Origin of the sequence: Palleronia salina, from assembly GCF_900141995.1 — a bacterium.
GTDB lineage: Bacteria > Pseudomonadota > Alphaproteobacteria > Rhodobacterales > Rhodobacteraceae > Palleronia > Palleronia salina.
The window spans coordinates 1-223462 of sequence record NZ_FQZA01000003.1; the positions used below are offsets into that span (position 1 = coordinate 1).

Annotated in this window: 216 protein-coding genes, 4 tRNA genes and 1 pseudogene (1 of these 221 cut by a window edge); 119 read left to right on the top strand and 102 right to left on the bottom strand. The window is 68.5% G+C overall.

Annotation, left to right across the window (positions count from 1 at the left end):
* A partial coding sequence (locus tag BUB76_RS05320; protein ID WP_073127575.1) for a transposase occupies positions 1-257 on the bottom strand: 257 nt, incomplete at its 3' end.
* Positions 258-294: 37 nt separating this feature from the next.
* On the opposite strand from BUB76_RS05320, the gene BUB76_RS05325 reads away from it, so the two are divergent.
* The 3 genes from BUB76_RS05325 to BUB76_RS05335 all read left to right on the top strand — a co-directional run bounded on the left by BUB76_RS05325 (position 295) and on the right by BUB76_RS05335 (position 2951).
* On the top strand, positions 295-1431 hold the full coding sequence (locus BUB76_RS05325; RefSeq protein WP_073127576.1) for a glycosyltransferase family 4 protein: 1137 nt from the start codon (positions 295-297) through the stop codon (positions 1429-1431).
* Between the two features lie 11 nt (positions 1432-1442).
* Positions 1443-2105: a class I SAM-dependent methyltransferase gene (locus tag BUB76_RS05330; RefSeq protein ID WP_175550269.1), complete on the top strand. Its 663-nt coding sequence runs from the start codon at positions 1443-1445 to the stop codon at positions 2103-2105.
* Between the two features lie 87 nt (positions 2106-2192).
* A complete protein-coding gene (locus BUB76_RS05335) occupies positions 2193-2951 on the top strand; it encodes a class I SAM-dependent methyltransferase (protein ID WP_073127578.1) in 759 nt (252 codons plus the stop codon).
* A 195-nt stretch (positions 2952-3146) separates the two neighbouring features.
* On the opposite strand, the gene BUB76_RS05340 is transcribed toward BUB76_RS05335, so the two are convergent.
* The 8 genes from BUB76_RS05340 to BUB76_RS05375 all read right to left on the bottom strand — a co-directional run bounded on the left by BUB76_RS05340 (position 3147) and on the right by BUB76_RS05375 (position 11272).
* Positions 3147-3476 carry an ArsR/SmtB family transcription factor gene (locus tag BUB76_RS05340; protein WP_073127579.1) on the bottom strand — a complete coding sequence of 110 codons (330 nt, stop codon included), beginning with the start codon at positions 3474-3476 and terminating at the stop codon, positions 3147-3149.
* Between the two features lie 260 nt (positions 3477-3736).
* Positions 3737-4120 carry a monovalent cation/H(+) antiporter subunit G gene (mnhG, locus tag BUB76_RS05345; RefSeq protein ID WP_073127581.1) on the bottom strand — a complete coding sequence of 128 codons (384 nt, stop codon included), beginning with the start codon at positions 4118-4120 and terminating at the stop codon, positions 3737-3739.
* Positions 4117-4386, bottom strand: coding sequence for a K+/H+ antiporter subunit F (locus tag BUB76_RS05350; protein WP_073127584.1), 270 nt, complete (start codon positions 4384-4386; stop codon positions 4117-4119). The genes mnhG and BUB76_RS05350 overlap by 4 nt, the downstream gene beginning before the upstream one ends.
* Complete coding sequence (locus BUB76_RS05355; protein ID WP_073127586.1) at positions 4383-4871, bottom strand: Na+/H+ antiporter subunit E; 489 nt, start codon at positions 4869-4871, stop codon at positions 4383-4385. Before BUB76_RS05355 ends, BUB76_RS05350 begins: the two co-directional genes overlap by 4 nt.
* A 1-nt stretch (position 4872) precedes the next feature.
* Positions 4873-6543: a monovalent cation/H+ antiporter subunit D gene (locus BUB76_RS05360; protein WP_073127588.1), complete on the bottom strand. Its 1671-nt coding sequence runs from the start codon at positions 6541-6543 to the stop codon at positions 4873-4875.
* The gene (locus BUB76_RS05365) at positions 6540-6920 is read right to left on the bottom strand and encodes a Na+/H+ antiporter subunit C (protein ID WP_073127590.1); all 381 of its coding nucleotides are present in this window, start codon (positions 6918-6920) and stop codon (positions 6540-6542) included. Before BUB76_RS05365 ends, BUB76_RS05360 begins: the two co-directional genes overlap by 4 nt.
* A gap of 1 nt (position 6921) precedes the next feature.
* Positions 6922-9792 (bottom strand): monovalent cation/H+ antiporter subunit A, encoded by a 2871-nt coding sequence (locus BUB76_RS05370; RefSeq protein WP_073127592.1) that lies wholly within the window; start codon positions 9790-9792, stop codon positions 6922-6924.
* Between the two features lie 268 nt (positions 9793-10060).
* Positions 10061-11272: an ROK family transcriptional regulator gene (locus BUB76_RS05375; protein WP_073127594.1), complete on the bottom strand. Its 1212-nt coding sequence runs from the start codon at positions 11270-11272 to the stop codon at positions 10061-10063.
* Positions 11273-11475: 203 nt separating this feature from the next.
* Between BUB76_RS05375 and BUB76_RS05380 the strand changes: the two genes are divergently transcribed.
* The 4 genes from BUB76_RS05380 (at position 11476) to BUB76_RS05395 (ending at position 14883) form a co-directional block, all read left to right on the top strand.
* A complete protein-coding gene (locus BUB76_RS05380) occupies positions 11476-12498 on the top strand; it encodes a sugar ABC transporter substrate-binding protein (protein WP_073127596.1) in 1023 nt (340 codons plus the stop codon).
* 77 nt (positions 12499-12575) lie between these two features.
* On the top strand, positions 12576-13643 hold the full coding sequence (locus tag BUB76_RS05385) for an ABC transporter permease (RefSeq protein ID WP_073127598.1): 1068 nt from the start codon (positions 12576-12578) through the stop codon (positions 13641-13643).
* Entirely contained in the window at positions 13640-14425 is a 786-nt protein-coding gene (locus BUB76_RS05390) for an ATP-binding cassette domain-containing protein (protein WP_214607520.1), read from the top strand. Before BUB76_RS05385 ends, BUB76_RS05390 begins: the two co-directional genes overlap by 4 nt.
* 74 nt (positions 14426-14499) lie before the next feature.
* Positions 14500-14883 carry a GFA family protein gene (locus tag BUB76_RS05395; protein ID WP_073127602.1) on the top strand — a complete coding sequence of 128 codons (384 nt, stop codon included), beginning with the start codon at positions 14500-14502 and terminating at the stop codon, positions 14881-14883.
* 6 nt (positions 14884-14889) lie between these two features.
* Here the strand turns inward: BUB76_RS05395 and BUB76_RS17320 are convergent, their stop codons facing one another.
* The 3 genes from BUB76_RS17320 to BUB76_RS05405 are packed head-to-tail and all read right to left on the bottom strand — an operon-like array spanning position 14890 to position 15889.
* The gene (locus BUB76_RS17320; RefSeq protein ID WP_084140553.1) at positions 14890-15144 is read right to left on the bottom strand and encodes a GNAT family N-acetyltransferase; all 255 of its coding nucleotides are present in this window, start codon (positions 15142-15144) and stop codon (positions 14890-14892) included.
* Positions 15145-15147: 3 nt separating this feature from the next.
* Positions 15148-15435, bottom strand: coding sequence for a GNAT family N-acetyltransferase (locus tag BUB76_RS17325; protein ID WP_084140554.1), 288 nt, complete (start codon positions 15433-15435; stop codon positions 15148-15150).
* Between the two features lie 16 nt (positions 15436-15451).
* On the bottom strand, positions 15452-15889 hold the full coding sequence (locus BUB76_RS05405) for an EVE domain-containing protein (protein ID WP_073127605.1): 438 nt from the start codon (positions 15887-15889) through the stop codon (positions 15452-15454).
* Between the two features lie 74 nt (positions 15890-15963).
* On the opposite strand from BUB76_RS05405, the gene BUB76_RS05410 reads away from it, so the two are divergent.
* On the top strand, positions 15964-16269 hold the full coding sequence (locus BUB76_RS05410) for an HNH endonuclease family protein (RefSeq protein ID WP_073127607.1): 306 nt from the start codon (positions 15964-15966) through the stop codon (positions 16267-16269).
* 538 nt (positions 16270-16807) lie between these two features.
* On the opposite strand, the gene BUB76_RS05415 is transcribed toward BUB76_RS05410, so the two are convergent.
* Together BUB76_RS05415 and BUB76_RS05420 are read right to left on the bottom strand one after the other, a co-directional pair.
* Positions 16808-17416, bottom strand: coding sequence for an enoyl-CoA hydratase/isomerase family protein (locus BUB76_RS05415; RefSeq protein WP_073127609.1), 609 nt, complete (start codon positions 17414-17416; stop codon positions 16808-16810).
* Positions 17413-18171, bottom strand: a complete 759-nt coding sequence (locus BUB76_RS05420; RefSeq protein ID WP_073127611.1) for an SDR family oxidoreductase — start codon at positions 18169-18171, stop codon at positions 17413-17415. Before BUB76_RS05420 ends, BUB76_RS05415 begins: the two co-directional genes overlap by 4 nt.
* Before the next feature lie 192 nt (positions 18172-18363).
* On the opposite strand from BUB76_RS05420, the gene BUB76_RS05425 reads away from it, so the two are divergent.
* The 5 genes from BUB76_RS05425 (at position 18364) to lpxK (ending at position 24473) form a co-directional block, all read left to right on the top strand.
* Positions 18364-19761, top strand: coding sequence for a hypothetical protein (locus tag BUB76_RS05425; protein WP_073127613.1), 1398 nt, complete (start codon positions 18364-18366; stop codon positions 19759-19761).
* Positions 19762-19837: 76 nt separating this feature from the next.
* Positions 19838-21184, top strand: coding sequence for a TldD/PmbA family protein (locus BUB76_RS05430; protein WP_073127615.1), 1347 nt, complete (start codon positions 19838-19840; stop codon positions 21182-21184).
* Positions 21171-21956 (top strand): 3'(2'),5'-bisphosphate nucleotidase CysQ, encoded by a 786-nt coding sequence (locus BUB76_RS05435; RefSeq protein WP_073127617.1) that lies wholly within the window; start codon positions 21171-21173, stop codon positions 21954-21956. The genes BUB76_RS05430 and BUB76_RS05435 overlap by 14 nt, the downstream gene beginning before the upstream one ends.
* Positions 21957-22317: 361 nt before the next feature.
* Positions 22318-23481: a 3-deoxy-D-manno-octulosonic acid transferase gene (locus BUB76_RS05440; RefSeq protein WP_073127619.1), complete on the top strand. Its 1164-nt coding sequence runs from the start codon at positions 22318-22320 to the stop codon at positions 23479-23481.
* Positions 23481-24473 (top strand): tetraacyldisaccharide 4'-kinase, encoded by a 993-nt coding sequence (lpxK, locus tag BUB76_RS05445; protein ID WP_073127621.1) that lies wholly within the window; start codon positions 23481-23483, stop codon positions 24471-24473. Before BUB76_RS05440 ends, lpxK begins: the two co-directional genes overlap by 1 nt.
* Here lpxK and BUB76_RS05450 read toward each other — a convergent pair.
* Complete coding sequence (locus BUB76_RS05450; RefSeq protein WP_073127623.1) at positions 24470-25132, bottom strand: DsbA family protein; 663 nt, start codon at positions 25130-25132, stop codon at positions 24470-24472. The two genes, lpxK and BUB76_RS05450, sit on opposite strands and share 4 nt — an antisense overlap.
* The gene (locus tag BUB76_RS05455) at positions 25132-25662 is read right to left on the bottom strand and encodes a DUF721 domain-containing protein (protein ID WP_073127625.1); all 531 of its coding nucleotides are present in this window, start codon (positions 25660-25662) and stop codon (positions 25132-25134) included. Before BUB76_RS05455 ends, BUB76_RS05450 begins: the two co-directional genes overlap by 1 nt.
* Before the next feature lie 133 nt (positions 25663-25795).
* On the opposite strand from BUB76_RS05455, the gene BUB76_RS05460 reads away from it, so the two are divergent.
* Together BUB76_RS05460 and BUB76_RS05465 are read left to right on the top strand one after the other, a co-directional pair.
* Complete coding sequence (locus BUB76_RS05460) at positions 25796-26797, top strand: A/G-specific adenine glycosylase (protein WP_073128073.1); 1002 nt, start codon at positions 25796-25798, stop codon at positions 26795-26797.
* Between the two features lie 54 nt (positions 26798-26851).
* Complete coding sequence (locus tag BUB76_RS05465) at positions 26852-27967, top strand: alkane 1-monooxygenase (RefSeq protein WP_236737867.1); 1116 nt, start codon at positions 26852-26854, stop codon at positions 27965-27967.
* Between the two features lie 57 nt (positions 27968-28024).
* On the opposite strand, the gene BUB76_RS05470 is transcribed toward BUB76_RS05465, so the two are convergent.
* The 4 genes from BUB76_RS05470 to BUB76_RS05485 all read right to left on the bottom strand — a co-directional run bounded on the left by BUB76_RS05470 (position 28025) and on the right by BUB76_RS05485 (position 32657).
* Positions 28025-29278, bottom strand: a complete 1254-nt coding sequence (locus BUB76_RS05470) for an alpha/beta hydrolase family protein (protein WP_139250787.1) — start codon at positions 29276-29278, stop codon at positions 28025-28027.
* A gap of 68 nt (positions 29279-29346) precedes the next feature.
* Entirely contained in the window at positions 29347-30381 is a 1035-nt protein-coding gene (locus tag BUB76_RS05475) for an NADP-dependent oxidoreductase (protein ID WP_073127628.1), read from the bottom strand.
* Positions 30382-30433: 52 nt separating this feature from the next.
* Positions 30434-31849 carry a transcriptional regulator PpsR gene (gene ppsR / locus BUB76_RS05480; RefSeq protein WP_073127630.1) on the bottom strand — a complete coding sequence of 472 codons (1416 nt, stop codon included), beginning with the start codon at positions 31847-31849 and terminating at the stop codon, positions 30434-30436.
* 31 nt (positions 31850-31880) lie between these two features.
* Positions 31881-32657: a cobalamin B12-binding domain-containing protein gene (locus BUB76_RS05485; protein WP_084140555.1), complete on the bottom strand. Its 777-nt coding sequence runs from the start codon at positions 32655-32657 to the stop codon at positions 31881-31883.
* A gap of 243 nt (positions 32658-32900) precedes the next feature.
* Between BUB76_RS05485 and bchF the strand changes: the two genes are divergently transcribed.
* The 16 genes from bchF to BUB76_RS05565 all read left to right on the top strand — a co-directional run bounded on the left by bchF (position 32901) and on the right by BUB76_RS05565 (position 49837).
* Positions 32901-33395, top strand: coding sequence for a 2-vinyl bacteriochlorophyllide hydratase (bchF, locus tag BUB76_RS05490; protein ID WP_073127632.1), 495 nt, complete (start codon positions 32901-32903; stop codon positions 33393-33395).
* 5 nt (positions 33396-33400) lie between these two features.
* Positions 33401-34675, top strand: coding sequence for a ferredoxin:protochlorophyllide reductase (ATP-dependent) subunit N (locus tag BUB76_RS05495; RefSeq protein ID WP_073128076.1), 1275 nt, complete (start codon positions 33401-33403; stop codon positions 34673-34675).
* 46 nt (positions 34676-34721) lie between these two features.
* The gene (gene bchB, locus BUB76_RS05500) at positions 34722-36281 is read left to right on the top strand and encodes a ferredoxin:protochlorophyllide reductase (ATP-dependent) subunit B (RefSeq protein WP_073127634.1); all 1560 of its coding nucleotides are present in this window, start codon (positions 34722-34724) and stop codon (positions 36279-36281) included.
* The gene (locus BUB76_RS05505) at positions 36271-39828 is read left to right on the top strand and encodes a magnesium chelatase subunit H (RefSeq protein ID WP_073127636.1); all 3558 of its coding nucleotides are present in this window, start codon (positions 36271-36273) and stop codon (positions 39826-39828) included. The genes bchB and BUB76_RS05505 overlap by 11 nt, the downstream gene beginning before the upstream one ends.
* Positions 39829-39931: 103 nt before the next feature.
* Complete coding sequence (gene bchL / locus BUB76_RS05510) at positions 39932-40852, top strand: ferredoxin:protochlorophyllide reductase (ATP-dependent) iron-sulfur ATP-binding protein (protein WP_073127638.1); 921 nt, start codon at positions 39932-39934, stop codon at positions 40850-40852.
* Positions 40852-41667 carry a magnesium protoporphyrin IX methyltransferase gene (gene bchM / locus BUB76_RS05515; protein ID WP_236737868.1) on the top strand — a complete coding sequence of 272 codons (816 nt, stop codon included), beginning with the start codon at positions 40852-40854 and terminating at the stop codon, positions 41665-41667. The genes bchL and bchM overlap by 1 nt, the downstream gene beginning before the upstream one ends.
* On the top strand, positions 41664-43091 hold the full coding sequence (locus BUB76_RS05520; RefSeq protein ID WP_073127642.1) for an MFS transporter: 1428 nt from the start codon (positions 41664-41666) through the stop codon (positions 43089-43091). The genes bchM and BUB76_RS05520 overlap by 4 nt, the downstream gene beginning before the upstream one ends.
* A 12-nt stretch (positions 43092-43103) precedes the next feature.
* Positions 43104-43859 (top strand): photosynthetic reaction center subunit H, encoded by a 756-nt coding sequence (gene puhA, locus BUB76_RS05525; protein ID WP_073127644.1) that lies wholly within the window; start codon positions 43104-43106, stop codon positions 43857-43859.
* Positions 43860-43927: 68 nt separating this feature from the next.
* Positions 43928-44563, top strand: a complete 636-nt coding sequence (gene puhB / locus BUB76_RS05530) for a photosynthetic complex putative assembly protein PuhB (RefSeq protein ID WP_073127646.1) — start codon at positions 43928-43930, stop codon at positions 44561-44563.
* 12 nt (positions 44564-44575) lie between these two features.
* Entirely contained in the window at positions 44576-45061 is a 486-nt protein-coding gene (gene puhC / locus BUB76_RS05535; RefSeq protein ID WP_084140556.1) for a photosynthetic complex assembly protein PuhC, read from the top strand.
* Positions 45062-45075: 14 nt separating this feature from the next.
* Positions 45076-45396, top strand: a complete 321-nt coding sequence (locus BUB76_RS05540) for an O2-dependent cyclase accessory protein (RefSeq protein WP_073127648.1) — start codon at positions 45076-45078, stop codon at positions 45394-45396.
* Positions 45393-46529, top strand: a complete 1137-nt coding sequence (acsF, locus tag BUB76_RS05545) for a magnesium-protoporphyrin IX monomethyl ester (oxidative) cyclase (RefSeq protein WP_084140557.1) — start codon at positions 45393-45395, stop codon at positions 46527-46529. Before BUB76_RS05540 ends, acsF begins: the two co-directional genes overlap by 4 nt.
* Before the next feature lie 52 nt (positions 46530-46581).
* The gene (gene puhE, locus BUB76_RS05550; protein WP_073127649.1) at positions 46582-47382 is read left to right on the top strand and encodes a putative photosynthetic complex assembly protein PuhE; all 801 of its coding nucleotides are present in this window, start codon (positions 46582-46584) and stop codon (positions 47380-47382) included.
* A complete protein-coding gene (gene hemA / locus BUB76_RS05555) occupies positions 47372-48580 on the top strand; it encodes a 5-aminolevulinate synthase (protein ID WP_073127651.1) in 1209 nt (402 codons plus the stop codon). Before puhE ends, hemA begins: the two co-directional genes overlap by 11 nt.
* 99 nt (positions 48581-48679) lie before the next feature.
* A complete protein-coding gene (locus tag BUB76_RS05560; RefSeq protein WP_084140558.1) occupies positions 48680-49171 on the top strand; it encodes a pseudoazurin in 492 nt (163 codons plus the stop codon).
* Between the two features lie 219 nt (positions 49172-49390).
* On the top strand, positions 49391-49837 hold the full coding sequence (locus BUB76_RS05565) for a c-type cytochrome (RefSeq protein ID WP_073127654.1): 447 nt from the start codon (positions 49391-49393) through the stop codon (positions 49835-49837).
* A gap of 75 nt (positions 49838-49912) precedes the next feature.
* On the opposite strand, the pseudogene BUB76_RS05570 reads toward BUB76_RS05565, so the two are convergent.
* The 7 genes and pseudogenes from BUB76_RS05570 to BUB76_RS05600 form a co-directional block, all read right to left on the bottom strand.
* Positions 49913-50086, bottom strand: a pseudogene (locus BUB76_RS05570) (flagellar type III secretion system pore protein FliP); the annotation flags it as partial.
* A gap of 204 nt (positions 50087-50290) precedes the next feature.
* Positions 50291-50932 (bottom strand): ATP-binding cassette domain-containing protein, encoded by a 642-nt coding sequence (locus tag BUB76_RS05575; protein WP_073127656.1) that lies wholly within the window; start codon positions 50930-50932, stop codon positions 50291-50293.
* Positions 50925-52565, bottom strand: a complete 1641-nt coding sequence (locus BUB76_RS05580) for an ABC transporter permease (protein ID WP_073127658.1) — start codon at positions 52563-52565, stop codon at positions 50925-50927. The genes BUB76_RS05575 and BUB76_RS05580 overlap by 8 nt, the downstream gene beginning before the upstream one ends.
* Before the next feature lie 61 nt (positions 52566-52626).
* On the bottom strand, positions 52627-53820 hold the full coding sequence (locus BUB76_RS05585) for an ABC transporter substrate-binding protein (RefSeq protein WP_073127660.1): 1194 nt from the start codon (positions 53818-53820) through the stop codon (positions 52627-52629).
* Positions 53821-53843: 23 nt separating this feature from the next.
* The gene (locus tag BUB76_RS05590) at positions 53844-54452 is read right to left on the bottom strand and encodes a CDP-alcohol phosphatidyltransferase family protein (protein WP_073127661.1); all 609 of its coding nucleotides are present in this window, start codon (positions 54450-54452) and stop codon (positions 53844-53846) included.
* 117 nt (positions 54453-54569) lie between these two features.
* Positions 54570-54908, bottom strand: a complete 339-nt coding sequence (locus tag BUB76_RS05595) for a hypothetical protein (RefSeq protein WP_084140559.1) — start codon at positions 54906-54908, stop codon at positions 54570-54572.
* Positions 54901-55191, bottom strand: coding sequence for a rod-binding protein (locus BUB76_RS05600; RefSeq protein WP_073127666.1), 291 nt, complete (start codon positions 55189-55191; stop codon positions 54901-54903). Before BUB76_RS05600 ends, BUB76_RS05595 begins: the two co-directional genes overlap by 8 nt.
* 100 nt (positions 55192-55291) lie before the next feature.
* Between BUB76_RS05600 and BUB76_RS17330 the strand changes: the two genes are divergently transcribed.
* The 3 genes from BUB76_RS17330 to BUB76_RS05620 all read left to right on the top strand — a co-directional run bounded on the left by BUB76_RS17330 (position 55292) and on the right by BUB76_RS05620 (position 59428).
* On the top strand, positions 55292-57418 hold the full coding sequence (locus tag BUB76_RS17330) for a flagellar hook-length control protein FliK (RefSeq protein WP_139250788.1): 2127 nt from the start codon (positions 55292-55294) through the stop codon (positions 57416-57418).
* A gap of 9 nt (positions 57419-57427) precedes the next feature.
* A complete protein-coding gene (locus tag BUB76_RS05615) occupies positions 57428-58102 on the top strand; it encodes a flagellar hook capping FlgD N-terminal domain-containing protein (RefSeq protein ID WP_073127672.1) in 675 nt (224 codons plus the stop codon).
* A 432-nt stretch (positions 58103-58534) separates the two neighbouring features.
* Positions 58535-59428 carry an aminoglycoside phosphotransferase family protein gene (locus BUB76_RS05620; protein ID WP_073127674.1) on the top strand — a complete coding sequence of 298 codons (894 nt, stop codon included), beginning with the start codon at positions 58535-58537 and terminating at the stop codon, positions 59426-59428.
* On the opposite strand, the gene ubiB is transcribed toward BUB76_RS05620, so the two are convergent.
* Entirely contained in the window at positions 59408-60937 is a 1530-nt protein-coding gene (ubiB, locus tag BUB76_RS05625; protein WP_073127676.1) for a 2-polyprenylphenol 6-hydroxylase, read from the bottom strand. The two genes, BUB76_RS05620 and ubiB, sit on opposite strands and share 21 nt — an antisense overlap.
* A 3-nt stretch (positions 60938-60940) precedes the next feature.
* Positions 60941-61696 (bottom strand): bifunctional demethylmenaquinone methyltransferase/2-methoxy-6-polyprenyl-1,4-benzoquinol methylase UbiE, encoded by a 756-nt coding sequence (gene ubiE / locus BUB76_RS05630; protein WP_073127678.1) that lies wholly within the window; start codon positions 61694-61696, stop codon positions 60941-60943.
* A gap of 82 nt (positions 61697-61778) precedes the next feature.
* Between ubiE and mutM the strand changes: the two genes are divergently transcribed.
* The 8 genes from mutM (at position 61779) to gyrB (ending at position 71466) form a co-directional block, all read left to right on the top strand.
* Positions 61779-62630, top strand: a complete 852-nt coding sequence (gene mutM / locus BUB76_RS05635; protein WP_073127680.1) for a bifunctional DNA-formamidopyrimidine glycosylase/DNA-(apurinic or apyrimidinic site) lyase — start codon at positions 61779-61781, stop codon at positions 62628-62630.
* 63 nt (positions 62631-62693) lie between these two features.
* Positions 62694-63470 carry an enoyl-CoA hydratase gene (locus BUB76_RS05640; RefSeq protein ID WP_073127682.1) on the top strand — a complete coding sequence of 259 codons (777 nt, stop codon included), beginning with the start codon at positions 62694-62696 and terminating at the stop codon, positions 63468-63470.
* Between the two features lie 168 nt (positions 63471-63638).
* Complete coding sequence (gene rpsT, locus BUB76_RS05645; RefSeq protein WP_073127684.1) at positions 63639-63902, top strand: 30S ribosomal protein S20; 264 nt, start codon at positions 63639-63641, stop codon at positions 63900-63902.
* A 532-nt stretch (positions 63903-64434) separates the two neighbouring features.
* Entirely contained in the window at positions 64435-65862 is a 1428-nt protein-coding gene (dnaA, locus tag BUB76_RS05650; protein ID WP_073127687.1) for a chromosomal replication initiator protein DnaA, read from the top strand.
* A 168-nt stretch (positions 65863-66030) separates the two neighbouring features.
* A complete protein-coding gene (gene dnaN / locus BUB76_RS05655) occupies positions 66031-67149 on the top strand; it encodes a DNA polymerase III subunit beta (protein ID WP_073127688.1) in 1119 nt (372 codons plus the stop codon).
* A 79-nt stretch (positions 67150-67228) separates the two neighbouring features.
* Positions 67229-68311, top strand: a complete 1083-nt coding sequence (gene recF / locus BUB76_RS05660) for a DNA replication/repair protein RecF (RefSeq protein WP_073127690.1) — start codon at positions 67229-67231, stop codon at positions 68309-68311.
* A 38-nt stretch (positions 68312-68349) separates the two neighbouring features.
* Positions 68350-68970 (top strand): LysE family translocator, encoded by a 621-nt coding sequence (locus BUB76_RS05665; RefSeq protein ID WP_073127692.1) that lies wholly within the window; start codon positions 68350-68352, stop codon positions 68968-68970.
* A 78-nt stretch (positions 68971-69048) separates the two neighbouring features.
* Complete coding sequence (gene gyrB, locus BUB76_RS05670) at positions 69049-71466, top strand: DNA topoisomerase (ATP-hydrolyzing) subunit B (protein WP_073127694.1); 2418 nt, start codon at positions 69049-69051, stop codon at positions 71464-71466.
* 49 nt (positions 71467-71515) lie between these two features.
* Here the strand turns inward: gyrB and BUB76_RS05675 are convergent, their stop codons facing one another.
* The 7 genes from BUB76_RS05675 to BUB76_RS05705 are packed head-to-tail and all read right to left on the bottom strand — an operon-like array spanning position 71516 to position 77200.
* Positions 71516-72805, bottom strand: a complete 1290-nt coding sequence (locus BUB76_RS05675) for an MSMEG_0569 family flavin-dependent oxidoreductase (RefSeq protein ID WP_073127696.1) — start codon at positions 72803-72805, stop codon at positions 71516-71518.
* On the bottom strand, positions 72787-73065 hold the full coding sequence (locus BUB76_RS05680) for an MSMEG_0570 family nitrogen starvation response protein (protein ID WP_073127698.1): 279 nt from the start codon (positions 73063-73065) through the stop codon (positions 72787-72789). Before BUB76_RS05680 ends, BUB76_RS05675 begins: the two co-directional genes overlap by 19 nt.
* Entirely contained in the window at positions 73058-74035 is a 978-nt protein-coding gene (locus BUB76_RS05685; RefSeq protein ID WP_073127700.1) for a sll0787 family AIR synthase-like protein, read from the bottom strand. Before BUB76_RS05685 ends, BUB76_RS05680 begins: the two co-directional genes overlap by 8 nt.
* Positions 74032-74577 carry an MSMEG_0567/Sll0786 family nitrogen starvation N-acetyltransferase gene (locus tag BUB76_RS05690; RefSeq protein WP_073127703.1) on the bottom strand — a complete coding sequence of 182 codons (546 nt, stop codon included), beginning with the start codon at positions 74575-74577 and terminating at the stop codon, positions 74032-74034. The genes BUB76_RS05685 and BUB76_RS05690 overlap by 4 nt, the downstream gene beginning before the upstream one ends.
* Complete coding sequence (locus BUB76_RS05695; protein WP_073127705.1) at positions 74574-75692, bottom strand: MSMEG_0568 family radical SAM protein; 1119 nt, start codon at positions 75690-75692, stop codon at positions 74574-74576. Before BUB76_RS05695 ends, BUB76_RS05690 begins: the two co-directional genes overlap by 4 nt.
* Before the next feature lie 4 nt (positions 75693-75696).
* Positions 75697-76662: a Nit6803 family nitrilase gene (locus BUB76_RS05700; protein ID WP_073127707.1), complete on the bottom strand. Its 966-nt coding sequence runs from the start codon at positions 76660-76662 to the stop codon at positions 75697-75699.
* Positions 76663-76717: 55 nt separating this feature from the next.
* The gene (locus BUB76_RS05705) at positions 76718-77200 is read right to left on the bottom strand and encodes an MSMEG_0572/Sll0783 family nitrogen starvation response protein (protein ID WP_073127709.1); all 483 of its coding nucleotides are present in this window, start codon (positions 77198-77200) and stop codon (positions 76718-76720) included.
* Positions 77201-77458: 258 nt separating this feature from the next.
* Between BUB76_RS05705 and BUB76_RS05710 the strand changes: the two genes are divergently transcribed.
* From BUB76_RS05710 to yghX, 9 genes are all read left to right on the top strand, one after another.
* Entirely contained in the window at positions 77459-78820 is a 1362-nt protein-coding gene (locus BUB76_RS05710) for an aminotransferase-like domain-containing protein (protein ID WP_073127711.1), read from the top strand.
* 347 nt (positions 78821-79167) lie between these two features.
* Positions 79168-80166 (top strand): TAXI family TRAP transporter solute-binding subunit, encoded by a 999-nt coding sequence (locus tag BUB76_RS05715; protein WP_073127713.1) that lies wholly within the window; start codon positions 79168-79170, stop codon positions 80164-80166.
* Between the two features lie 107 nt (positions 80167-80273).
* Positions 80274-82565 (top strand): TRAP transporter permease, encoded by a 2292-nt coding sequence (locus BUB76_RS05720; RefSeq protein WP_073127715.1) that lies wholly within the window; start codon positions 80274-80276, stop codon positions 82563-82565.
* An 80-nt stretch (positions 82566-82645) separates the two neighbouring features.
* Positions 82646-83884 carry a lytic murein transglycosylase gene (locus BUB76_RS05725; RefSeq protein ID WP_073127717.1) on the top strand — a complete coding sequence of 413 codons (1239 nt, stop codon included), beginning with the start codon at positions 82646-82648 and terminating at the stop codon, positions 83882-83884.
* A 200-nt stretch (positions 83885-84084) separates the two neighbouring features.
* On the top strand, positions 84085-85035 hold the full coding sequence (gene phnD / locus BUB76_RS05730) for a phosphate/phosphite/phosphonate ABC transporter substrate-binding protein (RefSeq protein ID WP_073127719.1): 951 nt from the start codon (positions 84085-84087) through the stop codon (positions 85033-85035).
* A gap of 68 nt (positions 85036-85103) precedes the next feature.
* Entirely contained in the window at positions 85104-85925 is an 822-nt protein-coding gene (gene phnC, locus BUB76_RS05735) for a phosphonate ABC transporter ATP-binding protein (protein ID WP_073127721.1), read from the top strand.
* Positions 85922-86725, top strand: coding sequence for a phosphonate ABC transporter, permease protein PhnE (gene phnE, locus BUB76_RS05740; protein WP_073127723.1), 804 nt, complete (start codon positions 85922-85924; stop codon positions 86723-86725). Before phnC ends, phnE (BUB76_RS05740) begins: the two co-directional genes overlap by 4 nt.
* Positions 86722-87534, top strand: coding sequence for a phosphonate ABC transporter, permease protein PhnE (gene phnE, locus BUB76_RS05745; protein WP_073127725.1), 813 nt, complete (start codon positions 86722-86724; stop codon positions 87532-87534). Before phnE (BUB76_RS05740) ends, phnE (BUB76_RS05745) begins: the two co-directional genes overlap by 4 nt.
* 105 nt (positions 87535-87639) lie before the next feature.
* The gene (gene yghX / locus BUB76_RS05750) at positions 87640-88551 is read left to right on the top strand and encodes a YghX family hydrolase (protein WP_073127727.1); all 912 of its coding nucleotides are present in this window, start codon (positions 87640-87642) and stop codon (positions 88549-88551) included.
* Positions 88552-88684: 133 nt separating this feature from the next.
* Here yghX and BUB76_RS05755 read toward each other — a convergent pair whose 3' ends face one another.
* A complete protein-coding gene (locus tag BUB76_RS05755; protein WP_139250789.1) occupies positions 88685-90073 on the bottom strand; it encodes an NAD-dependent succinate-semialdehyde dehydrogenase in 1389 nt (462 codons plus the stop codon).
* A gap of 511 nt (positions 90074-90584) precedes the next feature.
* Between BUB76_RS05755 and BUB76_RS05760 the strand changes: the two genes are divergently transcribed.
* From BUB76_RS05760 to BUB76_RS05790, 7 genes are read left to right on the top strand one after another with little or no spacing between them, the layout of a single operon-like run.
* Positions 90585-91697 (top strand): transporter substrate-binding protein, encoded by a 1113-nt coding sequence (locus BUB76_RS05760; protein ID WP_073127731.1) that lies wholly within the window; start codon positions 90585-90587, stop codon positions 91695-91697.
* Entirely contained in the window at positions 91694-92284 is a 591-nt protein-coding gene (locus tag BUB76_RS05765; RefSeq protein ID WP_073127734.1) for an ANTAR domain-containing response regulator, read from the top strand. Before BUB76_RS05760 ends, BUB76_RS05765 begins: the two co-directional genes overlap by 4 nt.
* Positions 92281-93183, top strand: a complete 903-nt coding sequence (locus BUB76_RS05770; protein WP_084140562.1) for an ABC transporter permease — start codon at positions 92281-92283, stop codon at positions 93181-93183. The genes BUB76_RS05765 and BUB76_RS05770 overlap by 4 nt, the downstream gene beginning before the upstream one ends.
* Positions 93183-94103, top strand: a complete 921-nt coding sequence (locus tag BUB76_RS05775; protein WP_073127736.1) for an ABC transporter permease — start codon at positions 93183-93185, stop codon at positions 94101-94103. The genes BUB76_RS05770 and BUB76_RS05775 overlap by 1 nt, the downstream gene beginning before the upstream one ends.
* Before the next feature lie 28 nt (positions 94104-94131).
* Complete coding sequence (locus BUB76_RS05780; RefSeq protein WP_073127739.1) at positions 94132-95751, top strand: ABC transporter substrate-binding protein; 1620 nt, start codon at positions 94132-94134, stop codon at positions 95749-95751.
* Positions 95752-95755: 4 nt separating this feature from the next.
* Positions 95756-96697, top strand: coding sequence for an acetamidase/formamidase family protein (locus BUB76_RS05785; RefSeq protein ID WP_073127741.1), 942 nt, complete (start codon positions 95756-95758; stop codon positions 96695-96697).
* Positions 96694-98478 (top strand): ABC transporter ATP-binding protein, encoded by a 1785-nt coding sequence (locus BUB76_RS05790; RefSeq protein WP_073127743.1) that lies wholly within the window; start codon positions 96694-96696, stop codon positions 98476-98478. The genes BUB76_RS05785 and BUB76_RS05790 overlap by 4 nt, the downstream gene beginning before the upstream one ends.
* Positions 98479-99090: 612 nt before the next feature.
* Here BUB76_RS05790 and BUB76_RS05795 read toward each other — a convergent pair.
* Positions 99091-99176 (bottom strand) — tRNA-Leu (locus BUB76_RS05795).
* 137 nt (positions 99177-99313) lie between these two features.
* On the opposite strand from BUB76_RS05795, the gene BUB76_RS05800 reads away from it, so the two are divergent.
* Complete coding sequence (locus BUB76_RS05800) at positions 99314-100291, top strand: complex I NDUFA9 subunit family protein (protein ID WP_073127745.1); 978 nt, start codon at positions 99314-99316, stop codon at positions 100289-100291.
* A 12-nt stretch (positions 100292-100303) separates the two neighbouring features.
* On the opposite strand, the gene BUB76_RS05805 is transcribed toward BUB76_RS05800, so the two are convergent.
* The gene (locus BUB76_RS05805; protein WP_073127747.1) at positions 100304-101107 is read right to left on the bottom strand and encodes an undecaprenyl-diphosphate phosphatase; all 804 of its coding nucleotides are present in this window, start codon (positions 101105-101107) and stop codon (positions 100304-100306) included.
* Positions 101108-101321: 214 nt separating this feature from the next.
* Here BUB76_RS05805 and BUB76_RS05810 point away from each other — a divergent pair, with 214 nt between their 5' ends.
* The 3 genes from BUB76_RS05810 (at position 101322) to BUB76_RS05820 (ending at position 107863) form a co-directional block, all read left to right on the top strand.
* On the top strand, positions 101322-102761 hold the full coding sequence (locus tag BUB76_RS05810) for an NAD(P)-dependent oxidoreductase (protein ID WP_073127749.1): 1440 nt from the start codon (positions 101322-101324) through the stop codon (positions 102759-102761).
* 175 nt (positions 102762-102936) lie between these two features.
* Positions 102937-107475: a glutamate synthase large subunit gene (gene gltB, locus BUB76_RS05815; protein WP_073127751.1), complete on the top strand. Its 4539-nt coding sequence runs from the start codon at positions 102937-102939 to the stop codon at positions 107473-107475.
* A gap of 115 nt (positions 107476-107590) precedes the next feature.
* Positions 107591-107863, top strand: coding sequence for a hypothetical protein (locus BUB76_RS05820; protein ID WP_073128081.1), 273 nt, complete (start codon positions 107591-107593; stop codon positions 107861-107863).
* Between the two features lie 99 nt (positions 107864-107962).
* Here the strand turns inward: BUB76_RS05820 and BUB76_RS05825 are convergent, their stop codons facing one another.
* From BUB76_RS05825 to BUB76_RS05840, 4 genes are all read right to left on the bottom strand, one after another.
* A complete protein-coding gene (locus tag BUB76_RS05825) occupies positions 107963-109276 on the bottom strand; it encodes a cytochrome-c peroxidase (protein WP_073128082.1) in 1314 nt (437 codons plus the stop codon).
* A gap of 182 nt (positions 109277-109458) precedes the next feature.
* Complete coding sequence (locus BUB76_RS05830; RefSeq protein ID WP_175550270.1) at positions 109459-110550, bottom strand: site-specific DNA-methyltransferase; 1092 nt, start codon at positions 110548-110550, stop codon at positions 109459-109461.
* 107 nt (positions 110551-110657) lie between these two features.
* A complete protein-coding gene (gene rnhB, locus BUB76_RS05835; RefSeq protein WP_073127755.1) occupies positions 110658-111272 on the bottom strand; it encodes a ribonuclease HII in 615 nt (204 codons plus the stop codon).
* A 158-nt stretch (positions 111273-111430) separates the two neighbouring features.
* Positions 111431-111898 (bottom strand): hypothetical protein, encoded by a 468-nt coding sequence (locus tag BUB76_RS05840; RefSeq protein ID WP_073127758.1) that lies wholly within the window; start codon positions 111896-111898, stop codon positions 111431-111433.
* Positions 111899-112087: 189 nt separating this feature from the next.
* Between BUB76_RS05840 and BUB76_RS05845 the strand changes: the two genes are divergently transcribed.
* A complete protein-coding gene (locus BUB76_RS05845) occupies positions 112088-112375 on the top strand; it encodes a hypothetical protein (protein WP_073127760.1) in 288 nt (95 codons plus the stop codon).
* Positions 112347-113048: a winged helix-turn-helix domain-containing protein gene (locus BUB76_RS05850; protein WP_073127761.1), complete on the top strand. Its 702-nt coding sequence runs from the start codon at positions 112347-112349 to the stop codon at positions 113046-113048. Before BUB76_RS05845 ends, BUB76_RS05850 begins: the two co-directional genes overlap by 29 nt.
* A 312-nt stretch (positions 113049-113360) precedes the next feature.
* Here BUB76_RS05850 and BUB76_RS05855 read toward each other — a convergent pair whose 3' ends face one another.
* Both BUB76_RS05855 and clpB read right to left on the bottom strand, forming a co-directional pair.
* Positions 113361-113558: a hypothetical protein gene (locus BUB76_RS05855; RefSeq protein ID WP_073127763.1), complete on the bottom strand. Its 198-nt coding sequence runs from the start codon at positions 113556-113558 to the stop codon at positions 113361-113363.
* A 185-nt stretch (positions 113559-113743) separates the two neighbouring features.
* Positions 113744-116359, bottom strand: a complete 2616-nt coding sequence (gene clpB, locus BUB76_RS05860) for an ATP-dependent chaperone ClpB (RefSeq protein ID WP_073127766.1) — start codon at positions 116357-116359, stop codon at positions 113744-113746.
* Between the two features lie 277 nt (positions 116360-116636).
* On the opposite strand from clpB, the gene BUB76_RS05865 reads away from it, so the two are divergent.
* The gene (locus BUB76_RS05865) at positions 116637-116984 is read left to right on the top strand and encodes a hypothetical protein (protein WP_139250790.1); all 348 of its coding nucleotides are present in this window, start codon (positions 116637-116639) and stop codon (positions 116982-116984) included.
* 157 nt (positions 116985-117141) lie between these two features.
* Here the strand turns inward: BUB76_RS05865 and BUB76_RS05870 are convergent, their stop codons facing one another.
* Both BUB76_RS05870 and BUB76_RS05875 read right to left on the bottom strand, forming a co-directional pair.
* Positions 117142-117528: an ester cyclase gene (locus BUB76_RS05870; protein ID WP_073127770.1), complete on the bottom strand. Its 387-nt coding sequence runs from the start codon at positions 117526-117528 to the stop codon at positions 117142-117144.
* Between the two features lie 172 nt (positions 117529-117700).
* Positions 117701-118291: a hypothetical protein gene (locus BUB76_RS05875; protein ID WP_073127772.1), complete on the bottom strand. Its 591-nt coding sequence runs from the start codon at positions 118289-118291 to the stop codon at positions 117701-117703.
* A 131-nt stretch (positions 118292-118422) separates the two neighbouring features.
* Between BUB76_RS05875 and pyrF the strand changes: the two genes are divergently transcribed.
* The 3 genes from pyrF (at position 118423) to BUB76_RS05890 (ending at position 120066) form a co-directional block, all read left to right on the top strand.
* Positions 118423-119115 carry an orotidine-5'-phosphate decarboxylase gene (gene pyrF, locus BUB76_RS05880; protein WP_073127774.1) on the top strand — a complete coding sequence of 231 codons (693 nt, stop codon included), beginning with the start codon at positions 118423-118425 and terminating at the stop codon, positions 119113-119115.
* Between the two features lie 49 nt (positions 119116-119164).
* Positions 119165-119241: transfer RNA gene (locus BUB76_RS05885), tRNA-Arg, on the top strand.
* A gap of 87 nt (positions 119242-119328) precedes the next feature.
* Positions 119329-120066, top strand: a complete 738-nt coding sequence (locus tag BUB76_RS05890; RefSeq protein WP_073127776.1) for a M48 family metallopeptidase — start codon at positions 119329-119331, stop codon at positions 120064-120066.
* Between the two features lie 68 nt (positions 120067-120134).
* On the opposite strand, the gene BUB76_RS05895 is transcribed toward BUB76_RS05890, so the two are convergent.
* The 4 genes from BUB76_RS05895 to BUB76_RS05910 all read right to left on the bottom strand — a co-directional run bounded on the left by BUB76_RS05895 (position 120135) and on the right by BUB76_RS05910 (position 123998).
* Positions 120135-120917 carry a glycoside hydrolase family 25 protein gene (locus tag BUB76_RS05895; RefSeq protein ID WP_236737869.1) on the bottom strand — a complete coding sequence of 261 codons (783 nt, stop codon included), beginning with the start codon at positions 120915-120917 and terminating at the stop codon, positions 120135-120137.
* Between the two features lie 90 nt (positions 120918-121007).
* Positions 121008-122279, bottom strand: coding sequence for a dihydroorotase (gene pyrC / locus BUB76_RS05900; RefSeq protein WP_073127780.1), 1272 nt, complete (start codon positions 122277-122279; stop codon positions 121008-121010).
* 188 nt (positions 122280-122467) lie between these two features.
* A complete protein-coding gene (locus tag BUB76_RS05905) occupies positions 122468-122989 on the bottom strand; it encodes a hypothetical protein (RefSeq protein ID WP_073127782.1) in 522 nt (173 codons plus the stop codon).
* 67 nt (positions 122990-123056) lie between these two features.
* Positions 123057-123998 (bottom strand): aspartate carbamoyltransferase catalytic subunit, encoded by a 942-nt coding sequence (locus tag BUB76_RS05910; RefSeq protein ID WP_073127784.1) that lies wholly within the window; start codon positions 123996-123998, stop codon positions 123057-123059.
* A gap of 102 nt (positions 123999-124100) precedes the next feature.
* Between BUB76_RS05910 and BUB76_RS05915 the strand changes: the two genes are divergently transcribed.
* The 6 genes from BUB76_RS05915 (at position 124101) to BUB76_RS05940 (ending at position 131973) form a co-directional block, all read left to right on the top strand.
* Entirely contained in the window at positions 124101-124871 is a 771-nt protein-coding gene (locus tag BUB76_RS05915; RefSeq protein ID WP_073127786.1) for a uracil-DNA glycosylase, read from the top strand.
* Positions 124868-125458, top strand: coding sequence for a metallophosphoesterase family protein (locus BUB76_RS05920; protein WP_073127788.1), 591 nt, complete (start codon positions 124868-124870; stop codon positions 125456-125458). Before BUB76_RS05915 ends, BUB76_RS05920 begins: the two co-directional genes overlap by 4 nt.
* Before the next feature lie 100 nt (positions 125459-125558).
* Positions 125559-126422, top strand: coding sequence for a glutathione-dependent disulfide-bond oxidoreductase (gene yghU, locus BUB76_RS05925; RefSeq protein ID WP_073127790.1), 864 nt, complete (start codon positions 125559-125561; stop codon positions 126420-126422).
* A complete protein-coding gene (gene moaB, locus BUB76_RS05930) occupies positions 126419-126961 on the top strand; it encodes a molybdenum cofactor biosynthesis protein B (RefSeq protein WP_073127792.1) in 543 nt (180 codons plus the stop codon). Before yghU ends, moaB begins: the two co-directional genes overlap by 4 nt.
* Before the next feature lie 96 nt (positions 126962-127057).
* The gene (locus tag BUB76_RS05935; RefSeq protein WP_073127794.1) at positions 127058-128521 is read left to right on the top strand and encodes an efflux RND transporter periplasmic adaptor subunit; all 1464 of its coding nucleotides are present in this window, start codon (positions 127058-127060) and stop codon (positions 128519-128521) included.
* A 68-nt stretch (positions 128522-128589) separates the two neighbouring features.
* Positions 128590-131973: an efflux RND transporter permease subunit gene (locus BUB76_RS05940; protein ID WP_073127796.1), complete on the top strand. Its 3384-nt coding sequence runs from the start codon at positions 128590-128592 to the stop codon at positions 131971-131973.
* A 6-nt stretch (positions 131974-131979) separates the two neighbouring features.
* Here the strand turns inward: BUB76_RS05940 and BUB76_RS05945 are convergent, their stop codons facing one another.
* Complete coding sequence (locus tag BUB76_RS05945) at positions 131980-132753, bottom strand: protein-disulfide reductase DsbD domain-containing protein (RefSeq protein ID WP_073127798.1); 774 nt, start codon at positions 132751-132753, stop codon at positions 131980-131982.
* A gap of 283 nt (positions 132754-133036) precedes the next feature.
* Here BUB76_RS05945 and BUB76_RS05950 point away from each other — a divergent pair, with 283 nt between their 5' ends.
* The 6 genes from BUB76_RS05950 to BUB76_RS05970 all read left to right on the top strand — a co-directional run bounded on the left by BUB76_RS05950 (position 133037) and on the right by BUB76_RS05970 (position 136054).
* Positions 133037-133255 carry an RNA-binding protein gene (locus tag BUB76_RS05950; protein WP_073127800.1) on the top strand — a complete coding sequence of 73 codons (219 nt, stop codon included), beginning with the start codon at positions 133037-133039 and terminating at the stop codon, positions 133253-133255.
* Entirely contained in the window at positions 133255-133728 is a 474-nt protein-coding gene (locus tag BUB76_RS05955; RefSeq protein ID WP_084140563.1) for a Panacea domain-containing protein, read from the top strand. Before BUB76_RS05950 ends, BUB76_RS05955 begins: the two co-directional genes overlap by 1 nt.
* A complete protein-coding gene (locus BUB76_RS17595; protein WP_139250791.1) occupies positions 133728-134069 on the top strand; it encodes a hypothetical protein in 342 nt (113 codons plus the stop codon). Before BUB76_RS05955 ends, BUB76_RS17595 begins: the two co-directional genes overlap by 1 nt.
* Before the next feature lie 47 nt (positions 134070-134116).
* Positions 134117-135010: a helix-turn-helix domain-containing protein gene (locus BUB76_RS05960; RefSeq protein WP_073127804.1), complete on the top strand. Its 894-nt coding sequence runs from the start codon at positions 134117-134119 to the stop codon at positions 135008-135010.
* A 193-nt stretch (positions 135011-135203) separates the two neighbouring features.
* Positions 135204-135383 (top strand): helix-turn-helix domain-containing protein, encoded by a 180-nt coding sequence (locus BUB76_RS05965; RefSeq protein WP_073127806.1) that lies wholly within the window; start codon positions 135204-135206, stop codon positions 135381-135383.
* 110 nt (positions 135384-135493) lie between these two features.
* Complete coding sequence (locus BUB76_RS05970; protein ID WP_073128083.1) at positions 135494-136054, top strand: YqgE/AlgH family protein; 561 nt, start codon at positions 135494-135496, stop codon at positions 136052-136054.
* Positions 136055-136072: 18 nt separating this feature from the next.
* Here BUB76_RS05970 and BUB76_RS05975 read toward each other — a convergent pair whose 3' ends face one another.
* Positions 136073-137014, bottom strand: coding sequence for an L-threonylcarbamoyladenylate synthase (locus BUB76_RS05975; protein WP_073127808.1), 942 nt, complete (start codon positions 137012-137014; stop codon positions 136073-136075).
* Between the two features lie 146 nt (positions 137015-137160).
* Here BUB76_RS05975 and BUB76_RS05980 point away from each other — a divergent pair, with 146 nt between their 5' ends.
* Both BUB76_RS05980 and BUB76_RS05985 read left to right on the top strand, forming a co-directional pair.
* Positions 137161-138864 carry an acyl-CoA dehydrogenase gene (locus BUB76_RS05980; RefSeq protein ID WP_073127809.1) on the top strand — a complete coding sequence of 568 codons (1704 nt, stop codon included), beginning with the start codon at positions 137161-137163 and terminating at the stop codon, positions 138862-138864.
* A 174-nt stretch (positions 138865-139038) separates the two neighbouring features.
* On the top strand, positions 139039-140055 hold the full coding sequence (locus BUB76_RS05985; protein ID WP_073127811.1) for an MBL fold metallo-hydrolase: 1017 nt from the start codon (positions 139039-139041) through the stop codon (positions 140053-140055).
* Here the strand turns inward: BUB76_RS05985 and BUB76_RS05990 are convergent.
* The 3 genes from BUB76_RS05990 to BUB76_RS06000 all read right to left on the bottom strand — a co-directional run bounded on the left by BUB76_RS05990 (position 140052) and on the right by BUB76_RS06000 (position 141230).
* On the bottom strand, positions 140052-140831 hold the full coding sequence (locus tag BUB76_RS05990) for an SDR family NAD(P)-dependent oxidoreductase (protein ID WP_073127813.1): 780 nt from the start codon (positions 140829-140831) through the stop codon (positions 140052-140054). The genes BUB76_RS05985 and BUB76_RS05990 overlap by 4 nt on opposite strands.
* Positions 140832-140938: 107 nt before the next feature.
* Complete coding sequence (ykgO, locus tag BUB76_RS05995) at positions 140939-141064, bottom strand: type B 50S ribosomal protein L36 (RefSeq protein WP_005850168.1); 126 nt, start codon at positions 141062-141064, stop codon at positions 140939-140941.
* A 91-nt stretch (positions 141065-141155) separates the two neighbouring features.
* A tRNA-Val gene (locus BUB76_RS06000) sits at positions 141156-141230 on the bottom strand.
* Positions 141231-141394: 164 nt separating this feature from the next.
* Here BUB76_RS06000 and BUB76_RS06005 point away from each other — a divergent pair.
* A complete protein-coding gene (locus tag BUB76_RS06005; RefSeq protein WP_073128084.1) occupies positions 141395-142261 on the top strand; it encodes an N-formylglutamate amidohydrolase in 867 nt (288 codons plus the stop codon).
* Between the two features lie 7 nt (positions 142262-142268).
* On the opposite strand, the gene BUB76_RS06010 is transcribed toward BUB76_RS06005, so the two are convergent.
* On the bottom strand, positions 142269-143522 hold the full coding sequence (locus tag BUB76_RS06010) for a DNA polymerase IV (RefSeq protein WP_073127815.1): 1254 nt from the start codon (positions 143520-143522) through the stop codon (positions 142269-142271).
* A 127-nt stretch (positions 143523-143649) separates the two neighbouring features.
* On the opposite strand from BUB76_RS06010, the gene BUB76_RS06015 reads away from it, so the two are divergent.
* Complete coding sequence (locus BUB76_RS06015; RefSeq protein WP_073127816.1) at positions 143650-144690, top strand: LacI family DNA-binding transcriptional regulator; 1041 nt, start codon at positions 143650-143652, stop codon at positions 144688-144690.
* A 35-nt stretch (positions 144691-144725) separates the two neighbouring features.
* On the opposite strand, the gene mnmC2 is transcribed toward BUB76_RS06015, so the two are convergent.
* Complete coding sequence (gene mnmC2, locus BUB76_RS06020; RefSeq protein WP_073127818.1) at positions 144726-145379, bottom strand: tRNA (5-methylaminomethyl-2-thiouridine)(34)-methyltransferase MnmC2; 654 nt, start codon at positions 145377-145379, stop codon at positions 144726-144728.
* 69 nt (positions 145380-145448) lie between these two features.
* Here mnmC2 and BUB76_RS06025 point away from each other — a divergent pair, with 69 nt between their 5' ends.
* Positions 145449-146483 (top strand): NAD(P)/FAD-dependent oxidoreductase, encoded by a 1035-nt coding sequence (locus tag BUB76_RS06025; RefSeq protein WP_073127820.1) that lies wholly within the window; start codon positions 145449-145451, stop codon positions 146481-146483.
* A gap of 312 nt (positions 146484-146795) precedes the next feature.
* Positions 146796-147896: a cache domain-containing protein gene (locus BUB76_RS06030; protein ID WP_175550271.1), complete on the top strand. Its 1101-nt coding sequence runs from the start codon at positions 146796-146798 to the stop codon at positions 147894-147896.
* Here BUB76_RS06030 and BUB76_RS06035 read toward each other — a convergent pair.
* The 4 genes from BUB76_RS06035 to ald all read right to left on the bottom strand — a co-directional run bounded on the left by BUB76_RS06035 (position 147877) and on the right by ald (position 153481).
* On the bottom strand, positions 147877-149865 hold the full coding sequence (locus tag BUB76_RS06035) for a glycosyltransferase family 2 protein (protein ID WP_236737870.1): 1989 nt from the start codon (positions 149863-149865) through the stop codon (positions 147877-147879). The genes BUB76_RS06030 and BUB76_RS06035 overlap by 20 nt on opposite strands.
* Positions 149865-151034, bottom strand: coding sequence for an HlyD family secretion protein (locus BUB76_RS06040; protein WP_073127826.1), 1170 nt, complete (start codon positions 151032-151034; stop codon positions 149865-149867). The genes BUB76_RS06035 and BUB76_RS06040 overlap by 1 nt, the downstream gene beginning before the upstream one ends.
* A gap of 79 nt (positions 151035-151113) precedes the next feature.
* Positions 151114-152127, bottom strand: coding sequence for a family 8 glycosyl hydrolase (locus BUB76_RS06045; RefSeq protein ID WP_139250792.1), 1014 nt, complete (start codon positions 152125-152127; stop codon positions 151114-151116).
* 238 nt (positions 152128-152365) lie between these two features.
* A complete protein-coding gene (gene ald / locus BUB76_RS06050; RefSeq protein ID WP_073127829.1) occupies positions 152366-153481 on the bottom strand; it encodes an alanine dehydrogenase in 1116 nt (371 codons plus the stop codon).
* Positions 153482-153619: 138 nt separating this feature from the next.
* Between ald and BUB76_RS06055 the strand changes: the two genes are divergently transcribed.
* Positions 153620-154078, top strand: a complete 459-nt coding sequence (locus tag BUB76_RS06055) for an Lrp/AsnC family transcriptional regulator (RefSeq protein WP_073128085.1) — start codon at positions 153620-153622, stop codon at positions 154076-154078.
* Here the strand turns inward: BUB76_RS06055 and BUB76_RS06060 are convergent.
* Genes BUB76_RS06060 through argH form a run of 3 tightly spaced genes read right to left on the bottom strand, consistent with a single transcriptional unit; the run spans position 154075 to position 155972 of the window.
* Complete coding sequence (locus BUB76_RS06060) at positions 154075-154377, bottom strand: DUF2834 domain-containing protein (protein ID WP_073127831.1); 303 nt, start codon at positions 154375-154377, stop codon at positions 154075-154077. The genes BUB76_RS06055 and BUB76_RS06060 overlap by 4 nt on opposite strands.
* Positions 154377-154529 (bottom strand): hypothetical protein, encoded by a 153-nt coding sequence (locus tag BUB76_RS17900; RefSeq protein WP_175481747.1) that lies wholly within the window; start codon positions 154527-154529, stop codon positions 154377-154379. The genes BUB76_RS06060 and BUB76_RS17900 overlap by 1 nt, the downstream gene beginning before the upstream one ends.
* Before the next feature lie 33 nt (positions 154530-154562).
* Entirely contained in the window at positions 154563-155972 is a 1410-nt protein-coding gene (argH, locus tag BUB76_RS06065; RefSeq protein WP_073127833.1) for an argininosuccinate lyase, read from the bottom strand.
* A gap of 24 nt (positions 155973-155996) precedes the next feature.
* Here argH and BUB76_RS06070 point away from each other — a divergent pair, with 24 nt between their 5' ends.
* Positions 155997-156542, top strand: coding sequence for a TlpA disulfide reductase family protein (locus tag BUB76_RS06070; RefSeq protein WP_073127835.1), 546 nt, complete (start codon positions 155997-155999; stop codon positions 156540-156542).
* On the opposite strand, the gene BUB76_RS06075 is transcribed toward BUB76_RS06070, so the two are convergent.
* The gene (locus BUB76_RS06075) at positions 156539-157108 is read right to left on the bottom strand and encodes a DNA-3-methyladenine glycosylase I (protein ID WP_073127836.1); all 570 of its coding nucleotides are present in this window, start codon (positions 157106-157108) and stop codon (positions 156539-156541) included. The two genes, BUB76_RS06070 and BUB76_RS06075, sit on opposite strands and share 4 nt — an antisense overlap.
* 88 nt (positions 157109-157196) lie before the next feature.
* Here BUB76_RS06075 and BUB76_RS06080 point away from each other — a divergent pair, with 88 nt between their 5' ends.
* The 4 genes from BUB76_RS06080 (at position 157197) to phbB (ending at position 160999) form a co-directional block, all read left to right on the top strand.
* Entirely contained in the window at positions 157197-158045 is an 849-nt protein-coding gene (locus BUB76_RS06080; protein WP_073127838.1) for an EAL domain-containing protein, read from the top strand.
* A gap of 130 nt (positions 158046-158175) precedes the next feature.
* Positions 158176-159351 (top strand): acetyl-CoA C-acetyltransferase, encoded by a 1176-nt coding sequence (locus tag BUB76_RS06085; protein WP_073127839.1) that lies wholly within the window; start codon positions 158176-158178, stop codon positions 159349-159351.
* Positions 159352-159399: 48 nt separating this feature from the next.
* On the top strand, positions 159400-160254 hold the full coding sequence (locus BUB76_RS06090; RefSeq protein WP_073127841.1) for a patatin-like phospholipase family protein: 855 nt from the start codon (positions 159400-159402) through the stop codon (positions 160252-160254).
* A 22-nt stretch (positions 160255-160276) separates the two neighbouring features.
* On the top strand, positions 160277-160999 hold the full coding sequence (phbB, locus tag BUB76_RS06095) for an acetoacetyl-CoA reductase (protein ID WP_073127843.1): 723 nt from the start codon (positions 160277-160279) through the stop codon (positions 160997-160999).
* Between the two features lie 247 nt (positions 161000-161246).
* Here the strand turns inward: phbB and BUB76_RS06100 are convergent, their stop codons facing one another.
* From BUB76_RS06100 to BUB76_RS06110, 3 genes are all read right to left on the bottom strand, one after another.
* Positions 161247-161411: a YdcH family protein gene (locus BUB76_RS06100; RefSeq protein ID WP_073127845.1), complete on the bottom strand. Its 165-nt coding sequence runs from the start codon at positions 161409-161411 to the stop codon at positions 161247-161249.
* Positions 161412-161514: 103 nt separating this feature from the next.
* Positions 161515-162270, bottom strand: a complete 756-nt coding sequence (locus BUB76_RS06105) for a tRNA1(Val) (adenine(37)-N6)-methyltransferase (protein WP_073127847.1) — start codon at positions 162268-162270, stop codon at positions 161515-161517.
* Positions 162251-162466, bottom strand: coding sequence for a putative signal transducing protein (locus BUB76_RS06110; RefSeq protein WP_073127849.1), 216 nt, complete (start codon positions 162464-162466; stop codon positions 162251-162253). The genes BUB76_RS06105 and BUB76_RS06110 overlap by 20 nt, the downstream gene beginning before the upstream one ends.
* Positions 162467-162516: 50 nt before the next feature.
* Between BUB76_RS06110 and BUB76_RS06115 the strand changes: the two genes are divergently transcribed.
* Entirely contained in the window at positions 162517-163506 is a 990-nt protein-coding gene (locus tag BUB76_RS06115; protein WP_073127852.1) for a polyprenyl synthetase family protein, read from the top strand.
* Here the strand turns inward: BUB76_RS06115 and BUB76_RS06120 are convergent.
* The 3 genes from BUB76_RS06120 to BUB76_RS06130 form a co-directional block, all read right to left on the bottom strand.
* On the bottom strand, positions 163503-164327 hold the full coding sequence (locus BUB76_RS06120) for a 4-(cytidine 5'-diphospho)-2-C-methyl-D-erythritol kinase (protein ID WP_073127854.1): 825 nt from the start codon (positions 164325-164327) through the stop codon (positions 163503-163505). The genes BUB76_RS06115 and BUB76_RS06120 overlap by 4 nt on opposite strands.
* A complete protein-coding gene (locus BUB76_RS06125; RefSeq protein ID WP_073127856.1) occupies positions 164320-166011 on the bottom strand; it encodes a tetratricopeptide repeat protein in 1692 nt (563 codons plus the stop codon). The genes BUB76_RS06120 and BUB76_RS06125 overlap by 8 nt, the downstream gene beginning before the upstream one ends.
* 148 nt (positions 166012-166159) lie before the next feature.
* Positions 166160-167812: an electron transfer flavoprotein-ubiquinone oxidoreductase gene (locus BUB76_RS06130; protein ID WP_073127858.1), complete on the bottom strand. Its 1653-nt coding sequence runs from the start codon at positions 167810-167812 to the stop codon at positions 166160-166162.
* A 226-nt stretch (positions 167813-168038) separates the two neighbouring features.
* On the opposite strand from BUB76_RS06130, the gene greA reads away from it, so the two are divergent.
* Both greA and BUB76_RS06140 read left to right on the top strand, forming a co-directional pair.
* Positions 168039-168509 (top strand): transcription elongation factor GreA, encoded by a 471-nt coding sequence (gene greA, locus BUB76_RS06135; protein WP_073127860.1) that lies wholly within the window; start codon positions 168039-168041, stop codon positions 168507-168509.
* A gap of 31 nt (positions 168510-168540) precedes the next feature.
* Positions 168541-169575: a hypothetical protein gene (locus BUB76_RS06140; RefSeq protein ID WP_073127862.1), complete on the top strand. Its 1035-nt coding sequence runs from the start codon at positions 168541-168543 to the stop codon at positions 169573-169575.
* Positions 169576-169888: 313 nt separating this feature from the next.
* Here the strand turns inward: BUB76_RS06140 and BUB76_RS06145 are convergent, their stop codons facing one another.
* A complete protein-coding gene (locus BUB76_RS06145) occupies positions 169889-172510 on the bottom strand; it encodes a DUF4175 domain-containing protein (protein ID WP_073127864.1) in 2622 nt (873 codons plus the stop codon).
* A 46-nt stretch (positions 172511-172556) separates the two neighbouring features.
* Positions 172557-173822 carry a diaminopimelate decarboxylase gene (lysA, locus tag BUB76_RS06150; RefSeq protein ID WP_073127866.1) on the bottom strand — a complete coding sequence of 422 codons (1266 nt, stop codon included), beginning with the start codon at positions 173820-173822 and terminating at the stop codon, positions 172557-172559.
* Between the two features lie 326 nt (positions 173823-174148).
* Between lysA and BUB76_RS06155 the strand changes: the two genes are divergently transcribed.
* Positions 174149-174406, top strand: a complete 258-nt coding sequence (locus BUB76_RS06155) for a hypothetical protein (protein WP_139250794.1) — start codon at positions 174149-174151, stop codon at positions 174404-174406.
* 91 nt (positions 174407-174497) lie between these two features.
* On the opposite strand, the gene rpsU is transcribed toward BUB76_RS06155, so the two are convergent.
* Complete coding sequence (gene rpsU, locus BUB76_RS06160) at positions 174498-174704, bottom strand: 30S ribosomal protein S21 (protein ID WP_007255353.1); 207 nt, start codon at positions 174702-174704, stop codon at positions 174498-174500.
* Between the two features lie 130 nt (positions 174705-174834).
* Here rpsU and BUB76_RS06165 point away from each other — a divergent pair, with 130 nt between their 5' ends.
* Genes BUB76_RS06165 through BUB76_RS06175 form a run of 3 tightly spaced genes read left to right on the top strand, consistent with a single transcriptional unit; the run spans position 174835 to position 177540 of the window.
* Complete coding sequence (locus tag BUB76_RS06165; RefSeq protein ID WP_073127870.1) at positions 174835-175509, top strand: COQ9 family protein; 675 nt, start codon at positions 174835-174837, stop codon at positions 175507-175509.
* Between the two features lie 40 nt (positions 175510-175549).
* Positions 175550-176536, top strand: a complete 987-nt coding sequence (locus BUB76_RS06170) for an NAD(P)H-quinone oxidoreductase (RefSeq protein ID WP_073127872.1) — start codon at positions 175550-175552, stop codon at positions 176534-176536.
* A gap of 2 nt (positions 176537-176538) precedes the next feature.
* Complete coding sequence (locus BUB76_RS06175; protein WP_073127874.1) at positions 176539-177540, top strand: serine hydrolase domain-containing protein; 1002 nt, start codon at positions 176539-176541, stop codon at positions 177538-177540.
* Positions 177541-177679: 139 nt separating this feature from the next.
* Here the strand turns inward: BUB76_RS06175 and BUB76_RS06180 are convergent, their stop codons facing one another.
* Positions 177680-179089 (bottom strand): FAD-binding oxidoreductase, encoded by a 1410-nt coding sequence (locus tag BUB76_RS06180; protein ID WP_073127876.1) that lies wholly within the window; start codon positions 179087-179089, stop codon positions 177680-177682.
* Positions 179090-179188: 99 nt separating this feature from the next.
* On the opposite strand from BUB76_RS06180, the gene BUB76_RS06185 reads away from it, so the two are divergent.
* Positions 179189-179701 (top strand): CIA30 family protein, encoded by a 513-nt coding sequence (locus BUB76_RS06185; RefSeq protein WP_084140565.1) that lies wholly within the window; start codon positions 179189-179191, stop codon positions 179699-179701.
* Here the strand turns inward: BUB76_RS06185 and BUB76_RS06190 are convergent.
* From BUB76_RS06190 to hemC, 5 genes are all read right to left on the bottom strand, one after another.
* Positions 179698-180369, bottom strand: a complete 672-nt coding sequence (locus tag BUB76_RS06190; protein WP_236737871.1) for a nitroreductase — start codon at positions 180367-180369, stop codon at positions 179698-179700. The genes BUB76_RS06185 and BUB76_RS06190 overlap by 4 nt on opposite strands.
* 16 nt (positions 180370-180385) lie before the next feature.
* Positions 180386-180931, bottom strand: coding sequence for a biotin transporter BioY (locus BUB76_RS06195; protein WP_073127879.1), 546 nt, complete (start codon positions 180929-180931; stop codon positions 180386-180388).
* Positions 180921-181547, bottom strand: coding sequence for an energy-coupling factor transporter transmembrane component T family protein (locus BUB76_RS06200; RefSeq protein ID WP_073127881.1), 627 nt, complete (start codon positions 181545-181547; stop codon positions 180921-180923). The genes BUB76_RS06195 and BUB76_RS06200 overlap by 11 nt, the downstream gene beginning before the upstream one ends.
* Positions 181547-182257 carry an energy-coupling factor ABC transporter ATP-binding protein gene (locus BUB76_RS06205; protein ID WP_073127883.1) on the bottom strand — a complete coding sequence of 237 codons (711 nt, stop codon included), beginning with the start codon at positions 182255-182257 and terminating at the stop codon, positions 181547-181549. Before BUB76_RS06205 ends, BUB76_RS06200 begins: the two co-directional genes overlap by 1 nt.
* Before the next feature lie 141 nt (positions 182258-182398).
* Positions 182399-183343 carry a hydroxymethylbilane synthase gene (hemC, locus tag BUB76_RS06210; protein WP_073127885.1) on the bottom strand — a complete coding sequence of 315 codons (945 nt, stop codon included), beginning with the start codon at positions 183341-183343 and terminating at the stop codon, positions 182399-182401.
* A 100-nt stretch (positions 183344-183443) separates the two neighbouring features.
* Between hemC and hemE the strand changes: the two genes are divergently transcribed.
* Positions 183444-184481: a uroporphyrinogen decarboxylase gene (gene hemE, locus BUB76_RS06215; RefSeq protein ID WP_073127886.1), complete on the top strand. Its 1038-nt coding sequence runs from the start codon at positions 183444-183446 to the stop codon at positions 184479-184481.
* A 61-nt stretch (positions 184482-184542) separates the two neighbouring features.
* The gene (locus tag BUB76_RS06220) at positions 184543-184947 is read left to right on the top strand and encodes a hypothetical protein (RefSeq protein ID WP_073127887.1); all 405 of its coding nucleotides are present in this window, start codon (positions 184543-184545) and stop codon (positions 184945-184947) included.
* Between the two features lie 10 nt (positions 184948-184957).
* On the opposite strand, the gene BUB76_RS06225 is transcribed toward BUB76_RS06220, so the two are convergent.
* The 6 genes from BUB76_RS06225 to clpS form a co-directional block, all read right to left on the bottom strand.
* Positions 184958-185389, bottom strand: coding sequence for a gamma-glutamylcyclotransferase family protein (locus BUB76_RS06225; protein WP_073127888.1), 432 nt, complete (start codon positions 185387-185389; stop codon positions 184958-184960).
* Between the two features lie 61 nt (positions 185390-185450).
* Positions 185451-186065 carry an outer membrane protein gene (locus tag BUB76_RS06230; RefSeq protein WP_073127889.1) on the bottom strand — a complete coding sequence of 205 codons (615 nt, stop codon included), beginning with the start codon at positions 186063-186065 and terminating at the stop codon, positions 185451-185453.
* Between the two features lie 83 nt (positions 186066-186148).
* Positions 186149-187069 (bottom strand): oxygen-dependent coproporphyrinogen oxidase, encoded by a 921-nt coding sequence (gene hemF, locus BUB76_RS06235; protein WP_236737872.1) that lies wholly within the window; start codon positions 187067-187069, stop codon positions 186149-186151.
* Positions 187070-187119: 50 nt separating this feature from the next.
* Positions 187120-187932 (bottom strand): SDR family NAD(P)-dependent oxidoreductase, encoded by an 813-nt coding sequence (locus tag BUB76_RS06240; RefSeq protein WP_073127890.1) that lies wholly within the window; start codon positions 187930-187932, stop codon positions 187120-187122.
* A gap of 13 nt (positions 187933-187945) precedes the next feature.
* Positions 187946-188905 carry a class I SAM-dependent methyltransferase gene (locus tag BUB76_RS06245; protein WP_073127891.1) on the bottom strand — a complete coding sequence of 320 codons (960 nt, stop codon included), beginning with the start codon at positions 188903-188905 and terminating at the stop codon, positions 187946-187948.
* Positions 188906-188924: 19 nt separating this feature from the next.
* On the bottom strand, positions 188925-189266 hold the full coding sequence (gene clpS, locus BUB76_RS06250) for an ATP-dependent Clp protease adapter ClpS (RefSeq protein WP_073127892.1): 342 nt from the start codon (positions 189264-189266) through the stop codon (positions 188925-188927).
* A gap of 77 nt (positions 189267-189343) precedes the next feature.
* Here clpS and BUB76_RS06255 point away from each other — a divergent pair, with 77 nt between their 5' ends.
* Both BUB76_RS06255 and BUB76_RS06260 read left to right on the top strand, forming a co-directional pair.
* Positions 189344-190042, top strand: a complete 699-nt coding sequence (locus BUB76_RS06255; protein ID WP_073127893.1) for an HAD family hydrolase — start codon at positions 189344-189346, stop codon at positions 190040-190042.
* 243 nt (positions 190043-190285) lie between these two features.
* On the top strand, positions 190286-191536 hold the full coding sequence (locus BUB76_RS06260) for a D-alanyl-D-alanine carboxypeptidase family protein (protein WP_269085818.1): 1251 nt from the start codon (positions 190286-190288) through the stop codon (positions 191534-191536).
* Here BUB76_RS06260 and BUB76_RS06265 read toward each other — a convergent pair.
* From BUB76_RS06265 to BUB76_RS06295, 7 genes are all read right to left on the bottom strand, one after another.
* Positions 191533-192327, bottom strand: coding sequence for a metallophosphoesterase family protein (locus tag BUB76_RS06265; RefSeq protein ID WP_073127895.1), 795 nt, complete (start codon positions 192325-192327; stop codon positions 191533-191535). The genes BUB76_RS06260 and BUB76_RS06265 overlap by 4 nt on opposite strands.
* Positions 192324-193229 (bottom strand): diacylglycerol/lipid kinase family protein, encoded by a 906-nt coding sequence (locus tag BUB76_RS06270; RefSeq protein WP_073127896.1) that lies wholly within the window; start codon positions 193227-193229, stop codon positions 192324-192326. The genes BUB76_RS06265 and BUB76_RS06270 overlap by 4 nt, the downstream gene beginning before the upstream one ends.
* 57 nt (positions 193230-193286) lie before the next feature.
* Positions 193287-194894 (bottom strand): ABC transporter ATP-binding protein, encoded by a 1608-nt coding sequence (locus tag BUB76_RS06275; protein ID WP_073127897.1) that lies wholly within the window; start codon positions 194892-194894, stop codon positions 193287-193289.
* 121 nt (positions 194895-195015) lie between these two features.
* Positions 195016-196236 carry an ABC transporter permease gene (locus BUB76_RS06280; protein WP_084140567.1) on the bottom strand — a complete coding sequence of 407 codons (1221 nt, stop codon included), beginning with the start codon at positions 196234-196236 and terminating at the stop codon, positions 195016-195018.
* A gap of 1 nt (position 196237) precedes the next feature.
* Entirely contained in the window at positions 196238-197317 is a 1080-nt protein-coding gene (locus BUB76_RS06285) for a microcin C ABC transporter permease YejB (RefSeq protein WP_073127898.1), read from the bottom strand.
* Positions 197318-197320: 3 nt separating this feature from the next.
* Positions 197321-199240, bottom strand: a complete 1920-nt coding sequence (locus tag BUB76_RS06290) for an extracellular solute-binding protein (protein WP_073127899.1) — start codon at positions 199238-199240, stop codon at positions 197321-197323.
* A 298-nt stretch (positions 199241-199538) separates the two neighbouring features.
* Entirely contained in the window at positions 199539-200048 is a 510-nt protein-coding gene (locus tag BUB76_RS06295; protein WP_444543866.1) for a c-type cytochrome, read from the bottom strand.
* Positions 200049-200179: 131 nt separating this feature from the next.
* On the opposite strand from BUB76_RS06295, the gene BUB76_RS06300 reads away from it, so the two are divergent.
* The gene (locus BUB76_RS06300; RefSeq protein ID WP_073127901.1) at positions 200180-201013 is read left to right on the top strand and encodes a prephenate dehydratase; all 834 of its coding nucleotides are present in this window, start codon (positions 200180-200182) and stop codon (positions 201011-201013) included.
* A gap of 107 nt (positions 201014-201120) precedes the next feature.
* On the opposite strand, the gene BUB76_RS06305 is transcribed toward BUB76_RS06300, so the two are convergent.
* Positions 201121-202035 (bottom strand): tyrosine recombinase XerC, encoded by a 915-nt coding sequence (locus tag BUB76_RS06305; RefSeq protein WP_073127902.1) that lies wholly within the window; start codon positions 202033-202035, stop codon positions 201121-201123.
* Positions 202035-202739: a DUF484 family protein gene (locus tag BUB76_RS06310; RefSeq protein ID WP_073127903.1), complete on the bottom strand. Its 705-nt coding sequence runs from the start codon at positions 202737-202739 to the stop codon at positions 202035-202037. Before BUB76_RS06310 ends, BUB76_RS06305 begins: the two co-directional genes overlap by 1 nt.
* A gap of 187 nt (positions 202740-202926) precedes the next feature.
* On the opposite strand from BUB76_RS06310, the gene BUB76_RS06315 reads away from it, so the two are divergent.
* Entirely contained in the window at positions 202927-205143 is a 2217-nt protein-coding gene (locus BUB76_RS06315; protein WP_073127904.1) for a primosomal protein N', read from the top strand.
* Between the two features lie 96 nt (positions 205144-205239).
* A complete protein-coding gene (locus tag BUB76_RS06320; protein ID WP_084140568.1) occupies positions 205240-206022 on the top strand; it encodes a DUF2189 domain-containing protein in 783 nt (260 codons plus the stop codon).
* A gap of 51 nt (positions 206023-206073) precedes the next feature.
* Here the strand turns inward: BUB76_RS06320 and BUB76_RS06325 are convergent, their stop codons facing one another.
* Positions 206074-206847, bottom strand: coding sequence for a hypothetical protein (locus BUB76_RS06325; RefSeq protein WP_073127905.1), 774 nt, complete (start codon positions 206845-206847; stop codon positions 206074-206076).
* 135 nt (positions 206848-206982) lie between these two features.
* Between BUB76_RS06325 and BUB76_RS06330 the strand changes: the two genes are divergently transcribed.
* The 5 genes from BUB76_RS06330 to BUB76_RS06350 all read left to right on the top strand — a co-directional run bounded on the left by BUB76_RS06330 (position 206983) and on the right by BUB76_RS06350 (position 212163).
* A complete protein-coding gene (locus BUB76_RS06330; protein WP_073127906.1) occupies positions 206983-208212 on the top strand; it encodes an MFS transporter in 1230 nt (409 codons plus the stop codon).
* Between the two features lie 53 nt (positions 208213-208265).
* Positions 208266-208925, top strand: coding sequence for a peptide-methionine (S)-S-oxide reductase MsrA (gene msrA, locus BUB76_RS06335; protein WP_073127907.1), 660 nt, complete (start codon positions 208266-208268; stop codon positions 208923-208925).
* Positions 208926-209095: 170 nt separating this feature from the next.
* On the top strand, positions 209096-210703 hold the full coding sequence (locus BUB76_RS06340; RefSeq protein WP_073127908.1) for a sodium:solute symporter: 1608 nt from the start codon (positions 209096-209098) through the stop codon (positions 210701-210703).
* A gap of 76 nt (positions 210704-210779) precedes the next feature.
* Positions 210780-211649 (top strand): 50S ribosomal protein L11 methyltransferase, encoded by an 870-nt coding sequence (locus BUB76_RS06345; RefSeq protein WP_073127909.1) that lies wholly within the window; start codon positions 210780-210782, stop codon positions 211647-211649.
* 133 nt (positions 211650-211782) lie between these two features.
* Entirely contained in the window at positions 211783-212163 is a 381-nt protein-coding gene (locus tag BUB76_RS06350; RefSeq protein WP_073127910.1) for a hypothetical protein, read from the top strand.
* A 70-nt stretch (positions 212164-212233) separates the two neighbouring features.
* Here BUB76_RS06350 and BUB76_RS06355 read toward each other — a convergent pair whose 3' ends face one another.
* The gene (locus tag BUB76_RS06355; RefSeq protein ID WP_073127911.1) at positions 212234-212437 is read right to left on the bottom strand and encodes a DUF1127 domain-containing protein; all 204 of its coding nucleotides are present in this window, start codon (positions 212435-212437) and stop codon (positions 212234-212236) included.
* A gap of 316 nt (positions 212438-212753) precedes the next feature.
* Here BUB76_RS06355 and ruvC point away from each other — a divergent pair, with 316 nt between their 5' ends.
* Genes ruvC through ruvB form a run of 4 tightly spaced genes read left to right on the top strand, consistent with a single transcriptional unit; the run spans position 212754 to position 215829 of the window.
* Complete coding sequence (gene ruvC, locus BUB76_RS06360; RefSeq protein ID WP_073127912.1) at positions 212754-213251, top strand: crossover junction endodeoxyribonuclease RuvC; 498 nt, start codon at positions 212754-212756, stop codon at positions 213249-213251.
* Positions 213248-213916: a Holliday junction branch migration protein RuvA gene (gene ruvA / locus BUB76_RS06365; protein WP_073127913.1), complete on the top strand. Its 669-nt coding sequence runs from the start codon at positions 213248-213250 to the stop codon at positions 213914-213916. The genes ruvC and ruvA overlap by 4 nt, the downstream gene beginning before the upstream one ends.
* A 3-nt stretch (positions 213917-213919) precedes the next feature.
* Complete coding sequence (locus BUB76_RS06370; RefSeq protein ID WP_139250796.1) at positions 213920-214804, top strand: GIY-YIG nuclease family protein; 885 nt, start codon at positions 213920-213922, stop codon at positions 214802-214804.
* The gene (gene ruvB / locus BUB76_RS06375; RefSeq protein WP_073127915.1) at positions 214801-215829 is read left to right on the top strand and encodes a Holliday junction branch migration DNA helicase RuvB; all 1029 of its coding nucleotides are present in this window, start codon (positions 214801-214803) and stop codon (positions 215827-215829) included. The genes BUB76_RS06370 and ruvB overlap by 4 nt, the downstream gene beginning before the upstream one ends.
* A gap of 17 nt (positions 215830-215846) precedes the next feature.
* Here the strand turns inward: ruvB and BUB76_RS06380 are convergent, their stop codons facing one another.
* Together BUB76_RS06380 and rimO are read right to left on the bottom strand one after the other, a co-directional pair.
* Complete coding sequence (locus tag BUB76_RS06380; protein ID WP_073127916.1) at positions 215847-216491, bottom strand: hypothetical protein; 645 nt, start codon at positions 216489-216491, stop codon at positions 215847-215849.
* 97 nt (positions 216492-216588) lie between these two features.
* Positions 216589-217968 carry a 30S ribosomal protein S12 methylthiotransferase RimO gene (gene rimO / locus BUB76_RS06385; RefSeq protein ID WP_175550272.1) on the bottom strand — a complete coding sequence of 460 codons (1380 nt, stop codon included), beginning with the start codon at positions 217966-217968 and terminating at the stop codon, positions 216589-216591.
* A 407-nt stretch (positions 217969-218375) separates the two neighbouring features.
* On the opposite strand from rimO, the gene BUB76_RS06390 reads away from it, so the two are divergent.
* From BUB76_RS06390 to BUB76_RS06400, 3 genes are all read left to right on the top strand, one after another.
* The gene (locus BUB76_RS06390) at positions 218376-219632 is read left to right on the top strand and encodes an HlyD family secretion protein (protein ID WP_073127918.1); all 1257 of its coding nucleotides are present in this window, start codon (positions 218376-218378) and stop codon (positions 219630-219632) included.
* Positions 219632-221803 carry a glycosyltransferase gene (locus BUB76_RS06395; protein ID WP_073127919.1) on the top strand — a complete coding sequence of 724 codons (2172 nt, stop codon included), beginning with the start codon at positions 219632-219634 and terminating at the stop codon, positions 221801-221803. The genes BUB76_RS06390 and BUB76_RS06395 overlap by 1 nt, the downstream gene beginning before the upstream one ends.
* A gap of 153 nt (positions 221804-221956) precedes the next feature.
* Entirely contained in the window at positions 221957-223060 is a 1104-nt protein-coding gene (locus BUB76_RS06400) for a mechanosensitive ion channel family protein (protein ID WP_073127920.1), read from the top strand.
* Between the two features lie 14 nt (positions 223061-223074).
* Here BUB76_RS06400 and BUB76_RS06405 read toward each other — a convergent pair.
* Positions 223075-223151, bottom strand: a tRNA-Met gene (locus BUB76_RS06405).
* 77 nt (positions 223152-223228) lie between these two features.
* Positions 223229-223462: the 3' portion of an ABC transporter permease gene (locus tag BUB76_RS06410; RefSeq protein ID WP_073127921.1), read on the bottom strand. It continues 2289 nt past the right edge of the window; the window shows 234 of its 2523 coding nt (coding positions 2290-2523); its start codon lies off the right edge, out of view — the gene reads right to left on this strand; the stop codon is at positions 223229-223231.

Genomic DNA, 223462 nt, shown 5'->3' on the forward strand with positions numbered 1-223462 from the left:
TCGCTCAGGATCATCTTGTCGAGGGTCAGGTCGGAGACAGCACGCCGGAGCCGCTGGTTCTCTGTCTCGAGCTCCTTGAGTCGCTTCAGCTGATCGCGGCTCATGCCGCCATACTGCCTGCGCCACCGGTAGTAGCTCTGCTGCGTGATGCCGACCTGGCGCACCGCATCACCGACCGACAGCCCTTGGCCTTGCAGCACCTCAACCTGCCGCAGCTTCAGAACGATGTCTTCGGGCTTCTCTCGCTTCCCAGCCATTCTCTGGTCCTCTCCATGACGGGATCATTCTATCCCAGTGGGCGGACCACTTCAGAGGGGGCATTTCAGCGGGGCCGAGTATGCCGCCGCCCAGGCGCGCATCGCCGAGATCGCGCAACGCTTCTCGGCCGAGAAACTGGCCGACCGGCTGGGCCGCGCGGTGCGCGGATATCCCTCGGGCAAACCGTCGCTGGTGTCCGAGCCGCGCCATGTCCACATCGCCACCCACGAGCGCAAGTTCCTGCGCCAGTTCGTGGACCGCATCAACGGCGATGCCGGCGTCAGCCTCAGCTGGGAAACCTGGTCCAGCACCGTCAAGCCCGACGGCCGCCCCATGGTGCCGGCCAAGGCCGATACGGTGTTTTGCGAATGGTGCTGCCAGAACGCCGTCTGGCACTCGAACAACAAGCGGCCGGGCACCAAGCTGATCGTGCGGTTGCACCGGTTCGAGGCGTTTCGCGATTTTCCCGCGCTGGTGAACTGGAACAACGTTGATGCGCTGATCGTGGTCTCGGACTGGTTCCGCGACCGGATGATAGAACGTCACCGGGTCGACCCGGACCGCATTCACGTGCTGCCGCAATACATCGACTGGCACGGTCTCCAGCGCCCCAAGCTGCCCGAGGCACGGTTCACGCTGGGCCTGGTCGGCATCAACCCGTTCGAGCACAAGCGGTTCGACCGTGCGATCGCATTCTTCCGCGCGCTCCGGGCGCGGGACGACCGGTTCACCCTGGCCGTGCGCAGCGCCATGCCGTGGGAGATCGCCTGGGTCTGGGACCGCCAGGACGACACGCGCGCGCAGTTCGAAAAGCTGTTCTCCGAGATCTATGCCGACCCCGACCTGGCCGCCAACGTGCGCTTCGATCCGGCCGGCCCGGACATGGAGGAATGGTATCGCGGCGTGGGCACGATCCTGTCCAGTTCCGACAGCGAAGGCTGCCATACATCCGTGATCGAAGGCATGGCGTCGGGCTGTCTGCCGGTCGTCTACGACTGGCCCGGGGCGCGGTCGCTGTTCTCTCCTCATGTCTACGCCGACATGGAGGATGCAATTCCCGACGTGATCGACTTCGCCGACCAGTCCGACCTTGACATGGCGCGCAACCGCCTTGCACAGACCGTGGCACTTCATGATGTCGAGATTTTCACCCAGACGTTCTTCACACTATGAGCGAGCCCCGAATGACCAAGAAGACCAAAGTCACCTTTGAGCAAGTCGAGAAAAAGCGCCGGGACTTCGCGCGCACGCTGAAGGAATTCCGCACCGGGGGCGGCCGCTATCATCACCCGGCGCAGGAACTGCCGGCCGAGAAATACGAGGGCTGCGAGGTTCTGCCGAACCGGATGAAGCTGATCGACAAGCTGTCCAAGGGCGGCACCGTGGCCGAGATCGGGGTCGACCGCGGTGACTTCTCGCTCGAGCTGCTGACCCGTCTCGAACCCAAGCGTCTGCACCTGTTCGACATCGACATCACCCGTCTCGTGAACCCCGAGATCCGCGCCAACCTGGCCGATGGCAGCGATCGGGTGACCACCCATATCGGCGACAGATCGACCAACATGCGCAAGATGCCCGATGACTATTTCGACGTGATCTACATCGACGGCGACCACACCTACGAAGGCGTGATGCGCGACATCGAGGCCTCGTTGCCCAAGGTCAAGAAGGACGGCGTGCTGGTCTTCAACGATTACGCCGTCTGGTCGGCGGCCACGATGTTTCATTGCGGCGTGGCCCGTGCCGTGAACGAACTGGCGCTGAACCACCCCTGGAAGTTCCGCTATCTCGCGATGCAGCCGATGATGTACAACGACGCCGCTTTGGTCCGGGAAGACGCCGGCTGACCGTGACCGGGCCGGTTCCCGCCGCGCCCGAGCCCCCCGAAATCCGGGCGCCCCGCGTCCAACCCGATGAAAGAAGGAGCCCGCTCGATGGCGCCCACCAAGTTCCAAGCTCAGGTCCTGTCGAAGGGCGAGGAGCGTTTCCAGCAGTACCAGCGTTTGCACAACAAGCATTTCGGGACCTCGGCCTCGGGCCGGATCCTAGACTTCGGCTGCGGCGCCGGGGGCTTCATGCTGGCGGCGCATAACAACGGCCTGGAAGCCTGGGGGATCGAGACCGACAGCGAACGTCAGCGCCAGTATCTCAACATCGCCGACCGGAATTTCCCGGACCTGCGCGACCGCTTCCATCTCTATGACGGCCGCCTGATGCCCTATCCGTCGAACCATTTCGACGCGATCTATTCGTGGTTCGTGTTCGAGCACGTGACCGATCCGCAATGCTCGGTCCGCGAGATCGTCCGCACGCTGGCCCCCGGCGGAACCGTAGTCTTGCATGCCGACGACGTGCGCAACAACTGGGATGGCCACGCCGCGGCGCCCTGGCCGCCCTACCTGCCGCGCGAATTCGCCGCCGCCTATCTGGAAGGTCTGGGCAAGGGCGACCAGTCCGAGTTCATCACCAACTACGTGGTCTACATCAGCACCCCCACGATGGTCGACATCCTGACGACCTTCGGGATGGAGATCGTCTATGCCAACGCAGCGCCCGAGCGTCCGGCCATTCCGGCCGCGCTTTACGTCACCAACGACGACGAAGCGCGCGCGCTGGGCCGCAAGATGCGCGACAGCACGGTGCAGGGCCCGACCGAGAACATGACCATCGTCGCCCGCAAACCGCTGACCTGAGGGCGGCGCTCGCGCTTGCCCCGCGCGTTCCGGCCAATATGCCAGGGCGCGCTGTTGCCCTCCCCACCGGCGCATGCGGGTCGCAGGGCGGATAGTCCCGAGGAAAGGCCGTCGTTCGGAGGGAAACGGATCATGGATGGCGCGCGGTCACCGCGGCCTGCGGCCGGGATCGGTCGCGTCGGGGCTGGCGTGGACCTAGTCGCAGAACAGGTCGTACAGGACTTCCATGATCCGCACCGCCCGTTCGTCCGCCAAGGAATAGAAGATCTGCTTGCCCTCGCGCCGCGGCTTCACGAGCTCTTCCTGCCGAAGCCGCATCAGTTGCTGCGATACCGCGGCCTGCCGTACCGAGAGGAGCCGCTCGAGCTCGGTCACCGATTTCTCGCCGGTGGCCAGATGGCACAGGATCATCAGGCGGCTTTCATGACCCAGGGCCTTCAGAAAATCCGCCGCGTTGCGCGCATTGCGCGCCATCTGGTCGAACTCGGCGGCACTCGTTTTTTCGTCGAACGTCGGTAGGGCCAACTGGTGACTTCCTGTCTCGGACTGCGGTCATGGCAGATCCGAGGACAATATAGACGGAATGCCCCAGAATCGCAATTTGAAGCATTACCGAAATCCTGCACCGCGTGGTGTCCCCGATCACGCGCCGGACCATCGCTGGAAAGTGGAGTGCGCCCGTCGTGCCGGGGTAACTGACGGCTCATCAAGTCCAAACGGACGCGGATGAAGATGAACCGGGGGCACCTGCGAAAGGCATGGTGTTCCGGCGCGGGCGCTGCGGCTCAGTTGCCCTCGACCGGCTTACGCGTCTCGTCCTGCGGGGTGTCGTAGGTGGCCCACTGGCCGCCCGTCGGCGGGGGTGGCGGGCTCTTTTGCGAGGTCCGCCCATGGAGGTGGACCTTGGCGATGAAGTTCGCGGTGATCGGCGCGGTGACGAACAGGAACGCCAGGATCAGCACCTGGTGCAGCGACCCCTCGCCCCGCGCGAAAGCCGCCAGCATGGAGCCGAGCAGAAGCGCCCCCACCCCCAATGTGCTGGCCTTGGTGGGCGCGTGCAGGCGCGACATGGGCGTGTCCACCTTCAGCAGGCCGATGGACCCGACCAGCGTGAAGAACCCGCCGATGAACAGGCTGATCGCGGCGGCGATTTCCAGGTACTCGGTCATTCGATGATGTCCCCGCGCAGCACGAAGCGCGCCAGCGCCACGGTCGAGATGAAGCCCAGCATGGCGATGATCATCCCGCTTTCGAAATACATCTGCGTGCCCCACTGGACGCCGATCAGCACGATCAGCGCGATGGCGTTGATCACCATGGTGTCCAGCGCGAGGATGCGGTCGCCGATATGGGGGCCACGCATCAGCCGGATCATGGCCATGACCTGCGCGGCACCCACGGTGACGAAGGCGAAGACAAGGGCGATATCGATCATTCGAAGATCTCCTTCAGCCGGGATTCGTAGCGGGACTTGATGTCGTCGCGCACGCCGTCGGGGTCGGGCGCGTCGAGCGCGTGCACCAGCAGCGACCGGCCGTCCTCGGACAGGTCGACGCTGACCGTGCCGGGCGTCAGGGTGATGGTGCCCGCCAGCACCGTGATCGCCTCGGGCGATTTCAGCTCCAGCGGGATCGGCACCCAGGCCGGCCGGCGCGCGGCGTTGGACTTGAACAGGATGATCGCCGCGACAACCACGTTCGCGACGATGATGTCGTAGACCACGATCACGATGTAGACGAGCAGCTTGAACGGGTTCGAGATCTTCGGCCGGTCGGGCCAGAAGGCGGCGGTCACGAAGGGAAGGATGATCCCGAGAATCGTGCCGAAGACCACGGTGCCCAGGGTGAAGGCCTGCGACAGCAGGCACCACACCACGATCAGTATCAGTGTCAGGAAGGGGTGGGGGAACAGCCGTGTCATCTCAGTGGCCCTCCGAATCCGACGTATCGTCCGCGCTGCTGCCATGGGCACCGTCGTCACCCGCGCTTTCGCCGTAGCCCTCGTCCCCATGGCCATAGCCCGACAGGTCCTTGCCTTCGGTCGACATCACCGTGGTGATATACGGCTCGGGGGCGAAAAGTTGCGCCGCCGTGGCGTCCAGCGTCCGCTTGATCGGCCCCGCCGCCACGGTCAGCGCCACCAGCCCCGCGATCAGCGCGCCTATGGCCACCATGGGCAGCGCGGCGGGCGACGGCTCGGGGTCGGGGGCGTTGTCCACGTCTGCCTCGGCGTCGCGCTCGGTCCCGTCGGCGCGGGTCGCGGCGACCTGGTGGGCCTTCCAGAACACCTGGCTGCCCGCGCGGCCGAAGCCCACGATCGCCACCAGCGACGTCGACAGCACCACCGCCCAGACCCAGACGGCCAGCGCGTTGTCGCGCGCTGCGTCCAGCACCAGCAGCTTGCCCACGAAGCCCGAAAGCGGAGGCAGCCCGCACATGGCGATGGCCGCGGCGAAGAACAGGCCTGCGACCAGCGGCCCGCCCATGATCGGGGTGGCGTCCTGCAGTCGTGCGCCGATGCCGCCGCGCCGCTCGCGCACCGTGTCGACCAGCAGGAACAGCGCCGCGGTCGCCAGGGTCGAATGCAGGGCATAGTAGAGCGCCGCCGAAATGCCCGTCTCGGTGAAGACCGACACCGCGATCAGCAGCATCCCCATGGAGCCGATGACCGAGAACGCCACCAGCCGATCCAGCCGCCGCGCGCCCAGCACGCCCACCATACCCACGGTCAGCGTCAGCAGCGCGGCGGGCAGAAGCCACGTGCCGAACAGGCCCTGCGTGATCTCGAGATCGGGCGGGAAGACCAGCGTGTAGAAGCGGATGATCGAATAGGCGCCCACCTTCGTCATGATGGCGAACAGCGCCGCGACCGGGCCCGGCGCCTCGGAATAGCTGGCCGGCAGCCAGAAATGCAGCGGCAGCACCGCCGCCTTCACCGCGAAGACCAGGATCAGCAGGACCGACGCCACCCGGATCCCGGCCGTGGCGTCGGGGCCCATCATCGACACCCGCTCGGCCAGGTCGGCCATGTTCAGCGTGCCGGTCTCGGCATAGAGCGTGCCCAGCGCGAACAGGAACAGGGTCGAGCCCAGCAGGTTGTAAAGAACGTACTGCACGCCCGCGCGCAGCCGCTCGGCCCCGCCCGCGTGTATCATCAGGCCGTAGCTGGCGATCAGCAGCACCTCGAAGAACACGAAAAGGTTGAACGCGTCGCCGGTCAGGAAGGCGCCGTTGATGCCCATCAGCTGGAACTGGAACAGCGCGTGGAAGTGCCACCCCCTTTTGTCCCAGCCCGACCCTATGGCGTATAGCAGGACCGGCAGCGCCAGCAGCGATGTGAGCAGCAGCATCAGCGTCGACAGCCGGTCGGTCACCAGCACGATGCCGAAGGGCGCCGTCCAGTTGCCCAGCGCGTAGACGTCGATGGTCCCGTCACTTGCCCGCCAAAACAGCCCGGCGGCCACCAGGGCCAGCGCGACGGTTCCCGCGACCGAGAACGTCCGCGCAAGCGACATGTGGAATCGGGCCGACAGCACGATGATCGCCGCCAGCATTGCGGGCAGCACGACGGGCAGGGTCATCCAGTGGCTCATGCCGCGTCCTGTCCGCGCGGGGCCGGATCGGCGCTGCTGGTGCGCGGATCATGCTGCTCCACCGCCTCGACGAAATCGTCGTCGCAGGCCAGCCACGATCCCAGCGCGATGATGACCACGACGGCCGTCATCCCGAACGAGATCACGATCGCCGTCAGCACCAGCGCCTGCGGCAGTGGATCGGTGTAGGTCTCGACCCCGTCGCGCAGGATCGGCGGCATGTCCATGGCCAGCCGCCCGCTGGCGAACAGGAACACGTTCACCGCGTAGGTCAGAAGCGATACGCCGATGATCACCGGGAAGGTGCGCAGGCGCAGCACGAGGTAGATCCCCGCCGCGGTCATCACCCCCACGGCCGATGCGACCAGAAGCTCCATGTCAGTGGCCCTTTCCGTCGGTCTTGTCGTCGTCGTCATCCCGCGACGGGTCGATATCCATGGCATGCTCGGGCGTGTCCTCGCCCGACCGGCGTCCCAGCCGCGAGAAGCTTTCCAGCGACAGCATCACCGCGCCCACGACCGCCAGGAAGACGCCCAGGTCGAAGCCCATGGCGGTGGCCAGCTCGAACTCGTTCATCGGCGGGATGCGGAAATACCCGAAGGCCGAGGTCAGGAACGGCTTGCCGAAGAACCACGCCCCGATGCCGGTCAGCCCGGCGATCAGCACGCCCGCCCCGATGATCCCGTGATAGGGATAGCGCTGCCGCTTGGCCGCCCAGGCAAAGCCCGACGCCATGTATTGCATCACCACCGCGATCGCCACGACCAGGCCGGCGATGAAGCCGCCGCCCGGCTCGTTATGGCCGCGCAGGAAGATGTAGAAGCCGACCATCAGCGCGATGGGCAGCAGCACCCGGGTCAGCACGACCATCATCACCGGGTGGGCGTCGCCCGCGCGGCGTTCCTCGTAGCCGCGGTTCAGCAGCCGCGCGCGCACCGACGACGACAGCAGCGCCTCGGTCAGCGCGTAGATGACCAGCGCGGCGATTCCCAGGACGATGATCTCGCCGAAGGTGTCGAAGCCCCGGAAGTCGACGAGGATCACGTTCACCACGTTGTCGCCGCCGCCGCCCTTGTAGGAATTGTCCAGGTGGTACTGCGAGATGCTTTCGGCCGCGAAATCGGTGCGCAGCATGGAATAGATCAGCGCGGTCACGGCGCCGCCGCCCGCCAGCGCGATCACCGCGTCGCGGGTCTTGCGCAGGCCGCTGGTCTCGCGCGGGGTGCGGTTGGGCAGGAAGTTCAGCGCCAGGAGCAGCAGGATGATCGTCACCACCTCGACGCTGATCTGCGTCAGCGCCAGGTCGGGCGCCGAGAAGAAGTTGAAGCCCACGGACACCATCAGCCCCACGATCCCCATCAGGATCAGCGCGGCCAGCCGGTTGCGGTGCACGATGACCAGCGTGATCGTCGCGGCCACCAGCATGCCCCACCCGGCGACCGCGTTCGCGGTCATGTCCAGCGCGGCGCGGGTATACCCCGCGAAAGCGCCGGTCATCCAGGCATGGACGCCCAGGGCGATGATCGTGACGATCATGATCGCGGCGTAGCGGGTGAAGCTGCCGTTGTGCAGCCCTTGGGTGATCCGCCCGGCCAGGGCCACGGCCGCTGCGATGACCGCGTCGAACATGGGCTTGGCCTCGGGGCGCGGGGCGGCGTTCCAGCCGCGCGCCAGCAGGGAATAGAGCGCCAGCAGGATCAAGCCACCGACCACCGCGATGATCGACATGTACAGCGCGGGGGTCAGGCCGTGCCACAGCTTCAGATGCGCGTCCGGCATCTCGACCGCGCCGCCGATGACGGCATAGGTCACCGTCTTGACGAATGGCTCGGCCAGGAAGGGCAGGATGCCGATCAGCAGGACGGGCACGATCAGGATCGCGGGCGGCAGCCACATGCCGGTGGGCGGATCATGCGGCTTGGCCGGGTAATCGTCGCGCACCGGGCCCAGGAAGGTGTGCACGATGAACCGGAACGAGTACGCGGCCGAGAACAGCGCGCCCACCGTCGCGATCACCGGCACAGCATAGTAGCTGCCGAACAGCTTGGTATGCGCGGCCTCCTCCAGGAACATCTCCTTGGACAGGAAGCCGTTGAAGAACGGGATGCCGGCCATGGACAGCGCGGCCAGCGTGCCGATGGCGAAGGTGATCGGCATGAGCTTGCGCAGCCCGCCCAGGCGCGGGATGTCGCGGGTATGCGCCTCGTGATCGACGATGCCCGCGGTCATGAACAGCGCGGCCTTGAAACTCGCGTGGTTGAGGATGTGGAACACCGCGGCCATGGCGGCATAGCCGGTGCCGGTGCCCAGCAGGAAGGTGATCAGGCCCAGGTGACTGACGGTCGAGAAGGCCAGCAGCGCCTTCAGGTCGTCCTTGAACAGCGCGATGATCGCGGCCAGCGCCATGGTGATGATGCCCGCGCCCGAGACCAGCCAGAACCACGCGTCGGTGCCCGACAGGACCGGCCACATGCGCGCCAGGATGAACAGGCCCGCCTTCACCATGGTGGCCGAGTGCAGGTAGGCCGACACCGGCGTCGGCGCGGCCATGGCGTGGGGCAGCCAGAAATGGAACGGGAACTGCGCCGACTTGGTGAAGCAGCCCAGCAGGATCAGGATCAGCGCGGGCAGGTACATCGGGTCGGCCTGGATCGCCTCGCGGTTCTCGAGGATGACGGTCAGATCGTAGCTGCCCACGATGTTGCCAAGGATCAGCATGCCGCCGATCAGGGCCAGCCCGCCCATGCCGGTGACGGTCAGCGCCATCCGCGCGCCCTGGCGGCCCGCGGGCAGGTGCTTCCAGAAGCCGATCAGCAGGAAGGACGACAGCGACGTGAGTTCCCAGAAGATGAGGAGCATCAGGATGTTGTCGCACAGCACGATCCCCACCATCGCGCCCTGGAACAGCAGCAGGTAGGTGAAGAATTCGCCCATGTTGTCGTCGCGCGACAGGTACTTGCGGGCGTAGGCGATGATCAGCAGGCCGATCCCGAGGATCAGCCCCGCGAACATCAGGCCCAGGGGGTCGAGGAAGAAATTGGCGTTCATCCCCAGCCCCGGCAGCCATTCGGCCTGCGCGGTGATCACCTCGCCCGACAGGACCGCCGGCGCGTGGACGGCGACGCCCACGGCGGTCAGCAGGGTCACCAGGAAGGTGGCCATGAAACACGCCTGTCGACCCGCTTGAATCATCAGGCCCGGCAGCAGCGCACCGAGGAACGGCAAGGCAACGATCAGAAACAAGGACATGGTGCAGTTATGGCACGCCCAGCCCGGGGGGCAATGCCGGCACGTCATTTGTTAACCGATTTCTGATTGTTTCGGCCCGGTCGGCGGCCCGGTGACCTGGCCAAGAAAGCCGGGCACAGGGATTGCAACGCCAACTCCTCCCGACGTTGCAATCCCAGGCCCCGGCGGATCGGCGCCCCGCGCATCGCGCGCGGCGGATCACACCGGAATCACGTTCGTGATCCCTTGCCCGCGCACATTAGCGAGGCGTTCACAAAGTGCAAATAAATCAGGCAGTGGCGTCCTGCAAAGCCGGTGAGAACGGGCTTTGCTGCAGGAAATGCTGGGCTTGCAGCGGTCCGAAGGCCGCCCCCTTGACCCGTGCATTGGGGCCCACCCTGCCCGCGTGGACCTGCGGCACGATCAGGCCGCGCGAATCGAGTTTCGCCAGCTCCGCCGCGACCCGGTCCACCAGCGCGGCGCGTACCGTGCGGGGGAACGCCCCGTCGATCACCACGTGCGGAAAGTCGATGATCGCGCAGGCCGACAGGACGGCCGCCGCGATCTCGGCGCCCGCGCGGTCCACCCAGGCGTCGACCTCGGCGGTGTGTTCGCTCCAGTCGTTCAGGTCGCGATAAAGCGCCTTGGGATCCGCGCCCTTGGCCGCGATTTCCTTTTCCAGGAGGAACAGCGATGCCGTGTGCAGCAGCTGGCGGCTCTCGCCGTCGGCCCCCATGCTGGGGATCGAGCCAAGCGCCCCCGCGTTGCCGAAGCTGCCTTCATAGACCGCGCGGTTCAGCACGATGCCGCCGCCGATGAACGTGCCCACGAAGAAATGCACGAAGTCCGACAGGTCGCGCCCCACGCCCACCGCGTTCTCGGCGTGGCAGGCGGCGGTCGCATCGTTGACGACGTGAACCGGCAGGTGGCTGAAGCGTTCGATCTCGGTCGCGAAGTCCAGGTCGATCCACGCCTCGAAATCCTTGGCGGGCGCATCCAGCGACTCGCGCCATTCCCAGATCTGGAACGGGGTCGCCACGCCGATCCCGCCGATGCGGTCGATCTGGGCGGGCGCCATGTCGGCCGTCATCTGGGCGATGCAGTCCTTCAGGAAGCCGAAGATCCGGTCGGGCAGGGGATAGGGGTATTTCAGCCGCTCCTGCGCGCGGATGTTGCCCATCAGGTCGACCAGCGCCACCTCGGAACTGCGCCGCCCGATCTTGAGCCCGAAGGAATACGCGCCGTCGGGGTTCAGGGCGATGGGCACGGACGGCTTGCCCACGCGGCCGCGCATGGGTTCGCCCTTGCGCACCAGCCCTTCCTGTTCGAGCCCGCGCAGGATCACCGAAACCGTCTGGGCCGAAAGATTCGCCTGGCGCGCCAGCTCGCTGCCGGGCCGCGGGCCCAGCTTCTGGATCATGGTCAACAGCAGCCGTTCGTTGAAATCGCGCAGGCCGCTCTGGTTAACGCCTGCGCCCACGTTCGGCTTCATGTCCTTCATCGTCCCCGCTTCCCTAGATCCACAACCGCCAAGTGATCGCCAAAAAATCCGACACGCGCAACGGGAACATCATGTTAAGTGAATTATTCCGTTGGCGTGCGTCTCGAATTCTGAAAGGTTTGAAAAATAATGCAAACTTGTTACGAATTGAGCTGTGTTCAATGTGCGTTACAGACTTGCATAACACAACCGGGAGGAAAGAAATGAAGAAGATACTTACCGCAACGGCATTCATGACCGTAGCCGTGTCCGGCGCGGCACACGCCGCCGAACATGGAGACGTCTCGGCGTGCCTGATCACCAAGACCGACACCAACCCGTTCTTCGTGAAGATGCGTGAAGGGGCACAGGCCAAGGCCGAGGAACTGGGCATCGAGCTCAAGACCTTCGCGGGCCGCATCGACGGCGATACCGAAACCCAGATCGCCGCGATCGAGACCTGCATCGCCGACGGTGCCAGCGGGATCCTGATCACCGCGTCCGACACCGCGGCCATCGTGCCGTCGGTCGAGCAGGCCAAGGAGGCGGGCCTGCTGGTCATCGCGCTCGACACGCCGCTGAATCCCATCGACGCCGCCCACGCCACCTTTGCCACGGACAACTTCCTGGCCGGTGAACTGATCGGCCGCTGGGCCGCCGCGACCATGGGCGACGAGGCCGAGAACGCCAAGATCGCAATGCTGGACCTGGCCATCAGCCAGCCCACCGTGGGCGTCCTGCGCGACCAGGGCTTCCTGACGGGCTTCGGCATCGACATCGGCAACCCCGACGAATGGGGTGACGAGGACGATCCCCGCATCGTCGGCCACGACGTGACCGCCGGCAACGAGGAAGGCGGCCGCACCGCGATGGAGAACCTGCTGGTGCAGGATCCCGACATCAACGTGGTCTACACCATCAACGAACCCGCCGCCGCCGGTGCTTACCAGGCGCTTCAGCAGATGGGCTCGACCGAAGGCGTCATCATCACTTCGGTCGATGGTGGCTGCCCGGGTGTGCAGAACGTGGCCGACGGCGTGATCGGCGCGACCTCGCAGCAGTACCCGCTGCGCATGGCGTCGCTGGGGATCGAGGCCATCGCCCAGTACGCAGAGGACGGCACCGTCCCCGAGCCCACCGAAGGCAAGGACTTCTACGACACGGGCGTCGCCCTGGTCACCGACGCGCCGGTGGAAGGGGTCGATTCGATCTCGGTCGAGGAAGGGCTCGAGCTCTGCTGGGGCTGATGTGACACCTGGCTGAAACACATGGCGGGCGGCCCGGTCGGGGCCGCCCGTTCCGGCATGCCATAGGGGGGAGAGCCATGAGCGACGCCGACAACTACGAGGCAAGCACGCGGGGCGGCAAGTCCGACGCCCAGGCCGAGTTCGAGTACGAGGAAAAGGGCCTGCTGGGCCGGATCCACAGTATCCTTCACCATTCGCCTGCGCTGGTGCCGCTGATCGTGCTGGTCCTGGCGGTCATCGTCTTCGGCCTGCTCAACGCGAATTTCTGGCGGGTCGCGACCCTGTCGCTGATCTTCCAGCAGATCGGAATCGTCGGCATCCTCGGCATCGCGCAGTCGCTGGTGATCCTGACCGCCGGCATCGACCTGTCCGTGGGCGCCATGGCGGTGCTCAGCTCGGTCATCATGGGCCAGTTCACCTTCCGCTACGGCATCCCGCCCTCGGCCGCGATCGTCATCGGCCTTGCCGCGGGGACGGCCATGGGCGCGCTGAACGGGGTGCTGGTGGCGAAACTCCGAATACCGCCCTTCATCACCACGCTGGGCACCTGGCAGATCTTCCTCGCCGCGAACTACATCTACTCGGCGAACGAGACGATCCGCAGCCAGGAGCTCGACGCCGAGGCGCCGGTCCTGAAATTCTGGGGCTCGACCTTCGAGGTCTTCGACGCCCGCGTGACCTACGGGGTGGTTCTTCTTCTCGTGCTGGTGGCGATCATGGCCTACATCCTGCGCCACACGGCCTGGGGCCGACACGTCTATGCCGTGGGCGACGACGAGGAGGCCGCGCAGCTGTCGGGCGTGAACCGCTCGCGCCAGCTGATCCAGGTCTACGCGCTGGCGGGCTTCTTCTGCGCCATCGCCGGCTGGGTCATGATCGGGCGTTTCGGGTCCGTCTCGCCCTCGGCCTCCACCGGGCAGCTCGGCAACATCCAGGCCATCACCGCCGTGGTGATCGGGGGCATCTCGCTCTTCGGCGGACGCGGCACCATCGTGGGCATGTTCCTCGGTGCGCTGATCGTCGGCGCGTTCGAGATGGGTCTGCGCCTGGCCGGGGCCGACGCGCAGTGGACCTACCTGCTGATCGGCGTGCTCATCATCGCCGCCGTGGCCGTGGACCAATGGATCAGAAAGGCATCGGCATGAGCGATCGGGAACCCATCCTCAAGGCACGCAACCTGGTCAAGCGCTATGGCCGGGTCACCGCCATCGATCACGCGGATTTCGACCTCTACCCGGGCGAGATCCTGGCGGTCATCGGCGACAATGGCGCGGGCAAGTCCAGCCTCATCAAGGCCGTGTCGGGGGCCGTGGTTCCCGATTCGGGCGAAATCTGGCTCGAGGGGAAGAAGGTCACCTTCTATAATCCCATCGAGGCGCGCGAGGCGGGGATCGAGACGGTCTACCAGACCCTCGCCATGTCGCCCGCGCTGTCCATCGCCGACAACATGTTCATGGGCCGCGAGATCCGGCGCGAGGGATTCCTCGGCAAGTACCTCCGGATGCTCGACAAGAAGAAGATGGAGGACTTCGCCCGGCAGAAGCTGAGCGACCTCGGCTTGATGACGATCCAGAACATCAACCAGGCGGTCGAGACGCTGTCGGGCGGCCAGCGGCAGGGCGTCGCCGTGGCCCGCGCCGCGGCCTTCGGCTCCAAGGTCATCATCCTGGACGAGCCGACGGCCGCGCTGGGCGTGAAGGAAAGCCGCCGCGTGCTCGAGCTGATCATGGACGTGAAATCGCGCGGCATCCCGATCATCCTGATCAGCCACAACATGCCCCACGTGTTCGAGGTCGCCGACCGCATCCACGTGCACCGGCTGGGCAAGCGGCTGACGGTCGTGGACCCCAAGAAATGCACCATGTCCGACGCGGTGGCCTACATGACCGGCGCCAAGGATCCCGACCCGTCGCAACAGGCCGCCTGAGCCGCGGTCCGGATTGAAACCTTCGCGCGGGCCGTCCCCAAGGGGGCGGCCCGCGCCGCATCGGGGCCCGCGCCATGGACAGCTACACCGGCGGATGCCTTTGCGGCGACATCCGGTTCACCGCCACCGGACAGCCCGACCGCGTCGGGCTCTGCCACTGTCTCGACTGCCGCAAGCACCACGGCGCCGTCTTCTACGCCGCGGCCATCTTCCCGCGTGACCGTATTCGCGTGACCGGCACGCCCGCCAGCTACCAGGGCCGCGCCTTCTGCCCGCGCTGCGGCGCGTCGGTCTTCGCCGCGTCCGGAACCGAGATCGAGTTGCACCTGGGCGCCATGGATGCGCCCGACCTGTTTCGCCCGGATTACGAGCTCTGGTGCGACCGGCGCGAGTCGTGGCTTCCGCCAATGCCGGGCATCGCCTCGCACCCACGGAACCGCCCGGACGACGCCGACTGATCCCCGCTACCAGATGTCGGGCCGGTCGAAGGCGGGCACGGTCTTCAGCGGACCCGGCAGCGGCCGCACCGCGCCACCGTCCAGCGCCTGCCCGATCCAGCCCACCGGCTGGCTCAGCGGATGGGGCGGCGGCGCGGCGTCGGGGTCCAGCGCGGCGAACCCCAGCCGTCCGTAGAAGGCCGGGTCGCCATAGGTGACGACCGTATCGACGCCGCCCTGCCGCAGACGCTCCAGCCCGAAGGCGATCAGCCCGCTGCCCACGCCTTAGCCCTGCGCGTCGGTCGCCACGGCCACGGGCGACAGCAGGAACACGCTGCGCCCCGATTCGGCCGGGCGCATCCGGGTGAACAGGATCACCGCTCGCCGCGCGCCGTCCGAGAGGGCCGAGCACACCTTCAGGTCCGACGCGGGCGTGGTGGCGATGATATTCCGGGCCAGGTCCGCCACGATCCGCGCCTCGTCCGCATCCGCCGCGTCGCGAAAGCTCGCCTCGACCAGCGCGATCAGCGCGTCGACCCGCTCGGGCCGCGGGCCCTCGTCCAGATGCTCCATGGTGCTGTCCCGGCCGCTACAACTTGCGGCCATCTACGCCCATGGCCCGCGCGATGGCCAGCATGTCGTCCTTCGTCACCTCGAACAGCGAGCGGTGGAAATGCACGCCCCAATGCGACCGGTCGGTGACGAACGAGAACGCGTTCAGCAGGTCGTAGATGTCGGCGTCACGGTCGTGGTGATAGGTCGCCCGGCGCGACATCGCTTGTCCGCCATCGCTGACCGGGCGGCTTTCGGGCGTGTCGTCGTCGATCTGCGCCATGGCGACGAAGCGGCGCACGGGCGTGTCGCGGTCCATGGTCTCGGCGGGCGCGTAGCTGGCCACCCAGTCGCCCCGCGCCGGGCGCGCGGCCGCGCTGTCGCGGCCCGGCCCGAAGACCACCAGCGCCGACTCCACCGCCGCGTCCAGGTGGTCCTTCGACGCCACCGAGATCCAGTATTGCCTTTCGGTCATGCCGACCCAAGCCCCGGCCGCCGCGCGCGGTTCCCGCGCTTGATCCCGGGGGCCGCCGCCGCAAGTCCAGGCCCATGAGCGATCCCATCTGCCCTCTCTGCGGGCGCCCGATCCCGCCCGACGTGCCGCAAAGCGCGCACCACCTGGTCCCCAAGCTGCGCGGCGGCAAGGGCGGGCCCACGGTGCTGCTGCACCAGATCTGCCACAACGAGATCCACGCCACGCTCTCCGAGGCAGAGCTCGCCCGCAACTTCGCCAGCATCGAGGCGCTGCGCGCCCATCCCCGGATCGAGCGGTTCATCGCCTGGGTTTCGAAGCGCCCGCCCGGCTTCCGCTCGAAGACGCCGGGCGGCCGACGGGCGGGGCGCAACCGGCGGTAAGGGGGCGCGGCCCGCGTCGGGCGGTCCTTCGACCAAGCGCTTGGGCGCGCGCGGCCCACTTCGCGTATTCGATCCCCTCCGGATTCTCGCTGTGTGCGCGGCGTTGGGCGGATCGAACGATCGGCTGATCCAGCCCGAACCGTGCCCAGCTCGCCATCCAGCGAAAGGATAGAACCCGCTCGGCGGCCACGCCGGGCAGCGCCCGACCGCCCCCATGGGCGGGCGCTTCGCTTCCGCCCGCGGCCGGGTGCTGCCCTTTGCACCGAATCCATACCTCTTGGGCTGGCGCCCCCTCGCTCGGACCTCCCGCGCGGTGAAGACCGGCTTGACCGCTGACCATGGGCCGTGACCCGATCTCGCCAACCTTTGCCAGCGGAAGACCCGCTCGGCGGCCACGCCGGGCAGCGCCCGACCGCCCCCATGGGCGGGCGCTTCGCTCCCGCCCGCGGCCGGGCGCGGCCCTCCGAACTGGCGGCAAAACTCGGTAATGGCGGCCAATCGGGTCAGGCTCGCGCCGGAACGCGCAGTCAGTCTTCCCTCACCCGAGCATTGCCTTGATCGCCGCCGCGTGGCCCTCCCGCGCGGCCATCGCGTCAGCCGACAGCGCATCGACCTCGGCGCCCAGGTCCTCGGTGACCCGGTCCACCAGTCCCATGGCCAGCGCCTCGTCCGCCGTCACCCGCGCGCCGCCCATCAGGATCAGCTTGGCGCGCGCCGGCCCCACCAGCGCGCGCAGACGCCCCGGGTCCGAGGGCTGCGGCAAAAACCCCAGCTTCATCACCGGGTAGAAGAACCGTGCGCCGGGCACCGCGACGCGCAGGTCGCAGGCCAGCATCATCCCCATGGCGCCGCCCGCGCACGGGCCGTTCAGCGCCGCGACGCTGAGACCGGGGAAGGCGGCGATGGCGCCTGAAACGCGCTCCCAAACACCGGATGTCGCCAGCCCCGAACGGGCGGCCTCCAGGTCAGCGCCCGCGCTGAACACGTCTCCCGCACCCGTCACGACCAGCACCGGGGCGTCGGCCGTCCCGGCGGCGCGGGCCACCGCGTCCAGCATCTCCTCGGTCAGGGCGTTGGCCTTGCCCGGCCGGTCCAGCGTGATCGTCACGCGGCCCTCGGCGCGCGCCACGCGCACGTGGTCGCTCATACGGTCAGGCCGATGCGGGTGCGGATCCCTTCGTCACGCAGCGAGATCTCCTCGCCCAGGAAGTCGTCGCCGTCGGGGCCGGCCATCCAGACCAGCGCCTTGGCGGGCCATTCGGGCGGGATGTGCTCGGACCAGTCCAGCTGGCTGATCGGGTTGACGCCCGACGCCTTGATCTCGCGCTGCATGTCGGTGGCCACGGTGCCGGGCGACAGGCCCATGACGCGCAGGCCGCTCTCTCGCGCCTCCTTGTCGGCGCAGCGGGTCAGCATCGCCGCGCCGGCCTTCGAGGCGCAGTAATGCGACCACCCTTCGACCGGGCCATGCGCCGCGCCGGACGAGATCGTGATGATCGTCCCGCCGCCCGCCGAGATCATGGTGGGCATCGCCGCGCGCATCCCGTTGAAGACGCCCTTGAGGTTGATGTCGATGACCTGCCCCCAGGCCTCGGGGTCGGCCTGCGACAGGTGCGAGATCGGCTCGATCACGCCCGCGTTGTTGATCAGCACGTCCAGCCGCCCGAAGGTGCCCAGGCAGGCATCCACGGCGGCGCGCATTTCCCAGTAGCGGCTGATGTCGCAGGGGATCGCCAGCGCGTTGTCGGCCCCCAGTTCGCCCGCGATGGCGCCGATCTCGTCGCCCGAACGCGCCAGCAGGGCGACCTTGGCGCCCTCGGCCACGAATTCCCGTGCCGCCGCCGCGCCGATGCCGCGGCTGGCCCCCGTGACCATCACGACCTTGCCGTCCATCTTGCCCATAACCGTGCTCCTTCGACCTTGCCTCTGCGCGCGTCGCGCTTCGGGCCAAAGGCTAGGGCACGCGGCCCGGCCCGTCCAACGGGAACGAGATCCCCCCGTCTGGATCGCCGCGGCCACGGCACCCCGCGCTTGACCGCGCGCCGCGCCGCGCCCATCGTGGACCACGCCCCGCAGCCTATCCGAAAGTCCGCCATGTTCTCCCCGCGCGCCCTTCTGCCCGCCGCCTGCCTGATCCTGCCCCACGCCGCCCTCGCCCAGGTCACCGCCGACGAGATCTGGGCGGCCTGGCAGGATGGCGGCCCCGGCGTGACCACCACGGCCGAGGTCGACCGCGACGGCTCGGGCCTGTCGCTCGCGGACCTGGCGGTCGAGATCGCCCAGGACGACGGCAGCCGGACGGTGGTGGCCATCGACCGGGTCGAGATGACGGACCGGTCCGATGGCACGGTGGCGATCCGCGTGCCCGGATCGGCCAGGATCTCGCGGGACGACATGCCCGATGTCGCGGTGATCCTCGATCTCGACCCGACCGAGGTCACGGTCAGCCGCGCGGACGCGACACTCAGCTACGACGCGCTGTCGCCCACGCTGCCGCTGCGGGTCGAGGGGCCGGAGCTGCCCGGCCCGATCGAGGCGCTGGTCAACGGCGCCGAGACCACGCTCGAACTCGCGCCCGACGCGCTGACCGTGTCCAGCCGGTCCGAAGGCGTCGGCGTCACCGGCCTTTTCCCGGGCGAGACGGGGACCGTCAATTTCCAGCTGGTCACCGGCCCGTCCGAAGGAACCACGCGCGCCGATACCGTGGCCGGGCTGTTCGCCAGCCGCGGAGAAAGCGGCACCGGAGCGTTCGAGGCCGAGCAGTCCACGCAGGACATCCTGGTGCGGCTGACCGGCGGGCTGGGCGGCGGCGCCGAAGCGGTCGAGCTGGCGATCGCCGAAACCTCGATCGCCACGCGCTCCGCGCCCGCGCGGCAGGGGACCGAGGGCACGCTCGGCGGCGTGGAACTGTCCGCTGCCCTGGCCCCCGGCGCGCCGGTCCAGGTGTTGGGCACGCTCGACCGTCTCGAATGGTCGGGCACGATCCCCGGGGCGGCAGCCGAGGATGAACAGACCGAGCTTGGCCTGTCGCTGTCGGTCGTCGCCCTGGCCCCGTCCGAAACGGCCTGGGAGACGTTCGATCCCTCCGGGTTCCTCGCCCGCACGCCGCTGAACCTGACCGCCGAGATCAGCGGCACGGGGCAGCTGGTGCACCCGGGCCTGCCGGTGCCGCTGGCCTACGAGCTATCCGAGCTGACGCTCGAAACGCTGAGCCTGTCGGCGCTGGGCGCCAGCATCACCGGCGGCGGTAGCGTCACCGCGCCGCTGGACCCCCCGGCGCGCAGCGGGCAGCTCAGCTTCATCGGCACCGGCCTGCTGGAGCTGATCGGCGACCTGGGCCAGACCGGCCTGCTGCCGCCGGGCCAGGACGTGGGCGCGCGCATGGGGCTGATGTTCCTCACCGAACCCGAGCCCGACGGCGACGGCCTGCGCAGCGACGTGACCTTCGGCCCCGACGGCGCGATCTCGGTCAACGGCACCCGCCTGCGCTGACCGGGCGCGGGCGGCGGTCTTGCGGCAGGGCGCCGGGCGGGCTACCTGCGGTGGATCCCGACGCAAAGGACCGACGATGCCCGCTCCGCTCGACCAGCTGACCGCCCGCCTGCTCGACGCCGCCCTGAAGGCCGGGGCCGAAGCCGCCGATGCCATCGCGGTGCGCGAGGCGTCCATCGGCATCGACGTGCGCGGCGGCGCGCTGGAACAGGCCGAACGGTCGGAAGGCACCGAGATCGGGCTGCGCGTGCTGATCGGGCGGCGGCAGTCCTGCGTGTCGGCCTCGGACCTGACCGACGCCACCATCGCCGAGATGGCCGAACGTGCGGTCACCATGGCCCGCCTCGCGCCCGAGGATCCGGGCGCGGGCCTGGCCGACCCCTCGCAGCTTGCCACCGACTGGGACGCCGCCGCGCTCGACCTTGTCGACCCGGCGGACGAGCCCGCACCCGCCGCGCTTCAGGACGCCGCGCTGGCGCTCGAATCCGGGGCCGCCTCCATCGACGGGGTGACGCAGGTGCAATCGGCCTCGGCCGGGCACGGCTGGGCCGAGATCCATTTGGCCGCCACCAACGGCTTCTCGGGCGGATACCGCCGCAGCTCGACCTCGTATTCCGCAGTCGCCATCAGCGGCGAAGGCACGGGGATGGAGCGGGACTACCACGGCGAATCCCGCGTCTACGCGGCCGACCTGCCCGACCCGCACGGCATCGGCGTCATCGCGGGCGAACGGGCCGTAGCGCTCCAGGGCGCCCGGCGCGCCAAGACGGGCGCCTACCCGGTGATCTTCGATGAACGCATCGCGTCGTCGCTGATCGGCAACCTCGTCATGGCCATCAACGGCACCGCCATCGCGCGCGGCTCAAGCTGGGCGCGCGACCTTCTGGGCCAGCAGATCCTGCCCAGGGGCATCGACCTGGTCGAGGATCCGTTCCGCCCCCGCGTGTCGGGGTCGCGTCCCTTCGACGGCGAGGGCCTGCCGCGCCAGCGTCGCGCCATCGTCGAGGATGGCATCCTCACCGGCTGGACGCTGGACCTGGCCACGGGCCGCAAGCTGGGGCTGCCCAGCACCGGCAACGCCGCGCGCGGCACCGGCGCGCCGCCGCAGCCGTCGGTCACCAACCTCGCGCTGACGCAGGGCACCCAGTCCCGGGCGGACCTCATGGCCGAGATCGGCACAGGCCTGCTCGTCACCTCGATGATCGGTTCGACCATCAACCCCAATACCGGCGATTACAGCCGGGGGGCGTCGGGCTTCTGGGTCGAAGGGGGCGAGATCGCCTACCCGGTGAACGAGATCACGCTGGCGGGCAACCTGCGCGACATGCTGCCCCGGATCCGGCCCGCGAACGACGCGCGCACGCATCTCAGCCGGGTGGTGCCGTCGCTTCTGGTCGAAGGCCTGACACTTGCCGGCGACTGACCTCGACCTTCTGCTGGCGGCCGCGCGCGACGCGGGCGAGATCGCCATGTCGCACTGGCGGGAAGACCCCGAGACCGAGACCAAGTCCGACGGCACGCCCGTGTCCGAGGCCGATATCGAGGTCGATACCGACCTGCGCCGCACCCTGACCGCCGCGCGCCCCGGCTACGGCTGGCTCAGCGAGGAAACCCCCGACGACCCCGCACGGCTGGACCGCGAGCGCTGTTTCATCGTCGATCCCATCGACGGCACCCGCGCGTATCTGTCGGGGCAGGAGAACTGGGCGCTCAGCCTCGCCGTGGCCAGCGGCGGCACGGTTACCGACGCGGTGATCCACATGCCGGCCAAGGGCCTGACCTATGTCGCGGGGCAGGGACAGGGCGCACGCCTGATCGTCGCGGGCGACGCGAAATCCGCGCTGTCGGTCACCGCCACGGCGGGGGCCGAAGGCGCGCGGCTCATCACCTCCAAGGGCACCTATGCCGACCGCCACTGGCGCGACGGCGTGCCGGGCTTCTCGAAGCATTTCCGCCCCTCCATGGCCTATCGGCTGGCGGTGGTGGCGCAAGGCCGGTTCGACGCGATGATCACCCTGCGCGACGCGTGGGAATGGGACATCGCCGCCGGCGTGCTGATCGCGGCCGAGGCCGGGGCCACGGTCACCGACCGCCGCGGGGCCGCGCTGCGGTTCAACTCGCCCGGGCGGCAGACCGACGGCGTCCTGGCCGCGAACCCGGCGCTGCACGGCGAGATCCTGTCGCGGCTGGCCTAGGGTCGTGGGCGGTCAGATGCGCGATCCTCGGACGGCGCGCGTGACGCACCACGACGAGCACTTCGGGAGATCTCCGCTCGGACGTGCACCATGTGTCCGACCCCCTGTGCACGGGTGATGCACAACGGGCATCGGGACGCCGACCCTGTCTGCACGGCCCGTGCCGAACGGCGCACGGTTGCGGCACGCGTGGCGCACGGGCCGGGGACGGTTGCGGCACCGTCGGTGCACACGGGGGGACACCGGGCGGTCACTTGACCCGGCGGGCCGCTGGCGTACCCTCGCGCCCCAACCGCAGGAGCCCGCCCATGGATCAGCGTTCCCCGACCCGCATCGCCGCCCGGCCGCGCTGAAACGGCCCATGGCGTTCTCGCTTTCCCTCCTGCGCCATCGCCTGGCCGTCCGCCGCGCCACGCCCGCGCCGCTCGCCCCGACGCCCGATCCAGGCCAGCGGCCCGAGGGTCCACTGCTCTGGGCGCAATTCTGCGACGGCGGACCGCGCCCCGGCGTGACACTGGTGATCGACGCCCTGTCGCGCCGCTTCCCGGATCTCAACATCCTTGTCACCGGCGACCAGGAGCCGTGGCGCCCCGACCTCGTGCAGGGGGCGCAACCGGTCGACACGCGCGGCGGCGGGCGCGCCTTCCTCAATCACTGGGCCCCTGATATCGCTGTATTTTCCGGACCCGACCCATGGCCCATAACGTGGGAGGAATGCCATTTCCGCGGGATCGCGCAAGTGGCCATCGACGCCGATCCGGGACGCCACGCCATCGCATTGGTGCGGCCGCTGGATCACTTCGTTCTGGTGCATGCCACCCGCGACGATCCCCGGCTGTCGGACGTGGTGCGCCCACTGGGGCCACTGGCCACCACGCCCGTGCCACCGCCGGTCATCGCCAGTGATCTCGACGACATGACCCGGCTGCTGGCGTCGCGGCCTGTGTGGCTTTCGGCCGCCACGCCCCCGGCCGAGGTCGACGCCGTGCTCGCCGCCCACCGCGCGGCCGCGCAGCTGTCGCACAGGCTGCTGCTGATCCTCGAGCTTGCCGATCCCGTGGCGGGCCTGGCCCTCGCGGATCGCCTGCAAAACATGGGGATGCGTGTCGCCCTGCGGTCGGTCGGCGACGAACCCGCCCCCGATTGCCAGGTGCTGATCGCCGACGATCCGGGCGAGATCGGGCTCTGGGCGCGGCTCGCCTCGATCACCTACATGGGCGGCACGCTCAGCGGCGGCGGCGATTGCGACCCGGCCATTCCCGCGGCGCTGGGCTCGGTCGTGATCCACGGCCCCATGGGCGGCGACTACCAGCGCACGCTGTCGGCGCTGGACCAGGCGCAGGCGGCGCAGATCGTCCTGAGATCGGACGCGCTGGGCCAGGCGGTCGAGCAGATGCTGGTGCCCGACCGCGCCGCCGCCTTCGCCCACCGCGCCTGGGACGTCCTGACGCGCGGGGCCGAGGCGTCCCACACGGTGCTGGCCGCGCTGGACCGCGCCGTGCGCGCCCTGAAGGAGCCCGCCTGATGCGTCCGCCCGCCTTCTGGAATCGCCCGCCCGACAGCCCAGGCTGGCAGGCGCGGGTGCTGGCGCCCCTAGGCGCGCTCTACGCCACCGCCACCGCGCGCCGCGTGGCCCGGCCCGGTGCGCGCGTCGAGGCGCCGGTGATCTGCGTCGGCAACATCAACGCGGGCGGCACCGGCAAGACCCCCACGGTCATCCATGTCGTGCAGCGGCTTCAGTCCATGGGGCGGGCGCCGCATGTCGTCTCGCGCGGCTACGGCGGACGGCAGCGCGAGACGTTGCGCGTGGATCCCGCCATTCACGACGCCGCCGCCGTGGGGGACGAGCCGTTGCTGCTGTCGGCCTTCTGCCCGGTCTGGGTGGGCCGCGACCGCGCCGCCGCCGCCCGCGCGGCGGTTGCCGCGGGCGCCGACGTGGTGGTCATGGATGACGGGCTGCAAAACCCGGGTCTGGACAAGGACCTGTCCATTGTCGTGGTGGACGCCGCCACCGGCTTCGGCAACGGCCGTGTCCTGCCGGCGGGCCCTTTGCGTGAGCCGGTGGCCGCCGGGCTCGCCCGCGCCGACCTGGTGCTGGCCATCGGCGACGAAGACGCGCAGCGGGACTTCGCCCGCGGTTGGGGGCAGGGCGTGGATTTGCCTGTGGTGGCCGCGCGGCTGGCCCCGCTGCCAACGGGCATGCCATGGCAGGGATTGCGCGCCCTTGCCTTCGCCGGGATCGGCCGGCCGCAGAAATTCTTCGATACGCTGCGGGGGCTCGGCGCCGAGTTGATCCACGCCGAGCCGCTGGAGGATCATCAGGCCTTGTCGCCCGCGTTGATGGCCCGGCTGGAGCGCGACGCGCGCGAGATGAACGCCCAGCTCGTCACGACCGAGAAGGACGCCGTGCGCCTGCCGCAAAGCTTTCGCACCAAGGTTCTGACCCTGCCGGTGCGGCTTGAGATCGCCGCGCCGGAACCGTTGGAGACGGCCCTGGCGCGGCTGTTCGAGGCTTAGTCGGCCAGCTTCTCGTCCAGGATCGCCGAGAAGTCGGCGTAGTTCATGTTCGAGTAGTTCTCGCCGTCGATCACGAAGCTCGGCGTCGCGCGGATATTGTCCGCGGCGGCGTTCTGCTCGTAGGTGGCGACCAGGGCCTGGGCCTTGGCCGCGTCGTTCAGGCAGGCGTCCAGCTGATCATCGCCGAGCCCGGCCGTCTTGCCGATCTGGCGCAGGTTCTGCGCGATCTGCGCGGGCTCGCCCTGGGCCCATTCGCTCTGCCGTTCGTAGATCAGGTCGGCGATCCCGAAATAGCGATCGGGCCCGGCGCAGCGGGCCACCATCCCGGCCCACAGGCCGTAGCGGTCGAAATAGACCTCGCGGTAGATGAAGTTGATCTTGCCAGAGTCGATGTAGTTTTCCTTCAGGTCGTCGAAGACGTTGTCGTGGAAGGTGCGGCAATGGGGGCAGGTGAAGGACGCGTACTCGATGACGGTCACGTCGGCGTCGGGGTTGCCCATCGACATTTCCTGCACCAGCGACAGATCGGCCTCGCTGCTTTCCTGGGCCTCGACCTGGAAGGACGTGGCGCCGGGCGCGCCGCCGGGGGTGGTCGAGAAATACCAAGCGCCGGCGCCCAGGACGGCGGCGGCTGCGATGGCGGGGACGATCTTGTTCATTATTTGGGTCCTTTCGGGGTAGGTGACGTGTCCAGCACGTGGCTGCCCAACCGTTCCAGCGCGGCGCGCAGGCCCGGATCGGTCACGTCGGACGTGCTGGCGCGGGCCGCGGTGACGGCCTGCGGTGTGGGTTGACGTGGCGCCTGCTTCGGCGCCGGGGTGAATTCAACCGCGCCGTCGGAAAATCCGGTGGGCGCGGTCTGGGTGATGCGGATGCGGCTGATGGCGTTATAGCCGTAGCAGGCATTGACCCGCTCGCGCAGCTTGTCCTTCTGCATTTCCAGCATCGGGGCCTGCGCGCCGGTGGTCAGCACGGTCAGGGTCGCGCCCATGCTGCCGCGACCGTAGCGCACGTTGACGGGCCGCGCGATCGCGGCGATGTCGGGGCCGGCGATTTCGGGCCAGTGGGTCAGCAGGCGGCTGACGGCAAAGCCCCGGCTTTCGCCCACGCGGCGGATCTGCTGCTCGAGCAGGGTCGAGGCGCGCTGCGCGCTGCGACGGTAGGGTCGCCGATGGGGTGTCGTTGCCATATGCCGTATCTATGGGCGGGGCCGGATTCGGACCAGCCGGGAATGCGTTGGGAGAGCATAAAACTTGCGTGACGACAGCGCCATCGACCTCGGCACCGAGCTTTTGGACTGGTACGACCGTCACGCGCGGATCATGCCGTGGCGCGTGTCGCCCGCCGACCGCGCCCGTGGCGTGCGCCCCGACCCCTACGCAGTGTGGCTGAGCGAGGTCATGCTCCAGCAGACCACCGTGGCAGCGGTGCGGGAGTACTTCCTCAAGTTCACGCGGATCTGGCCCAAGGTGACCGACCTCGCGGCGGCCGAGGATGCCGATGTCATGGCCGCCTGGGCGGGGTTGGGATACTACGCCCGCGCCCGGAACCTGCTGAAGTGCGCCCGCGTCGTCGCGTACGAGCATGCCGGGCGGTTTCCCGACACCTACGACGCGCTTCTGAAGCTCCCGGGGATCGGCCCCTACACCGCCGCTGCCGTCTCGGCGATCGCCTTCGACCGGCCGTCGGTCGTGGTGGATGGGAATGTCGAACGGGTGATGGCCCGGCTCCATGCCGTTGAGACGCCCTTGCCCGATGCCAAGCCCGAGCTGACCGCGCTGGCCGCGGACCTGACGCCAGGGACGCGGCCCGGGGATTACGCGCAGGCGGTGATGGACCTCGGCGCAACGATCTGCACGCCGCGCAGCCCGGCCTGCGGAATCTGCCCGTGGTCGGGCCCGTGCCGCGCGCGGGCGCTGGGCCTCCAGCCCGAGCTGCCGCGCAAACGCCCCAAGGCGGCCAAGCCGGTGCGCCAAGGCGTGGCCTACCTCGCGCGGCGGCGCGACGGGGCGTGGCTCTTGGAGACGCGTCCCGAGAAGGGGCTGCTGGGCGGCATGCTGGGCTGGCCGGGCAGCGACTGGGCCGAAGCGGTGCCGGACCACGCGCCACCCCTGGCCGCCGATTGGGCCGACCCGGGTGCCGAGGTGCGCCATACCTTCACCCATTTCCACCTGTCGCTGTCGCTCCGCGTCGCGCAGGTCGGTGACGTCACGCCCGACCGGGGCCGTTTCGTCACGCGCGAGAGCTTCCGCCCCGCCGACCTGCCCACGGTGATGCGCAAAGCCTACGATCTGGCCGCCGCGACACTGCCCCCGATTGAGTGACGGCGCGGGCGGGGGCATATTGCATCCAAGCTGATCCCCGCACGGATGTCTGAAATGTCGCGAGTAACCAAGGCACTGCCCTTCTGGCTGTCGATGGCGCTGATCCCCATCGCGGTGTTCATCACCATCCAGGGCGGCTGGTGGGTCCTGCTCATGCCCGCCGTCACCTGGTACCTGTTCTCGATCATCGACAGCTTTGCCGGCCTTAACGAGGCGAACGAGGACCCCGAGACCCCGGATGCCCAGTTGTTCTGGTACCGGCTGATCACGCTGATCTGGTTCCCGCTGCAATTCATCCTGATCTTTGGCGCGATCTACCTGGTCACCCGCGATCCGACCCTGAACGGGTGGGAGAAGTTCGGCATCTTCTTCGGGCTCGGCATCGTTTCCGGAACGGTCGGCATCAACTACAGCCACGAGCTGATGCACCAGCGCTCGCGGCTGGAGCGGTGGATGGCCGACCTGTTGCTGGCGATGGTGTTCTACTCGCATTTCCGGTCCGAACACTTGCTGGTCCATCACCGCTATGTCGGCACGCCGCGCGATCCGGTCTCTGCCCGCTACAACGAGGGCTTTCACCGCTACTATCCCCGCGTCCTGTGGCAATGTTTCCGCTCGGCCTTCCGCGCCGAGGCCGCCATGCAGGCCCGGCGCGGCCGCCCGTGGTGGGACGCGCGCAATCCCTTCTGGCGCTACTGGGCGCTTCAGGCCGGGTTCGCGTCGCTGGCTCTGCTGCTGGGCGGGTTCGAGGGGCTTCTGTGGCTTCTGGTGCAGGCGGGCGTCGCCATCTGGCAGCTGGAGCTCGTGAACTACGTCGAGCACTACGGGCTGACGCGCAAACACCTGGGCGACGGGAAGTACGAGCATGTCCAGCCGCGCCATTCGTGGAACGCGGCGCAGCGGGCGTCGAACTGGCTGCTCATCAACCTGCAACGCCACTCGAACCACCATTTCAAGCCCGACCGGCCCTATCCGCTGCTTCAGAATTATTCGGCCGACGAGGCGCCCCAGCTGCCGGCGGGCTACCCGGTGATGACCATGGTGGCGATGATACCGCCCCTGTGGCGGCGGATGATGAACCCGCGGGTGCGGGCGTGGCGGCGGCAGAACTATCCCGAGATCGAGGATTGGAGCGCCTACAACAAGGCCGCCACGCCGATGCCGCGCTAGGCGGCGTCGCGCACATCATCCGAAGATGATGTGCGGGAGACTATCCTGGATAGTCTCTTACTCGGCCTCGCGCGTTTCGAACCGCAGGCCCACCGCCGTGCGCTCGGGGAAGCCTTCCCAGTAGGTGTGGTCGTCCTGCTCGGTCCCGTCATCGTCCACGGACCAGACGCCGTCCGACGCGTTCTCGACCAGGTCGAGATAATCCGCCTTGGCGCTGTCGCCCTTCAGGTGCAGGTCCATGAAGGCCGTGGCGAAATGCTGGGCGATGTTGTTCATGCGGCGATTGTCCCAGACCGCGTCGCCGTAGTGGCTGAAGATGTCCAGTTCGGGATCCATCGCCTCGGGCGGCGCGGGCATCGGCGCGGCGGCGTTGTGGTTCGCGTCCTCGAAGGTCAGCAGGTGACGGCGGGTGCCGGTGGTCTCGTCGAAGATCGTGCGCATGTCGTCGTAGACCGACACGTCGTCGACGCTCCCCGCCATGATCATCAGCGGCAGGTCGATCTGCGACAGGCCCTCGGCGCTCCAGAAATCGCGGTTGCGCCCCCAAGGCCCGATGGCGATCACCGCCTTCAGGCGTTCGTCGGACAGGCTTTCGTGCAGGTCCGCACCCACTTGCAGCTCTTCCAGCAGGCCACCCGGCGGGGCGTAGGCCAGGTCCAGCGGCGCGGCGTCCAGCCCCGCGCCTGCGAAGATCAGCGCCCCGTAGCCACCCATGGAATACCCGATCAGCCCGGCGGTATCGCCGTCGATGATGGCGCCGAGGTCACCCTCCAGCCCTGCCATCTGGTCCAGCACGAAGGCCTGGTCCTGCGGGCGGTTGTAAAGGGTCGAGCCGAACGCGGCCATGTCGGAATAGGTGCTGTCGGTGTGGTCGATCGACGCCGTGACATAGCCCTTGGACGCCAGGTTCTCGCCCAGGTGGCTCATGAGGAAGCGGTTGCCGGGATAGCCGTGCGAGATCAGGACCAGCGGGAAGGTCTCGCCACTGGCCGGCGCCGCGTCGCGGGCCGCGCGGCCGGTGAGGGTGGTCGTCGTTTCGCCGTCGCGCAGCGTGGCCTCGTAGGTGCCGCCGGGCTCGGTCCCTTCGGCGGCGGGATACCAGATCTCGACGGTCAGGTCGCGGTCATAGGTCGGCTGCGCGTCCTCGGTGGCGTTCAGCACGTCGACCACGCCCTCGCGCGTGAAGGTCATGGTGCGCACGCCGATCACCCGGTCGCCGAAGGGGGCAAGCGTGGGCGCGTCGGGGCGGACCACGTCGATCGGATGGTCCGCCCACGCCGGAAGGGCCGCGATGGCGGCGGCAAATGTCATTTTTTTCAGCATGTTGTCCTCCTGTCGCCGCAGCATGGGACGCGCGGCGACAGGATACAACCCGAGGTTTAAGGGTCGGCGCCGACCCGCACCAGCGTCTTGCCGAAATTGCCGCCCTTCAGCATGTCGAGGAAGGCCTTGGGCGCGTATTCCAGCCCCTCGGTCACGCTCTCGCGGTAGCTCACGCGGCCATCGGCGACCATCGGTGCGACCTCGTCCAGGAAGTCGGGGAAGCGGTGCCAGTGGTCGAAGATGATGAACCCGCGCGCGGTCAGCTTGCGGGTCAGCATGTTGCGCCACAGCACCGGGCCCATCGGCCCCTGGTCCAGGTTCTGACCGCCGTACCACGCGACCATGCCGCAGATGGCGATGCGGCCGAAATCGTTCATGTTCTGGATGGCCCCGGCCAGAGTCTTGCCGCCGACATTCTCGAAATAGCCGTCCACGCCGTCCGGCGCGACCTTGGCGATGGCCTCGGCCATGGCGCGGCCATCGGCGTTGGCGTGGTGGTCGATGCAGGCGTCGTAGCCCAGCTCGGACGTGGCGAAGTCGCATTTCTCGGGGCCGCCGGCGACGCCGACGACGCGGCAGCCCTTGGCCTTGGCAACCTGTCCCGCGACCGTGCCCACGGCGCCCGTGGCGGCCGAGATCAGCAGGGTCTGGCCCGATTGCGCCTCGAGGATGTCGTTGACGCCGACCCAGGCCGTCAGGCCCGGCATGCCCAGCACACCCAGCGCCGCCTGCACGGGCGCGCGGGACGGGTCCAGCTTGCGCAGCTCGTCGCCCGGCATCACCGCGTGGCTGGTCCAGCCGGTCATGCCCGTGGCGATGTCACCAGGCGCGAAGTCGGGGTGATTGGACGCCGTCACCTCGCCCACGGTCTGGCCGGTCATCACTTCGCCAAGGCTGACCGGCTTGGCGTAGCTTTTCGCGTCGTCCATGCGGCCGCGCATGTAGGGGTCCAGCGACAGCCAGATGGTGCGCAGCGCGACCTCGCCGTCGCCGGGGGCGGGCGGGTCGAACGCCTCGTGCCGCAGGTCGTCCAGCGTCGCCTCACCCTGGGGACGGGCGGCCAAAACGACTCGATGTGCCTGATCGGTCATGCTCGATCATTCCTTTCCTTGGATCGCGATTTCAGGAGGGCCCGAGGGCGGCTCAGTCGTCGTTGCGCGCCAGCAGGCCGTATTTCCGCAACTTCACGTAGAGCGACTGGCGCGAGAGGCCCAGCATTTCGGCGGCCGCAACGCGGTTGTTGCCGGTCAGCTCGACCGCGGTCTCGATGCACATTTTCTCGACCACGTCCGAGGTTTCGCCCACCAGTTCCTTCAGGGACGCGGTGCCGACCAGTTCGCGGATCGAGCGCATGGTGTCGTCGTCCACCCCACCGGGCGCCGCGCGGGAGGTTTCGCTGCGGGTGCCGTCGCGCAGGATGAATCCCAGCATCGGGCTTTCGGCGTCGGCCAGGTAGCTGACCGAGATCTCGACCGGCAGTTCGACGCCCACGTCGGTCCGGAACCGGGTCGCGTAAAGCTTGATCTGGCCGTTGCGCACCGCGTTGTCGGACATCACCTTCAGGTCGACGCCGCCCCGCACCAGGAAATCCGACAGGTTCCGGCCCAGGGCCAGCCCGGAATTGTCCAGGTCCGCCAGGTCGAGGAAGCCGTCATTGGCCGACACGATCTGGCCCGACCGGTCGGTGACCACGATGCCTTCCGCGCAGCTGTCATACAGCCGCGCCAGGTTGTCGTTCAGCGCCTGGGTCCCGGCGGCTGCATGGTCGGCGCGGTCCATCCGGCAGACCAGCATCCGCTCGCCGGCCGCGCGGAACAGCGTGACGCCGACCATCAGCGGCGTGCGCGTGCGCCGCACCGTCAGTTCGGTGCGCGCGGCGCCATCGCTGCGCCCCGCACGCGCCAGCTGGTCCAGCACGTCGGTGCCCGCGCCGCCCGTCAGCTCATCGGCGAAGGCGGCGCCTTTCAGGTCCTCGACCGAGCCCCCCAGGATTTGCGCGGCCGATCCGTTCAGGTCGGTGATACGCCCGGTGTTCAGCGCGACGAAGGCGATGGCGTCGCGGCTGATATCCAGCAGCACGCGCATCCGCGTGGCGATGTCGCGGTTCAGCTCGTAGTCCCGCTCCAGCGCCAGCTGGGCTTCGACCAGCTGCTGCTGCATCTCGGCGATGGGGCGCAGGTCGCGGCCCAGAAGCAGGATGGCGCCGTCCGGCCCGACCTGGTGAAAGCTGTAGCGGATGGGAAATTGCAGCCCGGACGAGCCGCGGTGGTTCAGCTCCAGCGGTTTGTCGTTCTCGACCCCGCTGGCGAACTCGGCCAGGCGGCGCTCCAGCTTGGTGGCCGACTCGGGCGTCAGCACCTCGCGCATGTCGAGCCCGTTCCAGTCCTCCTGAACGTCGAGCCCCTTCTGCTGCGGGTTCACCAGCACCGAAAGGATCTGTCCCATGTCCGAGATGACCACGGCGATGTCCGAGGCCGACGAGATGATCGAACCCAGCAGATCGGGAGCGATCAGCGGAATGGTCCCGGTGGACCAGTATTTCGCACCGCGCGAGGTCATGGCGTCTGTGGTACTGTTGAGGCTCTGCGGATCATGGCGCAGTGCCTCGATCGTCCGTCTGACAGCACATCGACAGAGCGGTTGTCAAATCGTTCGTGGCGTGCGCGGCGCCGGTCAGCCGCGTCACGGCCTCGGGTCCCGCGCCCAGGATGGCGCCGCCGACGATCAGCGGCACCTGGGCGGGCAGGACGGCGGACAGTCGTTCCACCAGGTCACGGACCGGGGTCAGGTCGTCGCTTTCGGCAACGGACATCATGACGCCGTCGAAACGCCCGGCGCGCACGGTTTCGACCACCTCGCTCGCCGGGCGGCCCAGCATCAGCCGCACCGAAACGCCCACGCGGCGCATCTGGCCGGTCAGGACCATGGCGCCCAGGGTGTGATACTCGTTGGCCAGCACCAGGACCGAGATGTCACGCCCGTCCGACTCGGTCCTGTCGTCCTTTTCCGGCACCAGGTCGCGCACCATGGCCTGCAGCCGGGCGGCGCCGATCGAGACGTCGGCGAAGCTCATCTCGTCGTTGCACCAGTCGTCGCCCATGCGCCGCGCCACCTGGGGCACGTAAAGGTCGCAGATGTCGTCGCGGCTGATCCCGGCCTCTTCCATGCGATGGATCAGGTCCCACCGGCGGGATTTGTCGGGCGACGCGATGGCGGCGCGCATCTCGGACAGGAACGTCTCGGACAGGGGCGGGCGGCTGGCGCGGCGCGCGGCCAGGACGGCCAAGGCCTTGCGGGCCAGCGCATTGACGGCGGGTCCGCTTTCGCGCTTCGGGGGCGATGCCGGTTTCAGGTTTCGGGCCGTCATAGGGATGCGAGCCTTTCGCGACCGTCCGTTGCGGGTCCAGGGGCGCGAACGATCCCCTTCACTGTCTGCCCTCGGCTGTAAAATGTCAAAGCCAATTGACAGTTTGGGCCGCGGACAGTCTCGCAAATTGTGTTGGAAAGTCGGACGGTCAAGGCTGCATGGGATTTCACAGCCTGACAGGCGTCAGCTTTCAAAGTGTAAGTTTGAGTTGACACTTTTGGGGTCGAATGCTCATGGTAAGGCATGACCGATGCCCAGATTCTCGCGGCCGGGGCGGGCTCGACCCACCCGCCGCTTTATACGCCTGCCGAGCGCGCTCGCCGTGACGCAAGCCCCTGGACGTTGGTCCAGGGCGTGCTGGCGCCGCTGCAATTCGCGGTCTTCCTAGTCTCGCTGGCGCTGGTGCTGCGCTATCTCGCCACCGGCGAGGGCTACGCTCTGGCCACCGCGTCGATCGTGGTGAAGACCGGCGTGCTCTACCTGATCATGGTGACCGGCGCGATCTGGGAGAAAGCGGTGTTCGGCCAGTACCTGCTGGCGCCGGCCTTCTTCTGGGAAGACATGTTCAGCTTCGCCGTGATCGCGGTGCACACGCTGTATCTCGTGGCTCTGTTCGGTGGCTGGTTCACGCCGCAGACGCTGATGATGACGGCGTTGCTGGCCTACGCGCTCTACGTGGTGAACGCCGCGCAATTCCTGCTCAAGCTGCGCCGCGCGCGCCTGGACGGCGCGCTGTGACCCAGATGCCCAAGCCCCCCGCCACCGGCTGCGGCGCCGCGCCCGTCCTGAAGGAGCGCGGCCAGCGCGAGGTCTTCTGCGGCTTGACCGGCATCATCTGGCTGCACCGCAAGATGCAGGACGCCTTCTTCCTGGTCGTGGGCTCGCGCACCTGCGCGCACCTGCTGCAATCGGCCGCCGGCGTGATGATCTTCGCCGAGCCGCGATTCGCCACCGCCATCCTCGAGGAGACCGACCTGGCCGGCCTCGCCGACGCGCAGGACGAACTGGACAACCAGGTGGCGCAGCTCTTGGCGCGCCGACCCGATATCCGCCAGCTGTTTCTCGTGGGCTCGTGCCCGTCCGAGGTCATCAAGCTCGACCTCGGCCGCGCGGCCGAAAGGCTCAGCGCGGTGCACGCCCCCCATGTCCGGGTGCTGAACTATTCGGGGTCGGGGATCGAGACGACCTTCACCGAGGGCGAGGATGCCTGCCTCGCCGCCATGGTGCCCGCGCTGCCCGAGGCGAACGCGAAGTCCCTGCTGATCGCCGGTGCCCTTCCCGACGTGGTCGAGGACCAGATGCTGGGCCTGCTGCGCGCCATGGGTATCGAAGATGTCGCCTGCCTGCCCGCCCGCCGCGCCGATGACCTGCCCGCCGTGGGGCCCGACACCGTGGTCGCCCTGGTCCAGCCGTTCCTGGGCGAGACGCTTGCCGCGCTCACGCGTCGCGGTGCGCGCCATATCGAGGCGCCGCTGCCCTTCGGCGACGAGGGGACGACCGCCTGGCTCTGGGCCGTGGCGCGCGAGATGGGCGTCGACGCCAACACCTTCGCGCGGGTGACCGAGGCGCCGCGCGCCCGGGCCCGGCGCGCCATCGCCGCGGCGTCCGGGACGCTGAACGGCAAGTCGGTCTTCTTCTTCCCCGACAGCCAGCTGGAAATCCCCCTGGCGCGCTTCCTGACCCGTGAATGCGGCATGGACGCGGTCGAGGTCGGCGCACCCTTCATTCACCGCGCCATCGTCGGCCCGGACCTCGACCTGCTGCCCGAGGGCCCGACGATCAGCGAAGGCCAGGACGTGGACAAGCAGCTGGACCGCGCCCGCGCCGCGCGGCCCGACCTGACGGTCTGCGGGCTGGGCCTCGCCAACCCGCTCGAATCCGAGGGCCTGACGACCAAGTGGGCCATCGAGCTCGTCTTCACGCCGGTCCATTTCTACGAACAGGCGGGCGATCTCGCCGGCCTGTTCGCCCGCCCGCTGCGCCGCAAGGAAAAGCTCCGGCTGGAGGCGGCGGAATGAACCGTTCCATCACTGGTCCCCAAATACTCGCAGCGAGCCGCACGCCATGAAGCTCAGCGTCTGGACGTATGAAGGCCCGCCCCATGTGGGGGCGATGCGCGTCGCCACCGGGATGCGCGGTCTGCACTATGTCCTGCACGCGCCCCAGGGCGACACCTACGCCGACCTTCTGTTCACCATGATCGAGCGGCGCGACCGCCGTCCGCCGGTGACCTACACCACGTTCCAGGCGCGCGACCTCGGCTCGGACACGGCCGACCTGTTCCGCACCGCCTGCGAGGATGCCGTGGCGCGGTTCCGGCCCGAGGCGATCATCGTCGGCGCGTCCTGCACGGCCGAGCTGATCCAGGACGATCCGGGCGGCATGGCAGAAACCATGGACTTGGGCGGGATCCCGGTGATCCCGCTGGAACTGCCGTCCTACCAGCGCAAGGAAAACTTCGGCGCGGACGAGACGTTCTACCAGGTCGTCAAGCGGCTCGCCCAGCCGATGGAGCGCACGGCCCGTCCCACGGTCAACATCCTCGGGCCCACCGGGCTGGGCTTCCGCCACCGCGACGACGTGGCCGAGATCACGGGCCTGCTGGCCGACATGGGGATCGAGGTGAATGTCTGCGCCCCCATGGGCGCCACCCCCGCGGACATCGCGCGACTGGGCGCGGCGCATGCCAACGTGCTGCTCTACCCGGAAACGGGCGAGACGGCCGCGCGCTGGTGCGAGAAGACGTTGGGCCAGCCCTTCACGAAAACGGTGCCGATGGGCGTCGGCGCCACCCGCGATTTCATCGCCGAGATCCGCGCAATGCTGCCCGATGCGCTCGCCCCCAGCGAGGCGGGGCTGCGCCTGCCCTGGTACTCGGCCAGCGTCGATAGCACCTACCTGACCGGCAAGCGCGTGTTCCTGTTCGGCGACGCGACCCACGTGATGGCGGCCGCCCGGATCGCCCGCGACGAGATGGGGTTCGAGGTCTGCGGCATGGGCTGCTACAACCGCGAATTCGCGCGGCCCATGCGCGCGGCGGCCAAGGAATACGGGCTGAGCGCGCTGATCACCGACGACTATCTCGAGGTCGAGCGCGCGATCGAGGACGCCGCGCCCGAGATGATCCTCGGCACGCAGATGGAACGGCATATCGGCAAGCGCCTGGGTATCCCCTGCGCCGTGATCTCGGCCCCCGTCCACGTGCAGGATTTCCCCGCCCGCTATTCGCCCGTCATGGGGTTCGAGGGCGCGAACGTGATCTTCGACACCTGGGTGCACCCGCTGGTCATGGGGCTGGAAGAGCACCTGCTGCACATGTTCCGCGAGGATTTCGAGTTCCACGATGCCGCCGGCCCGTCGCATCACGGCGGCAAGGCCGTCGCGCGGGCCGAGGACGCCGGGGGCCAGCCCCCGGACCCCCGGAGTATTTCGGGACCAGTGATGGAAGAGACCGGCGCGGACGTGGTGACGTGGCTCGCCGAGGCCGAGCGTGAACTGAAGAAGATCCCGTTCTTCGTGCGCGGCAAGGCGCGCCGCAACACCGAGACCTTCGCGGCCGAGCGCGGCGTGCGCGAGATCAGCGTAGACACGCTTTACGAGGCGAAGGCCCATTATGCGCGATGACCTTGGCCATATCGACGCGGGCTACCGCATCGCCATCGTGACGCTGGACGCCCACGCCGCGGGCCCGGCCGCGCGGGTTCTGCCGCGCATGGCGCGCGACTTTCCGGGCCTGTCCGTCAGTGTCCACGCGGCCGCCGAATGGGCCGAGACGCCCCACGCGCTGGACGCCGCGCGCGAGGCGGTGCGCCGCGCCGACATCGTCATCGTCACCCTGCTGTTCCTGGAAGAGCATATCTCGGCGATCCTGCCGGACCTGAAGGCGCGGCGCGATCATTGCGACGCGATGATCGGCATCGTCGCCGACCAGCAGATCGTGAACCTGACACGCATGGGCAGCCTCGACATGGCCAAGCCCGCCTCGGGCGTCATGGCGATACTGAAGAAGCTGAAGCCCAAGGCCGGCAAGCGCGCCTCGGGCGAAGGCCACATGAAGATGCTGCGCCGGATCCCGCGGATCCTGCGCTACCTGCCCGGCAAGGCGCAGGACCTGCGCGGCTATTTCCTGACGATGCAATACTGGCTGGGCGGCTCGGACGACAATGTCGAACAGATGCTGCGGCTGGCGATCTCGCGCTATTCCAGCCAGCGTGGCTGGCGTGGCGCAGCGGTGGCCGACCCGATCGAGTATCCCGAGGTGGGGCTTTACCACCCCGACCTGGCCGATCACCGCATCACCACCGAGGCCGCCGAGTTGCCCCGGCCGGAGGGCGCGCGCGCCACGGTCGGGCTGGTCATCCTGCGCAGCTATGCGCTGGCCTCGGACACCGCGCATTACGACGCCGTCATCCGCAGCTTCGAGGCGGCGGGCCTGGCCTGCGTCCCGGTCTTCTCGGGCGGGCTGGACGCGCGCCCGGCGATGGAGCGGTATTTCCGCGACGCGGACGGTCACGTCTCGGTGGACGCCATCGTGTCGCTGACCGGTTTCTCGCTTGTGGGCGGGCCCGCCTACAACGACAGCGACGCGGCCGTCACGACGCTGGGCGGCTTCGACGTGCCCTACCTCTCGGCCCATCCGCTGGAGTTCCAGACGCTGGGCCAGTGGTCCGACAGCCGCACCGGGCTGGGACCGGTCGAGACGACCATGCTGATCGCCTTGCCCGAGATCGACGGGGCGACCAGCCCCACCGTGTTCGCGGGCCGCCACGGCGCCGATGGCTGCGCGGGCTGCGCCCATCGCTGCCGTAACGGATCTGAGGTGAAAGCCATGGCGCCCTGCCACGAGCGGATCGCGGCCCTGACCGAGCGAGCCGGGCGGCTCGCCCGCCTGCGGCGGCAGGAGGCGGCCGAGCGCAAGGCGGCGATCGTCCTTTTCGGCTTCCCGCCCAACGCCGGGGCCATCGGCACCGCCGCCTACCTGTCGGTGTTCGAGAGCCTGTTCAACACGCTGCACGCCATGAAGGCCGAGGGATACGAGCTGGACCCACCCGAAAGCGTGGACGACCTGCGGCGGCTGGTGCTGGAGGGCAATGCCGCGCAATACGGGCAGGAGGCCAACGTGGCCGCCCGCGTCAGTGCCGACACGCTGGTGCGCCGCACGCCCTGGCTGGCCGAGATCGAGTCGGCCTGGGGCCCCGCGCCGGGCAAGGTGCAGAGCGACGGCAGCGGCGTCTTCGTGCTGGGCCACCGGTTCGGCAATGTCTTCGTCGGGGTGCAGCCCGCCTTCGGCTACGAGGGCGACCCCATGCGCCTGCTGTTCGAGCGCGGCTTCGCCCCGACCCACGCGTTCAACGGGTTCTACCAGTACCTGCGCGAGGATTTCGGCGCCGACGTGGTCCTGCATTTCGGCATGCATGGCGCGCTCGAGTTCATGCCCGGCAGACAGGTGGGCATGGGCGCGTCCGACTGGTCGGACCGGCTGATGGGCAACCTGCCCAACGTTTACCTCTACGCCGCCAACAACCCGTCCGAGGCGACACTGGCCAAGCGCCGCTCGGGCGCGGTCTGCGTCACGCACCTGACCCCGCCGCTGGGTCAGGCGGGGCTTTACAAGGGCCTGGCCGAGTTGAAGGACAGCCTTCAGCGCTGGCGCGCGGGTGACGGCGGTGCCGAGCTCGAGGCGTTGATCGAAAGCCAGGCGGCGGCGGTGGATCTTGGCGGCGTGGCACCCGGCGATTTGTGGCTGAAGCTGCTGGAGTTCGAGGACGCGCTGATCCCCGACGGGCTGCACGTGGTGGGCCGCCCCATGGGCGACGACCAGCGGGCGCGGCTTCTGGACCTGCTGCCCGACCAGTCCGAGGAGGGCCGCGCGGCGCTGGACGCCAAGCTGCGGCAGCAGACCGAGATCCCCGCGTTGATGGCGGCGCTGGGCGGGCATTACATCGCGCCGGTGCCGGGCGGCGACCTGATTCGGTCGCCCCAGATCCTGCCCACGGGGCGCAACATCCACGCGTTCGATCCCTTCCGGATGCCCACGGCCTTCGCGATGGCCGACGGCGCCAAGCAGGCGCAGCTGCTGCTGGAGACCCACAAGACACTGCCCAAGACCGTGGCGCTGGTCCTTTGGGGCTCGGACAACATCAAGTCCGACGGCACGCCCATCGCCCAGGCGCTGGCGTTGATGGGGGCCAGGCCGCGCTTTGACGGCTACGGACGGCTGTGCGGGGCCGACCTGATCCCGCTGGCCGAACTGGGCCGTCCGCGCATCGACGTGGTGATGACGCTGTCGGGAATCTTCCGCGACCTGCTGCCGCTGCAGACCCGCATGCTGGCCGAGGCCGCGTGGAAGGCCGCGACGGCCGAGGAACCGCTGGACCAGAACTTCGTGCGCGCCCACGCCCTGGCCTATGCCGAGACCATGGGATGCGATCTCGAGACGGCGGCCTTGCGCGTCTTCTCGAACGCGGAAGGGGCCTATGGCTCGAACGTCAATCACCTGGTGGACGGGTCCAGCTTCGATGACGAGGACGAGCTGGCCGATGCCTACGAGGCGCGCAAGAGCTTTGCCTACGGGCGGTCGGGCAAGCCCGCCGCGCAATCGGCGCTGCTGCAGCGCGCGCTGGGCGACGTGGACCTGGCCTACCAGAACCTCGAGTCGGTCGAGCTGGGGGTCACCAGCGTCGACCACTACTTCGACACGCTGGGCGGCATCTCGCGCGCGGTGAAGCGCGCCAAGGGCGGGCAGTCGGCGCCTGTCTATATCGGCGACCAGACCCGCGGCGCGGCCAAGGTGCGCACCCTGCAGGACCAGGTCGCGCTGGAGACACGGTCGCGCAGCCTGAATCCCCGCTTCTACGAGCCGCTGCTGAAGCACGGGGCCGAGGGCGTACGCCAGATCGAGGCGCACGTGACCAACACGCTGGGCTGGTCGGCGACGACCGGCGAGGTCGAGCCTTGGGTCTACCAGCGGCTGAGCGAGACATTCGTGCTGGACGAAGACATGCGCCGGCGGCTTTCGGAGCTGAACCCGGTGGCGTCGTCGCGCATGGCGGGGCGGCTGCTGGAGGCGTCGGACCGCAACTACTGGCAGCCCGACGCGGAGACGCTCGACGCGCTGCAGATGGCGGCGGACGAGCTCGAGGACCGGATGGAAGGGATCGCGGCGGAATGACCGGGCGACGCGCATTCGGAAAGGCCGGACCGGGGCTCTGCCCCGGACCCCGGAGGTATTTAGGGAAAGATGAAGGACGGACCGTTCTTCGGGAAGGTGAGCGATGAGCCCCAGAGACGACGTGACCACCCTGCGCAAGGCGGCCGGTGTGCCCCGGCTGGGCGAAGACGGCGAAGGCTCGGTGCAGGTGCACCAGGACGCCAGCATGAAGATCGAGGGAGCGAAGGTCTTCTCGGTCTACGGCAAGGGCGGGATCGGCAAGTCGACCACCAGCTCGAACCTGTCGGCGGCGTTCTCGAAGCTGGGCCACCGGGTGCTGCAGATCGGTTGCGACCCCAAGCATGACAGCACCTTCACGCTGACCGGCAAGCTGCAGCCCACCGTGATCGACATCCTGAAGGAGGTGGATTTCCACGCCGAGGAACTGCGGCCCGAGGATTTCGTGACGACGGGCTTCAACGGCGTGCAATGCGTCGAGGCGGGCGGCCCGCCCGCCGGCACCGGCTGCGGCGGCTACGTGGTGGGCCAGACGGTCAAGCTGCTGAAGCAGCACCACATGCTGGAGGACACCGACGTGGTGATCTTCGACGTGCTGGGCGACGTGGTCTGCGGTGGCTTCGCCGCGCCGTTGCAGCACGCGGACCGCGCGGTGATCGTGACGGCCAACGATTTCGACAGCATCTACGCGATGAACCGGATCATCGCGGCGGTGCAGGCCAAGGCCAAGAACTACGGCGTCCGGCTGGCGGGCTGCATCGCCAACCGCTCGCGCGACACGGACGAGGTGGACCGCTACTGCGATACCGTCGGCTTCAACCGGATCGCGCACATGCCGGATATCGACGCGATCCGCCGGAGCCGCCTGAAGAAGAAGACGCTGTTCGAGATGCCCGACGAGGAGGACATCGTCGCGGCGCGGGCCGAGTACATCCGGCTGGCCGAGAAGCTCTATGCCGGGACCGATCCGCTGGCGCCCGCGCCGTTGCCCGACCGCGAGATCTTCGAGTTGCTGGGGTTCGACTGATGAACATGCACGCCCCGTCCACCGACCGTACCGTCACCGTACCGCCCGCGTCCCGCGCGGGTGCAGGGGGCGTGCACGGCGGGGCCGACGGCGTGCATGCCGGGTCCACGGACGGTACACCGCCGGTGCACGGCGCGCAGGGCGGAAGGCCGACGGCGTATGACGCCACGCGCGACCGGGTCGAGCGGTATTTCGACGGCAGTGCCACCAAGGTCTGGGAGCAGCTGACCAGCGATGCCCAAGTCAGCCGCATCCGCGCCACCGTGCGGGCCGGGCGCGACCGGATGCGCGCCGTGATGCTGGGTCAGCTGCCCCGGGACCTGCGCGGCGCCCGCGTTCTGGATGCCGGCTGCGGCACCGGTGCGGGGGCGGCGGCGCTGGCCGCGCGCGGCGCCGACGTGGTGGCCATCGACATCTCGCCCCGGCTGATCGAGATCGCCGCGCGGCGCCTGCCGGAAGACCTGCCGGGACAGGTCGAGTTCCGCGCGGGCGACATGCTGTCGGCCGATCTGGGCCGGTTCGACGCGGTGCTGGCGATGGATTCGCTGATCTATTACGGCGAGCGGGACCTGGTGGCGGCGCTGGACGCGCTGTCGGCGCGCAGCCCGCGGCTGGTCTTCACCGTCGCGCCGCGCACGCCCCTTCTGATGGCCATGTGGCAGGCCGGGCGGCTGTTTCCGAAATCCGACCGCTCGCCCACCATGGTGCCCCATTCGGCGCGGCGGCTGGCCGCGCGCGTGTCGGGCGACCTGCGCCCGGTCGAGCGGGTGAGCTCGGGGTTCTACATCTCGCACTGCCTGGAGGTCGCGGCATGAGCCTGAAGCACCTCAGCCTGAAGGCCCTGCCATTCGCGGACGCGGCGAGCGAGGGGCTGCCCCTGGGCCAGCTTCTGCGGTTGTCGCTGTTCCAGGTGAGCGTCGGCATGGCGAGCGTCATGCTGCTAGGCACCCTGAACCGCGTGATGATCGTCGAGCTGGGGCTGGCCGCCACGCTGGTCGCGCTGATGATCGCGCTCCCGGTGCTGATCGCGCCGTTCCGCGCGCTGCTGGGCTTCCGTTCGGACACGCATCGCAGCGCGCTGGGCTGGAAGCGCGTGCCCTACCTGTGGTTCGGCAGCCTGTGGCAGATGGGCGGGCTGGCACTGATGCCCTTCGCCCTGCTGGTGCTGGGCGGCGACACCGTGCACGACGTGCCCTTCGCGGGCGAGGTGCTGGCGGCGCTGGCGTTCCTGATGACCGGACTGGGGCTGCACATGACCCAGACCGCCGGGCTGGCGCTGGCCAGCGACCGGGCCGACGACGCCACGCGGCCCCGGGTCGTGGCGCTGCTTTACGTGATGTTCCTGCTGGGCATGGGCGCGAGCGCGCTGATCCTCGGCGGTTTGCTGGCCGAGTTCTCGGCCCTGCGGCTGATCCGGGTGGTGCAAGGCGCGGCGGTCGCGACGCTGGTGCTGAACCTGGTCGCGCTGTGGAAGCAGGAGAAGGTGCGCGCCATGAGCGCCGCCGAGCGTGCCGAGCCGCGCCCCAGCTTCCGCGATGCCTGGGCCGATTTCGCCAGTGGCGGCGATGCCGGGCGGCTTCTGGCCGTGGTCTTCGTCGGCACCGTGGCCTTCACCATGCAGGACGTGCTGCTGGAGCCCTATGGCGGCGAGATCCTGGGCCTGAGCGTCGGGGCGACGACCGGGCTGTCGGCGGTCTGGGCCGGTGGCGCCTTGCTGGGCTTCGGCCTTGCCGCGCGCTGGCTGGCGCGCGGGCTGGACCCGTTCCGCATGGCGGCGCGGGGCATCCTGCTGGGCGTCTGCGCGTTCTCGAGCGTCGTGTTCTCGGCGCCCATGGATTCGCCCGTTCTGTTCGTGCTGGGCGCCTTCGGCATCGGGCTGGGTGGCGGGCTGTTCGCCATCGCCACGCTGACCGCGGCGATGACGCTGCCCGCGCGCGGCGTGGCCGGCCGGGGCCTGGCGCTGGGCGCCTGGGGCGCGGCGCAGGCCACGGCGGCGGGTGTCGCCATCGGGCTGGGCGGCGGGATCCGCGACGCGGTGTCCGGCTGGGCCGCCACGGGCGCGTTCGGCGATGCCATGGGCGCCTCGGCGCTGGGCTATACCACCGTCTACCACATCGAGATCGCACTTCTGTTCGTCACGCTGGTGGTGCTGGGGCCGCTGGTGCGGCTGTCCTTCGTTCACCCCGTTCCCGCAACGCAATCGGACGGCAAGCTTGGCCTTGCCGATTTTCCAACCTGAGAGGAGGACATCATGGTCGGTGTCACGTTTTTCGGAAATTTCGATCTGGCCAGTGCCGCCATCTGGGGCTTCTGGCTGTTTTTCGCCCTGCTGGTCTACTACCTGCAGACCGAGAACATGCGCGAGGGCTATCCGCTCGAGACCGAGGACGGCGACATCGCGCCGAACCAGGGTCCGTTCCCGGTGCCGTCGCCCAAGACCATCGAGCTGCCCCACGGGCGCGGGTCCTACACGGTTCCCTCGGCCGAGAACGAGGCCGCCCACCGGCGCGAGAACCTGGCCATGGCCCGCACGGCCGTGGGCGAGGGCTTTCCGCACAAGCCCACGGGCGACCCGCTGATCGACGGGGTCGGCCCGGCCTCGTGGGTGCCGCGCCGCGACGTGCCCGAGCTTGACGGCCACGGCCACCCCAAGATCAAGCCGATGGACGGCATCGACGGCTTCTTCGTCAGTGCCGGACGCGATCCGCGCGGCCTGCCGGTGGTCTGCCGCGACGACAAGGTCGTCGGCACCGTCACCGACATGTGGATCGACGAGGCCGAACAGCTGGTCCGCTATGTCGAGTTCGAGCTGGAAGCCGAGTTCGGCGGCGGCAAGAAGCTGGCGCCCATGACCATGGTGAAGATCAAGCCGCGCTGGCTGGACATCACGTCGCTGGACAGCCACCGCATGGCGCAGATCCCCGGGATCGCCACGCCGGGCCAGATCAGCCTTCTGGAAGAAGAGAAGATCATGGGCTTCTTCGGGGGCGGCAAGCTTTACAGCTGAGCGATGACGGCGCGCGCGGATTAGCCACCGCGCGCGACATCCCGGGGACTGATAGAGGGAGAGACACCATGTCCTACAAGGACGATCCGGACTTCAAGTTCGAGCCAGTGCCGGGCCTGCCCGAAGCCTTGCCCGAGGGCGAGCGCATCCTGTGGCACGGCCGCCCCGAGACCACCGCGCTGGCGCGGTCGTCCATGGGGCTGACCTGGATCGCGGGGTATTTCGTGGTGCTGTCCTTTGCCCGCGTCGCGGCCTCGTCGGTCGAGATGGGATGGGCGGGGGCCGCGCCGCTGGCCATCCCGTTCCTGGGCCTGGGTGTCGTGGCCTGCGCCATCATCTGGGGGATCGCCTGGGTGCAGGCGCGCGCCACCCTTTACACCATCACCACCCACCGCGTGGCGATGCGGGTAGGCGCGGCGCTGACGCTGACGCTGAACCTGCCGTTCCGCCGCATCGCGACGGCGCAGATCGCGGACGCGCCGGGCGGTACCGGGACCATCGTCTTCGACACCGAGGGCGAGACGCGGCTGAGCTATCTGGTGCTGTGGCCCCATGTCCGGCCGTGGCACATGAAGAAGGTGCAGCCCGCGCTGCGCTGCATTCCCGACGCCCGCGCCGTGGCCGCGATCTTTGCCGAAGCCGCCGAGATCCGCACATCCGAGCCGCAGATCAGCCGCGCGCCCACCGCCGTCGCGGCCGAATAGGGGGACCAGACCATGCCGAGCAACCGTATTGACACCGGGCTGTATTTCGACGCCGAGGCCCGCGAGATGGCCCGCCGCGACCGCGAGATGATCCCTCGCGGCCTGCTGATCGCGATGGTCAGCCTGGCGCTGGGGGCGCTGGCGCTGGCCACTTACGCGTCGGTCACTGACCGCGTCCCCTCGGCCCAGCCGGAGCCAGCCGCGGTTCTGGAAAGCCGCACCTTTTCGCTGGATGGCGACGGCGTGGCCGTCAGCGCCGTCCAGCCCGACGGCACCGTCCTTCTCGATACCGAGAACGGAGCCTTCATCGCCGTGGTTAACGATGCCCTAACGCGGGTGCGTCTAGTCCATGGAATCAAGGGCAATCCGCCCGTCACGCTGTCCCGTCTCGCCAACGGGCGGCTCGTGCTTTCAGACCCGGCCACGGGCTGGAGCGCCGAACTCACCTCCTTCGGGGCGGGCAATGCCCGTCACTGGGCGGTGCTGTTCGACAACTGAGAAAGGGAACCGACATGGGACTTCTGACTAGATACACCGAGACCGCGCCCTGCACGGTCGAGGTGGTGCATAAATTCGAGGAGCTGAGCGCGCATGTCCGGCTGGACAACGGCGCCACGATCAATCCCGGCGACAGCGTGCTGGTGCACGGCACGCCGGTGATGGCCCCCTGGGGCGAGGCGGTGAGCGAACAGCGCATGGCCACCATCACCCGCGCCAGCCTGATCGAGCGGCTGTGGACCCGCCTGACCGGCGATATGGAGTTCATGGAGTTGTGCGAGTTCTCGTTCTCGGACGAGACCCGCGCCACCGGCACCGGGGGGGTCGCGGCATGAACGTCCAGACCCAACCCGCCAGCCACACCGCCGACGCCACCACGGTCGAGGAGGGGCTTGCCATCCAGCAGGCCCAGTCGAAGTTCGACAGCAAGGCCGCGACCGACCTGGCGATGCAGAACACGCTGCTGACGCCGCGCTTCTACACCACCGATTTCGAGGAGCTCGACGCCATCGACGTCAGCCCGGTCCGCGCGGACTGGGACAAGCTGATGGAGCAGATGCGCAGCGACCCCAACAAGGGCCATTTCCGCAAGACCGAGGACTGGGACGCCGTCGATTGGGAAAACATGGACCCCGAGCTGAAGGCCGAGGCGCTGGATTTCCTGATCTCGTCCTGCACGGCCGAGTTCTCGGGCTGCGTGCTTTACAAGGAAATGAAGCGCCGCGGCACGAACGAGGACATCAAGGAGCTGTTTTCCTACATGTCCCGCGACGAGGCGCGGCACGCAGGTTTCATCAACGACGCCCTGCGCGAGGCGGGCGTGGCGGTGAACCTGGGCTTCCTGACGCGCGAGAAGAAATACACCTACTTCCGCCCCAAGTTCATCTACTACGCCACCTACCTGAGCGAGAAGATCGGCTACGCCCGGTACATCACGATCTACCGGCATCTCGAGGCGAACCCCGAGCATCGGTTCCACCCGATCTTCAAGTGGTTCCGCGAGTGGTGCAACGACGAGTTCAGCCATGGCGAGGCCTTCGCCCTGCTGATGCGCACCGATCCGAAGATCACCCAGAGCTTTGCCAACCGCCTGTGGATCCGGTTCTTCCTGACGGCGGTCTATTCGACCATGTGGGTGCGGGACCACGCGCGGCCGAAGTTCCACGAGGCGCTGGGCGTCGATATCGACTGGTACGACATGGAGGTCTTCCGCAAGACCAGCACCATCGCGCGCCAGGTGTTCCCGATCGAGCTGGACATCGACAACCCGCGGTTCCGGTCGGGCTGCGAGCGGATGAACCGCGCGGCCATCGCCATGGACGCGGCCAAGGCCCGCGGCGGTGTGGGCGGCCTGCTGGGACGGATCGCGGCGGGGGCCAACGCGGCCTTCGCTTTCGCCAATCTCTACACCATCCCGGTGAAGAAGAACGACGTGCCCGAGAACGTCCGGCTCGAGCCGGCGTTTTGAGGCGCGGTCCGATCCTTCTGCGGAGGGTCGGACCTGGAAGGAGGAGAGACGCTTGACCAACCCCTGGATCGCCGCGGCCCTGGCGCTGTTCGTCTGGTGGTTTTCCACCGGCGCGATCCTGTGGGCGGTCAAGCGCGCCGACGGGCGCGGGCCGGGCGCCCATGGCCGCGTGGTCCTGCTGGGCCTGCCGCTGCTGGTGGCGGGCGTGGCGGGCGTGATCCTGACGCGCAACAGCGTGGGCGCCCCCGCGCTTTACGGCGGGTTCCTGTCGGCGCTGGCCGTCTGGGGCTGGATCGAGATGGCCTTCCTGACCGGCACGGTCACGGGCCCCGGGCGCGGGCCGTTGCCGTTCTGCATGACGGAAGGCCAACGGTTCCGCGCGGCCTGGGCGGTGCTCGCGTGGCACGAGCTGCTTTTGCTGGCGGGCTTCGTGCTGGTGGCGCTGGCAACCTTCGGCGCGGCGAACGACCTGGCCTTCTGGACCTACGCGGTGCTGTTCTTCGCCCGCATCTCGGCCAAGCTGAACATCTTCCTGGGCGTGCCGCGCATCAATACCGAGTTCCTGCCCGCCCCGCTGGCGCACCTGCCCAGCTATTTCCGGCAGGGGCCGGTGAGCTGGCTGTTCCCACTGTCGATCCTTGTGCTGACGCTGGCCGTCTTCTGCTGGATTGAACGGCTGGCCGTCACGGGCGAGACGCGCTTCGCCCTGCTTCTGACCCTGACCGCGCTGGCCCTGGTCGAGCACTGGTTGATGGTGCTGCCGCTGCCCGACGCGAAACTCTGGCGCTGGATGATCCCGGCGCCGCGACCGACTGACGATTTGCCGAAAAGTGAGAAACGCCATGGATTTTGACGCGCTGTTCCGCACCCAGCTGGACGAGTTGAAGGACGAGGGGAACTACCGCGTCTTCGCCGACTTGGAACGGCGCTGCGGGGCGTTTCCCAAGGTGCGCAACCACGGGCCCGGGCCGGACAAGGTCACCGTCTGGTGTTCCAACGACTACCTGGGCATGGGCCAGCATCCGGACGTGGTGGCGGCCATGGTGGACACCGCGCGGAAATGTGGAACCGGCGCCGGCGGCACGCGCAACATCTCGGGCACCGCGCATCACCACGTGGCGCTGGAGTCGGAACTCGCGGACCTGCACGGGAAAGAGGACGCGCTGCTGTTCTCGTCCGGCTACGTTTCGAACTGGGCGGCGCTGGGCACGCTGGGCGCGCGGATCCCGAACGCGGTGATCCTGTCGGACGCGCTGAACCACGCCAGCATGATCGAGGGCATCCGCCATTCCCGCGCCGACAAGGTGATCTGGAAGCACAACGACCCCGAGGACCTGGACCGCAAGCTGGCGGCCTGCGGCGATCGGCCCAAGATCGTCGCCTTCGAGAGCGTCTATTCCATGGATGGCGACATCGCCCCCATCGCCGAGATCTGCGACGTGGCCGAGAAGCACGGCGCCATGACCTATATCGACGAGGTGCACGCGGTGGGCATGTACGGGCCCCGCGGCGGCGGCGTGGCCGAGCGCGAGGGGCTGATGCACCGCATCGACCTGATCGAGGGGACGCTGGGCAAGGCCTTCGGCACCTTCGGCGGCTATATCACCGGCTCGGCCTCGCTGTGCGATTTCATCCGCTCGTTCTCCAGCGGGTTCATCTTCACCACCGCCCTGCCGCCCGCCGTGGCGGCGGCGGCCACGGCGTCGATCCGGCATCTGAAATCCAGCGGGGTCGAGCGCGACATGCAGAAACGCCAGGTGGCCCAGCTGCGCGCCAAGCTGGACGCCCACGGCATCCCGCACCTGCCGAACCCAAGCCACATCATCCCGGTGATGATCAAGGACCCGGTCAAGTGCCGCATGATCAGCGACATCCTGATGGAGGATTGGGGGATCTACGTGCAGCCCATCAACTATCCCACCGTGCCCAAGGGGACCGAGCGGCTGCGCTTCACCCCCGGGCCGCTGCACAGCGATGCGGATATAGACCACCTGGTCGCCGCGCTGAACACGCTGTGGGGCCAGTGCGCCCTGGCCCGACGGGTGGCGTGACGTCGCATCGCGTTGATTGCCCGCGGGCCGTCTCTAACTCGTTCGTGGTAAGCGGGGCCGCCCGGCCCCCCAAGCCAGACGAAGAGTATGAGGACGTCAATGAAGATTACCCGTCGTAGCCTGATCGCCTCGGCCTCGGCCTCCGCCATCCTGTCGCCCGCCGCGCTGCGCGCGCAGGACAGCGAGCCCACGGTCCACGAGGTCGAGATGCTGAACCGCGACCCCGACACCGGCGATATCATGGTGTTCCGCCCGGCCGTCATCAAGGTGAGCCCCGGCGACACCGTGCGCTTCGTGGCCACCGACCGCGGCCACAACTCGGAAGCCTTCGACGATGCGGTGCCCGAGGGCGTCGAAGCCTGGAAGGGCAACATCAACGAAGAGTTCGAGATCACCCTCGATACCGAGGGCGCCTATGGCTATCACTGCACGCCGCACCTGTCCGCGGGCATGGTGGGCATCATCCTGGTGGGCGACAATGTCGACAATCTCGACGCGCTGCGGGACGTCCGCGTGCGCGGCCGCGCCAGCGCGCGCTGGGAAGACTATATCGCCCGGGCCGAGGAGATGATGGCCGAGACGGCCAGCTGATCGGCGATCGTCATGGGTCAAATGGCCTGACGGCGGCGGCGCGATTGCGCCGCCGTTTCCGTTTGTGCGGAAATTTTTCCGGCAAACCACTGGACTTGTGGCACATGTGCGCCATGCTCTGGACTCGGCGCGTCCGTATGTCGCGGGCGGCGGCCCCCTGGCTTGCGCCATGGTGGCACCGTTCGGGACGCTTTAGCGTGCATCAGTTCGGAGGATTCCATGAAGACCCACGTCACTACCGTCATTGCCGCGGCATTGCTGTCGGCACCCGCCTGGGCCGAGAGCCATGTCAGCGGCGACGCCGCCGCGGGCGAAAGCGTATTCAACCAGTGCCAGACCTGCCACGTGGTGCAGAACGAGGACGGCGAAACGCTGGCCGGTCGCAACGGGCGCCAGGGGCCGAACCTTTACGGCGTCGTCGGCCGCCAGGCCGGGACGGAGGACTTCCGCTATGGCGACTCGATCGTCGAGGCGGGCGAAGCCGGGCTGGTCTGGGACGAGGAGAGCCTGACCGCCTACCTGCAGGATCCGACCGGTTACCTGCGCGAGTATCTCGACGACAGCCGCGCGCGCGGCAAGATGAGCTACCGTGTGCGGTCCGAAGAGGACGCGAAGGATGTCATCGCCTTCCTCGCGCAGTACGGCCCCGAGGACAGCGGAAGCTGATCCGATCGCACAGCGACACGACCGAAAAGCCGCCCCTCGCCGGGCGGCTTTTTCCTTGGCGCCCGCGCGAGGATCTCAGAAGTAGCTGCGCACCAGCGCGGTCGAGATCAGGGTCCAGCCGTCGGCCACGGCGAAGAAGGCCAGCTTGAACGGCAGCGACACGATGGCCGGTGGCACCATCATCATCCCCATGGACATGAGCACGGCCGCGACCACCAGGTCGATGATGCGAAACGGCATGAAGATGAGAATTCGCTTTCCTCGGATTTGGGGACGCTTTTGCGCCCCAATGTCGTGTTGGCCTGCGCGTCGCGCGCGGGGCCGGGTGAAACGCCATTCTGACGGGGGCGGCCCGCGTTCCGGCCCGCCTGTCCTGCTGGACATGGCGACAAGATCGGCCGGAAGGGCTAAGGAAACGCTAATCCCGCAGGGGGCTTTGCGCCGGATTTGAGATTAACGCGGAGTATCGCCCAGCCGGATCACCGGCCCGCCGGCGGCCGCCGCGTCGTCGGCGTCGTGGGTGACCATGACCACGGGCAGAGACCGCGCGCGGGCGGTGTCGAACACCATGGCGCGGGTGCTTTCCCGCCGCGCGGCATCGAGCCGCGAGAACGCCTCGTCCAGCAGCAATGCGTGGGGATCGGCCAGCAGCATCCGCATCAGGGACACCCGGGCGCGCTGCCCGCCCGACACCGTGGCCGGATCGCGGTTCTCGAACCCCGCCAGACCGACCTCGTCCAGCGCGGCGGCGATGCGCTCGCGCCGCGCGGCCCTGTCGCCGCCCGCCAGCCCGAAGGCCAGGTTGCCGCCGACGCTGAGATGCGGGAACAGCAGATCGTCCTGGAAGAGGATGCCCATGCCGCGCCGGGCGGTGGGCAGACCGGTCACGTCGCGACCGTTCAGGATCACCCGGCCCCGCGCGGTGAACGCGGGATCGAGCGTGCCGATGAGGTAGGACAGCAGCGTCGACTTGCCCACGCCGGACGGCCCCATGACGGTCAGGACCGTGCCGGGCGCCACGTGACGGTCCAGCGCGATCAGGGGCTGGTCGCCCTTGCGGATCTCGACCGCCTGGATGGTCAGCCCCTCAGCCATGGAGCCCCCGGCGATTGCGCCACAGGACCAGGGGCAGCAGCGTGGCCAGCGCGAAGGGCAGCAGCGCGGCACCCGTCTGCGCCAGGGCGAACACGCCGATGGCGCGCCGGTCGCCGCCCGAGGCGAGCGCCACCGCCTCGGTCGTCAGGGTGGCGACCCGGCCGCCGCCGATCAGCAGCGTCGGCAGGTATTGCCCGACGCTGACCGCCGCGCCGACCGCCGCCGCGACCAGGATGGGGCGCAGGAGCATGGGCAGCCTGACCCGCAGGAACACGCGGCCGGGCGACGCGCCCAGCGCGGCGCCGACCGTTGCCTGCCGCGTGTCCCAGGCCCGCCACGGATCGCCCAGCGACAGGAACACGTAGGGCAGAACGAAGACCAGGTGCGCGGCAATGACCGGCAGCGCCCCGCGATCCGCGCCCAGCCGCAGCAGCAAGGTCTGGAGCCCGGGCAGGAAGGCGGTCTGCGGCACGATCAGCGGCAGGTAAAGCAGCCAGATCCCCGCGCGCCCGATGGGGCGGCCGCGGCGGAACTCGGCCTCGAGACAGCCGACGGTCAGCGCGACGGCAAGCGCGACCGCCACCAGCGCCACCAGCGCCGTGTCGCCCACCGCCGCGCCCAGCCCGTCGGCGTGGCGCATCCAGCTGCGCGCGGTCAGCGCCTCGGGCAAAGCGTCGGGAAACCGCCAGCCCGCCGCGACGGACCAGAGCGCCATGGCCGCGATCCCGCCGAGAACCGCCAGCGCCGACAGCGCGCCCAGCCCCAGCCCGAGCGGGCGCAGCGGGTCGAGCATCGCGCCGCGCCCGCCGCCCGTGGCCCAGGCGATGCCCCAGCGGAGCAGCGCGATCTCGCCCCCGCGCCACGCGGCGAGGGCCACCAGCACCAGGGCGAGCTGTAGCAGGGCCGCGGCCGAGGCCACCAGCCGCATGGACAGGTCCGGGTCCGACATCCAGCGCACGATCTGAACCGACAGGGTGGCGGGGGTCGAGGGGCCGAGGATCAGCGCCATGTCGACCACTGACATGGAGTAGGCCAGCACCACGAAGACGGGCAGGCGGATCTGGGCATAGACCGCCGGGAACACGACCTTGAGCCACCCGGCGATCCGGCCGTATCCCATGGCCTGCGCCGAGGTCAGCATGGCGCGCGCCCGCACCTGCCCCAGCGCGGCCAGCGTCATCAGCAGCAGGAACGGCACCTCTTTCGCGACCAGCCCGGCGGTCAGCGACAGGCCCCACGGGTCGCCCGGGATCAGCCAGTCGGGCGGGCGGTCCCAGCCGGTGATCCCCGGCGAGGCCAGTCGGGCCAGCCAGCCCGACGGCGCGATGAGGAAGGCGAGCCCCAGCGCCGCGGCGGCGTGGGGCACGGAAAGGAGCGGAGACAAGGCGCGCTCGATCCAGTTGAAGGGCCGCGTGCCCCACCAGCCGGCGACGATCAGCGTGACGATGGCCAACGATATCAGCGTGGCCAGAAGTCCCGTGACCAGCGACAGCCGGATCGAGTCGCCCAATCCCGGCCACGCCCCCAGCGCGCTCCAAGCCTCGAGCGACGGTCCGATGAAACCGGCGGCGGGCAGGTGCCCCATGGCGGGCAGCAGCGCGCCCCACAGCCCGGCCGCCACCGGGCCCAGCATCGCCAACAGCGTCAGCGTGGGTAGAAGGGCGAGCGGACGGGACAAGACCGGCCCCGGGGGCTCAGTTCACGCCGTAGCGGTCGATCCAGGCGTCCTGGATGGCGGTGGACCAGCTGGAATGGGGCTCGGGCAGGACCGTGCCCAGCTCGGCCGGCGACAGGGTGGCGATCCCCAGGTCGAGATCCGCGAAGGCCTGCCGCATCTCGGGCGACAGCGCCGCCATGTCCAGAACCGTGCCGTAGCCCAGGATATCGGGCGTCTGCGCGCGCAGTTGCGCCTCGGGCGAAAGAAGAAGGTTCGCCACGACCATGGCGCCTTCCTTGGCGCCCGAGTTGAAGGGGATCGCCACGAAGCTCGCATTGCCGATGGTGCCGCCCTCGGGGACGAAGGTGCGGATCGTGTCGGGCAGCTGGAAGTTGGCGATGGCGGCCGAAGCCTCGGACGGCGACAGCGACGGTGCGATGTCGATCTCTTCGTCGGTAAGCAGCTGGAACTGCGCCGGGCCCGAGGTCGGGTAGGCGTCACCGCCGCGCCAGAGGTTCGGCTGCAGCGCGTCGAGATAGTCCCACAGCGGCGCGGTGACGGCGTCGAAATCGGCCTGGTCCACCGGCGATTGCAACGCGTCGCTGTCCACCTGGCTGACCAGCACCTGTTTCAGGAAGGTCACGCCGAGAAAATCGGGCGGCTGGGGATAGGTGAAGCGGCCCGGGTTGGCCGCGGCCCAGTCCAGAAGCCCGTCCATGTCCGCGGGCGGCTCGGCATCGGCGCTGTCGTACATGAAAACGAACTGCGCCTTGGCCCAGGGGCTTTCCATGCCGTCCACCGGGGTGCCGAAATCGGTGGTGATCGCCTCGTCCTCGGCGACGAGGTCATAGTTCGGCAACTGGGTGGCGAAGGGGCCGAACAGCAGGTCGGCGTCCTTCATCGCGGCGAAGTTGGCCCCGTTGATCCAGATCATGTCGACCGCGCTGTCGTCGGTCTGGCCCGCCTCGCGCTCGGACAGGACACGGGTGACGGCGTCGGCGGTGTCGGTCAGTTTCACGTGTTCCAGCGTCACGCCATGGCGCTCGGCCGCCTGCTCGCCCAGCCAGGCGATGAAGTCGTTGGTCTGGGTCGATCCGCCCCAGGCATGCCAGTAGACCGTCTGCCCCTCGGCGGCCGCGAGCACGCTGTCCCAGTCGGACGGATCGGGCGCGGTCTGACCCGAGGCAAGCCCCGGAGCGAGGGAGGCGAGGGCGGCAAGAAGCAGACGCATGGGCATACCTTTCAGGGGTCGTGTCAGGAATGGAACAGGTGATGGGCGGTGCGCAGGCGCAGGACCGCCGTGGCCAGACTTAGCGCGCCGAAGATCCAGGCCAGCGGCGCGAAATACATTGGAAGCAGGCAGATCAGGACGAAGAAGCCGATGGTTTCGAACCCTTCGAGCAGCCCGTTCGAGTAGAAAAGCGATTTCTCGCCCTGCGCGTCGGTCTCGATCCCGTGCTTTTCGGCCAGGATGGCGAAGCCCAGGAAGCTCGTGCCGTTCACGTAGAAACTGGCCAGCAGGAAGGCCGCGGCGACGGCGTTCGTGGCCGGGTCCGCCACGGCGAAGGCGAGCGGGATCGCCCCGTAGAAGGCGAAATCGGCGACGATATCCAGGTATCCGCCGAAGTCGGTCTTGCGGCTTGCCCGCGCGACGGCCCCGTCCAGCCCGTCGGCAAGGCGCGAGGCCAGCAGCGGCAGCAGGGCGATGAGGTAGGCTTCGACGGCGATGCAGACAGCAGCAAGCAGGCCCAGGCCCAGGCCCGCCAAAGTCACGGCGTTCGCACCGATGCCCGCCTGCGCCACGCGCGCGCCCAACCGGTTCAGCGGAGGGTCGATGATCGGTCTGATACGGGCGTCGAACACGGTGCCGGCTCCTCCTTGTGGCGAAGGTATGCCAAGCGGCACCGCACGTGGCAATCACTGTGCCGCAAAAGTGAGCAGGGCACCCCAATCGTTTCAAATGGCGCCGTTATAGGCGATTCAGGCCCGTTTCTGCAGCCGGTTTTCCGGGGGGCGAATGACCTCGCGCGTGCCGTTGGCCGCATAGGCATGGATATCGCGCCCGCGCCGGATCGCGTCGAGCCGATCGCGCGCGGCCTCGATCCCGCGCGCGGCCGCGTCCACCAGTGCTTGGTTGCGGTCTGCCTTCCGGCGCAGCGTTTCGACTTCGTCGGCGGTGGGCTGGCGCGCCTGCAACGCGGCGATCAGCCGTTCCTTGGCATCGGCCAGATCCGCGGCCCCGCGCACGTCGCCTCGCCGCAGGAAGTCGCGTTCCCGGTCCAGCAGGGCAACCATGCGACGGTAGGGGCCGTCAAACATTGCGGGCCTCTCGTTTCATGAGCGCATCGAAGATCTGTTCCGTCAGCCCGATACCGCCTGCCTCGACCAATTGCCGTGCCCGCTCGTCTCGCATCAGGGACGCGAACTGGTCCTCGCCCGCGCCCCCGCCGAACGGTCCGGCCTGCGGTGCGAGACCAGCATCCTTCAGCATCAGCGACAGGAACGTCGCCTCAAGCGCCATGGCGGTTTCGCGCAGCTCTGCCCGGCGCGCGGACTCGACCGCTGGCGGGCTCGAAGGCGGGGAAACTGGAATCGGTGTCATCGGCGTCTCCTTGCGTCTCGACGTCAGAAAATCCGATGGCGGTAAAGAAAAGGTAAGCTTTTGCGCGGAGTCTTGTTCCCAGCGAGAGGACGGAACTCCAATGGTTCAGATCGAGACAATCGCATCGCAAGGCGCGCCGGTTCGGCCTCCCCGGTCCGACGCGCTACGCGGCGACGTGGCGGGTTTCCATCGGCTGATTGACCAATCCGGCGACCAGCGAACGTGGCATGATGCGGAACATCGCGGCAGCGGCGCGAAAACCGGCCGAGGCGCGCCAGCGGGCGACGCGCGCGGCCCGGCCGACACGGCTTCTGCGCCCGCGCGCGATGCGGCGTCGCCGGATCTTCCCGCGGCGGACCCCGCCGATGGGGACGCCCCGTCGGAAACCGTCGCGCGTGTCCCCGCCCCACTGGAGTCAGACGTCGAGGCGGCCGTTCGGGCCCTGATCGGTGGACCGCGACCCGACGAGGGAAGTCCGGTCGACATCGGTGAGGAAAGCACGTCAGCCAGGCAACCGCATCCGGACGGGCCGCGGGACCCCGGGCAGAACCATGTTTCGGAACAGGGGGCGGACCAAGGCGGGCCCGCTGATCTGCAAATCCCCGATGGGCTGCCCGAGACGGCGACCCCCTTGGCTCCCGCGCAAACGCAGGCAATGGCGTTGCCCCGGTCGCAGCAGGCCGAGGTGAGCACGGTCCGATGGGACGTCGCCACCCCGCAACTTCAGGCGCCGAAGGCCGCAGGCGCGTCCGTGCAGGTGTCCGTCTCCACATCCCCGACGCTATTGGGCAACCCGGACGACACCAAGTCCGCCAAGACCCGGAAGCTCGTTTCCGACCCCGCCGAGTTCGCTAGAAAAGTGCCGGCGTTGAACCGGATCCAAAGGGCCGGCGGCGATGCCGCCGCGGCTGCCCGGGTTGTCGACGACGGGCGCTTGATGATCCGGCCAACCTCGGCTGCGACGATCGACGACGTCATGGCGAAGGCCGACGGACTGATCCCTAAGACCGCGGAATCCGCAGCCACCAAGGCCGGGACCATCCGGCCGGAAGTCACTACTTCCGGGCTCTCAGCCAGCCCGACGCCACCTGCGCGGGCCGTCGAAAGCGGGAAGATTCCATCACCCTCCGGGCAAGGCGGTTTTGCGGCGCAGCGCGGAGACGCTGTGCCTCTCGGGGCCACGGCACGTGCTGATGTGCCGATGACGGCCGGTCGTGAAACCCGGACGGTGTCAGTTCGCCCAGAAGCTTCCACGATGACCGTGGGCCCCAGCGTGTCCACGAAGGCTCCGGCGGTCGGCTCGCCAGGCCCCGACCAAGACATCGCACGGGCCGGGGGGGCTGTTCACCAGGGCGGCCCGTTGGGTTTTGCTCGTGATGCCGCCCGTCAGGAGGAACCTTCGGGCGCGATGTCATCCCGCGCCTCGGCATTCGCCGCGGACCCGGATGGACGAGCGGCGGCCCTCCCCTCCGGTCGGGGCGCCGCCAAGCTGACATTCCAATCCGCGCCTCCAACCGGATCGGAAACCCGCGATCTTGGGCCATCGGTCAAGGCGGTGTCCGAGCCGGGCGATACGCGATTGCAGGGCGGAATTCCGCCCGCTGCGCCCGGCCACGGCCGCATCGAAGCCTCACCGGCAGTGATGCAGGCCATGGATCCGTCGAATACCGCTGCGCCGGGAGATCATGGTAACACGGTCCCGTCACGAGGGATGATCGCGCAGGATGACCGGGTTCTGGCGAGCGACGTCACGGTCGGCGCAGAACGCCCGGCCCGTTCCGAGCCTGCACCCGCGGCCACACCGTCCGCCACGCCCAACGCGACGGCGCCCCGGCCCGTACCGGCACAGATCGCGGTGGCCGTGGCGTCCGCGTCGCCCGGGACCTCGTCGATCGAGCTGTCCCTCGCGCCCGAGGAACTCGGGCGCGTCACGATCACGCTGAACCGCGGCGAGGCGGGCCTGTCGGTCGTCCTTCTGGCCGAACGGGACGACACGATGGCGATGCTGCGCCGCCACGGCGAGCAATTGCGCGAGGCATTCACGGCTTTGGATCAAGGCAGCGTCGACATTTCCTTCGCCGGCGGGGGCGCTGGCCCCGAGCGACGGCGCGATGAGACCGGGCCGCGGTCCGAAGCAGGGCCGTCCGACCTGCCGGGCCATGCGGTCGCGGCCCAACCCAAAAGCCGGCTCGGCGCCCCGGACGGCCGTCTCGACTTGCGGATGTAGGAGAAGAAGATGATGGATCTCGGTCCCGTTTCGACCCGGAACTCGGGCGCACAGGCACAAAGCGGCTCCCAGGCCGCCGCCGCGGCGGACAAGCTCAGCTCGGATTTCGAGACATTCCTGCGGTTGCTCACGACCCAGATCAGCAGCCAGGACCCGCTGGACCCCATGAAGCCCGAGCAGTTCGCCTCCCAACTCGCCACGTTCTCGACGGTCGAGCAGAGCGTTCGGACCAACGATCTGCTGGAGCGTATCCTTGCCGGGCAGGGCGCGGGCGGATCCGGCGACCTGGCGGGCTGGATCGGCCGCGAGGCACGGGCGCCGATGGCGACCCGCTTCGATGGGGCGCCGGTGACGCTGCACCCCGCACCGGCCGCCTCGGGCCAGCGTCACGCGCTGGTGGTGCTGGATGCGTCGGGATCCGAGATCGACCGCCTCGCGATCGACGGCAGCGGTGACCCGGTGACCTGGGACGGCCGACTGCGAACCGGCGGCAGGGCGCCCGACGGGATCTATCGCTTCGTCACCGAAAGCTATGAGGGCGAAAACCTGACCGCCAGCGCGACCGCCGAGACCTATGCCCGCGTGTCCGAAGTGCGATTCGCGCCCGACGGCGCGCGGTTGCTGTTCGCCGGCGGTGTCGAGATCGGCATCGAAGACGCGACCGCCCTGCGCGCGTTGGAGTAGGGTCGCACTGTTCCACCGGGCTGAAAGTGCCGGTTAGCGCAGGCCGGCTCTGCGACAGCCTGAGGCAAGGATGTCGGTAGAGCTGTCCGGGAAGTGTTTGGCTGAAGAGCGTCGAGACAAGATCGGGACGCGCCGGCTTCACGATGCCGCGAGAGTGCGGCCTCTCCGCGATGCGGCGTGAGGCGGCGTCAGGCGGGGGAGGCGGCCGGTAAAGCCGCGTCCGCGGAGGCGCGAGACGTGGCGCACGAGGGCCTGCATTCCGTCATTGGCCAAGGCGCGGGGTACGTGACGTGCCGCGGTCGATGGACGGCGGGTCATCAAAACCCTTGGCATTTCCAACGAGGATCTCGATTGCTCGGCTCTGACAGTGGTCCTCCCCGGTCCGCACGGGAATGCCTGTCGAATCGGGTGGCATGGCGATAGCTAGGCGCCATGCGCCCGCCCGGACCACGACACGCCACCACGGACTGCCACGCGCCCGCGCTGGCGGGTTGGCTGACCGAGCGCGGTCTGGTGTCGGCGGAGAGCCGATGGACGCGCTTGCCGGCCGGGCGCAGCAACCGCGTGTGGCGCCTGGATCCGCCGGTCGGCGCGCCGTTGATCTGCAAGCTGGGCCTGCCCGACCACGCCACGCCGATCTTCCCCAATGACCCGGCGGCCGAGGCGGCGGCGCTGGATCACCTGGCCCGAACCGGCCTTGCGCCCGCACCGGTGGCCGCCATTGCGTCACCCTGGGGGCCGGTGCTGATGATGGAGGAATTGGCCGTCACCGGCCCCGCGACGCCCGCCGCGGTCGGCGCGGCGCTGGCCCGACTTCACCGGGTTCCGGTGATGCCGGAAACGCGAAAGCTTCTGCTGGACGGCGCAAGTCTGCTGGCGGAAGCGGAGGCGATGCTGGACACCGCGCCGCCGGTGTTGAGAGCCACGATCAGCGCCAAGCGTCCCGACACCCCCGCGCCTGAAACCGGGGCCATCGGGCTGCTGCACGGAGACCCGGCACCGGACAACGTGTTGGCGACGGCGGCGGGCATCCGGTTCGTCGATTGGCAGTGCCCGGCCACGGGCGACCCGGTGTTCGACCTGGCCTGTTTCGCGGCGCCCTCGATGCGATTGGCGGCGGGCGTCGATCCGCTCTCCGACGACGAGCTAGACGATCTGCTGCGTGGCTACGAAAATGGCGCGGTCGCGGCGCGGTTCAAACGCTGGCGGGCCTGCCTGTCCTACCGGTTCGCGGCGCATGCCGCCTGGCGGGTGGCGCATGGCCACCCGGATTACGCGGCGGGCGCGCGGGCCGAGATCGACCTGCTAGAGCATCTGGCCCGCTAGCACCCCGATCCCCATGGCCCCCAGCGTCAGGGCGGCGCCCACCACGATCCAGGGCAGGCGGGCGGGGCGCGGCGGTTCGGCCGGGCGGGATTGCGCAATCAGCGCGGCCTCGGCCATGCCGGGCAGCTTGGGGCCGAAACGGGCGAGCACCACGGCGGTCTTGCGCAGGTCGCGGACAAGTGCCTTGGGCCCGATATTGTCGCGGATGTATTCCTCGACCACCGGGCGGGCGACCTCCCAGATGTTGATCTGCGGGTTCAGCGAGCGCGACACGCCCTCGACCACTACCATCGTGCGTTGCAGAAGGATCAGCTCGGTCCGGGTTTCCATGCCGAACCGCTCGGTCACCTCGAAGAGATACGACAGCAGCCGGCCCATGGAGATACGGCTGGCATCCATGCCGAAGATCGGCTCGCCGACCGAGCGCAGGGCGCGGGCGAATTCGTCCACGTCGCGGTCCGCGGGGACGTAGCCGGCTTCGAAATGCACCTCGGCCACGCGCTTGTAATCCTTGCGGATGAAGCCGAACAGGATCTCGGCGTAGACGCGACGGGTGTATTCATCCAGCCGCCCCATGATCCCGAAATCCAGCGCGATGATGTCGCCGTCGGGCGCGATCTTGAGGTTCCCCTGGTGCATGTCGGCGTGGAAGAACCCGTCGCGCAGGGCGTGTTTCAGGAACAGCTGCAGCACCCGTTCGCCCAGGGCGCGCCGGTCGTGGCCCGCGGCCTCGATGGCGGCGATGTCGTTGGCGGGAACGCCCTCGGCCCAGCCAAGCGTCATCACGCGGCGCGCCGAGGCGCCCCAGATGATGGCGGGCACGCGGAAGCCTTCGTCGGCCTCGGTGTTGGCGGCGAACTCGGCCAGGGCGCTGCTTTCCATGCGCAGATCCAGCTCGCCCTGAACGACGCCGTCGAAATGCCGGATCACGTCCATGGGTTTCAGCCGGCGGGCCTGTGGGGCCAGCAGGTCGACGATCCGCGCGGCGAGGTAGAAGGCATCGACGTCCTTGCGGAAGGCGCGTTCAATGCCCGGGCGCAGCACCTTCACCGCGACCTCCTGCCCCGTTTCGGCCAGCCGGGCGCGGTGCACCTGGGCGATGGACGCGGCGGCAACCGGTTCCGAGAAGCTGGAGAACAGGGTGTCGGTTTCGATCTCGAGCGCGCGTTCGACGGCCTCGCGCGCCTCGGACAGCGGGAAGGGCGGCAACTTGTCCTGCAGCACCCGCAACTGCGCGGCCAGCTCGTCGCCGACCACGTCGGGCCGGGTCGACAGCACCTGCCCGAACTTGATGTAGGCGGGACCCAGGGCCGTCAGCGCGCGGGTGGCGGGGGGCTGCGAGGGGTCGCCCTTGTAGCCCAGCCACTTGAACGGCCAGCCGAGGATGCGCGCGGCCAACCGAACCGAGGGCGGCGCCGAGAACGCCTCGAGCACTACAGGCATGGCGCCCGTGCGCTCCAGCGTGGCGCCCGTGCGAACGAGGCGCCAGATGTTGTGGGGTCCGCGCACGTCCTAGAGCTTCCAGCCGGAGTGAAGCGCCGCGATACCCATGGACAGGTTGCGATAGCGCACCTGCTCGAACCCCGCGTCGCCGATCATGTTGGCGAAGGTTTCCTGATCGGGGAAACGGCGGATCGATTCGACCAGGTACTGATAGCTGTCCCGATCGCCGGCGATGACCTGCCCCATGCGCGGGATGATGTTGAAGGAATAGAGATCGTAGATCCGCTGCATCATGTCGTTGGGGATCTGGCTGAACTCCAGCACCATCAGCCGCCCGCCCGGCTTGAGGACGCGGAACGCCTCGGACAGCGCATCGGGGATGCGGGTGACGTTCCGGATGCCGAAGCTGATCGTGTAGGTGTCAAAGCTGTTGTCGTCGAAGGGCAGCGCCATGGCGTCGCCCACCACCCAGTCGAGCTTGTCACCCAGCGCCTCGGCTTCGGCGCGCTTGCGCCCCTCGACCAGCATGGGCTCGGTCAGGTCCAGCACCACGGCGCTTGCGCCCGGCGCACGGCCGAGGAAGCGGAACGCGATGTCGCCTGTGCCGCCCGCCACGTCCAGAAGCCGCTGGCCGGGCCGGGGCGCCAGCCAGTCCATCATGGCGTCCTTCCAGAGGCGGTGAATGCCCACGGACATGACGTCGTTCATCACGTCGTATTTCGACGCCACCGAGGAAAAGACGCCGTGCACCCGGCCCGCCTTTTCCGATTCTGGCACGGTCTGGTAGCCGAAATGGGTGGTGCTGTCGTCGCGTCCGTCGCTCATCAGTTGCGCCCTTCGTGGTTCCGTATTGCCATATAGCCCGACGGCCTCGATATAACGACCCGCCCGAAATCGGAAAGCACCGATGCCCGAATTGCCCGAAGTCGAGACCGTGCGCCGCGGCCTGACGCCCGCCCTCGAGGGCCGGGTGATCGCGCGCGCCGAGATCCGCCGCCCCGACCTGCGCTGGCCGTTCCCCGAACGGATGGCCGAGCGGCTGACGGGCGCGCGAATCGACGCGCTGGGGCGGCGGTCGAAATACCTGCTGCTGCACCTGAACCGGGGCGAGACGCTGATCGTGCATCTGGGCATGTCGGGCCGCATGGTGGTCGAGGACGCGCCGGTGGGGGTCTTTCACCACGAGACCGGGCGGCTGGCGCAGCACGACCACGTGATTTTCCACATGGATCACGGGGGGCGCGTCGTCTTCAACGACCCGCGCCGCTTCGGGGCCATGGACCTGGTGGCGACCGACCGGCTGGAGGACCACCGGCTGCTGGCCAAGCTGGGACCCGAGCCGCTGGGCAACACCTTCGACGAGGATCACCTGGTCCGCGCGTTCCGGGGCAAGGCGACGCCGGTGAAGGCGGCGCTGCTGGATCAGCGGATCGTGGCGGGCCTGGGCAACATCTATGTCTGCGAGGCGCTGCACCGCGCCGGCATCGCGCCCACGCGGCGCGCGGGGCGGATCGCGGCGGCGCGGGTGCGGCGGCTGGTGCCGGTCATCCGGCGCGTGCTGGACGACGCCATCGCGGCGGGCGGATCATCGTTGCGCGACTACCGCCAGGCCGACGGCGCGCTGGGCTATTTCCAGCACACGTTCCGCGTCTACGACCGCGAAGGGTGCCCCTGCGTGACCGACGGATGCGACGGCACGGTGCGCCGGATCGTGCAGTCCGGGCGCTCCACATTTCATTGTCCGGTGTGTCAAAGATAGTTTGACCGCCCGGCGGGCGCTGTTAAGGCTGCTGATCTGATGAAACAATGAGGGGCCATCTCAATGGCGTTCAAGTCCATCATCGTCGAGATCGAAGACCATGTCGCGCTGATCCGGCTGAACCGGCCGGATGCGATGAACGCGCTGAACAGCGCGCTTCTGGGCGAGCTTGGCCAGGCGGTCCGCGAAGCCGACCAGAACGAGAAGGTGCGCTGCATCGTCATCACCGGGTCGGAAAAGGCGTTCGCGGCCGGGGCCGACATCAAGGAGATGGCCGAGAAATCCTTCGTCGACGTCTATAGCGACAACCTGTTCGGCGACAGCTTCACGCCGCTTGAACAGTGCCGCAAGCCGATCATCGCCGCCGTGGCGGGATACGCGCTGGGCGGTGGCTGCGAGCTGGCCATGGTCTGCGATTTCATCATCGCCGCCGACACCGCCAAGTTCGGCCAGCCCGAGATCAACCTGGGCGTCATCGCGGGCCTTGGCGGCACGCAGCGCCTGACACGGCTGGTGGGCAAGTCCAAGTCCATGGAGATGCACCTGACCGGGCGGTTCATGGATGCCGAGGAGGCCGAGCGTGCCGGGCTGGTCAGCCGCGTGGTGCCCGCCAAGAAGCTGATGGAGACCGCCATGGCGGCGGCCCAGAAGATCACCGAGAAGTCGCAGCTGAGCGTCGTCGCCTGCAAGGAGGCGGTCAACCGCAGCTACGAGACGACGCTGGCCGAGGGGATCCTCCACGAACGCCGCCTGTTCCAGTCGCTGTTCGCCACCAACGACCAGAGCGAGGGCATGGCCGCCTTCTTGGAGAAGCGCGAGGCGCAGTTCCGCGACCGCTGAGGCGGCGATCGCGCGTCGGGGGTTCACAAGCGCCGCGCGCTGGTGTATGCGCCCCGCCACATGCGCGTGAGACCCGCCCTGGTCGGATTGCCCGGTTGCCTGAAGCACTCGGGGTCGGAGTCTTCCGTGCGCCAAGACATGCTGATGACCCGATAAGGATCCGATACAATGGCCAATACGCCGCAATCCAAGAAGCGCGCCCGTCAGAACCAGACCCGCGCCCTGATCAACAAAGCCCGCCGTTCGCGCATCCGCACGTATCTGCGTCGCGTCGAAGAGGCGATCGCCTCGGGCGACCAGGACGCGGCCGCCACCGCCCTGCGCTCGGCCCAGCCGGAACTGATGCGTGGCGTCTCCAAGGGCGTGTTCCACAAGAACACCGCCGCGCGTAAAATGTCGCGCCTGTCCGCCCGCGTGAAGGCGCTCGGATAAGCGGCAACTTGCGAAAATGCCACGACCAAGAAAGCACGCCGCGGCGTGCTTTTTTCGTTCTATGCGTGTGTGTGAACCGGTTTCCACGGTGTTTCAAAGGGCTACGAGATTCGGGCTCACGAAAGCGCGAGTCAATCCAGATTGTGTCGTTGCGGGAGTGTGAAGCCGCGGTCTAACTTCGTCATGCGATTCACGATTGGGGGGACATGGGGCGGCCTAGTGCCGGTAGGTCCGAAAGAAAAATTAGGACCCGAACCCCACCGAACCGGAGAAAATCGCCGATGCAGGATGTGTGTGCTGCCCTCTGGGCCCTGCGCGGCGAGCGTTTTCGGAACGGTTTCATGTCCAAGTAAGGAACGAGCAGTGGTGTCTCGCGCCGGATGGCGCGTTGGCTGATTTGTTTCCGAAGCGTGGCAGATTGCCGGCTCTGGCCGGTTGTCGTTTGTTGCCATCGCCCTTCAACCCCTGCGTGCATGGCAAGGCAGAGGCCCGCGGGGGCATGGGTACGGCAACAGGGACAGAAAGATTGGAAATGACTCACGAGATTTGGGCGCGTGTGTGTGAGCGGCTTGAAGGCAAGGTCGGGCGGAACAACTTCGTCGCGTGGATCGATCCGCTGCAGTTCGACAGCCTGTCGGACGGCGTTCTGACGTTCGGGGTCCCTTCCAACTTCATGGGTAACTGGGTCGATCGCTATTTCCGCGACTCGATCCTGCAGGAGGTTCATGCCCAGACCGGGCAGGACGTGCGCCGCCTGGCCTTCAACGTTCAGCGCCCGGCCAACGTCGAAGCCCGCCCCAAACCCCGCGCCGCCGCCCCGCAGCCCGCGCAGCGCCCCAAGCCCGAGCCCACGGTGCCGGCGCCGGCCGCGCAGGTCGCGGCCCGTGCGGACGCGGGCACCCGCGCCCCGCTGTCCGACCAGGGCGCGCCGCTGGACGAACGTTTCACCTTCGACAACTTCGTGGTCGGCAAGCCGAACGAGCTGGCCCACGCGGCCGCCCGCCGCGTCGCCGCCGGGGGCGTGGTGTCGTTCAACCCGCTCTTCATGTATTCGACCGTCGGTCTGGGGAAGACCCACCTGATGCACGCCATCGCCTGGGAGCTACGCGCCAAGCGGCCGGACCTGCGCGTGCTCTACCTGTCGGCCGAGAAGTTCATGTACCAGTTCGTGCAGGCCCTGCGCGACAAGCAGATGATGAACTTCAAGGAGCTGTTCCGCTCGGTCGACGTGTTGATGGTCGACGACCTGCAGTTCATCGCCGGCAAGGACAGCACCCAGGAAGAATTCTTCCACACGTTCAACGCGCTGATCGACCAGCGAAAGCAGGTGATCCTGTCCGCCGACACCGCGCCCGGCGACATCGAGGGCATGAGCCAGCGCATCGTGTCGCGCCTGCAGTCGGGGCTGGTGGTGGACCTGCACCCCACCTCGTACGAGCTGCGCCTGGGCATCCTGCAGCAGAAGGTCGAGCAATTCTCGCCCGAGTTCGCCGGCGTGACCTTCGACGACGGCGTGCTGGAGTTCCTGGCCCACCGCATCTCGTCCAACGTGCGCGAGCTCGAGGGGGCGCTGACCCGGCTGTTCGCCCACGGCGCCTTCATGGACCGCGTCGTGGACGTGCCGCTGGCGCAGGAATGCCTGCGCGACGTGCTGCGCAGCTCGGAAAAGCGCGTGACCATCGACGAGATCCAGCGCACCGTGGCCGACCATTTCAACATCCGCCTGTCGGACCTGCTGGGCCCCAAGCGCAACCGGGTCTACGCCCGCCCGCGCCAGATCGCCATGTACCTGTCGAAGGTGATGACCGAACGCTCGCTGCCCGACATCGCCAAGCGTTTCGGCGGCCGCGATCACACCACGATCATGCACGGTGTCCGCCGGATCGAGGACCTGCGCCAGGACGACGTCCAGATTGAGGAGGATCTGACCCTTCTCATGCGGGCGCTGGGCAACCGCTGAACCGCGGGTCGGGCGGTTTGCGCCGTGCCGCCGCCCCACCCGCGCCGCGAGCTTAGCAATCGGGCCACAGGGGCCGGTTTTTTCGTGCCTTTCCCGTTGCATCGCGGCCTGTTTCGGCTAGCGTGACCGTCCCGGCACATGGGTGTCGCCTTGACGTGGGAGCGTGACATGAAAACCAGCATCGAGCGTGGCGCCCTGCTGCGCGCCGTGGCCCGGGCCCAATCGGTGGTCGAGCGGCGCAACACCATCCCGATCCTCGCCAACGTGCTGATCGAGGCCGAGGGCGACACCGTCACGTTCCGCGCCACCGACCTGGATATCGAGGTGGTCGATCACGCCCCGGCGAAGGTCGAGCGGGCGGGCGCAACCACCGTGAACGCCGTGACCTTCCACGACATCGTCCGCAAGCTGCCCGACGGCGCGCTGGTGAACCTGACCGACGACGGTGCCTCGGGGCGGCTGGCGGTCGAGGCAGGGCGGTCGAACTTTGCGCTGGCCACCCTGCCGCGCCAGGACTTCCCGGTCATGGCCACCGCCGAGTACGCCGCCAATTTCACCGCGCCGGCCCCGGTGCTGCGCCGCCTGTTCGATAAGTCGAAATTCGCCATCTCGACCGAGGAGACTCGGTACTACCTGAACGGCGTCTACATGCACGTCGCCGATGGCGAGGGCGGGCAGGTCCTGCGCTGCGTGGCCACCGATGGCCACCGCCTGGCGCGCGTGGACGCGCCGCTGCCCGAGGGGGCCGAGACCATGCCCGGCGTCATCGTGCCGCGCAAGGCGGTGGGCGAGCTGGGCAAGCTTCTGACCGACGACGACACCGAGATCTCGGTCTCGGTCAGCGAAACCAAAGTGCGCTTCGCCACGCCCGAGATCACGCTGACCACCAAGGTCATCGACGGCACCTTCCCCGACTATACCCGCGTCATACCCACCCAGAACGCCCGCAAGCTGGAGGTCGACGCCAGCGATTTCGCCCGCGCGGTGGACCGGGTCGCCACCGTCAGCAGCGAGCGGTCGCGCGCGGTGAAGATGCAGCTGGAGGACGACCGTCTGGTCCTGTCGGTCAACGCGCCCGACGCGGGCAATGCCGAGGAGGAGCTGGTCGTCGCCTATTCCGACGATCGGCTCGAGATCGGGTTCAACGCCAAGTACCTCCAGGAAATCGCCAACCAGGTGGACCGCGAGAACGCGGTGTTCCTGTTCAACAGCGCCGGCGACCCGACGCTGATGCGCGAGGGCGACGACACCTCGGCGGTCTACGTGGTCATGCCGATGCGCGTGTGACCCGGATGGGCCTTGGGGGGCCAGCCCCCCAAACCCCCCGGAGGTATTTCCGGAAAGATGAAGCCGGGGGCGCGCACCCATGCACGTGACGCGCCTGGAGCTTTCCCATTTCCGCACCCATTCCCGCACCGCTTTGGATCTGGACGGCCGACCGCTGGCGATTTTCGGGGCGAACGGCGCGGGCAAGACCAACCTGATCGAGGCCGTGTCGATGCTGAGCCCCGGGCGGGGCCTGCGCCGGGCCACCGGCGACGACATGGCGCAGAGGCCCGCCGCTTTGGGCTGGCGCGTGGGCGCCGAGGTGGTTCGCGGGCCCGAGACCCACGAGATCGACACCCGCACGGCGCCGGGGCAGGGGCGATCGCTGCGCGTCGACGGCAAGGCCGCGCCGCAATCGGCGCTGGGGCGGCTGGTGCCGATGACCTGGCTTCAGCCCAGCATGGACCGTCTCTGGATCGAGGGGGCCGAGGGGCGGCGGCGGTTCCTGGACCGGTTGACCCTGAGCTTCCTGCCCGGCCACGCCGAGGTCTCGCTGGCCTACGAGCGCGCGATGCGCGAGCGGAACCGGCTGCTGAAGGACGGGGTGCGCGACGCGGGCTGGTACGCCGCGCTGGAGGCCCGGATGGCCGAGGCGGGCGCCGATATCATCGCGGGTCGCGCCATGGCGGTCGCGCGGTTGCAGGCGGCGCAGGAGGACGCGGCGACGGCGTTTCCGGTCTCGGACCTGGCGATCGCCGACCCCGAGGATGCGCCGCCGTTCTCGGCCGAGGCGCTGGCGGCGGGGCGCGGGCGCGACATGGCGGCGGGCCGCACGCTGACCGGGCCGCACCGGGCCGACCTGACGGCCGTGTTCCGTGCCAAGGGCGTGCCCGCCGCGCAATGTTCCACCGGCGAGCAGAAGGCGCTGCTGATCTCGTTGATCCTGGCCAATGGCCGCGCGCTGCGGGCCGAGACGGGGCACGCCCCGCTGGTCCTTCTGGACGAGGTCGCCGCACATCTGGATGCCGGACGGCGTGCCGCGCTTTACGACGAGATCTGCGCGCTGGGCGTGCAGGCCTTCATGACCGGCACCGGCCCCGAGCTGTTCGACGACCTGGGTGACCGGGCCCAGCGGGTCGAGGTGCGGGACGAGGACGGGCAGAGCCGGGTGGTCCTGCATTAGGGCTTGCGCCCGCCGCGTAACGCGCGCTTGGTCGCGCCATGACGCTGTCGCCCACCGATCTGTTTCTTTACGCCGCGGGGCTTTTCGCCCTGTTCCTCACGCCCGGCCCGGTCTGGGTGGCGCTGCTGGCGCGCGCGCTGTCGGGCGGATTTCACGCCGCCTGGCCGCTGGCCCTGGGCGTGGTCGTGGGCGACGTGCTTTGGCCGCTGCTCGCCATCCTGGGCGTGTCCTGGGTGGTCTCGATCTACGGTGGGTTCCTCGACCTTCTGAAATGGGTGGCCTGCCTCGTCTTCATCGGCATGGGGGCCGCCATCCTGCGCCACCGCGACGCCGAGATCGGACGCGACAGCCGCCTGACGCGACCGGGGATGACGGCCGGATTCCTGGCGGGGCTGGCGGTGATCCTGGGCAATCCGAAGGCGATCCTGTTCTACGCGGGGATGCTGCCGGGCTTCTTCGACCTGGGCGCCCTGACGGTTTTGGACATCGTGGTGATCTGCGGTCTGTCGGCCGCCGTGCCGCTTGTCGGCAACCTGATCCTCGCGCTCAGCGTCGACCGGGTGCGGGCGATCCTGGCCTCGCCCGCCGCGGTGCGGCGGACGAACACGACCGCCGGGATCCTCCTGATCGGCGTAGGTCTGGCGATCCCCTTCGTGTAACACCAAATATTGTGCCCGGCGCGTGACAAGGTGGTGAAAAACCACTAGAAACCGGTGACAACAAATGTGCAGGCGGACATGAGCGAACAGACCCTTCAGCCGGAAGAATACGGCGCGGATTCCATCAAGGTTCTCAAGGGCCTGGAGGCCGTGCGCAAGCGCCCCGGCATGTATATCGGCGACACCGATGACGGATCGGGCCTGCACCACATGGTCTACGAGGTCGTCGACAACGGCATCGACGAGGCGTTGGCGGGCCACGCCGACGCCGTGACGGTGATCCTGCACCCCGACGATAGCGTTTCGGTCAGCGACAACGGCCGGGGCATCCCGGTGGGCATCCACGAGGAAGAGGGCGTATCGGCGGCCGAGGTCATCATGACCCAGCTGCACGCGGGCGGGAAGTTCGACCAGAACTCCTACAAGGTGTCGGGCGGCCTGCACGGCGTGGGCGTATCGGTGGTGAACGCCCTGTCCGACTGGCTGGACCTGCGCATCTGGCGCGACGGCAAGGAGCACCACGCCCGGTTCGAGCGGGGCGAGACCGTCAAGCACCTGGAGGTCGTGGGCGACGCCGAGGGCCGCAAGGGCACCGAGGTGCGGTTCCTGGCTGCCACGGACACGTTCAGCAACCTGGAATACAGCTTCGAGACGCTGGAAAAGCGCCTGCGCGAGCTGGCCTTCCTGAACTCGGGCGTGCGCATCATCCTGCGCGACGAGCGCCATTCCGAGCACCGCGAGGCGAACCTGTATTACGAAGGCGGCGTGCGGGAATTCGTGAAATACCTCGACCGCTCGAAACAGTCGGTGATGGCCGAGCCGATCTTCATCTCGGGCGAGCGGGACGGGATCACCGTCGAAGTCGCCATGTGGTGGAACGACAGCTACAACGAGATGGTGCTGCCCTTCACCAACAACATCCCGCAGCGCGACGGCGGCACCCATCTGGCGGGTTTCCGGGGCGCGCTGACGCGGACGATCAACCTTTACGCCGGCAGCTCGGGCATCGCGCGGAAGGAAAAGATCAATTTCACCGGCGACGACGCGCGCGAGGGGCTGACCTGCGTGCTGAGCGTGAAGGTGCCCGACCCGAAATTCTCGAGCCAGACCAAGGACAAGCTGGTGAGCTCCGAGGTGCGTCCGGCGGTCGAGGGACTGATGAACGAGAAGCTGGCGGAGTGGTTCGAGGAGAACCCGAACGAGGCCCGCAATATCGTCACCAAGATCGTCGAGGCGGCGCTGGCGCGCGAGGCGGCGCGCAAGGCCCGCGAGATGACGCGCAAGAAGTCGTCCTTCGACGTGGCGTCGCTGCCCGGCAAGCTGGCGGATTGCCAGGTGAAGGATCCCGCCCAGCGCGAAGTCTTCCTGGTCGAGGGCGACAGCGCCGGCGGCTCGGCCAAGCAGGGCCGCGCGCGGTTCAACCAGGCGGTTCTCCCGCTGAGGGGCAAGATCCTGAACGTCGAGCGCGCGCGCTTCGACCGGATGCTGGGCAGCCAAGAGATCGGGACGCTCATCACGGCCCTCGGCACCGGCATCGGCCGCGACGAGTTCGACATCGACAAGATCCGCTATCACAAGATCATCATCATGACGGACGCGGACGTGGACGGCGCCCATATCCGCACGCTGCTGCTGACGTTCTTCTTCCGGCAGATGCCTGAAATCATTGAGAAAGGGTATCTCTATATCGCGCAGCCGCCGCTCTACAAGGTGATGCGCGGCAAGTCCGAAGTGTACCTGAAGGACGAGGCCAGCCTCGAGGATTACCTGATCCAGCAGGGCGTCGACGGCGCCGTTCTGCGCCTGAAGGACGGGCAGGAGATCGCGGGCAACGACCTGCTGCGCGTGGTGGAAGAGGCGCGCACGGTGCGCCGCATCCTGCAGGCTTTCCCGACCCACTACCCGATGAAGATCCTCGAACAGGCCGCCATCGCGGGCGCCTTCGCCCCGGGCCAGGCGGATGCCGACCTGCAGGGCACCGCGGACCGCGTGGCCGCGCGGCTGGACCAGGTCGCGATGGAATACGAGACCGGCTGGCAGGGGCGGATCACCCAGGACCACGGCATCCGCCTGGCGCGGGTCCTGCGCGGCGTCGAAGAGATCCGCACGCTGGACGGCGCCGTCCTTCGGTCGTCCGAGGCGCGGCGGCTGGGCGAGCAGACCGGCGCGTTGCAGGGCGTCTACCGCGACCCCGCCAAGCTGGTGCGCAAGGAACGCGAGCAGCTGATTCACGGTCCGCTGGACCTGCTGGACGCCATCACCGACGAGGGTGAGCGCGGGCTGACGCTGCAACGCTACAAGGGCCTGGGCGAGATGAACCCGGACCAGCTGTGGGAAACCACGCTGGATTCCGAGGCCCGGACGCTGCTGCAGGTCAAGATCGAGGACGTGGCCGAGGCCGACGACATCTTCACCAAGCTCATGGGCGACGTGGTGGAGCCGCGGCGCGATTTCATCCGCTCGAACGCGCTGTCGGTGGAGAACCTGGACACCTGACACGGTTTAGGCGCGCGGTCCCGCAGGACGCCTGGCCCGCGGGGCCGCGTCAGCCGAAGCGCTGGCCGTGCGTGTCTTCGCCCAGGCGTCCCAGGATGCAGGCCGTCACGTGCTCGGCGTCATCGCCGACGGCCAGGAAACGGCCCGAGCCCCAGGTGTGCAGCCAGCCGAGCCCGAGGAAATAGATGCCGTCCACGTCGCACACCCCGCGCCGGTGGATCGGGCGCCCGGTCTCGTCCAGGCATTCGACCCGCAACCAGCCGTAATCCGGCCGGAACCCGATGCACCACAGGATCGAGGTGATGCCTTCCGCTTCGGCGTCGATCTTTGTTATCTCGGTCTCGGGGCGCCAGACCTTTTCGAACGGCGGCTCGGGCGGGGCGTCGATGCCGTTGTCGTCGATATAGGCGTCGATCATCTTGCGGATGCCCAGGTAGCTCGCGTCCGCATCGTCCAGGTTCCGTTCGAGGTCGGGCGCGAAGGTGATCGTGGTCCCGTCCATGCCGGTGACCGAGCCGTAAAGCTGAAGGCCGTCGCGCGCGAACTTGCGCAGGTCGATCTCGTGCCCGCCGTCGCGGCCGGACATGTAGTGGTTGGTCTTGGCCTCGGTCGCCTTGGGGTCGGGCTGGTCCGCGATGGTGCGCTCGTAATACCCCATCTCGTAGAGCCAGTCGGTCGCGTCGCGGCCGCGATACATCCGCGGGCTACGCGGGGCGGGTCCGACGGCCAGCGCCACGTCGCGTCCCGCGATGCGAAGGTCTTCCATCAACTGGACGCCGGACTGGCCGGTGCCGACCACCAGGCATCTGCCCGCCGGTATGTCCGCGGGCCGCCGATAATCCCGGGTGTGAATCTGAGCTATGGAGGGGGCGAGATCCGCGGCGAAAGGTGGCGTGACGGGGCGTTCGTAGCCGCCCGAGGCCACGATCACGTGCGCGGCGGACCAGTGGCCGCCATCGCTGTCCACGTCGAAGCGCCCGTCTTCGGTGCGCTCCACGCGGGTGACGGTGACACTTTCGCGCAGGGGGGCGTCGAAGCTGTCGGCGAAGGCTTCGACGTAGTCCACGATCTCGTCCTTCGGCATGAAGCCGTCGGGATCGTCGCCCGCGTAGGGAAACCCGGGCAGGCGGCATTGCCAGTTCGGCGTGACGAGGCAGAAACTGTCCCAGCGCTGGTTTTTCCAGGCGTGAAAGCGCGTGTGACGTTCCAGCACGACATGCGCGACCCCGGCGCGGCACAGGTACCACGACGCCGACAGCCCCGCCTGGCCCGCCCCGACGATGACCACGGGAATCCGGGTGCGGGATTTCGGAAGCGGGCTCACGTCATCGACAGGCATGTGACGGTCTCCTCTGGCGAGAACTCGGCGGCGCGGACCCGGATCGACGCGGCCTGCGCGTCGGCCGAGCTGCATCGAAAGCCGAACTTGGCCTCGACGCGGCGGGCGGCCTGGTCCAGCCCGGCCTGGCTGCGCGCGAGGAACTCGGGCAGCGGATAGCTCTGACCGGCGCTCAGGTGTTCGTGGATGCTGGTCGACGGGGAATAGCACGACTCCTCCCTGCCATCGGGCCAGCGAATGAGGAACCTGACTTCAGGCATCGGCGGGCTCCTTCCGCGGGGCAAGACCGAGGTAGCGCCGCGCGCCGTGATCCCAGAGCGTCGCGCGCACCGTGTCGTCGCACAGGGCCACCGTGCTGCCCGCTTTCACACGGCCGATGGCCGCCGCGGCGATGTCGCGCGCGGCGAACCGCGCGAGGACCGCGGGAACGTCCGCGGGCCGGGCCGCCAGGAGGAAGCCGAAGCTCGGGAAGGTGGTCATCCAGCGATCCAGCGCGGTTCCGTCGGGGCGCGGGATCTTGTCGACGTCGATCTCGATGCCGGTGCCCGAGCACTCGGCCAGCATCAGGGCCGTCCCGGCGATGCCGCCCTGGCTGATGTCTTTCCCCGCGTGTACCAGGCCGGACTCGGCCAGGTCGGGAAGCAGCGCCAGGTCGCCGCGCAGCCGCGCGGGGTCGACGCCCAGGAAGGCGGGGAAGTTGTCGCTGTCGCCCGCGTAGCTGCCGCGCAGGTCGATCGCGGCGACCAGGACATCGCCGGGCCGGGCGTCGAAGCTGGTGATCAGCGCCCTGGCGTGCCCGAACATGCTGGCCGCCAGCTGCGGCCGGTCGGTCCGCAGGTTGGAATGCCCGCCGACGATCGGGATGCCGTAGGCGGCGCTGGCCTCGGCCATGCCCCTGAGGATCTCGGCCGCCGTCGCGGCGTCGGGCGCCCAGAGCGCATTGGTCAGCGCCGTGGCGCGCCCGCCCATGGCCGCGATGTCCGAGGCGTTGACCATGACCGCGCACCAGCCGGCGAACCATGGCGCGTCAGCGACGAAGTCGTTCATGAACCCCTCGGTCGCCAGCAGGTGCCAGCCGTCGCCGTCGGGCAGGGCGGCGGCGTCGTCGCCGGGGCGACCCGGGGTGTCCTGCCCCAGGCCCAGCGCGCTGCAGACCGTGTCGATGTCGCGTTTGCCGGTCACGTGAGGGTGCACGGCCAGCGTGGCGGCCAGGTTTGCCAGCCCGGTCATGCCGCCCGCTGTTTCGTCAGGGCCATCCAGCCGCGGGCGGGATCCTCGATCGGCGGATAGGCGGCCAGGTCGGCGCGCATCTTCATGTGGGGATGACCGTGCAGGTCGCGGGTGCCCATCCCGGTCCAGTGCAGCTTTTCGAACAGGGGCACGTTCTGCATCTGGACGTATGCCAGGAACAGCTTGCAGCCACGCGCGTGGGCGGTGCCGACGGCGAGCCGGATCAGCTCGGCCCCCAACCGTCCGACCCGGCGGTATCCGGGGGCCACGGCCAGGCGCGAGCCCCACCACACCTGCGGGTCGGTTTCATGGATGCGCACGGTGCCCACGACCTCGTCCGCCTCGGACGCCATGGTCGAGATCGCGACCAGCGGCAGGGCGATCTTGTCGACCTCGTCGCGGTCGTGGGTCGGGAAGATTCCCTGTTCCGTCACGAAAGTGCGGTGCCGCAGCGACGCCGCGCCGCCGATCTCCCACGGCAGGGTGGCCTGGCGGATCAGGAACTCGGGCGTGACGAAGGCGCCGGGTTTCTCGATGATCATGCCGGAATCCTTTCACGCGGGGCGAACTTCTCGAACGCCGACAGGGCCGAACACGCGCCGCATCGTCCGCAGCCGGCCTTGATGTCCTCGGACCGCATGCCGTTCTCGTGGATCATGCGGGCCAGCGGCGGCAGGACGCTGTGCATGAAGGCGGGTGTCGGGGCCGGGTGGCTTTCCAGCGGCGTGCCCGAGACCGGCACGAAGGGAACCACGAACGGGTAGACGCCCATGGCCGTCAGGCGCCCCGAGATATCCAGGATCGCCTCGGCCGTGTCGCCTAGCCCGGCGAGAATATAGGTCGAGACCTGCCCCCAGCCGAAGACCTCGACCGCGGCGGCGAAACTGTCGAAGTATTTCTCCAATGGCACCTGCGCCTTGCCGGGCATGATCTCGGCCCGCAGCTCGGGCGTCACGACCTCGAGATGCATGCCGAGACTGTCGATACCGGCGTCCTTCATGCGGCGGTGCCAGGCGTCGTCGTCGGGTGGCTCGCACTGGCCTTGCAGCGGCAGGTCGACGGCGGCGCGGATGGCCTCGGCGCTGTCGGCCAGCACCCGGGCGCCGCGATCCTTGCCGGCGGGCGTGCCGGTGGTCATCACCATGTGCTTGACCCCGTCCAGCCGGACGGCGGCGCTGGCCACCTCGGCCAGCTGGGCCGGCGTCTTGTGGGCGATGGTGCGCCCGGCGGCGAGGCTTTGACCGATGGCGCAGAACTTGCAGGTCTTCTTGCGGCTTTCGTAGCGGATGCAGGTCTGCAGCACCGTGGTCGCCAGCACGTCCTTGGAGTGCAGCTGCGCGATGTGGCCGTAAGGAATGCCGTCGGCGGTTTCGAGGTCGAGGAAGCTGGCCCGCTTCGGAAAGCTCACGCGGGCGAAAAAGGCGCCGTCCTTGGTCACCCGCGCGTGGCCGTCGGCATCGGGCGCATCGACGACGTAGGGGCTGTCGAACGCGGCATGGGTGTGCACCGGGATCATCACCGTGATCCCGTCGATGGTGACGGCCTTGTGGTCGGTCGGCCCGGCCCCGCCGCGGCGGCTGTCGGCGCCGGCGCGCGGGTCGATCATGCGCATGCCGCGGGTCTGAAGATCGGTGATGACGGAACCTGTCTGGCTCATGGGGTCAGTCCTCCAGCGGGATGGGCTCGAACGGGGTTTCGGGCGCGGCCAGGTGCCGCGTGGCGATCGGGGCGGGGTCGTGGCGCAGCGACAGAAGCTCGGGCCGGGCATAGTGGCCGACGCTGTCCATCATCCGCTTGCGCTTGGTCACCAGCGACAGGTCCAGGTCGGCGTAAAGGATGCCTTCGCCCTCGGTCAGGGGCGGGGCGGCGTGGCGGCCCTCGGGCGTGATGATGCAGGTCATGCACCCGCCGCGCAGACCCTTGCGCAGGCTTTCGTCGGGGGTCACCGACGCGATCTGGTCCTCGGTCAGCCAGCCGGTGGCGTTGACCACGAAGCAGCCGGACTCCAGCGCGTGGTGCCGCATGGTGACCTCGATCTGCTCGGCGAAGACCGGGCCGACCAGGCTGCCGGGGAACTGCGCGACGTGGATCTCCTCGTGCTGGGTCATCAGCGCGTAGCGGGCCAGGGGGTTGTAGTGCTCCCAGCAGGCCAGCGCGCCGACACGGCCCACGCGGGTCTCCACCACTTGCAGCCCCGACCCGTCGCCCTGGCCCCAGATCATCCGCTCGTGGTAGGTCGGCGTGATCTTGCGCCGCTTGAGCAGGAGGGTGCCGTTGGCGTCGAAGATCAGCTGCGCGTTGTAGAGCGATCCGTGGTCGCGCTCGTTCACGCCCAGCACCACGACGACACCGTGATGCGCGCAGCGTTCCGCGACGCGCCGCGTGTCGTCCGAGGGGACCGTGACGGCCTGTTCGTAGAGATGAAGATGCGGCTTGCCCTGCTGCACCGGCGGCAGGACGAAGGAAAAGTAGGGGTAGAACGGCACGAAGGTCTCGGGGAACACGACAAGGTCGGCGCCGTTCCCGGCCGCCTCGTCGATGGCGTCGAGCACGCGCGCCAGCGTCTTGTCCCGGCTTGCCAGGTCGGGGGCGATCTGAACGGCGGCGGCTTTGACGTGGCGGGGCATGGATGCTCCGATCAACCTGCGGGCGCCGGGGCCGGTCCGGCCCCGGCGGATGGGCTCAGACCGTCCAGGTGTCGACGATCACGGCATTGTCGCGAACGTGGATCAGCTTGAGATCCAGCACGTCCTGCGGCGCGATGGGGATGATGCCGTCCAGCAGCGATGGCTCGCCGTGGCCGTAAAGCGCCTGGAGCGCGAAGCGGCAGGCATAGACCTTGCCGCCCTCGGACATGAATTTCTTGAGATTGTCGGCGAAGTTCTGGTGGCCGGGGAAGGCCGCGTCGCCCAGCGTGGGAAAGCCGCGCTGGATGCCCAGCGTCACGCCGGGGCCGTAGAGCAGGATCGAAGTCTCGAAGCCCTTCCGGTTCAGCCGGATGGCGTTGAGGATGTTGACCAGGCCGATCGAGCCTTCGAAGGCCACCGTGTGGAAGGTGACCAGCGCCTTCTGGCCTTCCTCGGCCTGAACGTCCTCGAAGACCTTGTCCTCGTAGTCGACGAAGAAGTCTCCGTCCTTGTGCTTGTCCATGGTGACTGCGGGCATGGGTATCCTCCGGCTGGCGGTTTGATGCGTTTTGTCTGAACGTGTTCAGACTGATCGCCGGTCCGGAATGCGATCAATTTACGAATCAATTATGCATACAATAAAGATCTCCGGCGCGATCGGGGCTGCTCACTTCGCAGACTTCCGAGCCATTTTCGCTCAAAGGATGTGCGGTGTATGCACGAGCGGCGATCTCGTGAGGCAGGTTCTGCATACAAAGTGCTTCAATCTACCGCGAATCGATTGTATGCGGATTGTATGCAGTCATGGACCCCCACATTGCGCGCCGACGGCGCCGCCCGTTACCTTCAGCTTGCGGACGCGATCGCAGAAGGTGTGTCCGACGGCACGTTGAGTGTCGGCGACCGCCTGCCGCCGCAGCGGCGGCTAGCCGATCGGCTGGGCATCGATTTCACAACTGTTTCCCGTGGGTATGCCGAGGCGCGCCGGCGCGGTCTCATCAGCAGCCATGTCGGCCGCGGCACCTTCGTCGCCCGTCCGGCCGACGCGCCCGAGCAGCCCGAGGCGCGGCGCCGGTCGGACGTGGACCTGACCATGAACCTGCCGCCCGAGCCGCAGGATCCGGCCCTGCTGGAACGGATGCAGGAGGGGTTGCAGACGGTGTCCGCCAACCTCGTCAACCTGCTGCGCTACCAGTCCGCGACCGGCGGGCAGATCGACAAGGATGCCGCGTCGACATGGTTGTCGCTGCGCGGGCTGGTGCCGTCGCTGGACCGGATCGCGGTCACGCCCGGGGCTCATCCGACGATGCTGGCCATCCTCATGGGGCTGACCCGGCCGGGGGACACGATCCTGTGCGAGGCGGTGACCTATCCCGGGCTTCGCGGGATCGCCGGACGGCTGGGCCTGACGCTCGTCGGCCTGCCCATGGACGCCGAGGGGATCGAGCCCGATGCGCTGGACGACGCGATCCGGCGGCACGCGCCCAAGGCGCTCTACCTCAACCCGACGCTGCAGAACCCGACGACGCGAACGATCTCGCGCGCGCGGCGCGAACGGATCGCCGAGGTCATCATCGCCCACAAGCTGCCGCTGATCGAGGATGACGCCTACGGGTTCATTCCGCCCAGCCCGCCCGCGCCGCTGGCGAGCTTCGCGCCCGACCTGGTGTGGCATATCGGCGGGCTGGCCAAGTGCATCGGGGCGGGGCTGAGGCTGGCCTATACCGTCGCCCCCAACAGCCACGCCGCGCGCGAGCTGGCCCATCACCTGAAGGTCATCTCGGTCATGCCGTCGCCCCTGAATATGGCGCTGGCGACGCGCTGGATCACCGACGGGACGGCCGACCGGATCCGGCGGTTCATCCGCGAGGAAACCGCGGCGCGGCAGGAAATCGCCGCGCAGGTGCTGGCGCAATCGACCTACGAGTCGCATCCGCACGCCTTCAACATCTGGCTGAGGCTGCCGCCCGGACACGGCCGTGCCGCGGTGATCGGCCGCATGGCCGGGACGGGCCTGGGGATCATGCCGTCGGACGCGTTCACCGTTTCCGGCGCGCCTTGCGAAAGCCTTCGGGTCTGCCTCGGCGGCCAGGTCTCGCGCAAGGATCTGCGGGATTCGCTGGGTCTTCTGGCCTATGTCACGTCGAGCCCGTTCTAGGGCGACGACACTGGCGCGCCGCAGCGGTCGGCCGGCTGATTGCAACCGCCCCCGTTTTCGCCCGGGAGGGGGCCCCGAGACGATTTTCGCGATGTCCATTCGGGCAACTACGGGTTGGGCGGCGTCCGTTCGTCACATCTGTCACGCGCAATTTTCGGCTCGTAGGCGCCATTGGTGGCGCAATCATGCTGCGAATCTCTTGCCATGTTCCGCGTTTGGCCCATTTCTTGCGTCTGCATGGCGGGCCGCCAACGGACCTGCCGCAAATCGTCCTGCCCGTGTGTCGCCACGGCATCGAACACGCCGAAGCGGGAACGGGACTGACCGGAAGAACCAAGGGAGAAGACATGACAACTGCGAACGTGATCAAGGTCGCCGCGATCGGGCTGAGCCTGACGGCAACCACCGCCTTCGCCGCCGAGCACGAGAACCGTGAAGGCTGGCCCGAAAGCTTCACCGTCGGCACCGCCTCGCAAGGCGGCACCTACTTCGCCTACGGCTCGGGCTGGGCCAACCTGGTCGCCGAAGAGCTGGGCCTGACCGGCGGCGGCGAAGTCACCGGCGGCCCGATGCAGAACATGGCGCTGGTCCACACCGGCGAGGCGCAGTTCGGCATGACCACCATGGGCCCCGCGGCGGAATCGCTGGAAGGCACCAACCCCATCGCGCCGGGCCTGCAGATGACCAATGCCTGCGCCATGTTCCCGATGTACCAGACGCCCTTCAGCGTGACCGCGCTGTCGTCGTCGGGCATCGAGTCGATCTCGGACATCCCCGAAGGCGCGCGGATCGGGTTCGGCCCCGCTGGCTCGACCTCGGACACCTACTTCCCGCGCATGATGGAAGAGCTGGGCGTCGACTTCGAGCGTCGCAACGGCGGCTGGTCCGACCTGGGCGGCCAGCTGCAGGACGGCCTTCTGGACGTGATCGCCTTCGCGGCGGGCGTGCCGGTTCCGGCGGTCAGCCAGCTGGAAGTGCAGACCGACGTGAACATCATCGAGTTCACCGAGGAAGAGCAGCAGGCCATCCTGGATGCCTTCCCAGTGTCGCAGTTCGAGATCGCGGCCGACACCTACACCACGCTGGAAGAGCCCGCGCGCTCGGTGTCCATGTGGAACTTCGCCATCGCCAACTGCGACCTGCCCGCCAGCTTCGTGAAGGCGGTCGTGGACGTGGTCATGTCGGATAACGAGCGGATGGTGAACATCCACCGCGCGGCTTCGTCGACGCTGCCCGAGAACTGGGACAAGAACACCGTGATGAAATGGCATCCCGGTGCGGCCGAGTGGTTCATGGAAAACGCCGATGCGGATATTTCCGAGGACATGATCTACTCGAACATGTAAAAAGACGGATACGTCGCTAGGATCGCGCCGTGCCCCGAGAGGGGCGCGGCGTTATAGTATCGGGGGCCTCGATGGCCCCCCGGCATGACCTGAAGGGGAGAAGGCGCATGTCCCAATCGAGCGAAACCGGCCGGGCCGAGGAAATCGACGAGGTTCTCGAACCCGTCTTCGCCGAAGGCGTCGACGAAGAACCGGTCGAACCCAATCGCCGCGATTTCTCGGGCAATCTCGCCGTTTTCGCCGCCGTCGTGGCCGCGCTCTACGCGGCGTTCCACATGGCCGCGCTGAACGGCGTTTCGATCTCGGACTACACGGGGATCGAGCTGCCGTTCCTGCCGCAATTCCCGCTCGAAACCTGGAATTTCCGCATCGTGCACATCGCGGGTGCGCTGGTCCTGGGCTTCCTGTTCTTCGCCGCGCACCGGTTCCCCGACGAGGGCGAGACCGCGCCGACCCGCACGCTGAGCCTTGCGGGATACGTGCTGTTCATCCCGCTGGTCGTGTCCGTCTGGACGGTGCTGCAGTTCATCCTCCTGATGAACAGCGGCGAGTTGCCCGAGATGGGCGGCCTGACCACATGGGCCGCGTTCCCCGGCACCGAGATCTTCGCGCAGGAGGTCTGGGGCTTCGGCATCCCGCTGCTGATCGCCACCTTCGGCGGCATCGCCCTGGGCTGGTTCGAACGGCAGCCGCGCGGGCGCGTCGCCACTTCGGACATCGTCATGGGCCTGTGCGGCGTCGTGGTCGCGATGTACCTGATCCCGATCTACTCGACCGCCGCGCGCAACTCGGTCGGGACGTCCTTCGTGCCCATCGGCGTGGCCTTCGCCGCCACCGCCGGATCGGCCCTCATCCTCGAACTGACCCGCCGGGTCGCGGGCCTGGCGCTGGTCATCATCGCCGGGATCTTCCTGATCTACACCTTTACCGCGCACCTGATGCCCGGCATCCTCGCGGTGCAGTCCGCCTACACCTGGCAGCGGTTCTTCGGGCACGTCTATTCCGATGCGGGCATCCTCGGGCCGACCACGGCGGTCAGCTCGACCTACATCATCCTGTTCATCATCTTCGCCGCCTTCCTGCAGGCGTCGAAGGTCGGTGATTACTTTATCAACTTCGCCTTCGCCGCCGCCGGGCGCGCGCGGGGCGGCCCGGCGAAGGTCGCGATCTTCGCGTCCGGCCTCATGGGGATGATCAACGGCACCAGCGCGGGCAACGTGGTCGCCACCGGCAGCCTGACGATCCCGCTGATGAAGAAGGTGGGCTACAAGAAGGAAACCGCCGGCGCGATCGAGGCCGGCGCCTCGACCGGCGGGCAGATCATGCCGCCGATCATGGGCGCGGGCGCGTTCATCATGGCCGAGATCACCGGCATCCCCTACACCGAGATCGCCTTCGCCGCGATCATCCCGGCGGTCCTGTATTTCGTGTCGATCTATTTCATGGTCGATTTCGAGGCCGCCAAGCTGGGCATGCGCGGGATGCGCGAGGACGAGCTGCCGCGCCTCAAGGCGATGGTTAAGCGGGTCTACCTGTTCGTGCCGATCATCATCCTGATCGCCGCGCTGTTCATGGGCTACTCGGTGATCCGGGCGGGCACGCTGGCCACCATCGCCGCCGCCGTCGTCAGTTGGCTGACGCCGGTCCGCATGGGGCCGCGCGCGATCTTCCGGGCGTTCGAGCTTGGTGGGCTCATGTCAATCCAGATCATCGCGGTCTGTGCGGCTGCGGGCATCATCGTTGGCGTCATCAGCCTGACCGGGATCGGCGCGCGTTTCTCGGCGCTGCTGCTGAACCTGGCCGGGCTCAGCCAGCTTCTGGCGCTGATGTTCGCCATGTGCATCGCAATCCTGCTGGGAATGGGGATGCCGACGACCGCGGCCTATGCCGTGGCCGCGTCGGTGGTCGCGCCGGGCCTGGTCGAGATCGGGATCCCGCAGCTGACGGCGCATTTCTTCGTCTTCTACTTCGCCGTCGTCTCGGCCATCACGCCGCCCGTGGCGCTGGCCAGTTACGCGGCGGCGGGGATATCGGGGGCGAACCCCATGTCGACCTCGGTCGCGTCCTTCAAGATCGGCATCGCGGCGTTCATCGTGCCCTTCATGTTCTTCTACAACAGCGCGCTTCTGATGGATGGCGGCGCGATCGAGGTGCTGCGCGCGGGCGCCACCGCGGTCTTCGGGGTCTTCCTGCTGAGCGCCGGGGTCCAGGGATGGTTCCTGGGGTCGCGCCCGCCGTGGTTCCTGCGGGCGGGGCTTGTCGTGGCGGCACTGTTCATGATCGAGGGCGGCATCGTGACCGACCTGATCGGCGTGGGCGCGGCGGTCGCGGTTTTCCTGGCGCAGCGGGTCTTCTCGCCCGCGCCGGACGCGCAGATCGGGGTGCGCGGCGCAGACTGAGCGCCGATCCTGCCGGGGGTTGAGCGAGGACGGGGCGCGACCTAGGGTTGCGCCCTGTTCCGTTTCGCTGAAGGTTCGCCATGTTCCGCCAGATCCTTGCCGCCGCCCTGATGGGCCTCACCCTCGTCGCGCCGGCGGTGGCCCAGGACCGCGCCGCGGTCGAGCGGCAATTCCAGTCGTGGCTGTCCGACACTATCTGGCCCGCCGCCCGGCGCGCCGGCGTGTCGCGTGAGACGTTTCAAAGCGCCTTCGGCGGCGTGCGGCTGGACTGGGACCTGCCCGACCTGGTGCCGCCGGGCAGCACGACCGGCCCGCGCCGACAGCGTCAGGCCGAGTTCGGCAACCCCGGACGCTATTTCAACCGCGGGTCCGTCGATGGCGCGACCTCGGTCGGGCGGCAGATGGCGCGCACCCATGCCAATACGCTGGCCGCGGTGACGCGCGCCACGGGCGTGCCGGGACATATCATCCTGGGCATCTGGGGGCGCGAGTCGGGCTATGGTCGCGTGGACATCCCCCACGACGCTTTCCGGGTGCTGGGAACCAAGGGCTTCATGTCGCGCCGCGCGGAGTATTTCACCGGCGAATTGCTGGCCGCCCTGCGCATCGCCGAGGCGGGGCACGCGCCGCCGGGTGCCATGAAAAGCAGCTGGGCCGGCGCGCTGGGCCAGCCGCAATTCATGCCGTCGAACTTTCTTGAGTATGCCGCGGACGGCAATGGCGACGGGCGGGCGGATATCTGGCGGTCCGAGGCCGACACCATCGCGTCCATCGGCAACTACCTTGCGCGGCACGGCTGGCAGGCGGGCCGCGACTGGGGCTTCGAGGTGCGGGTGCCCGATGCGGTCTCCTGCGCGCTGGAGGGGCCCGACCGGGCGCGGCCCATCGCCGACTGGGTGGCCGCCGGGGTCACCCGCGTGTCGGGCCGGCCCTTCCCGGACCACGAGCTGCGCCAGCCCGGATCGCTTCTGATGCCGGCGGGCCGGTACGGCCCGGCCTTCATCGTCACCCCGAATTTCTACGTGCTGAAGGATTACAACAACAGCGACCTCTACGCGCTGTTCGTGGGGCACGTGGGCGACCGGATCGCCTATGGCGTCGGCGACTTCACCGGGCGCTGGGGCGATGTCGGGGGGCTCATGCGCTCGGACGTGGCGGCGATGCAGCGCGGGCTCGAGGCGCTGGGCCACGACGTGGGCGGCGCCGACGGTCTGGCGGGGTTCAAGACGCGCCGCTCCATCGGGGCGTGGCAGCAGGCGAACGGCCGTGCGCCCACCTGTTTCCCGGATGCCGGGCTGGTGCGCGCCCTGGCGCGGTGATCCGCGGTCTGCACCGGGCTGGAATTTCCGCGTGGCCCTTTTTCGCGGCAGACGGCCTGCGGACCTGCCCAAATGATTGCCACTCGGACAATTCGCGGCGTAGGCTCGGGCCCAAGGTCCGGCGAATGTCGCAGGCAGTGTCATCTGCCCGTTGCAATCCGCCCCTAGAAGGCCGCCACACACCAAGTCTGGGGAGACACATGAAGACCATCACCACATTCGCCGCCATCGCCGCCCTGATGACCGCCGTGCCGGCCCATGCCGAGTTCCAGCTGGGCGACCGCTACTCCGACGAGGACGGCGACCTGATCGCCGACATTCCGACCGACGAGTCCGAGCTGCTCGACCCGAGCACGCTGATCTTCGCCTATACCCCGGTCGAGGATCCGGCCGTCTACGCCGAGGTCTGGCAGGGTTTCCTGGACCACATGTCCGAGGTCACCGGCAAGAACGTGCAGTTCTTCCCGGTCAATTCGAACGCCGCCCAGATCGAGGCGATGCGCGCCGGCCGCCTGCACGTGGCGGGCTTCAACACCGGGTCGAACCCGCTGGCCGTGGCCTGCGCGGGCTTCCGTCCCTTCGCCATGATGGCGGCCGAGGACGGGTCCTTCGGTTACGAGATGGAAATCATCACCTATCCCGGCTCCGGCATCAGCGAGGTCGCCGACCTCGAGGGCAAGTCGCTGGCCTTCACCTCGGAGACGTCGAACTCGGGCTTCAAGGCGCCGTCGGCGATCCTCAAGGCCGAGTTCGGTCTGGTCGCGGGCGAGGATTTCGAGACCGCGTTCTCGGGCGCGCATGACGCGTCGATCCTCGGCGTGGCGAACCAGGACTACATCGCCGCGTCGATCGCCAACTCGGTCAAGGACCGGATGCTGGACCGCGAAGTGGTCACGCCCGACCAGATCGAGGTCGTGTACCAGTCGCAGACCTTCCCGACCACGGCCTACGGCACCGTCTACAACCTGACGCCCGAGTTGCAGGACGCCATCCGCGAGGCGTTTTTCACCTACGACTGGGAAGGCACCGCGCTGGCCGAGGAATTCGGTCGCAACGGCGAGGACAAGTTCATCGAGATCACCTTCCAGGAAAACTGGGAAGTGATCCGCACCATCGACGAGGCCAACGGCGTCTCCTACGACTGCAACTGAGCCACGACACATGTCAAACAGGGACGGGCGGCACCGGCCGCCCGTTTCGTCATTCGAAGGATGTCCGAATGCTTCATCTCGAGGGGCTGTCGAAAAGCTATGCCGGGGGCGACCCGGCCCTGAGCGATGTGACCCTGACCGTGCCCAAGGGCGAGATCCTGGGCCTGATCGGCCCGTCCGGTGCCGGAAAATCCACGCTGATCCGCTGCATCAACAGGCTGGTCGAGCCCACCACGGGCGCCGTGCGGCTGGGCGACGAGGACCTGGCGCAGCTGGGCAAGACCGACCTGCGCCGTGCACGCCGGCGCATCGGGATGATCTTCCAGGAATACGCGCTGGTCGAGCGGCTGACGGTGATGGAGAACGTGCTGTCGGGGCGGCTGGGCTACGTGCCGTTCTGGCGCAGCTTTCTGCGCCGCTATCCGGCGCGCGACGTGCAGCAGGCGTACCGGCTGCTGGACCGCGTGGGCCTTATGGACAAGGCCGACAGCCGCGCCGACGCCCTGTCGGGCGGTCAGCGGCAGCGGGTCGGCATCGCCCGCGCGCTGGCGCAGGAGCCCGAGCTGCTGCTGGTCGACGAACCCACCGCCAGCCTCGACCCCAAAACCTCGCGCCAGATCATGCGGCTGATCACCGAGATCTGCCAGGAACGCGGCCTGCCCGCCATCGTGAACATCCACGACGTGCCGCTGGCGCAGCAGTTCATGCAGCGCATCGTGGGCCTGCGGGCCGGGCGCATCGTGTTCGACGGCGCGCCGTCCGAGCTGACCGAGGACGCGTTGACCACGATCTACGGCGCCGAGGACTGGAACGCCATGCGCAAGGGCGATGCCGACCAGGCCGAGGCCGAGGCCGACGCGCAGCGCCGGCTCGAGGCCATCGCGCAATGAGCACGTCCTATCCCACGACGTGGCGCCGCCCGCCGCAGCTGATCAAGTCGGCACGGCTGCGATATGCCATCCAGTTCGCCATCGCGCTTTACCTCGCCGTCGCCATCGGCACGCTCGAGGTCGACTGGGCCCGCGTCGCCGCCGGGCTGGAGCGCGGCGGCCGTTTCGCCGCCGGGTTCCTTCAGCCCGATTTCGTCAGCCGCTGGGACGATATCTCGCGCGGGCTGGTGGAAAGTCTGACCATGACGCTGACCTCGACGGTGGTCGGCGTTCTGCTTTCGGTGCCGGTGGGCATCGGCGCGGCGTCGAACATCGCGCCGGCGCCCATCTACTTCGTCTGCCGCAGCATCATCGCCGTCAGCCGCGCCCTGCAGGAGATCATCATCGCGATCTTCCTGGTGGCCATGTTCGGCTTCGGGCCGTTCGCCGGCTTCCTGACCCTGTCCTTCGCCACCATCGGCTTCCTGGCGAAACTGCTGGCCGACGACATCGAGGAGATCGAGCCGGGCCAGGTCGAGGCGGTTCGGTCCACCGGCGCATCGTGGTGGCAGATGGTCAACTACTCGGTCCAGCCGCAGGTGATGCCGCGGCTGATCGGCCTGTCACTCTATCGGCTCGATATCAATTTCCGCGAAAGCGCGGTGATCGGGATCGTCGGCGCGGGCGGGATCGGCGCCACCCTGAACACGGCCATCGACCGCTATGAATACGACAGCGCGGGCGCGATCCTGCTGCTGATCATCGCCATCGTCATGGTGGCGGAATACGGGTCGAGCTACCTGCGGAAGTTCCTGCAATGACCACGACCGATACATACAGCGCCGTCTGGCAGCGCCGCACGCCCCGCAAGCGCCTGCTGATCTGGACCGGGTGGGTGGCGCTGGTCGCGTTGTTCGTCTGGTGCTGGCAGCTGATGACCGAGAACACGATCTGGGCCTTCGTGACCGACGCGCCGCGGCAGGCCGCCGATATCGGCGCGCGCATGTGGCCGCTGGAATGGGGCTACCTGCCCGAGCTGATGGGGCCGCTGTGGGACACCATCAACATCGCCACGCTCGGCACGATCGGCGGGGTCATCATGGCGGTGCCCGTGGCATTCCTGGCCGCGCGCAACACCACGCCATCGGCGACGATCCTGCGGCCCATCGCGCTGTTCATCATCGTGGCGTCGCGGTCGATCAATTCGCTGATCTGGGCGCTGCTCCTGGTGGCGATCATCGGGCCGGGCCTGCTGGCCGGGATCGTGGCGATCGCGCTTCGCTCGATCGGGTTCGTGGGCAAGCTGCTCTACGAGGCCATCGAAGAGACCGACCGCCGCCAGATCGAGGCCGTGCGCGCCACCGGCGCGGGCGGGCTGCAGGTGCTGACCTACGGGATCGTGCCGCAGATCATGCCGGCCTTCTGGGGCATTTCCGTCTTCCGCTGGGACATCAACATCCGCGAAAGCACGATCCTGGGCCTTGTCGGCGCGGGCGGCATCGGCCTGAAGCTGAACGCGTCGATCAACACCCTGTCGTGGGACGAGGTCGCGGTGATCCTGCTTCTGATCCTGGGCACCGTCGTGGTCAGCGAATGGGTGTCGGCCAAGCTGCGGCGCGCGATCATCTGAGGTGTCCGGGCGCAGTATCGTCGCGCCCGGCACACGAAAACGCGATGAAGCCCCGCGCGTGTCTCTGCGTAAGCTGGTCCTGCGTTTTCGGCAGGGAGTCTCGCCATGAATGAGCAATCACCGCAGCGCCGCCTGACCGCGGCGGATTTCGACCAGGATCTCCTGGATCTCTACGACTACTACGCGCACGGAAAGATCTCGAAGCGCGAGTTCCTGGACCGGGCCGGGAAATGGGCCGTGGGCGGGCTGACCGCCGCGGCCATCCTGAACACGTTGTCGCCGAACTACGCGCTGGCGCAGCAGGTGGCGACCGACGACCCGGATATCAGCGGCGAGGATATCGTCTATTCCAGCCCCAACGGCACCGGCGACATCACCGCCTACCTGGTGCGCCCGGCCGAGATCGACCCCGACAACCCGCCCGCGGCGGTCCTGGTCGTGCACGAGAACCGCGGGCTCAACCCCTATATCCGCGACGTGGTGCGCCGGCTGGCCAAGGCCGGGTTCATCGCCATGGGGCCTGATGGCCTGTCGTCGCTGGGCGGCTATCCCGGCACCGACGACAAGGGGCGCGAGATGCAGCGCAGTATCGACCAGCAGGCGCTGCTGAACGACTTCTTCGCGGGGTTCGAATACCTGCAGGCGCTCGACGGCACCAACGGCAAAGTCGGTGCCACGGGCTTCTGCTACGGCGGTGGCGTGGTGAACCGGCTGGCCGTCGCCTACCCGGAGATGGCGGCGGGTGTGCCGTTCTACGGCTCTTTTCCGGATGCCGCGCAGGTCGCCGACATCCAGGCGCCGCTGATGGTGCAGCTTGCCGCGCTGGACGGGCGCATCAACGCCATGTGGCCGCCGTTCCAGCTGGCGATGGAGGAAAACGACAAGCGCTACGAGGCGCACATCTATCCCGGCGTGAACCACGGATTCCACAACGACACCACGCCGCGCTACGACGCCGGTGCCGCGCAGTTGGCCGAGGAGCGCATGATCGCGTGGTTCCGCACCTACATGGCGTAGGGCGGGCGGCACACGGGAAGCCGGGAGCCCCGCGTCGCACGGTAACGGCGGGCGCCTTCGCGGCGCGCGCCGGTTCGCCCCCTCGACGCCGGCGGGGCGGCGCCGAAGGGGCAGTCGTTCGTTTCGAGACGGCTTACGCGGCGTCTTGCGCGTCCATCACGTAGACCGACTTGGCATTGACGAATTCCTTCATGCCGAAGCCGCCGTGTTCGCGGCCATAGCCCGAGTCCTTCACGCCGCCGAAGGGCATGTTCGGGATCGCGATGTTGAACCCGTTAACCGAGACCATGCCGGTGTCGAAGCGCTCGGACGCGAGCTTGCGCGCCCGTGCCTCGTCGGTCGAGAAGATCCCGCCGCCAAGGCCGTAGCGGCTGTCGTTGGCGATCCGCATGGCATCTTCGTCGTCTTCGGCCTTGATGACCGAGGCGACCGGGCCGAACAACTCGTCGTCATAGGCCGGCTGCCCGGGCTTCACGTCGACGAGGACGGTGGCCGGGTAGTAGGCGCCCGTCCGGTCCGGGACCGAGCCGCCGACGATGGCGCGCGCGCCCTTCTCGACGCTTTCGTCCACTTGGCTCGCCAGCTTGTCGCGCAGGTCGTCGCGCGCCATGGGCCCGAGCTTCGTGTTCTCGTCCGTGGGGTCGCCCAACTCGATGGCGCTCATCTTCTCGGCATAGCGCTCGACGAAGGCGTCATAGTTCTTCGCCGTCACGATGAAGCGCTTGGCGTTCACGCAGGTCTGGCCGTTGTTGTAGAGCCGCCCGTTGACGCAGGCGTCCACCGCCACGTCGAGATCGGCGTCGTCCAGCACGATGTAGGCGTCGTTCGACCCCAGCTCGAGCACGGTCTTCTTCAGGTTCTCACCGGCCTTGGCGGCCACGATGCGGCCCGCGCCATCACTGCCCGTCAGCGTTACGCCGCGGACGAGATCGTTCTCGATCACCTTGTCGGACTGGTCGTGGTCGATGATCAGGACGGTGAAAAGATCCTTGGGCAGGCCGGCCGCCTCGAACACGCGTTTCAGGAACAGGCCCGACCCGGTGCAGTTCTCGGCGTGCTTCAGAAGCACGCCGTTGCCGGCCATGAGGTTGGCGATGGCATAGCGCACGGCCTGGTAGCAGGGGAAGTTCCACGGCTGGATGCCGTAGATCACCCCGATCGGCTCGTAGGTGACGACACCGGTGCCGCCGGGAATGTCACGCTCTTCGTCGGCCAGCTCGCCGGGGCCGTTCTCGGCGGTGTAGTCGCAGATGGCGGCGCAAAGCTCGACCTCCTGCTGGCTGTCGCCGATGAGCTTGCCGACCTCGCGGGTCATCAGCTGGGCGAATTCGTCCTTGTTGGCGCGAAGCTCCTCGCCGATGGCGCGGATGACCTTGGCGCGGTCTTCGGCTGGCTTCTGCTGCCCTTGCAGGAACGCGTTGTGACAGGCCTGTACCGCGTTCTTCACGGCGTCGTCGGTCATCAGGTCATAGGTTTCGATCGGTTCTTCGGTCGCTGGATTGACTGTGGTGATCTGGTTCATCACGGACTTCCTTTCCGTCTGCGGTCGCTTGGGGTCGGGAACGTGTGCCGCCCGGAAAGTTTCCATTTACGCGGCGATAAGTGACCGTTTCGGCGTGTCGCGGCCGGAAAATATCCTTTTGACTGCAATGTGTTGTGGGATCGGGCGGCTACTGTTGCCCCGTGCGACGTGCCGCCGGGGGGCGGCACTGGCCGGCGCGCATCGCTGGCCTAAACCGTTCCGCCAACTGATCGGACGAGGCGGACACGAATCTTCACTGCCGTCGCTTTGGCGGCCGATGGGGCGCCACGATCTTTTCGGATCGTGTCGCATTTGCCCAAGCATGCATCGGATCTGCCGATAATTCGGGCAAAGCCTCATGCGCCGCGGGCCGCTCCGGGAAGTTCTGGACAAGCGCAGGCGATTCACGCAGCGTGAGACGAAAGGGTCGCTGCGATCGACCACGGCAATCGAGCCTCGCCTTCCTCCGGATCCCTGGGGGAGCGGGGCTTTTTTCGTTTCTGGAGGGCGTGTGGCCTACAAGCTCGGTCTGATCTTCTCGACCACCGGCAGCTACGCCGCGCTTGGCCAAAGCGCGCTGGCGGGGGCGCTCGGGGCCATCGCGCAGATTTCCGGCCGGGGCGGGATCGATATCGTGCCCGTCATCCGAGACCCGGGTGGCGACCCCGCGGTCTACGAGGCGCAGATGGCCGAGCTGCTGGACATGGGCGTCAGCAACGTGGTGGGCGCGATCACGTCCTGGAGCCGGAAGGACATGATCCCGGTTCTGGAACGGAAGGGCGGCTTGCTGTGGTACCCGTGCCCCTACGAGGGGTTCGAGTGCAACGACCACGTCGTCTACCTGGGCGCGGCGCCGAACCACCACGTCGTGCCGGCCATCGACTGGCTGGCGACCCAGGGAATGTCGCGCGCCTACCTCGTCGGATCGAACTACGTCTGGGGCTGGGAGACGCTGCGGCTGGCACGTGACCGGCTGCAGGCCCACGGCATCGAGGTGGTGGCCGAGCGGTTCGTGCCGCTTGGCTCGACCAAGCACGAGCACGTGGTCGACGAAATCTGCGCCACGTCCCCGGATTGCGTCATCAACAGCCTCATCGGTCCGTCGAGCGTCAGCTTCGTGAAGGATCTAGGGGCGCGGGATCCCGCGCGGCGCGGACGGCCGGGCCACCTCGTCAGCTTCAACCAGACCGAGGCCGACCTGGCCGATCTGGGGGAAGCGGCCGACGGGCTGCTTTCGGTGGGCAGTTTCTTCGCCGAGGATGCAAGCGCCACGCTGCGCGCCGTCGCCCGCGACCGGGCCCCGAACGGGCAGGTTTCGGCCTTCCTGGCCAGCGCCCACGCGGCGGTCGAGCTGTTCGCGGCAGCGGCGTCCGAGGCCGGGACCGATGCGCCGCACGCGGTTTTCCAGGCCGCCTGCGCGGCCCCGCGGGCGACGGTGCTGGGCGATATCCGGATCGACCCGGTGATGCGTCACGCCGCGCTCGCCCCGAGGCTGGCATTGGCCGAGGGCGGCCGGTTCCGCATAATCGAGCGCGCTGCGGCGCCCGTGCCCGCGGACCCCTACCTGTCGAGCCAGCCCGCACCCCGCGCGCCGCGGCGTCCCGCCCTGAGGATCGTGCCGTGACCGACATCCCCCAGCACAATTTCGCCGGACAGGGCGCCCTGGTCCTGCACCGCTCGGAAGAGGCGATCCGCGGCGTCGTGGAGCGCTGCGCGCGACTGGGCATCCGGGCGCGGGGGCTGCGTCGCGACCTGACGGTGGACGATCTGGAAGGCGTGGACATGGTCATCGTCGATATCGACACCGGCCATGACGGCGCCTTGCCCTGGACGCCGGGGGCCGCCCCGGTCCCGCTGGTCGGCCTGGTCGGCTCGGAAAGCCCGGGGCGCCTGGGCTGGGCCCTGGGGCAGAACGTGGATGCCTTCCTGCCGCTGTCGGCGCTGGGCAACCTGTTCTCAGCGCTGGTCATCGCCCACGCGACCTTCGCCCGGCGGTCGGACCTGATGCGCGAGCGGGCCGAGACGTCACTCCAGCGCGCCGGTCGGCTGGACGTCATCCGCGCCGTGAATGCCCTCATGGCCGAGGGCGGTGACGAGGCGCTGGCGCTCAAGCGGCTGCGCACGATGGCGATGGTCGGCCAGGTATCCCTGGAAGACGCGGCACGCAGGGTGCTGGCGCAGCCCGAAACGCGCCGGAGCGGCGCACCATGAGCGCCGTGGCCGAGCCCACGGGCGGCAGCGTCCGCCGTCGCAGCGGTGCTGCCGACGTTCTGCGGCAGCTTTTGCGCCGCCCGCGGGCGGCCTTCGGGCTGTTCATCATCGCGGCGATGGTCTTCGCGGCCGTCTTCGCCCCGCTGATCATGCCGGCCGACCCGTTCGAACAGAGCTTCGACGGGCTCGACCTGATGGGCGGACCGCTTCCGCCGGGCGGGGATTACCCGCTGGGCACCGACCTGCTTGGACGCGACCTGGCCTCGCGGCTGATCCTGGGCACGCGCACGTCCCTGATCATCGGGGTGCTGGCCAACGGCGTCGCGGTGCTGCTGGGCGCGGGGGTGGGCATCACGGCGGGCTATTTCGGCGGCTGGACCGCGGCGATCCTGATGCGGTTCACCGACCTGATGATGGCCTTTCCGGCGCTTCTGCTGGCCATCGTGCTGGCCGCGATTTTCCAGCCATCCCTGCTGATCGTCGCGCTGGTGATCGCGATGGTGAACTGGGTGCAGATGAGCCGGGTCATCTATACCGAGACGCGCAGCCTGGCCGAGCGCGAGTTCATCCAGGTGCAACGCTCCATCGGGTCCGGCCCGGTCCGCATTCTTTTCAAGCACCTTCTGCCGCACCTGCTGTCGTCGATCATCGTGTTCGGCACCTTGGGCATCTCGACCACCGTCCTGCTGGAAGCGACCCTGAGCTACCTGGGCGTCGGGGTGCAGCCGCCCATGCCCAGCTGGGGCAACATCATCTTCGAAAACCAGACCTACTTTTCGACCGCGCCCTGGCTGGTCTTCTTTCCCGGTCTGCTGATCGTGCTCCTGGCGCTGGCGTTCAACCTGGTGGGCGACGCGCTGCGCGACATCCTCGACCCGACGTTGAAGGGGCGGCACTGATGTGGGGCTACCTGCTGCGACGGCTGTTCGAAAGCGCGCTGATCCTGCTCGGGATCACCTTCGTGACCTTCGTGCTGCTCTACCTCGTGCCCGCCGATCCCGCGCGCCAGATCGCGGGACGCTCGGCCACCGCGGAAACGGTGGCGAATATCCGCGACCAACTGGGGCTGAACGATCCGCTGGTGACGCAATACTGGCGCTATCTCACGGGGCTGTTCCAAGGCGACATGGGGCGGTCCTACCTCCAGCGCGCCGAGGTGTCGTCGCTCATCGCGTCGCGCCTGCCCGCAAGTCTTCTGCTGATGGTGTCGGCCATCGTGACCGAGCTGATCATCGGGCTGACCATCGGTGTCGTCGCGGCCCTGCGCCGCAACCGGCCCGTCGACCACACGCTGATGATCTTATCCTTCGTGGCGATATCGGCGCCCCAGTTCGTGATCGGGATCCTGCTGCTTTACGTGTTCGCGGTGCAGCTGGGCTGGTTCCCCATCGGCGGCTACGGCACCTTCGCGCACCTTGTGCTGCCCTCGGTGACGCTCGGGCTGCTGGGGGCGGGCTGGTACAGCCGGATGATGCGATCCTCGATGATCGAGGTGCTGAACCAGGACCTGGTGCGGACGGCCCGGGCCAAGGGCCTGTCGAAGCTGCGCATCGTCACCCGACACGTCATGCCCAACGCGATCCTGCCCATCATCGCGATGATCGGCATCGATATCGGGCTGTTCATGTCCGGCATCGTGGTCGTCGAAAGCGTCTTCGGCTGGCCCGGGATCGGCCAGTTGGCCTGGCAGGCGATCCAACGCGTCGACATCCCGGTGATCATGGGGGTCACGATGGTATCGGCCACCGCCATCGTGCTGGGCAACCTTCTGGCGGACTTCGTGGCGCCGCTGATCGACCCCCGCATCAAGACCAAGTGAAACCGCAAAACCAACAAGGAGAAACACCATGAAATCCATGCTTCTTTCCTCGGCGCTGGGCCTCGCCCTGACCGCCACCGGCGCGCTGGCGCAGGTCGACGAGAACGCCCCCCAAGGCGGCGCGATGGCGGTCACCTACCAGGATGACGTCGCCACGCTCGACCCCGCGATCGGCTACGACTGGCAGAACTGGTCCATGATCAAGTCGCTGTTCGACGGGCTGATGGGCTACGAGCCGGGCACCACCACCCTGCGCAACGAACTGGCCGAGAGCTACGAGGTCAGCGAGGACGGCCTGGTGCACACCTTCACCCTGAAGGACGGCATCATGTTCCACAACGGCCGCGAGATCGTGGCCGACGATGTGAAGTATTCGCTGGAGCGCGTGACCAACCCCGAGACCCGCAGCCCCGGCGCCGGGTTCTTCGGCATGATCGACGGCTTCGACACCTGGAACGCAGGCGAGGGCGAGGGCCTGTCGGGCGTGCAGGTGATCGACGACAAGACCGTCGAGATCACCCTGTCTCGCCCCGATGCCACGTTCCGGCACGTCATGGCGCTGAACTTCGCGTCCATCGTCCCGCAGGAGGCCGTCGAGGAGGCGGGCGAGGATTTCGGCCGCCAGCCGGTGGGCTCGGGCGCGTTCCGCCTGGCCGAGTGGACGCCCGGCCAGCAACTGGTCTTCGAGCGGTTCGAGGACTATCACCGCGCGGGCGTTCCGAAGCTCGACAGCGTGACCTTCAACATCGGGCTCGAGCCCACGGTCGCGCTGCTGCGGATCCAGAACGGTGACGCCGACATCCCGGGTGACGGCATCCCGCCGGCGCAATTCCTCCAGGTGGTGAACGACGCCGAGTACGAGGACCAGATCGTCGAGGGGGGTCAGCTCCAGACCGGCTATATCACGATGAACACGCAGATGGCGCCGTTCGACAATGTCGACGTCCGCAAGGCGATGAACATGGCGATCAACAAGGACCGCATCGTCCAGATGATCAACAACCGCGCCGTGCCCGCCAACCAGCCGCTGCCGCCCACCATGCCTGGGTATGACGAGGAGTACGAAGGTTACGCCTACGATCCCGAGGCGGCGCGGCAGATGCTGGCCGATGCCGGTTTCCCCGACGGCTTCGAGACCGAGCTTTACGTCATGAACGTCGATCCGAACCCGCGCATCGCGCAGGCCATCCAGCAGGACCTGGCCGAGATCGGCGTCACGGCCGAGATCCGAAGCCTGGCGCAGGCCAACGTCATCGCCGCGGGCGGCGAGGCGGACCAAGCGCCGATGATCTGGTCCGGCGGCATGGCGTGGATCGCGGACTTCCCCGATCCCTCGAACTTCTACGGGCCCATCCTGGGCTGCGCGGGCGCGACGCCCGGCGGCTGGAACTGGTCGTGGTACTGCAACGAGGACATCGACGCCCGCGCCACCGAGGCCGACGCCATGGTCGGTGACGAGGCCGCGCGCGAGGATGCCTGGCGCCAGATCTACGTCGACATCATGGAAGACGCGCCCTGGGTGCCGATCTTCAACGAGCAGCGGTTCACCCTGCATTCCGACAACGTGACCGGCGACGACAGCCTGTTCGTGGATCCGGTGCACATCCCGGTGAACTACGACTACATCTACTCGACCGGGGCGCAGTGACGCGATGTGCAAGAACTGCGACTACACCATCCACGGCCATCACCATCATGGGTGGGATCATTCGATCCCGCCCGCCCAGACGGTGGCTCCGGGCAGCAGGCTGCATTTCCAGTGCCTCGACAGTTCGGGTGGGCAGTTCACCGAAAGCAGCACCTCGGCCGACGTGCCGACCCTGGATTTCGGCAAGATCAACCCGGTCACCGGTCCCGTCTACGTCGACGGGGCCGAACCCGGCGACATCCTGAAGGTCGGGATCGAGGCGTTCCACCCGTCCGGCTTCGGCTGGACGGCGAACATCCCGGGCTTCGGGTTGCTGGCCGACCAGTTCAAGGATCCGCACCTGAAGACCTGGAGCTACGATCCCGACACGCTGGCACCCGCGTTGTTCTCGGACATCGCCAAGGTGCCGCTCAAGCCCTTCGCCGGCACCATCGGCCTTGCTCCGGCCGAGCCGGGCCTGCATTCCGTCGTGCCGCCGCGGCGGATGGGCGGCAATCTCGACATTCGAGACCTTGCGGCGGGCACGACGCTGTACCTGCCGGTCGAGGTGGCGGGCGCGCTCTTCTCGATCGGTGACACCCACGCCGCGCAGGGCGATGGCGAGGTCTGCGGCACCGCCATCGAAAGCCCGATGGATGTCGAGGTGACGCTCGATCTCATCAAGCAGGAAAAGCTGGCCTTTCCGCGGTTTACCACCCCCGGGCCGGTGACGCGGCACCTGGATGCCAAGGGCTACGACGTGACGACGGGCATTGGTCCGGACATGATGACCGGTGCCAAGGACGCCGTGTCGGGCATGATTGATCTTCTGTGCAAGGAGCACGGTTTCTCGGCCGAGGACGCCTACCTTCTGTGCTCGGTCGCGGGGGATCTCCGGATTTCCGAGATCGTGGACATGCCCAACTGGGTCGTGTCCTTCTATTTCCCCCGCGTCGTCCTGCAGTGAGTGCACCGGAAGACACCGGACCGGGCGAGCCACGCCCGGTCCTGACCGTCCGCGATCTGAGCGTTCAGGTCGCGACCGAGGCCGGCGCCAAAACGGTGCTGGACGGCCTGTCGTTCGACCTGCGCGCCGGCGAAACGCTTGCTCTGGCCGGCGAAAGCGGGTCGGGAAAATCGATGACGGCCTTGGCGATCATGGGTCTTCTGCCCAAGCCGATGGCCCGGATCTCCGGCGGCGCGATCCGCCTGGGCGACACCGAGCTGACGTCTCTTGGCGAAAGGGTGTATCGCAAGATCCGGTCGGCGCGCGTCGCGATGATCTTCCAGGAGCCGATGACATCGCTCAATCCGCTGATGACGGTGGAGCGCCAGATCTGCGAAGTTCTGCTGGAGCACGGCGCCGTGTCCCGCAGCCAGGCCCCGAAACGTGCCCTGGAACTGCTCAGGGACGTCCGGCTGACCGAACCCGAGCGTCGCTTGTCGCAGTACCCCCACGAGCTGTCGGGCGGCATGCGTCAGCGGGTGATGATCGCCATGGCGCTGGCCTGCGACCCCGAAGTGCTGATCGCCGACGAGCCGACCACCGCGCTGGACGTGACCGTTCAGGCCGAAATTCTCGACCTCATCCGCACGCTGCAAGCCGAACACGGCACCGCCGTGCTGATGATCACCCACGATATGGGCGTGGTGGCCGAGATGGCCGACCGCGTGATCGTTCTGCGGCAGGGCCGGCAGGAGGAAACCGCCCCGGTGCGCGATCTCTTCGCCGCGCCGCGGACGGAATACGCCCGCATGCTCCTGGCCGCCGTGCCGCGGCTTGGAGCGGCACCCGATCGGCCCGAGCCCGCGGATTCGAGGAAGATCGTCGAAGTCGACGACCTTTCGGTGCGGTTCGACATCGCGGGGGGCGTGCTGAACCGCACGGTCGCCCGGGTTCACGCGGTTGAAGGCGTGTCGTTTCACATCCGCGCGGGTGAGACTCTGGCCCTCGTGGGGGAGTCGGGTTGCGGCAAGTCGACGATCGGCAAGGCGCTGCTGGGGCTGGTGCCGTGGCAGGGCTCGATTCGCATCGACGGGCAGCAGACCCGCGGCCGGTCCCGCGCGGCCATGCGTCCGGTGCTGCGCGACATCCAGATGGTGTTCCAGGATCCCGGCGCATCGCTCGACGCGCGGATGACGGTAGGCGACCAGGTGGTCGAGCCGATGGTGGTGCACGGCCTGGCCCGCGGCAGCGAACTGGCTGACCGCGCCGAATGGCTGTTCCAGCGCGTGGGCCTGTCGCCCGACATGCTGCGCCGCTACCCGCACGAATTCTCGGGCGGGCAGAGGCAGCGGATCTGCATCGCGCGGGCGCTGTCCCTGTCGCCCAAGGTCATCGTCGCGGACGAAAGCGTCTCGGCGCTGGATGTCAGCGTGCAGGCGCAGGTGCTGGACCTCATGCAGGAGCTGCAGGCGCAGGACGGGCTGTCCTACCTGTTCATCAGCCACGACATGGCGGTGATCGAACAGGTCGCCGACCGGGTCGTGGTCATGCGGCTTGGCCAGATCATGGAGGAAGGCGCGCGCGACGCGGTCCTGCGCGACCCGCGCCACCCCTACACCCGGCGCCTTCTCTCGGCTGTGCCAGTTCCCGATCCGACCCGGCGGCGGCCCGACCTTCCAGAGACGTCAGGCGTCGAGGAGATCAGTCCGATCTTCCCCGTCGGCCAGGGGCCCGCGCGGGTCGAACTGACGGAGCTGTCGCGGCGCCATCGCGTGGCCCGCGACGCCATGGCCAAGACATGAGCGCGACCCGTCCCCAGAGGATCAGGTCGACGTCGGCGAAGCGCAGTATTTCGACGTGATCGAGCCTGTCGGTGCCGCCGTGCACGGCCGCGGCCGGCACTTCGTAGACGATTCAGTCGGGTCCGGCCGTCCCGACCTGATCGGCCGCTCTGACGGGAACGATCATATCCGCAAAGCGCATCCATTCCAGGTCGCAATCGAGGTAATCCGAGCTTCGTGCCGGGACGATCCGGATGCTCCTTGCAGATCGCGCTCGGGCTTTCCCTGACGAGGGGCAAGACGGACCAGCCTGACCGCATCGGCCAGCACGAGCCGTGGTCGCCAGCGCATGAGCCGCCCCGGGGACAGCGACCGCGGATCGCACGAGGCCGCGTCGACCTTTTCTGAAGCTATACTTGCCCAAGCTTCGGCGACCCGAGCGGACCTGCGTGGAGCGAAAAAGCGATACGAGAGGATGTATAGTGGTGTCTCAGATCACACGGGATGCGACGGCTGAAGCGGAGACTTCCACTCTTCACGACGGTGAACGTGGCTGAAACAGTCTCCGACAGGGGGTGAGGCTTCTTGCGGCTGCCATGAGCTGCGGCGAAACCAATGCCTTGTCTGGAGAAGTGGTGCCCAGGAGAGGACTCGAACCTCCACGTCCATACGGACACTAGCACCTGAAGCTAGCGCGTCTACCATTCCGCCACCTGGGCCGGTGTCGTGGGGGGCCGTCTAAAGCCGCTCGCGGGGGGTGTCAACGCCAAACCGAAGGGCAATTTCGAATTGCGGCTTGTGCGGTGCGGGCAGGCGTCCTACACCCTCAGACGCTCACCCACGAAGGAATGTCGCCATGGCAAAACTGGTCACGATCATCGGGGGATCCGGCTTCGTCGGACGCTACATCGCGCACCGGATGGCAAGCCTCGGCTGGCGCGTCCGAGTCGCCTGCCGCCACCCGCACGAGGCGCATTTCGTCCGCCAGTACGGAGTCGTCGGCCAGGTCGAGCCGGTCTTCTGCAACATCCGCGACGACAATTCCGTGCGCGCCGTCGTGGCCGCCGCCGACGCGGTGGTGAACTGCGTGGGCATCCTGGCCGAGGGCGGCAAGCAGACCTTCGCGGCGCTGCAGCAGGACGGCGCGGCGCGGATCGCGCGCCTGTCGGCCGAGGAAAACGTGGGCCGCCTCGTCCAGATCTCGGCCATCGGCGCCGACGGCGACAGCTCCAGCGAATACGCCCGCACCAAGGCCGCCGGCGAGCGGGCTGTGCAGGAGGCGTTCCCGGGCGCGGTGATCCTGCGTCCGTCGATCATCTTCGGCCCCGAGGACGAGTTCTTCAACCGCTTCGCCACCATGTCGATCCTGTCGCCCTTCGTCCCGCTGGTGAACGGCGGGGTGAAGTTCCAGCCGGTCTACGTGGACGACGTGGCCAAGGCCGCCGAGCTGGCCTTGCTGGGCAAGGCCGAGCCGGGCATCTACGAGCTGGGCGGGCCGGACGTGAACACCTTCCGCGAGCTCATGTCCGAGATGCTGTCGGTGATCCGCCGCCGCCGCCTGGTCGTCTCGGCCCCGCTGTGGCTGGGCCGGATCATGGGCAGCGGGTTCGACCTGCTGAAGACCATGAGCTTCGGGCTGATCCGTGGACCGCTCAGCCGCGACCAGGTCGAGAACCTGTCCCGTGACAACGTGGTGGGCGAGGGGGTGAAGACCTTTGCCGATCTCGGGATCGAGCCCACGGCGACCGAGGCGGTGCTGCCCGACTACCTGTGGCGCTTCCGTCCCTCGGGCCAGTATGCCGCGATCAAGGAAAGCGCGCGCAACCTGCGCTGAGTCGCGGGCCGCTCAGGTGTAGGCGATCCACAGCAGCAGGGTGCCCAGGCACAGGCGGTAGATCACGTAGGGCGTGAAGCTGACCGAGCGCAGCAGGCGGAACATCAGCTTCAGCGCGACGAAGGCCGCGACGAACGAGAAGGCCGCCACCAGCACCATGTCGTGCGCCATGTCCATGTCGGCCTGCGCCGCGACGTCCAGCGACAGCAGCAGCCCCGAGGCCGCGATCACCGGCACCGACATCAGCATCGACAGCCGCGCCGCATCGGTGCGATCGTAGCCCAGCTTGCGGCCCGCGGTGATGGTGATGCCAGACCGCGACGTGCCGGGGATCAGCGCCAGGATCTGCGCACACCCCATGACCAGCGCGTCGGACAGCCGCCAGCGTTCGGCGGACCGGTCGCGGCCGCCGCTGTGGTCCGCCCAGTAAAGCAGCAGGCCGAAGACGATGGTCGACCACCCCACGACCGCGGTGGAGCGCAGCGCGCCATCGAGACCCGACAGCTTCAGCAAGAGCCCCGCCAGGAGCACCGGCACCGTCGCGATGGCCAGGCACAGCGCCAGCCACGCGTTCTGCCCGTCGATGCGACCGCGCAACAGGGGCGGTATGCCGGCAAGCGCGCGTCCCACGTCATGGCGGAACACCCAGACCACCGCGCCAAGTGTGCCCACATGCGCCGCCACGTCCACGGCGAGGCCCTGGTCGTCGAGGCCGGTCAGTCGCGGCAGGAGAATCAGGTGGCCGGAGGAGGAGACCGGCAGGAACTCGGTCACGCCCTGGACGAGGGCAACCAGAAACAGGTGAAAAATGGGCATGGGGCTGGTTCGCTGGAGCGGTTGCGCGCAGAATAGGCGCGGGTGCTGCATGTGAAAGCGAAATATTGGGTCCGTTTCGGACATTATTTCGGCTGCGAGCGCCCCGGTGCGGCGAAAAAACACGCCAAGAAACCTCAAATAGGTCAGCATATATGTCTTTTATTTGATCCGGCGTGGTTGTAAGGCGGTGCAACCGAAATTCGGAGGATCGTTCGTGGCCAAGCAACCGATGCTGAAATTCGTGAATGTCGCGCGGGACATGCCCGAAAAGCGGCCCCCCGATCTGCGGCGCGGGGACTTCAACGAGATCTACGGCGAATACGCGCGCGAGAAGGCGGCCGAGCAGTCCGGACGGTGTTCGCAATGCGGCGTGCCCTACTGCCAGTCCCACTGCCCGCTGCACAACAACATTCCCGACTGGCTGCGCCTGACCGCCGAGGGCCGCCTGCAGGAAGCCTACGAGGTCAGCCAGGCCACCAACACCTTCCCCGAGATCTGCGGCCGCATCTGCCCGCAGGACCGGCTGTGCGAAGGCAACTGCGTGATCGAGCAGTCGGGCCACGGCACCGTCACCATCGGCGCGGTCGAGAAATACATCACCGACACCGCGTGGGACGAGGGCTGGGTGAAGCCGATCACCAACGGTGGCGAGCGCAAGGAAAAGGTCGCCATCATCGGTGCCGGGCCGGGCGGCCTGGCCGCGGCCGACATGCTGCGTCGCGAGGGCGTGCAGGTCACCGTCTACGACCGCTATGACCGCGCGGGCGGGCTGATGACTTACGGCATCCCCGGCTTCAAGCTGGAGAAGGACGTGGTGATGAAGCGCATCGCCCAGCTGGAAGAGGGCGGCGTCGACTTCAAGCTGAACACCGACGTGGGCACCGACATCACCTTCGCCGAGATCCGTGACAGTTTCGACGCGGTGCTGATCGCCACGGGCGTCTACAAGACCCGCGACCTGCAGGCGCCGGGCGTCGGGGCCGAGGGCATCGTGAACGCCATCGATTTCCTGACCGCCAGCAACCGCAAGAGCTTTGGCGACGCGGTGCCGGAATTCGACTCGGGTGAGCTGAACGCCGAGGGTAAGCGCGTGGTCGTCATCGGTGGCGGCGACACGGCCATGGACTGCGTCCGGACCTCGATCCGGCAGGGCGCGACGTCGGTGAAATGCCTCTACCGCCGCGACCGTGAGAACATGCCCGGCTCCCAGCGCGAGGTGCAGAACGCCGAGGAAGAGGGTGTCGAGTTCGTCTGGCTGAGCGCGCCCAAAGGCTTCACCGGCGAGCGGGTCGAGGGCGTGATGGTGTCGAAGATGCGCCTGGGCCAGCCCGACGCCACCGGCCGCCAGGTGCCCGAGCTGATCGAGGGCGCGGACTACTTGGAAGAGGCCGACCTGGTCATCAAGGCGCTGGGGTTCGAGCCCGAGGACCTGCCCAAGCTCTGGGGCGTCGACGGGCTGGAAGTCACGCGCTGGGGCACGGTGCTGGCCGATTTCCAGACTCACGAGACGTCGCTGCCCGGCGTCTACGCGTGCGGCGACATCCAGCGCGGCGCGTCGCTGGTGGTCTGGGCCATTCGCGACGGGCGCGAGGCGGCGCAGGCCATCCTGGCGCAGCTCGCGGGCAAGACCACGGCCCCCGTCGCCGCGGAATAGGCGCGGTCGAGGGGGCGCTGCCCCCGCTGCTGCGCAGCCCCCCGGAGGTATTTGGGGAAAGATGAAGCAGGGGCGTTGCCGCGCGTGCGTGCGGGCGCAGGTAATGCCGCAGGATTTTACATCGAGTGGCCAAGGGTGGACCGCCCGGCCGCATCTTCGAGAGAGGACACGACCGATGACCAAGTACGATGCCGAATGGGTGGCCCGCGAGCAAGCCAAGCGCGCCTACATGGCCGAACATTCGCTGTACCGCGACGATGACGAGCACGCGTCCTGCGGCGTGGGCCTGGTCGTCGACAAGGCCGGCAAGCCGTCGCGCCGCGTGGTGCAGGCGGGCATCGACGCGCTGAAGGCGATCTGGCACCGCGGCGCGGTCGACGCCGACGGCATGACCGGCGACGGCGCCGGCATCCACGTGCAGATCCCGTTCAAGTTCTTCGGCGAACAGGTCGAGCGCACGGGCCACGCGCTGCGCGATGAATTACTGGCCGTGGGCCAGGTGTTCCTGCCGCGCACCGATTTCGGCGCGCAGGAGATCTGCCGGACCATCGTCGAGACCGAAGTCCTGCGCATGGGCTACTACATCTATGGCTGGCGCCACGTGCCGGTCGACACCTCGGTCCTGGGCGAGAAGGCCAACGCCACCCGCCCCGAGATCGAGCAGATCCTGATCTCGAACGCCAAGGGCGTGGACGAGGAGACGTTCGAGCGCGAGCTCTACGTCATCCGCCGCCGGATCGAGAAGGCATCGGCCGCCGCAGGCGTGCGCGACCTGTATCTTGCATCGCTGAGCTGCCGGTCGATCATCTACAAGGGCATGATGCTGGCCGAGCAGGTGGCCGAGTTTTATCCCGACCTGAAGGACGACCGGTTCGAGAGCGCCTTCGCCATCTACCACCAGCGCTATTCGACCAACACCTTCCCGCAGTGGTGGCTGGCCCAGCCGTTCCGCATGCTGGCGCATAACGGCGAGATCAACACGCTGAAGGGCAACCTGAACTGGATGAAGAGCCACGAGATCCGGATGGCCTCGGCCGCCTTCGGCGACATGGCCGACGACATCAAGCCCATCGTGGCGCAGGGGTCCAGCGACTCGGCCGCGCTGGATTCGGTCTTCGAGGTGCTCGTCCGCGCGGGCCGCAACGCGCCCATGGCCAAGACCATGCTGGTGCCCGAGTCGTGGTCGAAGCAGGCCGACGAGCTGCCCGAGGCGTGGCGCGACATGTATTCCTACTGCAACTCGGTCATGGAGCCGTGGGACGGCCCCGCCGCGCTGGCCATGACCGACGGGCGCTGGGTCTGCGCCGGGCTCGACCGGAACGGGTTGCGCCCCATGCGCTATGTCGTGACCGCCGACAACCTGGTGATCGCCGGGTCCGAGGCGGGCATGGTTCCCATGGACGAATCCGGCATCGTCGAGAAGGGCGCGCTGGGCCCCGGCCAGATGCTGGCCATCGACATGCAGGAGGGCCAGCTGTTCCACGACGTCGAGATCAAGGACAAGCTGGCCGCCGCGCAGCCCTTCGGCGAATGGGTCGGCAAGATCGTCGAGCTGGACGCCGAGCTGGCGCGCGCGACCGAGCGCCCCGTCTTCTCCGGGGCCGAGCTGCGCCGCCGCCAGATCAGCGCCGGCTACACCATGGAAGAACTCGAGCAGATCCTCGCGCCCATGGCCGAGGACGGGAAGGAAACGCTGGCGTCCATGGGCGACGACACGCCCTCGGCCGTGCTGAGCGAGAAGTACCGCCCGCTGAGCCATTTCTTCCGCCAGAACTTCAGCCAGGTGACGAACCCGCCGATCGACAGCTTGCGCGAATTCCGGGTGATGAGCCTGAAGACCCGGTTCGGCAACCTCAAGAACGTGCTGGACGAAAGCAGCAGCCAGACCGAGATCATCGTGCTGGACAGCCCCTTCGTGGGCAACGCGCAGTTCGACCGCATGGTCGAGTCGTTCAACGCGCCCATGGTCGAGATCGACTGCACCTTCGAGGCGGGCCAGGGGCCGGGCACGCTGACCCAGGGACTGCGGCGCATCCGCGAGGCGGCGGAAGAGGCCGTGCGCTCGGGCTCGGGCCACCTGGTGCTGTCGGATGCCAAGGCCTCGGAAGATCGCGTGCCCATGCCGATGATCCTGGCGACCTCGGCCGTGCACAGCTGGCTGACCAAGCAGGGGCTGCGCACCTTCTGTTCGCTGAACGTGCGCTCGGCCGAATGCATCGACCCGCATTACTTCGCCGTGCTGATCGGCTGCGGCGCGACCACGGTGAACGCCTATCTCGCCGAGGACAGCCTGGCCGACCGGATCGAGCGCGGGCTTCTGGACTGTTCGCTGACCGAGGCGGTCGCACGCTACCGCGCCGCCATCGACGCCGGTCTGCTGAAGATCATGGCCAAGATGGGGATCAGCGTGATCTCGTCCTATCGTGGCGGGCTGAACTTCGAGGCGGTGGGCCTGAGCCGCGCCATGTGCGCCGAGTATTTCCCCGGCATGCACAGCCGCATCAGCGGCATCGGCGTCAACGGCATCCAGCGCAAGGTCGAGGAGATCCACGCCCGCGGCTTCCGCGGCGGACAGGACGTGCTGCCGATCGGCGGCTTCTACAAGGCGCGCCGCTCGGGCGAGCAGCACGCCTGGGAAGCGACGACCATGCACATGCTGCAAATGGCCTGCAACACGGCGTCCTACCAGACGTGGAAACAGTTCTCGGCCAAGATGCGGGGCGCCAAGCCGATCCACCTGCGCGACCTCATGGACTTCAAGGCGCTGGGCAACCCGGTGCCCATCGAAGAGGTCGAAAGCATCACCTCGATCCGCAAGCGGTTCGTGACGCCGGGCATGTCGCTGGGCGCCCTGTCGCCCGAGGCGCACCGGACGCTGTCGATCGCCATGAACCGGATCGGTGCCAAGTCGGACAGCGGCGAGGGTGGCGAGAGCCCCGAGGATTTCACGCCCGAGCCCAATGGCGACAACGCGTCGGCGAAGATCAAGCAGGTGGCGTCGGGCCGCTTCGGCGTGACGGCGGAATACCTGCTGCATTGCGAAGAGCTGGAGATCAAGGTGGCCCAGGGCGCCAAGCCCGGCGAGGGCGGCCAGCTTCCGGGCATGAAGGTGACCAAGCTGATCGCCAAGCTGCGCCACTCGACCCCCGGCGTGACCCTGATCTCGCCGCCGCCGCACCACGACATCTACTCGATCGAGGACCTGGCGCAGCTGATCTACGACCTCAAGCAGATCAACCCGCGCGCCAAGGTGACGGTGAAGCTGGTCGCGTCCTCGGGTGTCGGCACCATCGCGGCCGGGGTGGCCAAGGCCAAGGCCGACGTGATCCTGATCTCGGGCCATAACGGCGGCACCGGCGCGTCGCCCGCGACGTCGATCAAGTACGCGGGCCTGCCGTGGGAAATGGGCCTGACCGAGGCACATCAGGTCCTGGCCATGAACAACCTGCGCTCGCGCGTGACGCTGCGCACCGACGGCGGCCTGCGGACTGGGCGTGACATCGTCATGGCGGCGATGATGGGGGCCGAGGAATACGGCATCGGCACCGCCGCGCTGATCGCCATGGGCTGCATCATGGTGCGCCAGTGCCAGTCGAACACCTGCCCGGTGGGCGTCTGCACCCAGGACGACGCGCTGCGCGAGAAGTTCACGGGCAACGCCGACAAGGTGGTGAACCTCATCACCTTCTACGCCCAGGAGGTCCGCGAGATCCTGGCGTCGATCGGCGCACGCTCGCTGGACGAGGTGATCGGCCGGGCCGACCTGCTGAGCCAGGTGAGCCGGGGCAGCGCGCATCTGGACGACCTGGACCTGAACCCGCTGCTGATCACCGTCGATGGCGCGGACAAGATCGTCTATGACCGCGACCGCCCGCGCAACGCCGTGCTGGACACGCTGGACGCCGAGATCGTGCGCGACGCGCAGCGGTTCCTCGAGGACGGCGAGAAGATGCAGCTAAGCTATGCCGTGCGCAACACCCACAGGACCGTGGGCACGCGCACGTCCAGCCACATCGTCAAGCGGTTCGGAATGCGCAACCACGGCCTTCAGGACGACCACTTGCACGTGAAGCTGACGGGCAGCGCGGGGCAGTCGCTGGCCGCCTTCGCGGCCCCGGGTCTGAAGATCGAGGTCTCGGGCGACGCCAACGACTATGTCGGCAAGGGTCTGTCGGGCGGCACCGTGGTGGTGCGCCCGCCCATGATCAGCCCGCTGGTCGCGTCCGACAACACGATCATCGGCAACACCGTGCTTTACGGCGCGACGAGCGGCTACCTTTTCGCCGCAGGCCGCGCGGGCGAACGGTTCGCCGTCCGCAACTCGGGCGCGCACACGGTGATCGAGGGCTGCGGCTCCAACGGGTGCGAATACATGACCGGCGGCGTCGCCGTGATCCTGGGGGCGATCGGCGCCAATTTCGGCGCGGGCATGACGGGCGGGATGGCGTATATCTACGACCCCGAGGGCCGATCGCCGATCATGATGAACGCCGAGACCCTGGTGACCTGCCCGATCGCGTCGGACTTCTACGAGGCCGAGCTGAAGGGCCTGATCGAGCGCCACGCCGAGGAAACCGGCAGCCGTCGCGCGCAGGAGATCCTGCAACACTGGGAGACCGAGCTGGCGAACTTCACGCAGGTCTGCCCGAAGGAAATGCTGGACAAGCTCGAGCATCCGCTGGGCACCGAGGTGCAGGCGGTTCCGGCCGAGTGATTTGATCGGCCTCAGGCCGATTCTGCACCCAATCAAGCGCGCGCGCCTCGGACCAAATCCGGGGCGCGCGGCGTTTAGGGGGCAGACAAGGATCCGAATGGAACAGGGGTACGCCATGGCGAAACTGTTGATCGAAGCGCTGGACAAGGCCGAGGCCGGCGAATGGGACGCGGCACACGACATCGTGCAGCAATACGACGGGCGCGGGGCAGCGTGGCTGCACGCCTACCTGCACAAGGTCGAGGGCGACGATTCCAACGCCCGCTACTGGTACCGGAAGGCCGACATGCAGCCCTTCGAGGGCGACCGGTACGAGGAGCTTTACGCGCTGCGGCAGGAGCTGACCTCGGGGACCGAGGGCATGATGGGGCAGAAGCCGGCGACCTGATCTCGGCATCGCGCGTGGCGCCGGACCGGGAAGGGGCTCCGCCCCGCCGCTGACGCGGCCCCCCGAGGTATTTTGGGAAAGATGAAGGCGCGGCGGCGGTCAGCGCTCGATCGCCAGCCCCGAGGGAACGTGTTCCGGTATGCCCAGCCGGCCGGTCAGGGAGGCCGGGTCGGTGAGCGACTCGAGGAAGGCGAGGAGCGCGTCGAGGTCCTTGGCGTCCAGCGGTCGGCCGGGCCGGGCCGCGGCCGCGATGGCGGCACGCTCGGCCGGGGTGTCGAGCGCCCAGTCGTCGGGCGCGATGTTTTCAAGCCGCGGCAGGGTCGGCGCGTCGTCGTAGCGGTCGAGCGCCGTTGCCGGGTCCGCGTGATCGCGCAGGAAGGCCCGCAGGTCGGAATGCGCGCCCGCATGGCCCCAGGGGCCGGTGCGGGTCACGTTGCGCAGCATGGGCGTTCGGAACGCGTAGGCGTCGTCGACGGCGCCGGTAACCCGCATCCGGCCCGTGTCCTGCTGGTGGGATTCGAACCGCGCGGCCTTGCCTGGGCCGATCTGCGGCGCACCCATGGCGTGGAAGGCGTTGTCGGTCATCAGCGGGCCGGCGTGGCAGTCGGCGCAGCCCGCGTCACCGTAGAAAAGCTCCATCCCCTCGGCCGCCGCGCCCGTCAACGGCGCCTCGCCGCGCAGGGCGGCGTCGAAGGCGCTGTTGGTGGCGCGCCATTCGAAGCTCATGAAGGCGGCGATGGCGTCGGAGATGTCGGTGAAGCCGATCGGCTGGCCGGCCGCGATCTCGGGATAGGCCTCGGCGAACAACGCGGCGTATTCGGGAATGCCGGCCACCCGCGCGGCGATGGTTTCCCACGCGCCGTCGGGGCCGGTCAGCCGCCCCTGGCGCACCAGTTGCGCCACGTCGTTCTCGGCGTAGTGGCCCGCCATCTCGTCGGGGCTGAGCACCGGGAACATGGTCTGGGCCGACAGCAGGCTGTCGAAGCCGGCCACCATGTCCTGGCCCAGGGGCGTGCGCAGGCCGCCGGGCCGGGTCTCGTCCACCTCGATCCGGCCATCGTGAAACAGGACCGTGACCCCCGGGTGGCCGAGGTTGAACAGCCCCGGCGCGTTGCGCGGGATGCGCTGTTCGGGCGGGTTGTCGGGATCGGCCACGCGGTCGGGGCCAAGGCCGGTGCCGCCATCGCCGATCCCGAGGCTCACGCCGTCGCCGGTGGCGAAACGCGGGTGGTGACAGGTGGCGCACGAGACCGTGCGGCTGCCCGACAGGATCGGGTCGTAGAACAGCAGCTGGCCCAGCTTGACCTCGGCCGCCGGGTGGCGCGGGAAGTCGTGGGGATCCAGCGGCGGCGGCAGGTCGGCGGCCGCGACCGGCGTGGCTAGGCAGAGGGCAAGGCAGGCAAGGCGCAACATGGCGGCAACGGTGCTGCGGGCGCGGGGCGCGGTCAAGCCGCTGGCGCGATGCCGGGCCGGCGCGACCAAAAAAAACCCCGCCGACAACGGTCGGCGGGGCAAGGTTGCACCATGGGGCGGGCGCGGATGCGCCCGTCCTTGCCATGGTGCCGGCGGTAACTTCTGGGGGTGTCTCGGGTGGCCTAGCGCATTTCGGCGCGGATCTGTTGGCGCAGGATGTCGATGGGGACTTTCTGGCCCTCTTTCACGAAGCTCCAATAGGTCCAGCCGTTGCAGCTGGGGGCCCCGTCGAGCGCGGCGCCCACCTGGTGGATCGATCCGGTCAGCCGGTCGGCGACCAGCGTGCCGTCGGCGCGGACCTTGGCGGTCTGGCCGCGCGCGTTGACCAGCATCTCGCCAGGACGCAACAGGCCGCGTTCGATCAGCTGGCCGAAGGGCACGCGCGGCTCGGCGCGCTTGGACTGCGTGACGTCCAGGGCCGAGCGGTCGTACTTGCGCACCCGCGACAGGCGGCGTTCGGCGACGGCGATATAGGCCTCGTCGCGCTCGATCCCGATGAAGTCGCGGCCCAGCATCTTGGCCACGGCGCCGGTGGTGCCCGATCCGAAGAAGGGGTCCAGCACCACGTCGCCGGGATTGGTCGTGCCCACCAGCACGCGGTGCAGCAGGCTGTGGGGCTTTTGCGTCGGGTGGGCCTTGTTGCCGTCGGCATCCTTCTCGCGCTCGTGGCCGGAACAGATCGGCATGGTCCAGTCGCTGCGCATCTGGACGCCGTCGTTCATCGCCTTCAGCGCGTCGTAGTTGAACGTGTATTTCGAGGCCTGGTCACGGCCCGCCCAGATCATCGTCTCGTGCGCGTTGGTCAGCCGCTTGCCGCGGAAGTTCGGCATCGGGTTGGTCTTGCGCCAGACCACGTCGTTCAGGATCCAGAATCCTTCGTCCTGCAGGGCGGCGCCCACGCGGAAGATGTTGTGGTAGCTGCCGATGACCCAGATCGCGCCGTCGGGTTTCAGCACCCGCCGCGCGGCCTGCAGCCAGGCGCGGGTGAAGTCGTCATAGGCCTTGAAGCTCGAGAACTGGTCCCAGGCGTCGTCGACGGCGTCGACCTGGCTACCCTCCGGACGATGAAGGGTGTTCTTGAGCTGCAAATTATAGGGGGGATCGGCAAAGATCAGGTCGACGCTCGCCTCGGGAAGCTGTCCCATGGCGTCGATGCAATCCCCGCGCACGATCGTGTTGAGCGGCAGCTGAGCTGCGCTTTTCGTCCGGTTCATCCGTTTCACTGCCTCGTGGTCGCGCCTTTTGGCGGCGCTTGTGTTGTGAGGCCAAGGATGGCCAGCGGCCCCGCCGGGGTCAAAATCTTTTTGATTCCGGTCGATTGTTAATTTTCTTGATACAATATCTTGTGGATCGGTTTGAACGAGCGTCTATGGTGTGGGGTGATACCGTGGCTTTTCAGCCCCACCTGGTGCGCCGAGGTGCCGTAGCCCTTGTTGCTTTCCCAGGCGTAATGGGGGTGCTGTTGCGCCAGCGTCACCATGGCCCGATCGCGTGCCACCTTGGCCACGATCGAGGCGGCCGCGATGGAGATCGACAGGCCGTCGCCGCCGACCACGGGGGTGGCAGGGCAGGGCAGGCCGGTGGGCAGGCGATTGCCGTCGATCAGCAGGTGTCCGGGTGGCACCGGCAGCGCGTCGATGGCCCGGCGCATGGCGAGAAAACTGGCCTGGAGGATGTTCAGGCGGTCGATCTCGTCCACCGTGGCCTCGCCCATGCCGATCTCGGCCGCTTCGAAAAGCTGGGCATAGAGCGTCTCGCGCCGCTTGGCGCTGAGCTTCTTGCTGTCGTCCAGCCCTTCGGGAATGGCCGCGGGGTCGAGCACGACGGCGGCTGCCACGACCGGGCCCGCCCAGGGGCCGCGACCGACCTCGTCGATGCCGGCGATGCGCAGGCTGCCCTTCGCGCCGAGCCGCGTCTCGTACATGTCGTCTGGCATGGTCCAGACATCGCCCGGCGGACGCCCCGGTGCAAGCGTCTATGCCATGAAAAATTGGGGCGGGACCGTCCCCGGTGGGTTCGGTCCCGCCCCGTCACGACCCGCCGCGCCAAGATGTGCGGAGTGGTTTGCGAAGGGCCGTGAAGACGGGGCCGCGCTTAGTGTCGCTGCGCCACCGTCCATCCCTGTCGCTGCAGGCAGCGCGCGCCGTAGACGGCGCGGTCGCGGCCATAGGCGTGCACGATCCGTTCGCAGCGCCGCGGCAGGTGCCGGGCCTGCTGGAAATTCCGTTGCAGGCACCGCTTGCCGTAGACGGTGCGCAGGCCGCGGCCGGTTTCGACCCGGTGTTGGCAAACGGCCGGCAGGGCGCGCTCGGCCCGGTGGTCGCGATACCGGTCCCGGTCGCGCTGGCGTTCGCGCTCGGCGGCGCGCTCGCGCTCACGTTCGCGGTCCTTGCGGTCGTCCTTGTACTTGTCGATGGCGACGCCCAGCACGCCGATGGCGGCCAGCGCGGCCAGAAGCTGGCCCGCCTGTTCCTGGTTGATCTGTGCCTGCGCCTGCGGGGCGGACACGGGACTGGTGGCAAGGCCAAGGCCGAGGATGGCGGCGAGTAGGATACGGGACATGGCGTGGCTCCTTTCGGGATCGCGTTTCTGTCGATGCCCCTGCTTGGTGCCGGGTCGCCAAGCCACGCAATATCGCCCGCTCGTCATCGCATAACAGCGCGCCATCGCCCCGTGGTCATTGATTGTCGCGGGGGCGCGGGCCATGGTTCGGATCACGCCCATGCCCTTTTTCAGAAGGTGTCCGACCCGATGTTCCGCTTTGCCAGATGCGCCGCGATCAGCGCCATCGCCCTTGTCGCCGCCGGCGCGGTCGAGGCCGCGTGCTACGTGGATTACAAGGCGCGCATCGCGCAGCCTTTCCAGTTGCATTACGGCGTGATCCGGCTCAGCGATGCCGAATGCGCCGATCCCCGTGCCGCCGTGCAGGCCCGCATCGGCGTGGACGGCTGGGAGGTGCTGGCGATCATGGACCAGTTCGACGAGGCGGGTGCAGAGGCAAGGAGGAACGATGCTGCGGGTTTTTACCTCCGTTACTGACAGCCGGTCGGCGGGCCGCGTCGTCGCCATCGGGATCGCCGTGATCGTGGCGATCCTGCTGCTGGCGGCGGTCGGGCTGTTCCTGAGCCTGCCCGACGCCAACGCGTTCAACGCGCGGGTCGAGCGGCTTTTCGTCGAGAACGCCGACCTCGTCTCGGGCGAAAGCATTCGCCTGCTCGAGATCCTCGCCCAGTCCGGCACCGCGTTTTCCGAGGTGCTGGCATCCTACCGCGTCATCATCTTCGTGCTTCTGGTCTTCGCGGCGGCGCTGTTGCTGGCGTCGCTCGCGTTTCTCGTGACCATCGTGGCGCTGAACCGCCGCATGGGCGAGATCGAGCGCGCGGGCATCCAGGTGTCCAGTCTTCTCATCAGCCGCGAAGAGCGGACCGTCTATCTGAACAACATGGAATTCGCCCTGACCGAGGCGGCGATCGAAACGCTGTCGGTTCTGGCCGAGGCGCGCATGGACGACGACGTGCTGTCGGGCTCGCAGATCGAGGCGATGGTGTCGGGCCGGGATGCGTCGGATTGCGACGAGGCATCGGGCGCCACGCGGATCAAGCGGCTGCGCGATGCGCTGGGCAACCAGATGGTCAGCGAGTTGCTGGTCAAGACCATCGCCCGGCGCGGCTACATGCTGTCCATCGACAAGGACGTGATCCGTATGGTGTGAGGCGCGCCCGGAAATCGCTCCAGTGGAGCGATTTCAGCGCCGAACGGGCGGAGCCCACGAGGTGACCGGCCCGGCGCAGCCGGCGATCGCTCCGGTGGAGCGATCGAGGTGCGAACGGGCGGAGCCCCAAAAGCGCGCCCGGAAATCGCTCCGGTGGAGCGATTTCAGCGCCGAACGGGCGGAGCCCCCGAGGCGACCGGTCCGGCGCAGCCGGCGATCGCTCCGGTGGAGCGATCGAGGTGCGAACGGGCGGAGCCCCAATAGCTGCGCCGAACGGGCGGAGCCCGGCGCGTGCCGGCGCCAGCCCGCCCCTCACCCGTAGTAGTGCCGCCAGCTCTTCTCGCAGTGGCGCGCGCCGAAGACGCGGACCCAACCGGCCCAGAAGCGGTTCCGGTGGCGCAGCCGCCAGCCCCGGGCGCACCAGCTTTCATTCACACCGAAGGTCAGGCGGCAGGTCAGCCGTGACAGGCCGAGGATGTGGCGGCGGACCGTCAGCAACCCGATCGCCATGCATCGTGGTGGGGAGTGTTCCATGCGTCTCTCCGCTTTGGATCCACGAGGGTTGGCGCGGGGCTCAATCCCTCGCGGTTTCCATCGCAGCGGAGTGTAAATCTTGTGTGACGGCCCCGTTCGCTGTCACGCCATCGGACGCAACACAAAAAAGGGCCCCGCGGTATCCCGCGGGGCCCTGGGGTTCAGTGCACCACCGCGTCCTGCGGCGGCTGACGGTTCGAGGATGATACCCGGTCGCCCACCAGCAGCCCGTCGGCACCGGCGCTGATCTTGACCGTGGCGCCGTCGCCGATATCGCCGGCCAGGATCATCTCGGCCAGCTGGTCCTGCAGCGCGCGCTGGATCACCCGCTTCAGCGGCCGGGCCCCGAAGACGGGGTCGTAGCCCTCGTCGGCCAGCCACTTGCGCGCGCCGTCGTCCAGGTCGAGCGTGATCTTGCGACCCGCCAGGCGCTTCTCCAGCCGTGCGAGCTGGATATCGACGATGCCGTCCATGTCCTCGCGGCTGAGGCGGTCGAAGATCACCGTCTCGTCCAGCCGGTTCAGGAACTCGGGCCGGAAATGGGCACGCACCGCGTCCATCACGTCGCGCCGGGCCTGCGCGCTGTCGGCCCCCTCGGGCAGCTGGCTGAGCGCCTGGGACCCGAGGTTCGAGGTCAGCACGATCAGCGTCTGCTTGAAGTCCACGTGCCGGCCCTGGCCATCGGTCAGAACGCCGTCATCCAGCACCTGAAGCAGCACGTTGAACACGTCCGGGTGCGCCTTCTCGACCTCGTCGAACAGGATCACCTGGTAGGGACGCCGCCGCACGGCCTCGGTCAGGACGCCGCCCTCGTCGTAGCCCACATAGCCCGGGGGCGCGCCGATCAGGCGGGCGACCGCGTGCTTCTCCATGAACTCGGACATGTCGATCCGAACCATGGCCTGGTCGTCGTCGAACAGGTACTCGGCCACGGCCTTGGTCAGCTCGGTCTTGCCGACGCCGGTGGGCCCGAGGAACAGGAAACTGCCCAGCGGGCGGTTCTCGTCGTTCAGGCCCGCGCGCGCCCGGCGCACGGCGTTCGACACGGCCTGCACGGCGGCGCGCTGACCGATGACGCGCTTGCCCAGCTCCTCTTCCATCTTCAGAAGCTTCTCGCGTTCGCCTTCCAGCATCTTCGAGGTCGGGATGCCGGTCCAGCGCTCGACGACCTGTGCGATCTGCTCGGGGCGCACGGCCTCTTCGACCATCACGTCGCCTTCGCGGTCCTCGGCCTCGCCCAGCTCCTTCTCGAGCTGCGGGATGATGCCGTAGGACAGCTCACCGGCGCGGGCCAGGTTGCCCTCGCGCTTGGCGATGTCCAGCTCGGCGCGGGCGCGGTCCAGACGCTCTTTCAGCGTGCGGGCCGAGTCGAGCTTGTCGCGCTCGGCCTGCCACTTGGCCGTCATCTCGTCCGCGCGTTCCTGCAGGTCCGCGAGTTCACGCTCCAGCTTGTCCAGCCGGTCCTTGCTGGCCTGGTCGTCCTCCTTGCGCAGGGCTTCGGCCTCGATCTGCTTTTGCAGGATGTCGCGGTCCAGCGCGTCCAGCTCCTCGGGCTTGCTGTCCACCTCCATGCGCAGGCGCGACGCGGCCTCGTCCACTAGGTCGATGGCCTTGTCGGGCAGGAAACGGTCGGTGATGTAGCGATGGCTGAGCGTCGCCGCCGCGACCAGCGCTGCGTCCGAGATCCGCACGCCGTGGTGCAGCTCGTACCTTTCCTTGATGCCACGCAGGATCGACACGGTGTCGGCCTCGGTCGGCTCTTCGACCATCAGCGGCTGGAACCGACGGGCCAGCGCCGCGTCCTTTTCCACGTGCTTGCGGTATTCATCCAGCGTGGTGGCGCCGACGCAGTGCAGCTCGCCCCGCGCAAGGGCGGGTTTCAGCAGGTTCGACGCATCCATGGCGCCCTCGGATTTACCGGCGCCGACCAGCGTGTGCATCTCGTCGATGAACAGGATGATCTCGCCCGCGGCCGAGGTGACCTCGGACAGGACGGCCTTCAGACGCTCTTCGAACTCGCCGCGATACTTCGCGCCCGCGATCAGTGCGCCCATGTCCAGCGACAGCAGCCGCTTGTTGCGCAGGCTTTCCGGCACGTCACCGTTGACGATCCGCAGGGCAAGGCCCTCGGCGATGGCGGTCTTGCCGACGCCGGGCTCACCGATCAGGACGGGGTTGTTCTTGGTCCGCCGGCTCAGAACCTGCATGGTGCGCCGGATTTCGTCGTCGCGGCCGATGATCGGGTCGATCTTGCCCTCGCGTGCCCGCTCGGTCAGGTCGAGGCTATATTTCTTCAGCGCATCGTACCCTTCCTCGGCCGAGGCGGTGTCGGCGGTGCGGCCTTTGCGGACATCGTTGATCGCGGCGTTCAGCGCCTGGGCATTCACGCCGCCCATGTCCAGCGCGTCCTTGGCCTTGGATTTTACCATGGCCAGCGCGCAGAGAATGCGCTCGACCGGGGTGAAGCTGTCGCCGGCCTTCTTGGCCAGCTGCTGGGCCTGGTCCAGCACCTTGGCCACGCTTTGATCCATGTAGATCTGCGCGCCGTCGCCGCTGACCTTGGGCAGCTTGCCAAGGGCCAGTTCGACCTGTTCGGTCACGCGCTTGGCGTTGCCGCCGGCGGCATTAATGAGATTCGCGGCCAGCCCCTGGTCGTCGTCCAGCAGGGCCTTCAGCAGGTGTTCGGGGACCAGGCGCTGATGCTCCTCGCGCATGGCGATGGTCTGCGCGGCCTGGATGAACCCCCGAGAGCGTTCGGTGAATTGCTCCAAGTTCATTTTATCTTCTCCTTGTAAGCGTTTGGCCGGCGGGCGCCCGTCAGCGGCACGCCCCTTGGTCAGCCAAACCTTCGGGAATTCAGATGGGACTGTCCTTGACCTGCTTCAAGAAAGGCCGTGCGAAATAAATCACAGTCCTGTGAATCCTTACCCGGAACTTATCCACAGCTTCGCCGTTACTTGACCGTGTGGTTAACGCCTCACCGAGCAGCCAGAGGGTCGAACAGGACCCCGTCCAATCCACCGGCGCCGGACGCCGGAACGCAGGCAAGGCCCCATGGGGGTCACGCCGATCAGCCTGCTCGCCAAATCATTCATTCGGGCCGAGATGCAGCCGGCATCCGCCCACCACGACCGGGCGCGTGCCCGTGAGGAAGGAAGGCAAAGGATGGTCATTCTCGACGCAGACCTGTCCCGGGTGCGCCGCGACCGCGATTTCGGCCGGATCGAAGCGCTGGTTTCGCTGTGGGTCAAGGAAAGCGGACGCCCGGTCCGCCCGATCCGCCTGACCACCAACGTGCCCATCCGCGGCAACGGCCCGATCCGGGCCCGCCTCATCCAGGACGCCGCCGCGCTGGCCTCAAGCGGCCTGGCGCCCGACACCAGTTTACCCCGCGTCGCTTAACGTCCCTTATCTGCCTCGACGCGCAACTGGGCGCAGCGTATTGCCGCTGCGCCCTTTTTCTTGGGCGGGGGGCGGACCGTGGGGCCGTCGATCGCGGCCCGTCTCCGGGGGAGTGATCGGGTTCTAGAAAGCAGGGGCCTATTCGACCCCGTGACTCCTAGATCTGCTCCGCGACGCTGGCCTTGTCGATGACGGACCAGACGCGCCGGATCCTGTCGTCGTGATATTCGTAGAAGACATTCTCGGTGAACCTGATCCTCGCCCCGTTCACCGGCAGCCCGAACAGCTGGCCGACAGGCGTGCAGTCGAAGGCCAGCCGGCTGGCGATCACCGGCGGGTCGCAGGCGAGCATGGCGATGTTGAAGGACAGGTCGGGGATCGCCCGAAAGTCTTCGACTAGCATCTTCCGATAACCGTTGAGCCCGATCGCGGCCCCGTTGTATTCGACGCCGTCCGCCACGTGGTGGTGCAGCGCGTCCCAGTCCTGTGCGTTGAGACACGCGATGTAGCCCCGGTAGAGTTCCCTGATCCTGTCGCGCGTCACGTCTCCACCTTCCTTCGTCGGTAGTGTCGATCTCTAGGGACGGACCTGCGCCCGGACCAGCCTCTTCAGGCGCTTCGCCCCGCCGGGAGGGATGGTCGCAGAAAGGCTCCCGAAATTACTTCGGGAGCCTTTCTGTTGGCGCCACGCGCCTCATGCTTTCAAACCGCGGGGCTTATTCGGCGATCGTCTCGTCATCGCGGCCTTCGGGGCCCGACGGGGTGGGGACGAAGCCGGTCCCGCCGCTGTCGGTATCGCGCACCACCGACTGGTCCTCTTCGGGCGTCAGCTCGGTTTCCGTGTCACGACCGTCGGGGAAGCTTTCGTCCGACGCGTCTTCGACGCGGTCGGCGCCGCTGTCGCTGGACTCGTCGACGATGAAATCATCATCCGCGATGGTCGCCGACGACTCGGTCTGGGTGTCGCTCTCGTCATCCGGTGCGGGTTGGGGGTTCTCGCTGTCCTCGATGGGTTCCAGCGGGTCCTCGGCCTCGGCCGGCGGCACGGTTTCCTCGCCGGGCGCGGCCGGCTCGACCTCGTCCAACTCGTCGGTGATGCCCTCGGTCTCCATGTCGCGCTCGCCTTCGGGGTTGGTGCCCGCGCCGGCGGGTCGGGACGAGATGTCGTCCTCGGCGATGATCGTCGGCTCGTCCGGCGGCGTCTCGTCGGACATGGCGAAGACGGCCACGATGGCGATCAGGGCCGCTGCCCCCACGAGAAAGATGGGGCCGAGGATGTTGCCGGCCCCTTTCGTTGATTTGGCCATGGTTTAGCCTCCTGTCTTTGGCGGCAAAACGGGTGCCCCCACGCGGCGGTTCCACTCTTGCGCCCCTTGCGTCAATCCGCCACTTGGGGTGCGCTCCCTGCGAAAAGCGCGATGCGAAAAGGATTCCGCCCATGACCGATGACCGCCTGATCGTTGCCCTGGACGTGCCCGACGCCATCGCCGGACTGGAGCTTGCGGGCCGGATCGGACCCGCCGTCGGCTTCTACAAGATCGGTCTGGGCATGCTGACCGGTGGCGGGCTGGCCCTTGCGCGCGAGCTGAAGGACGAGCACGGCAAGCGTATCTTCCTCGACATGAAGCTGTTCGATATCGGCGCCACGGTCGAGGCGGCGGTGCGCGGGCTGGTGCAGTTCGATCTCGATTTCCTGACCGTGCATGGCGACCCCCACGTGGTCCGCGCGGCGATGGAGGGCGCGGCCGGCTCGCGCACGCGCATCCTCGCGGTGACCATCCTGACCTCGCTGGACCGGGCCGACCTGGACGCGGGCCTGATGCGGGCGGGCGACATGGCGCAGATGGTCGAGGATCGCGCCGCCGCCGCGTTCGAGGCCGGCGCCGACGGCGTCATTGCCTCGCCGCAGGAGGCCGCCGCGATCCGCGCGCTGCCGCAGTCCGAAGGCCGCCTGATCGTCACGCCGGGGGTCCGCCCCGAAGGATCGGCGCCCGGCGACCAGAAGCGTATCGCCACCCCCGCCGGCGCCATCGGGGCGGGCGCCGACCATATCGTGGTGGGCCGCCCGGTCTGGCAGGCCGACGATCCGGCCGCCGCCGCGCGCGCCATCCTGTCGGACCTGCCGTCCTGAGCCCGCGGCTGGACGCGGGCGGAGCGATTGCCTAAAGCTGGCACCGATCGGTCCCGTGGCTCAACTGGATAGAGCAGCCCCCTCCTAAGGGGCAGGTTGCAGGTTCGAATCCTGCCGGGATCGCCAGTTCTCGCCCTCTTTCGGTCGCGTCCCCTGCGACGGAACGCCGCCGCCCCGGGCGCGTTATCCGGCGACCGGTCCCGGAGCTTTCCCATGTGCAATGCCTGCCTCAGCCGCCGCAGTTTCCTGAGCCTTGCCGCGGCGGGCACCGTTTCGGCCTGCGATGGACCGCCCGACCTTATTCCGGACGCGCAGGTCGAAGCGATGGGACTGCAGGCGTGGGAACAGATGCGCGCCGAGACGCCCGCCAGCCGCAACGCCGATTACCAGGGCTCGCTGGACGCGGTGTCGCGGCGCCTGCTGGAAGAGCAGAACCAGCGCCCGCAGGACTGGGAGGTGGTCGTCTTCGCCTCGCCCCAAATCAACGCCTTCGCGCTGCCCGGCCGCAAGATCGGCATCTACGAGGGCATGTTCGGCGTGGTGCAGAACACCGACCAGCTGGCCGCCATCGTCGGCCACGAGATCGGGCACCTGGCGGCCGAGCACGCGCAGAAGCGCATGTCGGCGCAGGTGGCCAAGTCGCTGGGCGTGCGTCTTCTGGCCTGGGTTCTCAACGTGGGCGGCGTGGAATACGGCAACGAGATCGCCGCCGCGCTGGGCCTGGGGGTCGAGGTGGGGCTGTTGCTGCCCTATTCCCGTGATCACGAGCTCGAGGCGGATCGCTTTGGCCTGCAGGCCATGGCGGGGGCGGGGTTCCGCCCCGAAGAGGCGGTGACCCTGTGGCAGCGGATGCAGGCCGCGCAGGGCAATCGCGGGCCGGAATTCCTGGCGACGCACCCCACGCCGGACAGCCGGATCGAGCAGATCGAGGAAATCCTTCAGACGATCTGAGGCCGGGCGTCAGCTGCCCCGCACGAGGTCAACCGGGATGATCTTCGGAAGATTGGTCCGAGACACCATCAGCCGCCCGCGAAACGGATCCAGTCGGCGCGGCTGCCGCGAAACGCGTTGATGTCCACGTCGCCCGAGAAGCCCGGCACGCGGCCCGTCCCGGTATATTGCCAGAACGACCAGTCCTGCCCCGGATAGACCGTGGACGGGTGATCGGCCACCGCGCGCAGCCACATGGGATAGCCCAGCCGCCCCATGTCATTGGTGCGGTAGAACTCGGGTGTGGTGTAGATCAGCGGACGGCGGCCATAGTGCCGTTCGATCCGGCGCAGGAACTCCTGCGCTTCGGCGCGGATCACCTCGGGGGGCGGGCGGCGCGTGCATGTGGGCGAGAACGGCGTCCATTCCATGTCCAGCACTGGCGGCAGCGCGTTGCGGTCGCGCGGGACGTTGCGGATGAACCACTCGGCCTGCTCCGAGGCCGGGCGGCACAGGTAGAAGAAGTGGTAGGCGCCCCGCGCCACGCCCGCCGCCGCGGCATCGCGCCAGTGTTGATCGAAGGCCGGGTCCACGTGATCGCCGCCCTCGGTCGCCTTGATGAAGGCGAAGCTGACGCCCGACTGGCGCACGGCGCGCCAATCCACGTCGGTCTGCCAGCGCGACAGGTCGATGCCGTGCACCTGGTAGGCCCAGGGCGCGCGGCCGGGCCAGTCTGTAGGGTCGCCATCGCCGAAGCGCGGGACGAACTGCGCGGCCGAGGCGACCACCGCGCCGCCGGGTGCGGGCGCCCGCGATACGTTGCAGCCCGCGACAAGCGCGACGAGGACCAGAAGACGAAGAAGATGGTGCACGGGAACCCCCACGGGTGAAACCATGCCCGAGCGTGCCGCGAAATCCGCCCGCCGCCAAGCGGCGCGTGGCGCAGCGCGGTCACATCGGCGTCACACCGCGTGCACCTGTTGCCCCGCGACCCAGGTGCCCAGCACGCGGCCCTCCATCCGGGCGCCGTCGAAGGGCGTGTTCTTGGATTTCGAGGCCAGCGTCGCGCGGTCCAGCACGAAGGGCGCGTCGGGGTCGAACAGCACCAGGTCGGCGGGACAGCCCACCGCGAGCCGGCCCGCGGGCAGCCCCAGCCGACGCGCGGGGTTCAGGGACAGCGCGCGCCACAGGGTCGGCAGGTCCATGTGGCCCGCGTGGACCAGCCGCATGGCGGCGGGCAGAAGCGTCTCGAGCCCCACGGCCCCGCTGGCGGCCTCTTCGAAGGGCAGACGCTTGCTTTCCTCGTCCTGCGGCGTGTGCATCGAGCAGACCACGTCGATCAGCCCCGTCGCCACGGCCTCGACCACCGCGAGGCGGTCCTCCTCGGCGCGCAGCGGCGGCTTCAGCTTGAAGAAGGTGCGGAAATCGCCCAGGTCTATCTCGTTCAGGGTCAGGTGGTGGATGCCCACCCCGGCGGTCACGTCCAGCCCGTTGCGCTTGGCCCGTTCCAGGGCCGGCAGGGCGCGGGCGCTGGTGATCTGGTCGGCGTGGTAGCGCGCGCCCGTCATCTCGACCAGCGCCATGTCGCGGTCCAGCGCCATGCGCTCGGCCATGGGCGACACGCCCGATAGCCCCATGAGCGCGCTGAGCTTGCCCGAGGTCGCCGCCGCGCCCGCCGACAGGCTCGGGTCCTGCGGATGGGCTATGACCAGAGCGCCCATGGCGGCCGCGTAGGTCAGCGCGCGGGAAAACACCTTGCTGTCGGCCACCACCCGGTCGCAATCGGTGAAGGCCACGGCGCCGGCGTCGCTGAGAAACCCGATCTCGACCATCTCGCGGCCCGCGCGGCCCTTGGTGAGCGCGGCCATGGGGCGCACGTGCACCGGGCTGTGGGCGGCCGCGCGGCGCGAGACGAATTCCAGCACCTCAGGCGTGTCGATGGCCGGGTCCGTGTCGGGGCGGGTGATGATCGTGGTGACCCCGCCGCGCGCCGCCGCCTGGCCGGCCGAGCCGAAGGACTCCTTGTGCCGTTCGCCCGGCTCGGAGACCTTCACGCCCAGGTCGACGATGCCGGGCGCCAGGCGCTTGCCGCCGCAATCGACGATGCGCGCGCCGCGGGGCGCGTCGCCGTCGCGTGCCGTGATGACGCCGCCCTCGACGCTCAGGCTGCCTTCGTCCTCGGAAAGCATCTCGGGGTCGACGAGGCGGGCGTTGACGAAGTGAAGCGATGTCATCGGCGGATCCGGGCCTGTGGCTGCCCTGCCGTCCTAGGCACTGGCCCGGCGGCGGTCAATCGGCACGCGGGCACCCTCGGGGGCTCTGCCCCCGTCCGCTGGCGCGGACTCCCCCCGGAGGTATTTGGGGACCAGTGATGGGGCCGGGGGCGTCACCGGCCGATCGGACGCGCGGGGCGCCTTCGAGTTCACGCGGCGACGATGACCATGATCAGCGCGATGAGCAGCGCCACGGCCAGGGCCACCATGGCGACCATGCCGCTCTGGCGTTTCTCGTTCGGGGCCGCCGGTTCCTCGGGCGGGGGCGCGGCCTGCTGGCCGCGGGCGCTGTCGGTCTCGATCCGGCCCTCGGCGCCGCGGGTCGCGACCAGCGGGTAGTCGCCCAGGTGCGTCAGCGGCGCGACCGGGGTCACAGGCTCGCCCACGGGTGTCGCGCCCGGGAGCAGCAGCAGCACCGGCGCGCGCACCTGGTCGAGCCGCGTCTTGTCGGGGGCCAGCGCCTCGGGCGCGATGCCTTCGCCCTCGGCCAGGTAATTGGCCAGGCCGATCCCGGCCAGGACCGACGGGTCGATCAGCTGGAGCCTGTCGCGGGCGGGCACCACCCCCAGCGCCGTTTCGAGCGCGGCCGGGTCGTCGAGCATCTGTGCCGCCTGTTCGGGCGGCAGGTCGACGCGGAAGACCTGGACATGGGTGGCGGGATCGATGGGCATGGCGGGCTCGCTTGTCGTTGAAATCACGGGGGCCAACGGCGTGGGCGCCGTGGCTGTTCCGGCCGCGTCACGCTGCCCGTGCCGCGCGCAGGTTCTGCGCCAGCAGGTCCATGGCGGCCATGCGGACGGCGACGCCCATCTCGACCTGTTCCTGGATGACCGAGCGGTTGATGTCGTCGGCGATGGTGCCGTCGATCTCGACCCCCCGGTTCATGGGGCCGGGGTGCATCACGATGGCATCTGGCGCCGCGTGGGAGAGTTTCTCGGCATCCAGGCCGTAGCGGTGGTAATACTCGCGCTCGGACGGGATGAAGCCGCCGTCCATGCGTTCCTTCTGAAGTCGCAACATCATCACCACGTCGGCGCCGCGCAGGCCCTCGGCCATGTCATGGTAGACCTCGACGCCCCAATCAGCGGCGCCCGACGGGATCAGCGTGGGCGGCCCCACCAGCCGCAGGCGGCTTTCCATCTTGCCCAGCAGCCAGATGTTCGACCGGGCCACGCGGGAATGGGCGATGTCGCCGCAGATCGCCACGGTCAGCCGGTGCAGCCGGCCCTTCTTGCGCCGGATCGTCAGCGCGTCGAGCAGGCCCTGCGTCGGATGCTCGTGCCGGCCGTCGCCCGCGTTCAGCACGGCGCAGTTCACCTTCTCGGCCAGCAGGTTCACGGCGCCGGAATGGGGGTGGCGGACCACCAGCAGGTCGGGATGCATGGCGTTCAGCGTCAGCGCCGTGTCGATCAGCGTTTCGCCCTTCTTGATCGAGCTTGCCTGCATCGGCATGTTCATCACGTCGGCGCCCAGCCGCAGGCCAGCGATCTCGAAGCTTGCCAGCGTGCGGGTCGAGTTCTCGAAGAACATGTTGACCTGGGTCATGCCCGCGAGCGCGTCGCCGTGCTTGTCCGGGCCGCGGTTCAGTTCGGCATAGTGCTGCGACAGGTCCAGCAGCGTGGTGATCTCGTCCGGGGCCAGTTGCTCGATGCCCAGAAGGTGTCTTTGCCGGAATGCCATGGCCGCTCTCCTCGCGCTGGGGCCGTCATAGCGGCGCGCGGGGGCGGGCGGCAAGGGCGGGCGGCTCTGGCACGGGGCGGCGGGCGCGGATAGGGTTCGCGCATGGAGACATGGGATTCGTACGAGGCGGCGCGCGCGGCCCTGGCCTGGCAGGTCGAGCTTGGGGCGGACGAGGCGATCTGCGAGACGCCCGTCGACCGCTATGCCGCGTCGGCCGCCGCGCAGGCCGAGCGCGAGAAGCCAAAAGCCGAGCCTGCGCACCTTCAGCCGGCGCCGGTCGCCGCCGACCCCGTCGCCGATGCCGAGCGTGTGGCGGGCGCGGCGAGCGATCTCGACGGGTTGCGCGCCGCCATGGCGGCTTTCGACGGCTGCGAGCTGAAGCGCGGCGCGCGCAACCTTGTCTTCGCCGACGGCGATCCGGCGGCGCGGCTGCTGATCCTGGGCGAGGCGCCGGGCCGCGACGAGGATATCGCGGGACGGCCCTTCGTCGGGCGCGCGGGCCAGTTGCTGGACCGGATGCTGGCGGCCATCGGGCTGGACCGCACGGCCCCCGCGTCGGTCTACATCACCAACGTCCTGCCCTGGCGCCCGCCGCAGAACCGCGACCCGAAACCGGACGAGATCGCGATGATGCTGCCCTTCGTGCGCCGCCATATCGAGCTGGCCGCGCCGGAGGTGATCGTGCTGATGGGCAACATCGCCTGCCAGGCCATGCTGGGCAAACGCGGCATCACCCGCCTGCGCGGCCAGTGGTCCGAGGCCTGCGGTCGGCCCGCGCTGCCCATGGTTCACCCCGCCTACCTGCTGCGCAACCCGGCCGCCAAGCGCGAGGCGTGGGCCGACCTGCTGGCCGTGAAGGACAGGCTGGGATGAGGATCGTCGCGGTCTCGGACCTGCACCTGGACGCGGCCCGGGCCGAGGCGCTGGTGGCGGCGTCCCAAGGCGCCGATCTTGTCATCGGCGCGGGGGATTTCGCGCAGAACCACGACGGGCTGGACGCCTACATGGCGCGGCTCGCGCCCCTCGCCGACAGGATGATCGTCGTGCCCGGCAACAACGAGACGCTGGAGGCCTTGCGCGGCGCCACTGACGCCCTGGTGCTGCACGGCGGGTGGGTCGACTGGAACGGCGTCATCGTCGCCGGGCTGGGCGGTGGCGTGCCGCCGATCCCGCCGCAGCCCTGGGGCTCGTGGGACCTGGACGAGGCGGCGGCTGGCGACCTGCTCGACGCGATCCCGGTGGCGGATGTCCTGGTGACCCATTCGCCCCCCTACGGCATGGGCGACGACCACGCGCGCGAAGGGCGCATCGGCTCGACGGCGATCAAGTCGGCGATCCTGCGGCTGAAACCGGCGCTGAGCCTCTTCGGACACGTCCATGACTGCTGGGGCGAAAGCGGCACGCTGGGGCCCACCCGCTGGCGCAACCTCGGGCCCGACCCGGTCTGGTTCGACCTGTGATCGGGCGGTCTGGACGGTCACGTCTCGTTGCGCCCCGTGGCATGGTCCGCCACGCGCCTTACATCCCCGACCAACACGGTACACCAAGGGAGCACGCGCCATGAGCGAGAGTTACGAGCCGCCGAAGGTCTGGACCTGGGACCAGGAGTCGGGCGGCAAGTTCGCCAACATCAATCGCCCCATCGCCGGACCGACCCACGACAAGGAGCTGCCTGTCGGAGAGCATCCGTTCCAGCTGTATTCCATGGCGACGCCGAACGGGGTGAAGGTCACGGTGATGCTGGAGGAACTGCTCGAGGCGGGGCACGCGGGCGCCGACTACGACGCCTGGCTGATCCGCATCGGTGACGGCGACCAGTTCGGATCGGGTTTCGTCGAGGTGAATCCCAACTCCAAGATCCCGGCGTTGCTCGACCGCTCGGGCGAGACGCCGGTGCGGGTGTTCGAATCGGCCGCGATCCTGATGCACCTGGCCGAGAAGTTCGACGCCTTCCTGGGCGACAACCGCCCCGAGATGCTGTCGTGGCTCATGTGGCAGATGGGGAGCGCGCCCTATCTGGGCGGCGGATTCGGCCATTTCTACGCCTACGCGCCCGAGAAGTTCGAGTATCCGATCAACCGCTTCACCATGGAGACAAAGCGGCAGTTGGACGTGCTGGACCGCAACCTGGCCGACCGGCGCTTCGTGGCGGGCGAGGACTATACCATCGCCGACATGGCGATCTGGCCGTGGTACGGGCAGCTGGTGCTGGGGCGCCTTTACGACGCGGCCGAGTTCCTGGACGTGACCAGCTACGAGAACGTCATGGACTGGGCCAAGCGCATAGACGGCCGCCCGGCGGTGCAGCGCGGTCGCATGGTGAACCGCACCTTCGGCGAGCCTGCGATGCAGCTGCACGAGCGTCACGACGCGTCCGACTTCCACACCCGCACCCAGGACAAGATCGGCGACGCCGCGGAATGAGCCGGATCGACGACAGCCGCGACTTCATCCCCGTACGCATCGCCGTGCTGACAGTCAGCGACACGCGGCAGGCGGATGACGACCGGTCGGGCGACACGCTGGTCGAGCGGTTGACGGCGGCCGGCCACGTGTTGGCCGCCCGCGATATCGTGCGCGATGACCGCACGGCCATCGCGGGGCGGCTGCGCGACTGGTGCGCCGATCCCGAGATCGACGTGGTCATCTCGACCGGGGGCACGGGGCTGACGGGCCGCGACGTGACGGTCGAGGCGCATCGCGACGTCTACGAGAAAGAGATCGACGCCTTCGGGATCGTGTTCACCCACGTTTCGATGGCGAAGATCGGAACCTCCGCGGTGCAGAGCCGCGCGACCGGCGGCGTGGCGCAGGGCACCTACCTCTTCGCGCTGCCCGGCAGCCCGGGGGCCTGCCGTGACGCCTGGGACGAGATCCTGTCGCTGCAACTGGATTACCGGCACCGGCCCTGCAACTTCGTCGAGATTTTTCCTCGACTCGACGAACATCACCGACGGAAATAGCGCGACCGGCCGTATCAGGGGTAAATCCCGCGTGTTCGCGCTTTGGCGGGCGCGGCGCACGGGCTATATCGGTTACAACTAGGACAAGGTTGGCACATGCGCTTTTTCACCCGCGCGCTGTCGGGACTTTTTCTGATCGCGCTGACCGTGGGGCTTCTGGCCACCGCCGGCGTTCTGGTGCGCGGGGCCATGCAGGACCGCGCGGCGCGAGAGGCCCCGGGCGGGGGCGGGCGCGAACAGGTGTTCGCCGCGACGGTGCAGACCCTGACGCCGCAGCAGATCACGCCCAGTCTCGAGGCCTTCGGCGAAATTTCGAGCCGGCGGAACCTGGAGGTCCGGGCCAGCGTCGGCGGTCGCGTCGTGCAGATGGGCGACGATGTCGAAGAAGGCGGCGCGGTTGCCGCCGGTGACCTGCTGTTCCAGATCGACCCGCGGGACGCCGAACGCGCGGTCGCGTTGGCCGAGGCCGACCTGCAGGACGCCACCGCCGCGCTGGATGATGCCCGCCGCGCCGCCGAACTGGCCGCCGAGGATGTCGAGAACGCGCGCGACCAGCTGGAGCTGCGCCGCCGCGCCGCCACCCGCCAGACCGACCTTCAGGATCGCGGCATCGGCGCCGCGGCCACCGTCGAAACGGCCGAACTGGCCGTGAGCGCGGCCGAACAGGCCCTCTTGTCCCGCCGGCAGGCCCGGGCCGACGCGGACGCCGCCGTCACCCAGGCCGAAACGGCGCTGGACCGCGCCCGCATCGCCATGGACGAGGCCACGCGCGACCTGGACGACACCACGATCACCGCCGCTTTCGACGGGGTCCTGTCCGAGCTTGCGGTGGTCGAAGGCGGGCTGGTGTCCCTGAACGAACGCCTGGCCACGCTGATCGACCCCGACGCGCTCGAGGTCGGGTTCCGGGTCTCGGCCGGCGAATACGCCCGGCTGCTCGATTCCTCGGGCCAGCTGACCACGCGCGAGGTCACCGTGTCGCTCGAGGCCGGGGGCTTCACGCTCAGCTCGCCCGCGCGGATCAGCCGCGAAAGCGCGTCGGTGGGCGAGGGGCAGACCGGTCGCCTGATCTTCGCGCGGCTGGAACAGCCCGAGGGTTTCCGCTCGGGCGATTTCGTCCGCGCCGTCGTGCAGGAACCCGCGCTGGACGGGATCGACCGGCTTCCGGCCGCTGCCGTCGGACCGGCGGGTGAGGTGCTGGTGCTGGGCCCCGAGGACCGGCTCGAGCCCGGCCGGGTCGAGATCGCGCGTCGGCAGGGCGACGACGTACTGGTGCGCGTGGGCGACCTGGCGGGCCGTGAAGTCGTGGCCGAGCGCAGCCCGACCCTCGGCGCGGGCATCAAGGTGCGCCCGGTGCGCCCCGACGCGCCCGATGACCCCACAGCCGAAGCGGCCGAGTTCCTGGATCTCGACCCGGATCGCCGCGCGCGGCTGGTGGCCTTCGTCGAGGGGAACACCGGGATGCCGGACGCCGCCAAGCAGCGCGTCCTTGCGCAGTTGCGGGCCGACCGCGTGCCCGCGGGCGTCGTCGCCCGAATCGAAGAGCGGATGGGCGGCTGAATGCGGATTATCGTGAGAGTTCGAGCCGTCGCGCGCAAGGGCGCAATGACCCGGCCGGGGGCCAGGCCATGAGACGGTTCGAGGGCGCGGGCGGCATCATCGGCTATTTCACCCGCCACCGCACGGCGGCCAACCTGCTGCTGGTCGTGCTGCTGGCGCTGGGCCTGGCGGCGGTGCCGCAGATGCGCGCGCAGTTCTTTCCCGATATCGTGTCGGACGACATCGACATCACCGTCAGCTGGCCCGGCGCGGGCGCCGAGGCGGTGGACGATGCCATCGTCGGCGTGCTCGAACCCGCTCTGCTGGCGGTCGAGGGGGTCGCCAATTCCTCCTCCCGCGCGACCGAGGGACGCGCGTCGATCGAGCTGGAGTTCGAGCCGGGCTGGGACATGGGCCGGGCCAGCGACGACGTGGAGACCGCGCTGGATGCCGTGACCGACCTGCCCGAGGCCGCGGAGGCCCCCGAGATCCGCCGCTCGAACTGGCGCGACCGGGTGACCGACGTGGTCATCACCGGGCCTGTCGGCGTGGATCAGCTGGCGCGGCTGGCCGATGAGTTCGTCGCGCGCCTGTTCCAGGCGGGGGTGACCAAGACCACGATCCAGGGGATCGCCGATGGCGAGATCCGGGTCGAGGTGCCGTCATCGCGGCTGGTGCAATATGACCTGACCCTGCGCGAGATCGCCGATGCCATCGGCGGCGAGGCCGATGCCGCCCAGGCGGGCGAGGTCGGCGGCACCGCCAGGGTCCGGGCGGGCAGCGCGCGGCGCAGCGCCGAGGAAATTTCCCGCATCATCCTGCGCGCCGAGCCCGATGGCAGCGCGCTGCGCGTGGGCGACGTGGCGCGGATCGTGCCGCAGGGCGTGGACCGGGCCGAGGCGTATTTCGTGGGCGACGATCCCGCCATTGCCGTGCGCGTGGACCGCACCGCCAGCGGCGACGCCATCCGCATCCAGCGGCAGGTCGAAGAGGTGGTGGCCCAGATGCAGCCGTCGCTTCCCCAGGGGGTCGGCATCGACCTGATCCGCACCCGCGCCGACTACATCTCGGGCCGGCTCGACATCCTGCTGGACAACGGCGCCATGGGTCTCGCGCTGGTGGTGGGTCTGTTGTTCCTGTTCCTGAACGCGCGCACCGCCTTCTGGGTGGCGGCGGGCATCCCGGTGGCCATGACGGCGGCCATCGCGCTGATGTATGCCGCCGGGCTGACCTTCAACATGATCTCGCTGTTCGCGCTCATCATCACGCTGGGCATCGTGGTGGACGACGCCATCGTGGTGGGCGAACACGCCGATTTCCGCGCGCGTCAACTGGGCGAGCCGCCGGTCGTCGCCGCCGAACGCGCGGCGCGGCGCATGTTCGCGCCGGTGCTGTCGGCGACGCTGACCACGGTCATCGCCTTTTTCGGACTGGTCGCCATCGGCGGCACCTTCGGCACCCTGATCGCCGACATTCCCTTCACTGTGATCGTCGTGCTGCTGGCCAGTCTGGTCGAATGCTTCCTGATCCTGCCCAACCACATGGCCCACGCCATCGCCACCGGCAAAAGGCGCTGGTACGACGCGCCCAGCCGCGTTGTGAACCGCGGCTTCGCCTGGGTGCGCGAACGGCTGTTCCGACCGCTCATGCGGCTGGTGATCGTGGCGCGCTACCCGGTTGTGGCGGCGATGATCGTCCTGCTGGCCGCGCAGGCGGCGCTGTTCCTGCGCGGCGACGTGCAGTGGCGGTTCTTCAACTCGCCCGAGCGGGGCAGCGTGTCGGGCAACTTCGCCATGAGCGCGGGCGCCACACGTGCCGACACGATCGAGCAGATCCGCCTTTTGCAGGACGCGGTGGCGCAGGTGAGCGCCGAGTACGAGGCCGAGCATGGCCGCAACCCGGTGGACTTCGCCATGGCGACGCTTGGCGGGTCGTCGGGCCGCGGGTTGTCGGGCACCGAGAATACCGACGAGGACCTTCTGGGCGCCATCTCCATCGAATTGATCGAGGCCGATCTGCGCCCCTATTCCAGCTACGAGTTCGTGGCCGCCCTGCAGGACGCGGTGCCGCGCCACCCGCAGCTGGAACAGATCAGCTTTCGCGGCTGGCGGTCGGGCCCGGGCGGCGACGCGCTGAGCGTGCAGCTGTTCGGCGCGCCGCCCGACACGCTCAAACAGGCGGCCGAGGCCCTGAAGGCCCGGCTGGCGCAGTTCCCCGAGGTCAGCGCGCTGGAAGACAGCCTGTCCTACGACAAGCAGGAGCTGGTGCTGGAGCTGACCCCCCAGGGCGAGGCACTGGGCGTCAGCATCGACGCGCTGGGCCGGACCCTGCGCGACCGGCTGTCGGGGATCGAGGCCGCGTCCTTCCCCGACGGCGTGCGCTCGGCCACCATCCGGGTCGAACTGCCCGAGGACGAGCGCACGGCCGATTTCCTGGACCGGGCCATGATTTCGACCGATGCAGGGCTGGCGCGGCTGGGCGACCTTGTGACGGTCGAGACGCGCGACGGCTTCTCGACCATCCGGCGCGAGAACGGCATCCGCCTGGCCACCGTCACCGGCGACATCTCCGAGGACGACCCGGCCCGCGCGACGGCCATCATGTTCGCGCTCGAGACCGAGATCCTGCCCGAGCTGCGCGGCGATTTCGGCATCTCCACCGACCTGTCGGGCCTGGCCGAAGAGGAAGAGGAATTCCTGACCGACGCCTCCATCGGTTTCGCGCTGTGCATTCTCGGGATCTTCCTGGTGCTGGCCTGGATCTTCGCGTCCTGGACGCGGCCGCTGGTGGTGATGGCGGTGATCCCCTTCGGCCTGATCGGGGCGATCTGGGGGCACTACATCTGGGACGTGCCGCTGAGCATCTTCACCGTGGTCGGGCTGATCGGCATGACCGGCATCATCATCAACGATTCGATCGTGCTGGTGACGACGGTGGACGAGTATTCCGAGACGCGCGGCCTGGTGCCCGCCATCGTGGACGCGGCCTGCGACCGGTTGCGGCCCGTCCTGCTGACCACGCTGACCACCGTGCTGGGCCTTGCCCCGCTGCTCTACGAGGGGTCGAGCCAGGCGCAGTTCCTCAAGCCCACGGTCATCACGCTGGTCTATGGCCTCGGCTTCGGCATGGCGCTGGTGTTGCTGCTGGTGCCCGCCGTGCTGGCCATCGGGCAGGATTTCGGACGTTTCCTGCGGGCGGCGCGGCGGCTGGGCCGGACGGGGCATGGCACGGGCGGCGCAAGGGCCGTGCTGGTCGCATCGGGGCTGGCCATGGCGGCGCTGTTCGCGGCAACGCTGGGCAGCCTGGCGGTGACGGGATCGGTGTGGTCGCCGCTTGCTGGGCTGGCGACGGGCGGCGCGTGGCAGGTCTTCGGCCTGTTCGCGGCGGCGAGTTTCGTGGTGGTTATCCTTGCGGCCCTTGCCGGGGCCTTCGTGCTGCGCGCGCCCCGCGGCCCCATGCCCCCGGCCGAGTGAGCGGCGTCAATCGCAGCCGTTGATTTCGACCGCGCCGCTTTGGCCCAGGACGGTCAGGCGCAGCGCCCCGCGGTCCAACCCCAGCGCCATGCCCCGCGGCGCGAAGACCTCGGACGACACGTGCAGCATGTTGCCGTCGCGCCGCGTCACGCTGTCGGCGACCCAGAAGCGCGGATCGCCCGGCTCGATCACGCCGTGTTCGTCCCCGCCCATGGCCGGCAGGCGCAGCCGCGCGTCGACCCGCAGGCCCCGATCGGTGGGCGTCAGGCGGCAGTCCAGCGGCCCGGCCCCGGCCTTGCGTCCGGGCACCGGTCGGTCCGACAGGGCGGCGCGGATGCGGGCATCGGCCCGCGCGCTGGCCGCCGGAAGGGTGCCGGACAGCTGTGCCGAGACCGGCACGCAGACGTCGCGGCACACCCCCATGTCGAGGTTCAGGCGCAATTCGACCGGCGCGCGGGGGTCGCGCGGCTCGACGATCAGCGGCAGGGTCAGGCCGACGTCGTAGCCCACCGACCGCATGCCGTTCTGGTCGAACACGTGCGGCACCGGCCAGACCACCCGCACGCCGGCCAGGTTGGTCGAGCCCGACCAGTTGAAGCTGGGCGGGATGCCCGCCTCGCCCGGGGCGCGCCAATAGGTCTTCCATCCCGGCGCCAGGTTGATCTGCAGCGCGGCGGTGTGCGATCCGCCGTCGCGCCAGCCGGGCAGCAGGGACACCTGCGCCATTTCGGCCCGGAGCGGGGCGGCGAGAAGGATCAGAAGGGCGACGAGACGAAACATGCCGTCCTTCTTGCGCCACGGGGCCGCGTTTGGAAATCACGTCTGCGCGAAAGAACGCGAACCGGGTAGTGTCTCAGTTTGAAAATTGAGGTATTTATATACCCAAAATCGTGGTAACCTGCCCTTAAGATGGGCATGTCTACCATACGGATCACAATGCCGCGCTGCCGTGCAGCATTTGGTTCGCTGCGCTTGCGAATGCCAGCGAGCGTGACAATATTGGTTTACATGCTAAAATCTCTTACTAGGCGGCTAGCCCCGCTTACGGGAGGAAAGGACCAACATGCCAAAAGGACCGCAGGGCCAGAAGCGCCCGGCGGACGTGATCGGCAACGCTGTCCACATTGCCAAGATCGCGACCGGCGAGGCGGAAGAAACCAAACTCAAGCAACCGGCCAAGCGCAAGAGCGGCTTGGCTGGATCGAAGGCCCGCGCCGAGAAACTGACCGACCACGAACGGAGCGAGATCGCGCGCAAGGCTGCGAACGCGAGGTGGGAGTGATGGCTTTTCCGTTAAAACATGTCGCAAATTGCTTTCTTCAACGCGATTTTGAAGATCAATGCGCAACCATAACTCCGATGAAAATGCAAAAACTGGTTTACTGCCTTCATGGATGGCATTTGGCCATAACTGGCAAGCCAGCCATCGACGGCCCATTTGAAGCGTGGCCTTATGGTCCCGTTGAAGAAGAACTCTATCATCTCTTCAAATCCTATAGAAACAAGCCGATTGCTGCATATGCGCCATCTTGGGATGGGGATGAACAGAAAGCTTTTGTTGTTCCACATAACGGCAACAGTGAATTTTATGACATTTTGGACTTTGTTGCAGGCCGTTACATGCCTTTCACCGCAACACAGCTTTCGGCCATGACCCACAAACCCGGAACTCCGTGGTCTATCATAAGAGACCGAGGTGAAACGGTTATACCTGACCAATTGATTCAAGAACACTTCAGGACCTTGGCTGCTTAATGGCATCCAGTTCTAAAGGCCCAGTGACCCTGAGTCAGGCGCAGGAGGCAACGGTTTCGCCACCTAAGCCTGACCGCATGGCGGCAGACGAAGAAAGAATGTTTGCTCACGAAGAAAACATGCAGAACGCTCAGCTGGGCTGGATCGGGCAGTTTTGGGGGGCCAAAGCTGAAAAGCCGGGAAACGTATCTGCCATAGTTGCATTGCTGCTAGCAATATATCTTGGAGTATTGATATTTTTCTTTCCCGATTCTTCTATTTTTGGGGATGTGTTTGCTGGGCTGACAAGCATAATTACTCTAATACTAGGATATCTATTTGGCAGTAGCGACAAGTCGTAGTGAACTTTTTGCTTGTTAAGTGAGGTCGCGCACCCTATGTTGGGTGCATGAACAAGCTGCCCCTCGAAAAGCGCGTGATGATCCTGAACCTTCTGGTCGAAGGCATGTCCATGCGCTCGATCAGCCGCACGGTCGGCGTCTCGATTAACACGGTTTCCAAGCTGCTAGTTGAGGCCGGGGAAGCGTGCGCCGCCTACCACGACGAGACGGTGCGCGACGTCCGGTCTGAGACGGTCCAGTGCGATGAAATCTGGTCTTTCTGCTATGCCAAGGAAAAGAATGTCGAGACGGCTAAGGCTGCCCCGGAAGGCGCGGGCGATGTTTGGACTTGGACCGCACTTGATAGCGACAGCAAGATGATCCTGGCGTTTGAGGTTGGCGACCGCTCGGCGGCTACTGCTCGCGATTTCATGTTTGGTCTGGCTGACCGGCTGGCGCACCGGGTCCAATTGACCACGGACGGTCACGGCGCTTATCTCAAGGCAGTTGGCGATGCCTTTGGCGCTGATATCGACTACGCCATGCTCGTAAAGCAATACGGCGAGCCGACCGGCCACAAAGGCCATGAGCGCAAGTATTCCCCCGCTGAGTGCACCGGCACGTATAAGCGGGATGTGTTCGGCAAGCCCGATCCGGCGAAGATCAACACGTCTCACGTTGAGCGCCAGAACCTGTCCATGCGCATGGGGATGCGCCGCTTCACGCGCTTGACCAACGGGTTCAGCAAGAAGCTGCAAAACCACCTGCACATGCTGTCGCTGTATTTCGTGCACTACAACTTCGTGCGCATCCACAAGTCGCTCAAGTGCACCCCGGCGATGGCCGCTGGCGTGTCCGACACGCTGCACGACATGGCTTGGATCGTCAGCCTGATCGACGCGCGCGAGCCTGCGCCCGCCAAGCGCGGCCCCTACAAAAAGCGGGCACGTCGCGAGGCGTAACTAGATGTGGCGAAAAGATTCGCCTCAACACCGGAATCCGGATAAAAGGAAAGGCGCAGGATGGTTCAGATCCTGCGCCTTAGAGCAAACCGCCGTAGGCTGGCGGTGATTTGAGAATTCTCCCCATCCTTGTGACACGGGGGGACTCGACGGTCAAGCGTCCAGTCTGCGGCTCCAAGGAGCCTGTAACGACATGGGCAAGACGATCAGACTATCGAGCGAAGATGCTGTCCAAGTGTGGCTGTTGCACTGGTCAGGTATGTATCAACACGAGATCGCCGCGCACTTCGGTGTGAACCAGGGCCGCGTAAGCGAGGTGCTGAACGGGCACCGACACCCCGGTAGCGAACAATCAGCGCGCATGGTAGCGTGATAGATTGGGGCGGCTTCGGTCGCCCCTTTCATTTTCTGAATTCAAACTGAGACACTACCGCGAACCGTGTGCCCCTTGCGACGGTCGCCCGCTGTGCCATCTTGGGATCCATGGACTACACGAACCTGACTGGACGCCTGGCGATCGCCATGCCGGGCATGGGAGATCCGCGTTTCGAGCGCTCGGTCATCCTGCTCTGCGCGCATGGCGAGGACGGGGCCATGGGGCTGATCCTGAACAAGCCCGCCTCGCAGGTCGATTTCACCGAGCTGATGGAACAGCTCGACATCCCGCTGACCGCGCCCACCAGCCGACCGATCCATTTCGGCGGCCCGGTCGAGATGCAGCGCGGATTCGTGCTGCACACGCGCGACTACGCGGGCGACAGCACCACGCTGACCGTGGGCGAGGATTTCGGCATGACCGCGACGCTGGACGTTCTGCGCGCCATCGCGGGCGGGCAGGGGCCGCGCGACGCGCTCGTGGCGCTGGGCTACGCGGGCTGGGGCGCCGGCCAGCTCGAGGACGAGATCGCGCAGAACGGATGGCTGATCGCGGACCCGACGCCCGAGCTGGTCTTCGCCCCCGACAACGACGGGAAATGGATGGCGGCCATCGGCACGCTGGGGATCGATCCACTGCTGCTGTCGTCCGAGGGCGGACGGGCCTGAGCGGGGACGCCGCGCGGCCTAGCGCGGCGCGGCGGCACGGCGCAGGCGGTCGTTGATCGCGCGGCCCAGCCCGGTCTCGGGGATCGGCGCCACCGCGATGCGGTCCGCCCCCATGGCGTCCAGCCGGTGCAGCGCCCCGAACAGGCCCGCCGCCGCCTCGACCAGGTCGCCCGATGGCGACAGGTTCAAAGCGGCCTCGACCGGGCCGAACCCCAGCAGGATCTCATCCGCTTCCGGATCGGTCACGTTCAGCCGGACACTGCCGCGCGGCGCATAGTGCGAGGCGAGCTGACCCGGCGCGTTCGGCGTCGCGCTGGCGACGGGCGGCAGGAGCGGTGCCCCCAGGCAGGCCTCGGCGGTCTCGGCGGGCAGGCCGCCGGGCCGCAGCAGGCGGCAGCCCGCGTCGTCGCAGGCCAGGATCGTCGACTCGACCCCCACCGTGCAGGGACCGCCATCCACCACCGCGGCGATCCGGTCGGACAGGTGGTCCATCACGTGGTCCGCCGTCGTCGCGCTGATCCGGCCCGAGGGGTTGGCCGAAGGCGCGGCCACCGGGCGGCCGGTGCGCGCCAGAAGGTCGCGGGCCAGCCGGTTCGCGGGCACCCGGATCGCCACCGTGGACAGACCCGCCGTGACCAGTGGCGACAGGCCCGCGTCGGGCCGCAAGGGCAGCACGAGGGTCATGGGCCCCGGCCAGAACGCCTCGGCCAGCAGGGCGGCATCGCCCGACAGCGTGGCGTATCCCGCGACCGCGTCCATGTCGGGCAGGTGGACGATCAGCGGGTTGAAGCTCGGCCGGTTCTTGGCGGCGAAGATCCCCGCCACCGCCCGCCCGTCGCTGGCGTCGCCACCAAGGCCATAGACCGTCTCGGTCGGGAAGGCGACGAGCGCGCTCGCCCGCAGAAGGGCGGCCGCGCGGTCCAGGTCGGACGCCGTCGAACGCAGCCGCAGGGCGGTCATGGGTGCGCCGGGTTGACGCAAGGGCAGTGACGTGGCGTTTTCATTGCCGGAGTTCCGTGGGTGTATAACGTCTGGCGTGCAATTTCAGGGCCATATCGCGCCCGGCGGCCCGTTTCCAGCCGCCCGCTTCGTTAGGAGAGACCGACATGCCATACCGTGCCCCCGTGCGGGATTACAGCTTTCTGTTCGATCATGTGGTGGGCCTTGACCAGGTCACGGCGACCGACCGCTTCGCCGAGGCGACGCCCGACATGGTCGAGGCCATCCTGAACGAGGCGGGCCGCATGTGCGAAGAGGTCCTGGCCCCGCTGCAACGCAACGGCGACACGCATCCCGCCCGGCTGGAGAACGGCGTTGTGCGCACGTCCCCCGGCTTCGACGAGGGCTACAAGGCCATCGCCGAGGGCGGCTGGGTCGGCATCTCGGCCGATCCCGAGTTCGGCGGCATGGGCCTGCCCATGACGGTCACGACCGCCGTGAACGAGATGATGGCCTCGGCCTGCCTGGCGCTGCAGCTGAACCCGTTGATGACCCAGGGCCAGATCGAGGCGCTGGAACACCACGCCAGCGACGAGCTGAAGGCGCTGTACCTGCCCAAGCTGATCTCGGGCGAATGGTGCGGCACCATGAACCTGACCGAACCGCAGGCGGGCAGCGACGTTGGCGCGCTGAAGACCAAGGCCGAGCCGCAGGACGATGGCACCTACGCCATCACCGGGCAGAAGATCTACATCTCGTGGGGCGACAACGACTTCTCGGAAAACGTCTGCCACCTGGTGCTGGCGCGCCTGCCGGGCGCGGTCGAGGGGACGAAGGGCATCAGCCTGTTCATGGTGCCCAAGTTCATCCCCGACGCCGACGGCAAGCCGGGCGAGCGCAACGACCTGCGCGTCGTGTCGCTGGAGCACAAGATGGGCCTGCACGGCAGCCCCACCGCGGTGATGGAGTATTCCGGCGCGAAAGGCTGGATGGTCGGCCCCGAGAACGGCGGCATGGCGGCGATGTTCACCATGATGAACAACGCGCGGCTGGGCGTCGGCGGCCAGGGCATCGGCGTCGCCGAAGGCGCCTACCAGCACGCGCTGGCCTACGCGCTGGACCGCAAGCAGGGCCGCGCGGGCGGATCGGGCAGCATCGTGGAGCACGCCGACGTGCGCCGGATGCTGACCGAGATGAAGGCCGAGACCTGGGCCGCGCGCGCCATCGCGCTTAGCTGTGCGGTGGCCATCGACATGACCACCGCCACCGGCGACGCGGGCTGGAAGGCACGGGCCGCGTTCCTCACGCCCATCGCCAAGGCCTTCGGCACCGATGTCGGCATGGCCGTGTCCCAGACCGGCGTGCAGGTGCATGGCGGCATGGGCTTCGTCGAGGAAACCGGCGCGGCGCAGTATTCGCGCGACGTGCGGGTGACCGCGATCTACGAGGGCACGAACGGCATCCAGGCCATGGACCTGGTGGCGCGCAAGATGATGGATGGCGGCGAGGCCGCGGGCGCCCTGCTGGACGAGATCGTGGCCGACGCCAAGTCGGCGCAGGACGATCTGCCCGACATGGCCCAGGCCGTGTTCGACGCGGCCGAAACCCTGCGCGAGACCACTGACTGGCTGGTGGCGCAGGAGCTGCAGGACCGCTTCGCCGTGGCAGTCCCCTATCTGCGGGCCTTCGCCCGGGTCCTCGGCGCGGGCTTCCACCTGCGCGCGGCCATGAAGGGCGACGATCCCCGCCGCGCGCTGGCCCGGTTCTATATCGAGCGGATGCTGCCCGAGCACGCGGGCCTGCTGGCGCAGGTGCGGCAGGGGGCCGATGGCCTGTACGACCTGTCGCTGGACGACCTGGCCGCGGCGTGATCGCATCGTGCGGGCGGCGCGCCTGCCGGGACCGGTCCGCAGAGGTATTTGCGGTCCAGTGATGCAGCCGGGCCGCGCGGGTTGTCTTCCCGGGCTCTTGAGTATTTGAAGACCAGTGATGGAAGGGGCGCGCCGGATCCCACGGCGCGCCCCTTGTCGGGTCAAGGGGGCGGCATGGGCGAAAAGCTGATCTATCCGTGGGACGCGGCGCCGGAGCACGGGCAGCCGGTCGAGGTCGCGCCGGGCATCGAATGGGTGCGCCTGCCGCTGCCCATGGCGCTGGACCACGTGAATTGCTGGATCCTTCAAGAGGATGACGGCGTCACCGTGGTCGATACCGGGTTCGCGTCGAAGCTGACCCGGCGGCTGTGGGAGCAGGCGCTGGACGGCCGGCGTGTGACCCGTGTCGTGGTCACCCACCATCATCCCGATCACGTAGGGCTGGCGGGCTGGTTCATGGAACAGGGCGCCGAGCTGTGGATGACGCGGGTGGCCTGGCTCATGGCGCGGATGCTGCGCCTGGACGAGCAGGACCGCCCCGCGCCCGAGACCGTGGATTTCTGGCGCGCGTCCGGCATGGCGGCCGAGGTGCTGGCGCAGCGGCTGGAGGAACGCCCGTTCAACTTCGCCGACGTGGTGGCGCCGATGCCGCTGGGCTATCGCCGGCTGGACGAGGGCGCGACGCTGCGCATGGGCGGGCGCGACTGGGTGGTGCGGCTGGGCGCGGGCCACGCACCGGACCACGCGACCTTCTGGTGTGACGCAGACGGCCTCGTTCTGGGCGGCGACCAGCTGCTGCCGTCGATCTCGCCCAACCTGGGGCTCTACGCGACCGAGCCCATGGCCGACCCGGTGGGCGACTGGCTGGACGCCTGCGCGCGCCTGGCCCGTTTCGCCGACCCCGGGCAGCTGGTCCTGCCGGGGCACAAGCTGCCGTTTCGGGGCTTGCCGCTGCGGTTGCGGCAGCTGATCGACAACCACCATGGCGCGCTGTCGCGGCTCGAGGCGCACCTGGCCCAGCCGCGCACCGCCGGCGAATGCTTCGCGCCGCTGTTCAAGCGCGAGATCCGGGGCGGCGAGTACGGGCTGGCGCTGGTCGAGGCCGCGGCCCATTGCCAGCACCTCTACCTGCAGGGCCGCGCCACGCGCGAACGGGGCGCGGACGGGGCCTGGATCTACCGCGCGGCCTAGCCGGCCTTCCGCTGCATCCGCTCCATCATCGACATGACCGTGCGGCGCGGCAGGAACGGGATCACCCACTGGCAGGCCAGCGACAGCGACGTCCGGTCGAACGCCACGAGATCACCCCGGCGCATGGCGTCATAGCCGATCTTGGCCACGGCCCCGGCGGTCATGCCGCTTTGCGTCAGCCTGGTTCCGGTGAGATCGCTGCGCTGCGCGAACTCGGTCTCGACATAGCCGGGGACGAGGACGGTGGCGGTGACGCCGGTGCCGCGCAGCTCGTGCGCCAGGGCCTGGGTGTAGGAGTTCACGAAGGCCTTGGTCGCGAAGTAGACGGCCTGTTCGGGGCCGGGCATGAACCCCGCGGTGGAGCCCACGTTGAGGATGCGACCACGGCCGCGCGCGACCATTCCGGGCGCGAGGGCGCGGGTCAGCGCGACCAGCGCCTTCACGTTCAGGTCGATCATCCCCTGCTCGTCCTCCGCCGGGCGATCCAGGTGCTTGCCGCGCCCGCCGAAGCCCGCGTTGTTGACGAGGATATCGGGCGCCAGGCCCGCGTCTTCGATCCGGCGGACAAGGTCCTGCGCGCCGCCCTCGGCCCCCAGGTCGCAGGCCATCACGTGCACCGTGACGCCGTAGCGTGATTCGAGATTGGATTTCAGCTGGTCCAGCGCGTCGGCGCGGCGGGCGGTGACGATCAGGTCGCCGCCGCGCGCGGCGTGTTCACGCGCCAGCGCGGCGCCGATTCCCGAGGATGCGCCGGTGACGAGGGCGAGATCGGACATGGGGGCCTCCTGTTCCATGGCATTGGAGGCAGATGGGGACGGGCGCGCAAAAGAAAAGACCGCCCCGGCGGGGGCGGCCTTTTCGGTACCTGAAGCGGACCTGCGGCTTAGCCCTGGCGGGCCTTGAAGCGACGCTGCGTCTTGTTGATCACGTAGACGCGGCCCTTGCGGCGCACCACGCGGCAGTCGCGGTGGCGGTTCTTCAGCGAACGAAGCGAGTTGCGAACTTTCATCAGTCCTCTCCCATCGATGTCGCGGCGCGGGGCACGCGCCTTGGTTGCAAGATGCCGGGGGCGGGCCCGACGGCGAAAATCCCGTGGAACATGGTGGGCGATACTGGGATCGAACCAGTGACCCCTTCGATGTCAACGAAGTGCTCTACCGCTGAGCTAATCGCCCCATGTCCGTTACCGACGCATATGACATCGCCCCGAAGGCCGGGGGGTGTCACGCCGGTGCGCGGTCTATAAAAGCTCGTCCGCCCCTGTTCAAGCGCTTTTGCTGAACCATCTTGTTTGGCGTAAGAGACATGTCACGAACGGTAACAGGGGACGGTGATCCGCGTGGAGCTGCCAGCCTACGACCTTTTTCGTCCCGAGCGGCTCGAGACCGGGCTGATCTTCGCGTCGCCCCATTCCGGGCGCCATTACAGCGATGAATTCCTCGCCGCCAGCCGGCTGGACCCGGCCGTCCTGCGATCGTCCGAGGACGCGTTCGTCGACCGCCTGTTCTCGGCCGCGCCCGCGCACGGGGCGCCCCTGCTGTGCGCGCATCACCCCCGTGCCTGGGTGGATCTGAACCGCGCCCCGACCGAGCTGGATCCAGCCCTGATCGAGGATCTGCCGCGCGGCCCGCATAATCCGCGCGTGACCTCGGGGCTGGGGGTGATTCCCCGCGTGGTGGCCGGCGGACGCGCCATCTATAACGGGAAGATCCCGCTTCCCGCCGCCAAGGCCCGGATCGAAGGGGTCTGGACCCCGTACCACGCGCGGCTTCGGTCGCTCATCGACGAGGCGCGCACCGCCTTCGGCCACGCCATCCTGATCGACTGCCATTCGATGCCGCACGAGGCGCTGGAAACCGCCGGCGCCCCCGGCAAACGCCCGCAGATCGTCCTGGGTGACCGGTTCGGGGCGGCGGCGGCGCCCGGCATCGTCGACAGTATCGAAAGCGTCTTCACCGCGCTGGGGCTGCGCTGCGCCCGCAACACGCCCTTTGCCGGGGCCTACATGGCGCAGCATTACGGACGGCCCGTACGCGCCCAGCACGTGGTCCAGATCGAGATCGACCGCGCGCTTTACATGGACGAGCGCAAGGTCGAGCCCAACGACGGCTTCGACGATTTCAAGGCGCTGATGGACCGGGCCGTGGCCCACATGGTCAAGATCGGGGCCGGGCGGCGCGACGGCGGGTCGCTGGCCGCCGAGTAGGCGCGGCCTAGCGCAGCGACCGGCCCTTCAGGATTGCGCCGTCGCCCCAGCGCGCGCGAATCGCGTCGGTGGCGCGCTCGGCGCGCGCGCGAGCCTGCGCCTGCGGATCCAGCAGGTCGCCCACGCGGTCCGCGCCCTCGGCCCCCGTCAAATCCGACAGCCCGACGCCCAGCAGGCGGAACGGGCCTTCGCCGGCCACCGGGTCGAACAGGACGCGCGCGGTGCGATAGATGCGGTCGGCGATCTGGGTGGGATCGGTCAGCGTCAGCCGCCGCGTCAGGATCGCGTGATTCGCGCGCTTCAGCTTCAGCGTGACGACGCGGCCCGCGATGTCCTTGGCCTTGGCGCGGCCGGCGACCTTCTCGGCCAGCCGCCAGATATGCCCATCCAGCACCTCCGGGTCGGCGGTATCGGCGTGGAAGGTGGTTTCGTTGCTGATGCCCTTCACCGGCGCGTTGGCCGACACGCGGCGCCGGTCTTGCCCGCGGGCCAGGTGCCACAGCCGCGTCCCCATGCCGCCGAAGCGGGCGGTCAGGTCACGCTCGTCCCAGCGCTTGAGATCGGCGAAGGTCCGGATGCCTGCACGCTCCAGCGCCTCGCGCGTTACGGCGCCCACGCCCCAGATCAGGCCCACGGGCTTGTCGTGCAGGAAATCCACCGTCTCGGCCGCGCCGATGATCGAAAAGCCGCGCGGCTTGTCGAGATCCGACGCGATCTTGGCCAGGAACTTGTTGTGCGACAGCCCGATGGACCCGGTGATCCCCAGCTCGTCCTGCATGCGCTTCACCAGCCGCGCCAGCATGACGGCGGGCGGCGCGCCGTGCAGCCGCGCCGTCCCCGTGAGGTCCATGAACGCCTCGTCCAGGCTCAGCGCTTCGACCACGGGCGTCAGGTCGTCCATCATGGCGCGGACCTGCCGCGAGACGGCCGAATAGACGTCGAAGCGGGGCCGGACGATTACCGCCTCGGGGCAGAGCTTCAGCGCCTGGAACATGGGCATGGCCGACCGGACGCCCTTGATCCGCGCGATGTAGCAGGCGGTGGTCACCACCCCGCGCGACCCGCCGCCGACGATCACCGGCTTGTCGCGCAGCTCGGGGTTATCGCGCTTCTCGACGCTGGCGTAGAACGCGTCGCAATCCATGTGCGCGATGGACAGGTCATTGAGCTCGGGGTGCGTCAGCACGCGCGGACTGCGGCAGGCGGGGCAGCGCCCGCCGGCATCGAACGGCGTCAGGCAATCGCGGCAGAGACTCGGCATGGCGTTCATTTAATCACCGGGGCCGCTTGGTGACAGAGCGTATCGCGCGCCTGGGGCCCAAGCCGTTGGGATCTTGGCCTCGGCGCGCTTTGCGATAGTATGTTAGCGAACGAACCGCGAGACCGCCATGAACGATACTCCCACGATCCCGCCCCGCCGCCCCCTGACGCTGCGCGACGTGTCCGAGGCGTCGGGCGTCAGCGAGATGACCGTCAGCCGCGTCCTGCGCAACCGCGGCGACGTCAGCGCGGCCACCCGCGACAAGGTGCTGGATGCGGCCAAGCAGCTTGGCTACGTGCCCAACAAGATCGCGGGCGCGCTGGCCTCGTCGCGGGTGAACCTGGTGGCGGTCATCATCCCGTCGCTGTCGAACATGGTCTTCCCCGAGGTGCTGGCCGGCGTGGCCGAGGCCCTGGACGGGACCGAGCTTCAGCCGGTGGTGGGCGTGACCCATTACAGCCCCGAGCAGGAAGAGAAGGTCCTTTACGAGATGCTGTCCTGGCGGCCCTCGGGCGTCATCATCGCGGGCATCGAGCATTCCGAGCAGAGCCGCCAGATGATGCGCGCCACGGATGTGCCGGTGGTCGAGATCATGGACGTGGACGGCGATCCGGTGGACGCGGTGGTCGGCATCTCGCACCGCCGTGCGGGCCGCAAGATGGCCGAGGCGATCCTGAAGCAGGGCTTCGAGAATATCGGCTTCCTCGGGACGCAGATGCCGCTGGACCACCGCGCCCGCAAGCGGTTCGAGGGATTCACCGAGACGCTGGCCAAGGCCGGGCTCGAGGTCATGGACCAGGAATTCTACTCGGGCGGATCGGCCCTTCTGAAGGGTCGCGAGATGACGAAGGCGATCCTGGATCGCTCGCCCGACATCGATTTCCTCTACTATTCCAACGACCTGATCGGGGCGGGCGGCCTGCTCTACTGCACCGAGCAGGGCTTCGACATTCCCGGCCGGCTGGGCCTTGCCGGGTTCAACGGGGTCGAGCTGTTGCAGGGCCTGCCGCGCAAGCTGGCCACGATGGACACCGAACGCCAGGCCATCGGCCGCGAGGCCGCGCGCATCGTCGCGGCGCGCGCCGGCGGGGCGCCCGGCGGTGGCGAACGGATCGAGATCGAGCCGAAGGTGACGCTGGGCGACACGCTGCGCCGCTACAAGCCGTAGTCCGGGGCCGGACGCGTCCCCCGTGGGGCGCGGGGTCAGCCGGCTTGCGCCGCGCGGGTCATGTGCCGCTTGCGACCGAAGCCGGGGGCACGCGTGACGTCGAACCCTGCCGATTGAAGCGCCCGGCGCACGTGTCCCGCCGCCGAATAGGTGGCCGCCGTCCCACCCGGCGCCGTGTGCGCGGCGACCTCGGCCAGGATCTCCGGCGTCCACAGGGCCGGGTTCTTGGCGGGCGAAAATCCGTCCAGGAACCACGCATCCGCGCGCTCGGTCCATGCGGGCAGGGTCGTCTCGGCGAACCCCTCGACCACGTGCAGGTCCAGCCCCGGCAGGTTGATCCGCCGCGCGCCCGCCCTCCACGCGTCGATCAACGCCTCGGCCCGGTCCGCCAGAACCGGGAAGGCCTCCAGGGCGCGCGCCATGTCGTCGGCTGCGATCGGGTGCGCCTCGAAGCTGGTGAACCGCAGGTCGCCCGATTGCCCGCTCTCCTGCCACGCCACCCAGGCGGCCAGCGCGTTCAGGCCGGTGCCGAAGCCAAGCTCGCCGATGTGAAAGCCCGGGGCGAAGCGCGCGGGCAGGTCGTTGCCACGCAGGAACACGTGATGCGTTTCATCCAGCCCGTGCGCGAAGGAATAGTAGGGATCGTCGTAGATCTCGCTGACGGGCACGCCGTCCTGCCACTGGGTCATGGGCCATCCCTTGCCGCTTCGCGTCGACCCGATTACCTGACGGGACCACGCGCGGAAAGGGGATGCGACATGCAGGACGTCACCGTCTACGGCGCGGGCATCTTCGGGCTGTCGGTGGCCTGGGCGTGCCTGACCCGCGGCGCGCGGGTGCAGGTGATCGACCCCCACGGCCCCGGGGCAGGCGCGTCGGGCGGGATCGTCGGCGCGCTGGCGCCCCATGTCCCCGAGAACTGGAACCCGAAGAAGGCCTTCCAGTTCGACAGCCTGCTGGCGGCCGAAGGCTTCTGGGCGGCGGTCGAGAATGCGGGCGGCGTGGCGTCCGGATACGGGCGCACCGGCCGTATCCAGCCCGTCGCGGACCCGCAGGCGCATGACCGGGCCGACGCGCGCGGCGCGGGGGCGCAGGACCTGTGGCGGGGGCAGGCCGCGTGGTCGGTCACCGATGCCGCAAGCGACCCGTGGGGCGTCGCGGCGCCCCTGGGCGTCGTCATCCACGACAGCTTGACCGCGCGCATTCACCCGCGCCGGGCCTGCGACGCGCTGGTCGCCGCCATCCGCGCGCGCGGGGGCGCGGTGCTCGGCGAGGGGGCCGCGCGAGGCGCCGTCGTCTGGGCCACCGGTGCCGCGGGCCTCCAGGATCTGTCGCGGGAGCTCGGGCAGGAGGTCGGCCGCCCGATCAAGGGGCAGGCGGCGCTGCTGAAGCTGGACACGGGCGATGCGCCGCAACTGTTCGTGGACGGTCTGCACGTGGTGCCCCATGCCGACGGGACGGTGGCCATCGGCTCGACGACCGAGCGGGACTACGACGACCCTTCGGCCTGCGACGCCTTGCTGGACGATGTGGTGGCCCGCGCCCGCACGGCGGTGCCGCGGCTGGCCGAGGCGCCCGTGATCGCGCGCTGGGCCGGGCTGCGCCCCCGCGCACGGTCGCGTGCGCCGATGCTGGGGGCGTGGCCGGGACGGCCCGGCCATTACGTCGCCAATGGCGGGTTCAAGATCGGCTTTGGCATGGCGCCGGGCGTGGCCGGGGTGATGGCCGACCTGGTGCTGGAAGGGCGGAACAGTATTCCCGAGGGCTTTCGCGTCGCCGACAGCCTGCGCTAGGGGCGTTCCGGGGGTTGCGCCCGCGACGGTCGATTGCGTTTCGCCGAAACACCTTCCGGTCCGGCGGAGGAGGGCGTGCCCGGGCCGCCGTCCCCGCGCTGCGGGACACACGTCAGGATTGCATCGATCTTGGTCGGCTGGATTTCGCCGGAGTGTCGGCGCGATGAAGAAGAATTGATCGCCGCAGGTTGGTTTTCCCCGGCGTCAGGCCCCATTGATGACGATTTGCGCCACTAGGGTTTGCCTTGGTTGATGTGCGCAATAGTCGAGCGTATCGCCGAAGATACAACTCAAGCGATCCTAGGAGCGCCCATGCATTCGCCATCCACCGCACCCAGAACTGTCACGCTCAGTTCCGCCGTCTACGGGTTCAAGGCGCTTCTTGCTGCCGTCTTGCTTGCGTTCGTGGCGTGGATCTACCAGTCGCGCGCGGACCAGACGATCGACGCGGAACTCGACCGGGCGGTGCGTGTCCGCACCCAGGCCGCTGGCGAGGCCCTGGCGAGAACCCTGTATTCGGATTGGCGCGACCTGTCCTTCCTTGCCTCCCAGTATTTCGGTGCGAATGAGCGGCGCCAAGGCATGCTGGAAGGCCTTCGGGGCGATGGCGGACGGGTGTCCTGGATCGGCTTCGCACGGCCCGACGGTCGCGTGATGCAGGCCACCGGCGGCCTGCTGGTCGGCGAAAGCGTCGCCGAACGACCGTGGTTCCGCAACGGCCTGCGCGGGCAGTTTGCCTCGGACGTGCACGATGCCGTTCTGCTGGCGCGGCTGCTTTCCCCTGGTACGGGCGAGGTCCTTCGCTTCGTGGATCTCGCGCTGCCCGTCAGGGACGATGCCGGGACTGTTAGGGGCACGCTGGGGATGCATATCGACGCCGACTGGATCGAGACCGAGATCGAGGAGCTGGCGCAGAGCCTGGGAATGGAGCTGTATCTGGTCGGCGCGCAGGGCGACGTGGTCCTGTCCAGCGCCGACACCGTGCCGGATGCGCTGTCTCTCGAGATCCTGCGGACCGCGCGGACCGGCAATACCACCGCGCTGCGCGAGACCTGGCCCGATGGCGAGACCTACTTCGCAAGCTTGGTGCCACGGGTCGGGTACGCGGATCTGCCCGATTTCGGATGGTCGCTGGTCGGCCGGCTCGACCCGGACCAGTTCCGGCCCGCGCTGGACAGCGCGATGCGCGGTCTGACCCTGATCGTCGTGGGCGGCGTGCTTCTGGTCATCGCCATGACGTCGGCCTTCGTGATCGCCTTCGTGCGGCCGCTGGAACGCGTGGTCGACGCAGCCGAGCGCATCGCCGCGGGCGAGGATGTCTACCCGCCCGAACCGCGCGTTCCGCGCGAAGCGCAACGCATTTCGGGCGTTCTGGCGCGGTTGCAGGACGGGCTCAGCGACCGCCGGAGTTGAAGCTCAGCCGCCGCGCAAGATCCGCGATCAGGGCCGGGCCACGCACCCGGGCGACCCCCGGCGCAAGGTCGTCCTGGGTATAGAATCGCAGCATCAGCGCCTCGTGCTGTTGTTGGTCCGGCGACAGGTGCAGCCGCACGCCGTCCTCGTAGCGGGCGATGACCCGGGCGGGGATCTTTCCCACCCCGTCGATCTGCAGGGTCCCCGCGGTCCCGAGCGGCATCGCCCGCCCGCGCAGGCGCACCGTGTCCGCGGTCAGCGACGTGATCCACGGGCGGCTCTCGATCTCGCCGGCCTGGAATGTCGCGCGCTCGGGAACGTCGGCAACGTGGCGTTCGCGCCGGGGCAGCTCGATGCAGGCGATGATCGTGAAGGACAGAACGACGACGTTGTAGAGCGTCCAGAACAGGATCACCCATTTGCCGTCGCCCGCGTCGGAAAAGGCGAAGCGGTCGCTGAAGATACCGGCCAGCAGCCCGGCCAGGGTCAGCACCAGCAGGATGATGAAGGGCGCCATGAGCCGCCACTGGATGACGATGCGCGATCGGTCGCCGCCCTTCGCGGTGACCGAGAACGGGTGCCCTTTCGGCCGCAGCAACCCGGTGAAGGCCGCCCGGCTGATCGCGGCTGCCCCCAAAAGCTGGCTGACATCCGACAGGATCGGCACGATCATGCCCCGGCTCAGCACATTCAGCGCGACGATGATCCAAAGGAAATACGTGCCGAAATAGCTGATGACGTCGGACAGGGCGGCGTCGACAACGGTCACGTTGAAGAACCAGTAAAGCAGCGGATACACGATGGCGGCCAGCCGGAAGGGGAACGTGGTCGTCCAGTAAAAGACCGAGTCGACCACGCTCCAGCGATCCCTCAGCCGCAGACCATTGCGGGCGAAGGGCCCCAGCGACGACCGCGCGATCTGCATCAGCCCAAGGCACCACCGCGCGCGCTGGGTCACGTATTCCTTCAGGCCCTCGGGCGCGAGGCCTTCGGTCAGCGGCTCGGCAAGATAGGCCGTCTTCCAGCCCTTCTCCTGCAGCGCGAGCGTCAGCATGAAATCCTCGGTCACGCTTTCGGTGGGGAAGCCGCCGATCTCCTGCAGGGCGTCCCATCGCGCGACCGATGACGTGCCGCAGCAGAAGGCGATGCCCCAGCCGTCGCGGGCCGGCTGCATGTGGTCGAAGAAGAAGCGCTGTTCGTCCGGATAGGACCTCGTCAGACCCAGGTTGTGCTGGATCGGATCGGCATTGAAGAAATGCTGGGGCGTCTGGACCAGGCCCACCTCCGGGTCATGGAACAGCGCCAGGCAGCGCGAGGCGAAGCCGAGGTGCGGCACGAAATCGGCGTCCAGCACCGCGACGAAATCCGGCGGGACATCGCTTTCGGCCAGCCGCTCCAGCGCGTGGTTGATGTTGCCCGCCTTGGAGCCCTTGTTGTCGGGGCGCCGCAGGTATTCGACGCCCTGCTTCGCGCAGAAATCGCGCAGCCAGTCGCGTCGCCCGTCGTCCAGCACCATCACCACCTTGTTCGGATGGCGCAGCGACCGCGCGCCCACGATCGTGCGTTCCAGAACGGCAAGCTCTTCGTTGTAGGTCGCGATGAGGATGGCCAGCCGTGGCGGCGGCGCATCGCCCCACCAGCCCCAATGGGCATCGGCCTCGGCGCGGCGGTCCCTGAACCGCGCCATGATGAGGAACGAGCTCAGCGAACCCGCGAGCACCAGCATTTCCAGCGCGAACAGCGACCAGCTGGCCGCCATGTCGATCGTCAGCCCGGCGGGGGCCAGCGTCTCGGTCGCCCGCCACCACGCATAGCGCACGGCCAACACGGCCGAGATCGCCATCAGCACGGCGCGGTGCCAGACCCGCGTCGGATCGACGACCGACGGCAGAAGGCAGGCCAGCCCGATGACCAGCAGCAGGTGGATACCGGCCGATCCCAGTTCGCCGAAATGCGGAAAGAACGGCATCATCCGCCGAACAGACCGCGCAGCCCGTCGAGCGGACGGTCCTCGAAGAAGACGCGCCCGGTGCGCCCGACGGGGCAGCCAAGCTCGGGGTCCTGCGACAGTTCCGGCACCAAGAGGGTCACGTCATAGCGTTCCAGGTGCCGCTGGCTGGGGGCCACGGCAAGATGCTCGTAGACGGTCGCGGCACCGGAGCCTGCCAGCCGCGTAACGGTCGCATCGAACAGCCGTGTCTCGTTCTCGAAGCGGAAGCGCGCCGCATCCCCCAGGCGCAAGCCGTTATAGGTGCCCTCGGGCACTGACAGCGAAACGACCAGCGACGCGCAGTCGACGAGACGCAGCAGCGGGTCGCCCCGTTGCACCACGACCCCGTCCGCCTCCAGAACCTCCCACAGCAGCCCGTCCACGGGGGACGCCAGGTCGCCGCCGGTCAGCGCGTTCACGCGCACCCGCTCGCGGTCGATCCGTTCGGCCACGGCGGCGACGCGCGCCTCGGCTTCGGCGTGTTCCGCGTCGAGCGCGGCGATGACGGAGTCGAGCTCGGTGGCCCTTTGCGTGGCATTGGGCGAATCGTTGTAGCCGTCACCAAGGAAGACGCCCGCCTCGGCAGCCCTGAACTCGATCTCCAGCACCTCGACCCGTTCCCGAGCGTAGTCGAGCGCCAGCGACTCGAGGTTCGGTTCGGTCGGCAGGCGCCCGCCGTCGCTGTCCAGCGCGTCGCCCAGCCGGCGCGTCTCGGGATCGGTCCCGTCTTCCAGCAGCGCCAGCCGCGCGCGGGCGTGCTCCAGCCGCGTGCGCAGCTCGTCCAGCCGGTTTTCGCGGAAGGACTCGCCGCGCGCTTCGAGGTCGCCCTGGATGCCGCGCTGTGCCTCGCGCTGCGCCGCGATACGGGCCCGCGCGGCCTCTTCGAAGGTGCGCTCCATCACGAGGTCGTTCAGCCGGATCCTGTCGACCAGCGGATCGGTGATCGAGGCCACGACCTCGCCCGCGTTGACGCGCGCCCCCGGTGGCCGGTCGACAAGCTCAAGCGTGCCCGCCACGTCGGAACGGACGGTCACGATGGGGGCATTCACGAAGGCATTGGCGCTGGTGCGCGCCATCTGTTCGCCGACGATCACCCAGAGCGCGAACAGGATCACGACGAAGCCGACGATCAAACGGGTAAATTTCATGAGCTTGGGTCCTTGTTAAACCCTTCCTCGGATAGCGGCGAAAAGTGACCAGAAAAAAGCACCTAGCGGAGTGATCCGTTCACGATTGCGCGCAATCGGCGCCCTCTCGCTCAGCGACCTGGGCGAGAAGCCAGAGCGTCGCCGGATAGTAGAATCGCTGGGCGCCGGCCCAGGGCAGCGGATCGCAGGACGAGAGCGCATGAATCGCGCGATACCCCGCCGCATCGCTTTCGCTAACGACCGTGCCGCCGGGACCGGTCACGACCGCGACATGGCCGTCCGTCGGTGCCCGTCCCAGCACATCGGCCATGACGCGCACCGCCGGATGATCCCGGCGCCCCGACCAGCACAGGTAAAGTGGGACGCGCAAGGCGTCGTAGCCCGAGCGCACGGCATGGTCGGCCGGATCGGCGAAGCCTTCGGGGGTCACGTCGATCCAGTCCGGTATCGCGCCGCGCGCGGCGAGCTCGGACAGGACGGTTTCGCCATGGTCCGCGGCGCGGACAAGGTCGGGCAGATCGAAGGCATCGCCAAGTTCACGCAGGGCGGCACTGACGATATAGGACGGGTTGATCGTGATCCGGCGCCCAGCGGGCGCGTCCGCCCGCGGCAGCAGCAGCCGCTCGCCCGGGGCCCGCGGATCCGGCGCGAGGCACCGCGCCGCGATCGCCCGCGCGATCGGCTCGGCCCGCCCGGCGAAGTCCCGCCAGCCCGAATCGCGCACGGCCCGCAGCAGCGCCCAGGCCCGCAGCAGGTCGCCATCGGTGGCGGTGTCATCGTCGATCACGCCGGATCGGGGGCTGAAACGCCACCCCATGAAGGCGTCGTCGCGGTTGGCCAGTGTCGCCGAGGTCCAGGCCTCGATCAGCGCGAAGGCGTCACGATCCCCGAAGGCCTGTGCCAGAATCAGCCCGTAGGCCTGCCCCTCGGAATGGCTCACCTGCTGTTCCGGGTCCACGATCCGGCCGGAGCCGTCGAGGTATCTGTCTTTCCAGGATTGCCAGGCGGTCTCGCCGCCCGCGGCCCGACCGGCCGCGGCGATCAGACCGGTGCTCGACAGCCCGACGATAAGCAGCTCTCTGCGACTGAGCATCATTTTCCGCCCGAGCGAACCATTGGGATCATGCCTGCGAAGGCCCCCAGCGATCACTCGGTTGGCATGGGGCCTCGGCGCAGCAGATAACGGCCCGACGCCTGCCGTCCAATCAACATTCCGGTGGCGCGGATGCCACCGGACGGCGACACGCGTCAGCCGGCCCCGCGACGCGCCGGGCCGGCCTTCCTTGCGCAGTATTCACGAGTGCGGCGACGCCGACCGCGTGCCCCCCGGCTCAGGCGAGAACGGTGTCCAGCGTCACGTGATCGCGGCCCAGCGCCTCTGCCACCGGGGCGTTGGTGATCTGGCCCGCGTGCACGTTCAGGCCTTGCGCCAGGTGCGCGTCGTCGCGGCAGGCCTGTTTCCAGCCCTTGTCGGCCAGCGCCAGCATGAACGGCATGGTCGCGTTGCCGAGCCCGATGGTCGACGACCGCGCGACCGCGCCGGGCATGTTCGCCACGCAGTAATGCAGGATGCCGTCGACCTCGAAGATCGGGTCCTGGTGGGTGGTCGCCTTCGACGTCTCGAAACAGCCGCCCTGGTCGATCGCCACGTCCACCAGCACCGCGCCGGGCTTCATCGTGGACAGCATGTCGCGGGTGACGAGCTTGGGCGCGGCGGCGCCGGGGATCAGCACCGCGCCGATGACCATGTCGGCCTCGGCCACCGCCTCGGCGATGTTGCCGCCCGAGGCGTAGCGGGTGTTCATGTCGCGGCTGAACAGCTCATCGAGCTGGCGCAAGCGCGGCAGCGACTTGTCGAGCACGGTGACGTCCGCGCCCATTCCGGCGGCGATGCGCGCCGCGTGGGTGCCGACGACGCCGCCGCCGATCACCACCACGCTGGCCGGCGTGACGCCGGGGATGCCGCCCATGAGAACGCCGCGCCCGCCATTGGCCTTCTGCAGGGTCCAGGCGCCCATCTGCGGGGCCAGGCGGCCCGCGACCTCGGACATGGGGGCGAGCAGCGGCAGGCCGCCGCGCGCGTCGGTCACCGTTTCGTAGGCGATGCAGGTGGCGCCCGATTTCAGCAGGTCGTCGGTCTGCGCCGGATCGGGGGCGAGGTGCAGGTAGGTGAACAGCAGCTGGCCCTCGCGCAGCATGGCGCGCTCGGCGGCCTGCGGCTCCTTCACCTTCACCACCATCTCGGCGCGCTCGAAGATCTCGTCGGCGGTCGCGACGATGCTGGCGCCCGCCTCGGCGTAGTCCTCGTCCGGGAAGCCCGCGCCCAGGCCGGCACCCGACTGGATCAGCACCTCGTGGCCGTGGCTCACCGCCTCGCGCGCGGCGTTGGGCGTGATGCCGACGCGGAATTCCTGGGCCTTGATCTCGGTGGGGCAGCCAATGCGCATGTTCTTCTCCTCTTGTCTTGGTTGCGCGGAGATTAACGCCGTCGGGACGGGAGTGCTTTGAATTCCCTGCGTGCGATGGCATCATCCTGGCAAGATCCGTGCGTCATCACGGATAATCGCAGGAGAAATGATCGCATGATCGGCCTCGACCAGATGGATCGCCGGATCCTCGCATTGCTGCAGCGCGAGGGGCGGCTCACCAATGCCGAGCTGAGCGAGCGGGTGGCGCTGTCGCCCTCGGCCTGCCACCGGCGCGTGGCGCGCCTGGAACAGGCGGGGGTTATCAGTGGCTACGTCGCGCTGCTGGATCGCGCCGTGCTGGGGCGGCGCACAACGGCCTTCGTCGAGATCACGCTGTCGGGGCAGGCTGACGAGGTGCTGGACGCGTTCGAGGCGGCGGTGGCGCAGATCCCCGAGGTGCTGGAATGCCACCTCATGGCGGGGACGGCCGATTACCTGCTGAAGGTCGTGATTTCGGATACCGAGGATTTCGCCCAGCTGCACCGCCGCCACCTGGCACGGCTGCCGGGGGTGGCGCAGATGCAGTCCAGCTTCGCCCTGCGCCGCGTGCGCGAGACGACGGCGATCCCGGTCTAGGCCTTGCGCATCCGCAGGAACAGGTAGAGCGGCAGGCCGCAGCTGACCCCGATGCAGAAGGTCGCCGGGATCGCGACCAGGTCCAGCCAGCGGCGGCGGCCGATGGCCTCGATCAGGATCCAGACGGTCAGGGTGATGGCCGCGATGGTCAGATCCCAGACCAGCCCGGTGGTCGACTTGTTCACGTACCACGCGTCGATCAGCTGACCCAGAGAATTGCCGTCGGCCATGTAGCCCAGGAACCAGTACATCGGGTGGATCGCACCCCAGACGGCCAGGGCCAGGAAAATCCAGCGCATCAGAAGCTGCCGCCGCTGATGCCGATCTCGGCGGTGCCCGATACGGCGATGCCGCCGCGCCGCGCGGGGTCGTCCACCACCGGTTCGGGCGGCGCGTCGGCCCCGCAGGCGGCAAGGGTGGCAAGGGCGATCAGCGCGGCGATGCGGGTCATGGCGGGCCTTCGGTCAGGTACGATGCCCTCAAACTAGGCGTGGGGCGAGGCTTCGGCCAGTGTCTTGCGCCAGCGGGCCACCTGCGCGCGCACGTTGGCGGGCGCCGTGCCACCGTAGGACGTGCGCGAGGCCACCGAATTGTCCACGCCCAGCACGTCGAAGACGGCCTCGGTGATGGCCGGGTGCGCGTTCTGCATGTCCTCAAGCGTCAGGTCCGGCAGGTCGCAGCCGCGGCTTTCGGCCAGGGCCACCAGCGCGCCGGTCACATGGTGCGCGTCGCGGAAGGGCAGGCCCGCCTCGCGCGTCAGCCAGTCGGCCAGGTCCGTGGCGGTCGAGAACCCGTGCGACGCGGCGGCGCGCAGCGCCTCGCGGTTGGCGGTCATGTCGCCCACCATCCCGGTCATCGCCGCCAGCGCTAGCATGAGCGAGTCGGCGGCGTCGAAGGTCTGTTCCTTGTCCTCCTGCATGTCCTTGGAATAGGCCAGCGGCAGCCCCTTCATCACCGTCATCAGCGCCACCTGCGCGCCGAAGATCCGCCCCAGCTTGGCGCGCAGCAGCTCGGCCGCGTCGGGGTTGCGCTTCTGCGGCATGATCGACGACCCGGTGGACCAGCGGTCCGACAGCGACACGAACCGGAACTGGGCCGAGGACCAGATCACCAGCTCTTCGGCCAGGCGGCTCAGGTGCATGGCGGTGATCGAGGCGGCCGACAGGAACTCCAGCGCGAAGTCGCGGTCGCTGACGGCATCCAGCGAATTGGCGCAGGGCCGGTCGAAGCCCAGCGCGTGGGCCGTGGCGTCGCGGTCCAGCGGGTAGGACGTGCCGGCCAGCGCGGCGGCGCCCAGGGGGCTTTCGTTCATCCGCGCGCGCGCGTCGCGCAGCCGGCCGATATCGCGGTCGAACATCTCGGCATAGGCCAGCATGTGGTGTCCCCAGGTCACCGGCTGCGCGGTCTGCAGATGGGTGAAGCCCGGCATGACCCAGTCGGCGCCCGCCTCGGCCTGGTCGACCAGGGCCGTCTGCAACGCGCGCAGCCCTTCCATGGCCGCGTCGCACTGGTCGCGGACCCACAGCCGGAAATCGGTGGCGACCTGGTCGTTGCGCGACCGGCCCGTGTGCAAGCGCCCGGCGGGCTCGCCGATCAGCTCCTTCAGGCGGGCCTCGACATTCATGTGGATGTCTTCCAGCGCGGCCGAGAACGGGAAGTCGCCGGACTCGATCTCTGACAAAACGGTGAGAAGGCCTTCCCGGATCGCCTCGGCATCCTTAGTGCTTATAATGCCGTGGGCGGCCAGCATGGCGGCGTGGGCGCGCGACCCCGCGATATCCTGCGGGGCCAGGCGCCGGTCATAGGCGATCGAGGCGTTGATCGCCTCCATGATCGCGTCGGGACCGGTGCTGAAGCGTCCGCCCCACATCGCGTTGGAAGTCTTGTCGGCCATGTTGAGAAGCCCCCGGAGGACGTTGTGAAATATCTGACCCTCGCCCTTTATCTGGGCCTCGCCACGATCGCAAATGCCGAGCCTGACGCCTGGTCGGACCTGCGCCAGGGCGACATGCGCAAGCTGGTGTTCCACGACACGCCCCGCGCGGTCACCGACGCGACCTTCACGACTCCCGATGGCGCGGAACGCCGGCTGTCGGACTACGCGGGCAAGTGGACGCTGGTGAACTTCTGGGCGCTGTGGTGCGCCCCCTGCCGCGAGGAGATGCCGGCGCTGGATACCCTCAACGCCGAGATGGGCGGAGAGGATTTCGAGGTCGTGACCATCGCCGTCTGGCGCAACGCGCTGCCCGCGATCGAGGATTTCTTCGCCGAGCACGAGATCGAGACTCTGCCCATCCTGCTGGACCCCGACCGCAGCGTGTCGTCGGCCATGGGCGTGCTGGCCATGCCGATCACCGTCCTGCTGAACCCCGAGGGGCAGGAGGTCGCGCGCATGACGGGCGATGCCGACTGGGCGGGCGACGATGCGCGGACGCTTCTGCGGGGCGTGATGTCGGGCAACTAGCCCATGGCGGCGACCGCGTCGTGGCGCGGGCACGGCACTAGGTGGTCGTTGAAGAAGCCCGAGGCCTGCATGAAGGCATAGACGATGGTCGGCCCGCAAAAACCGAAGCCCCGCGCCTTCAGGTCCTTCGAGATACGCTGCGACAGCGGCGTCTGCGCCGGAACTTCGGCCATGCTGTGAAACCGGTTCTGCACCGGGTGGCCATCCACGAAATCCCAGAGGTAGTTCGAGAATCCCTCCTCGGCCTCGATCTGCTGCCAGGCGCGGGCGTTTTTGATCGCCGCTTCGATCTTGCCGCGGTGGCGCACGATGCCGGGGTCCTGCACCAGCCGGTCGACCTCGGCCTTGCCCCAGGTGGCGATCTCGTTTGGGTCGAACCCGTTGAACGCCGCGCGGAAATTGTCGCGCTTGCGCAGGATGGTGATCCAGGACAGCCCCGCTTGAAACCCGTCCAGCACCAGCTTCTCGTAAAGCGCGCGGCCGTCATACTCGGGCACGCCCCATTCCGTGTCGTGATAGGCCACGTAAAGCGGGTCGTCGCCGCACCAATCGCACCTTTCCCCCATGCCGCGTCCCCTTATCGGCGAAAATTGTCCGTTTTACCCTGCGTTAGCCGCCGTCGGTCAATCTGCGCGCAGTCAGATGAGGCAGGCCATGATCCACCCATTCCCCCCGAAGCCCGGCGCAACAACGGCATCGCCGGACCCGCTGAGCTTTGCCGTGGCCGCGCGGGATCGCGACACCGTCGCCATGGTGACGCGCGCGGTGGATGAAGACAACGTCATGCTGGCCTTCCAGCCCGTGGTGCCCGCGCTGCGCGACGACCGGCCGGCCTTCTACGAGGGGCTGATCCGCCTGCTCGACGCCTCGGGCCGGATCATCCCCGCGCGCGATTTCATGTCCACGGTCGAGCCGACCGAGCTCGGACGCCGCATCGACACCCTGTCGATCACCCACGGGCTCGAGGTGCTGCATCACCGCCCCCGGCTGCGGCTGGCGATCAACGTGTCGGCCCGCTCCATCGGTCATTCCCCCTGGCTCGAAGCGCTGGAGCGGGGGATCACGCGCGATCCCACGGTGGCCGAGCGGCTGATCCTCGAGATATCCGAGCGCTCGACGATCGAACTGCCCCAGATGGTCGGCGATTTCATGCAGGCGATGCAGCTGCGCGGGCTGAGCTTCGCGCTCGATGATTTCGGCGAGGGGTATACCTCGCTGAAATATCTCAAGGATCTCTATTTCGACATCGTCAAGATCGACGGTCAGTTCGTGCGCGGCATCGCCGGGAACCCCGACAACCGCGCGCTGATCAAGGCCATCGTCTCGATCGGGCGCCATTTCGACATGGTGACCATCGCCGAACAGGTCGAAACCCGGGCCGACGCCGCCACTTTGGCCAAGCTGGGGGTCGATTGCCTGCAGGGCTATTATTTCGGGGCTCCCACGATCCGCCCCCGCTGGGAGCCGGCGGGCGTGCCGCTGAGAACGGGTTCGGACACGTAAAAAAGGATCGGTTGTGTCCTTTATGACACTGGCATAGGGTCTGCGTGACGATCCCGGCGGCGCTGCTACGTTGTACCGCGGCGGCCCGCCCGGGCGACCAACGAACCGCACGCAGCAAAAGGGTAATCCCATGACCAATGTCGTTATCGCGTCCGCAGCCCGCACTGCCGTGGGCAGCTTCAACGGATCCTTCGCCAACACGCCCGCCCACGACCTCGGGGCCAAGGTGCTGGAAGAAATCGTTGCGCGGGCCGGCATCGACAAGGCCGACGTGTCCGAGACCATCCTCGGCCAGGTACTGACCGGCGGCCAGGGCCAGAACCCGGCGCGCCAGGCCCATGTGAATGCCGGCCTGCCCATCGAATCCGCCGCCTGGGGCATCAACCAGGTCTGCGGCTCCGGCCTGCGCGCCATCGCGCTCGGCGCCCAGCACATCCAGCTGGGCGATGCTCAGATCGTCGCCGCCGGCGGCCAGGAAAACATGTCCATGAGCCCCCATGTCGCCAACCTGCGCCAGGGCCAGAAGATGGGCGACATGAAGTTCATCGACTCGATGATCCGCGACGGCCTGTGGGACGCCTTCAACGGCTACCACATGGGCCAGACGGCCGAGAACGTTGCCGAGAAATGGCAGATCTCCCGCGAGGAGCAGGACAAGTTCGCCGCGATGAGCCAGAACAAGGCCGAGCGTGCCCGCGCCGAGGGCAAGTTCAAGGACGAGATCGTTCCCTTCACCGTCTCGACCCGCAAGGGCGACACGGTGGTCGACGCGGACGAGTATATCCGCGAGGGCGCCACGCCCGAGGGGATGGCCAAGCTGCGCCCGGCCTTCACCAAGGACGGCAGCGTCACCGCCGGCAACGCCAGCGGCATCAATGACGGCGCCGCCGCCGTGCTGCTGATGTCCGCCGACGAGGCCGAGCGTCGCGGGATCGAGCCGCTGGCGCGCATCGTCAGCTATGCCACCGTCGGGCTCGACCCGTCGATCATGGGCACGGGTCCCATCGGCGCGTCGCGCAAGGCGCTGGAAAAGGCGGGCTGGAAGCCGGGCGACCTGGACCTGGTCGAGGCGAACGAGGCTTTCGCCGCCCAGGCCTGCGCCGTGAACAAGGACATGGGCTGGGACCCCGAGATCGTGAACGTGAACGGCGGCGCCATCGCCATCGGCCACCCCATCGGGGCCTCGGGTGCCCGGATCTTCAATACCCTTCTGTTCGAGATGCAGCGCCGTGGCGCCAAGAAGGGCCTTGCCACCCTGTGCATCGGCGGCGGCATGGGCGTGGCCATGTGCGTCGAACGTCCCTGACCCAGGCGGCCGCGCGCCCGCCGCGCGGCCCCGAGCCGGAGACCGTCGATGGCTGACCAAGCGACATGGTTCGATCAGGTCGTCTTTTCCGGGGGCGGGACGCGCTGTCTGTGGCAGGGTGGCTTCATGGACGTGCTGAAGCAGGAAATCCCGATCACGCCCGAGCGCATCACGGGCGTGTCGGGCGGCGCGCTGACCTGCTGCGGCTTCATCACCTCGCGCGGACCCGAAATCCGCGACCTGATGATGGAGATTTTCGCGGCGCATGACCGCAACGTGCCGCTGCACGAACCCTTCGACGAGGTCGACGGGCATTCCCCGCACCAGCGCATGTACCACGACGTGGTCAGCCGTGCCGTGGGCGATCCGCAGGCCGCTCGGCAGATCGCCGACGGGGTCTCGGTCCAGATCCTGCTCGGGCGGCCCCCGAAGGATGGCTGGGCCAAGCTGTCGGGCGCCATGATGACCATGATCTACGAGGCCGACACCGTGATCCGGTCGAACCCGCACCTGGCCTGGGCCGAGATGTCCGGCATGGGATCCGACCTGGTCGACGCCAACGTCGCCGCGCGGGACGGCAAGCTCGTGGATCTCGTCTGCGCCGCCGCGACCATCCCCCCGGCCTTCGAGCCGCCGCTGTGGGACGGTCGTCCGGCCATTGACGCGGGGATGATCGACCAGGCGCCGCTGCCCCGTCCCGATCGCGGAAGAACGCTGATCCTGCTGACAAAAGAGTTCCGCGACATACCTCAACACGACGACCGGATCTACGTGATGCCGTCCAGGGAAGTGGCGGCCGACAAGATCGATTTCACCGATCCGGACAAGCTGGCCCTGACCTGGGAGCAGGGGGAGGAAGACGCCCGGCGGCTGTTGGCCGACGGCACGTTGATAAGAAACTGAAACCAACGAGGAGGAGAAAGACATGGGACGCGTAGCAATCGTGACCGGCGGCACCCGGGGCATCGGGGCGGCCATCGCCAAGGCGCTGAAGGCCGAGGGGCACACCGTCGCCGCCACCTATGGCGGCAACGACGAGGCCGCGAAGGCCTTCACCGACGAGACGGGTATTCCCACCTACAAGTGGGACACGGGCGACTACGACGCCTGCAAGGCGGGGATCGAAAAGGTCGGATCCGAGCATGGGCCCGTCGAGATCCTGATCAACAATGCCGGCATCACCCGCGATGCCCCGTTCCACAAGATGACGCCCGACCAATGGAACCAGGTCATCGGCACCAACCTGACCGGCGTGTTCAACATGACCCACAATGTCTGGAACGGCATGCGCGACCGTGGCTTCGGCCGGATCGTCACCATCAGCTCGATCAACGGCCAGAAGGGCCAGTTCGCCCAGGCCAACTACGCCGCGGCCAAGGCGGGGGATATCGGCTTCACCAAGTCCCTCGCGCAGGAAGGCGCGAAGAAGGGGATCACCGTGAACGTGGTCGCGCCCGGCTACATCAACACCGACATGATGAGCACGATCCCGGACAAGGTGATGGAGTCCATCGTCGGCGGCATCCCGGTTGGGCGCCTGGGCGAGCCGGAAGAGATCGCGCGCTGCGTGAGCTTCCTGTGCGGTGACGACGCCGGGTTCATCACCGGGTCGACGATTTCCGCCAATGGCGGTCAGTACATGACCTGATCCGGGACCCAGGGCGGGGCGCGTCGCCGTCCCGTCCGCCCCCACCCGGGAGAACTGCGCCGCAGATTTTCACGGCACCTCCGCCACCCGCCCCGTTCGCACCGGAACGGCAAGCGGCCCGCCCAATTCATTTCGGGCGACGGCAGGGCGCAGAATTTCGCAAAAGATTTGAGACGAGATCGACGCCGGGTCGGCGGATCCGGTCCCCAAGAGCGCTGGCGATGTCGCCAGCGCCAAGTTTGTCCGATCAGTGGGTCAGACGTTCGATCTGCTCTTTCAGGCGAAGCTTCTGCTTCTTGAGATCTGCAATGCGGATGGTGTCGCTTCCGGGGCTCCGTTGCTCGGACTCGACCAGCTCCGAGAGGTGTTGATGTTTCTTCCGAAGTTCCTGCACATGCGAACTCAAAGCCATCGAGATCCTCCTTTTTTGCTGAGACTCATAGTGAGCCACAAAATCGGAAAAAAGTCACGCGGCTGTCGCCCGATCGTTACAATGCGACGTGCTTTTACGCAATTTACGGCAAGGCCGCGCCGTCGCGCAGCACGCCGCGAATGGCGGGCGCGTAATCCTCGCCGTCTTTTCCGTGACTTGCACCGTCGTGCATGACGATGGGCGGGTGCAGCACCAACGGCGTTTTTCCGCCCTTCCGCCCGCTTACGATGACCAGCGAGGCGGCCCGCCCCGTCCGGGGCTGCAGGGGGCGGACCTCGAGACTGCCCAGATTCGCCGCCATCGCGCCCAGCAGGTCGGCCAGCCGGTCGGCCCTCTGGATCACCGTCATCAGGCCCTTGGGGGCCAGCCGGCGGGCGCCGGTTTCGATCCAGCGCGCCAGCGGCAGGTCCTCGCGATGGGCGGTGGCGCGGTCGGCGCCCCGGGGCGGCGTGCCCGAGCGCGGGGCGTAGTAGGGCGGGTTGGCGACGACGTGGTCGAATCGCCGCTGCCGCACCGGCTCGGGCAGGTCCGCCAGGTCGGCGGTATGGATCTGGGCCGTCAGCCCGTTGCGCGCGGCATTCGCGCGGGCCAGCGCGGCATACTCGTCCTGCAGCTCGACCCCCGTCAGGTCCAGCCCCTCAACCCGGTTGGCCAGCGCGAACAGCGCGCAGCCGACCCCGCATCCCAGCTCGAGCACCGATTGCCCCGCGCGCGCCGGCACGGCTGCGGCCAGCAGCACCGGGTCGACGCCCGCGCGGTATCCCTTGCGCGGCTGTTCCAGCACCAGCCGCCCGCCCAGGAAGGCGTCGCAGGTGGTCTCAGCGTCCGAAGTCGACATCGTTGTCCTGCAGCACGGCGGTGGCGCGGAAGTGGTCCCGATCGGCCACCATCAACCGGCGCGGCAATATGCCGAGGCTGCCTTCCAGCACGCTCATATGGACGTCGAGTTCAAAGCAATCTATCCCCTCGCCCTGAAGAAGTGCCTTGGCGAAGGCGATACTGGTCGGGTCGCTGCTGCGCATGAGTTCCTTCATGGGGCGAGCGATACAAAGGCGCCATTGCCTTGTCGAGAAGCGGAGACCACATGGACGCACAGGTCAAACCCCACGAACGCCTGGCCCACGCGCTGGCCGAGCCGCTGGCCGAGGTCGACGCGATGATCCGCGCCCGCATGGCCAGCGAGAACGCGCCGCGCATCCCCGAGGTGACCGACCACCTGATCGGGGCGGGCGGCAAGCGTATCCGGCCCATGCTGACGCTCGCCGCCGCGCGGATGAACGGATATCTCGGCCCCTACGACGTGCATCTGGCGGCGACGGTGGAGTTCATTCACACCGCGACCCTGCTGCACGACGACGTGGTGGACGAATCCGGCCAGCGGCGCGGGCGGCCCACGGCGAACCTGCTGTGGGACAACAAGTCCAGCGTGCTGGTGGGCGACTACCTGTTCGCCCGGTCGTTCCAGCTCATGGTCGAGACGGGCTCGATGCGGGTGCTCGACATCCTCGCGAATGCCGCCGCCACCATTGCCGAGGGCGAGGTGCTGCAGCTCACCGCGATGTCGGACCTGTCGACCGGCGAAGAGACCTACCTGAAGATCGTGCGCGGCAAGACGGCGGCGCTGTTCTCGGCCGCGACCGAGGTGGGGGGCGTCATCGCGGGCGCGCGGCTGGACCTGGTGCAGGCGCTTGAACGCTACGGCGACGCGCTGGGCATCGCGTTCCAGATGGTCGACGACCTGCTGGACTGGCAGCGCGGCGACGATATCGGCAAGAACGTGGGCGACGATTTCCGCGAACGGAAGATGACCCTGCCGATCATCCGTGCCGTGGCCGCCGCCGAGGGCGAGGAATGGACCTTCTGGGTCCGCACCATCGGGCGCGGCAAGCAGGAGGACGGCGATCTCGAGCGGGCGGAAGAGCTGCTGCACCGCCACGGCGCGCTGGACAGCACTCGCGAAACGGCGATCGCCTGGGCCGAGGACGCGAAAGAGGCGCTGTCGCCGCTTCCCGATAACGAGCTGCGGGACATGCTGCGCGACCTGGCCGATTACGTGGTGGCGCGCATCCGCTAGGCCAGCGCCGTGGCCCTCACCCACCAGCCCGGATGCGCCGCCGCCAGCGTCTCGGCCGCCACGCGGGCTTGGGGCGCGGCGGTGTAGAGCGCGAAGCAGGTCGCCCCGCTGCCCGACATGCGCGCGATCAGCGGCTCGGTCGCCTGAAGCCGCGCCAGAACGACCCCGATGGCGGGGCAGGCCGCGCGGGCGGGGTCTTCCAGGTCGTTACGCTGCGCCGACAGCCATTCAGCCAGCGCGCGGGCGTCGGACCACGGCGCGGGGCGGGGCAGGGGCGCATTGTCGGTCGTCGCCAAGCCCCGGAACACATCGCCGGTGCCGACCGCCACGCGGGGGTTCACCAGCACGGCGTGCAGCGGCGGCAGCGCCGGCAACGGCTCCACCCGCTCTCCGATCCCTTCCATCAGGCAGGCGCGGCCCAGCAGGCACACGGGAAGGTCGGCGCCGATACGCTCCGGGGCGTTCGGGAAGGCGCGCCCGTCCATCGCCCGCAGCGCGCGCAGGGCCGCCGCCGCGTCCGCCGTGCCGCCGCCGATGCCCGAGGCCGGGGGCAGGTTCTTTTCCAGCGTGAACGCGGCGGGCGGGCCGTCCGTGGCCATGGCGGCCTTCAGCACGAGGTTCGAATCGTCGGCCGGAACCCCTTCGGAGAAGGGGCCATCGACGGTCAGCGACCATGCGCCGGCGGGGGATGCCGTCACCCAGTCGCCCACATCCGCGAAGGCCACCAGCGAGGACAGCACGTGGTAGCCGTCATCGCGGCGGCCCGTGACATGCAAGGCCAGGTTGATCTTCGCGGGGGCGAAGAACCGGCGGTCAGCCACCGTCTTCGGCCACGAGCGGGGTGCCGTCTTCCTCTTCCAGGACCACGTCCAGCCCGACCTCCAGCTTGCGGCGGATGCGGTCGGGATCGACCTCGTCGTTCTGGTCGTTCTCGACGAAGCTCAGCGCGCGCTGCCACTGGAACCGCGCCTCGAGCTTGCGGCCCACCATCCAGTAGACGTCGCCCAGGTGGTCGTTCACCACCGGGTCCACGGGCATCAGCGCCACGGCGCGTTCCATGGGTTCCACCGCCTCGTCGAAGCGGCCCAGGCGATAAAGCCCCCAGCCCAGCGAATCGACGATGGCGCCCGATTGCGGTCGCGCCTCGACGGCGCGTTCGATCATTGACAGGGCTTCTTCGAAATCCTCGCCCCGCTCCAGCATGGAATAGCCGAGATAGTTCAGCACGGCGGGGCTGTCGGGGTTCAGGTCCAGCGCGCGGCGGAAATCGGACTTGGCCGCGGGCCAGTCGTCCAGCCGCTCGTGGGTCACGGCGCGGGCGAAGAAAGCCACCCAGAAATCCGGCTCGTCGCCCGAGAACAGGTCGATGGCGTCGGTATAGGCCTCCTGCGCCTCGGCATACATCTCCTCGTTGCGCAGGGCGTCGCCCAGCGTCATGTGCACCATGGCCACGTCGGGATGTTCCTCGGCCATCTGCCGCAGGACGGCGATGCCTTCCTCGGGGCGCCCCGCCGTCGCCAGGATCTCGGCGCGCCCGACCTCGGCCGCGGTGAAGGCCGGGTCGTCCTCGGGCACGGCGGCCAGCGCCTCGATGGCCAGGTCGTACTGCTCCAGCTGTTCCAGCAGCGACGTGTTCATCAGCAGCGCCTCGACATGGTCGGGGCGCAGATACTCGACCACGCGACCGTAAAGCAGCGTGTAGGCCGGCGCGGCCTCGGACAGCAGGACATTGGCGATGTCGAAGGCCAGTTCGGCCGTGCCGGCGGTGGCGTCGGGCGCGATGGTGAAGTCCAGCGCCTGGCCTTCGGCAATGGCTTCCTTCATGGCCGTCAGCGGCGCGTCCAGCGTGCCGCCCCCGAAGCCCGCGTCCAGGACCGCCGCCGCCTCGTCGAAGCGGCCCACCTGAGTCAGCACCTGCGCATGGGCCATCAGCCCGCGGCGGGTCAGTTGCAGGTCGTCGGTGGAAAACAGCGCTTCGGCCTCGTCGAACCGCCCGAGCGAGGCCAGTGCCAGGCCCTTGTGGTAGGTGCCGTAGGCCGCCAGCCCGTCTTCCTCGGCCACGGCGTCGAAGGCGGCGAGCGCGGCGTCGACCTGCCGGTCGCCGATCAGCGCCCAGGCCTTGGCCAGCCCGTCGAACAGGGGGCCCACCGTCATGCCCGCATCCATGTCGGCCAGGATGTCGCCCCAGTCGCCCTGCTTGGCCCGCTCGGTCAGCAGCGCAAGGTTGGCCAGTTGCGACGTGCCGCCTTCCTGCGCCAGGCGCAGGGCGATGGTGTCGGCGCGGTCGATCTCGCCCAGCGACATGAACGCGCCGGTCAATTGCTCGAGGATCGCCAGGTTGTTGGGATCCTGCAGCATGGCCTGGGTCAGGTAGCGCGTCGCCTCGCGATAGTCGTTGTCCATCTGCGCCTGGCGCGCGGCCAGGTAGGCGCCCGGGTTCACGTCGGCCAGGACGGCGGGGGCGGGCAGGCTCAGCGCTGCGGCCAGGAGAAGCGGGCGAAACATGGCGGTCCTTTCAGCATGGTGCCTTGCGCGACAAGGTAGCCACGAGCCGACCCGACGGCAATGAAGGGCCCGGTGAAAAGAACGTGGGGCGCGGCACCACGCCACGCCCCACACTTGTCTTCGGTGCTGCCCGAGCGGCGACGCCCGCTCACATGTTCGGGTAATTCGGCCCGTCGCCACCCTGCGGCGTGGTCCAGACGATGTTCTGGTGCGGATCCTTGATGTCGCAGGTCTTGCAGTGGACGCAGTTCTGGAAGTTGATGACGAACCGGTCCTCGCCGGTCTTGTCGTCCTTCACGAACTCGTACACGCCCGCCGGGCAATACCGCTGCGAGGGGCCCGCATACTTGGGCAGGTTCACCTCGACGGGGACCGCCGCGTCCTTCAGCTTCAGGTGCGCGGGCTGGTTTTCGTCGTGGTTGGTGTTGGCGAAGCTCACGTTGGTCAGCCGGTCGAAGCTGATCTTGCCGTCGGGCTTGGGATAATCGATCGGCTTGTGCCTGGACGCGGGCTGGGTGGCCGCCGCGTCGGTCTTGCCGTGCTTCAGCGTGCCGAGAAGCGAGAATCCGGCCGTGTTGCACCACATGTCGAAGCCGCCCACGGCCAGCGACGCGGTCAGGCCGTATTTCGACCACAGCGGCTTGACGTTGCGCACCTTCTTCAGGTCCTTGCCGATCGCGCCCTCGCGCACTTCGGTGTCGTAGGTTTCCAGCGTATCGGACGCCCGGCCCGCTTCGAGCGCGGCATGCGCCGCCTCGGCCGCCGCCTTGCCCGACAGCATGGCGTTGTGGTTGCCCTTGATGCGCGGGACGTTGACCATCCCCGCCGCGCAGCCCAGCAGGGCGCCGCCCGGGAAGGCCGTCTTGGGCAGCGACTGGTATCCGCCCTCGGTGATCGCCCGCGCGCCGTAGCTGATGCGCTTGCCGCCGGTCAGCAGCTCTTTCACGTAGGGATGGTGCTTGAACTGCTGGAACGCCAGGTAGGGGTTCACGTGCGGGTTCTCGTAGCCCAGGTGCACGACGAAGCCCACGTAGACCTGGTTGTTGTCCAGGTGATAGATGAAGGACCCGCCGCCCGCGGTCTTGCCCAAGGGCCAGCCCATGGTGTGCACGACCGAGCCTTCCTTGTGCTTCTCGGGGTCGATTTCCCACAGCTCTTTCATGCCGAGCCCGTATTTCTGCACGTCCGAGCCGGAATCGAGCGCGAACTTCTCGATCACCTGCTTCGACAGCGACCCGCGCACGCCTTCGCCCAGCAGCACGTACTTGCCGTGCAGCTCCATCCCCGGCTCGTACCCGTCGCCCTTGGTGCCGTCGGGCGAGATGCCGAATTCGCCGGCCACGACGCCCTTCACCGATCCGTCCTCGGCATAGACCAGCTCGGAACAGGCCATGCCCGGGAAGATCTCGACGCCCAGCTCCTCGGCCTGTTCGGCCATCCAGCGGCAGACATTGCCCATCGAGACGATGTAGTTGCCGTGGTTGTTCATCAGCGGCGGCATCAGGCCGGTGGGGATGCCCACCTTGCCCGACTCGCCCATGTAGAAGAACTTGTCGGACTTCACCGCCGTCTTCAGCGGCGCGCCCTTGTCCTTCCAGTCGGGGATCAGCGCGTCCAGGCCCACCGGGTCCAGCACGGCCCCCGACAGGATATGCGCGCCGACCTCGGAGCCTTTTTCCAGCACCACGACCGACCGTTCGGGGTCGAGCTGTTTCAGGCGGATCGCCGCCGACAGGCCGGCGGGGCCGGCGCCGACGATGACGACATCGTATTCCATCGCTTCGCGCGTGATCTCGGACATGGGGGCTCCTCACGGAAATTCCGGTTCTTGGCTTGGTATAAGGGGGGGCGACCGGGGGTCAATTGTGACACTGCGTTGCGCCCGGCCCGCGACGTGGCGTCGAAAGGCCCGGGATGGCCCGCGCGAACGCGCGTTCCGGCCCCGTTGCTTGACTTTGCCCGGCCCGCTTGAATTAACAGGGGGAAGACCCCCACGTCACATCGATACCCAAAGACGAGCGATCCCGATGGAAAAGATTGCACTGACCCGCGATGGCCAAGCGGCCCTGAACGCCGAATTGAAGCATCTGAAAAGCGAAGAGCGCCCGGCCATCATCCGCGCGATCTCCGAGGCGCGCGAGCATGGCGACCTGTCCGAGAACGCCGAATACCATTCGGCCAAGGAAAAACAGTCGTTCATCGAGGGCCGCATCAAGGAGATCGAGGGCATCCTGTCGCTGGCCGACGTGATCGACACGTCGAAGCTTTCGGGCTCGATCAAGTTCGGCGCCCACGTCACCCTTGTGGACGAGGACACCGACGAGGAGAAGACCTACCAGATCGTGGGTGAACCCGAGGCCAATCTCGAAGCCGGCAAGCTGAACATCAAGTCGCCGCTGGCCCGTGCCCTGATCGGCAAGGAAGAGGGCGACAGCGTCGAGGTGCGCACGCCCGGCGGCGAGAAATCCTACGAAATCCTCAGCGTGGTCTACCGCTGAGCCGACGCTTTCGCGAAAGGGGCGCGGTGCCATGTCCGACGATTCGGGCCTGAACTTCCCGCAGGATGCCGCCGACCGCATCGGTCGCGTGCAGAAGATCGGCGGCGGCGCGGCGCTGGGCTGGTCGATCCTGTGCGCGATCTTCTTCGTGCTGATCGGCCGCAGCGACGGTGAAACCTCGGGCATGCTGGCCGCGATCCTCGTGGTCATGGCGCTGGTTCTGCCGCTGGCCCTGATCCTCGTTGCGACCGCGCTGGCAGTCCAGAGCGCGCGCAGCGACGGACGCGCGCTGGCGCTGCGCCACGCCATTTCCGCCGGGCGTCGGCAAGCCCTGCCCGAGCCGCCGAGCGTCGACCTGTCGCCCATCGAGGCGCGACTGGCCGAACTGTCCAGCCGGATCGAGGACATCGAAATCTGGCTGAGCGACCGGGCCGGTGCGATCGACACCATGGCACAGCAGGCAACGGCCCCCAGCCCCCCACCGGTGCCGTCCGAGGATGCTGCCGTGACGGTGCCGGGGCCCGTGCCGGGCGAGACCGATCCCGACGCGCCAGACCTCGGCCTGGCGCCCGCGCCCGAGCGGGGGGGCGGTCCGCTGTCGCTCGACACCCTAATCCGCGCACTGGAATTTCCGTCGGACGCCGATGACCAGGCCGGGTTCGACGCCATGCGCGCCGCGTTGCAGGACCACCGGGCGGCCCAGCTGGTGACGGCGGCGCAGGACGTTCTGACCCTGCTCAGCCAAGACGGGCTTTACATGGACGACATGCCGCCCGACCGCGCGCGGGTCGAGCTGTGGCGCGCCTTCGCCGATGGTCTGCGGGGTGGCGAAGTCGCCCCCCTGGGCGGGATCCGCGACGAAGAGGCGCTGGCCATCTGCATCTCGCGCATGCGCAGCGACACGATCTACCGCGACGCGATGCACCATTTCCTGCGGCTGTTCGACCACCGCTTCGCCGAGATCGCGCCCGAGGCCAGCGACGCGCAGATCGCCGCGCTGACCGACACCCGCTCGGCCCGCGCCTTCATGCTGCTCGGCCGCGCGACCGGTATCTTCCAGGGCTGAACTGCGGGCGGGCCGAAGGTTCGATCTTCTCCGCACCCGCTTCTGTCTGAATGGCCGCTCCCGCCATGCCGCCCGAGGGCTCGGCCGCGACCGATCCGCGGACCGAGGACCACGGCATAGGGCAATTTCCCGAAAGGTGGCTGACCTGCCCGGCGCAAGGGCTGCGATCAGGCCATCGGTGCCCGGCGGGGAACAGACGTCACGTGGCACCCTTCGCGGCGATATGTGAGGTGCTCGTTTCACTGCTTTCAGCAAATAGCGGCAAGCGGGCAAAGCCGACGCTCGGCCCTGCCACGGGTCGAAAGGCTTGGCCTCAGAACCGGTCCAGCAGGCGGCGCAGGTAGTCGCGCTCGGCCTCGGGCCGGGCCTGCTCGCCCGAGCGGCGGCGGATCTCGTCCAGCAGCTCCTCGGCCCGGCGATAGACATCTTCTTGGCCCAGCATCTGCTCTTCCGAGCCCATCTGCCCATTCTGCCCCGCCTCGCGGCCCAGCGGGTCGCGTGATCGGCCGCTGGGGTCGCCCTCGGCGGTGGCTTGACCCTGTCCCTGGCCCTGCTGCTGTTGCTGCTGGTTCTCGGCCAGGGCTTCGCCCAGCGACCGCATGCCTTCGCGCAGGGCTTCCATGGCTTCGGACTGGTCGTCCAGCGCGCGGGAATAGTCGCGCTCGCGCAGGGCTTCCTCGGCGCCGTCCATGGCGCGGCCCGCACGGTCCAGCGCGTCGCGCGCGGCCTCGCCGGCCTCGGTGCCCGCGCCGGGCAGGTTGCCCTCCTGGCGCCGCAGTTCGTCGCGCAGGGCCTGCTGACGCTGGGCAAGCGAGTCGCCCATCCCCTGCTGGCCGTTCTGACCCTGCTGGCCGCCCTGGCCCTGCTGCTGGCCTTGCTGCTGCCCCTGGCCGGGCTGCTGGCCCTGTTGGCCTTGCTGGCCCTGACCCTGCTGCCCCGGTTGCTGGCCCGGCTGCTGACCCTGCTGACCCTGTTGCCCCTGCTGACCCTGCTGCTGGCCTTGCTGGCCGAACTGTTCCTGCAGGTCGCGGAAGGCTTCGTCGCTCAGCTCCTGCTGGTCGCGCAGGGCCTGCTGCATGTCCTGCATGGCCTGCTCGCCGGGGCTGGGTTCGCCCTGGCCGCCCTGGGTCACCTGCATGTTCTCCATCATGCGGTTCAGCTGTTCCAGAAGCTGCTGCGCCCCGGCCATGCGGCCCTGCTCCATCAGTTCCTGGATGCGGTCCATCATCTCCTGGATCTGGTTGCCGGTGATCTGCTGGCTGTCGCCCTGGGCCTGCTGCTGTTCCTGGCCCTGGCTCTGCTCGGCCAGCTGGCGGATGTAATCCTGAGTCGCCTCGCGCAGCTCCTGCATCAGCTCGGCGATCTCGGCCTCGTCCGCGCCGTTCTCGATGGCCTCGGACAGGCGCTCCTGCGCGCGGCGCAGGCGTTCCAGCGCGTCGGCCAGGTCGCCGTATTCCAGCTCCTGCGCGATGTCCCACAGCTCGGCCGCGATTTCTTCCTGCCGCTCGACCGACAGGGGCCCGTCGGCGATGCCGGATTCGAGGCGCCGGATCACCACCCGCAGCCGCAGGTAGAGGCTCTGGTCGCGGAACGCCTCTTCGGGGCGCCACGACACGGCGCGCAGGATCTGGGCCACCCGGCGGGCATTGTCGCGCGCCCACAGAAGGTCGCGGCGCTGTTCGATCACGGCCTTGGCCATGGGGTCGAAATAGCGCAGGCCGGCAAGATCGGCCGAGACAGCACCGGTGCCGCCCTCCTGTCCCAACTCGTCCGACACGACATAGCGCAGCGTCACGGGCAGGTTCGCCCAGGGGTGTTCGCTGAAATTCTCGATCAGGGTGCCCGTGAATTCGGAGCGGTCGCCGCTGATGGGCAGGGGCAGGTTCACGACCAGCGGGTCGCGCGGGTCGGGGTCGGTGGCAAGGCCGTAGCGGCGGTCGATCGCATCCATGTCCAGCGTGATCTCGACCTGGCCGCCGGTCACGCCGTAATCGTCGCTGGCCGCGAAGGGCTGGCGGAATTCACCCGATTCGCCACGCTCGGGCGTGCCGGTGACCTCGATCGCTGGCGGGGCGTCGGGGGACAGCTCCACGTCGAAGCTGCGGCCGCCCGGGCCGTCGATGGCGATCTCGCCCGGCTGCATGACGCGGAAGCTCTGGACCGGGGCGGCGGCGCTGCCCGCGTCGCCGATGGCCGCCGACACGGTTTCCGACACCGTCAGGTCCCCCGCGGCGCCGTAAAGGCGCAGGGTGACATCCGCGCCCTCGGGCACCGTGATCGGCCCGTCGGGGAGGTCGGCCAGGTAAAGCGACGGCAGGCCGGTATAGGCCGGCGGCTCGATCCAGCCTTCCCAGCTGGGCCCCGAGGCCATGGCGGGGCCGCCCGGCCCCATCTGCGCCACGCTGCCCACCCGCAGGAAGGACCCGAACAGCAGCGCCACGGCGAAGGCCAGCAGCGCGACGTAGCGCAGCGCGAACGGGTCGCGCGCGGCGATGCGCAGGTCGGGCTCCACCGCGCGTGCGGCGCGGATGCGGTCGGCCATGCGGGCCAGGTGCGCCTCCCATATGGCGCGCGAGGCGGCATCGGTTCCGCCGATGGCCTGCGCGTCCGACAGCGCGGTGATCGGCCGGCCGGGCAGCGATTCGTCCAGCCGCACCAGGGCGTCGGTCTCGCTGGGCCAGCGGAAGCGACGGAGCCCGAGGACAAGCGCGACCAGCGCCCCCAGCCCGGCGACGAGCGCAAGGCCCCAAACCAGCTCCAGCGGCAGGGCGTCCTGCACCCCCAGCATCAGCGCGGCCAGCACCGCAAGGCAGATGGACCACAACGGCCAGAAGGCGCGCGCCATCCGCTCGGCCAGCAGGCCGGCGCGGGTGAGGGTCAGCGGTCGCCGCAATCCGCGGCGGGCGATCTCGGGCAGGCGTGTCGAAGGTTGCATGAAACTCCGCGACGGCAGGCGGCGCCGACGGCGGAGGATGCCACCGTCAGAGCCATTGAGGAATGATATCCCGTGCGATCATATCGTCAAACGTCGGGCGGGGGCGAATGACGGCGCTGTGATCGCCGTGAACCAGCACCTCGGGCACCAGCGGGCGCGAGTTGTATTCCGACGCCATGACCGCGCCATAGGCGCCCGCGCTGCGAAAAGCGACCAGGTCGCCGGCCTTGAGCGGCGGCATCGACCGCGTCTTGGCGAAGGTGTCGCCGCTTTCGCAGACCGGCCCGACGATATCCATCGGCGCGTACTCGACGCCCGGCGCGGGCTCGACCAGGGGCACGATATCGTGATGCGCGCCGTACATGGCCGGGCGCAGCAGGTCGTTCATCGCGGCGTCGAGAATCAGGAAGGTGCGATCTTCGCCCTCCTTCACGTAGATCACCCGCGACACGAGGATCCCCGCGTTGCCCGAGATCAGGCGCCCCGGCTCGATCTCGATCTCGCAGCCCAGGTCGCCCACGGTGCGGCGGATCAGGTCGCCGTAATCGCTGGGCAGGGGCGGGGCGAGGTTGTCGCGCGTATAGGGGATGCCCAGCCCGCCGCCGAGGTCGAGGCGCGAGATCTCGTGCCCGTCCGCGCGCAATTGCCGCGTCAGGTCGGCCACCTTGCCATAGGCGGCCTCGAACGGCGCGAGCGAGGTCAGCTGGCTGCCGATATGCACGTCGATGCCGATGACCTTGATACCGGGCAGGCGCGCCGCCTCGGCATAGATCTCGCGCGCGCGGGCGATGGGGATGCCGAACTTGTCCTCTTTCCGGCCGGTGGCGATCTTCTCGTGCGTCTGCGCGTCCACGTCGGGGTTCACGCGCAGGGTGATCGGGGCTGTGGCGCCCATCCCGGAGGCGACCTCGGACAGGGCCAGCAGCTCGGGCTCGGATTCCACGTTGAACTGGCGGATACCGCCCTCCAGCGCCTGCGCCATCTCCTCGCGGGTCTTGCCCACGCCCGAGAACACGATCCGCTCGCCCGGGATGCCCGCGGCGCGGGCGCGGGCGTATTCCCCGCCCGACACCACATCGACGCCCGCGCCCAGGTCGCCCAGCAGTTTCAGCACGGCCACGTTCGACAGCGATTTCATGGCGAAGCACACCAGGTGGTCCATGCCCGCCAGCGCCTCGTCGAACAGGCGGAAATGGCGGGTCAGGGTCGCAGCCGAGTAGCAGTAGAACGGCGTGCCGACCTCGGACGCGATCTGGGCCAGATCGACGTCTTCGGCCATGAGGCGTCCGTCACGATACAGAAAATGGTCCATGGGTCCGTTCCCCGCGTTGCTGAGGGTTCCTGCGTGCGATGGAGCCAGTAAGCCGCGCGACGCCACGGCACAAGCCCCGCACCGCCTCGGGGCTGCCACCCGCGGGCACGGCACCCCGCGGCGGGCCGCCGTCGCCGCGTATCCGCCCACGCGCATATCCGCGCGATTTTTCGCCGGACCCATGGTCCTCCGGTCCGATGGGTACTGGTTCCGGCGGAACCTTTCCCGCCGGGTGCGACTTTTTGGAAGTACCACGAGGATGTTTTACGATGACCGACACTGCCGGATTGGCGGAACTGGCCGAATTACGGGTCGCCCTCCACGAGATGGAGGGCTCACTCGGGCTGCACGACATGACCCGCAACGAACGCGACGTGCTGTGCGCGTTCCAGTACGCGGGGGCTGAGAAGGGACCGGTGTCAAGCGAGGCCGCGAAGTCCTCGGACCTGCTGTCCTCGGTGTCCCACGCGACGTTCCACCGCTCGCTCCGGTCGCTGCTGGAGAAGGGCTACGTGCAACTGGCACCCGATCACCGGGCCAAGCACTACGTCATCCCCTCCGAAGCCAGCCCCTGCGCACGCTGAGGCGGGCGGCCCGCCGAAAACCAGCCAGGCAAAGAAAAACCCCCGAACGCGAATTCGGGGGTTCGAGCGTTTGTCAGGCGACGACGGGTGCTTACAGCAGCCCCTCGCGCTGGGCCTTCTTACGCGCCAGCTTGCGCTGACGGCGGATGGCCTCGGCCTTCTCGCGCGCCTTCTTCTCCGAGGGCTTCTCGAAATGCTGCTTGAGCTTCATCTCGCGAAAGACACCCTCACGCTGGAGCTTCTTCTTCAGGGCACGCAACGCCTGATCGACGTTGTTGTCACGAACGCTGACCTGCATGTGGTTTTCACCACCTTTCTAGCTAGAGTTTCGAACAATTGCAGGAGGCTGGCGATTTAGCAGGCAAAGCTTAGATTGTCCAGCAACAACACGCGCCGCCGCGCGCCGACCCGTGACCAAAGGACCCCGCATGACCGATACCAAGGACGCCCTGCTCGACGCCGCCATGATGCACGTGCCTTTCGACGGCTGGTCCGAGACCACGCTGCGCGCCGCCGCCCGCGACGCCGAGGTGCCGCTGGAACAGGCGCGGGCGCTGTTTCCGCGCGGCGCGGTCGACATGGCGCTGGCCTTCCACAAGCGCGGCGACGACCAGATGGCCGCCGCCCTGCGGGACGAGCCGCTCGAGGACATGCGCTTTCGCGACCGGGTGGCCCGCGCCGTGCGGCTCAGGATCGAGGTGATCGACGACAAGGAGGCCGTGCGCCGCGGCACAACGCTCTTCGCCCTGCCGCAGCACGCCGCCGACGGCACGAAGGCCTTGTGGGCCACCGCGGACCGGATCTGGCGGGAACTCGGCGACAGCTCGGACGACATCAACTGGTACACCAAGCGCGCCACGCTGTCGGGCGTCTACGGCAGCACGGTGCTCTACTGGCTGGGCAACGATTCGCTCGGCGCGCAGGATACCTGGGCCTTCCTCGACCGCCGCATCGACGACGTGATGCGCATCGAGAAGGTCAAGTCGGCCGTGAACGCCAATCCGCTGACGCGCACGCTGTTCGCCGGCCCCAACTGGCTGGCCTCAAAAGTCCGCGCGCCGGGCGACATGTCGGGCTATCCCGGCCGCTGGACCGACGGCTGAGCCGCGCGCGGCCCCACCTGACCACGAACGAGGACTGTCCATGACCGACCAGATGCGGGTGATCGAGATTTCGCAACCCGGCGGCCCCGAGGTGCTGACCGAGGCGCGCCGCTCCGTGCCCGAGCCAAAGGCGGGCGACGTGCTGATCCGCGTGGCCTTCGCCGGGGTGAACCGCCCCGACGCGCTGCAACGGGCGGGCGCCTACGACCCGCCGCCCGGCGCCAGCGACCTTCCGGGGCTCGAATGCGCGGGCGAGATCGTCGCGGTGGGCGACGGCGCGGGCTGGAACGTGGGCGACCGGGTCTGCGCGCTGCTGCCCGGCGGCGGCTACGCCGAATACGTCACCACCCCCGGCGCGCATTGCCTGCCCGTCCCCGACGGAATGGACCTGAAACAGGCCGCCTGCCTGCCCGAAACCTTCTTCACCGTCTGGACCAACGTCTTCGACCGCGGGCGCCTGCAAGGGGGCGAGCGGCTGCTGGTCCATGGCGGCTCGTCCGGCATCGGCAGCGTCGCGATCCAGCTGGCCAAGGCCTTCGGCGCGCGGGTCTTCACCACCGCAGGCTCGGACGAGAAATGCGCCTTCTGCACTGACCTGGGCGCCGACCGCGCCATCAATTACCGCGACGAGGATTTCGTCGCCGTCCTGCGCGACGCGGGCGGGGCCGACGTGATCCTCGACATGGTGGGCGGCGACTACATCGCGCGCAACCTCAAGGCGCTGGCCGAGGACGGGCGGCTGGTGCAGATCGCCTTCCTGGGCGGCCCCAAGGCCGAAATCAACTTCGCGCCGCTCATGGTGCGGCGGCTGACCATCACGGGCTCGACCCTGCGCCCGCAAAGCGACGCGGCCAAGGCCTCCATCGCCGATGCGCTGCGCCAGCATGTCTGGCCGCTGCTGTCCTCCGGCAAGGTCGGCCCGGTCATCCACAGCACCTATCCACTGGCCGAGGCGGCGGCGGCGCACGCGCTCATGGAAAGCTCGGAACACATGGGCAAGATCGTCCTGGAGGTCGCAGGCCAATGAGCATGTCCCTGTCCCGCCGCACCGTTCTGGGCGGCCTCGCCGCGCTGGGCGCCGCACGTCCGGGCTGGAGCGCCGAGGCGCGCTGGTCCGAACTGTCGGACCGCGCAGCAGAATTTTCGCAGATCCGGTCGATGATCGTCTCGCGCGGCGGCACGCCGCTGGTCGAACGGGTCTTCGCCGGCCCGTCGCTCGACACGCCGGTGAACGTGAAATCGGTGTCCAAGACCATCGTGTCGGCGCTGGCCGGCGTGGCGCTCGACCGGGGCGAGCTTCCGGCGCTCGACGCCACGCTCGGCGACGTGGCGCCGCGGCTGATCCCGAACGGGGCCGATCCGCGCGTCCGCGAGATCACGGTCGAGAACCTGCTCTCGATGCAGGCGGGGCTGGAGCGGACATCGGGCGGCAATTACGGCGGCTGGATCGCGTCGTCCAACTGGGTTTCCGACGCGCTGTCCCGGGACTTCGTGGCCGATCCCGGCGGGCGGATGCTCTATTCCACCGGCTCGACCCACGTGCTCGGCGCGGTGCTGTCCGAGGTTTCTGGCCTCTCGCTCCTCGAGCAGGCGCGGCAGCGGCTGGGCGCCCCGCTGAACATCCAGATCCCGCCCTGGACCCGCGATCCCCAGGGCCGCTACATGGGCGGCAACCAGATGGCGCTCAGCCCGCGCGGCATGATCCGCTTCGGGCAGCTCTACGCCCGCGACGGCACTTGGGACGGCGAGCAGGTCATCGGCGCCGACTACGTGGTCCAATCCCACCGGCCGCGCACGCGCTCGCCCTGGTCCGGCCTCGGCTACGGCCTCGGGTGGTTCCTGGGGCAGGAGGCGGGCGCCGATTTCGCCCTCGCGCGCGGCTACGGCGGACAGGTCATCTGCGTGGCCCCGTCGCTGGACCTCGTGGTGGCGATCACGTCCGACCCGAACCAGCCCGCCCGGTCCCAGGGCTATTTCGGCGAGCTGATGACCCTGCTGCGCGACGCCATGCAGATCGCCGCCAGCGCCTGACACGCTGCGGCCCTGCGGCGGCACCGCCCACAGGGTGTCGCCGTGCGCACGCATTCTCGGGCGCCCGCCCTGCATCACTGGTCTTCAAATACCTCCGGGGGAGTCCGCGCAGCGGACGGGGGCAGCGCCCCCGACCCCCTCAGGCCGGAAGGACCTTGCCCGGGTTCATGATCCCGCCGGGGTCCAGCGCCGCCTTGATCTGCCGCATCACGGCCAGCGCGGCGGGATCCTTGCGCCGGCGCATGGAGCCCTGCTTGCCCAGGCCGATGCCGTGCTCTGCCGAGAACGAGCCGCCCAGGTCGGCGACGATATCCTCGACCAGTTCCATCATTGCGTCGTGGGCCGCCTCGGAATGGTCCGACGGCCAGATCGTCAGGTGGATGTTGCCGTCGCCCAGGTGCGACACGACCATGCTGCGGGCGGCCGGGTCGGCCTTGGCGATGGCGTCGTCCGCGCGGTCGAGGAACCGGGCCACGGCGTCCAGCGGCACCGACACGTCGGTGATGACGCCGGGCCCGCCCGCGACGGTCAGCTCGCCCGCGATCTCGCGCCGGGCCCAGATCTCGCGCCGCTGCGCCTCGGACCGCGCCACCATGGCGTCCAGCACCTGGCCGCTCTCGATGCGCTCGGCCAGCACCTCCTCCAGGTAGGATTGCACCGGCACCGTGCCGTCCGCCGCGACCTCGGCGTCGCGCGGGGCAGTGGCGCCGATCTCGACCATGATGTTGTGCTCGTACTCGTCGTCGAAGGGCCGCTTGGCCTTCGGATCATGCGCGATATGGGCGTCGATGTAGGTCTTCGGCATGTATTCGAACGCCTCGACCGCGCCGCCGGTGGCGGTCTGCAGTTCGTTCAGCAGCTGAAGTCCCGCGTCGAGATCGGGCACCGAGACCATGGCGGTGGCATAGGCGGCGGGTTTCGGGAACAGCCGCACCACGGCGGCGGTGATGATGCCCAGCGTGCCCTCCGCGCCGATGAACAGGTCGCGCAGGTCGTAGCCCGAGTTGTCCTTCACCAGCTCGGTCATCAGGTCCATCACCTCGCCCGAGGGCAGGACGACCTCCAGCCCCAGGCACAGCGCGCGGGTATTGCCGTACCGCAGCACGTTCGACCCGCCCGCATTGGTGCCCAGCACACCGCCGATCCGCGCCGATCCACGCGCGCCGAACGTCAGCGGAAACACCAGGTCCTCGGCCTCGACCGCCTCGTGCAGCTGGCTCAGAACCACGCCCGCCTCGACCACGGCCAGCCGCGACGGCGCGCGTACCTCGCGGATGCGGTTCATCCGTTCAAGGCTCAGCGCGATGCGTCCCGGCGCGTGGGTGCCCCCCATCAGGCCGGTATTGCCCGCAACGGGCACCACCGGCACGCCCGCCCGACCCGCGAGCTTCACCACCGCCGCGACCTCCTCGGTCGAGCCCGGGCGCACGGCGGCCAGCGGCTCGCCCTCGTAGGCGCCGGTCCAGTCGCGGGCGAAGGGCGCCGCGTCAGCGCCGGTCAGCACATGCGCGTCGCCCACTATGTCGCGCAGCTCGGCGATCACATCCATGGTTGGTCCTCCCTGATCCGCGCCCTTTCTGGCGCAAGCCCCGGCGCTTGACCATCCCCGCCGCGCGGCCATCTGAGGGGCAGGGCGAAAGGAGCGACCATGGCGCTGCACGGCAAGCTGATCGACGACGCAAGCGGCACCGCCGCCGAGACCGATACGGAGTGGGAGCTGATCTCGGACCGGGTCATGGGCGGCGTGTCCGAGGGCGCGCTGACCACGCACGAGGTCTCGGGCCGCCGCGCCCGGCACATGACCGGGCAGGTCAGCCTCGAGAATGACGGCGGCTTCCTGCAGATGGCGCTGGACCTTTCGCCCGATGGCGGCGCGATCGATGCCTCCGGTTTCGAGGGGATCGAGGTGACCGCGCGCGGCACCGGCAGCGACTACAACATCCACCTGCGCACCGAGGCGGTCGCGCGGCCGTGGCAAAGCTATCGCCTGACCTTCCACGCGGGCCCCGACTGGGCCACCCACAGGCTGCCCTTCGCCGATGTCACCGCCCACCGGATCGACGCGCCTTTCGACGCGGCCACGCTCCGGCGCATCGGCATCGTGGCCATCGGTCGGCGCATGCAGGTGGACCTCGCCGTGGCGCGGCTGGCGTTCTACTAGCTTTCGTCGAAGCCGCGCAGGTCGGCGTATTCCGCCAGCGGCAGGCGTTCGGTCCGGACCGCGTTGACCGGGGCGTCCGGGTCGGCATGGCCCAGCGCGATACCGCAGACCACGATCTCGCCCCCGGGCAGGCCCAGCTGTTCCGCCGCCACGTCCCCGTGATTGGCCAGCGCGCCGATCCCCGAGGTGGCAAGCCCCCTGTCCTCGGCCGCCAGCATCAGCGCCATCATCGACAGGCCCAGGTCCATGAAGCATCCCTTGCCCATGTCGGCGCGGATGGTCACGACGATGCCCACCGGCGCGTCGAAGAAGCGGTAGTTGCGGGCGAATTGCGCGCGGCGGCCCGCCACGTCCCGCCGGGCGATGCCCAGCGCCTCGTAAAGGGCGTAGCCCGCCGCGCGCTGGCGTTCCTTCAGGTCGGGCGTCATGTCATCTGGGAAATAGCTGTATTGCGACACGTGCGGCCGGCCCGCGGCGGCGGCGCCGGTCAGCGCGTCGGTCAGGGCGGCCAGCGGGGCGCCGGTCAGCGCGATGAAGCGCCCCGGCTGCAGGTTGGCGCCCGAGGGCGCTTGCCGCGCCGCGGTAAGGATGGCCTCGATCTCGGCGCGCGGCACAGGGGTGCCGCGGAAGGCGCGGACCGACCGGCGCCGCGCCAGGAGCTCGGCCACGCGCGTCACGGGCAGCTCAGGCCCGCGACAGCACCGACCGGGGCCGCGCGCGATACAGCATCAGCGTCAGCATTCCGGCCAGCACCGCCTTGATCAGGTCGCCCGGGATGAAGGCCGTGACCAGCAGCGCGGCCTCGCCCCAGCTGCGTCCCAGCACCAGCGACATGCCGGTGATCCCGCACAGGTAAAGCACGCCGATGCCGCCCAGGATGGCGCCCGCACCGGCGGCCAGGCCCACGGGCAGGCGCGACAGGCGCTCGGTGATGAACCCGGTGGCGAAGGCCGCCACGGGGAAGCCCAGCGCGAAGCCCACGGTGGGCGAGGCCAGCACGCCCAGCCCGCCGCGCCCGCCCGACAAAAGCGGCAGGCCCAGCAGCGTCAGGCCAAGAAACAGCAGCGCCGCCAGCCCGCCGCGCTTTGCGCCCAGCACGGTGCCGGCCAGCATCACGCCCAGCGACTGCGCGGTGATCGGCACGCCGAAGGCCAGCGTGATCGGCGGGATCAGCCCCAGCACGGCGATCAGCGCGGCGAACATCGCCACCATGGTCAGGTTACGTTCCATCGCTCGTCGTTCCTTCGATCAATCCGCCCCGGGCGCGCAGCGCCAGGGCCACCTGCTCCGCATCGTCCAGCGCGTGCACGGCCAGCGGGCCGAGGATGCGCCAGGACGGGCCCTTGCGTGCCGAGCGGGCGCGCCAGCTTTGGCGCAGCCGCCCCGCAGCCATGGTCAATGACGGCACGAAACGCAAGACCAGCGCAAGGGCCAGCGCCGCCGGGCGGGTGTTCAGACCCATCCGGCGCAGCGGCGTCGCCAGCCACTGCACCAGCGCGACCATGTCCGACAGGGGCGTGGTCATGGTGACCAGCGTCGCCAGCGCCACCGCCGTCACCAGCCGCAACGCCAGCAATGCGCCCAGGGCAGGGTTGCCGTCGATCCCGTGCCAGGCCAGCAGGATCGCCACGAAGGGCCAGAGCGGCCAGAGCCGTCGCAGCCCGGCCCGCGCGAAGGTGACTCCCCCGGTGAGATACAGCGCCAGCGTGGCGGCGAAGGCCCCCGCCATCGCCGCCGGGCTGTCCAGCGCGAAGAGAAGGATCGTCGCGCAGGCCAGCGCCCCCAGCTTGGCCCCGGCGGGCCAGCCATGGGCGCGGGTACGGTGCGGGGCCGTCAGGCTCAGCATCAGGCCGCGTCCCCGGCGCCGAGCGCGCGCATCCGCGTCTCGTAGGCGGCCAGCACGCGGTCGGGCGCGCCGTCCTCGGCCACGCGCCCCCGTTCGAGCCACACGACCCGATCGTAGCCGCGCAGATCCGCCGGCGCGTGGCTTATCTGGACCAGCGCGCAATCCAGCCTGTCCAGCACCCGCGACAGCTGCATCGCGGTGGGTATGTCGAGGCCCGCGAAGGGCTCGTCCAGCACGATCAGCCGCGGCGCCATGAGCAGGATCGCCATGAGGCACACCAGCTGCTTCTGCCCGTGCGACAGGTCCTGCGTGGCGCGGTCGGCCCAGTCGTCGCGGCCGAAGCGGGCCAGCATGTCGGCCACGGCCCGCGCGCGATCGGGCTTGGGCCATCCCATCTGGCCCAGCCCGAAGTCGAGTTCCTCCGCCACGGTGGGGAAGATGATCTGGTGCTCGGGGTTCTGGAACAGAAGGCCCACGGCCCCCAGCGCGCCGCGCCGGTCGCGCGCGACGTCGATCCCGGCGATGCGGACCCGCCCCGTCACCGGGATCAGTCCGCAGATGGCGCGGCCAAGGGTCGACTTGCCCGACCCGTTGCGCCCCACGATGCCGATCCGCCGCTCGGACGCGGTCAGCGACACGCCGTCGAGAATGGCGCGCCCGTCGATGCGGTAGCCCAGATCGGCGATATCGATGAGCGGCGTGTCGGGCATGGCGATCCTTTCGCGGCCCGCTTCTATCCCATGCGGATCACGGCTGCACTAGCCGTCGGGCGCGCGGGGGTTCCACCCCCGTCCGCTGGCGCGGACTCCCCCGGAGGTATTTGAAGACCAGTGATGGGCGCGGGCGCGCGGTCAGGCGGTTTTCCAGTCGAAGAAACCGTCGCCGGCGCGCTCCAGCAGGCGGCGGGCCAGCGTGTCGCCCAGGGCGGGGCCTTCGGCGATGGGGCCCTCGATGCTGTCCGACAGCGCCTCGGACCCGTCGGTGCGCAGGATCTCGCCCCTGAGCGTCAGGCGGTCGCCGTCGAGCTCGGCCAGCCCGGCGATGGGCGTCTCGCAGGAGCCGTCCAGCGTGGCGAGGAAGGCGCGCTCGGCCGCCAGACGCTGGCCGGTCTCGATATGGTGGATCGCGGCCAGCATCTCGGCCGCGCGGGTGTCGTCGACGCGCCGCTCGATCCCGATGGCGCCCTGGGCCACGGCGGGCAGCATCTCGGCCTCGGGGACGGGCGCGCGGGGCACGTCCTCCATGCCCAGGCGGTTCAGGCCGGCCACGGCCAGGAAGGTGGCGTCGGCGACCTTGTCCTCGAGCTTGCGCAGGCGGGTCTGCACGTTGCCGCGGAACTCGACCACCTTGAGGTCGGGGCGGCGGTTCAGAAGCTGCGCGCGGCGGCGCAGGGACGAGCTGCCCACGGTCGCGCCCTCGGGCAGGTCCGAAAGCGCCCCGCCCGAGAGCGAGATGAAGGCGTCGCGCGGATCCTCGCGCGGCAGGTAGGTGTCCAGCGTCAGGCCCTCGGGCTGCACCGTCGGCATGTCCTTCATGGAATGCACCGCGATGTCGATGGCGCCCGACAGCAGGTCGTCCTCGATCTCGCGCGTGAACAGGCCCTTGCCGCCGATTTCCTTCAGGGGCCGGTCGATGATGCGGTCACCGGTGGTCTTGATGACCACGATGGTGAACGCCTCCGACGGCAGGCGGAACGCGTCGGCCAGGCGCGCGCGGGTCTCGGTCGCCTGGGCCAGCGCCAGGGGCGATCCGCGCGTGCCGATCTTCATCGGGGTGTCGGGTGTGGGCAAATCCATGGGGCATGCGTAGCCGTGGCAGGCGGGGCTGACAACCGAAACCGTCTTGACATTCTGACACTCCACCCCGACCCAAGCGGGGCAGATGACGGGGGATGGCATGGCCGAAAAATTGCTGATGCGCGCGCTCGGGGGCGAGACGCTGGACGTGCCGCCCGCGTGGATGATGCGGCAGGCGGGCCGCTACCTGCCCGAATACCGCGCCACCCGCGCGCAGGCGGGCGATTTCCTGTCGCTGTGCTACAATCCCGAGCTGGCGGCCGAGGTCACGCTCCAGCCGATCCGTCGCTTCGGCTTCGACGCCGCGATCCTGTTCGCCGATATACTGCTGGTGCCCCAGGCGCTGGGCGCCGACCTGTGGTTCGTCACCGGCGAGGGGCCGCGCCTGTCGACCATCACCACGCGCGACGAGGTCGACGCGCTGAAGCCCGTGGACGCGATCCACGAAACGCTGAACCCGATCTACGAGACCGTGCGCATCCTGTCGCGCGAACTGCCCGCCGAGACGGCGCTGATCGGGTTCGCGGGCGCGCCGTGGACGGTGGCCACCTACATGGTCGCCGGGCGCGGCACACCCGACCAGGGGCCGGCCCATGCCTTCAAGGACGGCGACCGGGCGGCGTTCACGGCGCTGATCGACCGGATCACCGCCGCCACGATCGAGTACCTGTCGGCCCAGATCGACGCGGGCGCCGAGGTGGTGAAGGTCTTCGACAGCTGGGCCGGGTCGCTGAAGGGCGCCGATTTCGACGATTTCGCGCTGACACCCGCCAAGGCCATCGTCGCGGCGCTGAAGGCACGGCATCCCGGCGTGCCGGTCATCGTCTTCCCGCGCGAGGCGGGCGAGGCCTACAAGGGCTTCGGTCCCGCGACGGGCGCCGATTGCGTGGCGCTGGACCAGTCGGTCAGCGCCGAGTGGGCGGCGGCGCACGTGCAGCCCGAGGTGTGCACCCAGGGCAATCTCGCCCCCGAGCACATGGTGACGGGCGGGCAGGCCCTGGTGGACGAGGTGCGGCGCATCCGCGACGCGTTCTCGGGCGGGCCGCATATCTTCAACCTGGGCCACGGGATCACGCCGGACGCGGATCCCGACAACGTGGCGCTGATGCTGGAAACCCTGCGCGAGACGCGCGGCTAGGTCATATTCTGGGCAACTTTGGCGGCGAAGGTGCCGCCGAACGTGATTTCCGGGGCCGCCGATGCGCCTGATCCTCAAGACGCTGTGGGCGCTGGCCCGGATCGCGGCCATCACCGCGTCGCTGACGGTCTCGGGCTGGGCGGCGCTGGCCCCGCCCGAACCGTGGGAGCAGCGCGCGCTCGACCTGCCGCCCCGGTCGCTGACCTGGTCCGAACGCCAGCCCCTGCGCGAGATGCGGCTCATGCGCGTCGTGCTGCACGTGGCGCCGGGGCTCGCGACGGACCTGCTGTCGCGGGCGGCCCCGTCGCTGACCCGGACCGAGGTCAGCCGCGTGCTGGACCGCGCCGCGCAGGGCGTGTCGCCCGAGGACCTCGCGAAAGAGATCACGCCCGCGCCCGAGGTCCGGCCGAACACCGTTCAGCAGCGTCGCGGCCCGGGCGGAGCCAAGTTCCTGAAAGTGGAGTAGGGCGGGCCGCTCAGGCCTGGCCGGGACCCATGTCGCTCATGTCGAAGAAGCCGTCGGCCCAGTCGCCCGACGGGATCAGCTGCGCCGGGTCCACGCGTTCGAGGTAGATATAGACCCAGGCCTCGTGCGCGCCGTCATCGGTCTGCACGGCGCGGCGCGCGCGCTTGTACTCGGCCGGGTACTCGTTCAGGCCCTCGTAGTCGTCCAGCACGGCCATCACGCCCGGCTGGGTTAGCCGCCACAGCTCGCCGCGGACGCGTCCCGGGCCTTCCTCGATCAGCGCGGGATACCAGCCGGTGGAATACAGCAGCCCGGGCAGCCAGCCGGGCGACACCAGCTCGGCGCCGTTGCGGAAGGCGATCGTCGCGTCGTTGTTGATGAAGCCGCTGCGCAGCGTGCCGTAGACGAAGACGAGATCGCCCAGATACGGGTCGTCACTCATGCCCGCCGTGATGTCACGTCGCGCGCCCCGTGAACAGAGGCGTGCGACGGTTTTTCGGCAATCAGAAGCGGTAGTTGATCGACAGGCTCGCGGTCGTGGCATCCGCGTCCGTGCCGGCCAGCGCGCCGTCGAAGCTGTCGAACTCGTGGTAGAGCAGCTCGGCACCTGCGGTGACAGTGTCGGTCAGGAAGACCTCGTAGCCCAGGCCGACGAAATAGCCGTCGCTGTCATCCGACCCGCCACCGGCAAGGTCGACATCGGCCTCGGCGTAGCCGCCGGTGGCGTAGTAGAAGTTCCGGCCGCTGTCGAAACCGGCGCGAAGGCCCACGCGCAGGACGTTCTCGGCCGTGGCGGCCGTGACGCCCGCACCGGTCTCGAGATCGATATCGGCCCAGTCGTACTGGACGCCGCCGCCCAGGATGAAGGTGCCGTAATCGTAATCGTAATAGGCGCGCAGGCCGTAAAGAGCGCCTTCGCCGTCGACGCCCGCGTTGGTGTCGACATCGCCGTAACCGAGCTGAACGCCGCCCGAGAAACCTGTCCAGTCGTAAAGCGGCGTGGCCGGCGCGAAGACCATCGGCTCGGCCGGGGGGGCGGCAACGGTGCCACCGGCCAGGACAGGCGATGCCGCCAGTCCGACCGCGGCGACCATCGAGGAAGCTAGAAGAATGCGCATGAAAACTGCCTTTCGGGACATATTATCGATATCCCACCCTAGGCTCCGCACGCGCCGCGATTCATCTCACAGTAGTGTGAGGGTCAGATCCACTTCGCCAATGGTGGTAAAGACATCAACACCGCGTTGGCGTCGTGGCCCGTTTCCAGCCCGAATTTCGTGCCGCGGTCGTAGACCAGGTTGTACTCGGCATAGAGCCCGCGATGCACCAGCTGCGCGTCCTTGTCGGCGTCGTCGAAGGGCTGGGTGCGGCGCCGTTCCACCAGCGGCAGGTAGGCGGGCAGGAAGGCCTGGCCGATATCGCGGGTCAGCGCGAAATCGGCGGCCCAGTCGCCGGTGCAGTGGTCGTCCATGAAGATCCCCCCGACACCGCGGGCGCGGCCCCGGTGCGGGATGAAGAAATACTCGTCCGCCCAGGCCTTCAACCGGGGATAGTGCCCGGCCCCGTGGGGATCCAGATGCGCCTGCTGGGTCGCGTGGAAATGGGCGGTGTCCTCGTCGTATTCGATACAGGGGTTCAGGTCCGAGCCGCCGCCGAACCACCAGGCATGGGGCGTCCAGAACATCCGCGTGTTCATGTGCACGGCGGGCACATGCGGGTTCTGCATGTGGGCGACCAGGCTGATGCCGCTGGCCCAGAAGCGCGGATCCTCGGCCATGCCGGGGATGCCCTTGCGCGCGGCCATGGCGGCCTGGGCGCGGGGGGCGAGGGTGCCGAACACCTCGGAGACGTTGACGCCCACCTTCTCGAACACGCGGCCGCCGCGCATGACGCTCATCAGCCCGCCGCCCGCGTCGCTGCCGTCATCGGACGCGCGGCGCGTCTCGGACACCTCGAACCGGCCGGGGGCCATGTCGGAGAAGGGGCCTTGGGCGTGGCTGTCTTCCAGCGCTTCGAAGGCCTCGACGATGCGGTCGCGCAGGGTGCGGAACCAGGCGGCGGCCTCGGCCTTCTCCGCGTCGAACGGGGCGGTGGGGGTCATGCTGTCGATCCGGTTTTCCATGCCTGCCGGACTAGCACCCGCGGCGGCGCGGGTCCATCGCGACGGCGCGGCTAGTGCGCGGGCGTGTCCACCACGTCGACCAGGGTGCGGCCGCCGTCGATGGTCAGGATCTGCCCGGTCATGAAGCCCGAGCCGTCGGCGGCCAGGAACTGCACCGCCTCGGCCACCTCGCTGGCGCCTGCGATGCGGTTCAGGGGGGTGGCGTCGATGATCTCGTCCCGCAGGTCTCGGTCGGCCTTGATGGCGCCCTTCAGCGACGCGCTCATCACGCTGCCGAAGGCCACGGCGTTCACCCGGATGCGATGCGGCGCCAGCGCCACGGCCAGCGACCGCGTCGCCTGGTCCAGCGCGGCCGAGCTCACGGAATAGGCCAGCAGGTCCGGCTGCGTGCGTCGCGCGGCGATCGAGCTGAGGTTGATGATCGACCCGGCGGGGCCGTCGCTGTTGCCGTCGTCCTCGGCCTGCTGGCGCATCCGCTTGGCCACCTGCTGGGTCAGGCGCAGGGGCGTCATCAGGTTCTGCTCGATCAGGTCGTTCACGGTGCGGTCGGTGGGGTCCAGCGGGTCCGAGGTCACCATCTGTCGCGACGCGTTCACCAGGATGTCGATCCGGTCGAAGGCGTCGATGGTCGCCGACAGCAGGTTCGCCACGGTCAGCTTTTCCCGCAGGTCGCCGCCGAAGCAGCGGGCCGTGCCCGTGTCCTCGTCGTCGAGCGCGCCCATCTCCTGGCGCAGCCGGTCCTCGTCTATGTCGCACATCATTACGTTGGCGCCGCGTTCCAGGAAATGGCGCGCCACGGCCAGGCCCACGCCATGGGCGGCGCCGGTGACGATGGCGGTCTTGCCTGCGATCGAGAAGGACATGGGGGGCGACCTTTCAGCGGGCGCGGCGCGGGCGCGTCGCGCGATAGAGCTTGAACGCGGACGTCCCCGGAAGCTCGGTCACGTCGGCGAAATGTTGGGCGAGGGTCCGTTCATAGGGCAGATGGCGGTTGGCGACCAGCCACAAGCTGCCGCGCGGGGCGAGGATGCGCGCCGCGTTGGCGATGAAGGCCTGTCCCAGGTCCGGCGCGCCCTTGCGGCCCTTGTGGAAGGGCGGATTGCTGATGACGTGATCGGCCCGCTCGGCCGGGGTGAAGGTGGTCGCGTCGGCCCAGTGAAACGCGGCGCGGTCCGACGTGACGTTGCGCCGGGCGCAATCCAGCGTCGCGTGATCCGCCTCGACCAGGTCGATGGCCTTTATCTCGTCCGCCTCCAGCGCGCGGGCCGACAGGTATCCCCAGCCCGCGCCCAGGTCGACGACCCGGCCTTTCAGACCCGACAGCGCGTCGGCCAGCGCGGCCGAGGCCGGGTCCGACGCGTCGGAGGAAAAGCTGCCCGGCGCGGTCCAGAAGCCGTCGGCGTTCCGCGATGGCTCGGCCCGCCAGTCGGCGAAATCGCCGTCCTCGATGGCGAAGATCTTGCCGTGGGACTTCGAGATCACTGCGCCCACGCTGCCGCGCGCGCGGCAGGCCTTCAGCATGGCATCGACGCCGTCGGTCTTGGCGCCGTCCACCAGCACCCGCGCGCCCGTGGCGGCGGCCCGCGCGACGCGGTCCCGCGCCAGGTCGCGTTCGCGCGGCAGGGCCACGACCACCGTCGCGGGCGTGCCGGTCAGGCTGCGCGACACGTCGAAGCCCCGCGCGCCCAGCCGGTCGAAATCCGGTTGCCGGTCACAGACCAGTGTCAGGGGCGCGGGCAGGTCGGAATAATCCGCGTCGTCGGTGGCGCCGAGAATCGCCAGTGGCGCCTCGATCAGGCCATCGTCCAACGCGATCGACAATCTGGGATCAGCCATGCGGGGACGGGCGCGGGCCCTATTCCTTTTCCATGGTGCATTGCAGCGGGTGCTGGTGGCGCCGCGCGAAATCCATAACCTGCGTCACCTTGGTCTCGGCCACCTCGAAGGAGAACACGCCGACGACGGCCAGCCCCTTCTTGTGGACGGTCAGCATGATCTCGAACGCCTGCGAATGGTTCAGCCCGAAGAATCGTTCGAGGATATGCACCACGAACTCCATGGGCGTATAATCGTCGTTCAGCAGCATCACCTTGTAGAGCGGCGGCCGCTTGGTCTTGGGCTTGGTCTCCAGCACCACATCCGTGTCGCCGTCGCCGGGCGTGGGGTCGCTGGACAGGATCGGTGCCTGCGCGATCATGTCTCGCCTTTCGCCAAAGGGTGGGAATTCATGCCCGCACCATATAAGGGCGCAACGCGGCGTGAAAAGGGGGCGAAATGGCACCAATCCGCGCGATCGGCTTCGATGCCGACGACACGCTCTGGCATAACGAGCGTTTCTTCAAGCTGACCGAGGCCCGGTTCGCCGAGCTCCTGCGCGACTACGCCGCCCCCGATCACCTGGCCGAACGGCTTCTGGCGGCCGAGCGACGCAACCTCGGCCGCTACGGGTTCGGGATCAAGGGATTTGTGCTGTCGATGATCGAAACGGCCATGGACGTCACCGACGACCGCGTGCCCGCGACCGTGCTGCGCCGGATCGTCGAGGCGGGGCACGACATGCTGGAGCATCCGATCGAGCTGCTGCCCAGCGTGCAGGACACGGTCGCGGACCTGCACGGACGCTATACGCTGATCCTCATCACCAAGGGCGACCTGCTGGACCAGGAACGCAAGCTCGCGCAGTCGGGCCTGGGCGACTGGTTCGACGGGATCGAGATCGTGTCGGACAAGACGCCCGACATCTATATCCGCGCCTTCGCCCCCCACGGCGGGGCGCGGGCGGGGCTGATGGTGGGTAATTCGATGAAGTCCGACGTGCTGCCGATGATCGCGGCGGGCGGAATCGGGGTGCACGTCCCGCACGGTCAGGAATGGGCGCTCGAAGCCGCCGAACCGCCGAAAGATGAGGCACGATTCCACGCCCTGGAAAATCTGTCCGCGCTGCCCGACCTGGTGCGACATCTTGGCGACTAGGATCATCTAGAGGTTGTATTGCCGCGCCCCACTAGATCTTGTCGCGCGGCGGCGCGCCGGTCGCAGGACATTAAAGCTGCGCCAAAAAACCATGAAAACAAACGGTTTTGCGTGCCGAGATTCCGTGCTAACTTTTACCCGCAGATCCCGCCGCAAAGAGCGGGGCTTCGAGGCAGATAAAGGCAGTGACCCGTGGACATTAGACGGTGGCAGTGCGTCCTTGCGACGCTCGTTCTTCTTGGCATTTCAACCTGGACAAACCCGGCACAGGCGGCGCCCTATGCCGCGATGGTGATCGACGCCCGCTCGGGCGAGGTTCTCCATGCGCGCAACGCGGATACGCGGCTGCATCCCGCGTCGCTCACCAAGATGATGACCCTCTACGTGGTCTTCGACGCGGTGAAGCGTGGCGAGATCAGCATGGACACCGAGGTGCGGATCTCGCGCTTCGCGGCCAGCGAACCGCCGTCGAAGCTGGGTCTGCGCGCCGGCCAGAAGATCGCCATGCGGTATCTCGTGCGCGCGGCGGCGGTGAAGTCGGCCAACGATGCCGCCACCGCGCTGGGCGAGGCGATCTCGGGCTCCGAGGCCGCGTTCGCGCGCCGCATGACCGCCACCGCCAAGGCGCTGGGCATGACGCGAACCACCTTCAAGAACGCCCACGGCCTGACCGAATCGGGCCACCTCAGCACCGCGCGCGACATGACGCTGCTGGGGCGGCACCTGTTCTACGACTTCCCCGAGTACTACAACCTGTTCTCGCGCACCTCGACCGATGCCGGGCTGCGGACCGTCAACAACACCAACCGCCGCCTGCTGGGCGCCTACAAGGGCGCCGACGGGATCAAGACGGGCTATACCCGCGCCGCCGGCTTCAACCTCGTGGCGTCGGCCGAGCGTGGGGGCGAGCGCATCATCGCCACGGTCTTCGGCGGCCGGTCCTCGGCCACGCGCAACGCCAAGGTGGCCGAGCTGCTGGACCTGGGCTTCGCACGCGCCCCCAGCCGCGTGGCGGTCCGCAAGCCGGTGAAGCCCGACCTGGGCTCGACCAGCGCCGCCTCGGTCGTGGTCGCCCGGTCGCTGCGCCCGATCCCCCGTCCCGTGCCCGCCGCGACGCTGGTCGCCGACGCGGGCCCCGCCGCCGAAGAGGTCACCCGCGCCGTCACCGAGGCCATCAGCATCGCCGCCACCCCGATCCCCGAGCCGCGCCCCGAGGGCGAGCTCGAGGTCGTGACCCGCATGTCGTCTTCGGGCGGGCGTCACTGGGGGATCAACCTGGGCAATTTCGGCTCGCGCTACGACGCCGAGCGCATCCTGCTGAAGACCGCGCTGGTCGAAATCGGCACGCTGGACGACGCGCTGCGCAAGGTGGTGCAGGGACCAAGTGGCTACCAGGCGAACTTCGTCGGCATGACGCAGGAGCGCGCCGCGCTGGCCTGCCGCCGGCTGGCCGCCCGCGACATGGATTGCGCGACGCTGGGCCCGGCGGGCTAATCGCCCTCGGGCGCCGTCCACTTGCCTGACACCCGGAAGAACGAGGCCTCGCGCGACAGTGCGAAGCCGGTGCCGGGCGTGGCGGCGAAGGTCTGGACCCGCAGCCCGTCGCGGTCGCCCTGGACCAGGTTGAACGTGTTCGGTTCACCCCGCAGCCGGGTCGACAGCCCCGTGCCCGCCTGCACGAACAGCAGGCCCTGCGCCGTCTGGAACGGCGCCGTGATCGTGTGATGCAGGTGGCCCGACAGCACCACGTCCGCCCCGCATTCCTGCAACCGCCCCAGCGCCGCGCGCGCCCCGCGCATCAGCCGCTTTTCCACCTCCGGCCCGTGTTCCAGCGGGTGATGCAGCACCACGATCCGCAACCGGTCGCCCGCGTCCTCGAACGCGTCGCAGACCTTGGCCACCGTGCGCTCGGAAATCCGGCCCCGCTGCCACGAGAACCGGTTCACCGTGTTCACGCCCTGGATAACCGCACCGGGCAACCGCTGCATCGGCTCGAGCTTGCGGTCGATGGCGTGGCGATAGCGGCTCCAGGGGCGCAATAGGCGGACCCAGAGGTTGTCCAGCGGCGTGTCGTGGTTGCCGGGCACCGACAGCACCGGAGGTTCGAGCTTTTCCAGGAAGGCACTGGCGCGTTCGAACTGACCGCGCCGGGCGCGCTGGGTGAAATCGCCCGACACCGCCACCAGGTCGGGGGCCAGGTCGTTAACGATCTCGACCAGCTGCGGCTCGGCCTCGGCGCGGTCGCGGCCGAAATGCAGGTCCGAGAGGTGCACGATACGGGTCAAGACGACGGCTCCCGGTCGGCGGGCAGGATGATGCGCAACGGATCGTCCGACATGCGGAACTCGAACGGGCTGGCCTCGCGGCGCTTCTCGCCGTCGAAGGCCAGCGTGGCCTTCCTGCGGGCCGTCTTCACCGTCAGGCTGCGGGCGCTCAGAAGCTCGTAATCCTGTCCCTCGACCGCCTTGCCGCGCGCCAGCCGCCACGCCAGCGCCATCAACCGCCGGCGGCTGCGGGCGCGCGCGACCAGAACGGCGAAACGGTCGTCCGAGATCAGGTCGGCCCCGTTCAGCCCGAAGAAGTCCAACTGGTAGGCCGAGCGCGCGACGAAAATCATCGCCGTGCGTTCCTCGCTGCGCTGGCCGTCGAGGTCGAGCGTCAGCCGCAGCGGTTTGCGAAACCGGAGCATCGTCTTCAGAACCGACCAGTGCGCGGCGATCCGGCGACGGCCCCAGCGGCGATAGACGGTTTCGCGTTCGCGCAGGATCTTTGGATAGATCCCCAACGACGCGTTGTTCAGGAAGGTCTGTCCGTTCACCTGGCCCACGTGGATGTCGTGGGGCCGGCCATCGACGATCTGGCGCGCGGCGGCTTCGGGATCCTCGCTGAAGCCCAGGCCGCGCGCGAAGAAGTTGAAGGTGCCCAGGGGCAGGACGGCCATGGGCACGTCGCGCCCGACCATGGCGCCGGCGGTGGCCATGACCGTGCCGTCGCCCCCCGCCGCGACCACCAGGTCGCCGCCATCGGCCACCGCCCGGTCGATCAGCGCGCTCAGGTCGCTTCCGGGCTGCCAGTCGATGCGGCACGCGTCGGGTCCGAAGACCTCCATGGCCTGTTCTATGGCCTGGCGGTCGCGGCTGTTGCGGCCGGACTTGTGATTGGCGATGACACGTATCTGCGCGGGCATGGGGGCGACTTTCAAAGGCTGCGACCGTGCAACGCAGGTCGCGGCCTTTTGTTGCGCTCAGGCGCTGCGCGCGGGGGCCTTGCCGAAGGCGGCCTGCATCAGCGTGCGGGTATACTCGGTCTGCGGCGCGTCGAAGATGGCATCTGCATCGCCCGCCTCGACCACGTCGCCGCGCTTCATCACCATGACCTTGTGGCTCAGCGCGCGGACGACCTTAAGGTCGTGGCTGATGAAGAGGTAAGCCAGCCCGTATTTTGCCTGCAGGTCGCGCAGCAGGGTCACGATCTGGACCTGCACCGTCATGTCCAGCGCCGAGGTGGGTTCGTCCAGCACCACCAGCTTGGGCCGCAGGATCATGGCGCGGGCGATGGCGATGCGCTGTCGCTGCCCGCCCGAGAACTCGTGCGGATAGCGGTGCATCGTCGCCGGATCCAGCCCGACCTCGGACATCATCTGCGCCACGCGGTCGCGCTGTTCGTCGCGCGAGCCGCCGCCGTGGATCGTCAGGCCCTCGGCGATGATCTCTTCCACGGTCATGCGGGGCGACAGCGACCCGAAGGGATCCTGGAACACGATCTGCATGTCGGCGCGCAGGGGCCGGATGGCGCGACCGCGCAGCCCCTGGATATCGCGCCCCATGAAGACGATGGGGCCCTCGGACGGGATCAGCCGCATGATCGCCAGCGCCAGTGTCGTCTTGCCCGACCCGGATTCGCCCACGATGCCGATCGTCTCGCCCTGCCGCACCGACAGGGTCGCAGCGTTCACCGCCTTCACGTGGCCGGTGGTGCGCTTCAGCAGGCCGGTCTTGATCGGGAACCAGATGCGCAGGTCCTCGGTATGCGCGATCTCCTTCGCGTCTCCGGGGACGGGATCGGGCACGCCGGTGCTTTCGGCCTCCAGCAGCATTTTCGTGTAGGGGTGCTTGGGCGCGTCGAAGATCTTGGTGGTCTCGCCTTCCTCGACGATCTCGCCGTCCTTCATCACGCAGACCCGGTCGGCGATCTGGCGCACGATGGTCAGGTCGTGGGTGATGAACAGCATCGACAGGCCCTGCCGCGCCTTCAGGTCGGCCAGCAGGTCGAGGATCTGCGCCTGGATCGTCACGTCCAGCGCCGTCGTCGGCTCGTCCGCGATCAGCAGGTGGGGATCGTTGGCCAGCGCCATGGCGATCATCACGCGCTGCCGTTGCCCGCCCGACAGCTCATGCGGATAGGCCTTCAGCCGCGACTCGGGGTCGTTGATGCCCACCTCGGTCAGCAGCTCGACGATGCGCGCGCGCGCCCGGTCGCCGGTGATCCCCTGGTGCAGCTCCAGCGACTCGCGCAGCTGCTTTTCCAGCGTGTGCAGCGGGTTCAGCGACGTCATCGGCTCCTGGAAGATGAAGCTGATGTCGTTGCCGCGGACCTTGCGCAACTGCTTCTCGGACGCGCCGACCATCTGCTGGTCGGCATAAAGCACCGATCCGTCCACATGCGCCGATCCCGGCAGCAGGTCGACCGTGGACAGCGCGGTGACGGACTTGCCCGAGCCCGACTCGCCCACCAGCGCGACGGTTTCGCCCCGCTTCACGTGGAAGGACACGCCGCGCACGGCATGGGTCTCGGCCCCGTCCTGGCGGAAGCGGACGTTCAGGTCTTCGACGGTGAGAACGGTGTCGGTCATGGGGTTCCGCAAAGATCTGAGGGCAGCGCGGACACGCGGGGTGGCGTGAAGCGCCGCCCCGGGGGGGCGTGTCGGCGCTGCCCGGCGTTTCCGCCGGGCGAAAGGGCTTCGACCGTGTGCATCACTGGAACGTCTTTCTCGGGTCGAACGCGTCGCGGATGCCCTCGAAGATGAACACCAGCAGCGACAGCATGATCGCGAAGGTGAAGAAGGCGGTGAAGCCCAGCCAGGGCGCCTGCAGGTTCTGCTTGGCCTGCAACGTCAGCTCGCCCAGCGACGGCGCCGACGAGGGCAGACCGAAGCCCAGGAAGTCCAGCGAGGCCAGCGTGCTGATCGTGCCGGTGATGATGAAGGGCAGCATGGTCACCGTGGCCACCATCGCGTTGGGCAGCATGTGGCGGAACATGATGGTCCAGTTCGACACGCCCAGCGCCCGGGCGGCGCGCACGTATTCGAAGTTGCGCGCCCGCAGGAACTCGGCCCGCACGATCCCCACCAGCGCGGGCCATCCGAACAGCACGGTGACGAAGACCAGCAGCCAGAAACTTCGCCCCAGGATCGCGAAGAGGATGATGATGACGTAAAGCGACGGGGTGCTTACCCAGATCTCGATCACCCGCTGGAAGATCAGGTCGGTCCAGCCCCCGAAGAACCCTTGCACAGCACCGGCGATGATGCCGATGATCGAGGTGAGCACCGTCACCACGATCGTGAACAGGATCGACAGCCGGAACCCGTAGATCACCCGCGCCAGCACGTCGCGCGCGGTGTCGTCGGTGCCCAGCCAGTGCTGCGCGTCCGGCGCCGAGGGCGCGGCACCGTCGATGTCGTTGATCGTGTCGAAGCTGTAGGGGATCGGCGGCCACAGGATCCAGCCCGCCTGCGCACCCTCGGCCGTCGTGCCCGCGTCGATGATGCCCTCGGGGTCGTCGAAACAGTCCACCAGCCCGCCCGAGCGGATCAGGCACTGCACCTCGATATCCGAGTAGACGGCCTCGGTCCGGAAATCCCCGCCGAACGCCGTCTCGGGATAGAAGTTGAAGATCGGCGTGTAGTAGCCGCCGTCGTAGTTCACGAGGATCGGCTTGTCGTTGGCAAGGAACTCGGCGAACAGCGTCACCCCGAACAGCACCGCGAAGATGATCAGAGACCAGAACGCCCGCCCGTTGCGGCGGAAGTTGCGCCAGCGGCGCTGGTTCAGCGGGCTCAGGAACGGACGGCGCCGGCGCGGGCTGACCGGGGGCGGCGCGTCGTGGCCGCCACCGCCGGGATGGGGCGGGGGGCTTTCCAGTCCAGGCTCGGTCGGGCCGTGGCTGGCGGGCTGGTGATCCAAATGCGCCATCTCAGCCCTCCCGCGTCTCGAAATCGATGCGCGGATCGACCAGCACGTACATCAGGTCCGACAGGATCCCGACCACCAGGCCGATCAGCCCGAAGAAGAACAGCGTGCCGAAGATCACCGGGTAGTCCCGCGCCACCGCCGCCTCGAAGCCAAGCCGCCCCAGGCCGTCCAGCGAGAAGATCGTCTCGATGATCAGGCTGCCGCCGAAGAACACGCCGATGAACACCGACGGGAAGCCCGCGATCACGATCAGCATCGCGTTGCGGAACACGTGGCCGTACAGGACCGAACTGTCCTTCAGCCCCTTGGCCCGCGCGGTGACCACGTACTGCTTCTTGATCTCGTCGAGGAAGCTGTTCTTGGTCAGCAGCGTCAGCGTGGCGAAGGCCGAGATGGTCGAGGCCAGCACCGGCAGCGTGATGTGCCAGAAATAGTCGCCGATCTTGCCCAGAAGGCTCAGGTCCTCGAAATTGTCCCCCGTCAGTCCGCGCAGCGGGAAGATCTGGAAATACGATCCGCCGGCGAACAGGACCAGCAGCAGGATCGCGAACAGGAACCCCGGGATCGCGTAGGCCACGATGATCAGCGCGCTGGTCCAGGTGTCGAACCGGCTGCCGTCGTTCACCGCCTTGCGGATGCCCAGCGGGATCGACACGAGATAGGCGATCAGCGTGGACCACAGGCCCAGCGTGATCGACACCGGCATCTTCTCCAGCACCAGCTCCAGCACCCCGATGGACCGGAAGTAGCTGTCGCCGAAATCGAAGCGGATGTAGTTCCACATCATGTTCAGGAACCGCTCCAGAGGCGGCTTGTCGAAGCCGAATTCCCGCTCCAGCTCGGCGATGAACTCGGGCGGCAGGCCGCGCGACCCGGTATAGGCGTCGGTCTCGGCCGCACCCGCCGCGTCACCCGATCCGCCCGAGATCCCCTCGAACACGTCGCCGCCGCCCTCGAGCTGCGCGATGACCTGTTCGATGGGGCCGCCGGGCACGAACTGCGTCAACGTGAAGTTGACGATCATGATACCCAGCAGGGTCGGGATGATCAGAAGAAGCCTTCTGAGGATATAGGCGCCCATGGATTACAGCGCGCCCGCCGCCCGAAGCGCCTCGGCCTTGTCCTCGTTCCACCACCAGAAATCGGCATTGCCCAGCGCGTAGGGGGGCAGCTCGTCGGGGTATTCGTAGACGTCGTAATAGGCGACCCAGTAGGCGCCGTTGTACCAGACCGGCACCATGAAGTAGGCGGCGCGCATGATGCGGTCGATGGCGCGGACGCCGGCCTGCATCTCTTCCAGGTTTTCGGCCACCTTCAGCTGCTCGATCAGCGCGTCGACGGCCGGATCGCAGTAGCCTGCCGGGTTGAACACGTCGTCGCGGTCCTCGCAGCCATAGCGCTGGGCGATGCCGTTCGCCTCTTCCAGACCGTTCACGTAGCTGTCGAAGATCATGTCGAAGTCGTGCCCGCGCACCCGGTCGGTGTATTGCGCGTCGTCGATCCGGTTATAGACGGCGTCCACGCCCAGGCGCTTGAGGTTGTCGATATAGGGCAGGATGATCCGGTCGAAGCTGGGGTTGTTCTCGATGAACTCGACGCGCAACACCTCGCCATCCTTGCGGCGCAGGCCGTCGTCGCCCGCGACCCAGCCGGCATCCTCAAGCAACGCCGCCGCCGCGCGCAGGTCGCCGCGGTTCAGCTGGCGCGCGCCGCCCGACGGCATGACGTAGACCTCTTCGGTCAGGATCGCGGGGTCGATCTGCTCGGCCACGCCTTGCAGGTATTCCAGCTCAAGCCCCTCGGGCACGCCCTGGGCCTGGAGATCGCTGTTCTGCCAGAAGCTCTGGCGATGCCGGAACAGCCCGTATTGCAGCGTGTCGTTGGTCCACTCGAAATTGTACATCAGCCCCAGTGCGCGGCGCACCCGCACGTCCTGGAACTTATCCTTGCGCAGGTTGAAGACGAAGCCTGCCGCGGCCGGGAGCGATCCGTCGGGAAGCTCTTCCTTGACGATGGTGCCGTCCTCGATCGCCGGGAAATCGTATTGCGACGCCCAGGTCAGGCTGCTGGTTTCCGAGCGGAACAGGTATTCGCCCGCCTTGAACGCCTCGAGCGCGGCATTGGTGTCGGCGAAGTATTCCTGCCGGATGCTGTCGAAGTTCCAGCGCCCGATATTGATGGGCAGGTCGGCGCCCCAGTAATCCGGGTTGCGCTTGGCGACGATGCGGCGCGGCACGTCCACGGTGTCGATCATGTAGGGCCCGGTGCCCGGCGGCTGGGTCAGGCGCGACTCGTCCAGCTTGGCGCCCGTCTCCTCGAACCACTTCTTCTGGAACACGATGGACGCGCCCGCCTGGCTGATCAGGCCGTTGCGCGGCAGCTCGGGGTTGAAGTTGAACTTGATGCGGTGCGGCCCCAGGATCTCGTAGCCGGGGATCATGTTCTTCACAGCGATGCGGAAGGACGGAAAGCCCTCTTCCATGAACAGGTCATAGGTGAAGGCGATGTCCTCGGCGGTCATCGGGCTGCCGTCGCTGAAGGTCACGTCCTCGCGCAGGTTGAAGATCACCCAGTCCTGGCTTTCGGGGTATTCCAGCGTGGTGCACAGCAGGCAGTAGGACGCGTAGGGATCGTCGGCCGTGCTGGTCATGATCCGCTCGTAGGGCAGGACGCTGATGGCGGGCGACCGGCCCCGGCGCGAATAGGGATTCATGCTGTCGAAGCTGCCGCGCCCCCAGTAGGACATCTCGCCGCCCTTGGGGGCGTCGGGGTTCACGTAGTCCAGCACCTCGAAATCGGGGCCGTACTTGATCGCGCCCAGGTCCGAGAAGGCGTGCGCGGTGATGATCTCGCCCTCGGCCTCGGCGCTGTCGCCGGTGCCGCTGTCCTGCGCCAGCGCGAAGGTCGCCATGGCAAGCAGGGCCGAGCCCGTCAGAAGCCCGGTCAGGATCGCCTTGCGGCTGGTCTCGGCGCGGGGCGCGGCGGCGGCAGTGGATCGAGTCATCTGTCATCCAACTCTGTCTTGGGGCGGGCAGCTTCGGCTACGCTAAGGTGCCGCTTCGCCGGGTTTCAAGTTGAAATAGTGTGATCGACTGTCATGTCGCACTGTCCCGACGCCCGGTGTACGCGGGGTGCACGCGGTCGGCCGTTCCGCCCGTGCGCCGTGCACGCCGCGGGGACGCGCGCCCGACATCCGCGGCACGCTCGCGGGACGCGCGGGGTACGATCGCGGCACGGGCCGTGCACGAAAAATGCCGACCCCTCGGGGCCGGCATTCGATTGTTCCGCAGTCGGGGGCGCAATCAGCCGTCGGTCTGGTCCAGGTAGGCGATCAGGTTCGCACGCTCCTCGACCGAAGCCAGACCGTTGAAGCTCATCGAGGTGCCTGGCGCCCAGCCGCGCGGATCCTCGAGGAAGGCGTTCAGGTTCTCGGGCGTCCAGACGTCCGCCTGCTCGCTCAGCGCGCCGGAATAGGCGCTGTAGCCGTCGGCCGCGCCGATTTCACGGCCCACGACGCCATAAAGATAAGGGCCGACCGCGTTCGCGCCGTCTTCCAGCTGGTGACATGCGCGGCACTTGCCGAAGACACGCTCGCCCGCGCCGGCATCGGCGACCTCGAAGGCCTCCTCGAAGGTCGGGCCTTCCTCTTCTTCGACCTCTTCACCGCCGGTCTCGGGCACCTCGATGGAATAGGCCTGTTCCTCGTCGCCGTGTCCGCCGCCCACGTGATAGATCCCTTCGGCCGCCCAGGCGCCCAGCAGGAATACCAGCAACGCGCCGCAGAAGCCGCCGACGATCTTGGTCAAAGTCATGGTGTCGAACATGTCGCTTTACGCCCTCTCGGATGATCGCCGCTTCTCTAGCCCCTTCCGCGCGGGGTTTTCAAGCGATATGACCCGCGACCAAACGACATGACCGGCCTCGGCCGGGCAGGAGGACTCCCATGCCACAGACGATCGCCTTCCAGGGGGAGCTGGGGGCCTATTCGCACCAGGCCTGCGTGGAAACGCGTCCGGACCACACGCCGCTGCCCTGCCGGACCTTCGAGGACGTGATCGCCGCGGTGAAGACCGGCAAGGCCGACCTGGCCATGCTGCCCGTCGAGAATTCGACCTACGGACGCGTCGCCGACATCCATCGCCTCCTGCCCGAGTCGGGCCTGCGCATCGTCGACGAGGCCTTCGTGCGCGTCCATATCTGCCTGATGGCGCCCAAGGGGGCCACGCTCGACAGTATCCGCCACGTTCGCGCGCACCTTGTCCTGCTGCCGCAATGCGCCGACTTCCTCGCTTCGCTGGGCATCACCGGCAGCGCCGCCGCCGACAGCGCGGGGGCGGCGGCCGAGCTTGCCGCCGATCCGCAGCCGGGCGAAGGCGTACTCGCCTCGGCCATGGCCGCCGAAACCTACGGGCTGGAGATCCTCGCGCACAATATCGAGGACCAGGACCACAACGCCACGCGCTTCCTCGTCATGGCGCCCGAGGGCGACATGTCCCGGCGCGGCGATCACGGCATGATCACCAGCTTCGTCTTCCGCGTGCGCAACATTCCCGCCGCCCTTTACAAGGCGATGGGCGGGTTCGCGACCAACGGCGTGAACATGACCAAGCTGGAATCCTACATGGTCGGCGGCCAGTTCACGGCGACCCAGTTCTACGCCGATGTCGAGGGCCATCCCGACGACCCGGCGCTCGCCCGGGCGCTGGAAGAACTCGACTATTTCACCGACCACATCGATATTCTCGGCGTCTATCCCGCCGATCCGGGCCGCCACTAGGGACGGCAATCGCCGGATTTGAGTATTTGTAGACCAGTGATGGGTGCGCCTGCGCCTTCATCACTGGTCTAAAAATACTCCCGGCCGTCCGGTTGTCCGGAGCGATATCATCCCCGTGGATGCGCCCGGCTGTAAACTTCCATGAGCCGCGCGGTGTCTACCGCCGTGTAGGCCTGCGTGGTCGACAGCGATCCGTGGCCCAGCAGTTCCTGGATCGCGCGCAGGTCGCCGCCGGCATCCAGCAGGTGGGTGGCGAAGCTGTGGCGCAGGGCGTGGGGCGTCGCGCTGGCGGGCAGGCCAAGCTGCAGGCGCGCGGACTCGATGACCTTCTGCACCAGCCGCGGGTTGAGCGCACCGCCGCGCACCCCGCGGAAAAGCGGCGCGTCCGGCGTCAGTTCGAAGGGGCAGGCGGCCGCGTAGGCACAGACGGCGTCGCGCGCCGCCGGCAGCACGGGGACCATCCGCTCCTTGCCGCCCTTGCCCGTGATCCTCAGCGCCGTGCCGGGGTCCGCATGGGCGCCGGTCAGGCCCAGCGCCTCGGAGATCCGCAGCCCGCAGCCCCAGAGCAGCGTCACCACCGCCGTGTCGCGGGCGGCGACCCACGGCTCGCGCGCCTGCGCGGCGGCGAGATCCACAACCGACCGCGCGGCATCGACCGACAGGGGGCGCGGCAGCTTGCGCCGGAACTTGGGGCTGCGCGCCGACAGGATGGCCGTCGGCTCGAACCCGTCGCGCTGCGCGAGCCAGCGCGCGAAGCTTTTCACCGATGACAGCGCCCGGGCGAGGCTGCGCGAGGACAGGCCCCGCGCACGCTCGTGGGCCATCCAGGCGCGCATGTCCCGCAGGCCGACCTGGGCGACCACACCGGTGCCGGCGCTGTCGCCGAAATGCTGTTGCAGGAAGGACAGGAACCCCACGACGTCGGTGCGGTAGGCCGTCACCGTGGCCGGCGACGCGCCCTCGATCGCGCCCAGCTGCCGCAGCCAGGCCTCGAGCGCATCGGCCAGTCCCGGCGACAGCATCAGATCCAGCGGCGCAGGGTGCGTTCGACCACGCCGGCGAAGAAATCCAGAAGATCGGTGCCCTGCCCGGGCGAGAACTGGTGCGGATCCTCGGCGCCCAGGACCAGCATTGCGGGAAGCCGGCCGCGCCCAAGGTTGAGGTACAGGCACGCCTCGGACCGTATGTGGTCGGCCTTGGCGCCGTGCATGTCCGGGTCGGCCCCGTCGCACTGGCGCAGCGTCACCCGGCGGGGCGTGCCACGGCTGGTCACGCCGGCGTAAAGACAGCAATAGCCCTGTTCGGCCAGATCCAGCACCGCGCCGAGCGGGCCGAGGTCCACTTCGGTGTCGTCCGCCGCCCGCTCGATCAGCACGCGCAGGCTGTCGACCCGCAGCGTGTCGGCCACCGGGCCGGCTAGGTCGGTCAGCAGGGTCTGGAAATCCTCGGCGTCCAGCAGCCGCAGGATCGCCCGGTGGATCATGTTGGTGCCGGCCAGATTCTCGTAGGCCGCCGCGATGACGTTGCGGTGGGTGTCCTCCAGCCGGTCGAGCCGCGCCTCGAGCCGCTCCATCGCGAGGCCGCGCATGTCGACGACATTGCCCCCCATGCTGCGTTCGTTCGCCGCGACCAGCGCGCGCATCACGTCCTGGTCCTCGAGAATCAGGTCGGGTTGCGACAGGATCTTTGCGCGGAAGTCTTCCGCCTTTTCGGGTGAGCTGCTCATGCCTGTGACCATTCTTGGTGATGGGATTGGGGGTCAGCATACCCGCCGGGGCGTGCGCGGGACAGGGGCAATCCGGCGCGCGCGGGCGATCGGTGCGCGGATGCGACAGCAGGGCTGTCCGATGATGGCGTGCAATCGGCGCAGGCGCATCTTATGTCGGGGTCCGGCATCGCAGGGAACCGAGGGTTTGGCAGACACGCACGACGATCAAGATGGCCCGGGCTGGTTCGACGAGGGCGCGCTGGTCGCCGTCCTGACCGCCCAGCCGCTGGACCGGACCCTGGACTACCGCGCGCCCGAGGGCGGGTGCGCGGCAGGCGCCTTCGTCGAGGTGCCGCTCGGCCCGCGCCGGGTGCTTGGCGTGGTCTGGGGGCCGGGTCTCGGCGATTTCGACGCCGCCAAGGTGCGCAGCGTACACAAGGTGCTGGACGTGCCGCCCATGACCGAGGAGATGCGCATCTTCCTCGGCCGCGCCGCCGATTACACCCTGACCCCGCTGCCCGCGATGCTGCGGCTCGCCACCCGCGCGCCGGGCCTGGGCGACGGCCCGGCCATGCGCCGCGTCTTTGCCCGCGGCCTGGCCGAGCCCGACCGCATGACCGACGCCCGCGCCCGCGTTCTCGACGTGCTGGACGAACAGGAGGACGCGGTCTTCACCCAGAAGGAACTGGCCGACCTCGCCGGTGTCAGCGGCGGCGTCGTGAAGGGCCTGGCGGCGCAGGGCGTGATCGAGGAGCGCGCCGCGCCCCGCGACCTGCCGTTCCCGCAGCTGGATCCGGACCTGCCGGGCAAGGCCCTGACCGATGACCAGGCGGCGGCGGCCGGGACCCTGGCGGAAGGGGTCGCCGCGCGCAGTTATGCCACCACCATGCTGCGCGGCGTCACCGGGTCGGGCAAGACCGAGGTGTATCTCGAAGCGGTGGCGGCCTGCCTGCGCGCCGGGCGGCAGGCACTGGTCCTGCTGCCCGAGATCGCCCTGACCGCCGAGTTCCTCGACCGGGTCGAACAGCGCTTCGGCGCCCGCCCGGCCGAGTGGCATTCCGGCGTGACCATGACCGAGCGGCGGCGCGTCTGGCGGATGATCGGCCAGGGCAACGCGCAACTTGTGGTGGGCGCGCGTTCGGCCCTGTTCCTGCCGTACCGCGACCTTGGCCTGATCGTCGTGGATGAGGAACACGACACCTCCTACAAGCAGGAGGACGGCGTGCTCTATTCCGCGCGCGACATGGCGGTCCTGCGTGCAGCCATAGCCGGGGCGCAGGTGGTGCTGGCCTCGGCCACGCCGTCGCTGGAGACCTGGGCGAATGTCGAAGCGGGCAAGTACCGCGCGCTCAGCCTGACCTCGCGCTTCGGCCCGGCCCGGATGCCCGAGATGCGCGCCATCGACATGCGGTCCGAGGATCTGCCCGGCGGTCGCTGGATCTCGCCCAGCCTGAAGGCCGAGGTCGAGGCGCGGCTGGAGCGGGGCGAGCAGTCGCTGCTGTTCCTCAACCGCCGCGGCTATGCGCCGGTGACGATCTGCCGGGCCTGCGGCCACCAGGTGGGTTGCGACCATTGCGACGCCCGCATGGTCGAGCACCGGTTCCTCAAGCGGCTGGTCTGCCACCAATGCGGCGAGACCAAGCCGGTGCCCGAGGTCTGCCCGGCCTGCGAGGTCGAGGGCAAGCTGGCCGCCGTCGGCCCCGGGGTCGAGCGGATGGGCGAAGAGGCGGCGGCGGTCTTTCCCGACGCGCGGGTCGAGGTGCTGTCGTCGGACATGTATTCCTCGGCCCGCGCGCTGAAGGCCCGGATCGCCGCCATCGCCGAGGGCGAGGCGGATATCGTCATCGGAACGCAGCTGGTGGCCAAGGGGCACAACTTCCCCAAGCTGACGCTGGTGGGCGTGATCGACGCCGATCTGGGGCTTCAAGGCAGCGACCTGCGGGCGGCCGAGCGGACGTTCCAGCTCATGCGGCAGGTGGCGGGGCGCGCGGGCCGGGCCGAGGCGCCGGGCACCGCGCTGTTGCAGACGTTCCAGCCCGAGCATCCGGTGATCCGCGCCATCGTCGCGGGCGACGAGGACGGGTTCTGGTCGGCCGAGGCGGCCGAGCGGCGGGCGGCGGGCGTGCCGCCCTACGGCCGCATGGCGGGTATCGTTCTGAGCGCGCCGGACGTTCAGGCGGTGTTCGACCTGGGCGCCGACATGGCGCGACGCGACGGTCCCCTGCGCCGGATCGGCGCGCAGCTGTTCGGGCCGGCACCCGCGCCCATCGCGCGCATCCGGGGCCGCCACCGGGTGCGCCTGCTGGTCAAGGCCGACAAGGCCGCGCCGTTGCAGGCCGCATTGTCGGACTGGCTGCGGCAGTTCCGCTGGAAGGGCGACATCCGGGTGAGCGTCGATATCGACCCGCAGAGTTTCTACTGAACCGCGCGTTTCTTGACCGACATCAATGCGGGCGCTCAACCCTTGCCCCAGGGTGTCCTTGCCGGACCGGGGAGGGGAGGGGGCCGCAGAGTGGACATGCCAGCAGACAGCGTCACGCGGCCCCCAGCCCTGGGCCGCCCCGACCGGGCCCTATTCGCCGAGGCACTCGCGCTCGCGTGGTCGGATTTCCGCGCCGCGCCGCGCTTCGGGCTGGCGGTGTCCGGCGTCTACGTGGTGCTGGGCTGGTTGATCGCATGGATCACCGTGGCCAGCGGCACGACCTACTGGCTGGTGCTCGCCGCCATGGGGTTCCCGCTGATCGCGCCCTTCGCCGCCGTTGCGCTTTACGACGTGTCGCGGCGGATGGACCTGCGCCAGCCGCTGACCTGGCGCGCGGTCCTGGCCGAGACTTTGGCGCAGCGCACCGGGCAGCTTCCGGTGCTGGGCGCGGCGATGGTCATCCTGTTCCTGTTCTGGTTCTTCCTCGGCCACATGATCTTCGCGCTGTTCCTGGGGCTGTCGCCGATGACGAACGTCTCGACGGGGCTGGACGTCTACCTGACGGCGAACGGGCTGGGGATGCTGGCCTTCGGGACCCTGGTGGGCGGGGTCTTCGCGCTGGTGCTGTTCTCGACCTCGGTCATGGCGCTGCCGATGCTGCTGGACCGGGACATCGACGTGATCACCGCGATGATCGCCAGCGCGGGCTACGTGCGGCGCCATCCCGTCCCGATGCTGGGCTGGGGGCTGATGATCGCGGGGCTGACGGTGCTGGCGATCGTGCCGGGGTTCCTTGGCCTGCTGGTGGTGTTGCCGTTGCTGGGACACGCGAGCTGGCACCTTTACGCGCTGGCCGTGGTCCGGGCGCGGCAGGAATGAAAAAGGGCCGCGCGTTGCCGCGCGGCCCTTCGGATCAGACGTCAGGCTGACTTAGCCCTGATCGGCGGTCGTCGCTTCGCGCGGCTGCCCGTCGGGACCGTAGAAGACGATCTCGACGCCTTCTTCCAGCTCGTCACGCAGCGAGGCGATTTCCTCGGCGCGGAGCTGCTGTTCGATCTGCGGGCGCACCTGCTCGAGCGGCGGCAGTTCGGCATCGCTGTTGGCGGCCGCTTCGTCGTAGACGCGCTGCACGGCCTCGTCGGTCACGACGCCTTCCATGCGGTCGCTCACGTAGGCTTCGATGGTGGCGTTCTCGTCCTGCATGCCCTGGCCGGACTGCGCACCGGAGCTGTCGCTCGCGGCCATGTCGGTCGTGTCGTCGCTCATCTCGGTCGAACCGGCGCTGTCGTCCGAGGCCATCTCGGTTTCGTCGCCGGTGCTATCCGAGCTGTCGGCGGCGTTGGCCTGCTGTTCGCTCTCGGCGCTCTGACCGTTCGTGCGGGCGGCATCCATCAGGATCAGCTCGCGCAGGACCAGCTGGTCGACCACGAAGGGAATCAGCTGCTCGGCCGGACGCTGTTGCATCTGCGGCGGCAGCGACTGCACGGCCGCGGTTACGTCGGACGCGGTGATCTCGGTCGTGCCGACGGTCACGATCAGCGGGTCGGCGGCGGTCTCGGCGCCGTCCATCCCCGAGCTGTCCATGGTCTCGGTCTGGGCCGTTTCGGTCTGGTCGCCGCTCATCTCGGCATTGGAATGCTCCTCGGCCAGCACCGGGCCGGCGGCGAGGGTGGCGGCGATTGCGGTCGTCGTCAGAAATTTCATGTCGGATATCCTCCGTTTCGATCAGTTCGGGGGGATAACGGGCACCCCCGGGGCCGGTGTTCCATCACGATGCCCGACCGGCGCTCGACCGCGCACGGACTTCCCTTCGATCCCGCCGCGGCGTAAGGCACTCCCATGCGCATCGTCCCCCTGTCCCAGGCGCGCGAGCTGCCCCTGTGGCGCAGGCCCGTGACGCTTCTTCTGCTGATGGCGTTCGCCATGCCGCTGGCTTTTGCCACGTGGTCCGCGCTTCTCAACAATTTCGTGATCGAGGTCGCCGATTTCACCGGTGTCGAGATCGGATGGTTGCACACCGTCCGCGAGATCCCAGGCTTCCTGGCGGTCGGCGTGATCGCGCTGATCATCTTCATCCGCGAACAGGTGCTGGGCCTCGTGTCCCTGCTGCTTCTGGGCGCGGCCACGGCGATCACCGCCTATTTTCCCAGCCTTGGCGGGATCCTCACGCTGACCATGCTCAGCTCCATCGGGTTTCACTACTACGAGACCGTGAACCAGAGCTTGCAACTGCAATGGCTGCCGAAGGACCGGGCGCCACAGGTGCTGGGCTGGCTGGTGGCGGTGGGCTCGGCCGCCGCGCTTCTGAGCTACAGCCTGCTGGTCGTCACGTGGCGCGCCTTCGATCTGAGCTATGCCACCGTCTACATGTTGGGCGGCGGCGCGACGGTGCTGATCGCCATCTATTGCATGGTCGTCTTCCCGCAGTTCCAGGCCCCTGATCCGCAGCTGAAGACCTTCGTGCTCCGCCGCCGCTACTGGCTCTATTACGCGCTGCAATTCATGTCGGGCGCGCGCCGGCAGATCTTCGTGGTCTTCGCGGCTTTCATGATGGTCGAGCGGTTCGGCTTCGACGTGCACGAGGTGACGGCGCTGCTGCTGATCAACTTCGTGGCCAACATGATCCTGGCGCCTTTCATGGGGCGCGCGGTGCACCGGTTCGGCGAACGGGCGACGCTGGGTTTCGAGTATATCGGCCTGATCGTGGTCTTCCTGATGTATGGCGGGATCTACTATTTCGGCTGGGGCGTGGCGCTGGCCGCGACGCTTTACGTGGTCGATCACATCTTCTTCGCGCTGGCCTTCGCGCTGAAGACCTATTTCCAGAAGATCGCGGACCCGCGCGATATCGCGCCCACCGCCGCCGTGGCCTTCACGATCAACCACATCGCGGCCGTGTTCCTGCCCGCGGGGCTGGGATACCTGTGGGTGGTGTCGCCGGGCGCCGTCTTCGGCCTTGCGGCGGGCATGGCGGCCACGTCGCTGATGCTGGCGCTGATGATCCCTCGCCACCCCGCGCCGGGGAACGAGACGATCCTGAATCGCCTTGCCGCGACACCGGCGCAGTAGCAAGGGCCGCCGGTCGTCCCTATATCAGGCGCAACCGCGATAAGGAGATTTCCATGTTCCAGATCCTGCGCAAGAAAGCCGAGATGGTGTCGAAGGACGAAGCCCTGACCGGCCGCGAGGCCCCCATCGCCACGGCCGCCACGCATTACGTGCTCGACCGTCCGCTGACCGCCGAGGTGCCCGAGGGCCACGAGGTCGCCGTGTTCGGCATGGGCTGCTTCTGGGGTGTGGAACGGATGTTCTGGAAGCTGCCCGGCGTCTGGCTGACCATGGTCGGCTACGCGGGCGGCTATACCCCGAACCCGACCTACGAAGAGGTCTGCACCGGCCGCACCGGCCATAACGAGGTCGTCCGCGTCGTCTACGACCCCGAGGTGATCACCTACGAGGACCTGCTGAAGGTGTTCTGGGAAGGCCACGACCCGACCCAGGGCATGCGGCAGGGCAACGACGTGGGCACCCAGTACCGCTCGGGCATCTACACCACGACCGACGCGCAGAAGCAGGCGGCCAAGGCCACCCTCGACACCTTTGCCGAGCGGATGCGCGCCGCCGGGTTCGGCGAGATCACGACCGAGATCACGGACGCGCCGACCTTCTATTTCGCCGAAGGCTATCACCAGCAGTACCTGGCGAAGAATCCCGGTGGGTATTGCGGGATCGGCGGCACGGGCGTGACCTGCCCGATCGGCACCGGACTGCCCGCGACCTGACGGCGCCCCACGAGGCAACACCTGTAACGACGGCCGCGCGAAGGAAGCTTCGCGCGGCTTTTCCGTGCCCCCCGATACGGTTGCAAGGCCGCGTCTTCGGAACCGCGGCGCGTGCGCTGCGGTTCTGACCGGACACACGATCATCGTTCGCAGGCGCTCGGGAGGCGGCATTGGAAGACGTTCAGCAGGCAATCACCGGTTTGGACATCGGGGTCATCGCCGCCTATTTCGGCGTGGTCATCCTGATCGGCGTCTGGGTGTCCAAGCGCACCTCGTCCAGCGACGACCTGTTTCTTGCCGGGCGATCGCTGGGCTGGGCGGCCATCGGATTTTCGCTGTTCGCCTCGAACATCTCGTCCTCGACGCTCATCGGTCTCACGGGCTCGGCCTATACCACGGGTATCGCACCCTCGGCCTACGAGTGGATGGCGGGCATCCCGCTGCTGATCATGGCCTTCGTGTTCGCGCCGATCTTCCTGAAATCGAAGATCACAACAACGCCCGAGTATCTCGACCGCCGCTACAGCCGGCGCACGCGGCTGTATTTCTCGGGCCTGACGATCTTCTTTACCGTCGTGGTCGATTGCGCCGGCGGGCTTTACGCCGGGGGGCTGGTGCTGAACACCTTCTTCCCGAACGTGCCGCTCTGGGCCAGTTCGCTGGCGATCGGGCTTTTCGCCGGGATCTACACGGCGGCGGGCGGCCTGAAGGCGGTCGTCTACACCGACGTGCTGCAGGCCGTGGTCCTGATCGGCGGCTCGGCGATCCTGGCCTTCATGATGTTCGCGCAGCTGGATTTCTCGTTCGCCGAGATCCGCGAGAGCGTGCCGAACGAGAACCACCTGAGCATGGTGCTGCCGCTGTCGAACGAGACGCTGCCCTGGCCGGGCCTGTTCTTCGGCGTGTCGCTGCTGGGCTTCTGGTACTGGGTCACCAACCAGTACATCGTGCAGCGCATCCTGGGCGCCCGGTCGCTGCCCGACGCCCAGTGGGGCGCGATCCTGGGCGGCATGCTGAAGATCCTGCCGCTGTTCATCATGGTGTTTCCGGGCGCCATGGCCACCGCGATCCTGCCGGATATCGAGACGGCGGACCGGGTGTTTCCGATCATGATCACCGAGCTTTTGCCCGCGGGCCTGACGGGCCTGGTGCTGGCAGGGCTTATCGCCGCCATCATGTCCAGCGTCGATTCCACGCTGAATTCGTCATCGACCCTCCTGATCCACGATTTCGTCACCAAGCCCGAGCAGGAAATCGAGGACAGCAAACGCAAGCGCTACGGCACCTACGCCACGCTCAGCTTCATGGTGGCGGCGATCATCTGGGCGCCGCTGATCCAGTTCGCGGGCGGGCTGTGGTCCTACCTGCAACAGATGTTCTCGATCCTCGTGCCGCCGCTGGTGGTGCTATTCGTCATGGGCGCGCTGTCGCGGATCGGGACCGAGAAGGGCGGCTTCTACACTTTGATCTTCGGCCACACGCTGGGCGCGGTGCTGTTCTGCCTCGGCAATGCCGGTGTAATGGGCCTGTTCGGGGCCGAGCCGATCTGGCCGCTGCATTTCACCATCAACGTGGCCGTGGTCACAGTGCTCTGCCTGCTCTTCTACGTGGGCGTCAGCCTGGTGACCGACAAGAAGGACATCGACGAGCAGGTGATGTGGCGCCGCGGCATGGCGCTGGAGGACGCGGCCTACGATCAGCCCTGGTACCTGGATATCCGCTGGCACGCGCTTGTCCTGGCGGTCGCGATGGCGGCGGTGCTGTTCGTCTTCTGGTGACGGCTTGGACTTGCTGCGGCGGGGCAATCGTGGAATGGGAAGGCGCCCCTGACCGCGCCCGACCGGAGCTTGCCCCATGCCGACCTTCACCGCGCTGACCACACTTCCCGATGCCGACAATGCCCGCGCGCTGGGCGAGGCGATGGAGCGGATGGACCCCGAGCCCACGGGCGTCGGCGTCTTCGAGATGGAGGACGACAGCGGCCTGTGGGAGGTGGGCGCCTATTTCGAGGCCGCGCCGGACCGGGCCGCGCTGGCCGTGCTGGAAGCGGCGTTCGACACCCGGCCCTTCGTCGTCAGCGAACTGCCCGAGGTCGACTGGGTGGCCAAGGTGCGCCGCGAATTGGCCCCGGTCGAGGCCGGGCGCTTCTGGCTCTACGGCAGCCACGACGCCGACACCCTGCCCGAAGACCGCGTGGCCCTGCTGGTGGATGCCGCCATGGCCTTCGGCACCGGCCATCACGGCACCACCCGCGGCTGTCTCGAGGCGCTGGACCAGCTGCTGGCCGAAGGGATCACTTGCCGCAACGTGGTCGATATCGGTTGCGGCACCGCCGTCCTGGCCATGGCCGCCGCGCGCGTCTGGCCCGACCACCCCGTCCTGGCCAGCGATATCGACGCCGTGGCCGTGGACGTGGCGCGGGCAAATGTGGCGCTGAATGGGCTGAATGGCAGGGTGGATTGTGTCGAGGCCATGGGATTCGACCACGCCGACATCGCCGCACGCGCGCCCTTCGACCTGGTCTTCGCCAATATTCTAAAGGGCCCGCTGGTGGCCCTGGCGCCCGACGTGGCGCGGCACGCCGATTCGGGCGCTTTCGTGATCCTGTCGGGCATCCTGAACCCGCAGGCCGACGAGGTGATCGAGGTTTATGCACGCAACGGGATCAATCTGGTCGACCGCCGCGTGATTGGTGACTGGACGACGCTGACCCTGCGCGCCTGAGCCGGGAAAGCGCCCGGTTTCGGCCGCGAAGGGCCCGATTTTCGCCAGATTAGCCCGATTTGCCCCATTCCTGCCACATTCCGGGGCAATAACGCCTCCTGTCGGTGGGGGCCGACAACCGGGATGCTGCAAGATGGCCTACTTGACCGAAGCGAATTTCGATAGCCGCTCGAAGCGGATCATCAAGAACGCCAAGATCGCCAAGCGCGGTCGGATTCACACGATCACCGAAGACGGGCTGATCATCAGCCGTCCGCGCCTCGTGCGCCGCGAACTGCCGCTGATGGGCCTGATGCGCATCGCGCTTGCCCTGTGGGTGTTCAAGGCGCTGGCGATCCTGAACCTGGGCGTGGGTGACTACCAGGCGCGCGTCGAGACGCTGGCCGGTGGAAACAGCGTCGACCAGGCGGCGGCGTTCCTGCTGAACGGCGACGCGCTGACGCTGGCGGTGGTCGATCTGGTCCAGCGCGGCATGAACATCCTGCAAGCGATGGAACTGGCGGCGATCTTCTGAAGGGGATGGATCGCGCCGGGGAAGGCTGCGCGGGTGGGGCGCGCAGCCTTCCAAATGGTGCGGGCTGCCCTCAGATGTGGCGGCCCATGGCGCGAATGTCCTCGCGCGTGAGACCGATATCGAACAGCTCTTCGTCGGTCAGGCTGGACAGAACCTTCTGGGTCTTGCGAACACGGGTGGCGTCCACAACGGCGTAGGCCAGACGCACGAGATAGGTGGCGATGCGGGTGCTGAGCGCTTCGCCGGTGGGGCGGGACATGTCGTAGATTGCCATCGTTACATTCCTTCTATCGACGGACTTACAGGTCGGTTCAGCCATGCAGAACGGATCGCGCCTATTACTTGAGCAGCCGGCGAACAATCCGGTTTTTTCGCATGGCAGATATGCTCGGATTGCATGACGTTTCCGCGGGGTAAGCGGTCGTTTTCATGCTCTTTTTCAGCCGTTTATGACCGGTTCATTGACGCCTCCGCGATATTTCGCGGCTGTCGCTTTGCGGGCACAGCGCCCCGGTCCCGCCCGCATCGACCTTGGCGCATGTTCGCGTTTCGTGCTACGTGCCGTGTAACAAGCGGGAAGGGCAGGCAGGATGCGGATACTGGGCGTCGATCCGGGGCTTCAGACCATGGGCTGGGGGGTGATCGAGGTTGATGGCTCGCGCCTGCGGCACGTGGCCAACGGCCATTGCACCTCCGAGACCGGCACGGCGCTCGGCCTACGGCTGATGGGGCTGCACCGGCAGCTGGCCGATCTTCTGGTCGCCCACGCGCCCGACACCGCCGCGATCGAGCAGACGTTCGTGAACCGCGACGGGGCCGGCACGCTCAAGCTGGGGCAGGCCCGGGGCGTGGCGCTGCTGGCGCTGGCGCAATCCGGGATCGAGGTCGGCGAATACGCCCCCAACACGGTCAAGAAGACCGTCGTGGGCGTGGGCCACGCCGACAAGCGCCAGGTCGAGCACATGGTGAAGATGCAGCTTCCCGGCGCGGTGCCGGCGGGCGCCGATGCCGCCGATGCGCTGGCCATCGCGCTCTGCCACGCGTTTCACCTGCAGGGCGCGCGGGCCATGGCGCGGGCGCGGGCATGATCGGGCGGCTGGCCGGGCGGCTGATCCTGCGGGGCACCGATCACGTAATGATCGACGTGGGCGGTGTCGGCTACGTCGTCTACGTCAACGAACGCACGCTGGCCGCGCTGCCCGGCGCGGGCGAGGCCGCGGCGCTTTATACCGACCTGCTGGTGCGCGAGGACCTGTTGCAGCTGTTCGGCTTCCTCACACCGGTGGAAAAGGAATGGCATCGCCTGCTGATGGGCGTGCAGGGGATCGGCGCGAAGGCGTCCATGGCGATTCTCGGCGCGCTGGGCCCCGATGGCGTCAGCCGCGCTATCGCGCTGGGCGATGCGGCGGCGGTGCGCACGGCGCCGGGGGTGGGGCCAAAGATTGCCCAGCGGCTGGTGAACGAGCTGAAGGACAAGGCGCCCGCCGTCATGGCCATGGGGGCCGGGCCCGTGGCCAGCGCCCCCGCCGCGCCCGCCGATCCGGACCCCGTCATCGCGCCCGACAGCTCGCCGCCCGCGTCGGCCACGGCCAGCAGCGCGGGCGCCCAGGCCGAGGCGCTGTCGGCGCTGGCCAACCTGGGCTATGCCCCCGCCGACGCCGCCCGCGCGGTGACCGAGGCCGCGGGTGACGGCGCAGACGACACCGCGTCGCTGATCCGCGCCGCGCTTAAGCGGCTGGCGCCGGCGGGTTAGCGCATGGATTTCAATGACCTCCTTAGATCGGCTGAAATCGACCTACGACAAGTGTCCATCGTTCTCCACAAACCTGGAGACCTGAAGGTTCGAGCGATGCTAGCGACATTTATCGAACAGCGGCCCGAGCTGTTCGAAGCCTACCAAAGCACGCACCCTCCATTGCAGGAGGCCACGGTCAAATCCCGTTGCTACCTCGCTTCGTTCTTCATGCGCGATCCGGGCGAGTTGGTTTTTCTCGCACTCTATGAGGTGAAAGACTGGAGCGAGACCGACGTCGATGGTCTAGCTGGAGATCCGATCTTTAGTGAAATGCTTCTCAAAGTTGACGGTGTCTCAAGCGAAGACATCTCAGCGCATATATCTTCGCGTCTTGCGGGACGCGCGCGCTTTGACTTCCGCCGAACTGCTCACCTTGCAGAGCTAGGTCGGCGTCTTGTCGTAGCGGACCCGGGAGGGAGAAATTACGTCCGGCGCGCGGATACTACGGATTTGGAAGTCTTGGAGCTGAAGCGCGAGGCGCGAATTGCTTCACCGGTGCCGCCGTGGGATCAAATCTCAATTGATGCGCCGGAGATCGAGCATCTGCCGAATGACTGGGCGTCCAGCTCGCGGCACTGGCGTGGCATCTACCTGATTTTGGATCTTTCAGACGGCGCCCGGTATGTCGGCTCCGCCTATGGCCGGGAGAACCTCTTGGGTCGGTGGCGCGTGCATACGGCCTCTGCTACCGGAGTGACCAAAGAGTTGCGTAAACGCGATACGAGACTTTTTCGGTTTTCGATTCTCGAGTTGGTTTCCCCCACTGCCACACCTGAAGAGGTGGTCGCCCGCGAAAGGTCTTGGATGAAGCGCATTGGCACCATCGATAGGGGGTTAAATACGTGACCGACGCCCCCGATCCCGCGCTGCGCCCCGACCGGCTGCCCGACGATGACGGCCCCGCGCTGCGGCCCCAGTCTCTGGATGCCTTCACCGGGCAGGCCGAGGCGCGCGCCAACCTGAAGGTCTTCATCGAAAGCGCCCGGATGCGCGAGCGGGCGATGGATCACGCGCTGTTCCACGGTCCCCCGGGCCTGGGCAAGACCACCCTGGCGCAGATCGTCGCGCGCGAGCTTGGCGTGAACTTCAAGATGACCAGCGGCCCCGTCCTGGCCAAGGCGGGCGACCTGGCGGCGATCCTGACCAATCTCGACGCGCGCGACGTGCTGTTCATCGACGAGATCCACCGCCTGAACCCGGTCGTCGAGGAGATCCTCTATCCCGCGCTCGAGGATTTCGAGCTGGACCTCGTGATCGGCGAGGGGCCGGCGGCGCGGTCGGTCCGGATCGAGCTTCAGCCCTTCACGCTGGTGGGGGCGACCACGCGGCTGGGCCTTCTGACCACCCCCCTGCGCGACCGGTTCGGCATCCCGGTCCGGCTGCAATTCTATACCGTGGACGAGCTGTCGGACATCGTGGCGCGGGGCGCGCGGATGATGGGGGTGGCGGCCGATGCCGACGGCGTGCGCGAGATCGCGGCGCGGGCGCGGGGCACGCCCCGGATCGCCGGGCGGCTGCTGCGCCGGGTGGTGGATTTCGCGCTGGTCGATGGCGACGGTCGGATCACCCGCGCCCTGGCCGACGATGCACTGACGCGGCTGGGCGTGGACCGGATCGGTCTCGACGGCGCGGACCGGCGATACCTGCGGCTGATCGCGGAGCACTACCAGGGTGGTCCGGTGGGGATTGAAACGCTGTCGGCGGCGCTGAGCGAAAGCCGCGACGCGCTGGAAGAGGTGATCGAACCCTACCTTCTGCAGCAGGGCCTGATCCAGCGCACGCCGCGGGGGCGGATGCTGACGCAGGGGGCCTGGACCCACCTGGGCCTGCCGCGGCCCCGCAGCGACGTGGGCGGGGACCTGTTCGACTAGCCCGGCCGGCGCGCGGGTCAGCTCATCGACAGGTCGTCGAAGATGTCGGTGTCACTTGCCGGCTCGATCGCCTGAAGCATCAGGATCGCGAAGAAGATGATCCCGAGGACGATCGAGGTGAAAACCGAAAGCCCGTCCGCGACCGCGAGCGAGACGGAGCTTCGCAGGTCGAAGGAATGCGCCATGGTCACGCTGCCGACAGTGGTCAGGCCGAACAGGGCGCCGGAGAGATCCACGAACGAGCGACGAGGCCAGCCACGCGCCGTGCGGCCGATGAGCCCGCAGGCCAGAATGATCAGCCCGCCGGTCAGGTAGGACATGTGGTCATCGGGGGCCAACGCGATCGGCAGCATGCCGTCGATGCCGGCGTCGCTCGCGGTCAGTCGGACGCATATGTTCAGCGCGACGATGAAGATCACGGCGGCGCAGACCCGTCCTGCCAGCAGGCGAAGGCTGTCCCGATCGCTGGTGGCCAGCAGCAGCGCCACGGCGAGCCCGAAGAACGAGACCTGCGTTGTCGGAACGATGGCGGGATAATAGGCGCGGCCGCGCACCCAGAGATCATTGCCGCCCACCCATCCGACGATCAGACCGGACACGCAGAAGGCGATCACGGCGAGCGAGACCGCGAAGAGGACACGATTCAGGACGGGATGCATCATCGGCGATTTCACTTCACGAATGCTGTCCCTTAAGCGGGTAAGAATCAGAGTTTATCAGGGCGCCGCAACAACTCAATGATGTATCGGGGTGTTCGGCCTAGAGCCGCCTTGCCCAAAGGTCGTAGTCTCCGGCCTCGTCCACCTCGACCTCGACGACCTGACCCGCCGAGAGGTCCGCGAAATTCTCGTCGATATAGAGGTGCCCGTCGATCTCGGGTGCGTCGCCCATGGTCCGGCAGGTGGCCGCCTCGTCATCGACGCTGTCGACGATGACCTGCATACGCTTGCCGACCTTCGCCTCCAGCCGCGCGGCCGAGATCGCTTGCGCCTTTTCCATGAACCGCTCCCACCGCTCCTGCTTGACCGGGGCGGGGACGTGGTCGGGCAGGGCGTTCGAGCGGGCGCCCTCGACATTCTCGTATTGAAAGCACCCGACGCGATCCAGCTGCGCCTCGTCCAGCCAGTCGAGCAGGGTCTGGAATTCTTCCTCGGTCTCGCCGGGATAGCCGACGATGAAGGTCGAGCGCAGGGTGATGTCGGGGCAGTCGCGGCGCCAGGCGGCGATCTCGTCCAGCGTGCGCGCGGCCGCGGCGGGGCGCGCCATGCGCCTGAGCGTGTCGGGATGGGCGTGCTGGAACGGGATGTCCAGGTAGGGCAGCAGCCCCGAGGCCGGGTCGGCCATGTGCGGGATCAGCTCGCGCACGTGGGGGTAGGGATAGACATAGTGCAGCCGCACCCAGGCCCCGAGCGTCCCGAGCTCGCGCGCAAGATCCAGGATCGGCGCCTTCGCCTCGCGGTCCTTCCAGTCGGTGCCATAGGCGCTGGTGTCCTGGCTGATGACGAGCAGCTCGCGCACGCCGGCCTCGAACAGCTTTTCCGCCTCGCGCATCACAGCCTTGGCCGGCCGCGATTGCAGCCGCCCGCGCATGTCGGGGATGATGCAGAACTTGCACTTGTGGTTACAGCCTTCCGAGATCTTCAGGTAACTGTAGTGTCGCGGTGTCAGGCTGACGCCCCGGGCGGGCAGCAGGTCGACGAACGGGTCCGGATCCGGCGGCACCGCGGCGTGCACGGCATCGAGCACCTGTTCGTATTGATGCGGCCCGGTCACGGCCAGCACGCGGGGATGCGCGCCGGTGATATAGTCGGGCTCGGCCCCCAGGCAGCCGGTGACGATGACGCGCCCGTTCTCGGTCAGCGCTTCGCCGATGGCGTCCAGGCTTTCGGCCTTGGCGCTGTCGAGGAACCCGCAGGTGTTCACGATCACCGCGTCGGCGCCCGAGTAGTCGGGCGAGATGCCGTAGCCTTCGGCCCGCAGGCGGGTCAGGATGCGCTCGCTGTCGACCAGCGCCTTGGGACAGCCGAGGCTGACCATGCCGATGGTGGGCTGGTTGCGGCCCGGCCGCACCGTGCCGAGGTCACGTTCGAGCCGGGGGTTCGACAGGTCGGGGCGAAGGTCGGGCGGGTTCTGTGCCATGGCCGCGCTATAGGCGCTTGGACGCCGTGAGGGAAGGGCCATGGGCGGGCAAGGGCGGCGATATCCGCCGTGATCGCGGCCGGTGTCGGCACGGTATGGCGATCATCGCTCGACTGTCCGCTGGCTCGGGTTGTCTCCCTTTCGCCTGGCCCGGAGGCTGCCGGGGGAACCTCGGCTCTCTACCGGGTTGCGAGCGGCCGTCCGAGGTGCCCCGCGGACCTTGATTCCATCGTCCGGGCCAAGACATCGACGGCATTTATAAGACGAATTTAGTAAATCCGCGCCAATATCTCGGCAAAGATGATATATCCCCATCACTTTGCCACAATTCGCGTCGAAAAGGTGGCGTTAACCTTAAGGAGGTTTGCGCCGTGACGACCCGTATCCTCAGATTGTCCGCTGCCACGATGCTGCTTGCATCGGCCGCCGTCGCCATCGCGCCGCGGTTGACGGGGCATATTTCATCCTCGGCCGTCGTCAACGCACCGATCATCGCGGTCTATGCGCCCTTCGACGGCGTGATCGAGCATGCCTCGCCCAGCATCGCGCAGCCGGTCGAAGAGGGGGATACCCTTCTGGTTCTGAACAACCGCAGCCTGCGGGGCTCCGAGCTTCGTGCGCTGCGCAGCTCTCTGGCCGCCGTTTCGGGCGAGATGTCGGGGCTGACCCAGCAATCAAACGCGCCGGAACGCCTGCGCAAGGAACTTGAGAACCGGCGCGACGCCGCCATCGATGCGCGCAAGCGCTGGTTCGTGCCCCGCCTGGACGAGGCTTGGGCCATGGTCCAGCACGCCGAGGCCACCGTGGACGCGTCCAAGGCCCGGCTGCAACGGATCGAGAAGCTGTCGAAGAACGGCAGCATCGCGCAACGGGAAGTCGAGGAGGCCCGCACGACACTGCTCGAGGATCGCGCCACGCTGGCCAGCGCAACGGCCACGATGCGCCGGCTCCAGATCGAGCGTGACGCGCTGACCGGCGGATCGAACCTGGACCTCGAATCGAACGATCTCGAGCAGATCGGCTATCGCCTCGACGAGATCGCGGTCCGCCAGGCCGACATCCAGGCCCGCCTGATCCAGCTGCGTGCCAGCCGCCAAGGCCTGCAATCGCAGATCGCCGGCCTGAGCATCGAGACCAAGAAACAGAACGCGTTCGTGCCGAAGGTCACCGCCGCCGGCGTGATCTGGGAAGTTTCGGCTCCCGAGGGCTCGTCGGTCAGCATCGGCGAGCCGCTGGCGCAGGTCCTGGATTGTTCGCGCCGGTTCATGGAGGTGATCCTTCCGGAAGATAGCTTCGAAACCATCGTTCCGGGCACCCCGGCACAGGTCAAATACAAGGGCGCCAGCGAAAGCTTCACCGCGCGGGTCTCGGCCGTCTACGGCGCCAACACGCGGCCCAACCGCAACATGCAGGCCGCCGAGCCGCGGCTTACGGTCGACAGCGGGCTGCGCGTGATCGTCGGCATCGGCCCCGCGGACCCCTCCGACCCCAAGGTGTCCCGCGCCTTCTGCGAGGTCGGGCGCTCGGCCGAGGTGCGGTTCGACCGCAAGAACACGATTCTCGACGCCGTGCGCGCCCTGGCGGGCCGGGTCGGCCTGCTGGACCAGCCGTTGGTGGCGGGCCTCGTCAATGACAGGACCGAAACGGACAGCCGGATCAACTGATGCTGCCCGACTATCTGGTCCCCCTCGCGCTGGTCTTCGGGATCGCCATGCTGCTGCCGCGCAGCTGGGTCAGCGGGCGCACGCCGCGCAACATGGCGGTCGTCGCCCTTTTCCTGGCCGTTGCGGGCGTGGCGTGGCGCTACCTGCAATGGCGGCTGGGCGAAACTCTGCCCGAACCCGGCACGGCCATTGGCGAGCAGGTCTTCTTCTACACGGTCCTGGCGATCGAGCTGGCGGTCTGGGTGGAAACGGCGATCCTGTTTGCCATGCTGTCGCGGCGGCGCGACAACTCGGCCGCCGCCGATGCGGGCGAGGCGCGGCTGCGCGCCTTGGCGCCCGCCGATCATCCCACCGTCGACGTCTTCATCGCGACCTACAACGAGGACCTCGCCGTCCTGGAAAAAACCATCGTCGGCGCCGCCGCGCTGGACTGGCCCGAGGACCGGTTGCGGGTCTGCGTACTGGATGACGGTCAACGCGACTGGCTGCGGGACTACTGCGCGACCAAGGGCGTGGACTACCTGACGCGCGAGGGCAACGCCCATGCCAAGGCCGGCAACATCAATGCCGCCATCGCCCGGACCGACGGCGAATTCTTCATGGTGCTCGACGCGGATTTCGTGCCGCAGCAGAACTTTCTCTATCGCGCGATGGGGCTGTTCGCGGACGAAAAGGTGGGCATCGTGCAGATCCCGCATTCCTTCTACAACGCCGACCCCATGCAGACGAACCTGGGAATGCGCGGGCAGATGCCCGACGACCAGCGGCTGTTCTTCGGCGAGATCATGGCCGGCCGAGACGGCTGGAACGCGGCCTTCTGCTGCGGGTCGAACTCGATCACCCGGCGCAAGGCGATCGAGGCGGTGGGCGGCGGTCTGCCCTACGGCTCGATCACCGAGGACATGCTTCTGACGCTGGCGATGCTTCGCAAGGGCTACGTCACCCGCTACCTGAACGAACGGCTGGCGATCGGGCTGGCGCCGGAATCGCTGTCGGCGATGTACGTGCAGCGGGCGCGCTGGGCGCGCGGCGCGATGCAGATCCTGTTCCTGCGCGAAGGTCCGTTCGGCCCCGGGCTGAAGCTGCAGCACCGTATCCTGTTCCTGCCGACGCACTGGCTGGTCCAGCCGCTGGTCGTGCTGGCGACCCTCGGGATGCCGGCCATCTGTCTCTGGACCGGCTGGTCGCCCCTGCCCGGCGCGACCACAGAAGAGATCCTGTCGGTCCAGCTGCCCGCCGTGGCCGCGACCATGCTGGCCCTGCGCCTGGTCGCACCGGGCAGCTATTTCCCCCTGGCCTCGACGGTGCACACCGCTTTGCAGACGCCGCGAACATTGCCCACGGTGCTGACCACGCTGGTGCGCCCGCACGGGCACGCCTTCAAGGTGACGCCCAAGGGCAAGGCGGCCGGCAACGCGACCGACAGGCTGATGAGCCTTGCGCCCTCGGCGCTGGTCCTCGTCACCGCGATCGGCCTTTACCTGAATTCCGACATCAACACGCGCATCCTGGACACGGCGGACCAGTTGTCGCTGACGGCGGTATGGGCGGTCCTGGCGATGCTGGTCCTGTCGGTGGTGCAGGTGGTGGCCATGTCGCCCCCGGGCGAGATCGAGGAAGAAAAGTTCGCCGTCGATGTGCCCTGCATGTTCGGCACCCGCCCGGGCCAGCGGATCGCGGCCACCATCGCTCACCTGTCGGTGGACAGCGCGACGCTGCGGCTGGCCGATGCGACCGACATGCACCGCAACACGCGCTGGCTGCGGCTGGACATTCCCGAAGTCGGTGCGCTGAAGGCCTGGCTCCAGCGGGTGGACGGAAACGTGGCCCACGTGGCCTTCGACCTGCCCGAGGGCGAGCGGCGCGACCAGCTGATCCGCGCGCTGTTCACGACCGGGCTGGACAATTCCACCCAAACCCTCAGCGCCTTCCGGGTGGGTCTGGGCCTGCTGGCGCGGATCCTGCACACCGAACGGCGGATCGAGACGCTGCGGCGCCCGAAGAACGCACCGCCCGCCTGGATCGAGGTCGAGGTCGCGCGCGCGCCCATCCCGCCCGAGCTGCGCGATGCCATCATCCGACCCGCCGCCGCGTGGACCCAGGTGGCCTGGATGCTGAACGGCATGACGCTGATCGACCCCGCGACGCTTGAAGGCAGCGTCGAGGCCTGACCGTCGGCCCGGGGCCGTTCCCGGCTCGCTATCCCTTGATAGACTGCCGAAGAAACGGGCAGGCCGCACGAATGCGGCCGCATTCCCGGATTATCCGCCGGGTAATCCGGTCCGGGGTGTTTTGCTGCGCTGCAGCGGGCCTACCTTTGCCACATGACCTATTCAGAGCTTTTTTCGACCGAGGCGGTGCAGCTGGCCCTCCTCGCGCTTGCCGTGATTTTCGCCCTGAGCGTCCACCGGCTGGTCTGGCGCATCGTGCTGCGCTTCATGTCCGGCCACGACGGCCTGATCTGGCGCACCGCGCGGCGGCTTCAGCGGCCGTTCCGGCTTGTCCTCGTGATCCTGGCGGTCGGCATCGCGCTGCCGCTGCTGGAGCTGCCGGGCCTGTGGGAACAGCGGCTGGAACACGCGGCGCGGGCGCTGCTGATCGTGTTCGTCGGCTGGTCGGCGTTGATCTTCACCGACGTGCTGACCGGCCGGGCCATCTCGCGCACCTCGCTGGAAGAAGAGGACTACGGCGCGCGCACGACCGCCACGCAGCTCAACGTGTTGCAGAAGGTCTCCAAGATCATGATCATCCTGCTCACGGCGGGGGTGGTTCTTTCGACGTTCGAGGGGGTGCGCAGCTTCGGCCTCTCGCTTTTCGCCTCGGCGGGGGCGGCCGGTCTCGTCCTGGGCTTTGCCGCGCGGCCGGTGCTGGCCAACCTGATCGCGGGCATCCAGATCGCGCTCACCCAGCCGATCCGCCTGAACGACGTTGTCATCGTCGAGGGCGAGTGGGGCTGGATCGAGGAGATCCGCGCGACCTATGTCGTGATCCGCATCTGGGACCTGCGGCGCATGGTCGTGCCGCTCGCCCATTTCATCGAGAAGCCGTTCCAGAACTGGACCCGCGAGTCGAGCCAGATCATCGGCGGCACCAACTGGCACCTCGACTACACGGCGCCCGTGCCCGAGATGCGCAAGAAGCTGCGCGAGATCTGCGAACAGTCCGAGTATTTCGACGGCAAGGTCTGTGTCCTGCAGGTGATCGACACGGCGCAGGACACCATCGAGATCCGCGCGCTGATGAGCGCCCGCAACTCGCCCCGCGCGTGGGAACTGCGCTGCGAGGTCCGCGAGAAGATGATCGATTGGCTGCAGCGGGCACACCCCCACGCCCTGCCGCGCCGCCGCGCCGAGGTCACGGGCCCCGTCGAGACGCGCATGGCGCGGCCAGCGCCCGCAGCGAACGAGGCTCGGGCGAAATCGGCCTGACGAAAAGGGGTGGATGGTAGCGTGAGGCGGACTTGAACCGCCGACCCCAGCATTATGAGTGCTGTGCTCTAACCAGCTGAGCTATCACGCCATACCGCGGCTGCGTTTAGTCCCGCCCGGACGGGGTGTCAACACGCTTCTCCCCGCATTTTGCCGGGGTCCCGCGGGTCATTCCTGCCCGCGCAAGACCTGCGCCGGACGGGCCGAAAGCGGTGGCCAGGCAAAGCTCAGACCGGCCAGCAGGGTGCCCAGAACACCCCCGCCGACGATCAGCAGGGCCGAGCCCGTGGAGAACACGAAATCGGTCTCCATCACGAAGCGGCTGACGGCCCAGCCGGCCACGCCGCCGGCCGCCACGGCCACGATTCCCGCCGCGAGGCCCAGCATGGCCCACCGCAACGC

Excerpts from the sequence above, each read along its gene's own strand:
- BUB76_RS05330 (WP_175550269.1), top strand. The coding sequence starts at position 1,443 with ATGACCAAGAAGACCAAAGTCACCTTTGAGCAAGTCGAGAAAAAGCGC.
- BUB76_RS05335 (WP_073127578.1), top strand. The coding sequence starts at position 2,193 with ATGGCGCCCACCAAGTTCCAAGCTCAGGTCCTGTCGAAGGGCGAGGAG.
- mnhG (WP_073127581.1), bottom strand. The coding sequence starts at position 4,120 with ATGACCGAGTACCTGGAAATCGCCGCCGCGATCAGCCTGTTCATCGGC.
- BUB76_RS05350 (WP_073127584.1), bottom strand. The coding sequence starts at position 4,386 with ATGATCGATATCGCCCTTGTCTTCGCCTTCGTCACCGTGGGTGCCGCG.
- BUB76_RS05355 (WP_073127586.1), bottom strand. The coding sequence starts at position 4,871 with ATGACACGGCTGTTCCCCCACCCCTTCCTGACACTGATACTGATCGTG.
- BUB76_RS05360 (WP_073127588.1), bottom strand. The coding sequence starts at position 6,543 with ATGAGCCACTGGATGACCCTGCCCGTCGTGCTGCCCGCAATGCTGGCG.
- BUB76_RS05365 (WP_073127590.1), bottom strand. The coding sequence starts at position 6,920 with ATGGAGCTTCTGGTCGCATCGGCCGTGGGGGTGATGACCGCGGCGGGG.
- BUB76_RS05370 (WP_073127592.1), bottom strand. The coding sequence starts at position 9,792 with ATGTCCTTGTTTCTGATCGTTGCCTTGCCGTTCCTCGGTGCGCTGCTG.
- BUB76_RS05375 (WP_073127594.1), bottom strand. The coding sequence starts at position 11,272 with ATGAAGGACATGAAGCCGAACGTGGGCGCAGGCGTTAACCAGAGCGGC.
- BUB76_RS05380 (WP_073127596.1), top strand. The coding sequence starts at position 11,476 with ATGAAGAAGATACTTACCGCAACGGCATTCATGACCGTAGCCGTGTCC.
- BUB76_RS05385 (WP_073127598.1), top strand. The coding sequence starts at position 12,576 with ATGAGCGACGCCGACAACTACGAGGCAAGCACGCGGGGCGGCAAGTCC.
- BUB76_RS05390 (WP_214607520.1), top strand. The coding sequence starts at position 13,640 with ATGAGCGATCGGGAACCCATCCTCAAGGCACGCAACCTGGTCAAGCGC.
- BUB76_RS05395 (WP_073127602.1), top strand. The coding sequence starts at position 14,500 with ATGGACAGCTACACCGGCGGATGCCTTTGCGGCGACATCCGGTTCACC.
- BUB76_RS17325 (WP_084140554.1), bottom strand. The coding sequence starts at position 15,435 with ATGGAGCATCTGGACGAGGGCCCGCGGCCCGAGCGGGTCGACGCGCTG.
- BUB76_RS05405 (WP_073127605.1), bottom strand. The coding sequence starts at position 15,889 with ATGACCGAAAGGCAATACTGGATCTCGGTGGCGTCGAAGGACCACCTG.
- BUB76_RS05410 (WP_073127607.1), top strand. The coding sequence starts at position 15,964 with ATGAGCGATCCCATCTGCCCTCTCTGCGGGCGCCCGATCCCGCCCGAC.
- BUB76_RS05415 (WP_073127609.1), bottom strand. The coding sequence starts at position 17,416 with ATGAGCGACCACGTGCGCGTGGCGCGCGCCGAGGGCCGCGTGACGATC.
- BUB76_RS05420 (WP_073127611.1), bottom strand. The coding sequence starts at position 18,171 with ATGGGCAAGATGGACGGCAAGGTCGTGATGGTCACGGGGGCCAGCCGC.
- BUB76_RS05425 (WP_073127613.1), top strand. The coding sequence starts at position 18,364 with ATGTTCTCCCCGCGCGCCCTTCTGCCCGCCGCCTGCCTGATCCTGCCC.
- BUB76_RS05430 (WP_073127615.1), top strand. The coding sequence starts at position 19,838 with ATGCCCGCTCCGCTCGACCAGCTGACCGCCCGCCTGCTCGACGCCGCC.
- BUB76_RS05440 (WP_073127619.1), top strand. The coding sequence starts at position 22,318 with ATGGCGTTCTCGCTTTCCCTCCTGCGCCATCGCCTGGCCGTCCGCCGC.
- lpxK (WP_073127621.1), top strand. The coding sequence starts at position 23,481 with ATGCGTCCGCCCGCCTTCTGGAATCGCCCGCCCGACAGCCCAGGCTGG.
- BUB76_RS05450 (WP_073127623.1), bottom strand. The coding sequence starts at position 25,132 with ATGAACAAGATCGTCCCCGCCATCGCAGCCGCCGCCGTCCTGGGCGCC.
- BUB76_RS05455 (WP_073127625.1), bottom strand. The coding sequence starts at position 25,662 with ATGGCAACGACACCCCATCGGCGACCCTACCGTCGCAGCGCGCAGCGC.
- BUB76_RS05460 (WP_073128073.1), top strand. The coding sequence starts at position 25,796 with ATGCCGTGGCGCGTGTCGCCCGCCGACCGCGCCCGTGGCGTGCGCCCC.
- BUB76_RS05465 (WP_236737867.1), top strand. The coding sequence starts at position 26,852 with ATGTCGCGAGTAACCAAGGCACTGCCCTTCTGGCTGTCGATGGCGCTG.
- BUB76_RS05470 (WP_139250787.1), bottom strand. The coding sequence starts at position 29,278 with ATGACATTTGCCGCCGCCATCGCGGCCCTTCCGGCGTGGGCGGACCAT.
- BUB76_RS05475 (WP_073127628.1), bottom strand. The coding sequence starts at position 30,381 with ATGACCGATCAGGCACATCGAGTCGTTTTGGCCGCCCGTCCCCAGGGT.
- ppsR (WP_073127630.1), bottom strand. The coding sequence starts at position 31,849 with ATGACCTCGCGCGGTGCGAAATACTGGTCCACCGGGACCATTCCGCTG.
- BUB76_RS05485 (WP_084140555.1), bottom strand. The coding sequence starts at position 32,657 with ATGACGGCCCGAAACCTGAAACCGGCATCGCCCCCGAAGCGCGAAAGC.
- bchF (WP_073127632.1), top strand. The coding sequence starts at position 32,901 with ATGACCGATGCCCAGATTCTCGCGGCCGGGGCGGGCTCGACCCACCCG.
- BUB76_RS05495 (WP_073128076.1), top strand. The coding sequence starts at position 33,401 with ATGCCCAAGCCCCCCGCCACCGGCTGCGGCGCCGCGCCCGTCCTGAAG.
- bchB (WP_073127634.1), top strand. The coding sequence starts at position 34,722 with ATGAAGCTCAGCGTCTGGACGTATGAAGGCCCGCCCCATGTGGGGGCG.
- BUB76_RS05505 (WP_073127636.1), top strand. The coding sequence starts at position 36,271 with ATGCGCGATGACCTTGGCCATATCGACGCGGGCTACCGCATCGCCATC.
- bchL (WP_073127638.1), top strand. The coding sequence starts at position 39,932 with ATGAGCCCCAGAGACGACGTGACCACCCTGCGCAAGGCGGCCGGTGTG.
- bchM (WP_236737868.1), top strand. The coding sequence starts at position 40,852 with ATGAACATGCACGCCCCGTCCACCGACCGTACCGTCACCGTACCGCCC.
- BUB76_RS05520 (WP_073127642.1), top strand. The coding sequence starts at position 41,664 with ATGAGCCTGAAGCACCTCAGCCTGAAGGCCCTGCCATTCGCGGACGCG.
- puhA (WP_073127644.1), top strand. The coding sequence starts at position 43,104 with ATGGTCGGTGTCACGTTTTTCGGAAATTTCGATCTGGCCAGTGCCGCC.
- puhB (WP_073127646.1), top strand. The coding sequence starts at position 43,928 with ATGTCCTACAAGGACGATCCGGACTTCAAGTTCGAGCCAGTGCCGGGC.
- puhC (WP_084140556.1), top strand. The coding sequence starts at position 44,576 with ATGCCGAGCAACCGTATTGACACCGGGCTGTATTTCGACGCCGAGGCC.
- BUB76_RS05540 (WP_073127648.1), top strand. The coding sequence starts at position 45,076 with ATGGGACTTCTGACTAGATACACCGAGACCGCGCCCTGCACGGTCGAG.
- acsF (WP_084140557.1), top strand. The coding sequence starts at position 45,393 with ATGAACGTCCAGACCCAACCCGCCAGCCACACCGCCGACGCCACCACG.
- hemA (WP_073127651.1), top strand. The coding sequence starts at position 47,372 with ATGGATTTTGACGCGCTGTTCCGCACCCAGCTGGACGAGTTGAAGGAC.
- BUB76_RS05560 (WP_084140558.1), top strand. The coding sequence starts at position 48,680 with ATGAAGATTACCCGTCGTAGCCTGATCGCCTCGGCCTCGGCCTCCGCC.
- BUB76_RS05565 (WP_073127654.1), top strand. The coding sequence starts at position 49,391 with ATGAAGACCCACGTCACTACCGTCATTGCCGCGGCATTGCTGTCGGCA.
- BUB76_RS05575 (WP_073127656.1), bottom strand. The coding sequence starts at position 50,932 with ATGGCTGAGGGGCTGACCATCCAGGCGGTCGAGATCCGCAAGGGCGAC.
- BUB76_RS05580 (WP_073127658.1), bottom strand. The coding sequence starts at position 52,565 with ATGCTGGGCCCGGTGGCGGCCGGGCTGTGGGGCGCGCTGCTGCCCGCC.
- BUB76_RS05585 (WP_073127660.1), bottom strand. The coding sequence starts at position 53,820 with ATGCGTCTGCTTCTTGCCGCCCTCGCCTCCCTCGCTCCGGGGCTTGCC.
- BUB76_RS05595 (WP_084140559.1), bottom strand. The coding sequence starts at position 54,908 with ATGTTTGACGGCCCCTACCGTCGCATGGTTGCCCTGCTGGACCGGGAA.
- BUB76_RS05600 (WP_073127666.1), bottom strand. The coding sequence starts at position 55,191 with ATGACACCGATTCCAGTTTCCCCGCCTTCGAGCCCGCCAGCGGTCGAG.
- BUB76_RS17330 (WP_139250788.1), top strand. The coding sequence starts at position 55,292 with ATGGTTCAGATCGAGACAATCGCATCGCAAGGCGCGCCGGTTCGGCCT.
- BUB76_RS05615 (WP_073127672.1), top strand. The coding sequence starts at position 57,428 with ATGATGGATCTCGGTCCCGTTTCGACCCGGAACTCGGGCGCACAGGCA.
- BUB76_RS05620 (WP_073127674.1), top strand. The coding sequence starts at position 58,535 with ATGCGCCCGCCCGGACCACGACACGCCACCACGGACTGCCACGCGCCC.
- ubiE (WP_073127678.1), bottom strand. The coding sequence starts at position 61,696 with ATGAGCGACGGACGCGACGACAGCACCACCCATTTCGGCTACCAGACC.
- mutM (WP_073127680.1), top strand. The coding sequence starts at position 61,779 with ATGCCCGAATTGCCCGAAGTCGAGACCGTGCGCCGCGGCCTGACGCCC.
- BUB76_RS05640 (WP_073127682.1), top strand. The coding sequence starts at position 62,694 with ATGGCGTTCAAGTCCATCATCGTCGAGATCGAAGACCATGTCGCGCTG.
- rpsT (WP_073127684.1), top strand. The coding sequence starts at position 63,639 with ATGGCCAATACGCCGCAATCCAAGAAGCGCGCCCGTCAGAACCAGACC.
- dnaA (WP_073127687.1), top strand. The coding sequence starts at position 64,435 with ATGACTCACGAGATTTGGGCGCGTGTGTGTGAGCGGCTTGAAGGCAAG.
- dnaN (WP_073127688.1), top strand. The coding sequence starts at position 66,031 with ATGAAAACCAGCATCGAGCGTGGCGCCCTGCTGCGCGCCGTGGCCCGG.
- recF (WP_073127690.1), top strand. The coding sequence starts at position 67,229 with ATGCACGTGACGCGCCTGGAGCTTTCCCATTTCCGCACCCATTCCCGC.
- BUB76_RS05665 (WP_073127692.1), top strand. The coding sequence starts at position 68,350 with ATGACGCTGTCGCCCACCGATCTGTTTCTTTACGCCGCGGGGCTTTTC.
- gyrB (WP_073127694.1), top strand. The coding sequence starts at position 69,049 with ATGAGCGAACAGACCCTTCAGCCGGAAGAATACGGCGCGGATTCCATC.
- BUB76_RS05675 (WP_073127696.1), bottom strand. The coding sequence starts at position 72,805 with ATGCCTGTCGATGACGTGAGCCCGCTTCCGAAATCCCGCACCCGGATT.
- BUB76_RS05680 (WP_073127698.1), bottom strand. The coding sequence starts at position 73,065 with ATGCCTGAAGTCAGGTTCCTCATTCGCTGGCCCGATGGCAGGGAGGAG.
- BUB76_RS05685 (WP_073127700.1), bottom strand. The coding sequence starts at position 74,035 with ATGACCGGGCTGGCAAACCTGGCCGCCACGCTGGCCGTGCACCCTCAC.
- BUB76_RS05690 (WP_073127703.1), bottom strand. The coding sequence starts at position 74,577 with ATGATCATCGAGAAACCCGGCGCCTTCGTCACGCCCGAGTTCCTGATC.
- BUB76_RS05695 (WP_073127705.1), bottom strand. The coding sequence starts at position 75,692 with ATGAGCCAGACAGGTTCCGTCATCACCGATCTTCAGACCCGCGGCATG.
- BUB76_RS05700 (WP_073127707.1), bottom strand. The coding sequence starts at position 76,662 with ATGCCCCGCCACGTCAAAGCCGCCGCCGTTCAGATCGCCCCCGACCTG.
- BUB76_RS05705 (WP_073127709.1), bottom strand. The coding sequence starts at position 77,200 with ATGCCCGCAGTCACCATGGACAAGCACAAGGACGGAGACTTCTTCGTC.
- BUB76_RS05710 (WP_073127711.1), top strand. The coding sequence starts at position 77,459 with ATGCAGTCATGGACCCCCACATTGCGCGCCGACGGCGCCGCCCGTTAC.
- BUB76_RS05715 (WP_073127713.1), top strand. The coding sequence starts at position 79,168 with ATGACAACTGCGAACGTGATCAAGGTCGCCGCGATCGGGCTGAGCCTG.
- BUB76_RS05720 (WP_073127715.1), top strand. The coding sequence starts at position 80,274 with ATGTCCCAATCGAGCGAAACCGGCCGGGCCGAGGAAATCGACGAGGTT.
- BUB76_RS05725 (WP_073127717.1), top strand. The coding sequence starts at position 82,646 with ATGTTCCGCCAGATCCTTGCCGCCGCCCTGATGGGCCTCACCCTCGTC.
- phnD (WP_073127719.1), top strand. The coding sequence starts at position 84,085 with ATGAAGACCATCACCACATTCGCCGCCATCGCCGCCCTGATGACCGCC.
- phnC (WP_073127721.1), top strand. The coding sequence starts at position 85,104 with ATGCTTCATCTCGAGGGGCTGTCGAAAAGCTATGCCGGGGGCGACCCG.
- phnE (WP_073127723.1), top strand. The coding sequence starts at position 85,922 with ATGAGCACGTCCTATCCCACGACGTGGCGCCGCCCGCCGCAGCTGATC.
- phnE (WP_073127725.1), top strand. The coding sequence starts at position 86,722 with ATGACCACGACCGATACATACAGCGCCGTCTGGCAGCGCCGCACGCCC.
- yghX (WP_073127727.1), top strand. The coding sequence starts at position 87,640 with ATGAATGAGCAATCACCGCAGCGCCGCCTGACCGCGGCGGATTTCGAC.
- BUB76_RS05755 (WP_139250789.1), bottom strand. The coding sequence starts at position 90,073 with ATGAACCAGATCACCACAGTCAATCCAGCGACCGAAGAACCGATCGAA.
- BUB76_RS05770 (WP_084140562.1), top strand. The coding sequence starts at position 92,281 with ATGAGCGCCGTGGCCGAGCCCACGGGCGGCAGCGTCCGCCGTCGCAGC.
- BUB76_RS05775 (WP_073127736.1), top strand. The coding sequence starts at position 93,183 with ATGTGGGGCTACCTGCTGCGACGGCTGTTCGAAAGCGCGCTGATCCTG.
- BUB76_RS05780 (WP_073127739.1), top strand. The coding sequence starts at position 94,132 with ATGAAATCCATGCTTCTTTCCTCGGCGCTGGGCCTCGCCCTGACCGCC.
- BUB76_RS05785 (WP_073127741.1), top strand. The coding sequence starts at position 95,756 with ATGTGCAAGAACTGCGACTACACCATCCACGGCCATCACCATCATGGG.
- BUB76_RS05800 (WP_073127745.1), top strand. The coding sequence starts at position 99,314 with ATGGCAAAACTGGTCACGATCATCGGGGGATCCGGCTTCGTCGGACGC.
- BUB76_RS05805 (WP_073127747.1), bottom strand. The coding sequence starts at position 101,107 with ATGCCCATTTTTCACCTGTTTCTGGTTGCCCTCGTCCAGGGCGTGACC.
- gltB (WP_073127751.1), top strand. The coding sequence starts at position 102,937 with ATGACCAAGTACGATGCCGAATGGGTGGCCCGCGAGCAAGCCAAGCGC.
- BUB76_RS05820 (WP_073128081.1), top strand. The coding sequence starts at position 107,591 with ATGGCGAAACTGTTGATCGAAGCGCTGGACAAGGCCGAGGCCGGCGAA.
- BUB76_RS05825 (WP_073128082.1), bottom strand. The coding sequence starts at position 109,276 with ATGTTGCGCCTTGCCTGCCTTGCCCTCTGCCTAGCCACGCCGGTCGCG.
- BUB76_RS05830 (WP_175550270.1), bottom strand. The coding sequence starts at position 110,550 with ATGAACCGGACGAAAAGCGCAGCTCAGCTGCCGCTCAACACGATCGTG.
- rnhB (WP_073127755.1), bottom strand. The coding sequence starts at position 111,272 with ATGCCAGACGACATGTACGAGACGCGGCTCGGCGCGAAGGGCAGCCTG.
- BUB76_RS05840 (WP_073127758.1), bottom strand. The coding sequence starts at position 111,898 with ATGTCCCGTATCCTACTCGCCGCCATCCTCGGCCTTGGCCTTGCCACC.
- BUB76_RS05845 (WP_073127760.1), top strand. The coding sequence starts at position 112,088 with ATGTTCCGCTTTGCCAGATGCGCCGCGATCAGCGCCATCGCCCTTGTC.
- BUB76_RS05850 (WP_073127761.1), top strand. The coding sequence starts at position 112,347 with ATGCTGCGGGTTTTTACCTCCGTTACTGACAGCCGGTCGGCGGGCCGC.
- BUB76_RS05855 (WP_073127763.1), bottom strand. The coding sequence starts at position 113,558 with ATGGCGATCGGGTTGCTGACGGTCCGCCGCCACATCCTCGGCCTGTCA.
- clpB (WP_073127766.1), bottom strand. The coding sequence starts at position 116,359 with ATGAACTTGGAGCAATTCACCGAACGCTCTCGGGGGTTCATCCAGGCC.
- BUB76_RS05865 (WP_139250790.1), top strand. The coding sequence starts at position 116,637 with ATGGGGGTCACGCCGATCAGCCTGCTCGCCAAATCATTCATTCGGGCC.
- BUB76_RS05875 (WP_073127772.1), bottom strand. The coding sequence starts at position 118,291 with ATGGCCAAATCAACGAAAGGGGCCGGCAACATCCTCGGCCCCATCTTT.
- pyrF (WP_073127774.1), top strand. The coding sequence starts at position 118,423 with ATGACCGATGACCGCCTGATCGTTGCCCTGGACGTGCCCGACGCCATC.
- BUB76_RS05890 (WP_073127776.1), top strand. The coding sequence starts at position 119,329 with ATGTGCAATGCCTGCCTCAGCCGCCGCAGTTTCCTGAGCCTTGCCGCG.
- pyrC (WP_073127780.1), bottom strand. The coding sequence starts at position 122,279 with ATGACATCGCTTCACTTCGTCAACGCCCGCCTCGTCGACCCCGAGATG.
- BUB76_RS05905 (WP_073127782.1), bottom strand. The coding sequence starts at position 122,989 with ATGCCCATCGATCCCGCCACCCATGTCCAGGTCTTCCGCGTCGACCTG.
- BUB76_RS05910 (WP_073127784.1), bottom strand. The coding sequence starts at position 123,998 with ATGGCATTCCGGCAAAGACACCTTCTGGGCATCGAGCAACTGGCCCCG.
- BUB76_RS05915 (WP_073127786.1), top strand. The coding sequence starts at position 124,101 with ATGGAGACATGGGATTCGTACGAGGCGGCGCGCGCGGCCCTGGCCTGG.
- BUB76_RS05920 (WP_073127788.1), top strand. The coding sequence starts at position 124,868 with ATGAGGATCGTCGCGGTCTCGGACCTGCACCTGGACGCGGCCCGGGCC.
- yghU (WP_073127790.1), top strand. The coding sequence starts at position 125,559 with ATGAGCGAGAGTTACGAGCCGCCGAAGGTCTGGACCTGGGACCAGGAG.
- moaB (WP_073127792.1), top strand. The coding sequence starts at position 126,419 with ATGAGCCGGATCGACGACAGCCGCGACTTCATCCCCGTACGCATCGCC.
- BUB76_RS05935 (WP_073127794.1), top strand. The coding sequence starts at position 127,058 with ATGCGCTTTTTCACCCGCGCGCTGTCGGGACTTTTTCTGATCGCGCTG.
- BUB76_RS05940 (WP_073127796.1), top strand. The coding sequence starts at position 128,590 with ATGAGACGGTTCGAGGGCGCGGGCGGCATCATCGGCTATTTCACCCGC.
- BUB76_RS05945 (WP_073127798.1), bottom strand. The coding sequence starts at position 132,753 with ATGTTTCGTCTCGTCGCCCTTCTGATCCTTCTCGCCGCCCCGCTCCGG.
- BUB76_RS05950 (WP_073127800.1), top strand. The coding sequence starts at position 133,037 with ATGCCAAAAGGACCGCAGGGCCAGAAGCGCCCGGCGGACGTGATCGGC.
- BUB76_RS05955 (WP_084140563.1), top strand. The coding sequence starts at position 133,255 with ATGGCTTTTCCGTTAAAACATGTCGCAAATTGCTTTCTTCAACGCGAT.
- BUB76_RS17595 (WP_139250791.1), top strand. The coding sequence starts at position 133,728 with ATGGCATCCAGTTCTAAAGGCCCAGTGACCCTGAGTCAGGCGCAGGAG.
- BUB76_RS05960 (WP_073127804.1), top strand. The coding sequence starts at position 134,117 with ATGAACAAGCTGCCCCTCGAAAAGCGCGTGATGATCCTGAACCTTCTG.
- BUB76_RS05965 (WP_073127806.1), top strand. The coding sequence starts at position 135,204 with ATGGGCAAGACGATCAGACTATCGAGCGAAGATGCTGTCCAAGTGTGG.
- BUB76_RS05970 (WP_073128083.1), top strand. The coding sequence starts at position 135,494 with ATGGACTACACGAACCTGACTGGACGCCTGGCGATCGCCATGCCGGGC.
- BUB76_RS05975 (WP_073127808.1), bottom strand. The coding sequence starts at position 137,014 with ATGACCGCCCTGCGGCTGCGTTCGACGGCGTCCGACCTGGACCGCGCG.
- BUB76_RS05980 (WP_073127809.1), top strand. The coding sequence starts at position 137,161 with ATGCCATACCGTGCCCCCGTGCGGGATTACAGCTTTCTGTTCGATCAT.
- BUB76_RS05985 (WP_073127811.1), top strand. The coding sequence starts at position 139,039 with ATGGGCGAAAAGCTGATCTATCCGTGGGACGCGGCGCCGGAGCACGGG.
- BUB76_RS05990 (WP_073127813.1), bottom strand. The coding sequence starts at position 140,831 with ATGTCCGATCTCGCCCTCGTCACCGGCGCATCCTCGGGAATCGGCGCC.
- ykgO (WP_005850168.1), bottom strand. The coding sequence starts at position 141,064 with ATGAAAGTTCGCAACTCGCTTCGTTCGCTGAAGAACCGCCACCGCGAC.
- BUB76_RS06010 (WP_073127815.1), bottom strand. The coding sequence starts at position 143,522 with ATGCCGAGTCTCTGCCGCGATTGCCTGACGCCGTTCGATGCCGGCGGG.
- BUB76_RS06015 (WP_073127816.1), top strand. The coding sequence starts at position 143,650 with ATGAACGATACTCCCACGATCCCGCCCCGCCGCCCCCTGACGCTGCGC.
- mnmC2 (WP_073127818.1), bottom strand. The coding sequence starts at position 145,379 with ATGACCCAGTGGCAGGACGGCGTGCCCGTCAGCGAGATCTACGACGAT.
- BUB76_RS06025 (WP_073127820.1), top strand. The coding sequence starts at position 145,449 with ATGCAGGACGTCACCGTCTACGGCGCGGGCATCTTCGGGCTGTCGGTG.
- BUB76_RS06030 (WP_175550271.1), top strand. The coding sequence starts at position 146,796 with ATGCATTCGCCATCCACCGCACCCAGAACTGTCACGCTCAGTTCCGCC.
- BUB76_RS06035 (WP_236737870.1), bottom strand. The coding sequence starts at position 149,865 with ATGCCGTTCTTTCCGCATTTCGGCGAACTGGGATCGGCCGGTATCCAC.
- BUB76_RS06040 (WP_073127826.1), bottom strand. The coding sequence starts at position 151,034 with ATGAAATTTACCCGTTTGATCGTCGGCTTCGTCGTGATCCTGTTCGCG.
- BUB76_RS06045 (WP_139250792.1), bottom strand. The coding sequence starts at position 152,127 with ATGCTCAGTCGCAGAGAGCTGCTTATCGTCGGGCTGTCGAGCACCGGT.
- ald (WP_073127829.1), bottom strand. The coding sequence starts at position 153,481 with ATGCGCATTGGCTGCCCCACCGAGATCAAGGCCCAGGAATTCCGCGTC.
- BUB76_RS06060 (WP_073127831.1), bottom strand. The coding sequence starts at position 154,377 with ATGCGCTGGATTTTCCTGGCCCTGGCCGTCTGGGGTGCGATCCACCCG.
- BUB76_RS17900 (WP_175481747.1), bottom strand. The coding sequence starts at position 154,529 with ATGACCCGCATCGCCGCGCTGATCGCCCTTGCCACCCTTGCCGCCTGC.
- argH (WP_073127833.1), bottom strand. The coding sequence starts at position 155,972 with ATGGCCGACAAGACTTCCAACGCGATGTGGGGCGGACGCTTCAGCACC.
- BUB76_RS06075 (WP_073127836.1), bottom strand. The coding sequence starts at position 157,108 with ATGGGGGAAAGGTGCGATTGGTGCGGCGACGACCCGCTTTACGTGGCC.
- BUB76_RS06080 (WP_073127838.1), top strand. The coding sequence starts at position 157,197 with ATGATCCACCCATTCCCCCCGAAGCCCGGCGCAACAACGGCATCGCCG.
- BUB76_RS06085 (WP_073127839.1), top strand. The coding sequence starts at position 158,176 with ATGACCAATGTCGTTATCGCGTCCGCAGCCCGCACTGCCGTGGGCAGC.
- BUB76_RS06090 (WP_073127841.1), top strand. The coding sequence starts at position 159,400 with ATGGCTGACCAAGCGACATGGTTCGATCAGGTCGTCTTTTCCGGGGGC.
- phbB (WP_073127843.1), top strand. The coding sequence starts at position 160,277 with ATGGGACGCGTAGCAATCGTGACCGGCGGCACCCGGGGCATCGGGGCG.
- BUB76_RS06100 (WP_073127845.1), bottom strand. The coding sequence starts at position 161,411 with ATGGCTTTGAGTTCGCATGTGCAGGAACTTCGGAAGAAACATCAACAC.
- BUB76_RS06105 (WP_073127847.1), bottom strand. The coding sequence starts at position 162,270 with ATGTCGACTTCGGACGCTGAGACCACCTGCGACGCCTTCCTGGGCGGG.
- BUB76_RS06110 (WP_073127849.1), bottom strand. The coding sequence starts at position 162,466 with ATGAAGGAACTCATGCGCAGCAGCGACCCGACCAGTATCGCCTTCGCC.
- BUB76_RS06115 (WP_073127852.1), top strand. The coding sequence starts at position 162,517 with ATGGACGCACAGGTCAAACCCCACGAACGCCTGGCCCACGCGCTGGCC.
- BUB76_RS06125 (WP_073127856.1), bottom strand. The coding sequence starts at position 166,011 with ATGTTTCGCCCGCTTCTCCTGGCCGCAGCGCTGAGCCTGCCCGCCCCC.
- BUB76_RS06130 (WP_073127858.1), bottom strand. The coding sequence starts at position 167,812 with ATGTCCGAGATCACGCGCGAAGCGATGGAATACGATGTCGTCATCGTC.
- greA (WP_073127860.1), top strand. The coding sequence starts at position 168,039 with ATGGAAAAGATTGCACTGACCCGCGATGGCCAAGCGGCCCTGAACGCC.
- BUB76_RS06140 (WP_073127862.1), top strand. The coding sequence starts at position 168,541 with ATGTCCGACGATTCGGGCCTGAACTTCCCGCAGGATGCCGCCGACCGC.
- BUB76_RS06145 (WP_073127864.1), bottom strand. The coding sequence starts at position 172,510 with ATGCAACCTTCGACACGCCTGCCCGAGATCGCCCGCCGCGGATTGCGG.
- lysA (WP_073127866.1), bottom strand. The coding sequence starts at position 173,822 with ATGGACCATTTTCTGTATCGTGACGGACGCCTCATGGCCGAAGACGTC.
- BUB76_RS06155 (WP_139250794.1), top strand. The coding sequence starts at position 174,149 with ATGGAGGGCTCACTCGGGCTGCACGACATGACCCGCAACGAACGCGAC.
- rpsU (WP_007255353.1), bottom strand. The coding sequence starts at position 174,704 with ATGCAGGTCAGCGTTCGTGACAACAACGTCGATCAGGCGTTGCGTGCC.
- BUB76_RS06165 (WP_073127870.1), top strand. The coding sequence starts at position 174,835 with ATGACCGATACCAAGGACGCCCTGCTCGACGCCGCCATGATGCACGTG.
- BUB76_RS06170 (WP_073127872.1), top strand. The coding sequence starts at position 175,550 with ATGACCGACCAGATGCGGGTGATCGAGATTTCGCAACCCGGCGGCCCC.
- BUB76_RS06175 (WP_073127874.1), top strand. The coding sequence starts at position 176,539 with ATGTCCCTGTCCCGCCGCACCGTTCTGGGCGGCCTCGCCGCGCTGGGC.
- BUB76_RS06180 (WP_073127876.1), bottom strand. The coding sequence starts at position 179,089 with ATGGATGTGATCGCCGAGCTGCGCGACATAGTGGGCGACGCGCATGTG.
- BUB76_RS06185 (WP_084140565.1), top strand. The coding sequence starts at position 179,189 with ATGGCGCTGCACGGCAAGCTGATCGACGACGCAAGCGGCACCGCCGCC.
- BUB76_RS06195 (WP_073127879.1), bottom strand. The coding sequence starts at position 180,931 with ATGGAACGTAACCTGACCATGGTGGCGATGTTCGCCGCGCTGATCGCC.
- BUB76_RS06200 (WP_073127881.1), bottom strand. The coding sequence starts at position 181,547 with ATGCTGAGCCTGACGGCCCCGCACCGTACCCGCGCCCATGGCTGGCCC.
- BUB76_RS06205 (WP_073127883.1), bottom strand. The coding sequence starts at position 182,257 with ATGCCCGACACGCCGCTCATCGATATCGCCGATCTGGGCTACCGCATC.
- hemC (WP_073127885.1), bottom strand. The coding sequence starts at position 183,343 with ATGGATTTGCCCACACCCGACACCCCGATGAAGATCGGCACGCGCGGA.
- hemE (WP_073127886.1), top strand. The coding sequence starts at position 183,444 with ATGGCCGAAAAATTGCTGATGCGCGCGCTCGGGGGCGAGACGCTGGAC.
- BUB76_RS06220 (WP_073127887.1), top strand. The coding sequence starts at position 184,543 with ATGCGCCTGATCCTCAAGACGCTGTGGGCGCTGGCCCGGATCGCGGCC.
- BUB76_RS06225 (WP_073127888.1), bottom strand. The coding sequence starts at position 185,389 with ATGAGTGACGACCCGTATCTGGGCGATCTCGTCTTCGTCTACGGCACG.
- BUB76_RS06230 (WP_073127889.1), bottom strand. The coding sequence starts at position 186,065 with ATGCGCATTCTTCTAGCTTCCTCGATGGTCGCCGCGGTCGGACTGGCG.
- hemF (WP_236737872.1), bottom strand. The coding sequence starts at position 187,069 with ATGGAAAACCGGATCGACAGCATGACCCCCACCGCCCCGTTCGACGCG.
- BUB76_RS06240 (WP_073127890.1), bottom strand. The coding sequence starts at position 187,932 with ATGTCCTTCTCGATCGCAGGCAAGACCGCCATCGTCACCGGCGCCGCC.
- BUB76_RS06245 (WP_073127891.1), bottom strand. The coding sequence starts at position 188,905 with ATGGCTGATCCCAGATTGTCGATCGCGTTGGACGATGGCCTGATCGAG.
- clpS (WP_073127892.1), bottom strand. The coding sequence starts at position 189,266 with ATGATCGCGCAGGCACCGATCCTGTCCAGCGACCCCACGCCCGGCGAC.
- BUB76_RS06255 (WP_073127893.1), top strand. The coding sequence starts at position 189,344 with ATGGCACCAATCCGCGCGATCGGCTTCGATGCCGACGACACGCTCTGG.
- BUB76_RS06270 (WP_073127896.1), bottom strand. The coding sequence starts at position 193,229 with ATGCCCGCGCAGATACGTGTCATCGCCAATCACAAGTCCGGCCGCAAC.
- BUB76_RS06275 (WP_073127897.1), bottom strand. The coding sequence starts at position 194,894 with ATGACCGACACCGTTCTCACCGTCGAAGACCTGAACGTCCGCTTCCGC.
- BUB76_RS06280 (WP_084140567.1), bottom strand. The coding sequence starts at position 196,236 with ATGGCGCATTTGGATCACCAGCCCGCCAGCCACGGCCCGACCGAGCCT.
- BUB76_RS06285 (WP_073127898.1), bottom strand. The coding sequence starts at position 197,317 with ATGGGCGCCTATATCCTCAGAAGGCTTCTTCTGATCATCCCGACCCTG.
- BUB76_RS06290 (WP_073127899.1), bottom strand. The coding sequence starts at position 199,240 with ATGACTCGATCCACTGCCGCCGCCGCGCCCCGCGCCGAGACCAGCCGC.
- BUB76_RS06295 (WP_444543866.1), bottom strand. The coding sequence starts at position 200,048 with ATGACTTTGACCAAGATCGTCGGCGGCTTCTGCGGCGCGTTGCTGGTA.
- BUB76_RS06300 (WP_073127901.1), top strand. The coding sequence starts at position 200,180 with ATGCCACAGACGATCGCCTTCCAGGGGGAGCTGGGGGCCTATTCGCAC.
- BUB76_RS06305 (WP_073127902.1), bottom strand. The coding sequence starts at position 202,035 with ATGCTGTCGCCGGGACTGGCCGATGCGCTCGAGGCCTGGCTGCGGCAG.
- BUB76_RS06310 (WP_073127903.1), bottom strand. The coding sequence starts at position 202,739 with ATGAGCAGCTCACCCGAAAAGGCGGAAGACTTCCGCGCAAAGATCCTG.
- BUB76_RS06320 (WP_084140568.1), top strand. The coding sequence starts at position 205,240 with ATGCCAGCAGACAGCGTCACGCGGCCCCCAGCCCTGGGCCGCCCCGAC.
- BUB76_RS06325 (WP_073127905.1), bottom strand. The coding sequence starts at position 206,847 with ATGAAATTTCTGACGACGACCGCAATCGCCGCCACCCTCGCCGCCGGC.
- BUB76_RS06330 (WP_073127906.1), top strand. The coding sequence starts at position 206,983 with ATGCGCATCGTCCCCCTGTCCCAGGCGCGCGAGCTGCCCCTGTGGCGC.
- msrA (WP_073127907.1), top strand. The coding sequence starts at position 208,266 with ATGTTCCAGATCCTGCGCAAGAAAGCCGAGATGGTGTCGAAGGACGAA.
- BUB76_RS06345 (WP_073127909.1), top strand. The coding sequence starts at position 210,780 with ATGCCGACCTTCACCGCGCTGACCACACTTCCCGATGCCGACAATGCC.
- BUB76_RS06350 (WP_073127910.1), top strand. The coding sequence starts at position 211,783 with ATGGCCTACTTGACCGAAGCGAATTTCGATAGCCGCTCGAAGCGGATC.
- BUB76_RS06355 (WP_073127911.1), bottom strand. The coding sequence starts at position 212,437 with ATGGCAATCTACGACATGTCCCGCCCCACCGGCGAAGCGCTCAGCACC.
- ruvC (WP_073127912.1), top strand. The coding sequence starts at position 212,754 with ATGCGGATACTGGGCGTCGATCCGGGGCTTCAGACCATGGGCTGGGGG.
- ruvA (WP_073127913.1), top strand. The coding sequence starts at position 213,248 with ATGATCGGGCGGCTGGCCGGGCGGCTGATCCTGCGGGGCACCGATCAC.
- BUB76_RS06370 (WP_139250796.1), top strand. The coding sequence starts at position 213,920 with ATGGATTTCAATGACCTCCTTAGATCGGCTGAAATCGACCTACGACAA.
- BUB76_RS06380 (WP_073127916.1), bottom strand. The coding sequence starts at position 216,491 with ATGATGCATCCCGTCCTGAATCGTGTCCTCTTCGCGGTCTCGCTCGCC.
- rimO (WP_175550272.1), bottom strand. The coding sequence starts at position 217,968 with ATGGCACAGAACCCGCCCGACCTTCGCCCCGACCTGTCGAACCCCCGG.
- BUB76_RS06390 (WP_073127918.1), top strand. The coding sequence starts at position 218,376 with ATGCTGCTTGCATCGGCCGCCGTCGCCATCGCGCCGCGGTTGACGGGG.
- BUB76_RS06395 (WP_073127919.1), top strand. The coding sequence starts at position 219,632 with ATGCTGCCCGACTATCTGGTCCCCCTCGCGCTGGTCTTCGGGATCGCC.
- BUB76_RS06400 (WP_073127920.1), top strand. The coding sequence starts at position 221,957 with ATGACCTATTCAGAGCTTTTTTCGACCGAGGCGGTGCAGCTGGCCCTC.